Raw genomic sequence first — 230,686 nt, 5'->3', positions numbered from 1 at the left:
AACCGATTCGTTTTCATTCATATCGGTAGCAAACCAATTTTTCTCGATTGCATCTTCTGAACTGTCCTTGTATCCCGTCACATCTTTATAGGAGAATGATTTAACATCTGATTTTTTAAGAATTTGCTTGATGTCTTTTTCAAATTCTTTTACAGCTACAATAATTAGTAATTTCATGTTTTTCAGATTTTATCTTTTATAGTTCTTTTTCTTCTTCAGATGCAACAGTTGTGGTTTCCCATTTTTTTCTTTCTGTGATGTAATAAATCAAAGGCACGACAAGCAAGGTCAATACGGTGGAAACAATCGCTCCGGCTACCAATGAAATAGCTAATCCCTGAAAAATTGGATCAAACAAGATAATAGATGCTCCAATAACTACAGCACCGGTTGTCAATAGGATAGGAGTGGTTCGCACGGCTCCGGCTTCAATAATGGCTTGTTTCAGTGGCACGCCATCGTTTAATCGGATTTCGATAAAGTCAATCAGCAAGACCGAGTTTCGCACCATTACACCAGCCAAAGCAATCATTCCGATAAATGAGGTCGCTGTAAAATAAGCGTTCAATAACCAGTGTCCCAGCACAATCCCGATTAATGAAAGCGGAATAGCCAACATCATCACAATTGGTGTTTTGAAATTTTGGAACCAACCGACAATCAACATATAAATGATTACAATAACCACCATGAACGCTACTCCTAAATCACGGAACACTTCCAGCGTAATCTGCCATTCTCCATCCCATTTTACGGTGAAATCACTTTCATCCGTTGGTTGTTCCATGTATAATTCATTGACTTTGTATCCTGCTGGCAGTTTCATCTTAGCCAATTTTTCATTCATTCCCAAAATCGCGTACACCGGACTTTCTAACGCTCCAGCCATATCAGCGGTTACATAAACCACACGTTTCTGGTCTTTTCTGTAAATGGTTTTTTGTAAAGTATCATTTTTAACTTTTACCAAATCACTCACCGGAATCATATTCCCCTGACTTCCTTTAATTTTTAGGTTTTGAATGTCCTGCAAACTCGTTTTGTCTTTGTCGTCAAGCGAAAGCACAATCCCTACATTATCATTGGAGTTTTCATCATACAAATTAGAAACCGGATATTCTTTCAATAAATAAGTCAAATTCCCAACTACCTGTTGTGGTGCAATACCATTCAACATCGCTTTTTCTTTATCTACTTCTAGTTTGTATTCAGTCTGATTGTCTTCAACCATCCAGTCGATATCCACAATATCCGAAGTGTTTTGCAGAATCGTTTTCACCTGATCGGCTACTTTTATCTGTTCTTTATAATCAGGGCCATAAATTTCGGCAACCAAAGTCGATAGAACAGGAGGTCCTGGAGGTACTTCAATCAATTTTACATTCGCACCATATTTTTTGGCAATCTTCTGAATTTCAGGACGCATCGCTTTAGCAATATCATGACTTTGTAAATCACGTTCTTCTTTATGCAATAAATTCACCTGAATATCAGCCATATTACTACCACCACGCAAATCGTAATGACGTACTAAACCGTTAAAAGTAATTGGAGCCGATGTTCCAATATAATTTTGATAATTAACCACTTCCGGTTTGGTCGATAAATACTGGGCAATTTCTCTGGTAATCGCTGATGTACGTTCTAATGTTGTTCCTTCTGGCATGTCAATCACCACCTGAAACTCGTTTTTGTTATCAAAAGGCAGCATTTTTACCACCACCGATTTGGTGAAGAACATCAACACAGATCCAAATAATAATACCACCGTAACCGCAAGCAGCACTCTTCTTTTCATACTGCTTTCTAAGAAAGGACGTTCCAGTTTGTTGTATATTTTGTAAATAATACTGGTTTCCATTCCTTCGGCTTCTTTATGTGCCTGCTCGTCTTTTTCCTGAAGCAAATGATACCCCAAATAAGGTGTAACGGTCAAAGCCACAAATAAGGACAATAACATCGCAATCGAAGCGCCAATTGGCATCGGACTCATATAAGGTCCCATCATTCCGGATACAAAAGCCATTGGTAAAATAGCCGCGATAACGGTAAACGTTGCTAAAATCGTTGGATTCCCTACTTCATTGATCGCATAAATAGCCGCTTGTTTAAAGGGCAGTCGCTTCATCTTGAAATGACGGTGCATGTTTTCGGCAATAATAATACTGTCGTCGACCACAATTCCGACCACAAAAACCAAGGCAAAAAGCGTAATTCTATTAAGTGTGTAACCCAGTAAATAATAAGCAAAAAGCGTTAAGGCAAACGTTAATGGTACCGAAAAGAATACCACCAATCCACCGCGCCATCCCATAGCCAATATTACTAAAACCGTAACGGCAATAATTGCAATTCCCAAGTGTAATAACAATTCACCTACTTTATGTGAAGCGGTTTCTCCATAATTTCGAGTTACTTCAACATGAACATCATCCGGAATTAAATTGGTTTTCAAATGTTCGATCTTAGCCAGAATCTTATCCGAAATTTTCATCGCATCAGCTCCTTTTACTTTACCAACAGAAATGGTAACGGCAGGATATTCTGATTTCGCAGTTTTGAATTTTTCATTGGCTTTACCATAACCAAAAGACACATAACTTCTGGCCGTAGATGGACCATCTTTTACCGTTGCCACTTGTTTCAAATAAACGGGCATGTTTTTGTTCACACCCACGACCAAGTTTTCTACATCATCCGCATTCGATAAAAATTGACCGGTTGTAACCAGATATTCCTGATCGTTTTGTACAAAACTTCCCGATTGTGAACTACCGTTATTGGCTTGGATCATTTGCATGATGCCCAAGGCATCTACACCATTTTCGGCCATTTTATCTTTATCCAAAATCACTTTCAGTTCGCGATTGCTGCCACCAATTTCTTTGGTAATCGCTACATCTTTCACTTTTTCAATTTCAGATGTCACCTCTTCTGCAATTTGACGCAACTGATAATCATCTTGTTTTTCGCTCCAAAGCGTGATACCCAACATAGGAACATCATCAATAGAACGGGTTTTAACCATCGGTTTGTAAACACCCTGCGGAAACATATCTGCATGTTTTGCCAATTCGTCATACAATTTTACATAGGAACGCTCCACATCCTGACCAACATAAAACTGTACAATTAGCATCGCCTGGCCATTCATTGCCATAGTATGCACGTGTTCAACCCCTTTGATATTCGAAATAATTTTCTCCAATGGTTTCGCCACACGACTTTCCACTTCCGTAGGACTCGCTCCCGGATAACCAACCATAACATCGGCCATAGGAACATTAATTTGTGGTTCTTCCTCCCTTGGGATAAGAAACGAGCTGTACACACCAATGATCATCAAAGCCACCATCAATAAAATGGTTAGTTTCGAATTGATGAAAAAATGGGCTATTTTACCTGAAATTCCTTCTTGCATTTTCTTTTATTTATTTGGGCGTGACCCTTCCGAAAAGGTCGGGTCGGGCTATCCGTTACAATCTTTTTCTTGTTCTCGGTACTTCCGCAAAAAAGCGGAAACTCGAACTGACGAAAAAGGATTTTCACTGCTATCCCTCACGCGGAATTAACATTATTTCTTTGAACACGATTTAGTTTACTCAAAACTGTTTACTAAAATTTAAAGCCAGCTTTCTAAGACTGAAAACTGCGACTGAAAACTGAAAACTGATTACTGAATACTAACCGTTGCTCCGTTATATAATTTCCCTTCTGATGAAATAATATATTGCTCGTTAGCCGATAAACCAGATAATACTTCTACTTGGGTACCAAATGTTTTTCCGGTGCGCAACCATCTTAAGATCGCTACATTTCCAGTTCCTATCGTGTAAATTCCTGTTAGTTGTCCTTGTTTTACCAAAGCACTTTCCGGAACTAAAATTCGGTCAGTAGTAGTGGCTCCGGTTTTGTTTGCAATAGGGAATTGTACGTTTACAAACATTCCTGACAAGACAGAGCTATCGGTTTTATCTAAATTAATTTTTACTAAATATTGTCCTCCTGTATTTTTAGCAGATAAACTTACTTCGTTTACTTTTCCGCCCAAGGTAGCGTTAGACGATTTCACTAAAACTTTTACCGGCATTCCTTTTTTGATCGAAGAGATATCATTTTCAGAAACCATGGCCGTAACCTGTAATCTTGATTCCCCTTCAACGCTCACTAGAGGCATTCCCGGGTTTGCCATATCACCTTCTTTTACGAAAGTGTTGGTAACCACTCCCGAAAATGGAGCTGTAATGTTCGAGTAAGAGAATTGCGCCATGACTTCATTTCGCATTTGTTTCGCGCCTTCCAATCCTGCTTTTGCCATTTCGTAACGAGCGGTCATATCATCGAGTTCTTTTTGTGAAGCACTTTGTTGTTTGAATAAATTCACAAAACGATCGTAATCTTTTTTGGCATTGTTATAAGCCGCAGTTGCCTGAAGAATACTGGCATCCACTTGTGCTTTTTTAGCTTGTAAATCGGTGTTATTGATGCTGACCAACAATTGTCCGGCACCAACTTTTTGCCCTACCTGAACATGGACCTTGGTAACATAGCCCATCATTCTGGTACTAAGATTGGCACTGTTTTCGGCTTCAATTTTCCCGCTTGCAGTTACAAACGGATTGTTGTCGTCCGATGAAATTCCGCCTACTTTCACCGGAATGGCCGGTTCTTTAGTGATAACTTCTTTCTTGTCTCCGTTACAGGATGTTAGTAATAAAAAAAGAGAAGCTATGATTGTTGTTTTAAAAAAAAGGTTCTTCATTATAGTATTTTTAAAATTGAAATTGATTTTTGATATTGTCATTGCAATTGACTTTTTATTTCGTTAAAAATTGTAAATATTCTTGGGTAAAGTTGTATTCAAAAACAGCTTGCAGAAATTCTAATTCCTTTTGTGACATTTGTGTTTCCGCCTGCAATAAATCAGTTGTTTTTTCTAATCCTTGTTTGAAACGGTTGCTACGGATTCTGTAGGCTTCCTGTGATTGTTCTAAAGCTAATTTGGCAAGATTCACCTTGTTTTCGGCATCTTTCAACTGACGATTGGCTTTATTCAAATCCAATTGGCTTTGCGCTTTGTATTGTTGGTTTTCAATTTCTGATTTTTGGAAATCCGCTTTTGCTTTTTCCATTTTTCCGATGGATTTGTAACCATCAAAAAGATCCCATGACAATTTTGCCCCTACAAGGTAACCCTGAGCACCCATTCCAAATAAAGTATCATCATACAATTCATAACTTCCAAAAGCATTCAATCTTGGCAAGAAATTCATTTTGCTCGATTGCAACATTTTTCCATACGCCTCAGATGATTTATCCATTGCCTGAATATCTTTTCTGTTCGGAGAAAGCATGGTGTTGATACTTTCGATTACGATCGTATTTTCCAGTTCTTCCAATGGCTTGTATACTTTGTTGGCCGTGTCTTCATTTAAAAGGAAAGCCAGGTAATCAGATGCGTTTTGTACATTGCTCTTGGCATATTGCAATTGATTTTTGATTTCATTTACACGTACTTGTACCGACAGCAAATCAGTTTTTTGAAGAATTCCCTGTTTGAAATAGTTTTCTATCAATCTCAAATTAGCATCAGCGGTTTCGTTCGCTTTTTCTAAAACTTTTACTGCTTGGTATCCCAATTGCAATTGCATAAAGGCTTTGTTTACTTCCAGTTCCAAATACTCTTTGGTTCTTTCAGTTTGCAATTGAAAAGCATCCATTTTCGCTCTGGCGGCCTGTCTGCCATATAGACCATCAATATTGATTAAAGGCTGTAAAACTTCAATTTTGGTAGCAAAATTTTGTGTGGCAGCCGGGTCATTCAACAAAGCCGGATTGAAATCAGAAGCTGTTAAAATTTCCTGATTCAATTTGGATCCAAAAGCCATTAAAGGATTTGTGGTTGAAATCGCTGTGTGGGAGGCAGAAATATTTGGTAAGAAAAGCGAATTGGATTGTCTGTAATCGGCTTGTGCCGACATGAAATCCTGATTGGCCATTTTGATTTGAAGGTTTTTATCTGAAGCCTTCATCCAAATATCCTTTTTAGATATAGTTAAGGTATCCTGACTAAATCCTAACACAGAAAAGGAAAGGGTTCCTAAGAGCAGTAATAAATTTATTTTCTTCATAATTGTTTTTTCTCTAATTGATGATGCAAAGATAGATTTGACAAAATGCGTAGTCAGTAACAAATGTCACAGTTGCTGTATAAAATGAAAAAGCACCTCTAAATTGCTCCAGAAATGCTTCTTCGTAAACTACCATCAATGGGATTGATGTGGCTGTGTTCCAGTGCCTCCGTGTCCTCTGGCAAGGATTTTTAATATTTAATAGATGGACGGCAATTCCTGCTCCCGATAGTACAATTGTAGGTGTTTATTTTTTTTTATTTAAATATCTAAAAATCAATTAATTGTATGATTGTAAGATGTGGTAATCGCTACAGGAATATCTTTTTTAAAGCTTTTTTAGGTTTCCTTTTTAAAACGTTGGAGATAGCACTTTTTTATTTATAATGTTTAGTTTTAGTGTTTTGCAATAAAAATGAATCAAAACAGAATTTTATTTGTAATTTTAAGACACTGTTTCAGTTGACTCTTTAAAATAAAATCAAGAATTGTTTTATTTTGTTTTAGAAACTGAGAGGCCCCAAACCTACAGCTAAATCATTAACCTAATTAAGTAAAAAGTAACGTATTTGAAATAGATTGATTGACACTTTCATTTAATAATTTATGCTTTTTTTGAATAAACCAAAGGTTATTGCCAAGAGATGGTTTAATAGTATAAATTTTTAATTGACCCCAAATAAGTAGAAATTAATTTATTGTTTATTTTTTAATGGTTGTCTTAACAACCCAAAAGGTAATTTTTGGTTGGGGGAGTATGCAATAAATTTCAATGTTTTAATGGCTAATTATAGAATGAAAATACAGGCTATTAAGACAAAAGAATGAGGAAATCAATAAAGACAGACTAGATCATACCGAAAAAAACTAATGTTTTAAAAGAGTCTCAATTATGAATAATTCTGGAGATAAATCGGAAAGAGCAGGGACAATTCGTCGAAAAGTAGATAAATTGCTTAGAAGTAAGCAGGAAACGTCTGATTTAAGATTTTCAAAACCAGAAATTTTGAAAGCTAATAGTGAGGAAAGATATTGCAGTCTATTAAATAATCTTGATGTAGGTATTATTGTGCATGCATTAGATACCTCTATTCTTATAAGCAATCCAAGGGCCTCTGAATTAATGGGATTAACAGAAGATCAACTAAAAGGAAAGCTTGCAGTAGATTCTGATTGGAGGTTTTTTAGTGAAGACTATTCTTCTTTGCCACTCGAAAAATATCCCGTGAACCAAATTTTGGCCAATAAAAAACCAATCAAAAATTTTATTGGAGGTGTTAAGCGACCAAAAACAAATGATATCGTTTGGCTTTTGATTAATGGTTTTCCGGTTATGAATGCTATTGGTGAGCTGATTGAAATTGTTATCAGCTTTAATGATATTACCGAAATTGTGCTTTTGAAAAAAGAATTAACAAAAGCAAAAGAACAAGCCGAAGCTGCTAATAAAGCCAAGTCGACTTTTTTGGCCAACATGAGTCATGAAATTAGGACACCCTTGAACGGGATTGTTGGTTTCACGGATTTGATGATGAAAACCAATCTCGATACTGCTCAATCAGAGTACATGGAGATTATCAATGAATCGGCATCCACTTTGTTAGAAATAATCAATGACATTTTAGATTTTTCAAAAATTGAAGCAGGGAAATTAGAATTACATATTGAGGAGGTAGATCTCTTTGATTTGGTCCACCAAATAATTAGTCTTTTCAAGCATCAGGCTAATTTAAAAAATATTGATCTAGTTTTGGGTATTGATGCCAATGTACCGCAATTTATCTTTGCAGATGCAGTACGATTGAAACAAATTATTGTGAATCTGGTGGGAAATGCATTGAAGTTCACCAAAGAAGGCCACATACATCTCGATATCACAGAAACCGACTCAGATAAAGATTTTTCTACACTGAAATTTTCAGTAAAAGATACTGGAATTGGTATTAAAAAAAATAATCAGGAAAAAATATTTAATTCATTTGTTCAGGAAGATGCCAATACTACACGAAAATTTGGTGGAACTGGTTTGGGACTGACCATTTCGAATCAATTATTAGAATTAATGAAAAGTAAATTACACGTAATCAGTCGTTATGGACATGGAAGTGATTTTTATTTTTCAATAGAATTCAAAAAATCACATATTCAAAAGAATAGTGAAGTTTTAGGTTTCAACCCAATTGCTAAAAACAATGAAGTGGTTGGCGAAAATCCTAATCCGACAAAAATATTGATAGTCGAAGATAACAAAATAAACATGCTTTTGGCCAAAAAACTAATCAAGAAAATCATCCCGGATTGTGTGATTTTTGAAGCTTCTGATGGTAAAAAGGCAATTAAGCAGTTTAAAAAAGAAAAATTGGATATAGTATTAATGGATATTCAAATGCCTAAAAAAAATGGGTATGAAACCACAACGGAAATAAGGAAATTAAACAATTCCGAGCAAACACCAATAATTGCCTTGACCGCCGGTATATTAATCGATGAAAAAGAGAAATGCCTAAGATGCGGTATGAATGATTATATTTCGAAACCGATTAAACAATCCGATTTACAAAAAGTATTGGAACATTGGGTGAAAACAAAAGGTTAAAAGCATCTCGACTTCGCTCGATGTGACAAATAAAAGACCCTATTTTTTTATTTCCCAAAACCACCATTTGGGTTTGTGTTTTTCTTTTTTCAAGCCAAATTTTTGAATGCTGTATTTTTTAATATGATCCGTCAGTTCTTCTACCGAATCGGTTACAAAGAGCAGTTGCATGTCTTCCAGACTGATACTTTCATTTTTTACCATAATTCTAATGTGGTGGACTAATTCTTTGTGATAGTCTTTATCAAAAATTACGATAGGAAATCCACTAATTATTTTCGTTTGTATCAGGGTTAATGCTTCAAATAATTCGTCTAAAGTTCCTATTCCTCCAGGCATTACAATAAAGGCATAAGAATATTTTACAAGGATTACTTTTCGAATAAAAAAATACGGAATGTAAATCCATTTGTGCAGGTATGGATTAGGTTTCTGTTCTATGGGAAGGACAATATTACAACCGACAGAATTCCCTCCGGCTTCATAGGCTCCCTTGTTGGCTGCTTCCATGATTCCCGGGCCTCCACCAGTCATAACAGTAAACCCTAATTTTGCCATTTGGGCACCGATTTTTTCGGCACTTTGATAATGTGCTGTTTCAGGTCCAAATCGAGCCGAACCAAAAATGGTTACACAAGGACCAATGAAGTGCATTTTTCGAAAAGCCTTGATAAAGTTATACTGAACCTTGAACGTAAAAAGTAAGTTTTTTAATCGGGTCAACGGCTCTTCTATAAATAAAGATTCTGATTTCGAGAGCCTGTATTGCGGAGTATTTTTCATAATGAGATAAAGTTAATTAACTTTTTTATAACTCCAAAGTGCTAAACTATTTAAAATAATGGCATACATCATAATCACAAAAAATTGAAAAGAGATATCCTGAAAAGTAGCTCCTTTCAATAATACCATTCGCATAATTTCTACAAAATATCGAATAGGATTAAGCAAAGTTATATTTTGAGCCCATTGTGGCATGCTTTCTATTGGTGTAAACAGACCACTCATTAAGATAAAAATTACCGTAAAAAACCAGGCTATGAACATGGCCTGTTGTTGGGTTTCGGTATGATTGGATATGAACAGGCCGATACCTAATATAACGAATAAATAGACGGATGTAAACAGATAAATCAGACCAATATTGCCTAGTATGGGAACATCAAAAACAACTTTGGCAATCGTTAAACCAACCGTCAAAATGATTAATCCCAGTACCCAAAACGGAAATAATTTTCCAATGATGAACTGGTATTTTTTGATAGGGGTAACGTTAATCTGTTCTAATGTTCCAATCTCTTTTTCCCTGACGATATTCATGGCAGACAGAAATAAGGTGAGCATCGTAACCAAAAGAACTAAAATCCCCGGGACCATGAAGGTTTTATAGTTCAATGTTTCATTGTACCAAAAGGAAGGAATGGTAATAATATTCTGGGGCTGTGTAAAAGTACCGTCCGTATATTGAAGCAGTTCTGTTTGTACATTTTGATTGAATGCTGTAATAACCTGCGAGATATAAACATTTTCGATCCCGGCGGAAGCACCGTCTATGGCATTGATACTAACGGACAGACTTGTTTTCTTTTCTTTGATGAGGTCGCGTTCAAAATGGTTTGGAATTTCGAGAATTACATCTACATTTCCTTTTTGCATTTCCTGATTGGCTTGCGCTTTCGAATCAAAGCTTTTGATAACTTTAAAGTAAGTCGAGGCTTGAAATTTTGAAATTAATTCCCGTGAAGCAATGGAATGATCGTTATCAACATAAGAAAACTGGATGTTTTTTACTTCAAAACTCGCGGCATTAGACAGTATCAGCAATTGTAATATTGGTAAAACAAATATAACGGGAAGCATTCCTTTATTTCTAAAGATTTGCCTGAATTCCTTTTGGATAATGAATAGTATTGTTCTCATTTTTTAACCGCTAAGTCGCAAAGACGCGAAGTTTTTTTAAATTTATTTGCCACGAAGGCTCAAAGTTTTTAGGCCACAGGTAAAAAGGATTAGACTGATTTACATGGATTCTTTTGTCTTTTTTATTTATTATCCCACATCTTTTCTCTCTGTGATCTCTCGTCTATTCTCTCTTTTCGCTACTCTAATCTTATTTTATATTTTTTGGTACTCAGTGCAATGAAAAATAGGGTCATGCCCAGTAAAATCAACGTTTCTTTCCAAATCAAGCTAAGTGAAGCCCCTTTGAGCATGATGGCTTTGATGATGATGATAAACCATTTGGCTGGAACTATATTACTGATAATTTGTAATGGTAACGGCATGCTCGATATCGGAAAAATGAATCCTGACAGAATGATAACAGGAAGCATTAATCCCATAAGCGAAAGCATCATCGCGGTTTGTTGCGAATTAGAAATAGTTGAAATTAGTATTCCCAATGAAAGTGCCGAGATGATGAAAAGAATACTTTCCAAAGCCAATAAAAGTAAACTTCCTTCGATAGGCATTTTGAAAACAAAAACGCCTAAAAGCAATATGATTGTCGCATTTATGATGGATAGAAAAATATAGGGAAATACTTTGCCAATGATGACCTGCAGTGGTTTTAAGGGAGAAACCAAAAGGACTTCCATGGTACCTAATTCTTTTTCCCGGGTGATCGAAATTGAAGTCATCATGGCCGAAACCAGCATCAAAATTACTGTCATAACACCGGGAACAAAAGTGAAAACACTTTTTAATTCGGGATTGTAATACAATTGCGTCTGAGTTTGAATCTGGTAATCGGATGGAATGTCTGTATTGATTTCCCGTATGTGATTTTGCAGAATAGCATTCACGTAATTGGAGATGGTATTCGCAATATTTGGGTCTGTGGCATCAGTTATTACCTGAACTTTGGCTAGCTTTTTTGTTTGCAGGTTTTTTATGAAATGGGTTTCAAAAACAAGTACCGCTTTTACTTTTCCTTTTTTAAAGGCTGCTTCTATCTGGTTTTCATTGGCAATTTCCTGTTCGATAACAAAATGTTTGGAAGCATTTATTTTGTTGATTATTTTTTGGGTTTCACTATCTTTTGAAAGATCCAAAATAGCAATATTTACATTGTTGATTTCGTTGGTAATAGCAAATCCAAACAGCATAATTTGAACAATGGGCATTCCAAAAAGAATGAACATAGAACGTTTATCACGGAATATGTGATAGAATTCTTTAGTGACAAAACCGATAAATCTTTTCATTGCGTTTTTTGTTTAAAGTTGTTGTCTCTCATCTTTCATCCTTCATAATTCATCCTTCATAATTCATCCTTCATCGATTCTCTAAAAGTATTACTCCACATTCCTGGCTAATTTTAAAAACACCTCATTCATCGATTCCACATTGAACTGTTTTTTTAAGTTTTTTGGAGAATCTAAAGCTTCAATTTTTCCTTCTACCATGATGGAAACCCGGTCACAATATTCGGCTTCGTCCATATAATGCGTGGTTACAAAAATTGTGGTTCCTTTATGGGCTTCGATATAAATCATTTCCCAGAATTGTCTTCGGGTTATGGGATCGACACCACCTGTTGGTTCATCCAGAAACACGATTTTTGGTCCATGTAATAGTGCTACCGAAAAAGATAATTTCTGCTTCCATCCCAATGGGAGTGCCCCCACAAGTTTGTCAGCAACTTCTTCAAGTCCTAGTTCACGGACTAATTCAATGGTTTTTTCTTTTATTTGAGATCGGCTTAAACCATAAATACCACCAAAAAAAGAGATGTTTTCCTTGATCGTCAAATCGTCATACATCGAAAATTTCTGACTCATATAGCCAATACTTTTCTTCACCATTTCGGAATGGATTTTCACATCAAAACCTGCTACTTTCGCTTCACCGGAAGTGGGTTTTGAAATTCCGATCAGCATTTTCATAGCTGTTGTTTTGCCGGCGCCATTCGCACCAAGAAACCCAAAAATTTCTCCTTTCTGTACATCAAATGAAATGCTGTTGACAGCGGTGAAATTGCCAAATTTTTTGGTAAGATTTTGTACTTGTATTATTTTTTCCTGATTCATAATCGTTACCGAAAAGTCGCTTAGTAGCAAAGGTTTTTCTTTGAAATTAATTAAAATATTTATTCAAATTGGTTTCATCTATGGGTGTTTATAAATCCATAAAAACGTCTTCTATAGTTGGATGTGAAATTTGAATTTCTATTTCTGTATGATTTTTATTTTCGAGATATTCGTGTAATTCCTTGCTATTGAAATCTTCTTTTTTATCGATGTAATGGATGTATTCGCCAAAGGCAAAAACGCTGTATTGACTAGGATAATGCTTTAAATCCTGAATCAGCTGATAGATGTTTTTGGTACGAACATTAAAAATTCTTTTATCATAATTGGCGATGATGTTTTCAGGCGTATCGATTTTTAGAATTTTTCCTTTCTGAATTAAAGCAATTCGGTCACACAAAGCGGCTTCATCCATATAAGGTGTAGAAACCAGGATTGTAATTCCTTTTTGTTGCAATCGCTTGAGCATTTCCCAAAATTCCTTTCTGGAAACAGGATCTACTCCAGTAGTGGGTTCATCCAAAAACAGTACTTTTGGCTTGTGTATCAGCGCACAGCATAAAGCCAGTTTTTGTTTCATACCGCCGGAAAGTGCGCCTGCTCTTCGTTTTTTGAATGGTTCTATCTGAACATAAATGTCCTTGATTAAATCGTAATTTTCCTGAATGGTCGTTCCAAAAATAGTGGCAAAAAAAGTTAGATTTTCTTCGACAGACAAATCTTGGTACAATGAAAATTTACCAGGCATATAACCTACAGAATTTCGGATAGCTTTATAGTCCTTTATGACGTCAAAACCAGCCACCGTTGCTACACCTTCATTAGCAATAAGCAATGTGGTTAATATCCTGAAAATAGTAGTTTTTCCCGCTCCATCAGGACCAATCAGTCCAAATAATTCCCCTTCTTTTACGTCAAAAGAAATGCCTTCAACCGCTTTGACTTTTGCATAGGATTTGGAAATATTTTCGACTAGGATACTCATACGTTACTGATAGTTTCAATTTTAATTTAAAGTGCGGGTAATACTTATTTAATCCACATTTCGGCGGGCATTCCAATTTTTAAGCTACCGTCGTTTTTAACTTCTACTTTTACAGCATACACCAGATTGGCGCGTTCTTCTTTGGTTTGGATAATTTTTGGGGTAAACTCAGCCGAAGAAGCAATCCAAGATATTGTTCCCGGGTATGACTTCATGTCTTTTTCAACGTCTATTTTTACTGTAACCTGTTGTCCGATTTTTATTTGAGACAATTGTGTTTCACTTATATAAACGCGCAAAGTCATTTCGGAAATATCAGCAATTTTATAAAGTGGTTTGCCAAAAGCGGTCACTTCATTTGGCTCCGCATATTTGGACAAAACAGTTCCTTTGATCGGATTGATAATCTTGCTTTTTTCAATTTGATCGTTAATTTTTTCGATTTGAACATCAATCGATTTTATCTCGTTTATGATAGGCGCATTTTGGGTTTCCACACTTTTTATTTGTTCATTCAGTACACTAACTTTCCCCACAATTTCATCTAGCTGACGTTTGGTGGCTGCGTTTTCGGCAAACATGTTCTGAATTCTGTTTTGTTCAATCAAAGTGGTTTTGAGTTGCTCTTTCAAAATATTGATTTGGGATAATACATTTTTCGATTTAGAAAAAACGGTGTTTTTAGACGCAATCAATTGTTGTTTATTGAAATAGAGTTGTGTGGTATCGACCAGTCCTACTTGAATATTGGGTTTCAAAATATCGCCTTCTTCAAGATTTAAATAGTTAATTTTCCCGTTGGCTTCGGATGAAATAGTAACTTCGGTTGCCTCGAAATTTCCATATCCATCGGCTTTATCGTTGTTTTTATTACAGGAAATCATACTCGTGATAAGTATGAAAGTGATTATTTTTTTCATGTTGTAATTTTTATTGTTGCGTGTAATTGTATCATTTTTAGTTTAGAATCCTTTTACCACCTGATAGTTTGCTTTAGCCAAATCCAACTGAATTTCGTGAACTTTTTGATTGGTTTTGGCTTCATATAAATTGGTCAGTTCCACTAAATAGTCGGAGGAAGTGATGACTCCGTTTCGTAATTGAGCATCAGATGATTTGACCACATATTCTCGTATATTGATAATTTCGGAGTCGGTAGTGATGATTTCTTCTGTTTTTTTTATTTCGTTTTCCATTTCTTGCAACTGCAAATTGTTGTTGAGCAAGAAGGTTTCTTTTTCGCTTGTTACAATATCTTTTGAAATCGAAAGTGCTTGTTTTTCGGTTTTGGATTTGTTCCAGTCAAACACATTCCAATTGGCTCGCAATCCAACCATAAAAATGGGTTCAAACGAATTGTAAACCATATTTAAACCTGGGTTTCCGTAACCGGCCAGACCAAAGGCGTTTACTTTTGGGAGATTATTTTTTGAAATCACTTCTTTAGAAACCTCAATCTGTTCGTTTTGTAAATCGAATAATTTTAATTCCGGACGATTATTGTCTTTTGTCAAGTCAGCAGCAATATTTGGTTTTTGTAAGGAAGTGTTTTCATCTAAAGAAGTGTAAATTAGAGAGGATAAATTTTCCAACATTCTTTTTTTGTCAAATTGAATTTCAGTGAGTAACTGTTTGATTTTTAAATTTTCGGCTTCCAAAACTTTCTCTGATGCTGGCAGAATGGCTCCAAATTTTATTCCCGTGTTGACTTCTTTAATTTTTAAAAGAAGCTGTTCCTGTTTTGAAATCAAAATTGCTTTTCGTTCCTGTAGTAACAAAATAGAAAAATACAATTGATTGATTTTGGTTTTGATTTGATATAAACTGACTTCAACCTGTTGTTGTTGGGTTTTGGTTTGCGCCTCTTTGAGTTTAGCGTTGGCATCAATTGTACCTCCGTTATATATCAATTGGTTGACATCCAAAGTAGCTCTGTATTGGTCCTTGTTGATAGGGTCTACGAGAGGTGAGGGAACTTCGGTAACCTGATTTTGATATGTTGCCTGTGCATTCAGGTCTATTTTTGGTAGTTTTCCTGTGTTTAGGGCATCAATTTCTAAACTTGATTTCTCTTGTAGTAATTGGGTTTGTTTGGCCAATGGATAATTTTTGTTAGCCAAAGCATAGCAATCTTCCAATGTTATCTTTTGCTGTGCATTAGAGAATTGGAAGAGCAAAATTATAAAAAGGAGCAATAATCGGTTCATTTCTTTATCGAATTAATGATTTGTTCTGCAATGATGGTTTTTCGTTCCTCCATCATTTGGTTAAATTCGGATTCAGTAATCTGTAAAATTCCTTTGACCATCATTTGGGCTGCAAAAGGAAAAACCGTCAAGGAAAAAATATCTAACAGTAATTGTTTTGGAGCAATTGGTTTTATGATTCCCGCTTCTATTTCTTGTTCAATTTGGGCAATCAACAGCTTTGGGTTGGGCTTATTTTCATGGTTTAAGAAGGTCATTACAAATTCCGGATTATTATTCATTTCCTGAATAATGAATGGAGGTAAAAAAGGATGATGTATGACGAATGAAATGTAGCTGTGTGTAAACTTTCTTATTTTATCAAAAACAGTTTCATTAGAATTAAAGATCTCATTGATTTGTGGCGCCAGTTGGCTGAAAGCATTCATAAAAACAGCTTCAAAAAGTTGCTGTTTATTTTTAAAGCAATAATGCAACATGGCTTTGTTAATTCCGGCCTCATCAGCGATTTCTTGCATTCGGGCTCCTGAAAATCCTTTCTTCTGGAAGATGATTCTGGCGGCGTTAAATATTTTTTCTTCTGTAGTCATTTTGATTTAACTGGATGGTTTAACCATTTGGTTAACAAAGGTACTTAAAAAAAGTATTTCGGGACGAAATACTTTTTATTTTTTTTAATATCAGGTTCTTACCACTAGATGTGTTTAGGTGTTTCTATTTTTTTGGAGTTTTTACAAACATGTTGAAAATAAGACCACCCATTAAACCGCCGTACAAAGTACTGTTAAGCGGTCTGGAAGTGATGGCGCAAGTACCTGTAGCACAACCTACAAAATGATAATATAAATAGCCTGCTATTAAACCAACAATAATTCCGATTCCTGTAATGATATATCCTCTTTTATTCATCTTGTTTTTATTAATGAAAGCAAACCTAGTTTTATTAATTGTCAGTTCTAGTGACATTTGTTACATAGCCAATAATTTTCTTTTTACTTCCAATTCACTTGTAAGGCAAAGCTGGTTTTGTCGCCTTTTGTAATACTAAAAATGGTGGTGTCATCATTTATGTTTTCATGAATAACCACTTTGTCTTTAAAGGATAGTTCTTTCAGAAAATTCATTTCAAAACTTTTGATTCGCTGTTTTAAAATTAATTTTTCATCGACCAAATCCAGACACCATTCCAGATATTTTACATTATTGGCGTGATTGACAATATCGAGGTCCGATAAGAAAACTGTTCTCTCAAAAACCATTTCTTTCTCATGAGTAATGTTGATTTTCGAAAAAGTTTCTTCAGTGGCTTTGTTATCAGGATACAATTCAAAATGCTCGTAGGGCAAAGCCAATGGCTCGGGCCTGCGTTTTTCGGTATTAAAAACGGCCCAAAAAGTTTCAGAACCCACTATTTTTTTTCCGTTCACATACATTTCTAAAGCACGGACCGAACGGGAATTTTCTAAGGAATTAATCCAGGTTTTCACCGTAACGATATCTCTCCATTTAGGCATTTCGGTGATTTCAACACGCATTCTGCTCAAAACCCAAGCCTGATGAAATTCCTGCATATCAGTAAAACTGATACCGCCCAGTTCCGAATGGGCCGCAGCGGTCAATTGTAAAAGGTTACACAATTCGGTGTATCTTAAATAGCCATTTGGCGCGCATTGCGTGAAATTAATTTCCCAATCTTTGCTTAGAATGGAGGTGAAGTTTGGAGATATAGGCATGTAGATAATTATTAATTGTGAATTATGAATTATGAATTATTGTAGTAATGTGATTGATGATTTCTTTTCGATCTGTTAAATAGTCAAACCATTTGGCCTTTTCAGTTCTTTTGAACCAGGTGAGTTGTCGTTTTGAAAATCGGCGGGTATTTTTCTTGATTTCTTCAATAGCGAATGCCAAAGTGAAGTCTCCGTCAAAATAACTGAATAATTCGCGATAACCAACAGTTTGTAAAGCATTCAACTCCTTGTTTGGGTATAATTTTTCGGCTTCCGCCAAAAGGCCCTCGTTGAGCATGATGTCAACACGTTGATTGATTCGGTCATAAATGACACTTCTTTCAGCTTCCAGTCCGATGATGATAGGAGTGAAGTTCCTGTTGTTTTTCTTTTGATTTAAAAAAGAAGAATACGGTTTTCCGGTTCCTATACAGACTTCGACAAAACGCATCATACGTTGTGGATTTTGTAAGGTTTGTGGGTTTTCGGAACTTATTTTTTGAAAATAGTCAGGATCTAAAGTTTTGAGTTGATCTTGCAAATAGCCAATGCCTAATTTTTCGTAAGAAGCATTTACCGATAAACGTACCGAAGAATCAATATCGGGGAATTCATCAAAACCTTTTAGAATTGCATCGACATACAAACCGGAACCGCCGACAAGAATTGCGTAATCATTGGTCTGGTATAACTCATTAAGTTTTATAATGGCTTCCTTTTCGAAATCACCCACAGTATATTCCTCGAATATCGATTTATTTTGGATGAAATGATGGGGTGCCGAAGCGAGTTCTTCTTTGGAAGGTACGGCGGTGCCAATAGTCATTTCCTTAAAAAACTGTCTGCTGTCACAGGAAATGATTTCGCATTTAAAGTGTTGTGCCAAAGCAATGCTTAAGGATGTTTTTCCTATAGCGGTTGGTCCTATAATGGTGATTAAGTATTTCATTGGTTTTTAGCCCAGATAGTAACGGAAACCCCACAGGAAGTAAAGTTAAGTTTTTCCTGGTGTAAAGGAGCGACCGGGAGGAAGCTGCTTTTATGCCTTGGAAAAACAACTTTTCTGACGAGGAGTTGCAGTGTATAGCTGGATTAGCTTCAAATTATTAATGTTCTAATTCTGCACCGCAATTGTAGCAGAAATTTGCGTTTACGTGATGGTCATCAGTGCCACAACGGATACACGGGATTTTTCGATTTGGAATGGTATTTTTCAAACTTGATTTTGCTATTTCGGCTGTTACGATTCCGGTTGGGACAGCGATGATTCCATAACCCAGAACCATTGCGATGGAGGCAATTATTTGTCCCAAAGGAGTAACGGGTGAAATATCGCCGTAGCCGACGGTAGTTAAGGTAACGATTGTCCAATAAATACTGATGGGGATGCTTGTGAAACCGCTTTCTTTGCCTTCAACGACATACATGATCGAACCAATAATTATCGTGCTGATAAGTATAAAATAGATGAAAACAGTAATTTTTCCTCTACTGGCAATTAAGGCTTCTTTCAGTTGGTTGGATTGGCTTGAAAACTTTGGATGGTTGATAATTTTGAATAATCTTAATAATCTCAAAGCTCGTATAACAGCAAAAACATTAGCTCCTGCAAAGAAGATAGATAAATACATCGGCAAGATTGCTATGAAATCGATGATGCCATAGAAACTGAAAACGTATTTTACGGGTTTATCGATACAAATGACACGAAATATGTATTCGATAGTGAAAAATACAGTGATTGCCCATTCCATGAAAATTAACTGATCGTGGAATTTTTGGTTAAATCCCTGCACTGTTTCCATCATTACCAATAAGACGCTCAGCAAAATAAGGCCTAAAAGAATCAAGTCAAATAATCTTCCGGCTACGGTATTGGTGCCATAGATAATGACTTTTACTTTTTGCCTGAAAATTTCAAATTTTGAATGAGTTTGTGTCATGATCGTTAGGGATAATTACAATTGGCAAGCTCTAAAAGGTAATAATTTTTAATGTTTTGCTTTTCCGAACATGAGTTTGAATAATATTCTTGACATCTCGGTTATTTTGCATCGGAATGATAATGGTTTTCAGGATTTCGATATTGGTAATCTGATAATTTAAATCGTAAAAAGCATAGCCTTTGTAGATTCCGTTTTCTATCAAAATAGCCGAACGTTCATTAACCGTTCTTCCTCTGTCAATTAGAATCATATTCTGATTTTCAAAGCTGTATTTGTCGATGAATTCCTGAACTCTGGCATTGTATTCTTCGGGAGACACTTGACCGATACAGGCACCGTCGCATTCTTTTATTTTATATTGAAAACATTCTTTATCGGTTTGGTACAAACCGGTTAGTTTTTGGCATAAATGGTATTGGGAAGTTATTCTGAACAACGCATTTTTTCCCTCTTGTAAAGTAGCGAAGGATGTGATTTCTTTTTTTCGACCGTCTGCCTTTTGCAGTTTTAAATTCAGATATCCGTTTTTATCTTTTTCAGCATACAAAGCCCATTGAAAAAGTGTCCTTCTTTGTGATCTGTTGTGTACTGGTTTGTTGATTTTGATTTCTTCGCTTTCTTTCAAAAGGGCGATTAATTCGCTTCCGGTTTCTTCATAGGTTACTGCAAAAACTTCGGTTTGAATTTTTTTGCATTTAACGGAATTACCGGTAAAATGTTGGTTGATGCGTTTTTTTATGTTTCTGCTTTTGCCAATATAAATCAGATTTCCTTTTTCGTTATGAATATAATAAATACCTGTTTTTGAGGGTAAATGCTCAACAATATCCAATAATTTTGGAGAAATTCCTTTTTCGATTTCAAGTTTAATAAAATCCTTAACGATTTCTTTTGTGAGATCTTTTTCTAAAAGCATTTTGAACAACTTGGTCGTTGCCATGGCATCACCACTGGCGCGATGTCTGTCGGCCATTGGAATTCCCAAAGCACGAACGAGTTTTCCCAAACTGTAGGACGGTTGTTCTGGTATTAATTTTTTGGAAAGTTCTACTGTACAAATGGTTTTGGCTTGAAAATCATAGCCCAATCTTCGAAATTCCGTACGAAGAATTCTATAATCAAAAGAAGCGTTGTGCGCCACAATCACACAATCATTTGTCATTTCGATAATGCGTTTGGCTACCTCAAAAAATTTAGGAGCCGAGCGTAACATAGCATTATTGATCCCGGTCAGCTTTACTACAAAAGGCTGAATCGGAATTTCAGGATTAATCAAACTGATGAATTGGTCCACGACTTCGTGACCATCAAATTTATAGATGGCGATTTCGGTGATTCCTTCTTCGTTAAATTGTCCCCCAGTGGTTTCTATGTCGAGTATTGCGTACAAATTCAGTGTTCAGTTTTCAGTGTTCAGTTTGCAGTTTTTCTGCAAACAAATTATCGTCCTCCAAATATACTACTTCCAATCCGAACCATCGTGCTTCCGCATTCAATTGCGAGTTGGTAATCGCCAGACATTCCCATGGAAATAGTTTTCAGTTCGTGGTTTTCAGTTTGCAACGATTTCATTTTATCAAAAATTGATTTCAAATACGTAAATTCTTTCTTGATCTGGTTTTGGTCATCAGTAAAAGTAGCCATTCCCATTAATCCGACAATACGAATATTTTTCATTTCACTCAATGATTTTGAATCAAGGAGTGTTAACAATTCTTCTTTATCCAAACCAAATTTAGTTTCTTCTTCGGCAATATGTATTTGAAGCAAACAGTCAATAACTCTGTTGTTTTTTAATGCTTGTTTGTTTATTTCTTCCAATAATTTAAGGCTGTCCACACCGTGAATCAAACTCACGAAAGGTGCCATAAATTTGACTTTATTTGTTTGAACGTGACCAATCATGTGCCATTGAATGTCTTTTGGCATTGCTTCCCATTTTTCGGTCATTTCCTGGATTTTGTTTTCTCCAAAAATGCGTTGACCCGCTTCATAGGCTTCCATCAAATCCGAAATGGGTTTTGTTTTTGAAACAGCAACAAGTGTTACCTGTTCCGGTAATGAGGATTTTATTTGGAGTAGGTTTTGTTTTATAGACATTTGTAATTTTTATTTATCGTAAAAAAATTTACAATGGATTGAAAATATTAATACTAAGTTACAAAAAAGTATAACTATAACGGGAATGGAAAATTGCTTAAATACTTCTGAAATTGTTGGTCTTTTTCTGAAGTCTCAGGACAAATATTTAAAATTCATAAATTACCATTCCGCTTCTGAATTTTGGTTCAATATACGTGCTTTTTGGCGGCATAATCAAGTTTGAATCGGCCAAATCCTTAATTTCATTGATATTGGATGGAAACATTATGAAACCAAGTTCAAATTCGCCTTCGTCAATTTTTTGTTGAACATCCAGAACAGATTGTTTACCGGATAGGTATTCAATGCGTTCGTCATTTCGTAAATCTTCTATGCCAAGTACAGATAAAAGTACTTTTTTATATAAAATTTGTGTGTCCAATCTATCTAATGCGGTTTCGAAAACGCAATTTTCCTGTCGTAGAATTAAACTGTAGAATTCGTTGTCAAGATACATTCCGAATTGATGTTTTTCAGTAGGCTGAAAAGGCTGTTTGTATTTGTTTTCAATAATGAAATTTTCATTCAGTTTATTGATGAAATCTTCTTTCGATAAGCCATTCAAGTCTTTTATCAATCGGTTGAACTCGTAGATTTTAATATTGTTTTCAGAAATTAAATAGCTTAACAAATAATCTTTCGTTGTGTTTTCTGGGTCTTGATTTTCTTCAGACAGCAGTTTTGAAGCTTCCGTACGATGATGACCATCAGCAATGTAAAGACTATCTGTTTTTTCGAAAATCTTTTGTATCCAATCAATTTCCAAAGCATCGTCAATTTTCCACAAGTAGTTTACTTCTTTTTTGGTTGTTGAAAACTCAAAATCGGCTAATTTTTGGGTACAGTTAAAAATCCAATTCTCTATTATTTTATTATCAGGGTAAGTCATTAAAACAGGTTCGGTGTTGAACTCGGAATATTTCATGTATTCTTTGAGTAAACGTACCCTGAAAGCTATGATGTCTTCGTGTTTTTTGATCACATTATTACGGTAATCTTCGATGCTTGTTGCCACAATGATTCCTGTAAAGGATTGGGTTTTGGTTACAATTTTATGAATATAAATTGCAGGTTTTTTGTCTTTAACAAGAATGTATTCGTTCTTAAATTCCTGATATTTTTGAGATACCTGTCGGTATCTTTTTTCAAATGAAACGGTTTCCTGATTTGTGTAAGCCGGTTTTAAAATATGTAAAAAAGATAGTGGATTGAAATCCAATTGAGCCGCTAACTCTGCATTTACATATTCTTCATACGAGCGACATGTTACAAGACAAACTTTATCACGAGTAGGACGAACTGCTTTGAAAGGAATTATTTTGGCCATTTGCTTTAGTTTTCAGTTGCAGTCACGGTTTTTATTTAGTTGCTAAATGTAAGGACTGTGACTGCAACTGTGACTTTTTATATAAATTGTTTAGAAACTTTTTCTGCTTTTTTACTTTCGGAATAATCATAGAAACCTTCTCCTGATTTTACTCCTAATTTACCCGCACGAACCATGTTTACCAATAATGGGCAAGGGGCATATTTTGGATTTTTGAATCCGTCGTACATTACATTTAGAATAGCTAAGCAAACATCCAAACCAATAAAATCGGCTAGTTGCAAAGGTCCCATTGGTTGTCCCATTCCTAGTTTCATTACAGTGTCAATTTCATAAACACCACCCACTTTATTGTATAAAGTTTCGATAGCTTCATTAATCATTGGCATCAAAATTCGATTGGCTACAAAACCCGGATAATCGTTTACTTCAACAGGTGTTTTTCCTAATTTTTCCGAAAGACTCATGATGATTTTGGTCACTTCATCACTGGTGTTGTATCCACGAATGATTTCCACTAATTTCATGATTGGCACCGGATTCATAAAATGCATTCCGATAACACGTTCCGGATGTGTAACAACAGCTCCGATTTGTGTAATGGAAATAGAAGAAGTATTGGTCGCCAATATGGTATTGTGAGAGCATGCCTCGTTTAATTGTCTGAAAATATTCAGTTTTAATTCCACATTTTCTGTTGCAGCTTCTACCACTAAATCTACGCCAACAACACCATCCTTAATATCAGTATAAGTAATGATATTGGTAATCGTTTTTGCTTTATCTTCTTCGGTAATAGTTCCTTTGGCTAACATTCTGTCCAGATTGGCAGCAATGGTTGCCATTCCTTTGTCTAATGATTTTTCAGAAACATCTATTAATTTTACGGTAAAACCACTTTGGGCGAAAGTGTGTGCAATTCCGTTCCCCATTGTTCCAGCTCCGATTACGGCTATTGTTTTCATGCGTTTTTATTTTAAAGTTTAAAAGTTTAAAGTCTAAAGGTACATCGCGCACCTTTAAACCTTAAACTCTTTGATATAATGTTTGGTGATTTATTTTTTAAAACAGTCAATAATTTGATAAGCTACTCTTAAAGCATCAGTAGCTTGCTCTAAAGTCACAACTGGAGTTGTATTATTATTGATGGCATCTGCAAACGATTCCAATTCGTCCAGAATAGCATTATTTTGTTCTACGTTAGGATTAGAGAAGTAGATTTGTTTTTTAACACCTTCAGCATTTTGTAAGATCATGTCAAAATCTCCCGGAACTTCAGGGGCATCTTTCATTTTTACCACTTCGCATTTTTTTTCAAGAAAATCTACAGATATGTAAGCGTCTTTCTGGAAGAATCTTGATTTGCGCATGTTTTTCATCGAAATCCTGCTGGCCGTTAAATTGGCTACACAACCGTTTTCGAATTCGATTCTGGCATTGGCGATATCGGGGGTTTCACTTATAACGGAAACACCACTGGCATTGATGTTTTTTACTTTAGATTTTACAACACTTAAAATAACATCAATATCATGAATCATTAAATCAAGAACAACAGGAACATCTGTACCACGTGGATTGAACTCAGCCAAACGGTGTGTTTCAATGAACATAGGGTTCTCAATCATGTTTTTGGTAGCGATAAAGGCTGGGTTGAATCTTTCTACATGACCAACTTGTCCTTTTAGGTTGTATTCCTTTGCCAAAGCTATAATTTCTTCGGCTTCTTCAACAGTTGTTGAAATGGGTTTTTCAATAAATACATGTTTGCCGGATTTGATTGCAACCTTCGCACATTTATAATGGGAAAGGGTAGGTGTAACAATATCTATAACGTCTACAGCGTGTATTAATTTGGCTATAGTATCGAATTGTTTGTAACCAAATTCAGCGGCTATTTTGGCACCATTCTCAAGATTTTCATCATAAAATCCAACTAATTCATATTTTTCGGATTGTTGTAATAAACGTAAATGTATTTTACCAAGGTGGCCCGCACCCAATACTCCAATTTTCAGCATAATGATGTAATTTCTACAAAAATAGCAATAAATTGATTAAATTATTAAGGATAAGAAACAATTATTTACCCAATTTTAATTTTAAAATTCAATATTTGAAATTAGAAATTGTTTTCTATTTTTACCGAAATAAAATACCTCAATTTTGAAAGACACAGCCAAACATCAAGGACTTCGGAATCAATTAGTAAGCACTTTACAACAAAAAGGAATTACCGATACAACTGTTTTGGATGCGATAAAAAAAATTCCACGTCACCTTTTTTTGAATTCCAGTTTTGAAGATTATGCGTATCAGGACAAAGCCTTTCCCATTGGTGCCGGGCAGACTATTTCACAGCCTTATACCGTTGCTTTCCAATCCCAATTGCTAGAAGTAAAAAAAGAGCATAAAATATTAGAAATTGGCACCGGTTCGGGTTACCAAACAGCGGTATTATTTACTATGGGAGCCAAAGTTTACAGTGTAGAACGACAAAACGAATTGTTCAAAAAGACATCTGTCTTATTTCCAAAATTAGGAATTCGTCCTAAGCATCTTTCTTTTGGAGATGGATACAAAGGATTACCTGGTTTTGCCCCTTTTGACAGTATTATAGTTACAGCCGGAGCACCATTTATTCCGCAGCCTTTAATGGCGCAACTAAAAATAGGAGGAAGGTTAGTTATTCCATTAGGGGAAGACGTTCAAATCATGACTTTGTTGATTCGAAAAAACGAAACCCAATTCGAAAAACATGAGTTTGGAGAGTTTCGTTTTGTTCCATTGCTGGAAGATAAAAATTAAAAAAGAGGCTGTCGAAAAAACAGTCTCTTTTTAATTTTAATTGATTCAAAAATGATTATTTTTTGGGAGGCAGAGATCCATCCTTTCTCATTTCGTCAACGACTGTTCTCATTATCTCATCAACAGTTTCTCCTAAATCAGTAACATAAGAAGATTTTGTGGTTCCTGTCCAAATTAATTTATTTTGTTTTAATGAGAAGATATTCGTTTCAACCATATAATAGGTAGTTTCTTGATAGTACCCTGGATCATAGAAACTAGGGGAGTACATACCGTACCAGTTTCCAAAACCATAACCGTACATTCCTCCATACATTCCACCCATTCCTCCATAATACAATGAAGTATTGGTCCCTGGAACATAATTGGTTTCTTTTTCGGTACTTACTAAACGCATGGTAACCACACCGTCAAAATTTTCATCTTGAAGAATTTTTAATTTTTGTTCTTTGGTCAGATCCAAATTAGTGCCGTTCAAATATGAATAAGAAGTTTTGAAAATTGGATTACTGGCTGCAATTCGGTTTTCTGTGGTCCTTCGTGAAGCTTCGTCTTTTACTAAAGCGACAACCAATACTTTTTCAAAATGTTGTTGGGCTACAGTAGTGTCAGGATCTCTCCAACTATTTACAATTGACGTATTAGTTCCACAGCTAAAAAGGGAAATACAGGAAAATACAATAAAAAACTTTTTCATGATTTTAGAGTTTAGAGGATAATGTGTAGTAAAAATAGCAATAAATTCTTAGATAAATTATCTAAAATATTGAAAATAACTATTTTAAAATGATTTTTTAATCCGGTCTAAATCACGTTTTGTATCCTGTTCCTTAAGGGATTCTCTTTTGTCATAGGTTTTCTTCCCTTTACAAAGGCCAATTTGTAATTTGGCCATTCCTTTTTCATTAGTGAATAATTTCAAAGGAATAATTGTAAGTCCTTTAGCCTGCACACTTCTGGCAAGGCTTTTTAACTCTCTTTTATTCAACAAAAGTTTTCTTTCGCTTCTTGCTTTGTGGTTGAATTGGTGACCAAAAGTATATTCTTCAATATAGGTATTGATTGCAAAAAGCTCATTGCCATTGAATTCACAGAAACTTTCGGTAATATTTGCTTTGCCTAAACGTATGGATTTGATTTCAGTACCCGTCAAAACAATTCCTGCAGTGTAAGTTTCAATTATTTCGTAATCGAATCGGGCTCTTTTGTTAAGTATGTTGACAGTCTTTAGCATAGGTTACAAATGTATGAACAAATCGATGAAAGAGCAATAAATATTATAAATTAGGCTTAAATTTGCACAATGGAAAAAATACAATCTAAAGATCCTCTTCACGGAATTACACTTCAAAAAATAGTTGAACAATTAGTCGACTATTATGGATTTGATACCTTAGGGGAACTAATTAAAATTAAATGTTTTAATCAAAATCCGAGTGTGAAATCCAGTCTTAGTTTTTTAAGAAAAACTGACTGGGCAAGAAAAAAAGTCGAAGAATTATACGTGAAAACAATCCCAAAAATAAACAAAGGGATTTAATTCAAACGATATGAAACCATAACTCCACCTCTGTAAGGCAACCATTCTCCACTTTTGTTGTAATCTTGCGCTTTATCATAACGTTCTCCCGAGCTTACATAATATCCCTTATAGAATCCTTGATGGTTTCCTCCTCCTAAAAAGCAATCTAAAACAAATCTATCGTTGATTTTGGCCTGATAGCCGATAGTAACTCCCATCAAGTATCCGAATCCTTCTTCGTATTTGTCAGTATTTAAGTAGTTCCATTTTTGAAAATTATATATACTCATACCTATGTGGGCACCAACATAGAAACCATTGTTTTTTTCTTTAAAATGGTATCTGTATTCCGGAATGAAGGTGTAAAATTCTGCGGGTTTTCCCTTTACTGATTTCCATGGAGAGGCCAAAATATCAAATGAAAAAGTCGATTTTTTGCCAATACTAGTTTCTATACCAACATTTGGAATAGCTAAAAGAGTAGTAAAGGCGTTTACTTTAATATAGGTTTGACTTTGTGATTGAATAGAAAAGAAAAGGATAGTAAGAACAAATAATTTTTTCATAAAAAGAAATTCACCAATAGTTTTTTATTGGTTTCGGCGGCAAATATAAAGATTTTAGATTTACTAAAATTATATATTTTCTGATTAATGTGAATTTTTTGTAGGTTTAGTCCTTATTCAAAAGGGAATAAATAACAGTATCTAAAAAACGGCCTTCATAAAATTCATTTTCTTTTAAATGTGCTTCTTTTATAAAACCATTTTTTTCCAATACCTTGGCAGATGCATTATTTAGCGGGTCAATAATCGCTTCAATAGAATGAAGTTTTAAGATATCAAAACCATACTTTACAACTTCTTTTACAGCTTCTGAAATAATCCCTTTACCGTTAAATTCAGGAAGTAACATATAGCCTATTTCGGCACGGAAATGCTCAGGTTTTATTCTGTAATGTCCTATAAGTCCAATTAATTTAGAACTCCCTTTGAGGGTAATTGCCCAATTGATTCCTTCATTATTCTCTATTTTAGCATCAATCAAAGCGATATGTTCCAAGGCATCTTCTGTAGTTTTCACCAAAGGTCTTGGAATATATTGCATCGTTTCAACATTAGATCGTAAACTAAATATCTCGTTTACATCATTTTCGTCGACTCTTCTTAAAACCAAGCGCTCGGTTTCAAGAATAGGAAAAGGTGTGAAATTTATTGTTAACATACTTTTTTTTAAGGAATTAGTGGATTTCAATACTGAATTTGGAATGGAAAGTCTTGTTTTTATCCAATATCTGGATTCCTCCTTTTTCAAAAAGATTACCGGAATTTTCATTGGTATCAGAATAACCGAACCAAGGTTCAATGCAAAGAAACGGTGCGTTCATTTTTGTCCAAATTCCTAAACTTGGAAAATCCTCGAAATGAACAGATAGTAGTGGAGTTGAATTCTCTAAAATAGTCAATGAATCAGATTCTAATGTTTTGAAAATCAATGCATCGTTTTCGAATAATTGATAGTTTAACGGAATCTGTTTGTTTTGAACGTCTAATTTTTTTGTTTGATTTGAAATTAAATCATTTTCCAGAAGATAAAATTCTAAAGCTTCCTCTTTATTGAAAGCAATGGAATAATTTTCGAAATTACCAGGCAAAGCAAAAGCAGGATGTGCACCAATTGAAAACGGCATTGCTGAGTTTCCATTGTTAATGACTTTGTATTCAACAGTTAAATTAAAATCTTCAATCGTATAAATTAACTGTAATTCAAATTCAAATGGATATTTTTTTAAAGTTTCAATTGAGGACTTAATCGAAAAAGTGGCACTGTTTTCTTTTTTTTCAACCAAATCAAATTCCATATCCCTAGCGAACCCGTGTCGTGACAATTTATATTCTTTTCCATCATATTGAAAAGAATTATTTTTTAATGTTCCAACAATCGGAAATAAAATAGGCGAATGTTTACCCCAAAAATCAGGGTTTCCCTCCCAAATGTATTCTTTATTTGTATTACTTTTTAAGGAAATTAATTCAGCACCAAAATGGTTAATTTCAGCAGTTAGATTGGAATTTTTAATTGTAGTTGTCAAAATCGTACTGGTTAGTTTTAAAAAAATTATATTTTTAGACTGTAAATATATTTTATCTTTTTTAATAATTATTCGGATTGACGCTAATTTCTTTCAAAAAAAATATATTAAAGTTCTTCAAAGTAGTTTGAAATTCTCTTTTTTTTCATTTATTTGTTGTAAAAATAACATTATAATGAGAAAAGTTCAGCTAAAAGCCATTCTGTATCTGGCTTTATTATTGGGAATAACAACTGTTTGGGCACAAGAAAATGCCGTAAATACAGCAAATAACCCTATTTCAAAATATGATTATCACGATTCATTTGCACCATTTTTTTATTCTAAAAATGGAACAAGTACTCGTTCTGCAAGTGGACAGCCTGGCGCTGAATATTGGCAAAATAGAGCTGATTACCAATTAATGGCAAAATTAGATGAAAAAAATAATCAAGTAACAGGAACTGGAATCATAACCTATACTAACAACAGCCCAGATAAGATGGCTTTTGTATGGATGAATTTAGATCAGAATTTATTTAGTTCAGATTCCCGCGGGAATGCTGTCGTTCCAATCACTGGAAGCCGAAATGGCGCACAGGGTCAAATTTTTGACGGTGGGCATAAAATAAAATCGGTAAAAGTAATTACTACAAATAAAGGAAAAGCGACTGAAACAGAAGCGAAGTACGTTATAAGTGACACCCGCATGCAGGTTTTCCTACCAGAAGGATTGAATGCCAAAGGGGGAACGGTAAAAATCAAAATTGACTTTTCATTTATTGCTCCTTTCGAAGGTTCGGATCGTATGGGAGTTTTGCCAACTAAAAACGGTAAAATTTTCACTATTGCGCAATGGTATCCTCGTATGTGTGTGTATGATGATGTAAAGGGATGGAATACTAATCCCTACCTGGGAGCTTCTGAGTTTTACTTGGAATACGGAGATTTTGAAGTGAATATTACTGCACCTTCCAATCATATTGTGGTTTGTTCCGGTGAATTGGTAAATCCGACTGCCGTGTATTCAATTGAAGAGCAAAAACGTTTAGTTGCGGCTAAACTAAGTGATAAAACAGTTGTAATTCGTACTGCTGAAGAGGTTGCTAATTTAGCGAAGACAGTTTCTACTACAACGAAAACCTGGACGTATAAGATTAAAAATGCCCGTGATATGTCTTGGGCTTCTTCTGCGGCTTTTATTTTAGATGCGGCGCGAATTAATTTGCCAAGTGGTAAAAAATCTTTAGCTATTTCTGCTTATCCTGCAGAGAGTGATGGAAATGAAGCTTGGGGGCGTTCAACAGAATATACCAAAGCGGCTATTGAGCATTATTCAAAAAAATGGTTCGAATATCCTTATCCGGCAGCGACAAACGTAGCAGGAAATGAAGGGGGAATGGAATATCCGGGAATTGTTTTTTGCAGTTGGGAATCAAAGGGAGAAGATTTATGGGGGGTGACGGATCACGAATTTGGGCACATTTGGTTTCCAATGATCGTTGGGTCTAATGAACGTATGTTTGCCTGGATGGATGAAGGTTTCAATACTTTTATCAATTCGTTAAGTTCTCTTGACTTTAATAAAGGCGAATACAAACCTAAGCCTTCTGATTTACATGAAGAGGCGGATTATTATACCAATCCAAAGAATGAAGTTATTATGAGTTCGCCGGATAATATGAAAGAAGCCAATATTGGTCTTTTATGTTATTCTAAACCAAGTGCCGGATTGGTTATTTTACGTGAACAGGTTTTAGGACCAGAGCGTTTTGATTTGGCTTTGCGCACTTATGTAGAACGTTGGGCATACAAACATCCTACACCAGACGATTTTTTCAGAACTATTGAAAATGTTGCCGGAGAAGATTTAAGCTGGTTTTGGAGAGGATGGTTCCAATACAATTGGCGTTTAGACCAAGGAATCAATTCGATCAAATATGTGAAAAATGATCCAAAACAGGGTGTTGTAATCAATATTGAGAACTTTGAAAAAATGGCTATGCCAGTTGTCTTGGATGTGAAAACCAAGAGCGGAAAAGTAACCCGTTTGAAATTGCCGGTTGAAATTTGGCAAAGAAATATCGATTGGTCATTTAAACATAGTTCAACCGAAGAAATTGAGAGTATTACCATTGATCCTGACCATGCGTTTCCGGATGTTAATGGAGCTAATAATGTTTGGTCTGCAGCTAATGGTAAAGTGGAGAAGGATATTATTTTGGATGCTTATTTAGGGACATATTCGAATAGTAAAGCGCCAATAAAAATTACATTTACAGAAAAGCATAGTGCATTGAATGTGAAAATTACCGATTATCCGGACTTTACTGTTGTTCCTGTTGGGAAAGACATTTTTGAATCAAAACAGGCTGGTGTTACGTTTCAATTTAATGAAGCTAAAAATGGCATGGATATGATTCTGAGTGATGGTCAGAAGATACCTTTTACCAAAGAATAATCTTTTAATTTTTATAAAAAAAAGACTTGTAGTAATTAAAATGCTACAAGTCTTTTTTTTATGCTATTTGATCAACTCTAAATTTATTCTGGTATTTGTTGGCTCAAACAATGTAAGGTTCCAAATCCCCAAATGAAATCAACCGCACTGAGACCGATGATTTCCCTCTCAGGAAAACAATCAGCTAGTATGTTTAAGGCTATGCGGTCGTTACTGTCGTTAAAAGTAGGCACCAGAACACAGTTGTTTAAAATCAGGAAATTGGCATAACTGGCCGGTAATCGCAGGCCGTCAAAATCCAAACGCTTAGGCATCGGTAATTTAATGATTTTTGGAGATTGACCGTTTTCCAATTTAGCATTTTGTAACCTTTTTAAGTTGTCTTGCAAAGGTGCATAATTGTTGTCTTCGGGATCAGATTCAACTATGGTTACAATCGTATCTTCATTTACGAAACGACATAAGTCATCAATGTGTCCATGGGTATCATCACCTTCAATACCGTCTCCTAACCAAATTACATTGGTAATTCCAAGGTATTCTTTGAAAACGGCTTCGTAATCTGCTTTGGTGAAATTTGGATTTCGAACCTGAATATTGGGATGCATCAAACATTCTTCAGAAGTCAGTAACGTACCTTTTCCGTTCGAATCGATAGCACCACCTTCTACAATAACCGGTTTTCCTTTGTAGGTTACTTGTGTAAGCGGTACATTAAGAAAATCAGCAACTTTGCCAGGGATAAACTTGTCCAGTTGAATGTTTTTATATTTTGCCCAACCATTAAAGTTAAAATTTAAGGCTTCTCGTTTCGTTCCATTTTTAACGATAATCGGACCCGAATCACGCATCCAACTTCTATTGGTTTTATGAATGACATAGGAAACGTTTTCAACTGCTACATGCGCCGTTTCCAGCATCTCAGTCACTTTTTCTTTTTGATTTTTATCTGCTACGACTAAAATCACTTGCTCAAAAGTGGCGATTTTTTTGATAAATTCAACAAAAGCCCATTGAACAGCTTCGTATTTTCCTGGCCAATCTTTACCATTGTGCGGAAAACAAAGCAAAATACCTTGTTGTTTTTCCCATTCTGCCGGAAATCTTCTATTGGATGTACTCATAAATTAGTTCTGATATAAAGGGTACAAATATAATCATTCAGGAGGATTTAAAATTAAATTAGAATCAACCAAATAATTTTTTTTTGACAGAATTTCAAAATTTTACAAGAATAGTTTTAATAAAGATTAGATAATATAGGGTTAATTAATCCCTGCTTGCTGCTGACTATTTTTGATAAAATTTAAAAATTTAAAATTATGATAAAGTATAGTTTAACAGTATTTATGGCTGTTTTTTTATTATCTGCTTGTTCAAATGAAAATTCTGCGGATGCGACTGAAGAGATAATTAATGAAAATGCAGCAACTTTCAAAGAGATTGGTTCAATTACTATTGGGGGTGAAGGAGCAGCCGAAATAAGCGCCTATGATGAAGTTTCTAAAAAATTATTTACTGTTAACAATAGCGATACAAATAAAATAGATGTGATCGATTTGTCAAATCCATCCAATCCTGTTCTTATTGCCAGTATTGATTTAACACCGTTTAATGGTTCATCAAACAGTGTAGCCACTTTCAACGGAAAATTAGCAGTTGCATTAGAAGCTACTACTAAACAGGATTTAGGTAAAGTAGTCGTTTTTGACACTGCAAATTATAGCGTGATCAAACAAATTACGGTAGGAGCTTTACCGGATATGATTACGTTTTCAGCCGATGGGAATTACATATTGACTGCTAATGAAGGAGAACCTAATGATGATTATTCGGTAGATCCGGACGGATCGGTATCTATTATTACAGTAAATAATAATTATGCAGTGACTACTTTGAATTTTGGGGATTTTAGCAGTCAGTTGAATAGTCTGAAAGCGAAAGGATTCCGAATTGCGAGCCCGACGAATAATTTTACCTCTGATATTGAGCCGGAATACGTAACTATTTCTGCTGATTCTAAAACAGCTTGGGTGACATTACAGGAAAATAACGGAGTGGCTAAAATTGATTTGGCGTCTAAAAAAATCACTAACCTTTTTCCATTAGGATTTAAAGATTATAATTTGGCCGAAAATGCCATGGATATCAGTGATAAAGATGGAGGTATTTTTGCGAATCCTTGGAAAGTGAAAGGAATGTTTCAACCGGATGCAATCAGTAATTTTGAAGCAAATGGCACCACTTATTTTGTTACAGCGAATGAAGGAGATGCCAGAGAATATTCCGCTTTTGTGGACATTAAAAGAATAGGGGATGCCTCTGTAGTTCTTGATCCTACAGTATTCCCAGATGCAGCTACTTTAAAAGGAGAAACCAAAATGGGAAGGTTGAATATCAATACTAAAATGGGAGATACAGATGGTGACGGTGATTTTGACGAATTGGTTTCTTTTGGAGCCAGATCTTTTTCTGTCTGGAATGGAAATACCGGCCAAATTGTGTTTGACAGTAAAAATGAATTAGACAAAAAAGCACAAGAGCTTGGTGTTTATGATGATAAAAGGAGTGATGATAAATCGGTGGAACCAGAAGCCGTTGTAGTTGCAAAAGTTGGAGGCAAAAACATTTTGTTTGTAGGTTTAGAAAGAGCCGATGCCTTTATGGTCTATGATGTTAGCAATCCTGCTTCTCCGAAATTTTTGCAAAGTGTCAAAACAGGTGATGCTCCAGAAGGATTACTTTATATTCCTGCGCACAAGAGTCCTACTAAAAGAAGTTTGGTTGTGGTGAGTAGTGAGGGAGACGGTACTGTTAAAATATTCCAACCCGAGTTGAATTAGGGGAAGTTGCTAAGATTCTAAGTTGCTAAGGCGCTAAGTGTCTGAGATTCTAAGTTCAAAATAATCTTAGAATCTCAGTATCTTAGTGTCTTTTTTTAAAAACTAATCAATAGCTCTTTTTGTGATATCGCTAAAAGCATCAATTCTTCGATCTCTGAAGAATGGCCAGTTCTGACGTACATTTTCCTGTAAGTCTAAATCTACTTCGGCAATAAGAATTTCTTCTTTATCGTGTGAGGCTTGCGCCAAAATTTCACCTTGTGGTCCCGCTATAAACGAAGATCCCCAAAACTGAATTCCTGCTGTATCCGGTAAATATTGTTCTAAACCAATTCTGTTTGCCGCCGCAACATACACACCATTGGCAACAGCATGACCTTTCATCACGTTCATCCAGGCACCATGTTGGTTTTCACCGTATTGTTCTTTTTCTAAAGGATGCCATCCAATTGCAGTTGGGTAAAACAAGACATCAGCACCTTGTAAAGCAGTCAAACGAGCTGCTTCAGGATACCATTGATCCCAGCAAATTAACGTTCCGATTTTTCCTTTATTGGTAGGGAAAGCTTTAAACCCTAAATCACCAGGCGTGAAATAGAATTTTTCATAAAAATGCGGATCATCCGGAATGTGCATTTTACGGTACAGTCCAGCTTCTGAACCATCGGTGTTGATGATATAGGCACTGTTGTGGTAAATTCCAGCCATTCTTTTTTCGAAGAAAGGTACAATGATTACCACTCCCAATTCTTTTGCCAATGCGCTAAAAGCTATAAAAGACGTACTATATAATGGTTCTGCCAGAGCAAAATTATCAACATCTTCGCTTTGACAAAAATAATGACTGCTGTATAATTCCGGTAACGAAATCACTTCGGCACCTAAATTGGCAGCATCACGAACCCAGCTTAAACATTTTTTCAGGTTATTTTCGGCAACATCATTCAGATTCAATTGAACAACCGCTATTTTGTATTTCTTATTTGACATGTCTAAAAATTTAGACTGCAAAAATAGTTATTTTTATAAAGAGATGCGATACTGTGAAATGGAAAAGTTTTTTGCAATGATAACTAATAGCAATTGACCTGTTTCTTGGAAGTATGGACATTGACTGTATAAGGTAATTCTAAAACCAAAAGTTTTCGGTATAGCGGAACGAGGGATTAGTGATTTTCGAGCAAAGAAATTTTAAGTTTTATTATTGTACGAATTATATTCATTTGAATTCAATAGTTGTAGTTTTGCATTTCAATTTTTTTTATAAATAGCGATGAAAATATTATTTACTTATATCAAAGAACACAAACCGTTATTGTTTTTGGCTTTGTTTTTAGCGGCAATCAATCAATGTTTTTCTTTATTTGACTCCATTATAATTGGTAAATTGTTGAATCAATGCGGTGTTGGAGTAGCTGATTTTAATCATAATTTAGCCAATTTTACTAAAGCGGTGTTAGGCTGGTTGGCTCTATCTTTAGGAGCTGCAATGGTGTCCAGAATAGCCAAAAATTTCCAAGATTATTTTACCAATATTATTATACAGCGAACAGGTGCACAAATGTATACTGATGGTATAAAAAAAGCACTAGAGTTGCCTTTTCAGGATTTTGAGGACCAACGAAGCGGTGAAACATTAGGAAGACTTCAAAAAGTAAAAATCGATTGTGAAAAGTTCATCACTTTGGCCATTTCGTTAGTTTTTCAAACGCTTATCGGGATTGTATTTGTAATGGGATATGCGATTAACATCCATTGGTTGTTGGGACCCATTTTTTTGGCGACCGTTCCCGTTATCGCTTTTATCAGTTCTTTTTTGGGTACGAAAATCAAAAAAGTGTCCAAGGAAATACTGGGTGAAACAACTGCTTTGGCTGGTGCAACTACCGAATCCCTGCGCAATATTGAATTAGTGAAAAGTTTAGGTTTGACAAATCAGGAAGTGAATCGTTTAAACAGTACTACTACAAAAATATTAGGGCTGGAGTTAAAAAAAGTACGCTTTATTCGTTCGTTGAGTTTTATTCAGGGAACAACAGTCCATTTTATGAGAACTGGTTTAGTCTTCGCGTTATACATGTTCATTTTTCAAGGAATCATCAAACCGGGTGATTTGATAACCTTAATGTTTTTCTCCTTCTTTTTGTTTAATCCACTTCAGGAACTTGGAAATGTGATTGCGACATATAACGAAACAAAAGCCTCGATGGATAATTTTGGTGATTTGATGAATGCCAAAAGTGAAGAGAAACCGCTGCATCCAAAAACAATTGGGTTTATTAATAATTTAAGGTTTTCAAACATTTCATTCAAGCACCAAACCGCTTCTACTTATGCTGTTAAAGATATCTCCTTTGAAGCCAAAGCAGGAGAAACCATTGCCTTTGTAGGACCATCAGGTAGTGGTAAAACAACTTTGGTAAAAATGTTGGTTGGACTATACACTCCGGAGGAAGGTGCTATTTTTTATAATGAAATAAACGCCAAAGATATTGAGTTAACCGAGTTACGCCAGCAATTGGGTTTTGTGACCCAAGATGCACAGTTGTTCTCAGGAACCATAAAGGATAATTTATTATTTGTGAAACCCAATGCAACTGATACCGAAATAAATGATGTGTTGCAAAAATCAGCCTGTCAAAATTTATTGGAACGAGCCGAAAAAGGTTTGGACACCACCATTGGCGAAGGAGGTATTAAGGTATCGGGTGGTGAGAAACAACGATTATCGATTGCAAGAGCATTATTGAGAAAACCAAGATTGCTGTTGTTTGATGAAGCTACTTCTGCTCTTGACTCTATTACGGAAGAAGAGATTACACAAACCATTCGAAGCATATCTTCCAAGCAAGATCAAATTACAGTTTTAATTGCTCATCGTTTATCGACCATTATGCATGCGGACAGAATTTATGTATTGGAACAGGGCGCGATTATCGAACAAGGAAAGCACCAGGATTTATTGGATGAAAAAGGGCTGTATTATGCCATGTGGAGACAGCAAATAGGGGAGAGAAAAATAGTGTAAGCAAAAAAAAAACCTAATCCAAACCAAATAATTATCCATTATTTGGTTTGGCTTTTATTCTTGCCATTTCCTCTAATAATTTCTCAGGAATTGGCCTGCATTTACAATTTTTTTGGTGTTCCAAATGCCATTTGATTCTTTGTTCTAAAGTTGGATTTTTAGGCATTTTGTTATTTAGATGCCATTCTCGATTGATTTTCATATCTACTTACTTTTTGACTTTGTGTATGTTACAGATATCGAGATTTGAATTCCTTACTTTTTTCCAAATATCTTTTTGAATAGGTTTACAATTCCCAAAACAACCAACCCAATTGCAAGTCCGATGATAAATTCTTTAACAACGGAAGGCAATTGAGGTAATGTATGATGTAGAAAGTCAATATTATGTATAAATATACCACCAGCCACTAAAATCAAGGCTATCGTGCCAATTACGGCTAAACTTTTAATGACTTTTGGCAAAGCTTGTACCAATATGTTACCGATAATTTTTGATGGGCTGTTTTCTTTGGTGCTTAATCCAATAAGTTTTAAACCCAGTTCATCCATTCTTACAATTAGGGCTACAATGCCGTAAACCCCTACGGTTGCTATTATTGCAACTATTGAAACAACTACAATCTGTGATGAAATAGGTTTTCCTATTACGGTGCCCAGCGCAATAATTACTATTTCTACCGATAAAATAAAGTCGGTCATTATTGCTGATTTTATTTTGTCCTTTTCAAGAGCTAAAATTTCATCTTCCGTAAAAATTTCCATTGTGATTTCGGCTGTTGCATGTTTATGGGGAAATAGATATTCATATATTTTTTCGGCACCTTCATAAGCTAAGAAAAGTCCGCCAAGCACTAAGATTATTATAATTGCCAAAGGGAAAAAAGCACTCAGCAGAAAGGCTATCGGTAAAATGATTAATTTATTGATAAAGGAACCTTTTGCAATTGCCCATAATACGGGGATTTCTCTTGAAGAAATAAAACCGGAGGCTTTTTCGGCATTCACGGCCAAATCATCGCCTAAAATACCTGCTGTTTTTTTTGTTGCGATTTTACTCATTACTGCAACATCATCCATAATTGCTGCGATATCATCTAATAGTACGAAAAAACCTGATGCCATTATAATTTGTTTTTAAGAGGTGTATTGATTTTGGTATTACTTTGCCAAAATTTAATTAACACGGTTTGATTATTTTTTATGCGAAACTAATACTTTTTGGTTGAATTTGCTTATAAAATTAATTGTTGGAAATCCTAAATTTCTCGTTTAGCCCCGATGGCAGCAAGTATCCTTTTGTACCGGTGTTCGGTGCAAAAGATACTGCGTACAGCGGGAGGGAAGCTGCTATGAAAAACCATGGTTATGCTTCTAAAAAACACCAGCCTTTCGACCAGTGTTTTCATTTAAATTACTTGTTGAAAATGACGTTTTCTTGTTCCGAAACTCGAATAAAGGTGGTTCTTTTGGTTAACTCTTTCAATTTGGAAGCGCCTACATAGGTGCAAGTACTTCGCAGTCCACCAAGAATATCTTTTAAGGTAACAGTTACATCTCCTTTAAAGGGAACCTGAACGGTTTTTCCTTCGCTGGCGCGGTATTCAGCAACACCGCCAACATGTTTGTTCATTGCTGTTTCCGAACTCATTCCGTAGAATTTTTTATATTTTTCACCACCAATTTCAATTAGTTCGCCACCACTTTCGGTATGTCCGGCAAGCATTCCGCCCAGCATTACAAAATCGGCACCGGCACCAAAGGCCTTGGCAACATCACCGGGAGTGGCGCATCCGCCATCGCTAATAATATGGCCTCCTAAACCATGGGCGGCATCGGCACATTCGATAATGGCCGAAAGCTGGGGATAACCCACGCCTGTTTTTACCCTTGTAGTACATACCGAACCAGGGCCAATCCCTACTTTTACGATATCGGCACCGGCCAAGAGTAATTCTTCGACCATTTCGCCTGTAACGACGTTTCCGGCAATAATTACTTTATCGGGATATTTTTCTCGCGCTTTTTTCAGGAAGCTCACAAAATGTTCGGAATAGCCATTGGCCACATCAATACATATGAATTGTAACTCTGGATTCTGTTCGAATATTTCACCGATTTTCTTGAAATCATTTTTTCCAGTTCCTGAACTTACCGCGATATAATCCTGAATGTTTTCGGGTGCATTTTTCATAAATTCACTCCATTGCTCAAGAGAATAATGTTTATGAATGGCTGTAAAAAGATTTTCTTTGGCCAATGCCAATGCCATTTCAAAAGTTCCTACCGTATCCATGTTGGCTCCCATGATAGGAACCCCTGACCAAGTGGTGGAACTGTGCAAAAACTTGTATTCTCTCTCCAGTGAAACCTGCGACCTGCTCTTTAAAGTGGAACGTTTGGGTCTGATCATTACATCTTTAAATCCTAATTTGAGTTCGGTTTCTATTCTCATGATGCTAAAAATATGGTTACCTAACAAATGTATTGTTTTAATGAAAAACCATATACAAATAGAAGTTAAATATTTACGGATTCTTCAATAAATATTTGTTTGGATTTAAAATAATTTTAAAGTGCGTGTTTGATTGAAGTCTTTTAATAAAGTGTTGTTTTAAAGGGGAATTAAGGAACTATTTTCTCTTTAAAATTAAGGAAGTAATTAAAGAAACTACAATTCCTATTGGTAAAATTTCCATAAAAGTGAGTAGAATTACCAGTAACGGATTTTTATACCATTCTTTCATTTGGTTCATTTCGGTGATTTTTGCAGAAAGCTCATCCGGTTTAGCGTTTTTTAAAACCATTTCACTGTATTTATCCATAAAATCAGGGAAAAAGTTATAGTAAATGACGAGCCAGACCAAAACATACATAGTTGAAATAATGAATGAAATACCTAAGCCGGTAAGGAATGCTCTTCCAAAAGTTATTGCACCATTATTGATTTCACGTTCGTGTATGATGCCTAATACTACGAAGATAAAAGCGAGAAGCATACCAATAAAACCTATAATTGCATTGGGCGCTTGTCCAGGATTGGCTTTCATATAAAATACCATCGATGTCATCACAGTGGCTGAAATTATGCCGCCTAAAATCCCTTTTTTGATAATGTTATCAATCATAAGTATCGTTTTTTGATAGAGGCTTAAAGATAAAGAAAAAATTATTTTAACAATTTCTTTTTTCTTATACCAATTCGTAGTCGAAGCTTGTCGTTGTTTTGCCAAGCATGTGTGACGAAGTCAGGAAACTTGGAAGAGTTGGTTTTTGAGCGGAACACTTAAATTTTTTTTCTTGTAAAAATGCTTTTCAACGGGTATTTAGGTTATTGAGAGAGAAAAGAAGAATGCTGTTAATTATTTCGGTAATTTTGATACTTAACAGTTTGTTTTTCAAGCAGTTGAAACAGGTGTTGATTTAAGAAGAAAAGATTCTTTTGGTCCCTAAAAATAGAAATCTTTCATCCCTGAAAAATTTAGTATTTCGCCTAAATTTTAGACTTTAAATTTTGAGAAATAAATTCATTATTACTTCAAAAAGTGTTGATTAAAAATTTACAAGTTAAAACTCATCAAAATGAAAAAGATATTTACTTCCTTAAAAATAGTATTATTTATTGTATTTATAGCATTATTTTCCTGTGGACAGGAGGAAACATCCGCGCCTTCATTAACTGAAGAAGAAACGAATGACCATGAAGAGGTTCAAAACAAAGGAAATGGTATCCCGGATATAACAATAACTGTCACAGACTGTAATCTGAATGGCTGGGTAAAGCAACCTATAGGAAATTCCTCTCTAGGTTTTGTAAATGGTCCTGACACACCTCCAGTTGGCAATGGAAGTTTAAAATTCTATGTTCCTGCAGGCGGTATTTTTTGGCCTGGTGATTTTGTAAGATTGAGAAATGGTCAATACACCGGAACTAAACTGTCAACGCTTACAGAGCTCTCTTATGAAACTTATATAGAAGCAAGAGATACTATAACTGATATTCATTTTATAGTTATATTGTCTGATATTAATGGCGATGGTACAGCCGAACATAATCTTGTTTTTGATCCGCGTTATCAAAATTCAAATTTTATAATAGGCAGTATGCCTGACCAGGGATTTAGTCAGGTTCATGAATGGCAGCGCTGGGATGCTTTGCGTGGCGGATGGTATTATGGCGGAGATGTAACTACTGATCCCGACCATGAGGGACCATATTTTACGCTGGCTGAATATCTGAGCCAGTATCCGGATGCTACGATAAGAAACGATGCGGCAAAAGGCGGCCCGGCTATCAGGCTAACTGCAGGTGGCGTTGTATTCAAACCTAACTTTTTTGGTTCGATAGATAATTTTATGATTGGTGTAAACGGATTTACTACTGCGTATGACTTTGAATTTACAATTGCTAATGCCGGGGCCGATCACAATGTTGTTTATGGATATGGTTCAAATTGTACCACATTAGCGGGAACAGCTACCGGTGGTGTGGCTCCTTATACTTTTTCCTGGTCGCCAGGCACAACCACACCAGGCAATGCAACCACCGAAGTATGCCCAACAGTAACCACTACCTATACTTTAACTGTTACAGATAGCCAAGGTTGCATTGGGACAGATGATGTAACTGTATATGTAAATGACGTACGGTGCGGCAATAAACTGGATAAAGTAAAAGTTTGCCATAAGGGAAAAGAAATATGTATAGCTGCCGAAGCTGTTGAAGCACACTTGAAACATGGAGATGCCCTTGGTAGCTGTGCAGCTCGTAAATAGAAAGCAATGCTACCAATAAAAGTAAATTTGAAACAGCGGAAACAACGGAAAAAACAATAAATTTAAATAATCCCAATCCGTTTTTCCAGCATTCATTATTCATGAATGACAGGCTGCTGGAAAAATTTAAATAAAACTATGTAATTTGGCATCAGGTTGTAAAATCTGAATTAAATCTAAAGGATTGCTTAATACATGTTTTGCTCCATTTGAAATCAATTCCTCTTTTGGTCGGTATCCCCACAGTACACCAACTGCAAGCATATTGGCATTCGTTGCCGTTTGCATATCAATACCAGAATCTCCTATGAAAATTATTTCTTCGGGTTTTAATCCTAAGCTTTTGCTTATTTCTATAGCTTTAAATGGATTTGGTTTCTTTAGGGATTCAGTAGTCAAACCCACAATAGGGTTAAAATAATTAGGAAACAAAGCAGTAGTGATTTCCTTGGTAAGCTCATCTGATTTATTTGAAAATACACTTAGTTTTATATTGTGTGAAATTAAGTGGTCCAATAAGTCGATAATGCCCTCATAAGGTTCTGTTTTAAGAGTACAATTTTCACTATATTTTTCAATCATCAAATGGTAACAGCTATCGATATGTTTTTCATCATTATGTGTTGCCGGGAGCGATTTACTCACCAAATTTCGAAGACCACTACCAATGAAATATTGATAATCTTCGTAACCGTGGGTAGGATAGTTGAGTTCTTGAAGGACGCTGTTCATTGCATCTGCAATGTCTTCAAGTGAATTAACCAGTGTACCGTCTAAATCAAAAATAACTCCTTTGAACTTCATTTTTATTTTTTTAATTAATCGAATGGATTTGTTTTTCGATTCTTGTTTTGCATAATGCCCAAAGATAGGAATATTGTTTTTTCCTATTCGTTGGTTTTCGAATTATATTTATCTGAATCTGATTTTGTTTCTACAACACTGTGTAGCAATAATAGTTCAGAAACCTTATTATGCTTTTGCTTTCAGAAGGCTCTATTTTTTTGAAATGAGTGAATGCTTTTATAATTCTTCTGAAATACAAAACGTCTTTTCTAGCCCTGATGGCAGCAAGTATCCTTTTGTGCCTCCCGATAACTATCGGGACTGGTGCAAAAGATACTGCGTACAGCAGGACAGGTCGTGATGAAGAGACTTATGGCCGTGCTCCTGAAACCTATAAAAAGTAGCTGTTTTTTGGATCATGTTTTTTGTGTGTGGATTGACGATTTACTATTTTCAAACTTCGTACCTTTGCCACTTAGAAACTTTGTTGCTTAGCGACTCAGAACCTCAATAAAAATGATTGAAATAGGAAAATACAATACGCTTACCATCTTACGCGATACCAAAGTGGGTTTATTTTTGGGCGATCCCGAAAAAGATCCGGAAGGAATACATGACATCCTTTTACCAAACAAATACGTGCCCAATGAATTCGAAATAGGTGAGGAGCTTATCGTATTTGTTTATTTAGATCATGAGGAACGTCCGGTTGCGACGACTTTGGAACCCTATATTTTATTGAATGAATTTGCACTTTTGCGTGTGAATTATACCAATCAGATTGGTGCTTTTATGGATTGGGGAATGGAAAAAGATATTTTGGTTCCGTTTAAAGAGCAAGCCCGTCCGATGGAAAAAGGAAAACGCTACCTAGTGTATCTTTATATGGACGAAAAAACGAATCGTCTGGTGGCTTCGAGTAAAACCAATCAGTTTTTGAGTAATGATAATCTAACCGTTGAAAAAGGGGAAGAAGTAGATTTGATCGTTTCGCATATCACAGAGATAGGAATCAATGTTATTATCAATGAAAAACATAAAGGTTTGTTGTACAAAGACGAGGTCTATGACGATGCGATTCGTACCGGAGACCGTATGCGTGGCTACATTAAAAACATTCGCCCAGATAATAAAATAGATGTTTCATTGCAAATACAAGGTTATCAGAATGTTGAGCCTAATGCTGAGAAGATTCTCGATGAGTTGAGAGCAAGTCGCGGTTTTCTACGTTTAACTGATAATTCACATCCGGAAGATATTAAAACAGTCTTGAAGATGAGTAAAAAAACCTTCAAGAAAGCTATTGGAGCTCTCTACAGAGAAAAGTTAATCGAAATCAAGGAAGACGGTATTTACTTGGTTAAAGAATAATAGTAAGAAAGACTAATCGTAAAGGTTAGTCTTTTTTTTGCACTGTAAGCAGTATGCGGCACTATTCAATTAAGTGTTTTATGGCCAACTCTTTGTGCGATTTTTTAAATTGTTAAATTTCTTATAAGATGTAGCAAAATTAAAAACTTTTTATTAAATTTGTATATACAAATATTGTATAGTAATGAATAGAAATGATTTTATTAAAATAGTAATTGGAGGAGCAGCTATGGCATCATTACAACCATTTTATAATTGGGCAAAAGATTTAAAAGAAGAAGATATCAAACATCCCGTTCTGTTTATTGGGCACGGAACCCCAATGAACGGAATTGAAGACAATGAATTTTCGAGGAATTGGACGAAATTTGGAAAGGAAATTCCAAAACCTAAGGCGGTTTTGGTGATTTCAGCACATTGGTTAACCAATGGTACAAAAGTGACGGCAATGGAAAACCCAAAAACAATTCACGATTTTGGAGGTTTTCCGCAAGCATTGTTTGATGTGCAATATCCTGCAAAGGGCAGCCCTGAGTTGGCCAGAGAAACGGCAAGTTTAATTCAGTCCACCCATGTGGATTTGGACCATGAGTGGGGCTTGGATCATGGAACCTGGACAGTGGTACGCCATATGTATCCCAATGCGGATATTCCTGTTTTGCAGTTAAGTATCGATTATAATAAACCACCGCAATATCATTTCGATTTGGCTAAACAACTGAAAGCATTGCGTAAGAAAGGAGTTTTGATTATCGGAAGTGGTAATATGGTGCATAATCTTAGGATGGTGGCTTGGGATAAACTACAGGAATCAGAATTTGGATTTGACTGGGCAATAGAAATGAACTCAATTTTCAAAGAAAAAATTGGCAATCGTGATTTTCAGTCTTTGATTAATTACGAAAAATTAAATGCGGCTGCAAAATTAGCAATACCAACTCCGGATCATTATTATCCTCTATTATATTCGATTGCTTTGCAGGACGATAAGGATGATGTGAGTTTCTTTAATGATAAGGCTGTTGGAGGCTCGTTGACAATGACTTCGGTGAAATTCGGATAAGAGTAAAAAAAAGAAAGACTAATCGTAGCGGTTAGTCTTTCTTAGTTTATCGCTGTTCTTGAATGTGTTTATTCTGAACAGAAATAAAGTAAATTTACGTCCATCTTCAAAAGTGACTGCAATTGCCTTTTAAAGCTAATGATACTTTTGTATCATCTTAATTGCACTGGTTTCAGACCAAACTACTTCATTAAATGGTTTGTCTTTAAATGTTCAAACACTTGCTTTTTTGTCAAAAAATAAAATTCACATTAAAGCCTTTGGTTTTTATGGTATGTATATAGAAAGCTATCCTAAATGATTATCTGCCACTGAGGTCAGAAAAAATAGTGATGTGTCAATTCTAAGTTTAACCGTAGGTGTTACTATTTTCTTTTTGCCATTTCCACAAATGGTTTTTGCATTTGCTCCAAAATTATAGTTTCAGAATTAGTTGTATAATTTAAAACCACAAAAATAGGAGCGACAAAGTTTTCAATTTTACTCAAAAAAGTCGTTTTTTAGGTTAATAAATCAGTGAAAGAAAAAGTCGCTAATCGACGTACAAATCTATTACAATAAATCTTGTATCTATCTGATTAGCAATGGTTAAAAGTAGTAAAAAATTCTATTCTCAACTGTTAATATCTAATTTTTTTTCAATTTTTAACACTGATAAGATTTAACTGACGGGATTTACTTTAGTGTTTTAATGAACTAAAAACGGGCTGAGAAGTTTAAACCCCAAACAGGTTTGTTGGATCTGTTATCGAGTCCGATTGGAGTCACATAAAATTGTGTTTTGACCTTAGTTTTGTATCCAAGGCCGTCCAAAACAGTATTGAATGGATCCATTAAAAATATAGTCGTCTTTCCTAAAAACCTCGAATTTAATACTCTTGAGTCATTTTTGATAATGGCTTTCTTCAGATAGAAAAAACCTTCCCCAAACATGGACCCTACTATAGGAGTTACAAAAAGATCCTGCCAGGATGGAATCTCTGCAAAGGCTTCAACGCCATATTCCCATAAAAATGTTGATACTAATGCAGAATAGACAAAAGATTCAAACATGTTAAATCCACTGCTACGTGCTGTCATATAATACACAGCTCCTGCATATGGGTGGGCGATAAAATTTAAAAAGAAGTTATCACTATCCCAGACCGGACCTGCTTTTACATTTTGTTTCCATTTATAGGTTATCCCATTTTCTTTCATATCCTGTTTGTCCCAATTGGTAATGCTTTCCGGGAGCACCCAGAAAACACAAAAAACAACTACTGTTGTTGCTCCAAAAAGACCGGTATCATAGGCTAGTCTTCTATAATCTCGGGGAGGGACTATAAGGGTGTCACCTTTCTTGAATGAATTGTCTAGTAAGAATGTGTTTCGAAGGCTTACTGAGGATTCGGCAATCATTGAATCGCCAAGTTTTTTTTTAAAATCGTTTAGACTAACAGAAGGGTCTTTTGATAACTCTACAACAACCACTTGATTGATTCTAAGAGTGTCTAATTGTTGAGAAAATAGAGTAGTCCCCCAGATTAATAAAATCAGACTGTAAAAAAAGGTTTTTGTGCGAATCATATAGGTTTCAAGTGCTATAAAATATAATTACTGGAAAATTGGAATTTCAGTAATTCTTTTCGGTAAAATTATTTAGATCAAAACAACAACAATATAATATTCATACAATTTTACTAAATAGGAAAGAGGCTATACTGTCAAGATTGGGTAAATATAATCAAATAGTAGAAGATGAGATCTCAAAATCCACAATAATTTTAACAAATTTTAACAAAATTTAAGAGGCAATATTGTTAAATATAATTGTATTCCAAAAATTAAGGCTAACCCTAAAGTTAGCCTTGTTTATATTAAGAATTCATACATCTGTTTTTGCTTGATAAATCTTCTGTTTAAGAAATAGCAATGGTGCAAAAACACATTAAACAAGACGATCTAAAGATATTTTATCAAATCGCTTGATAGAATTTATTTGTCACGAAATGGGTTACTTATACTTGTATCATCAAAATAGATTTTCGCAATATAACCTTTGGGTTTCATCATTTATAAAAAGAAAATTATGATGTCCTTTCGTAAAGCGTTTTGCTTTTATTTTTCGACAGGAACAGTCAGTGAATCTTTTTCGGCAACCACAGGTGCTAGTTCATCTTTTTTAATGCTGTCCGTAACCGTAACGGAACTGTCAGTAACAGTTTGTTCCATTTGCTCTTCTGAAGTGGCTTCAGGTTTGTTTTTACAATTCGAGAATAATACGACAGAAACTAGAGCGACAAAAATTAAATTTTTTTTCAAAAATAAATAGTTTAGTTAATAATTCAGTTTAGAAATCATCATTCAAAAAGAAAAAAATACTGTTTGAATGATATTTAAATTTACAAAAAATAATAATACCAAGGTTGAAATTTCAGCTCCTTTTTATGTTAAAGTTTAGATTGTTTGCCTAGGTCTTAAAAGGTGAAAAGTTGGGGTGATTTAAGCTGTTTCATGTGATTACTATTTAATTAAAAGGAATCACATAAACACATCCATTTAGAACTAATAATTAAAGAGGATCTAGAAAATTGTTCTATTCTGCACAATAATAGAATTACAATTTTATACGAAAGAAGTTAATTCATTCTTATAAAATTTTGTTTTATTCGGAAAGTGTAAAAAATGATTTATTTTTACGCTAAAATAATTTAAAACAGATTAAAATGGATTGGATAACCGTCAGAGAATTCGAAGATATAACCTATAAAAAATGCAATGGTGTAGCCAGAATAGCATTCAACAGACCAGATGTGCGTAATGCTTTTCGTCCCAAAACGACATCCGAATTGTATCAGGCGTTTTATGATGCACAAGAAGATACTTCTATAGGAGTGGTTTTGCTTTCAGCAGAAGGGCCTTCTTCTAAAGACGGGATTTATTCTTTTTGCAGCGGAGGTGATCAAAACGCCCGTGGGCATCAAGGATATGTTGGAGATGATGGTCAACACCGTTTAAATATTCTGGAAGTACAACGATTAATTCGATTTATGCCTAAAGTAGTCATTGCTGTGGTTCCAGGTTGGGCTGTGGGTGGCGGACATAGTTTGCATGTAGTTTGCGATATGACTCTGGCAAGTAAAGAACACGCTATTTTCAAACAAACCGATGCTGATGTGACCAGTTTTGATGGAGGTTATGGTTCGGCTTATTTGGCTAAAATGGTAGGGCAGAAAAAAGCCCGCGAAATTTTCTTCCTTGGACGTAATTATTCGGCTCAGGAAGCAATGGATATGGGAATGGTGAATGCTGTGATTCCACATGCTGAATTAGAAGACACTGCTTATGAATGGGCACAGGAAATTTTGGCAAAATCACCAACTTCTATCAAAATGCTGAAATTTGCCATGAATCTAACGGATGACGGAATGGTAGGGCAACAGGTTTTTGCAGGTGAAGCGACACGTTTAGCTTACATGACCGAAGAAGCCAAAGAAGGAAGAAATGCATTTTTGGAGAAAAGAAAGCCGAATTTTGAGAAGAAATGGTTGCCATAAAAATCAGTTTTCAGTAATCAGTAGCAGTAGTCAGTCACAGTAATCAGTCACAGTAATCAGTCACAATAATAAGTGTCGGTCTCTGTTTAGTGATTGGACTTAATAGAATCAAATAAATGCTAGCGTCTCCTTTGGTTAAGAATTTAGGCTGCAGATTATGCAGCTTTTTTAAAAAAGTTTACGTCTTAGCACAACATTATCTTAGCGCCTCCTATCCGATTAAATTAATATTTACTAATGGAAAATTTCAAAAACGAAACCATTGATACGACTCAACTTCCACGATTTGAAGCGGTGCCGTTTTCTAAATTGGATTCAAAATACCTCAATGTAGTTAGCATCAATTTGGTGTTAATTATAGCGGCACTTATTCTTGCTCCAATTATTTTTTCTGTTGTAAAACCGGAACTGTTTTCAGGAAGAGTCTGGTTGATTCTAGGGTTTCTGATTCCGTTACTATCGATACTGATAATCGTGTTTTCTGTCATTGGATTCAAGAAAAAAGGATTTGCTTTCAGAGATCATGATGTGCTTTTCAGATTTGGAATTTTAGCAACCAATACAACTATAATTCCTTATAACAGAATACAACATGTCTCTTTACATGAAGGATTAGTTTCAAGGTATTTTGGTTTGGCAAAAATAGAAATATTTACAGCCGGAGGAAGTTCCAGTGATCTTGAAATTCCCGGAATCAAAAAAGAACAGGCAGAAAACATCAAGCAATTGTTGATGGGGAAAATTCAAAAACAATTGTAATGAAGGACGATTTTAGTCAGCCACAACGGCAATCTATTGTTGGGATTCTAGTCATGTTCTTTTATGCGCTTCAGCAATATTTGAGAGCACTTTGGCCTTTTTTGTTGATTTGGTTATTTAAGTTTGACGAAGTCAATAAACTGTATTTTTTTCTGGTTATTTTAGTTACGGTTTTGCTGATTGGTGTTGTTTCGTATTTGAAATATTTGAACTTCACTTTCTTTTTAGATTCAGAAAACGAAGAGTTCATTATTACGGAAGGAATTTTTAATAAGACCAAAACTGCAATTCAGCTGAATAAAATCCAACAGGTAAACATCAATCAATCTTTTATACAGAGAATTATTGGGGTTTATGAATTGGCGGTTGATACGGCCGGAACCAACAAAAAAGAAGGCTCCATAAAAGCTATTTCACATGAATTGGCTTTAGAATTAAAATCCCGTTTGTTAGATAATGAAGGAAAAGCAGCGTTTGTTTTGTCTGGAGAACCTCAGTCGGTAAGTTTAGATAAAAACCTAACTACCGAGGAACATCCCTTTATAAAAATAAGTTTTTCGACTTTGCTCAAAGTGGGAGTGACTTCTAATTATGAAAAAAGTATTGCGCTTTTAGTGGTATTTATCACTACTATTTTTGAAAATCTTCAAAATTTTGGTAACGCAGATGTTATCAATAATGCTAAGGTGGGGGCTTATATCGACGGCGATTTAGTATTTCGGACTATCCTGATTTATGTTTTTGTTTTATTTGGAATCGTTTTGATTATTAATGTTGTACGAGTAGTTTTTCGTTATTTCGATTATAAAATAACGAGACAAAAAGGCTCGTTGTTACTGTCGTATGGACTATTGCATACCAAAGGGACAATCATTAAACCGGAAAAAGTTCAAATTACAACGGTGACGAGAAATTATTTTCAGCAGAAAATGAATATTCTCGAATTGAAAATTAAACAAGCGACAAGCGGGGAAAAAGAAGATCGTAAATCGACTATCGAGATTCCGGGTTGTAATGAATCAGAGCGGGATGCTATATTAAAATTGCTGTTCCAAAAGATTCCTGAAAAAGGAATTATGCTGAAGCCTAATTTTCGTAAACTTATTTTTTCAATTTTCCTGACAATAGGCTTACCTTTGTTCGGGTTTTATTTATTGAGGGATTTTATACTTTCATTGCTTGCCACAGTTGATTATTTGGTACCTGTTTATATTGGTTTTGTTGGTTTAATCCTGTTTTTTAAATTCAAAAACAACAGACTTTTTATAAACGATGATTTTATAATTAAGCAAAGTGGGGCCTGGGATATCAGTAATGAAATTATCGAACCAAGTAAAATTCAAGCTATTACAACCTCACAATTATTTTGGCATAAAAAATTGGACATAGGTTCTATAATTTTACACACCGCTGGGGGAAGTGTTACTTTTCAGTTAGGTGATTTTACAAAAATCAAACATTACGTAAACCTTTGGTTGTACGAAATAGAAACATCCGACAGCAATTGGATGTAAAAAGAATAATGTAAGGTGTAGGGAGGGAAGTTGTTTTAGCGAGTAACAATGACTTTAAACTCTAAACACATTAAATTTTAAACAAAAAAAAAGAATATGAAACATTGGATTGAAGCTGCACGATTGAGAACATTGCCCTTATCTGTTTCCGGAATTATCGTGGGAAGTGTTTATGCATTGGCGAACCCAACAGAAAATATACTGACGCCAACCGAAGTTTTCAATTGGAGGCTTTTTGCTTTTGCTATTTTGACTACACTTGGTTTGCAAATACTGTCCAATTTTGCCAATGATTATGGCGATGGGATGAAAGGAACTGATAACGAGGACAGGATAGGACCCAAACGCGCCATTCAAAGTGGTGTGATTTCTCCGGCAGCGATGAAACGTGCTATTATCATTACCTCATTATTGACATTGCTTTCGGCAATCTTGTTGATTTATTATGCGTTTACCGATACCAATTTATGGTACTCCCTGTTTTATCTAGTGTTGGGGATTCTGGCTATTGCTTCGGCAATTCGTTATACTGTTGGTAATTCGGCTTATGGATACCGTGGTTATGGTGATGTATTCGTGTTTGTTTTTTTTGGTTTAGTCAGTACTTTGGGAGTGAATTTTTTATATTCCAAACAATTGGATTTAATTTTGATTTTACCGGCAACCGCTATCGGGTTCTTGAGTGTGGCGGTTTTAAATCTGAATAATATGCGCGATGAAGTCTCAGACAGAAAAGCTGGAAAGAATACTCTTGTGGTTAAAATGGGGTCAGAAAACGCTAAAAAATACCATTACTTTCTAGTGATTGGAGCAATGGTTTTGGTTGTTGTTTTTGCTGTTTTGAGCGATTATCACTTTGATCAGTACTTGTTTTTGTTAGTGTACATTCCCTTAACTAAACATTTGATAACAGTGTCTAAAAATCAGGAACCTAGAGCTTTAGATCCCGAATTAAAAAAAGTGGCTTTAAGTACTTTTGCTCTTTCTATTCTGTTGTCTTTGTGTATGGTTTCTTTGATATCAGATATAATTGTGAATCTTTTCTTAGGAGGAAGATAATTCAATTTCAATATCAAATTTCAATATCAAGTTTCAAAAATAGTATCAAAATTTAATAGTAATGGCATGGCAATGTCGATTACAAAAAACACAATACATTTTTATATTTTTCAATCTTTAAATTATAAATAATGAAAATAACATTTTATGGCCACGCGTCTTTGGGTATTGAAGTAAACGGTAAACATATTTTGGTTGATCCTTATATTTCGGCCAATCCACAAGCGTCTCACATAGATGTACACTCCCTGAAAGCCGATTTTATCCTTTTGACCCATGCCCATGGTGATCATATTCTGGATGTTGAGGCTATTGCTAGACGAACGCATGCGGTAATTGTTTCCAATGCTGAGATTGCAGGGTATTATGCCGATAAAGGCTTTTCGTCGCATCCGATGAATCATGGCGGAAGTTGGAATTTTGACTTCGGGAAAGTGAAGTACGTGAGTGCTGTCCATTCTAGCTCTTTTCCGGACGGAAGTAACGGCGGAAACCCTGGAGGTTTTGTCATCGAAAGCGAGCATAAAAACATTTATATTTCAGGCGATACGGCACTTACAATGGATATGAAACTCATTCCAATGCGCACGAAACTGGACTTGGCTATTTTTCCTATAGGAGATAACTTTACGATGGATGTTGAGGATGCAATTATCGCTTCAGACTTCGTGGAATGTGATAAAATCCTGGGGATTCATTATGATACTTTTGGATACATCAAGATCGATCATGAAGATGCGATCCGTAAATTCTTCAACAAAGGCAAAGATTTGATGCTTTTGAAAATTGGGGATTCCATAGAATTATAATTTTAGATTACTGTGAACGCTGTCGAAGGGGAGCTGTTTCCCGCTATTCGTTGCAATCTTTTTGTTCTTAAAAAAAGAACAAAAAGGATTTTCACTTCTATCGGGGCTAGGCTTTCCGTTGATCATTTAATTTTGTGGACTTTTCGAGGAAACTCGTGAACTTTGCGCTTAATTTTTAAATCATGCAAAAAAAGCATTTCGTTAGTTTATTTTTATTATTGCTCACATCAATCAATGTCTTCTCGCAAAAAGATGGCTATTGGGACAAAGAGCGCGCCACTACCAAAGAAATAATTGTTTCTGCCAGAGATCGCATTATCATCAAAACAGATGAATTACCAGCTGGGACAACCGAAGTCGTGTACCGAATCACGCTTTTGGACGAGAATCAGCAAATGGCAGGTAGTTTAGTTTCGGTGTTAAAAGCTATTCCGGACCCAACAGGAATCAGCCAGGGGTCTGCCGGTGCTGTTTTTATCTTATCTAAAATTTCAGGCGATGATAAGTGTAAATATGCTGTTTTTTCAAAAGCTGAATTAGCTTCAGAATACAAGAAAACAGGAAAAACAGATGAGGCCTGCTTAGTTCAGGATACGCCTGTCAGCAAAGACGCCAAAAGACTTTCTGCAGATAAATCGGCTTGTTTACAAGCGAACGCCAATGCCATTTGGTTTGGTTTCGAAAGCAAGAACTGGATTATGAACCAAAAGATAATTTTGGAGGTAGTGCCTTGGGTTGATATTAAACTAAGCAAAGGATGGACAGTTGATAACAGAAAATCAATTATCGATCAATGCAAAACTTCGAATCTGGCTCAAAAAATGACCAATTCAGATAATTTCTGTGTTTGCATTCTAGATAAAATTCAAGCGAAATACAAATATCCAGAATTCCAAAAACTATTGGCTGTGGAGCGTAATAAAGCTTTTAAAGATTTTGGCAACAGCTGTTTTGGTGAAACCAGTGTTTCCAGTGCTACTTATACTGATTTGCGCAAACAAGCTTCAAGTTTGGTAAAGCAAGGCAAACATGGCGAAGCAATTGCTAAATTAAGCATGATAATCAATGACGGGAAAGCCAATGCGTTAGATTATAATGCGATAGGAAACAGTTATCTCCTGACGAAACAGTACGGAAAAGCAATAAAATACCTGAAAGAAGGTGAAAAGCTGGACGATTCAGAACTATTGATAAAACTAAATTTGGCACATGCTTATTTGTTGAACGATAATTTCAAAACGGCCAAACCGATTTACAAAGAATACCAATCCCAAAACGTAACGGACAGTTTGAGTTGGACTCAAAAAACAAAACAAGATTTTGAAGCCTTTCAGAAAGCAGGAATTCAGAACGATGATTTTGAAAAGGTTTTGAAGATGATGAAGAATTAGTGAGATAAAAAATCTAAAACATAAAACGTAAAATCTAAAATCTAAAATTGTTTTGAAAGCGACTTATCACAAATACATTCTGAATTTCAAACGGCCATCAGGAACTTCCCGTGGTGTGATGAACGAAAAGGAAACCTGGTTTATCGTTTTGGAACAAGGCGAAAAAAAAGGAATAGGTGAGTGTGGTATTTTGAGAAGTTTGAGTATAGACGACAGACCGGATTACGAAGAAAAATTGCAGTGGACTTGTGCTAATATCCATCTGGGAAAAAACAAGCTTTGGGAAGCTCTAATTGAGTTTCCTTCGATACAGTTTGGAGTGGAGATGGCGTTCCAGTCCTTGGAGAGCGAAACACCTTTTTTACTATTTCCTTCAGACTTTACCAGAGGACAAAAATCAATACCTATAAACGGCTTGGTTTGGATGGGTGAAGAATCTTTTATGAAGCAACAAATTGAAGAGAAATTAAGGGATGGTTTCCGTTGCATCAAGTTAAAAATTGGTGCTATAGATTTTGATAAAGAGCTACAATTATTGCGCTTTATCAGGACGCATTTTACTCCTGAACAGGTGGAAATCCGAGTGGACGCAAATGGTGCTTTTAATACATCTGAAGCTTTAAATAAATTAATGCAACTATCTGAATTTGAATTACATAGTATAGAACAACCGATTAAAAAAAACAATACTGACAGTATGGCAGAATTGTGTAAAATTACTCCTTTTCCTATTGCTTTGGATGAAGAATTAATTGGCGTTTTTACACTGGCTGAAAAAGAAGAATTACTGCAAAAAATAAAGCCGCAATACATTATTTTAAAACCTAGTTTTATAGGAGGAATTCGTGGTTCGCAAGAGTGGATTTCGTTGGCTGAAAAGTATAATATCGGTTGGTGGATTACCTCTGCTTTAGAGAGTAATATCGGACTGAATGCCATTGCACAATGGACATTTTTGCAACACAATTCCATGCCGCAAGGATTGGGTACGGGAGCGCTTTATACCAATAATTTCGATTGCCCTTTAGAGGTTTTAGAAGGGCAATTGTGGTATAGCAATAATCAGGACTGGAAGTTTGATATCGGTCAATTTCAAGCAGAAAATTAATATTGGTTATTAATTTCTGCCCTGGAATGTTTTAAAATTATATTCACTTCGGCAAAATATTTTTCTGTTAAAGATTAATATAGGTGAGAGGTTATATAAATTTAATTGTTTAATTTAGAGAACTTAAATGGGAATAAAAGGTTCTTGTGAAGTCTTTTATATTTTTCAATTTGTTTTTAAAACCACTGAACTATCAAAAAGAAAGTCAAAATAGTAAAACAAAATATTCACGAGAGACTGCATCGTGAGCCTTACTATGTTCATCCTAAACTGAAATTTATTCCCAATATCATTTTAAATCTCATTTACTTCTTTGTTTCATTTGCCTTGATTGGAACACTTTTGTATTTCGTCTTAAGATATCTGATTCAAAAATTTTATCATTTAGATTAAAAGGAAAATTTTTTGACGTATGTCACATCAGGATAGTCGCAAGCCTAATTTCTCGACTTTTTCCAACCATTTTTTTCGAGCGACATCTGTAGAATTTTTGATAATGCCTATATATGTTACTTTGACTGGTTTTACCCCGCAAAATGCTAAAGTTGATCTTTTGAGCTGATTGACACTTGGTCTTCCATAGACAAATCGGTAATACCATCCCGGCTGATCAAGAGTAGTAATAATATGGGCTGTTTTGCCTTTTAACAGTTTGTCCCAAAACATGGAATTTTCTCGGTACTGAAACACAAAACCAGGTAAAAAAAGCCGATCGATAAATCCCTTTGTAATAGCAGGTAAGCCACCCCACCAGACAGGATGTACCCAAACCATGTGGTCTGCCCACTTAATTTTCTCCCAGGCTTCTATCAAGTCTGGTTCAAGCTCCGTTCTTTTTTGGTAACCAAATTGTAAATTCGGATTAAAGTTTAGTTCAGCAATTACAATTTCTTTTATTTGTGCACCAGCTTGTAAGGCACCTTTTTTATAGGCAGCTACAAGTCCGAAATTAAAACTTTCCTTATTGGGATGTCCATTGATAATGAGAATTTTTTTCATTTTATACGAGTTATTTTTCGATGTAAAGATGTCTCAGAATTCTGTGTTTATAATAGACAAATGTCCTAAAATCAAATTTCTTTCCTTAATCTGCTCAAATGTCTGGGTGTTACCCCTAAGTAGGATGCTAAATATTTTAAAGGAATAAATTTAACGTATTTCGAATGATTGCTTAGCAATTTTTCATACCGTTGTTTGGCTGTATCTTTTTGAAATGAAACAATTCTTTTTTCTAAATCTACGTATTGCAATTCCGTTAAAAAACGACCAACGTTTTGCCAGGCAACACTGTTCTCATATAGAAAATTTAAGTTGCTTTTGGTTAAAACCAATATTTCTGTATCTGATATAGCCTGTATATTCTCCTCTGTTGGTTTTTGTGAAATAAAACTAGAAAAAGCCGACATCAATTCATTTTCAAAAGCGATACAATTGGTCATTTCCTTTCCTTCACCATTGGTATAAAAGGATCGCAAAATACCGGATTTAATTAGAACAATCTCTTCGCACACTTTCCCTTCCTGAATAAGGAAGCTTCCTTTTTTTAATAACCTCATTTTCGGCAAACCGTTCAATTTTTGCAATTCGGTATCAGAAAGTAATTGTAAGGATTTGAAGAAAGAAATCATGGCAGATTATTTTTGGAATACTGGTATTGTTGAAATAGTAAATGGCTATCGGATTGTAAAAATCAAATATAGCGTAAAACTTACAATGTTGTAAATAGAACATAAGTAAAAATTGGAAAGTGTGTAATGTGAAGATTTACAGTTGTTTGCTTTTGTTTGCGAATTATTAGGAGGTGACTATTATAGCTGAGGAGGCAAACGAATCATTTAACAATCTATTTACTATAAGCCGCTGTAAAACATTTGATTTGTCCTGTTATTGATTCAAAAGGACAATTTTTCACCTCCATTAATTTTAATATTTGCATATCAATATTAAAAACGGATAATAATTGTGTTTTGAATAATTAAAACAAATAATTATTAGTAATAAGTAAGTTATTCTGTAAATGTGTTGCTGAATAAGTAGAATACAAAATACAGATTGAGACATTATGAGTTTGTTCTTCCTGCGTGTAAATGGAAACTGCAATAGGACATCAATATTAATTAACTGCATCGGTAAGAGATGTTAACGATATAATGGGTTTAACCAGAAATTAAATTGCGAAGAACCCTTTTACACCTACAAATTTTTATATGGAAAAATTTGTTGCTTTAGGCTCAACCATATAACAGCCTAATTTTTTATTACCTAATTAACCAACAACAATTAACCTTTTAATCAAAAAAACAAAAATTATGCGAAAAATAGATATTCACAATCTGATAGACAAAGCGAAGTTTGGCGGATTTCACTGGACAGTATTATTCTGGAGTGCGTTAATTATCATTTTTGATGGCTACGACCTCGTAATATATGGAGTTGTACTTCCCATATTAATGGAAAAATGGAATCTATCGCCGATTGAAGCAGGAGCTTTAGGGAGTTATGCGCTCTTTGGGATGATGTTTGGCGCATTGATATTTGGAACACTTTCCGATCGTATCGGACGAAAAAAAACGATTATTACTTGTATTTTCCTATTCAGTGGATTCACGTTTATTAATGGATTTGCAGAAACTCCATTACAGTTTGGAATTCTCCGTTTTCTAGCCGGACTCGGGATTGGTGGCGTAATGCCCAATGTCGTTGCATTAATGACTGAATATTCCCCTAGGAAAATCAGAAGTACCTTGGTAACCATCATGTTTAGCGGATATTCTGTGGGAGGAATGCTTTCTGCCGGATTGGGAATTGTTTTGATACCTAATTTCGGATGGGAATCTGTTTTCTATGTTGGATTAGTACCCATTCTTTTATTGCCCGTAATCATTAAATTTTTACCTGATTCTGTTGGGTTTTTGGTGAAACAAAACAGAATTGACGAAGCTAAAACGATACTTTCTAAAATTGATCCAACGTATATTCCGCAAAAAGGAGATCAGTTAGAAGTTGGTGAAGAAAAAACTAAAGGTGCCAGTGTTGCAAAATTATTTAAGCACAATCGTGCTGCCAGTACAATAATGTTCTGGATTGCCTTTTTTAGCTGTCTGTTGATGGTTTACGGTTTGAATTCCTGGTTGCCTAAATTAATGAACAAAGCGGGTTACGAATTAGGATCCAGTCTTACCTTCTTGTTAGTATTGAATTTTGGAGCTATAATAGGAGCCGTAAGTGGCGGATGGCTTGGAGATAAATTCAATCTGAAAACAGTTCTGATTTCTTTCTTTGCAGTTGCCGCTATTTCTTTGAGTTTATTGGGTTTCAAAAGTTCAACTCTGGTACTGTACATATTAATCGCTATTGCAGGAGCCACCACTATTGGGACACAAATTTTATGTTACACTTATGTAGCACAGTTTTACCCTATAAACATTAGGTCTTCCGGTATTGGTTGGGCTTCTGGAATAGGAAGATTAGGGGCTATTTTAGGACCAATCTTAGGGGGAACTTTACTAAGTATAGGATTGCCTTTCCAATTTAATTTTGTTGCTTTTGCCGTGCCTGGAGTGCTGGGTGCTTTAGCGGTTTGTTTTATTAGCGTAAAACACAGCCATGACAAAAAAACCGAATTAGCCCAACAACAGATACTACAGTTGGATCCTATCGTGGCAGATGAATAACAAACCAAAAAGACTAAAAATCCTCAGTAGTTAAGGATTTATAAAACAAAAAATATAAAGATGAATTTGAATAAAATAGTTGCCCTGACGGGTTTGCTAATCACTACCGCTATGGCTAGTGGTCAGGAAACTGCACAAAAAAAAGACAGCATAGTTGCTCCTAAACCTGAAAAAAAAGATCCACTTTTTGACGTTAAATTTTCAGGATTTATCAGACACGACGCTATGTATGATTCCCGTCAGACAGTTGATGTAAGAGAAGCTGAAGTAATGCTTTGGCCAAAAGATGTTAGTTGGGACGAAAACGGAGAAGACAGAAATGCCGCTCCGCAATTCCAAATGTTAGATATATTATCCAGAGTTGGTGTCAGAGTAAATGGACCTGATGTTTTGGGGGCGAAAGTTTGTGGTTTCTTGGAAGGAGATTTCTTTGGTAATGCAGAAGCCGGAATTAACGAATTTCGCCTACGACACGCTTGGATTACACTTGATTGGGATAAAACTCAGTTAGGAATAGGTCAATATTGGCATCCGCTTACGATACCGGAGATATTCCCGGGCGTGGTTAATTTCAGTGGCGGAGCACCATATATGCCTTATAATCGAAATCCACAGATACGGTTAACCCAAAAAATAAATGATTTCAATCTTATTCTTGCCATTGTTTCACAAAGAGATTTTACGGCCAATACGACTCCGTACAGAAACAGTGCACTTCCTTCAGGACATGTTCAGATGAATTATAAAACCAAAGATCTGATTGTAGGTTTGGCTGGTCATTTTGAACAAATTCGCCCTAAACTAAGTTCCGGTGATGCAAATAATGTCTCTAATGAACGTGTGAACAGTGTTTCTGTTATGGCTTACACGCGTGTGGAAACGAAACCGGTTACCATTAGAGCGGAAGCAGTTTATGGAGAGAATGCAGCTTCCTTTATCATGCTAGGAGGGTTTATTGGCTATACTTTGCCAGACCAGATTGAAACTTATACTACTATGAGTACACAATCGTATTGGATTGATTTCGCAGGAAAAACAAAGAAAATAATTCCTGGTTTTTTTGCTGGATTCAGTAAAAATGAAGGAGGTAAGGACGTGATTAATACTGCTGGTGTAAAAGCTAAAAGTTACGGATTTGCATCGGCTGTTGGAGGTATCGGAGCAGGAACTGGAGCCAGAACAATTAATTATATTTATCGATTGGCTCCCAGAGTTGAAATGCCTTTCAAAAAATTGAAATTTGGATTGGAAGTAGAATATTCTGTCGCCGAATGGGGAGATGCTGACAATAGCGGCAGAGCGGTTGCTAATCTTAATTTGGTGCCCAATACAAGAGTATTATTTTCGACAACATATACATTTTAAAAGTTCTTTTTTACAACCATTTTAAAAACCATTATGAACGAAACCAACAGGTGGCTGTCTTTGATTATTGTGCTTGTGGCACCATTACTGTCGGTTATAGACGTATACATTGTGAATATGGCATTGCCAGAAATCAAACAGCAGTATATGACTTCAGACAGTAATACGGAATTAGTGATTAGTTCATATTTGTTGGGTTATTGTGTTTTTTTGGTTACAGGAGGAAGAGCTGGGGACTTTTATGGACGAAAAAAATTATTCATCCTTGGAATGCTGTCTTTTACTATTACCTCTGCCTTATGTGGTTGTGCAGGAACGATTTTAGAATTAATTATTTTTAGATTTTTTCAGGGTATGGCAGCGGCTTTCATGATTCCTCAGACTCTGACTATAATACAATTAACATTTCGGGAAGCCAAAGAAAGGAATACTGCCTTTGGCTTTTTCGGAATTACCCTTGGAATCGCTTCAATTTTGGGACAATTTTTAGGAGGTTATTTTGTGGCGCACGATTATATTGAAGAAAGTTGGAGATTGATTTTTTTAATTAATGTGCCATTTGGTTTACTGACAGTTTTGTTTTCCATTTTTTTCCTCGATGAAACACGCTTGAATAGAAAAGGGAAATTTGATATGACAGGCGTCTTATTATTAACTGTTTCTTTGGGAAGTTTAATTTATTGCCTCACATTGGTTCCAGAAGAAGGACTTTCTATTTTGGTAGTACTTTTACTGTTTTTATCAGCTGTTCTTTTGTATATATTTTGGAATAACCAAACTAAGAAAACCCAGGAACAAAGCAGTCCTTTGATGAACACCAATCTTTTTAAAATCAAAAGTTTCAATCTGGTCTTGCTGGTCGCTTTATTCTTTTTCGGAGCACACAATTCGTATCTGCTAATTTGCGCCGTTCAATTCCAAAAAAACTTGGGTCTTGATCCTTATGTAGCCAGTCAGTATTTTACTTTTAACGGAATTGGTTTTTTGATTTCTTCTTTTATTGCTTTTAAATTATTGCATAAATATGGGATCAAATTGTTGATTGCAGGTTGCATCATTATGATCTTTTCTTTGGTTTTGCAGACACTTACACTGGGTAATAAAGAGAATGTAGATTATGTTCCTTTGTATCTTTTGTTGTATGGATTGGGTCAAGGAACACTTTTGCCTTCCATTTTGAATTATGCCCTTAAAAAAATTCCTGTTGATTATGCCGCATTAGCCGGTGGCGTGTATTCAACGGTACAGCAATTTTCCTCTGCTTTTGGAATCAGTATTATTGGCAGTGTTTTCTTTTATAGTTTAAAAGAAGGATTAGATGGTTATGTGATTGCGATGAGTATGGCTATTGTTTATCTAATTTTGGTTGCATTATTATTATACCGACTTTCTAAATTGAATACGGTAACATAGGACTTAAGTACCTATTGTTTTACTTTTAATCGAAAATGTGAAATAGGACTAAAACGTTGTAGTTGTATTTTCACTATCTTTGAGGCTTCTCAAAAACTTTTTTTGAGTCATATACTACATGAGGAGTAAGCTGTTTTTTAAGGGGATTTATGGGGATAACTCGATCGATATGGTTAGGGATATTATCCATATTACTCCAATGGAAATGACTGGTAAACGCCATGAATGGTATATTAAACCTCATGCACATAGTGACCTTTTTCAAATTTTTGTGGTGGAAAGCGGGTATCTTGAATTGATAATTAATGGCGAAAGTCAAGTGGTGGATAGTGTCTCTTTTTTTTCTATTCCAAAAAATATCAGTCATGGTTTGCGCATGAATCCGGATACCAAAGGATGGGTAATCTCCCTTTATGACAAATCCTTGGAGAATATGTTGAAGCTTGATACCGATATCATCAATAAGATAGACGAAATCCATATTTCAAAATTATCCGAAGATGATAAATTAATCAATGATGCTTTGACAACCATTCATAAATGTATTGATGAATATTATTCTGAATTACCGGGTAAGCAACACGCATTGCAGTACTTAGTGGGAATGATGTTGTTGCGTTTATACAGGGTATTTGTAACTTCTGCCGCTGTTAATCTTTCTGATAACAAGAATAAAATGTACTATAGACGTTTTGTTCAATTAATTAAGGAACAAAAATCCTTTAAAGTTAGCGTGGAAGACTATGCAGCCCGTTTAGCTATTTCGAGCGGACATCTCAACCGAATCTGCAAAGATGTTTCCGGTTTGTCTCCTAAAGATGTTATCATCAATTTTTTTATTGATGAGGCTAAAATTTACCTCCGTAATTTTGATATGGCGATTGCCGAGATATCATATGAATTAGATATTGAGGATCCCGCTTATTTTACCCGTTTGTTTAAGAAAAGAACCGGACTCACTCCCAAAGAATTCAGAAGTCAATTAGGACGTAAGTAATCACTCTCTTCGTTTTTTACCACCACGATAATTAAAATACGATACATGTCAATTCTATACATTCGACGTGTATTGCACTCTTATTTCGCATTTTACCGTAAAAAGTATTGTTAGTCCTGCTTTTTAAAAGAAATCACACCTATTTTTCTGTGTTTTTGTTGTTTAAAGCTATCGTAAACAAATAGTTATGCTTTTTGCCTATTTGTTTGATTTGTCTCATTAATAACAAATTAATCCAATTTTTGACCCTCCGTTTAGCTATAAATTTGTGATAATCAAACAGTAAGTGAGTGCTCATTAATTATTGAGTAAGTACTCACTCCTGTAGCAATCAAATAAATTTAGACACTAGAAAATGAATAATCCCATTATTGAAAAAATTGAAGCAACTCTGGTTGATTTGCCAACAATTCGCCCACATCATCTCTCGATGACCGTGATGAAAAACCAAACTATGGTTATCATTCGATTGTTTTGTAGTGATGGTATTGAAGGAATTGGAGAAGCAACAACCATTGGAGGATTGAGTTACGGAGAAGAATCTCCAGAGAGTATGAAACTCAATATCGATACGTATTTCTCTCCTTTATTAATAGGACAGGATGCTACCAATATTAACAAAGCAATGTTTTTGATTGAGAAAAACATTAAAGGTAACCGAATCACGAAATCAGGGATTGAAACGGCACTTTTGGATGCACACGGAAAACGATTGGGTGTTTCTGTTTCAACTTTATTGGGAGGGGCAACTACCAAGACTTTACCGGTTTTATGGACATTGGCCAGCGGAGATACACAAAAAGACATTGAAGAAGCAGAACATCTTTTAGCTATTGGAAGACACAACACTTTCAAATTGAAAATTGGCTGGCAAGCCCCTGAAATTTCTATAGCGCACGTTGCTGCAATTAAAAAAGCCATGGGTGACAGAGCCAAAGTAACGGTAGATGTGAATCAGGCTTGGGACGAAAGTACTGCAAAAATAAGTATTGCCAAATTACAAGATGCCGGTATTGACCTTATCGAACAACCAATCGTTAAAGAAAATTTTGAAGGATTGGCGCGATTAGCAAAAATGTTTACTGTGCCTATTATGGCTGATGAAGCGCTGAATGATATTACGGATGCCTACAAATTGGCAAAAATAAGAGGAGGAGATGTTTTTGCTTTAAAGATTGGAAAATCAGGAGGATTACATAATGTACTAAAAGTCGCTACGATTGCAGAAGCTGCTGATATCAGTTTGTATGGGGGAACATTATTGGAAGGGACAATTGGTTCAGTTGCTTCGGCACATGCTTTCAGTACTTTAAAAAAGATGTCTTGGGGAACGGAACTTTTCGGACCGTTGTTATTGACTGATGACATTGTGAAAAATACCGTAGTGTTTGCAAATTCAGCTATGGAAATCCCTCAAGGTCCCGGTTTGGGCTTAGAATTAGATTTAGAAAAACTCAATAAATACAAACGTAAATAAATAAAAGTATGTTATTCCACGTAGAGATGACCGTAAAAATTCCACAGGATTTAGATGTGGATTTTGTAAACGAATTAAAAGCAAGAGAAAAAGCCATGTCCCAGGAACTGCAACGCATCGGCAAATGGGTTGACATCTGGAGAATTGTCGGAAAGTATTCGAACATCAGTATTTTCAATGTAGAAAGCCCGGCTGAGTTGCATGACATTTTGAGCAATTTACCCCTTTTTCCTTTTATGGAAATTGAAGTAAAATCATTATGCAAACACTATTCTTCTATCAAAGAAGGAGAATTATAATCTATTAAAAAATCAAAAAAACTATATCAATTAATTATTTAAAAATCAATATCATGACAAGAGCACAAATCGATGGATTACTTAAAAAAATCGAAAGTACAGAACAACCAAATGGTGGAAGTGAAAGAGTAAAAGAAATTGTAAACAGAATCATGCGTGATTTGTTTTACACTATTGAAGATTTAGACATCCAACCGGATGAATTTTGGCAAGGAATTAATTTTCTTACCGAAGCAGGACAAAACGGAGAATATGGTTTGATTGCTGCAGGTGTAGGATTAGAGCATTTCTTAGACTTACGTTTGGATGAAGAAGAAGAAAAAGCAGGAATCACAGGCGGAACACCAAGAACTATAGAAGGCCCACTTTATGTTGCAGGAGCACCAAAATCAGTAGGATTTGCCCGTCTGGATGATGGAACTGAAGTTGAAGAAGGAGAAGTTTTCTTTATGCAGGGAAAAGTGGTGGATGATAACAACAATCCAATTCCGAATGCAATTGTAGAAGTATGGCATGCCAATTTAAAAGGTTGTTATTCTTATTTTGATCAATCACAAAGTGATTTCAATTTAAGAAGAACGATAGTAACAGATGAGAATGGAAACTACCAATTCCGTAGCATCCTTCCTTCAGGATATGCAGTTCCTCCAGGTGGATCGACAGAAAAACTTTTGAGTTCTATTGGTCGTCACGGAAATCGCCCGTCACATGTTCACTTCTTTGTTTCTGCACCAGATTGCCGAAAATTAACAACACAAATTAATTTTGAGGGAGATCCATACTTATGGGATGATTTCGCTTTCGCAACCCGTGAAGGTTTAGTTCCTACTCAAATTACAATTACAGATGCTGAAAAAATCAAGGAGAAAGGTTTAGACAGACCGTATTCCTCAATCGATTTCGACTTCACTTTGCACAAAGAAATTGAAGGAATTCATGATACGGAAGTGGAAAGATTGAGAGCAGAAGCTTTAGTATAATCGAAAACAGCCAGTAGGTTAACCTTTAATTTTAGAACATTTTGGACTTGTAGAATCCCCGTGAGAATTAACGAATCGAACTGATTTCAAAAATATTCTCATGGTGGTTTTACCCAAAAGAGACTAAGAACAAAATTCTTCTGACTACTAAACAACAACACAAATGGAAAATTTAAACAAAGAATATATAGATAGCCTACTGGAAAAAAATGTTGCAGAAGGTCTTTATCGTCATAACAGAGAATCGTTTACCAATCCGGAACTTTTCGAATTGGAAATGAAATATATTTTCGAAAACAATTGGGTATACCTGGCTCATGAAAGTCAGATCACAGAGGTTAACGACTACTTCACTACTCACATTGGAAGACAACCGATCTTTATTTCCCGTAACAAAGAAGGTGAATTGAATGCCTTTATCAATGCCTGCAGTCATAGAGGAGCACAGCTTTGTCGTTATAAAAAAGGAAATAAATCAACCTATACTTGTCCTTTTCATGGCTGGACTTTTAATAATTCAGGTAAGTTATTAAAAGTAAAAGACGTGAAAGGTGCGGGATATCCTGAGCAATTCAACACAGAGGGATCTCACGATTTGAAAAAAGTGGCCCGATTTGAATCCTATAAAGGATTTTTATTTGGCAGTTTAAATCCGGATTCTTGTTCCTTAGAAGATTATTTGGGTGACACCAAAAAGATTATAGATCAAATGGTTGATCAGGCTGAATTTGGATTGGAAGTGGTTAAAGGGGCATCTTCTTATACTTATGATGCGAACTGGAAAATGCAAATGGAGAATGGTGCCGATGGTTACCACGTAAGTTCTGTACATTGGAATTATGTGGCGACAATGGGTAACCGTAAGGAGGATGGTGTAAAAGCGGTAGATCCTAACGGATGGTCAAAAAGTATTGGGGGCGTTTACGGTTTTGACAATGGTCATATTTTGCTTTGGACCAAAATGCTAAATCCTGAAGTACGTCCGCTTTACAGTCAATTGGATAGATTGAACAGTACACTAGGGGAAGAAAGAACTAATTTCATTGTCAACGAAACACGCAACTTGGCGATTTATCCGAACGTGTATCTGATGGATCAATTCTCCACTCAAATACGGGTATGTCGTCCTATTTCTGTGGATAAAACAGAAGTTACGATTTACTGTATCGCACCCAAAAATGAAGCTGCGACAGATCGTGCTTTACGTATACGTCAATACGAGGATTTCTTTAATGTAACCGGAATGGGAACACCTGATGATTTGGAAGAATTCAGATCGTGTCAAGAAAGTTATTTGGCCAAAGCAATGCCTTGGAATGATGTCAGCCGCGGTGCAGAACACTGGGTTTACGGTCCGGACGAGCATGCTGTCGCGATGGGAATCAATCCAAAATTAAGCGGAATCAGAACCGAAGACGAAGGATTATTCCTGATGCAACACCATTATTGGGCAGATACCTTGAAGGATGCTTTAGAAAAAGAGGAATTGATTAACCAAGTAAATAATTTGTAAGATGACAAATTTTGAAAAAATACAAGCTTTTGTTTATCAGGAAGCAAGACGTTTAGATGATAAACAATGGGATGAGTGGCTACAATTATATGATGAACAGGTACAATTTTGGATGCCATCTTGGGATGATGAAGATAATCTGACAACCAATCATGAGACCGAAATTTCATTGATTTATTATCCAAATCGTTATGGTTTGGAAGACCGGGTTTTTAGAATCAGAACCGAACGTTCGAGTGCTACTTTACCAGACACCAGAACAAATCATATGATTTCAAATATTGAAATTCTGGAAGAAAATGAAGATGAGGTTAAAATTCGTTTTAACTGGAATACATTCAGTTTCAGGTACAATACATTGGATCAATTTTTTGGAGTTTCCTTCTACACTTTGAAAAAAGAAGGAGATTCTTTCCTAATCACGAATAAAAAAGTCATCCTGAAAAACGATTATATCAGACAGGTTCTTGACATCTATCATATTTAAAATTTAAAAGTAATGGCAAAAATAGCATTAAACTTTGAGGACGGAGTAACCCGATTTATAGATAGTTTACCCAATGAAACCGTCGCAGAAACGGCCTATCGTGTTGGGATAAACATTCCGTTAGATTGTGCCGATGGCGCATGTGGTACTTGTAAATGTAAAATGAGATCTGGAAGCTTTGATGCAGGAGACTATATCGAAGAAGCCTTGTCAGATGAAGAAGCTGCAGCAGGTTTTGCCCTTGCTTGTCAGGTAAGACCAGAATCAGATCTTGTAGTGGATATTTTGGCTAGTTCTGCTGCCTGTAAAGTTAAATCTACGGCAGTAACGACCGTAATTAAAGAATTGAACAAGTTATCTTCAGAAATCTATCAATTAAAATTGCAAGCTTCAGATAACAGTTCTTTCGAATTTCTTCCGGGACAATACGTAAATATTGAAGTTCCGGGAACAGCACTGACCAGATCATATTCTTTCAGTTCACAACCGGGTACTACAGAAGGTGAATTTTTAATCAAATTAGTTCCCGGGGGATTGATGAGTAGCTATCTGAAAGATTTGGCAACCGAGGGAACCGAATTAAACATCGTAACTCCTTTGGGAAGTTTTTATCTGAGAGATGTCCAACGCGAATTAATTTTTATTGCTGGCGGAACTGGAATTGCTCCTTTTATGGCGATGCTTGAAAAATTAAAAGCGGAAAATAACACTACTCCTGTGCATTTGTTTTATGGTGCAACAACCGGAGAGAACGTTGTGGAATTAGAACGATTGAAAGCATTCAGTGAAATCATGCCTTTGCAAATTTTTACTTGTACGTCAGATGAAGCGGCAGAAGGTCATGATAAAGGATTCGTTACCCAATGGATAAACAAAGATATTCTAGGAGAAACAGCCTATGATATTTATATCTGTGGTCCAAATGCAATGGTGGAAGCAGTTAAAACAACACTGCAGAAAGAGGATATTAATCATGTTAATTTTTACATGGAGAAATTTGTTCCAACGGGACAAGAAAGTGTACAATTATAATTTAGTAAAGGATAAAAATGCTTCACCCTAATAGATTTTCAGCTAAAGTTGCCATTGTTACTGGCGCCGCTCAAGGAATAGGAAAAACGGTTGCCTTGCAACTGTTAGCCGAAGGTGCTTCGGTGGTAATGGTCGACCGCTCTCCATTGGTCAATGAGATCGCTTCACAATTGAGCGAAGAGCAAAAGAATAGAACACTTCCTGTTATCGCAGATTTGGAAACATTCAAAGGGTTTCAGTCAGTTGTTCAACAGGCGGTAGAGAAATTTAACAAAATAGATATTTTGATTAATAATGTAGGAGGTACAATCTGGATGAAACCTTTTGCTACTTACGAAGAAGATCAGATTGAAAAAGAAATTCGTCGTTCCCTTTTCCCGACACTTTGGGGATGCCGGGCAGTACTTCCGGTGATGTTGGATCAAAAAGCAGGGGTCATTGTAAATGTTTCTTCTGTGGCAACCCGAGGAATTAACAGGGTGCCTTATGCTGCTGCAAAAGGAGGGGTCAATGCACTGACAGCTGCGATGGCTTTTGAATATGCTGAAAAAAACATTCGAGTGAATGCAGTTGCACCTGGCGGAACTGAAGCTCCGGAACGATTGATTCCCCGTAATGAAACTCCTGATTCAGAACAGGAAAAAATATGGCGACAAGAAGTGGCGGATCAAACGACCGAATCAAGTTTAATGAAACGCTACGGAACCATTGAAGAACAAACTTCGGCCATACTTTTTTTGGCATCAGACGAAGCTTCTTATATCACAGGAATTACGATTCCGGTTGCAGGTGGTGATTTAGGTTAACCAAAAAATGAAACAATGTCAAAAATAAAAACACATAATACGCCATTGAATTACGTATTTGATGATTTCAAGAAAGAGCAAACAATCGTTTTTTCTAATTCATTGGGGACCGATTTAAGCATGTGGGATAAACAAGTGGGGTTGTTGGGGCTCGAATTTAATGTGCTTCGATATGACACCCGGGGTCATGGTAAAAGTGAGGTTCCAGAAGGAGAATATTCCATCGAAATGCTGGGAAAGGATGTCTTGGAATTACTGGATTATCTGAAGATTGATAAAGTAAATTTCTGTGGATTATCCATTGGTGGATTAACCGGACAATGGTTAGGCATTCATGCACCGGAACGCTTACATAAACTGATTCTTTCTAATACCGCCACCAAAATCGGAAATGAGGAAGGATGGAATAACCGCATCGAAACGGTTCGGCAAAATGGGTTGAACAGTATTGTTTCAGGAACACAGGAACGCTGGTTCACACCTGGGTTTGTCACTGAAAACAAAGTGGTTGTAGACGATGTTTTGTCTGTTTTTGTAAAAACACCTTTAGACGGATATATGTCGTGCTGTGCTGCCGTTCGGGATGCTGATTTTACTGAGGAAGTTTCAAAAATTCCAGTACCTACCTTAATCATTTCAGGAACGGAAGACGCTGTTACTACGGTAGAAGATGCTAAATTTTTCAAAGATAAAATTCCAAATGTGACTTTGTTTTCAGTAGAAGCGGCTCATATTTCGAATATTGAAAAAGCTACCGATTTTACCAGACTATTGGCTGAATTTATTAAAAATTAGAAATGACTATGCAGAAATGAGCATAGCGGACATTTGTTGCAATTTCGAATGAGGCCAGGCTGATTACTTAAGATCTATAAAAAAACAATAATTAAAAATATATGAAAACAGTTCCACAAATAACAACCGAACAAGCCGCTGCATTAGTAAAAGACGGAGACACTTTATTGCAAGGAGGTTTTGGTATGACAGGAAATCCTGTTCATTTAATGGATGCTTTATCGAAAACGCAAACCAAAAATATCACTTTCATTGGGAACAATGTAGGAGAAGCAGGAATCGGTGGCGGACGTTTGTTGCGAAACGGACAATTGAAAAAAATGATTGGTTCTTTTTTTACCAGTAATCCGGAAGCTGTCAAAGCAGCCCAAGACGGAATTGTAGAATATGAATTGATTCCTCAGGGAACTTTGGCGGAAGCCTTACGAGCAGGAGGTGCAGGAATAGGAGGTTTTTATACGCCGACCGCTGCCGGAACGCCAATCGCAGAAGGTAAAGAAACGAAGGTTATTGACGGTGTTGAACAGGTTTTTGTAAAAGGGATTCGTGGAAACGTTGCCTTTATCAGAGCTTGGAAAGCCGATACTGCTGGGAATTTAACGTATCGTATGACAGAACAAAACTTCAATCGTGCGATGGCTACCGCTGCTGATTTGGTTATTGCCGAAGTCGAAGAGATTGTACCTGAAGGAACTTTGGATCCCAATTACATTCACACGCCAGGCTGCTATATTGATTATTTAGTTCAGGCCACACTTACATTAGAGGACTTAGGTTCATCGGCATCAGTGAGTAAAGGTAAAAAAGTGAGTGAGGATCGTATGAATATCGCTAAACGCGCCTTGCAGGAACTGAAAAAAGGAGATGTGGTTAATTTGGGTATCGGGATTCCGACTTTAGTTGCCGATTTAATTACGCCAGAGCATGGGGTTATTTTGCATACCGAAAACGGAATGTTAGGCGTTGGTCCGGAACCCGCAGATGGAGGAGGAGCCATGGACTATCCGGTTAATGCCGGGAAGATTCCAGTGACCGCTTTACCGGGGAGCAGCTATTTTGATAGTGCAGAATCCTTTGCCATGATACGTGGAAAACATGTTGATATCGCTATAATGGGAGGGTTAGAGGTAGATGAAGATGCTAATTTGGCCAATTGGGCTGTTCCAGGACAGCCTTTATTGGGTGTAGGAGGCGCGATGGATTTGGCCTCTGGTGCAAAAACGCTGATCATCACAATGAATCACAACAACAGGGACGGAAGTTCTAAGGTGGTGCCTAGTTGTAAATTACCTCTGACTACCTTGCATTCTGTGGATATGGTTATTACGGAATTAGCCGTTTTCAAATACATTAACAACAAACTGACATTAACAGAATTAATGCCGGGAGCAACTTTAGAAGAAGTTCGTGAAAAAACAGAAGCGACATTTGTCGAACAACTGTCTTCAAAACATATTGTTGGGATAGAAGTATAAGCTTTTTTCTATTCTGATAAGCTAACATAAAATAAACAGATGTTCAATAAATTAGTGCGATACAGTATTGGTTCTGATTTGATTATTTATGGTTTTAAATGCATCATAGGTTTTTTGATTGGTTACCAATTGTATCTGGGTTTTCCAGAATATGAATTGTATTGGACCTTACTTTCGATTATTCTGGTGATTTCGCCGGAAGCCAAGGACGCACATCGATTGTCTATTGAAAGGTTTAAATCAAATTTAATCGGTTCCGGTATAGGATTGATTTGTTTTCTTATTCATGATCCAAACATTTACATGGTGGTATTAGGAATTATTCTTTCGATTGCCACTTGTTATTTGTTTAATCTGATGACTGTGGCGCGAACAGCAATTGTAGCACTGATTATTGTGTTAATTCATGAACAGACACAAATCTCGTGGTTAGCAGCGGTGGAACGTTTTATATCGGTAACAACAGGATGTTTTATTGGCTTATCGATAACCGTTGTTACCACGTCCATTATCAACTATTTGAGGAAAAAAGCAAATCTTCCCGAGCAGGATTTAACAATTTTAAAATTTAAAAAATGAGTACAGAAGCGTATATAATTGATGGAATCAGAACGCCAATAGGCAGCTTTGGCGGGACATTATCTGCTGTGAGAGCAGATGATTTGGCAGCCATCGTCATAAAAGAATTGGTCGATCGAAATCCAAATATTCCCCCTGATGCAATTGACGATGTCATTTTAGGATGTCACAATCAGGCGGGAGAAGATAATCGCAATGTGGCCCGTATGGCGTCATTATTGGCAGGATTACCAGTTACCGTTCCCGGAGAAACCGTTAACCGTTTATGTGCATCAGGAATGTCTGCCATAATCGGGGCATCAAGAGCAATCAAAGCAGGAGATGGTGATATTTTTATTGCCGGTGGAGTTGAGCACATGACGCATGGTCCAATGGTGATTTCGAAATCATCAAAAGCGTATGGAACAGACTCAAAGATGGAAGATTCCAGTTTTGGATGGCGTTTTGTAAATCCAAAAATGAAACAAATGTACGGTACAGATCCGATGGGAATTACAGCTGAAAATCTAGTGGATTTATACGATATAAGTCGTGAAGATCAGGATGTTTTTGCTTACAATTCACAAATGAAAGCAACCAAAGCACAAGAAAATGGTGTGTTGGCCCAAGAAATTATACCCGTTAGTATTCCGCAACGAAAAGGGGAACCTGTTGTTTTTTCTAAAGATGAATTTGTAAGATCTTCTACAACTTTAGAAACCTTGGCTAAACTGAAACCGGCTTTCAAAGCAGAAGGAACGGTTACGGCAGGAAATGCATCGGGACTGAATGACGGAGCAGCAGCGACTTTTATTGCTTCTGGAGAGGCTGTAAAAAAATACAATTTGAAACCATTGGCACGAATTGTAAGTTCAGCGGTTGTGGGTGTTGAACCTCGCATTATGGGAATAGGTCCTGTTACAGCCACGCAAAAAGCTTTGGCGAAAGCCGGATTGACATTACATGATATTGATATTATTGAATTGAATGAAGCCTTTGCAGCTCAAGGTTTGGCATGCACAAGAGCTTTGGGGCTTCAGGACAATGATGCGAGAGTTAACGTAAACGGAGGAGCCATTGCGTTAGGTCATCCGTTGGGGATGTCGGGAACCCGAATCGTACATAGCGCAGCTTTATCCTTGCAACGTTTAGAAAAAAGATATGCTTTGGCAACCATGTGTATTGGTGTCGGGCAAGGTTATGCTGTAATTATTGAGCGAGTTTAAATTTTATAAACGCTCACAATCTAAATAATTTCCTGATGAGCAAAAAAAAGGACATACTCGAGGCTGCCCTAAAGCTATTCACAGAAAATGGGGAAAGGGCGACATCTACAAAATCGATCGCTTCTGAGGCAGAAACTTCAGAAGCATTGATTTTTAGGCATTTTGGTACTAAAGATAAATTACTGGAGGAAATTATCAAAAATGGGTACCAAGAAGCCACAAAATTGATAGGGAACTATTTAAATGACGAAAACGGATTGGACTACATTCTGAAAATTGTTGAGGTTCCGCAAATTTTGGTCGATGCCCATCCGGATTTTTGGGAAATGCAGCATAAAATTATTGCGCTTAATTCGCTTTCCCAAAAGTACCATGATGCTTTTATGAAACCGTGTTACGAAAAATTAAAGTTAGCTTTTTCGCAATTGCATTATGAAAACCCAACTTTGGAAGCCGAATTATTACTTATTTATATTGACGGAATGTGGAAACATTTTGCATCTCAACAAATGGATTCAAAAACGGAAAGTGACTTAATAAAACTATTACAACAAAAATATTGTGAGTTGAGGTAGGAATATCAGTCTTTTGGTGCAAACCAGATAAATAAAAACAGTTGCAGGAACTTAATCTCGCAACTGTTTTTTATTTTTATCAGAGTTTGATGATTTATATTTTAAAATGGTGTTTTAGCTTATAATTCCCAACCTAATAAAAGAACTCGCTACGTTCCCGAGCGTTGTGAATTGCTTTCAAAATTGTATTTTAGCTTATAATTCCCAACACTATTTTTTTTATTAAAAAGTTTGTTGTGTTGTGAATTGCTTTCAAAATTGTATTTTAGCTTATAATTCCCAACTAGCCTGTAAATTTTCTTGTTGATGCTCTGTTGTGAATTGCTTTCAAAATTGTATTTTAGCTTATAATTCCCAACTCTTTAATTTGATTGAAGTTTTCTGTAATGTTGTGAATTGCTTTCAAAATTGTATTTTAGCTTATAATTCCCAACAAAAATATCGGTCAGGAAGACATCTACAATGTTGTGAATTGCTTTCAAAATTGTATTTTAGTTTATAATTCCCAACCAACTTGGCAAACCATAATACCGTTTCGTGGTTGTGAATTGCTTTCAAAATTGTATTTTAGCTTATAATTCCCAACCATCATTTCGGTTTGCATTAGGTCTTTTTGTTGTGAATTGCTTTCAAAATTGTATTTTAGCTTATAATTCCCAACAAGGAAGAATCCGAGTATTTTAAAGCAAATGTTGTGAATTGCTTTCAAAATTGTATTTTAGCTTATAATTCCCAACAGTTCTGATTTTAGAAATCAAACACATGATGTTGTGAATTGCTTTCAAAATTGTATTTTAGCTTATAATTCCCAACGGAAATGTTGCACATTTAAACGAGCCTTATGTTGTGAATTGCTTTCAAAATTGTATTTTAGCTTATAATTCCCAACAAGGAAGAGTCCGAGTATTTTAAAGCAAATGTTGTGAATTGCTTTCAAAATTGTATTTTAGCTTATAATTCCCAACGCTAAAGCCTCGCAACAATACGACGAATTAGTTGTGAATTGCTTTCAAAATTGTATTTTAGCTTATAATTCCCAACCTTTAACAGCAACGGAACTGTCGCGCCTAGTTGTGAATTGCTTTCAAAATTGTATTTTAGCTTATAATTCCCAACCGGTTAGAGCTTTTGTGTTCTGAATCGCTTGTTGTGAATTGCTTTCAAAATTGTATTTTAGCTTATAATTCCCAACCCACGGTAAAACACCAGACGGCAGAGTGCAGTTGTGAATTGCTTTCAAAATTGTATTTTAGCTTATAATTCCCAACTTTCCAAACTGGCAATATCATTTACTTGCTGTTGTGAATTGCTTTCAAAATTGTATTTTAGCTTATAATTCCCAACAGCAATTGAGAATAAAACTCTTGGAGATTTGTTGTGAATTGCTTTCAAAATTGTATTTTAGCTTATAATTCCCAACATCCATTTATACAAGCGGGTTTGGCTGGTGTTGTGAATTGCTTTCAAAATTGTATTTTAGCTTATAATTCCCAACATACCGCGATCTAATCGTTTGATATCTTGGTAGTTATGAGCTTATTTTGAAACAGAAAAGGAATGGGTTTTATTTACTGGTGTTCAGAGGGTTATGTGTTTTTTTAATCCTATTAAACTAAAATAATTCTAATTGCTGCGAAGGTTTATCCGTTTCTACTGGTTTTTTTCCGTAAAAAAGCTCCATCATCCCAAATTGTTTGTCGGTTATTTGCATCACACCAATTTTGCCGTGTTCGGGTAAGTTGTTTTTTATTCTTTTGGTGTGGACTTCAGAATTTTCTCTGCTGGCACAAAAACGCATATAGATAGAAAATTGAAACATAGAAAAGCCATCGTCTAATAGTTTCTTGCGAAAAGCACCAGCTATTTTACGTTCCTTTCGGGTTTCGGTGGGCAGGTCAAAAAATACTAATATCCACAAACTTCTATATTGGTTTAAACGAGTGTAATATTCGTCATACATAAACAGGGTATAAAATTTTCCGTGCTGTTCCCTCAAAACATTCGTGTAAAGAATGCGTGGTTCTACTCATGGCAACCATCAACGGACTATTTTTTCCGTCAATGTAAACATCCATACTGGCAATACTCAACAAATGTTTTTTGATGTTGACAGTTAGTTCTTCAAACGAATCTTCCGTTTCCAAAATGTGACTCACGATTAAATCTACATAGGGTCGGTAAGGTTCCATAATATCATCCGCAAGACAATAAGCATTGTATTTGTTGCGATGAAAAATACCTAACGTTGGTAACATACCGGAACTGACAATCGCTCTGGCGGTAATAGCTCTAAGAATGGCATAGCCATAATTCAACAAATTATTAGGTGCCATTGCTTTCTGTCCTCTAGTAAAATTTTCTATTGGAAAGAGGTTTTGCCAATAATAAAGTGCCGCTCGCGATTCATGGTTGAGTGCATCTCCTGAGCTGACTTCTTTTGCCCAAATTTCCATTTTTCGCATCGGAATTCCTTTTTCCTTGAGTAATCCTGCCTGGTTCATGATTTTAGAGCTTATGGTTTGCTGCCACAAATTCTTTTTGAGCGGTACAGAAGCATTAATTTGATTTTTGAACCGTTCTGATTGCTCGGTGTGCCCATTGAGAGGCATTAACAAACCAACAGGTAAATGGTATTGGTCACAATTGATTAAAGCCACATTGTTATACGTCAATTTTTCGAGCAAACCATTAGTAATCGTGATTTGTTGATTTTCCAAAACGATAACGCCAATATCTTCAATAGCCACAGTTTTGGTTTCTTGCTCCTTGTCAGGATAAGAGATTACAATTTGCTCATTTTTAGTGCTCAAATAAGCAGGGTTGGCGAAGAAAAGGGTACGCTTTATCATAGCTAATATTCTCCTAGTTGAACAATTTGACCTAAATGATTGATACGGACTTTGACTATCCCCTCAAAATAGGGTAAACTTTTTATTGATTTGTATGTTATATCTTTTAGTTCTTTTACGTCATTTATTCCTGTTTCTAAATGATGTCTAAATACGTAATCTCTAACAGAAGTATTACCGTACTCTACTTTTGAAAATTTTTGAACTCGGAATAAATTTTTACTCACTATTTCTTTATTAATTGGATTATGAATATCAATATCTTTCGGATTGAAATTTTTGGAAGGAAATATAAAAAACTCGTTTTGCTTCATGGAAAAAAGAAATTTCCATCCTTTTTCGTGATTTTTATTGATAATAGATAATCCTAGATTATTACGAGTTACGGCATCAAAAAAAGAAATTACCTCATCTTGTAAATTACCTTTTTCATCTTTGTAAATAGCGACATGATGATTATTCCCAGTACTGACAAAATCAGCAGGAATTGGATTGCCGTTTTCGTCTAAAATTTCGTTTCCAAGGTGATCCTTTTTAGTATGTAAAGCTTGTGCATTGCTCACGCCACTAATGGTAACTCTCTTGATAGCTATTCCTTTTTCTTTATTTTGCCAAATTGGATTTTCGTCCAGGTTTACAAAAGCTTTTTTTGCATCTCCATTAAATTCATTTAAACGATTTTGAAGAATAGCTTTTAATCCAGTATCAATTACTTTGTCAATTTTTAAATCAGGTGTAATATCTTTCCTGATGGTGTAATTGTCCTCAAACCAAACTGTTTTTACTTTTTCAGGTATAATTTCTGTTTTCTCGGCATCTAAATAAATTGGGTTTTTAGCCAAAGTATTTTTTCCGGTAAAAGCCTTTTTTGGGTCGTTGTCATTTGCAGCTAAACGATTCAATAATGCTTCACGATATTGTTTTTTAGCTACTTTTGTGATGTATTCTTTTGTGAAATTGGCACCAATTTTTTCCTCTTTGGTTACATATTGTTGAAGTTTTCCATAAACAGTTTCTTTGTGTAATTGTCCGCGAGGAGTGAGTTGTATTTTCTCATTATTACCATTTTTCATTTTGGTAATATTTTTGTTTTTTGTAACTACCTTGTTCTTGGCTTTATATGAAATTAAAATGCTTTCCAATTGCTTTTTTGCTTCTTCTCTAAAGTTAGGCATAGGAGCTATAAAACGTAGTTTATTATTCTTGTCTCTCTTTAAATATTTAGATTCTATCCCTAAAATGGATTCACCTTTTTTGTTATTTATATCTCGAGCATTCAAATTATTCAAATACTGAATATAAGCAGGTTTGGTGAAGGCAACTGTAATGGCATCCATAGCATGATGACGATGGTCGTTTCGTTTGCTCCAATCTTGAATTTTGTATAAACGTTCTCCGTTTTTACCTTCTTCTTCTTTAGTTAATCCCAATTTATGATATTTATCCCAGTTTAGTTCTTTCATTACATCCACTAATTCCCAGTCTTCGCGCAATTTATCTGTTACACTTCCAATTGTAGCGGTTACATTTCGCGAAACTTCTAAAAGGATTTCTTTTGCTTTTTTTGCTATATATTGTGTTTCTCTTAATTGACGGTCGATAAAACCTTCCGGAATTTCATTATCTGCCATCAAGAGCTTACTTTGTTTGGTGCGGCTTATTTTTCCAAACAAACCTTTTATTCTTTTTTGATATTGGTCAAATTCCTCAGGAGAAAGTTTTTCTTGTAAAAATGAATAAGCCGTTTTATTGCTTTTATCAATATTTAGTTGGCGTTCACAAACAGTTTTATTCGAGAAACTATCGTCAAATAATCTTGATTTTGGTATGATGTGTTCAATATCATATTCTTTAGAAAAAAGCTTTGAAGGTTCAATCGGTTTTCCTGTGTAAAGTGAAATACCATCAGATTCTTTCCAAAGTTTATAACGGATTATGTCGTTTCTGGTTACACGGTGGATTCCAAATTCTGCGTGTAATAATTTCCTGATTTGTTCATGCTCAGCTGTGCTTTTGTTAATTGCTTTGGTCATTTCACTACGTTGTTCGTTGTTGTTTTTCAACTCACGAGCTAATTCAACTCGAATTTCATCCGGTTTTCCCATACGTGGGTCTGCTATAATAGCATTTATCACATTAATCATTTGATTAAGGATTTTTTCTACCACTGGATTTCGTAAACTGTTTTTTTTGAGCAATGCTAAGGTATCTTTTAGTACTCTATCGTTATTTTGCTCTGTGGTTAATGATGACGAATGATTGTAGCCAGCCATTAAACAAGCTTTGTCATAAATTTGTCCATCCATCAAATGAGGTAATATTTTTTTGATAGCTTTGGCACTCAAACTACCGTAGTCCGCTTGTAGATTTATATTTAAAAGAAAGGGAATGTGATTTTCTTTGAAACCAAATTTACTCATCAAACTTTTCTTTAAAAAATCATCATCTTCTGCTGAATACAACAAATGCCATAATTGATAATAAGGTTGTTTGTCGAAATTATTGCCTTGAATGTTCGGGTCAAAATCTAAAATATTAGTGCTGATATTTAAAGATTCAAATATTGGAACGACAGCTTCTTTTATTTCTAAAGATTTCATTTTAAAAAAATCCATTTCATATCCTTCCACTTCAAGTATTTTTTCAAAAGCTTTATAAATAGAAGTATTGGTTCTGTTGCCTTCAATTTTTTTGAAATTAACGGTATGAGTTCCTTTTTTTAGTTCGCAAAAAGTTAACATTTGAGCATCTGTCATGCTTTCTTTAAACAATAATTCTTGAGCAATATTTTTTTTCAAGTCTTCGTCTAAAAGAAAAATTTCTTTTGTAGTTTCGTTTTTAACTACAATATTATTGATGTTTTGCCAAATCCTGAATTCCTGAAATAATGGAGATGATTTAGGAATGGCTTTATGTCCTTTTTCAAATTCACAATGACTGATTAAATGTTTTTGTGATTTTAATTTTCGTTGATAAAAAATTGTAATGTCACGAACTTCTGATTTCAGTTTGTCATTTAATTCGGGATGGTATTTGGCTTGGGTTTCCCATATTCGCTCAAATTCATCCAAATAGTCCTGACGATAGAATACTTGATTTTTTAGTTTTGAATGAGTATTATTTTGAAGTTGTTTGTATTGAAATTGTCCGACAGTTTCTTTGTTGAAGTATAATTCCTTGCTTCGGTCGCTGATCGCGCCAAGATATCCGCTAGACTGGTTGATTTGATTATTTATTTCAGTAATTACAAAAGCTAAAACTTTCAAATCAAGTTCATTTATTAAAGCTTCATTTCTCCATTTATAATGTTGTAATTTGGTTTCGTCTCGACTTCCCTTGTTTTCTGCTAATTCTATTTTTAAATCTCTTGTAAAATATTGATAAGTTTGCGCTCTTGATTTTCCTTGAATGTCTTCCAGTAATTGCTTTTTTATTTTTTCCGAATGAAATTGATTTTGAAAATGTACAATTTTTTCTAATTCCTTTTGCAAATCAGATCTATAGAAATCAGGAATGTATTTACCACCATTAGATAATGAATTGAAAACCCATTGTCCTGGAGTTAAATTGTTTTCGAAAAGTGTCGTTGCGATAGTCATTCCGTCAATTGCTTCACCTTCTTCGGCAGTTTTTGCTTTTCTGCTACTTTTATATCCACGTTTTTTATTAAGCATTAGTAAAACTTGAACTAATTCTTCTGTGGTTATAGCTTCGGTTGCTGATTTGGCTCTTAATTTATAAGATGAAAAGGTAGTTTCTTTTCCCGTTTCTGCATAAACAAAATCAGTAGGAATGAATTTTATCTTGCTAAAAGTCTCTAGTAAAGCATCTCTTCTTTGTTTAAAACGTTGTAAACCTCTTCGTGCTCCACGTTTCAAAGTTCTATCTGCATTAATGGAAATTGTATTACCTTTTTTAAAGTCAGCTTCCTCGTCTGTGGTGAGTGGAACTATGCGGACCCCTGTATTTATTATTGCTGATACTTCATCACTATTTTCTGCTTCATTGATAAACGACCATCCTATCGATGTTGTCCCTAAATCCAATCCCAATATTTTCTTCATTTATATTTTTTTAGATGATTTTACGTAATAAAAAAAATTATCTTGAAATTTAATCAAAAGAAAATTAACTGCTTTACGGAAAACCTCAATAGAATATTAAAACTTTTGTTGTATACTTGCATTACAATTTTGAAGCAATTCACAATAAGGATTATTCCGTTGTGAAAACATTCAAAGCGGCCTCACAAGGGTCGCTTTTTTTTGTAAAATAAGGAAGTAGGGGGTGACTTTATTCTTTTGCGGAGATTTAAAAGAATATTTTGATAGCCTTAATAAAACTATTACAACAGAAATATTGTGAGTTGAGGTAGGAGCATCAGTCTTTTGGTGCAAACCAGATAAATAAAAACAGTTGCAGGAACTTAATCTCGCAACTGTTTTTTATTTTAACTAATAATCAAAACGTTTAAAAGCTTCTATGGCTTCATATTCGGCTAGGCCTAAATCATCATAGAGTTTCGCTGTATTTTTGTTGCGATCTTCCGCTCGTACCCAAAATTCTCTGGAGTCATTCCCCTGGAACATTACTCGATCTTTTTGGGATTGATGGAATAAAATAGCATGCCTTTTTAACAAAACCTCGTCCGGACTTAAAGGAACTGCCATATCGATCTCATGGATATCCCATTCGTGCCAAGCACCTCTGTACAACCATAACCAACAATCATCCATATAAGGTTTTGATTTTAGTTCGGCCATTGCAGCAAATATCGCATTCAGACAGACTTCATGGGTACCGTGTGGATCAGCCAAATCTCCGGCAGCAAAGACCTGATGCGGTTTTATTTGGTCAATAATGCCTTTGACTATAGCTATATCTTCCAGTCCTAATGGGTTTTTCTTTACAAGGCCTGTTTCATAAAATGGAAGGTCCAGAAAGTGTGTGTTTTCATCTTTTAATCCGATATATCTTGTAGCGGCATAGGACTCTCTTCTTCTGATCAACCCTTTTAGTTTTCGAACTTCAAGAGAGTCTATCTGATTTTCAGTTTTGTTATTTAAAAAATCAATAACTGATTGAAAATTAATATCACTGTTTGTTGTGCCAATAAAATCATTGCAGACTTCAGCAAATTTTAAGGCTTCATCATCTGTAACGGCAATGTTTCCAGAAGTTTGGTAGACCACATGAACCTCATGTCCTTGTTTGATTAATTTCGAGAATGTTCCTCCCATGGATATCACATCATCATCAGGATGCGGGCTAAAAAGGATTACTCTCTTTTTGGCTGGATTTGCTCTTTCCGGTCTGTGGGATTCATCTGTATTGGGTTTTCCGCCCGGCCATCCAGTAATGGTGTGCTGCAATACATTGAACATGTTAATATTCAAATCATAAGCAGAACCTTCCTGTGCCAAAAGATCTGACATTCCATTGTTGTTGTAGTCTCTGTCAGTCAGTTTTAAAATCGATTGATTTGTTTTTTGGCATAGCCAAACAATCGCTTTACTTTTTAATGCCTGGGTCCAAATACATTCTCCAACCAACCATGGCGTTTCAAATCGGGTTAACTCTGATGCAGCAGATTGGTCTAAAACGAAAGTAGCATTAGTGTGGTTTTGCAAAAATGTCGCAGGAACTTCAGAACTGATATCACCCTGAATAGTTCTCCTTATAATGGAAGCTTTGTTTTGGCCCCAAGCCATCAGCACAATTCTTTTGGATCTCAGAATTGTTGAAACACCCATCGTAATTGCTCTTTTAGGAACATTATCAAGACCATTGAAATCAGAAGATGCATCGACTCTGGTAATATGATCCAAAGTAATAATTCTGGTTCCTGAATTGATATGTGAACCTGGTTCGTTAAAACCCACGTGACCTGTACGGCCAATTCCTAGTAATTGAAAATCAAGTCCTCCCGCATTTTTTATTTTTACTTCATAGTCAACACAGTATTGATTTAGGTTTTCGATAGCAACGGTACCATCAGGAATATTGATGTTTTCCGGATTGATATCAATATGAGTAAAAAGATGCTGATGCATGAAATAATGATAACTTTGGTGGTTCTCCTTGGACATTGGATAATATTCATCCAAGTTAAAAGTGATAACATTACTAAAGCTTAGACCTTCCTCTTTATGCATACGAACCAATTCCTCATAGACCTTAATGGGAGAGGAACCGGTAGCCAAACCAAGGACACAGGATTTGTTTTTGGCTTGTTTTTCTCTAATTAATGCTGCGATTTCCTGCGCAACAATTTTTGAAGCTTCCACAGAATTTTTGAAAATTTCATTGTGAATTTTTTCGAATCTCGTTTCTTCAAATTTACCGGCACTTTTATAGCTGATGTCAGGTTTAATTTCTAAAACACTTTTCATTGTAATTTTTATTTGAGTTAGTTATGTTGTTATTTTTTTGATCAGCATTTTTATGTTGCTTGTTTAAATCGGATTATAATTCAAGGTTTCTATTTTTGAGAGGCTATCATCAAACTTGACAAAACTGGCCGGAAAACCGGGTTTTATTTTGCCCAATTGATTTTCCATATTGATGGCGCTTGCCACACGAGAAGTAGCCATTTTAACCGCTTCATCAGCAGATACATTTAAATGGTGGAAAGCGTTTTGAACAGCTTCCATCATCGAAATACTGGCACCGGCCAAATTTCCTTCTTCATTTCTGTAAAAACCATTCTCCAGATGAATCTCAAAATCTTCCCATTTAAATTTGGAAATTTTGCGCCCTAAAAAGGCGGCATCACTGATTAAAAAGAATTTATCTTTCTTTAGTTTATATGCTATTCTTGCGGCGGCATAATCACAATGGGCACCGTCTAAAATGACAGGGGCATAGACAGCTTCATTTTCGAAAGTTGCGCCAACCAAACCAGGTTCCCGATGACCAAATTGAGTCATGGCGTTAAACAAATGAGTAACCAATTTAATTCCTTTCGAGAAATAATATTGAGCTTGTTTGTAGGTCATCGTTGAATGTCCCGCAGAGATAACAATTCCACTCTCTAAAAGCATATCCAGTTGTTCGTCAGTAAAACATTCCGGGGCAATCGTTATAACTTTTATCACGTCTTTACCGTAACGGATGATTTCTTCCAACTCAGAATTGGTTGGTAAACGAACCTGATTGATACTGTGGGCACCACGTTTTAAGGGGCTCAAAAATGGTCCTTCTAAATGCATGCCGATTACTCCGTTATTGTGTTTTGCCTTATAGTTTTGAACAGCCTCAATTCCTTTAAGAATTGCTTCATTAGAAGAAGAGATTAGACAAGGAAGCACATGGGTAGTTCCATATTTCAAACTGCTGAGATAAATATCCTGAATAGTTTCTTCTGTTGGAGTTTGGCTAAAATAATGCTTTTCGCCACCATTTATTTGGATGTCAATAAAACCCGCTGAAATATGGCTCCCCTGTAAATCAATTAACGGAATATCATTAGGGATTTCTTTTTGCACCGAAACGATTAATCCATTTTCTATAATAATGGCGCCATTAGTAATTATTTCATCTCCAGTATGTACAATCCCGTTAACAATAGCATTTTTCATTTCTTATAGTTTAATTGTGTTTAACTTATTTCTGTTTAAAAAAGTGTAATCTTACTGGTTTATTTTTTGATTACTTTTTTACTAATTGTAGTTTTTGAGTCACTTACTTGTAAAAGATATATTCCATCGGCTTGATTTTCAAGTGAAAATTGTACTTCTTTGGTATCCATATTATCTAGTGTCATCTGGCGAATGAGTTTACCCGATAAATTAGATATTTTAGCAGTAACTTGTTCTTTCGCATTATTAATGGTAACCTTCAATAAATCATTCGTCGGATTAGGTTCTAAAGTAATATTCAATTCAGAATCTATGTTATCTTCTCCATTCAAAATTGCACTTGATACAGAGTTATTATTGATTTTAATTAGACTACCAGTACGCTTAGCGGATTGGCCGGGAGTATTCGGGATAAATACATCAGTACCACTAGATAACCAATTCAGACTGAATCGTGCAAAATACATTTGATATGTGGAACTTTCCCCATTTTCATAATAGATTCCAAGTGTTCCATCAGGCAATACCGTTAAACTGGAATAAGCAGAAGCTCCTGGGAAAATTGTTTTTCTGATGGGCCATGTCGCTCCTTCATCAGTGCTCATTAATACAGATACATTACTTCTGTTTCCAGCAAAGGGAATGGTGTGTAGCAAACGGTTTTTATCGTATCCGTCTAAAGTTGACGTGTAGCGTATAAAGTCACCATCACAATTTGGATCGGTAATATTAGGTTGATTGTATGCAGTACCCCACGAAACGCCTTTATTGGTTGATATATTAAATCGGCGTGTTCCCGAATTGCGAATACTCATCATTAGATTACCATTGTTTAGTTCTACAATTTTGGCTTCGTCACCTCCTGTTTCGGCAATACCTGTAGAAGTTATCCAAGTGATGCCACCGTCAGTACTTGAAATCATGTAATTATTGATTCCTCCACTTGATTCTCTGACGCAAATGGCTGCCACAATACGTCCATCTCTTAATTGATGTGCTCTACCTGAAGCTACAAATACTCCTAACCAATTTTGGGTAATAGGATTGTTGCAATTGGCACCATAAATTTGATTGGTGATATCGACTGGTGCACCCCAGGTAACTCCGTTATCAGTGCTCTGCAATATTTTATTTTAATTGGATTTGTTGGAGTTGAAGCAAAGAAACCTAAATCAGCAGCAAGTAAACAAATCAAATCACCAGTTGCATTATCCACAACCAATGCGGCATCTCCAACCCCTGTTGGCGCACCAAAATTAGCAATGGTTACTGGATCAGACCATGTTTTTCCATTATCTGTACTGCGACGGACCACAGGATCAATTTTTGCGGCTAAGTCTCCGGCATGATTCCATCTTTTGTCAGTTACGGTTACTAATGAGCCATCTGCTGCTGTTATGATAGCTGGGATACGATAATTTGACGACCCGGCATCTCCAGGAGTGAATAAAAGGGTATTAGTCAATAAAATTAGCCTGCTACCAGAAACGGTACTGGCAACGGTATTATAAAATATCGAATTAGCTAGGATTGATTCACAGCTTGCGTCCAATAGATTTCCTTCAGTTGCTCCGGAAGCTACATCGTATGTAATCCAAAGGTAGTTATCTCCAGAGGTTAATGTTTGTGATCCATTAACGGATAAGTTACCTGCAGCTGGAGTTACAGTTCCAAATAATGTAGCGGTTCCTGTATTAAAAATAGAATTAGTTCCGCTTGAGTAAATTTTGATATTGGTAACATCAGAGATGTTAGTCGTCCCGTTCATGGTAAAGTTTAAAGCGTTTACAGTAAGCGGATTTATGGTTCCGTTTGTTGTAATTTTTACAGCAATAATACGTTGGCTCGTATCGCCAATTCCCGTAGGCAGTTCGGTTTGGATTAAGGAAACCGAATTGATTTGCATACTATTTGTCTGCGCTATTACCGTGGCTCCACCATTTAAAGTACCGGGATGGTTATGGCCTGAAATATCGGGAACAGTAAGTCCGTTTACATTTTCAAAGTCCCATGCGGCTAATAAATTAGCTTCAGAGCCAGTCACAATGGCTATTTTATCAGCGGTAATTTCAGCGGATGTTAATGCTTTGTTCCAAAAACGGATGTCGTCTATCTGAGCATTCATATAAGAAGCAAAATTACTAAGTGTACCAAAGAGTAAATTTCCGGTATTAGAAACCGTGTTTATTCCTCCAATATTTGTTGTTGTTTTAGTTTGTTGTAAAGTTCCGTCAACATAAATTTTGCAGCTGGTAGTAGCTACATCAACAACCATTGCAAGATGATGCCAGGAATTATTAGAGATATTTGTTGTACCATAAGGAGGGCCTGCTGCACCGCCGCTTGTTGTTAAATTAACTCCAAATTGACCTCCACCCGAAGATGAATTATTGATAAACTCGTAACCAATTCCTGAACCGTTAGGTCTTTTACTCAGAATACGTTTAGAGAAATCGGCGGTTTTGATTCGGCAGGTAACAGTTAAACTTTGTCCTGCGGCCAAATTGAAATCGGCATGATTGGCAACAGACATGTAATCATTGATACCATCTAAAGACAAAATCATCGGAAAAGCATTCGATACGGTTGGTGTTCCAAAAAGAGTTCCCGAATGGTTGTTACCCGAAACATCAGGAACAGTAGCACCATTGATGTTTTCAAAATCCCAAGCTGCAAGAAGGTTCGCAGTCGGACCATTTACAACTGTGGTCATGTCAGCTATCAGCTCTGCAGCGGTCATTGCTTTATTCCAAACCCGGATATCATCAATTTGCCCTGCCCATTTGAAATTGTTATTAGTGTCAGATGTGGCTCCTATAACAAAGTTTAGAGCATTGGAAAAATCAGAAGAAATGGATGTGAAGGTTTTCCCGGTATTGGCTAAAACACCATCCACATAACCATAGACGGTTCTGTTACTGGAAGCATCTAATACCAATGCGATATGATGCCAATTTCCATCAGCAATGGAATTTGTAGAATAGCCTGCCGTACTTATACTGTTAGGGGTACCAGTGCCTTGCATATTCATCGCAAACTTACCGGCATTTGTACCATTGCCGGTCCAAAATTCATATCCGTTGCCAGAAGCTCCATTTCTTTTAGCAAAAATGCGAGGAGTTCCGCTTGTAGTGGTTGTTTTTATCCAACAACTGATTGTTTTATTCTCGCCAGAGCCAAAATCTAAATCGGTATGATCAGTTACCGTCATATAAGTACTGGTTCCATTAAGGTTTAAGACCTTACCACTTTGTGCTTTTAGGTTATTACCGTATAAACACATAAAAAACAAACAAAAAGAAAGTAATACATTTTTCATATTTTTTAATATTTGGTTAAAATTGGTTAGTAAAGCGTAAGATTATAATCAGGAACGATTTTTGGCTAATTGACGGTAATCGAGCTTAACTGTCTTTTAAATACTCATTAAGCAGTTGCAAACAATACCATTCCTGTCGTGGTAAGTGAAAAGGTCCTTTGAACAAGTTTCCTTTTGCCGTTTGGGCAATGGTTCCATCTTTATGTAAATATCCAAACCATTCTCCGTTTTCTCTATCATGGAATTTACCGTAGGAATAGTCATGTACCATTTTATGCCATCTGGCATATTTTTCATTTCCAGTCATAGTGTAGGCCAGTAATGTCGCGATAATGACTTCATTATGAGGCCACCAAAATTTCATATCCTGCCAGTATTCCTGAACTGGTTTATTATAGACATCACGGAAATATAAAATACCTCCATGTTCTGCATCCCATCCGCGTTCCCACATATAATCAAGCATTTTACAACCCAGTTCAATTAAATGAGGATCATTATTGCGGTATTTTGCTTCATGCAAGATAAACCAGGCTCCTTCTATGGCATGCCCTGGATTCAAGGTGCGGCCATCAATATGATCAATAATAGAACCATCCGGCGCTACCTGTTCCATCACACATTTAATGTCGTCTTTTACAAAATCGGTTTCAATTTCTGCAATCCATTTGCTTATCCATTCGTTACAACGAGAATCTCCTATATTTTCTCGTAACTGTTGTGCTGTATTAATCATAATCATAGGAGTGCCAATTCCTTTTGATGGTCGGTTAGAAGTAAATTTGGGTTGCAGCAAACCGGGAGTAGTGGCGTACTCGATACATTTTCCGAATAGAAAACGTGCTTTTTCGGCAGCTGCTTCGTCTCCGCTGGCTTTTGCGTAAGCTGAATTTGCGATAACGGCAAAAGTTTCAGAAAAATAATAACGACGTTTGCGTATCGGTTGTCCATCTCGGGTTACGTGAAAGAACATTTGTCCATCTGTATCAAAACAATGCTTGTTCAGAAAATCAATACCAGTTTTCGAACCTTCCAACCATTCTTGTTTTGGGGCTACCGTATTGTAAAGGGTAGCTAACATCCAGGAAGCACGACCTTGTATCCAAACGGCTTTGTCATCATCAATCAAAGTTCCGTCTTTATCACGCATTAATAAATAACCTCCAAACTCGGTATCAATAGAACGCGGAAACCAAAAAGGCACTGTGTCATTTAGCAATTGATTCTGATAAAAATCTTTTAAATTCAGAAGATCTGTTTTTGAATAGCTCATTTTTTAAAGTATGTTTTGTAACTGGTATTTTTAATTTGTACCAGATGTTAATTTTTTTTTTCTCGTTTAGCCAGTAATAATAGGGTTGACTGTTTTTTAGTTTTCAGCTGTAGGATTCAGTTCCAGTTTAAAAGTAGAACAGGGCAAACCGGCTTCATTAACCAAATTTGCATTGGTGAACGCTTTCCAGGCATATAAAACCGTCCTGATTTTTTCATCTTTCGGAACATTAATAATCACCTGATTTTTATTTATTGTTGCCTTGCTTTGAAGGCGAATTCCCTTGTCGTTTACTAATTCAAAACCAATTAATTCCTTTTGGTCTGAGGTGGTTAATTGTTTGGCAAATGCAAATGAAATCTGGATAGTGCCTTTTTTCTGAATGGCTTTTAAAGGGTTGGGGCCATTGGCAATGACAGGTTTTCCATAAGTGTAATGCAAAGCCAGAAGAGCCAATCGATCAGCCACTTCTTTTTTCTTTATCGGATGAACATTTAAAGAATCACCATAATCCATACTAATGGCCATACCGCTGTTTGGTATTTTATTTTGTATTTTATTTTGGGCATCTCTGAATGCGGGCCAACTTGGTCGGTCGATACTTGATAATTGCACATAATAGAAAGGAAAATCTGCTGCCCAGGCTTTACGCCAACTTTGCACCAATACCGGCATCAGATGCTCATACAAATCAACATTATGGGTATTGCTTTCTCCTTGGTACCAAATCACACCTTTTATCGGGAAGTTTGTAAAGGCTTCAACAGCTGCTTCAAAATTGTACGCGGGATCATAAGGATGACGTTGTTTTGGATTTGTTGCATTTTTCAAATTCAGATTGGCGCGCTCTCTAACCCAAGGCATGATAAAATCCGATTTACGCCAGTTGGTTAAAACATCGACCACTTTATCATCATGTTCCAATGTTTTTCTGTCAATCCAGGATTCTATTGGTGATCCGCCAACAGCAACTTGAATTAAACCTATGGGCACATTTTCTTTCTGGCCTATGTTTTTTCCAAAGTAATAAGCAATGGCCGAAAAATCTTTGGCACTTATTGAATCACAAACTGACCAACTTCCGGAAAAGAATTCCTGCTGATTGGTTTTTTCCAGCGAAATCGAGTCCCAAGCCGTTTCATCAGTCTCACGGATTGCTTTGGCATGGAACAGTCTAATAGGGGAATTTTCAATTATTTTTTTTGCCTCTGCCAAACCATTTTCTGAATTTTTAAGTTGAAAGGCCATATTCGATTGTCCGGAACAAAACCAAACATCACCCAGCAGAATATTTTTTAGAACGATGCTTGTTCCTTTAGATTGAATTGTCATTTCATAAGGTCCGCCTTGTGTCATAGCAGCGAAAGTAATTCTCCATTTTCCGTGTTTATCAGCAGTGGTGGCTTTTTTTTGTTTTTTAAAAGTCACCTCAATACTATCACCTCCATTTGCGGTTCCGTATACAGCAATAGTTTGATTGCGTTGCAAAACCATGTTGTCAGTGAAAACAGCAGCTAATTTTAGTCCGCCATAATTTTGTGTGATGGCCTCATAAACGGTTTTAGCCAAAATAGTTGCTCCTTCTTTTGTTGGGTGCAAAGCATCAGGAAAAAGGTCCGGACGCTTGTATAGCTTTTCATGAAAATCAATTAAATCTACCTGATTTGCTTTTGCAATGTTTGGTATATGGGATTGAATTTGCCAAAACCAATCTCTGGTTCCCGACTTGAATCGGGGATGCTCATTAAAAATGGGTGTTAATTGGCAGATGTAAATTTTTACAGCCGGATTTTGTTTTTTTAGGGCATCCAATAGCCAGGCGTAGTCGGCATCAAATTCCTCTTTATAATTAGGCCAATTTCGGGGATCGGTATCATTTAAACCCAAATGAATAATGGCAATGTCCGGTCTGTAAGCAATGGCATCAGCACATGCTTTTGTATTAGTGTAAGGCGTACTTCCTTTTCTCAAAAGTGTTGCGCCGCTATGTCCAAAATTTTTCACCTCATATTTTTCACCCATCAGCATTTGAAGCTGAGAAGGATAGGATTCATTTGTAGCATCAGATAAGAGATAACCCGCTGTTACGGAATCTCCAATACAGGCCACTTTAAGGATTGCTTTTTGTGCAACCGACTCAAAATGAAAGGCTACTGAAATGAAAAAGACCAATAAAAATAGATTCCTTTTTATCGTATTCATGTTTTTATTTTTCAGAAATTATCAAAAAAATAGGCGCAAATTATCCCTCAAGGCGGAACACAAGGCTCCGCCTCAACAGATAAAAACAAACCCAACTAAAAAACCACTTAAACTAATTAACTGATGCTAAAAGATTTTATGCATCAACAAAATCATTCACTTTTGGACGAAGAAAACTGATTTGAACCAGTAATGCAATCACAACAACCGCCGCCATTAGTGCAAAACCATAGCCTAGAGTTCCGCTATCTGATGATTTACCTAATAGTGAAGTTACTAATGCACCACAACCAACTCCGGTCATATTTAGGACACCATAGGCTGTCGCCCGGTGTTTTGAAGAAACAAACTGACATATAATAGGCATGTTATTGGCATCAAACATTCCGTAACCTATACCAAAGCAAAGTGCCGCTCCCACCACATGGAATAATGAATGTCCAAAACCTATTAGTAATAATGCAGGTATTGTTAAACTTAGCCCGATGGCACTGGTGTAAACCCTGCCTCTGATGTTTTTTTGAACCCATTTGTCTGATAAAATGCCGCCAAAAATAACGCCCAATAATGATGAGAATGATATGGTGATGGTAGCTATAGGTCCAGCCTGTTCCATCGGGATTGCTAAGTTTTCTGAAAATAGGGTAGGTAGCCAGTTTTTAGTGGCCCAGCCCGGTAAGCTTATAATTGCAAAATAGAATAAGATAATCCAAAAAGAGATATTGGTAAATAACAAAGCCAAACCTTTAAAAAGAGGTGTTTTTTGATTGGTTCCTATTATATCTAAATCAATAGGTTTTACCTCAGCAACTTTTTGTTCTCTTAATAAGAATACCAAAACGAAAGCATAAATAACACCAGCCATTCCAAAATAATGAAAAGTAGTATGCCAGGAATAAGTTGCGGCGATTGTTGCTCCAAAACCTCCTAAAGCAGAACCAACATAAAGTCCGGTCATGTGAATTCCAATAGCGAGTGATCTTGTCTTTTGCTGATGGTAGTCGGCTATGAGAGATAAACCGGCAGGGATATAAAGGGCTTCACTTACTCCCATAAGTGCTCTTAACCAATACACCTGATTGTAAGTGCTGGCATAACCCATGGCATAAGTTACTGCTGACCAAACAAATAAACTTCCTACAATTAACCATTTTCTGTTTAATTTGTCTGCGATTATACCGGATATAGGACTCATTAAAGCATAAATCCAAAGGAATATGGCCATTAAACGTCCAAAATTTTCGCCGGATACTAATTCAGGGATGTCGGCTTCCATTGACGGACGCATAGTAGCCAGCATTTGTCTGTCCATGTAGTTTAACAATGCTACAAGCCATAGCAAGCCTACTACTACCCAAGGATAATACTTAGAATTTTTCATATTTTATTTTTTTTTTAAAGTTTAGATCTTCTTTTTTCAACATGGAAAAAAGAAAACAAAACCCATTGTATGTGCCTTTATTTAATTGTTCCTAACATGATATCAGGAGTACGAATGCCTGGTTTTATTTCTCCATTTGACAAAACAATTTCGCCATTCCATAGGGAGGCTGTTGTTGTTACATGAGCGAGAAAAGGCAGTTCACCAATCTTAGACCATGAATTGCTAAGGGTATCGTATAACAAGATTCCTTTGTAAAAACCGTCATGAGCAGTGTTCAGTACATTTTTCTCAGCAGCCAGTCTTGCCTTCTCTTCAGGAGAATCGGTTTTTGCAATTTGGGCTAAATAAGTTTCTATTTTATTAAAAACAAGACCATTATCACCACCAACCAGTAAGATGGAATGATTTCCCACAGCCACACCTGCACCAGCTGAAAAATTGGTTGTTTTTTCTCCATCTGAAATGTTGGCACGACTTTCCCAGTTTTGTTTTTTTAGATTAAAAACAAAAGTGGTATTGTGTAAATCACTTATTCCGGAAGGTGTTTTGGTTCTGCCGCCAATCACATAAATATTGGTTCCTTCTTTGTCTTTTTGGGCAACCACAACCGAATTTGCCAAAGGAATGGGTAATTTCGGTAAAGTTTTCCACTCCGGATTGCTACTGTTTAGATCCAGGCTTAAAAACTGATCAGAAGATTTAGTCGATTCATCACCGCCAATGGCGTATACAACATTTTCAATGTGCGTCAAGCCAATATTTGTAATGTGCAACGGAAAATTTGGTAACGATTTTATTACAACCTCATTTTTAGCAGCGTCCCATTTTAAAAGGAAGGCTTTATTTGAAAGTCCATTTTCATTTTCACCACCCACATATACCACACCTGAATTGGTAGCGGTATTTCCGCAATAGGCGATAGGTTCCGGTAATATGTTGTACACCTTTTTATTCCAGCTATAGGTATTGTTGCATTTCTGCAAGACATGAATTTCTTTTGAATAGTGTTTTTTTCCTCCTTCCCAAGGCATTTTATCCTGAAAATTGGCACCTCCGCTAACGATTAAAACATCATTGGTAATACCGTTAATAGCACCCGCAAAACCTAATGATATACTGCCATCAGCATTTTGCAGTTGCGCTGCAGTTTTCCATTCTACCTGATGTATATCTGTTGTTTGTGAAAAGCTTACGGTTGTTGACATAAGAAAAAAAGTAAGGATTAAAGAAAAAATGGATTTATTCATTGTGCTTGTTTTATGATAAAACGAACTGGTATTATTTTGATTTGAAATCTTCAAAATTTAGGCTTTCCACATCTTTTTTGAACAATTCGAATTGGTCAGCACTCATGTTTTTAACAGGCAATCTAAATTCACCTAAATCCAAACCAACTACTTTCATATACGCTTTCCCCACAGAGATTCCGCCATATTTTCCCAGTAAACGAATCATGTTGATTGATTTTTGCTGTAAAGCACGAGCTTTAACCAAATCATTGGTATTGAAAGCATCTATCAAATCGTAATATAATGGAGCAGCATAATTGAATGTACTTCCTACAGCACCTTTGGCACCCAATACCAATGCGGATAACATATTTTCGTCACGTCCCCAAAGCATATCGTATTTTCCTTCTTTATAACTCATGCAACTTTGGAAATCCATAAAATCTTCATGAGTGTATTTGATACCGGCAAAATTCGGAAGCTTACCGTCTAAGGCCTGAACTAAATCAAACATTGGTAAATTTACACCTGTTAATACCGGAATGTGGTAGTAATAGAAAGGCATATTAGGAACACTTTCGGCGACCTGGATACAAGCTTGCGCTAACATGTCTACATTGGCCGGTTTGAAATAAAATGGAGCGGTCATGGAAACGGCATACAACCCGATATCATAAGCATGTTTTGCCAAATCGATACAATCTGCAAGACAGGTTCCACCTAAAAATACCATTACTTTAAAGTCGGGATCACGATTAGAACAATTGGCCCAAGCTTGCGCAACGGCTTTTTTCTCTTGTAAGGTGATAGAAACTCCTTCGCCTGTAGATCCGTTAATAAAAGCACCCGTTATACCGTTTTGTTTTAGAAAAGCATAATAAGCAGGAATCAGGTTGATATCTAATTTTCCATTGCTGTGAAAAGGGGTGAAGGGAGCTGCAATAAGTCCTTGTAAATGTTCAATTTTCATGAGGTATTTTTTTAAATTGTCTTTTTAATGCTGTTGAGTTAGACCGGGAACCTAAATATTCCCGGCTTACTACTGATAATTGATCTCTTAAATCCAGATTTGATTATGGATTTTGAGTAATTTTTGGATTGAAGTTAATCGTGTTTTGGGATATTGGAAACAATACCTTTTTACCAGTCATTGACGGTACAAGATCAGTTCTGTTGAAACGAACGATATCCCACCAAGATTTTCCTTCGAAAGCTAATTCTTTCAAACGCTCTTTTAAAATGATTTCGTCATTAGCTGATTGAGAACCATTTGTAAATGATGCTGAAGCATCTGCTCTTTGCATTACCTGATTCATTTCGGCAGATGGATCCTGACCTAAAGCATTTTTGATTTCTGCTTTCATCAACAAAATATCGGCCCAGCGGTAAATGATGATGTCGCTCACAAATCTTCTTACGGTACCATCAACGATTCCGTTGTATTTCACTAAACCTGTTACCACCGGAAGTGGTCCGTTATACAAAGTTAAATAAGTTGCTGATTTTCTGGTGTCAGTGGTACTAAAGTTAAAACGGGTTATGTCCGGTTGTACTCTGGAAATACCTGCGTTACCTGTACCAACTCCCAAAGTACCAAAAGTTTCAATCGCTGTTGCTGCGGATAATGGGGCAAAGTCACTAGGTCCTACAAACATGAAAGAATTCCAGTTGTCCGATAAGGATGATTGTACATCTGCTAAAGAATAACGAACTGTAAAAAGTATTTCAGCATTTCCTTTATTGGTATAACCAAAAACATCTTTGAAGTTTGGTAATAAAGAGAAACCGGCAGGAATAGTATTAATAGATTCTAATGCTGTGTTTAAATCGGCATTTCCACCAGACAATTGTTTTGCTGTCCATAAATACACATCCGCTTTTAAAGCATAGGCTGATGCGAGTGACATTTGCGATTTATTAATATTTGCATCAGGATAATTGGCTATAGCCAAATCAATATCCGATTTTATAAAAGCAAAGGTTTCTTCAATTGTATTACGAGGTACGATATACTCATTTTGATTGGTGTTTTCTGTTGGTGTAGTCACAATTGGAACGCCACCCCAAGAACGGGCCATAATGAAATAAGCCAAAGCACGCATAGAGTATGCTTGAGCAATATATCTTTTTTGCTCTTTTGCCGTTGTTGGACTAAATGGAATAGTCGGAACATATTTTAAAATCAAATTGGCATGTTGAATTACGGTATACAAACCAGCCCAATCCACATCGATATTTTGAGGAGTCAGGTTGTTATTGTAATAATTCGCATAGTTTAAAGGGGACTGCACGCCACTGGTTATTTCAGCACTTCTGGCACCACCCAATAGATAATAATTTTGTTGGGTTAGTCCTCTAAAAGTAAAGTACATACCGTTTACACCTGCTTTAGCGTCGTCTTCTGTTTTCCAAAAACGGTCAGATGTAATGACGCTTTCAGATTGTAAGTTAAGATCATCTTCACACGAGCTTAATAGTGAAAGACCGGTGAAAAGTATAGAATATAAAAGAATTTTCTTTTTCATGATATTTTGTATTAAAATTTACAAGCTAATGTTTAAACCAAGTATAATATTTCTAGGAACAGGATAAGTACCTTTTGCTCCAGCATCATTCAATCCAAGACTTGAACCACCATCGATTCCTTGTACTTCAGGACTTAAACCGCTGTATTTAGTAAAATAGTATAAATTGCTTCCTGTTAGATAAACTCGTACAGAGGTTAACCAAGCTTTTTCAACGGCTGATTTTGGAAGAGTATAGCCTACGGTAATTTCTCTTATGCATAGATAATCTCCACTCTCGTAGTAACGGCTATTTCCTTGGAACATGTTGGTGTTATAAGCAGCACCACTGGCTTCAGAACGGAATAAGTTGTTTTGATTCGTTTGATCCGCCCAACGGTAACGCGGTACATCGGTAACATCACCCTCTTTTTGCCAAGATTGTAAACTCTCAGCCAATAAGCCGTAATTTCCTTGAAATTGTCCCACAAAACGTGCTCTGGCTTCATTGTAGATTGTAGCTCCCAAAGAGTAATCTGTTCTTACAGTAAAAGAAAATCCTTTATAATCGGCATTCAAATTAAATCCACCTACCAATGTTGGAAACATATTTCCCATGTGTACTCTGTCACGGCTGTCAATGATACCGTTCCCGTCTGCATCTAAGAATACCGCGTCTCCGGCAAATTTCTTACCAGTTGGGTTACCACCTGTCGCACCAGTTTTAGTTACATAAGTATCTCTCGTTGTCAAGTTATAAGCATCAGCTTCAGCTTGAGTAGAAAGAATATACAATTGTTTGTGAGCATAAAAATCTCCAATTTTTTGTCCTTCCTGTAAACCACCTACAAATTTATAAGTACCACTCGCTGCATCCCAAATTTCAGTTCCACCAATTCTGTTGTTTAGGTTTCCGTTAGAAGGCAGTTTTTCAATTACGTTTGTGTTGTGAGAAACATTGGCACCTAAATTAATTTTTAGATCATTTCTGTTGTAAATGTTGGCATTCAATTCTAATTCGTACCCTTTACTTCTTAATCCTCCTAAGTTTGTAAGAACAGTTGAGAAACCACTATTAGAAGGCAATGTCAGATTGGTTAACAAATTAGAGGTTAGTTTATTATAAAAGTCTCCAATGATTCGGATTTTATCATCATTAAATCCTAAATCAAATCCTCCATTTAAAGTTTCTGATTCTTCCCATGTCAAACTTGGATTGGCAATTTGAGAATTTACGATAGCAGATTGTCCATTATAACTATTAGCGATTCCGTTTGTTGTACCGGAATATAATCCGCCTGCCTGGAAATCCCCTAGCGTACCTAAGTTACCGTTTACCCCATAACTTCCACGTAGTTTAAGTGAGGAAACCACTTTTGGCATTGCTGTCCAAAATTTTTCTTCATGCGCATTCCAACCTGCGGATATACCAGGGAAAAATCCGTATTTATTTTCTGGTCCTAAACTGGAAGAACCATCATAACGGAAAGAAGCTGTAGCAAAATACCTGTTTTTGTAATCGTAATTTACACGTCCAAAAACACTATTCAACACTAATCTGGTATTGTTGCTGAATACTGAAACCGGTATTGGAGATGAATCTAAAGTTTGGGCAAGATCCGATGGACTTCCTTTTCCGGAGGCATTGAATGTTTTAACTGTTTTGTCAAATTGAGAAGCACCTAATTTTGCATCAAAATCTCCAATGTTTTCTAATGATTTAACGTATGAAAACACCCCTTCATATTGCATTTGAGAAAGTTGATTACTGAATCTTGTTGCTGGACGAGTGTTATCAACCAAACCGTTGCTTCCACTTAAGAAGGCTTGTTGAAACGTATTTCCATTGTCATTTTCATTATACATTAACAAGGATGGTGTAAAACTTAAATCGTCAGTAATTTTCAAATTACCATCAAACCCCATTTGCAATTTATCATTTTCATTTTCTCCTTTTACCTTGCCCATTTGATACAATGGGTTTCCATTGATATTATTTTGGCCCGGAGCTAAGGTACCGTCTTCCAAATATAGTTTTGTTGTAGGGGAGTTACCTAAATACCTGTTAAAAACAACACTGTTGGCTACCACTTGTTTGTTAGTTGCTTTTGAAAATAATACACGACCATTTACGGTGAAATTATCATATAATTTTAAAGAGGCATTTAATTTACTTGTAAAACGATCATATCCAGTATAAATGGTTATACCATCACCTTTTAAGTATCCGATGCTTAAATCAAAAACACCAGAATCACCACCACCGCTAAAACCTAAATTGTGCGTTTGAGTGATTGCATTTTGAAACAAAACATCATTCCAATCCGTGCTTTTGTACATAATAGTACTGTTAGCATTAAGTGGATCCGTCATTTCTTGCCAACCTTTAGCTTGTAAAGTACTAATCGTAGTTGCATCTAAATTAGATTTTAATAAAGTAGCAAAAGGAGTGTTGTTCAATAAATTATTTCCTGTACCGGCAGGAGTTGCACCGGTTAATTGTCCTAATCTGGCAATACCGGTTGTAGTGGTTAGACCAGCAATTTCGGCTGCATTGTACAGACCTTGACGTTGCAATCTAATGTAGTCTCCAGCATCTAGGAAGTCATACTTTTTTCCTATCTGGCTACTTTGGGTAGAGACATTATAAGTGATTTTAGTTTTTCCTGATTTACCTGTATTTGTTGTGATAATGATAACACCATTAGACGCTCGGGCTCCATAGATTGATGTTGCAGCAGCATCTTTTAATACTTGCAGTGACGCAATGTCAAAAGAGTTGATGTCATCAATTTGAGTACGAATAATTCCGTCCACAATATACAAAGGTGTTGCACCTGACGGATTATCAATAGAAGTACCTCCACGTACGATAACATTAGATGCTTTACCTGGTTGTCCAGAAGAAGTACGGACTACTAATCCTGTTACGTTTCCTTGTAATGATTGAGTTACATTCGAATAAGGAACATTTTCTAAAACTTTTTTATCTAATTTAGAAACTGCCGTACTCAAAGTTTTTCTGTTTTGAGAACCATAACCAACAACGATAACTTCATTCATTTGTTGACCTACTTCTTTTAGAACAATCGTAAGTGGTGAAGTACCAATTGTTACTTCCTGTTCCTGTAGACCAATGTATGAAACGATTAAAGTAGTTACATTATCGGGTACTTCAATGGTAAAATTCCCGTCAAAATCGGTTTGCGTGCTTATAGTACTGCCTTTGGCAACAATATTTACACCAGGCAAAGATTCTCCTTTTTCATTAGTAACCTTACCAGTAACTTTCTTTTGAATTTGGTTTAATTTCTTAGTATTTTCTCCTGTAAACGCAACAGTTTTTACAGTTGGTGCCGCTGCTACTTGTAACGTAAACGCTAAAAGCAATGTGGAGGTTAATTTCATAACTTTCCCGGATTTTGGGGTAAACCTATAGTCTTTAGGCTTACTTTTTGGTAATAATTTCATACTTTTGTAATGGTTTGGTTAATAATAATTTTCTTCAAGGTCTATTTATCTATTCTCCAATCATTATTCCTGTAAACAGGAATTAGCAGCCAGCAATGTTTCCAGCATGTGCTGGCTTTTTTATGGATTATAAATGAATATTTTTGTAAAAATGGTATTCTTAATTGTGTTATAGTTTGTATAACGTAATTCTTAAAATGGTTAATGGTTTTAAGAATGGGTATTCTGGGTTTATTTTTAATGATAATCTTTTTGAACAAAAGTTATTTTGTATCAAAATGATTACGGTCAAAAATACATCCGGAGATTAGCAATTTTAAAATGGAAATCCCTTTTTTGGGAGAGTAAGAAGCGGCAAATTTTTCTCTTAAATCAAAGACTTTTAATTGATGCTTTGTTATGAAAAAAATAGAAAATGAAATAATTATGTAATTGTGTTCTTTTCCGTGCTATTTACTATCACGTTGTAAATATATAAATAAATTTAATAAATACAATACAGTTATTAAATTATTTTAATAATTAAAAAGAGATAGTAAAATTTTAATGTTAATTATTGATTAATGGAGATAACATTTTTTCTTTTATAACACAACAAGCCCCAATAACACCTGCACGACGACCTAATGTCGATTTCTTAAGTTTCATATCACGGTTCACTAAACCTAATGAATATTTTTTTAATGATGCCTGAATAGGCAGAAGAGTATAATCACCCAGTTGGGCAAAATCACCCCCAATAACTAATAAATCGGGGTTGAATATATTAAGTAGAATGGATAAGTAACGTCCCATTTTCTCACTTTGCTTGGTAACCAAATCGACACATAAAGTATCTTCGAGATTTACCGCGCCCGAAATAATGGCATGATGTTGTAAAGCTAATGAAGTATCATCTAGAACTACTTTAGATTGTTTTCCATCTTTTAAAGCGGCTTTAAATTGATTGACTAATGACCAACCGGAAATTTCGGTTTCCAGACATCCCAGTTTACCGCATTGGCACATGATACCATTATCAAAGATAGTACTGTGCCCGAATTCACCGGAATAACCTGATTTGCCGTAATAAAGTTTTCCGTCCGTAATCATTCCTATAGCAACTCCCCAACTGTAATTGACAAATATGATATTTTGCTCATCATCGACCACGCCTTCGGAATATTCTCCAAAAGCCATAGCTCTGGTATCGTTTTCTAAATGAACCGGCAAATCTAATTGTTCTGAGATGATTTCTGTTAAAGGTCTGTTTTCGCTAAAAAAGTAATTATAGCTGAATCCTTCCATTGAATTAATTCGGCCCGAAAAATTGATACAGGCACCTACAATCATCTTTTTTTCGACAGAACTGTCTTCTATAAAGGAATTGATCAGATGACAAAATTCCAATAAAGATTCCTGGCTGTTTTCTAAAACAAAAGAAGCTCCCAATTCGATGCTTACAAACTCATTTTTGATGTTTTGTAATCCAATGGACATATTGGCAATACCAACTTCGACTCCTAAAAAGTATGCGCATGTAGGATTGATGCTGAATAGGGAAGGGCGTCTACCGCCACTATTCGTGATTTTTCCCATATCCAGAACATAACCTTCAGATAATAATTCATTAATAGCTTTAGTAACTGTGGGAACGCTAGACTGCAATTCAGAACTTAATTCTGCAATGGTTGCATTACCGTCGGATAACAATCGTTTGGTAATTGCCTGTCTTAGCATGTGCCACTTTTGACCGGAAAGGCTTTTATCTTTACTAATGTCTAATAAATCTTTTAAACTCATCGTTATACTTCTTAAAAAATTTTAGTGGTATTCATCTACAAACTTACTATAATTTTCTTTTAAACAAGGCTATAAATTTTATTGTTTAAATAGTATTTTTAATAATGAATAATGGGATATGTAATGAAAAAGCCAGTAAATCATATAATTTACTGGCTTTTTTGTTTTAATTGAAAACTTTTTAGTGAAATGCAAAGGCTAATAATCGACTATTTTATAAATGATTAGAATAGCGGTTTTTCCATTTTTATAAAATCAACAGACTATTAAGTTTATAACCGAACCTATTTAAGATTTCCCGCTGATCAATTTTTCATAATCGTCTTGTGTATCAATATCTACGACACCCTTATCAAAGAAAACGGTAACAACATCTTGCTTTCGGCTTTCTATAATTCTTTTTGCTCCAACATCTCCTTTGAGTTGCATCAGTTCTGGAAACACAGTTTTATGGAAAAGCGCCGGAGTTCCAATAATTCCGGCATAAGAACAGGCGGCAATAGGAAGTCCCGATTTGTTTTGGGCATCAATTAGCTGGGTAATAGTGTCGTGCTTCAGATGTGGCTGATCACTAACAAGTATCATTAGACCGTCAACATCAGGATACATTTTTGTCATTGAATCCAGACCTTTTCGTAAAGAACCTGCCATTCCCTCTTCCCAATGCTCATTGATTACCACATTAAGACCTGGAATAGTAAGATTTTCTTTTATCAGATCAGCATTTGAGCCCAATACTACAATCACGGGATACTGTTCAGATTGGCAGGCAATTCTAGCGACACGTGTCAGAAGTGTTGTACCTTCAAACGCTAACAATTGTTTTGGTTTGCCCAATCGACTACTTGAGCCTGCAGCTAAAATTACTATTCCGCAATGTCTGATCTTATAGCTCATTATTGACTTACGATCTCTTTTATTTCGATATCTAATGAATCTCTGGAATGGATAACTTCGTTTTTCATTTTAAGCATACCACCCATTTTTCCGGTCAACACGGCTTGAATCTCAGCGATAATACTCAGCGCAATCTCTTCAGGTGTTTCAGCTCCAATATCCAAACCTGTCGGCCCAAAAATAGTTGCCTTTTTATCTTCATTCAAATAGATACCTTCATTTTGTAATTCTTCCAACATCCTATTTAATTTCTTTTTAGGTCCTAAAATACCTACGTAAGGAATTGAGGCTGCGCATAATGATTTTAACATATAATAATCGCATTTATAACTGTGAGTTACTAAAACAAAGAAGGTACGACTATCATAGGTTAAATATTCCAAGGCGACATCTGGATTACTGATCAAAACTTGGGAGGCTGTGGGGTATCTCTCTTTGTTCGCATGGGTATCTCTTCGGTCCACAATTCTAAAATCCCATCCTAATATATCTGCAAATTTCATTAAAGGAATAGCATCATTTCCAGCTCCTAATACTACTAGTGAAACAGGAGGATGTAAGAACTCAAAAAAAGCGGTTACCGACTCCTCGTCCGATTTGTATTGTTTGAAAACGGATTCACCATTTTCAAGGACTTCCGTTATATCTTTAAAAATGGAGTCCTCAAATTGAGTTAACGGTATTTTGCCGGAAAGAGTTCCATTTTCTTCCAGCAGTAAACAAGTACCATGCTGAAAGTTTTGATTATTATTTAAATCAAATAAAGTGACTAAAACTGCTTTTTGACGAACAGCTAATGCTTTACGCAGTAATTGTATTGGATTTTCTTCTTTTTCGGAATCGATGTATTCAAACAACACTTGTATAACACCTTCACATCCTAAATGGATGCCCATCTCCGAATCATCTTCTTTTGAAGTATCATAAGTAAACAGCGTGTTTTTTTGTTCAGAAATTGCAAATAACGCTTTTTTAAGCGCGTCACCTTCTAAACAACCTCCACTGATGGCGCCTGTAATCCTGCCGTCATGATTGACTAGCATTCGTGCTCCTGGTCTTCTATAAGAGGAGCCATCTAAATGGACGACAGTTACCAGTGCTGATTTTTTATTTTCTTGATTTGCCTGTTCGTATGTTTTAATGATTTCTTGAAGTTCTTTCATGTGAAAAAGTAGTAGGGTTAAAAATAAATAGTTAGGATAATTTAAGATCAAAAGGCATTTTTCTAATGCGTTTACCGGTAACTGAAAATATTGCATTCGCTAAGGCAGGGGCAAAGGGAGGTAAACCTGGTTCGCCAACGCCTTTTATTTTGCCTCCATCTGCAAGAATATGTACTTCGATTTCGGGTGTTTCATGAATTCGTATCATTGGATTATCATGAAAATTACTTTGCTTTATTTTCCCGTTCTCAATAGTTATTGCGGATTTTACAGCAGCGGTCAAAGCCATCACGATAGCACCTTCAATTTGGTTCTTTACATTGTCAGGATTGACCACTTCTCCCAAGTCAATAACAGCAAAAACTTTATCAATTTTTATAGTGTTATCTTTTGCAAGGGAAACTTCAACTACCTGAGCGCATAAGCCCGCAAAGAATTCCCATTGCGCAACGCCTCTGCCTTTGCCTTTTGCTAAAGGTTTATCCCAATTGGAGACTTCCTTTAATTTCAATAAGACTTTCTTGGCATCTGATTCCTTGTTCAGCATTTGCAATCTGAAATCAAAAGGATCTTTATTGATTTTGTGTGCTAATTCATCAATAAAACATTCATGGGCAAAAGCGACAGTAGAACTGGTTACAGACCTCCAGGCGGCTACCGGTACATGAAAATCGGCATAAACATAAGAGGTTTTTATATTTGGAATCTCGTACGCTTGTTCCCCAATTCCTTCGACCATAATGGCATCCACTTTTGATTTATCGAAACTGGAACCTACCGAGTCAAAATAAGAAGGACTTATCACTTTATGTTGAAAAGTAATTAATTCTCCTGTTTTTGAAAAACCGCCTTTCAGCTGCGAAAAAGTCATGGGACGTAAGGCACTATGTTGGGTGGTATCTTCTCTTGACCAAATTACCTTTACCGGCTGGGCTATTTGCTTTGCTATATTGACGGCTTCTATGACATAATCTGAATATAATCTTCTGCCAAATCCACCTCCAATAAATTTGGAATGCAGTTTAATATTCTCTGGTTTTATACCAATATGATTGTGAAGATCATTGGGACCAGAACCGGTAATTGATCCGGGAACTTGTGTTGAAGTCCATATTTCGAGCATCTCCCCACTTACATGCGCTATGCAATTCATTGGTTCCAACGTATGGTGTGCTATCATTGGGGTTTCGTAAAACGATTCGATTGAATTCTCAGGTTCAACTGTAATGGTTTCTACATTTCCTATATTTTTGTCAATGACACCCGCTTCTTTGGAAAGATTTCGCAACTTAGTTTCATAGTCGGATAAATTAAAATTTTCATATCCATGCGTATCCCATTCCACTTTTAATGCTTTCCTGCCTTGGATGGCGGACCAGTAGGATTGGGCAATAACAGCAACTCCGGAATAATGATATTTTCCAACGATTCTTTTGGCTTCCACGACTTTAATGACTCCTGGTATTTTTAAGGTTGCAGAATCATCAAAACTTTTTAAAGTTCCACCGATTACCGGGGATCTGTATACTGTAGCATAGACCATATTGGGTACTTCTACATCTATTCCATATTCGGCTTTTCCAGAAACTTTTAATGGGATATCAGGACGTTGAATTGATTTACCAATGATCTTAAAATCACTTTTATTTTTAAGCTTCGGTTCTTTAGGAAGTTCTAATTTGGAAGCCTCTTCAATTAATTCTCCGTAGGAGAGGTGTTTATCAGGGCCAGCATATACTTTGCCGTTTTCTGCATAACAAGACTCGATTCCAATTCCCCATTTAATGCTGGCCGCCTTGATGAGCATCTCTTTTGCAGCAGCGCCAATTTTCCTGTAATCAGTATAGTTGACTCTGATAGAAGAGCTACCACCTGCAGATTGACCACTGCCAAATTGTTTCTCACCACTGGTTTGAACAATATTTATTTGATCAAGTGAAACTTCTAATTCTTCTGCGATGAGCGCCGGAACCGATTGAAAAGTACCTTGTCCCATTTCAGGTTTAGTGTTGTAGATGGTTATTGTACCGTCTTTCTCAATCTTTATAAAAGGCGTGAAGTTATTAGGGATATCTATAATAAACGCCTTGTTAGCAAAGCCATTAGAAGAGAGCCCTAGCCATAATGCAAAACTTACTTTACCTGTATTTTTAATAAATTGACGTCTTGATACCATTGGGTACGTATTTTAGAATTTATAAATTCTCCTCCAGCAACTAATTTAGCTATCGTATTAATACGCCTGATAGTTTTTTGAAGTTTCTTTTTTAGCTTGTTGTATTTCACCTGGTAAAACGGCTTTATCCTGGTTTCCCCATGAATTTCTGATATAGTTCAAAACATCAGACACTTGTTCATCTGTCAATTCGTTGCCTGGCATTTCTCCATCATAATTGGCACCATTAACCACAATCGGTCCGCGTAATCCAGTTGAAACAATTTTTACTAAGCGATTTTTATCTACTAGATAATCTGATTTTACCAATGTTGGAAAAACCCCTTCTAAACCATTTCCATCCTCCATATGACATGATGCACATTGAGCGCTATAGACAGTTTTACCACGCGAAATGCTTTCTTTTAAATCAAAATTTTGATTAAACGATTGAAGCGCTAATGTCGATAATAAAACTACGACTATTGAGGAAATTATTTTCATTTTGATATAATTTTAAAATTAAACTTTTGTGAGATCGAAAGGAAGCTTTCTGATGCGCTTTCCGGTCAAATCAAATATTGCATTTGTTAAAGCTGGTGCAAATGGAGGTAAACCGGGTTCTCCTACACCTCCGGCATCTGCATCATTCTCCATGATATGCACTTCAATGGGAGGAATATCGGATATACGGGGCATTTTATAACTGTTGAAATTATTTTGTACCGTTTTACCGTCTTTAAAAGTGATTTCATGAATTGTTGCGGCGCCCAAGGCCATAACAATACTACCTTCTACCTGTGCTTTAATAATATCAGGATTTACATACCATCCACAATCAATTACCGCCCAGACCTGATCAATTTTTAGTGGACCACTATTGCTTTTTGAAACCTTCACAATCTGACCTACCGTACTACCAAAACATTCGGTTATGGCAACGCCATATCCTTTGCTTTTATTTTTCCAACCTGAAACCGCTTCTAATTGATCGAGTAATTTACGGCTTCTCTCATCTTGCAGATAGGTTCTTCGGAACGTTATTGGATCTTTCCCTGATTCAGCAGCCAACTCATCGATAAAACTTTCATAAGCAAAACCATTAGTAGATGCATATACAGAACGCCACCACATCGTAGGAATTGGCGTTTCAAAAGGAATGTCAACAATGCTTATGTTTTTGATGTTTTCTAAGTATGGTTTTAATAATCCTTCTGTTGCACTTCTGTTCGGTATATCTTTAGCTCCACCTCTCCAATGATTATTATTTTGACCAGCTATAGATACTTTAAAAGCACTTATTTCATTATTCGAAACAACTCCTTGACAACGGTATGAAACTCCAGGTCTGTATGGTCCTTGGGTGGCATCGTCTTCTCTGGACCAAATAACCTGAACCGGTGCATTGATTTCTTTAGAAATCATTGTGGCTTCATGTGGGTAATCCATAAAGGCTTTTCTACCGAAGCCGCCTCCAAGAAAAGTCATATTCACAATAATTTTTTCTCTCGGGAGTCCTAATTCTTTACTAATATAGTCTTGAACCCATTCAGGGGCTTGTATGGGACCCCATATTTCGACTTTGTCTTTTTGATAATGCGCAATACAATTCAGTGGCTCCATACAACTATGAGATTGATAGGGTGTTGAATAGACCACGTCAATTTTCTTTTCTGCTTTCTGAATAATTGAATTGGGATCTCCTTGTAAATGAAACGAAAGCCCTTCTTGTTTTTGAAGTGCTTCATCCATTCGGAGATAAATTGAGTCAGTACTTAAATGTTCAAATCCAGTATCGTCCCATTCCACTTTTAAGGCTTTTTTTCCTTTCATAGCGGCCCAAACGGAATCCGCAACAACCGCCACACCTTCTCTGAATGTATCGAAAACCCCCATTCGAACTATAAAAACCTGTTTCACTCCAGGAATTTTACGGGTTTCCGAATCATCAAAACTCTTCACTTTGCCACGGAGTCTGGGATTTCGTTCGACCATTGCATAAAGCATTCCCGGGATCATTTTATCGATACCAAAAACGGCTGTACCATTTGTTTTTAGAGGTGTATCCTGTCTTTGAAGTGGTTTTCGAATCAATTTATATTCGGACGTTTTCTTTAAAACGACATTTTTGGGTATGTCAAGTTTTGAAGCCTCCAAGACCAATTCACCATAATGCAATTTTTTACCGCTGGACTTGTGAAATACATTGCCGTCTTCTGCATAGCATTCTGATTCAGAAACGTTCCATTTGTTACTGGCTGCTTTAATTAACATTACCCGTGCAGTTGCACTTAGATTCAAAAGGTTTTTATAGGATCCTCTAATACTGGAACTACCGCCTGTAATTTGATTTCCATACTTCTTATTATCACCCGGAGCGAAAACGATGTTCACTTTATCAAGATCCACATGAAGTTCTTCTGCGATTATTTGCGGGATAGATTGATACACCCCTTGTCCCATCTCCGCTCGGTGGCTATATAGGGTTACTTTTCCTGAAACATCAATATAAATCCATGAATTAAGCTCAATTCCGCGATTCTCAGCATCAATGGCATTGATTAATTCAGCCTCTTTAGCATCGACAGGTAAATAATAACCTAATGTAAGTGCCACGCCTGTTAAACCGGAAAGTTTCAAGAATTTTCGTCGAGATATGTTTTCTACTTTCATAAAGAAATTATGAGGATGATGAATTTAAAATTACTCTTTTGATGGTTTAGTTCCGGATGCTTTTTTGATGGCACGTTTGATACGCGGATAGGTGCCACATCTACAGATATGACCCTGCATAGCAGTATCTATTTCTGCATCAGTAGGAGAAGTATTTTTTGATAATAATGCTGCAGCCGCCATGATTTGACCGGACTGACAATAACCACATTGAGGTACCTGTTCTTCAATCCATGCTTTTTGAACTGGATGAGAGTTGTCTTCGGATAAACCTTCGATCGTAGTTATATTTTTATTCGCAACAGCAGCAACTGGCAAAGAACAGGAACGAACTGGCTGACCGTTTAAATGAACAGTACACGCGCCACATTGTGCAATACCACAACCGTATTTAGTACCTTTTAAACCGACAAAATCTCTGATTGCCCAAAGAAGCGGCATTTGAGGATCTACATCAATTGAATAATCCTTACTATTGATTTTGAGATTAATTACTGCCATATAATATTTTTTTAAGTAAATGAAAATCAGGATTTTTGAACATGCAATTTAATTAATTATTTAACTTGGAACTTATAATATTCAAACAATTGATTACGAAATGCACGTAATTAAGGTGCAGGGGTTCAAAGGTTCAAAGGTTCTGAGGTCCTAAGCTTCTAAGCTTCAAGTTTAATCTAAGTGGCTCAATATCTCAGAGTCTCAGAGTCTCAGAACCTTAGGATCTTAGTACCTCAGAGTCTCAGCCTCTCAGAGTCTCAGCTCTCAACATCAAAGCGACGCCATATCAATTACAAAACGGTAACGAACATCACTTTTGAGCATTCTTTCATAGGCTTCGTTGATATCCTGCATTTTGATTAATTCAATTTCGGATACAATATTGTGTTTCCCACAAAAGTCAAGCATTTCCTGTGTTTCGGCAATACCGCCAATTAAAGAACCGGCAACTGATTTTCTTCCCATAATCATTGGAACAGTATTTAGAATTGGTTCCAAACCACCCAAATAACCTACCAAAACCAAAGTCCCACTAGTGTTTAAAGTGCTTATGTAAGGATTTACATCATGAATATAAGGAACGGTGTCAATAATTAAATCGAATTTTCCATTTACTTCCTTCATGTGATTTTCGTCAGTTGAAATAACAACATGATCCGCACCCAATTCCAAAGCGTCTTTTTCTTTATTTGGTGTTCTTGAAAAAAGGGTTACTTCAGCACCGAGACCTTTGGCCAATTTTATAGCCATGTGTCCTAAGCCGCCTAAACCTACAATGGCAACTTTACTTTCTTTACCAACTTTCCAGTGACGAAGCGGAGACCAAGTGGTTATTCCGGCACACAACAATGGAGCTGTAGCAGCCAAATCAAGATTGGCAGGTACTTTCAAAACGAAATGTTCGTCTACCACAATTTTTTCTGAATAGCCTCCATGTGTCATTCCACCTAAATGTTTATCAGGGCTGCCATACGTCCCAGTCCAGCCGGTTGTGCAATATTGTTCCAAGTCATGTTTACAGTTATCGCAGCTGTGGCAAGAATCTACCAAACACCCTACGGCCGCAAAATCACCCACTTTTAGTTTGGTTACTTCGCTTCCTACTTTGGTCACTTTCCCTACAATTTCGTGACCGGGAACAGCAGGATAAGTCGTGAATCCCCAGTCATTTCTGGCAGTGTGTAAATCGGAGTGACAAACACCGCAATACAAAATTTCGATTTCAATATCTTTAGCAGTAGTATTTCTGCGTTGGATATCCATTTCTTTTAAAGGAGCATCTGCTGCTACCGTACCATAAGCTTTTACTTTAGTTGTTGTATTTGTATCCATTTTTGAATTGGTTTTAATAAATAGTAATACTTAGTGTTTCTGTTTTCTGAATTATTAATTAAATATATTAAATAATTGATTATAAATATATTAAAGTAAATTTTTAGTGTTAAGAAATCAAATATTTCTGAACTTGACAGGACTTACCAAAACGTGTTTTTTGAAGAAATTATTGAAGTAAGTCACCTCATTAAAGCCTAAAGCAAAGGCCACTTCCGATACCGTCCAGGAAGTTTGTTTCAAAAGGATTTTGGCTTCCTGCAATAAACGTTCGGCAATAATTTGTGAAGTGGTTTTATCGGTAGTTTCTTTTATGGCACGGTTCAAATGATTGACATGTACATTTAGTTTTTCTGCAAAATCAGAAGCCGAACGCAGCTGAATACTTTGATGGGTTTCGTCAATAGGAAACTGTCGTTCCAAGAGTTCTAAAAACAAAGTCAAAATCCTTTGCGAAGCATTGAACGACTGCTTATTTTGTGGCGACGAAGGCTGCATTTTCATCGCAAAATGAATAATCTCGCTGATTACCGTACGAAGCACGTCGTATTTATGGATATAATCAGAATCAAGTTCATCAAACATGCGCAGATACACTTCACTCAGCAGTTTTACCTGTTCATCATTGATTTCAAAAACATGATTGCCATCGGGCTGAAAAATGGAATACTGGTTAAGGTTCCCGTACTGATGAAAAAAGGCTTGGTCGAATACACAAAAGAAACCGGTTCGAATACCGTCAGTATGTTCCCATTTATAAGGAATCTGCGGATTAGTAAACACCAATGCCTGTTTTTTTAGTTCAATAACTTTATCGGCATATTCGATTTTGCTTTGGCCAATAAGTAAAGTTATCTTGAAATAATCCCTGCGTTTATACGGCACAGGATTAGCCTGTTCCCCCACATAAGGTTCTAACTTAAACACATTAAAATGCCCTATTTCATTGCGGATGTTTTCGGGCATCCAATCGAATTTTCGTTTGTAAAAATCGGCTATGCTTTCTATGTTGTTCATTTTTTAAAATTGTGAAATTCAAACAATTAATTTTTTACTTTGGGCGTGCCACCATCAGGAAAAGGGGGCCACTCATAGTGTAGTGTATTCGCCCCCTTTCCCTAATGCTGTCCGGCCATCCGCACTACTTCGGTAGTTTGCTTCTGTCCCTCACGCGCAATATCTTTAAAATCGGGTTTTATTTGTCCAATTAGTAATACCATGTTTTTATTTTTATTAGGCAATACTTCGTTTACTATTGGTTTCAGTCTGTTTTTATTTGGAAGGAGTAAGCATATCGATTTTTTTCAACCATTTCTTAACTTCCGTTTCGGCTTCATTTCTCTTTTGCCCTTGAATCACCAAAAGTTTTCCCTCTTTTTCCTTTCCACCTTCTATTGCAAAACCTTCAAGTATTTTACTGTTCGGACAAAGCTCTTTTATGGTTTGGAAACTGCTTCCAATTCCATAACCTGCATTGGTATTAAATGGAATAATTATTTTGCCACTTAAATCATATTGTTTCAAAAATGTTTTCATCGGAGGAGGCAATTTCATTCCCCATGTTGGAAATCCCACAAAAACAACATCATATTTTTCAATGCTGTCAATCTTTGTTTTTAGCGGTGGTAAATAGCCTGTTTCATTTTCTCTCGCTACCTGTTCTACTATTGTTTTATAATCTGTCGGGTATGGTTTTTCCAACTCAAGTGCTATCAAGGTTCCATTCACATTTTTATGAATGATTTCTGCAATAGCTTTTGTATTATTCGTTCGGGATAAATACACAATTAGCACATTTTTATCAGCCGAAGGTTTTTGTGTATCATTATTTTCTTTTGAAAAATTTTGCGATTTTGCACAACCTGACGAAAAGCACATCGTTAGTAGTGTGGCGAGGAAAAATAAGTTTTTCATTTTTTTCAATATTGATTTTTACTTACCAACTCTTTTTTGCAAATGTTCCGGATAGCGTGCTCCTTCAATTTGTATTTGGCTGGCTGCTGCTTCTATTTTTTGCAAATCTGAAGGGGTAAGTACTACGTTAACAGCTCCAATGTTTTCTGACAATCGGTGTAATTTTGTAGTACCGGGAATCGGTGCAATCCAAGGTTTTTGTGCCAACAGCCAAGCCAATGCGATTTGGGCAGGAGTTGCATTTTTTTGTGCAGCAATTGTGTTCAGTAAATCAACCATTATCTGATTGGCTTTGCGGGCATCTTGTGAGAATCGAGGAACGATGTTTCTAAAATCGGTACTGTCGAATGTGGTGTTTTCGTCAATTTTTCCAGTCAGGAAACCTTTCCCTAGCGGACTAAAGGGAACGAAACCGATACCTAATTCTTCAAGTGTCGGAATGATTTCCAGTTCCGGTTCTCTCCACCAAAGTGAGTATTCACTCTGCAATGCCGTTACAGGCTGAACCGCATGAGCACGACGGATGGTCTCCACACCAGCCTCAGAAAGACCAAAGTGTTTTACCTTACCTTCATTGATTAAATCTTGTACGGTTCCAGCCACGTCTTCTATAGGCACATTCGTGTCTACACGGTGTTGGTAAAACAAGTCAATTACATCTGTTTTTAAATATTGTAATGATTTTTCAGCTACCGCTCTAATTCGTTCTGGTCGACTGTCCTGACCTTTACTGGAATCTCCTTCTTTAAATCCGAATTTGGTTGCTATAACGACCTCTTTACGAAAAGGGGCTAGAGCTTCCCCCAGTAATTTTTCATTATCAGCACCATAGGCTTCGGCGGTATCAAAAAATGTTATTCCTTGCTCATACGCTGCTCTAATCAGCTTAACAGCATCTTCTTTATCTGTTGCAGGGCCGTACCCAAAACTGAGTCCCATACAACCTAATCCCAGCGCGGAAACTTCTAATCCGCCATTTCCTAGTTTTCTTTTTTGAATCTCCATATCCTTAATTTTTAAATTAGACGTTGAGGCACTAAGTTTCTGAGATTCTAAGTTTTAAAAAATGGGTTGAAACCTTTTTGAAACTCTTGTGTAGTAATTCCTGATTTTCGAGATAATTTTAATTGTCTACTTAAATATTAGGAGCTTAGAAACTTAGTGTCTTAGCATCTACTTAATTGTAGGATACAAAGGTAGATTAGGACTAGAGCAAAGAATAACGAAAAAGAAACGATAGATTACAAAAATCAAACATTTCTAAATTTCGTAGGGCTTAATTGAACGTGTTTTTTGAAAAAATTATTAAAATGGGTTACTTCGGTAAAACCTAAAGCATAGGCGATTTCAGATACTGACCAGGTGGTTTGTCTCAACAATATCTTGGCTTCTTGTATGACACGCTCGGCAATAATTTGTGAAGTGGTTTTATCAGTAGATTCTTTTATGGCTCTGTTGAGGTGATTCACATGTACATTTAACTTTTCGGCATAGTCAGAAGCAGAGCGTAGGCTTAATATTTGGCGCGGGCTGTCAATAGGGAATTGACGTTCCAATAACTCTAAGAATAAGGTAGAAATACGTTGGGCCGCATTGAGTGGATGTTTGGTTAAATTAGCCGAAGGAGCCATTTTTAAAGCAAAGTGAACAATCTCAAAAACGATGGTTCTAAGGACATCGTATTTATGAACATAATCGGAATTAATTTCCTCAGTCATACGTTCATAGGTCGCAGTTAATGTTTTTAATTGCTCATCAGTGATTTCAAAAACGTGGTTACCGTCCGGCTGAAAAAGGGAATATTGATTGAGGTTTCCGTACTGATGAAAAAAGGCTTGGTCAAAAATGCAAAAGTATCCATGATGAATACTGTCGGTATGCTCCCAACTATACGGAATTTGCGGATTAGAAAATACCAAAGCCTGTTTTTGTAACTGAATCGCTTTATCGGCATACTGGATAGTGCTTTCGCCAACCAATAAGGTTATTTTGAAATAATCTCTTTTTTTATAAGGTACGGGTTTGGTTGTATTACCCGAAAATGGGTCTAATTTAAATATATTAAAATGTCCAATTTCTTTGCGCAAGGCATCGGGCATGAAATCATACTTTCTTTGGTAAAACTCCTCAATTGTTTCGACTTTGTTCATTTAGTAAAATTACGAATTTCAAATAAAAAGATTCTTGCTTTAAAAAAATATTAACGATTAAACTGTTGGGTGTAGCAGGTTAAAAGTAGTTTTATGGATGTATGCCCGTTTGATAATAAAATGTTCTTGTGAAAATGAAAACCCTAGCCCAGATGGAAGCGGCATCCTTTTATAAAATTTTCAGCCTTTTGAGGGCTGGAAATTTTATAAAAGATATAGCGGACAGCTGGAATAAGCTCCTGAAAAGCAACATTAAATTTAGGATTTTAATAATACAATCTAAAATCGAGCAGTTTACAAAGATCATAGTGTTTTTCGAATAGTTCTTCTACTATTTCTACTACATCATCTTGTTTTTGGCATAAGCTAAAAAAAGCTTTGTCGATGGGATTGCTGTTTATGATATTGAATGGCGTACCATAACCCGAAACGGCGCGAGCTCCAGTAATGTCTAAAAAGTATTGTGCTTCTTCTTCGCTTAGGTCTAATACTTTTGCATTGGCAAAATGCAAAATTTTTCCTTTCATTTTTCCTTCGAAGAGTTCAGCTATTTCTTCTATACTATAATAATAGTCATTGATACAAATATTGTTTCCTTTACCTGGCATTACTAAATAGATTATTTCATAACCCTTGAAATTATGATCCTCATACAGCAACGCATTTAAACTTTCTTCCAATCCTTCAATCGTATCGCAAGTTTTATAAATGCTTGTAATGCCTTGTTCAAAGGCCAATTGTTCTAAGTTTCTGACCACCGAAGTAGTGGTTTCTATTTCTACATCGGGAACCGCTTCGAGGCAGAAAATAAATTTATCATGGTCCATCTGCAAATTTTTCTTTCGTCATATCAAAAGAGATTGAAATATAATAAAAATATGCTGATCCCAATCGCTAGGATATCATAAAATAATCACGTAATGGGTAGCTTAGGTTTAGTTATTCAATTGGCTTTCGTTCGGGTATAATGCAATGTATTTGTATTTAAATTAAGAATATGCTAATGAGTTTGTTAATTTTTATGTAATTTTATTACACTTAAATACCTGATATTTATTTAGTTAAGGTTTTGTTTTTTTTACCAGCGATTTTAAGCGGCAAGTTATCGGTTTTTTGATTGTCTTTGGCCTGCACTATTGTAAAAGCATTTAGAGGGAATTGAAAAGAGAAGCTTAAAAAGAAGGGCGTGAAGTTACTATTCCATTACAATAATATAAAATATTTGAACTATGAAAAAGTGCTTTTTTGTTATGCTATTAGTAAGTTTTCAGGTATTTTTTTCCTCGGTTAGTGCGCAACTTAAACCCTCTAACTTTACGTTTTATCCCGATTTGGAAGGAGCGGGTGTCAATGATGTTATCACAGACAAGATGGGTAATGTTTGGTTGGCAACCGATAATGGACTCGTGCGTTATGATGGGTATGAATACAAACGATTTTATCCGGATCCCAATGATCCGAAAACAATGGGCAGTATTTTGACATTTTGTCTTTATGAGGATTACAATGGACATATTTGGATTGGTTGTGTTGATATGCTCAGCGAATACAATCCGTATACAAAATCTTTCAAAAATTATAATTTCTCAAAAGTCATCGGTTTACCTTTTGGCTCACAACCTTTAATAACAACCATAAATGCGGATAACGAAGGAAGGATGTATTTTGGGGTAACAAGTGGTATTGGTATTATCGGTTCCCATGCTATTTTTTATAAAGATAAAAATAGTAAAGAACTCAAACGTCTTGAAGCTCCTTCTAAGATAGATATAAAAAATGTTTATGTTGCTACCACTGATAAGTTAGGAGCTATTTGGATAATCGCTGATAATGGTTTTTTCCGAATTGACAGTAATAAGAATATACATAAAGAGAAATGGCCAATAGGTAAATTTGAGAGTAAGGAACAATACTATAAAACAATTAAAAGCGATAAAAGTGGAAATATATGGTTGACTTCCATCAATGGGATACTTAGCGTCTGGAATCCAAGTTCTGGGAAATTGAAGTCTTATCCAATGAAGCAATTATTCACTAAATTGAATGGTGAATTTATTACGAATGAAATGGAGATAGATTCAAAAGGGAATATCTGGCTTGGCACTAATAATGGCTTAATCTATTTTGACAGAACGAAAGAGCAATTTGAAATATTGAAAGAAAACCCAGATCAAAAAACGGCAAGAGCTAACATTGGTTGTCTGCATTTGGATTCATTCGATAATCTTTGGTTGGGAACCAAATCTCAGGGATTGATTCGATATTTTAATCGGACCGTATTGAAATCCTTTGTGTACAAGCAGGGGGATAAAAACTCCATTACAAATGGTTGGGTGACCAAAATGTTTGAAAACAAGGAAGGGAAAATTTGGATAGTGACCGCGCGTGGAATTAATGTTTTTGACCCAAACAATAATTCTTTAATACCATATCCATTTTCTCAAATTATGCCTGGATTAGATTGGCATGAGGCTGCTGGTTTGTATTCGCCCGAAGAAATTCTTATTAGAGAGAATAATCAATTTTTTTTTCTTTTTAATACCACTAATAAAACCTTTAAAAAAATCAAGCCGGATCCTCGACTGAGTAAAGCATATATTTACAAGCTCTTTAATGACAGTAAAGGAAATCTATGGTATTGCACAAGCGATGGAGCTTTTTTAACAACTAAAAATAATGAAACGCTCCGTCATTTTGATTTGCTGAAGATTTCGGGATCAAATGCTACTAGTAACGAAGTAGTTAATATGTATGAGAGTCCAAAGCATGGATTATGGTTTCTTACCAATAATGGATTGTTTCTGTATAACTATGGTACGGATAAAGTCGAAAGGCATGGATTTGACAAGAAAAAAGGAGATATTTTAAGATCTCAGGATATCAATTCGCTTTATGAGGATGAAGATGGTATCGTTTGGGTTGGTGCTTGGGGTGGTGGTCTTAACAGATACAATATTGAAACCAAGAAAATAAAAACATATACCACGGGTGATGGATTGCCATCTATGAGTATTCAGGGGATTTTACCTGATGAAAAAAATAAGGCAATTTGGCTGAGTACATTTGAAGGGATAAGCAGGTTTAGTATTAAAGAAGAACTATTTAATAATTTTTCTATAGAAGATGGTATTCAGGGGTTACTGTTTGCCGATGGATCTTACCTCAAGACATCAGGAGGGCAACTGATTTTTGGGGGTAATAACGGAATAACAGTTTTTAATCCGGATGATATTGCAAAGAATTCATCACCTCCAAAAGTATTTATAACCGATTTTAAAATTGGAGAACTATCCATTTATAGTAATCTTGATGTGTTAAAAAAGAAGGAATCCAATAAAGCGAAAAACATTGTCCTTAATTTCGATCAAAATAATATAGCTATTGATTACATAGGGATACATTATGCCAATCCAACTAAAAATAAATTTGCTTATAGGCTGGAGAACTATGATGATAACTGGCGCGAAGTAGGAAATATTCGAACTGCCTATTATTATAATTTACCTCCAGGGGACTATGTTTTTCATTTGAAAGTAGCCAACAGTAGTGGTGTTTGGAATGAGTCGGGATCCTCGGTTGCGTTTAGTATCACTCCACCGTGGTGGCTTACCTGGTGGGCGTACACACTTTACGGAATTATCTTTATAGTTCTAGTACTTCTGATAGACCGCTTTCAACGAAAAAGACTCCTGGAAAAAGAGCATGTCTTGGCCAAAGAAAAAGAACTTGCTCATGCCCGTGAAATTGAGAAAGCCTTCAATACACTCAAAACTACTCAAATTCAACTCATTCAATCCGAAAAAATGGCTTCACTTGGTGAGCTTACTGCTGGGATTGCTCATGAAATACAAAACCCCTTGAACTTTGTGAATAATTTCTCTGGAGTCAGTTTGGAATTGATAGACGAAATGCAGGAGGAAATGGATAAAGGCGATACCTCAGAAGCCAATGCAATAGCAGCTGATATCAAACAAAATCTGGAAAAAATAATCTTTCATGGCAAACGTGCCGATGGGATTGTAAAAGGTATGTTACAACATTCCCGAATTAGCTCGGGACAAAAAGAACTAACAGATATTAATGCGCTTGCCGATGAATATTTAAGACTGGCTTATCATGGTTTGCGAGCCAAAGACAAAAGCTTCAATGCAGAACTGGAAACTCATTTTGATCCAAAACTTCCAAAGGTTGACATAATTTCGCAAGACATTGGCCGTGTTTTACTCAACTTGTTTACCAATGCTTTCTATGCCACACACCAAAAACAAAAAACAGCGAATCAAGATTACAAACCAGTTTTATGCGTGACAACAGCTCAAAAAGGGAATTTTATAGAGATTATTGTTAAAGATAATGGTACGGGAATTCCAAATGCAATTAGAGACAAAATAATGCAGCCTTTTTTTACCACAAAGCCCACAGGGGAGGGAACCGGCTTGGGATTGTCATTGAGTTATGATATTGTGGTTAAAGGACATGGAGGCACTATTAATGTTGAAACAGAAGAGGGCAATGGAGCAACCTTTATTATATCATTGCCGATATAATTTATTACTATTTAATTTATCAAATATGAACTTTGATTATATTTTATTAATTATCGTTTTTAGTCATTTGCGAAGAGCATTGCAAAGCAAAATTTTATTGCCTCAAATTGATAAATATTTGGCCATAGGGTTTTGGTTCTCGATTGTACTTCTTATCGCTGGAGTTATTTTAGATTTTGAGAGAGGAATAACTGCCTGGATAGCGCATGCAATGCTATTTACTCTAATCTATTTTTGCCTTACCCAAAAAGAGTTTATATCTGTAAAATCTTTTATTTATTCCATATTACCCTTTGTCGCTTTAAATTTTATAGAAGATTTTACAAAGCTCATTAATTCTCCTTTTCACGAAGAATGGAATAATTATTTTGATACGGCAATCTTTTTTTCAATCGTTTGGTTTTTTGCCATGTTTTTCATTACCAGAAAACAACGCAAAGAAATGGAAAGAGAGCAGTTAAAAGCGATAGAGCTAGAAAAAGAGTTTCTACAGTCTGAAACTTTAAAAGCAAAGTTAGAAATACAAGTAGCTGAGCGGACAGCAGAACTCCTTGGTCAAAAAGAGGAATTGCAAAAAGCACTAGAAGAGCTCAAAACTACACAGGTACAATTAATACAATCCGAAAAAATGGCTTCGCTTGGTGAACTTACCGCAGGGATTGCACATGAAATTCAGAACCCACTAAACTTTGTAAATAATTTTAGTGAAGTGAGTAGTGAATTGTTAGAAGAGATGAATGAGGAAATAGTCAAAGGAGATTTTGAAGAAGTAAAGAACATTGCAAGCGACATCAAAAAAAACTTGGAAAAAATAAACTTTCATGGCAAACGTGCGGATAGTATCGTAAAAGGAATGTTGCAACACAGTCGAATAGGGAATACTATGAAAGAACCCACTAACATCAACAAATTAGCCGATGAATATCTTCGGCTTGCCTATCATGGACTTCGAGCCAAAGACAAAAGTTTCAATGCCGATCTCATTACTGATTTTGATGAAAATCTGCCTAAAATAAATGTGTTGACTCAAGAAATTGGTCGTGTATTACTGAATTTATTCACGAATGCTTTTTATGCGACACATCAAAAGCAGAAAAAATTGGGGGAAACATACAAACCAATGGTTAGTGTGAAGACAGCATTGAAAGATAAAGCAATTGAAATTACGGTAAAAGACAATGGTTTAGGAATTCCGGATGCCATCAAAGACAAAATAATGCAGCCATTCTTTACCACCAAACCCACCGGCGAAGGAACCGGTTTAGGATTGTCATTGAGTTATGATATTGTTGTAAAAGCACATGGAGGGACAATTACCATTGATAGCCGAGAAAATGATTATACTGTCTTTACAATTTTGCTTCCAATTAGATAAAAGTATAAAATTCGAAAATATAATTCGTAAATTTATAAATATGTAAGTAGTTGATAATTAACGGATATTAATTGTTTTTTGAGTAATAGTAACAATTTAAAAACAAGTTTAAATGAAGATACTTGTAGTAGATGATGAAGCCGACATACAACCGCTTTTCTTGCAACATTTTCGTAAAGAATTACGTCATCACGATTTCGAATTCGATTTTGCCCTTTCGGGTGAAGAAGCATTGGAGTATCTTAATGGCCACAGTATGGAAGTGGTGTTAATTTTATCAGATATTAATATGCCAGGTATGAGCGGTATCGATTTATTGTCGAAAATTCGAAACGATTATAAAGATTTTTCCCCCGTTGTCATGATGATTACCGCCGACGGGGACGAAGAAAATTACAAACAGGCTATGGAAAAAGGGGCGAATGATTTTTTGACAAAACCATTGGATTTTAATGTATTAAAAGAGAAACTAAAAAAAATCATGAACAATGGCTAAGATACTTGTAGTTGATGACGAAGCAGATTTAGAGATTTTGGTAAAGCAAAAATTCAGAAAAAAGATTCGGGAAAATGTCTATGAATTCATTTTCGCCCAGAATGGGGAGGAGGCTTTGCAGAAAATTTTGGAACATCCTGACTTGGATATTATATTAAGTGATATTAATATGCCAATAATGGATGGACTAACCTTGTTAAGCAGGTTGCCTGAGGTTAATTCTATGTTGAAAGCAGTTATGGTTTCTGCTTATGGAGACATGCAAAACATACGCACAGCCATGAATAGAGGCGCTTTTGATTTTGTCTGCAAACCAGTTGATTTTGATGATCTGGACTTAACCATGGAAAAAACGATATTGCATGTCAAACAATTGCAGGAAACCATTAAAGCAATCAAGGAAAATAATATTCTCAAAATGTATGTCGATGAAAATGTAATTAATTTTATGGCCAATAAGGAGTTTGAGAGCAGCCTGCTTAAAAATGAATTGTTAGAAGCGACGGTACTTTTTGTTGATGTTTGTGGTTTTACTTCTATAACCGAACAATTTCCGGCAAACAGCGTTGTGAATTTGCTTAACGGATTATTTGATATAATTGTAAAAGAAATCATAGCTCAAGACGGACATGTCGATAAATTTATGGGCGACGCAGTTATGGCTGTTTTTAGAGGAAAATATCATTTGGATAGAGCCATTGATGCTGGACTTGCCTTAAAAAATCAAATCAAAAACATTGAAGAAATTGTAATTGGAGATAAAACATATAAACCGCAAATTTCAATAGGTATTAATTCTGGGGAAATGGTGTCGGGTAATATCGGTTCCGCATCCTTAAAACGTTTTGATTACACCGTTATTGGCGATGCTGTGAACACCGCACAAAGATTACAAAGTGTGGCCAAACCCGGGCAAATTCTTATTTCAGAGGCAGTTTTTAACATTGCAAAAGAATCTTTTAAGTGTGTGGAAAATGGCGAATATGTCTTGAAAAATAAATCTATACCAGTCAACACTTATGAGGTCATTGAATAAATTGTTTAAAGATTCTTTCGGCCATTCAGATTTTTGAGCCACAGACCATAGATCGCATTTGAATTTTATAACATGATTTCATGTTAAATATAATACGAAGTCAATCTGAAAAAAATAATTTTCTATTGGGTGCAATGCAACGTTTCTCTGTATTTATTGGGGTAGAGTAATTTGTGGCGATCAAAGTTTAAAAAAAAAATGAAAAATATTAAGTTGCTAAATCGATTTAGTAAAACTTTTTTATATATTTGCTATGTAAACAAAAAGTTAAATTTATATAATCTACCAATTATGAAAAAAATCACAATGAAAGATATAGCGCTGAAAGCCGATGTTTCGGTTTCAACGGTTTCATTTGTGCTAAATAATATTGGAGAAAAAATGGGGATTAGCACTGCAGTCATCAATAAGGTTTTACTTGTGGCTCAGGACTTAAATTACAAACCCAATATGATTGCGAGTAGTCTTAGAACCGGAGAAACAAGGTCAATCGGACTAATCGTGGAAGACATATCCAATCAGTTCTTTTCTGATTTGGCAAAGGTGGTTGAAGATGAAGCAAGAAGATTAAATTATAGAGTTTTTTATTGTAGTACAGGAGCCGATGACCAACGGGCTGAAGAATTAGTAAACAGTCTTTTGCAGGCAAATGTGGATGGTTTTATTATTGCTCCAACTGAAAAATTAGAGAAAAGTATCGATAATCTTTTAAAAATGCATGTGCCTGTAGTATTGATTGACAGATATTTTCCAGGTCAATTGGTAAGCACTGTGGTAATGGATAATTATGAAGGAGCGTATTTAGTAACAAAAAAAATGATGGATGCCGGTTGTCGACATATTGCTGCTATCAATGTCAACTCTGGAATGATTCAAATGAAATTAAGGGAATCAGGATATGAAAATTTACTAAAAGAGAAGGGAATTTTTGACGAATCCCTTGTGCTTCGGGTTGATTTTCAAGATACTGAGACTGAAAAAATAAGAATAATTAGAGACTTTTTGAAGATGCATCCCCAAATTGACGGGCTATTGTTTCTATCTAATTATTTGGGACTTTGTGGTTTGCAGGCTTTTCGTCAATTGGGAATTGAGATACCAAGAGATATCAGGGTGGCAAGTTTTGATGATCACGATAGTTTTAGATTGCACACTCCTTCGATATCTGTTGTTGCCCAACCGATAGAAGCTATGGCTAAAAAGGCAATTAATCTTCTTGTGGCTCAAATGACCGCAGGAAAGCAACCCGAAATTGAAAACATAATGCTCAAAGGAAATTTTGTTGAAAGGGAATCTGTTTAAAGTTTTTTTTAAACGAATTGCTAAATCGATTTAGTGAAAATACAATGTTTATAAGGATTTATTAGATAAACAGTAATGATTGTGTTAATGAAGTTGAAATATTGGACCAAAAGGGAATTTTAAATAATTAGAATCTGGCGAAACTATTTTTTTATGCAATTTGCTAAATCGATTTAGTGAAAATTTAATGTTCTTGAAAATATACTGAATAAACAATAACGTTTATGTTAATGAATTTAAAATTCAGGTGAATAATCAGGAATAAGCTGTTAGAAATGATAAGCTTATTCATTATGAAAATTTTAATTACTAACCAAAATAAACCATTATGAATTAGAACACTTATGAAAAACACTGAAAAACACACGAATAACAAAAAACTTATGAAAAACAAAAACTTATGAAACAAATATTATTGGTTATAGGACTGGTACTGTTGGGGAGTTTTGGTGCAGCAGCACAAAACCGATCATTATCAGGGATGGTTACAGATACAGAAAATAAAGCGATTATTTCTGCTACCATTAAAGTAAAGGGGAAATCAATTAGCATGATATCAGATGCCGAAGGGAAATTTGAGATGTTGGTTCCGTCTGGAGATATTACGCTAACAGTTTCCTCTATTGGTTATGTTACAAAAGTAGTAGAAGTTGCTTCTGGAGATTCTGAAGTATCGATTGTTTTAGCTCCATCTGTTGAGAATTTAAAGGACGTAGTGATTACTTCATTTGGAGTAAAAAAACAAAAGAAAAGTCTGGGATATGCTGTTGGTGAAGTTAAAGGTGATGACCTGACGAAAACCAAAGAAATTAACTTAGGGAATGCACTTCAAGGAAAAATTGCTGGGGTGAATGTCTCTGCTCCGGTTACAGGTCCATCTGGTTCTAGCCGTGTTGTAATTCGTGGAGCGACTTCTGCTTCCGGACTTAACCAACCTTTGTACGTTGTAGATGGTATTCCTATTGATAACAGTCAACAAGGGAATGCCGGAATGTGGGGAGGAGCAGACAAGGGTGATGGTATGTCTTCATTCAATCCGGATGATATCGCATCTATGTCTGTATTAAAAGGTAGTGCTGCTTCTGCTCTTTACGGGTATAGAGGTTCAAATGGTGTTATCTTGATTACAACCAAAAAAGGAAAAGCCGGTAAGGGAATTGGAGTAGATTTTAGTACAAACTCTACATTTAATACTCCTGTAAATCTTTTGAAATGGCAAGACCAATATGGAGCGGGAGCACCTGTGGATGGCGTTGCTACAAGATTTAGTGATTTACAAGAACTTAGAGATAGCTATTATTTTGCTTGGGGTGATAAATATGACGGAACGCCTTCTTTATCTATCGATGGACAGAATCGACCATATCAGGCGTATGGCAACGACAATGTTGATAATTTTTATAGAACGGGATATTCCTTCACCAACACTTTAGCTTTTTCTGGCGGAAATGATACGACCAATTTCAGATTGTCATTCGGAAATACAAAGGACGAATCAATCATGCCAGGAACAAATTTTGGAAGAAACAACGTTGCCTTGAGTTTGAATTCAACTCCAAATGAAAAAATAAGCGTGGAAGCGAATGCGCAGTATATTTCTGAAAAAAGCCATAATAGACCTTATTTGAATGATTCTCCTAGAAATGCATCTTTCCCTGTTACTTTTATGACTCCAGGAACAGACATTAGATGGTTGAGTAATCCATATGATGAAAACGGAGGGGAATCGGATTATTTAGGTGCGAATGTGTATCATACAAACCCGTATTTCGCTGCAGCTGAAACATTAAATAATGATCTTAGAAAACGTTTTATCGGTTCTGCTAAAGTGAACTATAATATTACTGATAAAGTGTACGCTAAGGCGGTAATTGGTATTGATGATATCAACTATGAGTATACTGAAATTGAGCCAACAGGAATCAACTACAACCCTGGAGGATCAATCGAAAACAGAATAGAGAATCGTTCAGAAGTTAACGGATCTGCTTATTTAGGATATAAAGGCGATGTTGCCAAGGATCTTTCATTGGACGCTTTTGTTGGAGCTAACCGTCAACATAACAGATTCAGTGGTCTTAAAATAAAAGGAAACAACTTTATCGTTCCATTTGAATATTTTTACGGAAACACTATGCCTGACAAATCAGAAGTATTGTTTTCTGAAAGCGAAGTAAACTCTCTTTTTTATTCTGCCGATTTAGGATATAAAAATTATTTGTATCTTAGTTTAACAGGCCGTGAAGACTGGTTCTCTACTTTGGATCCATCAAACAACAGCACCTTTTATCCTTCTGTGAGCACGAGTTTTATTTACTCAGAAGTTATCGATTTACCAGAGTGGATGTCTTATGGTAAGTTTAGAGCAGGTTGGGGTAACGTCGGTGGAGCATTACCGGATGCGTATGCTTTAACACTGACTTATTCTGCGCCAGACGGACAAACAGATTCATTGGGACAACCAATTTTGGGAGTTAATGGGGAAACTGTTCCGAACAAAAATTTACAGCCTTATAATGTGAGTACAATCGAATTTGGTTTCGAAAACACATTCTTCAACAATAGATTTAGTACGGACTTGACTTTTTACAGCAAGAGAACTACTAATGATATAACTGATGCTGATATTTCTCAGGGCTCAGGTTATAGAACGACCAAAATTAACGTGGGAGAAATTCTGAACCAAGGGGTTGAGTTTGCCATTAATGCAAAGGCGGTTAAAACAGATAATTTTTCATGGAATATTGGATATAATTTTGCCTACAATGATAGTGAAGTGATTAGTCTTTCTGACCAAATAACTACTAAGTCTCTTGAAGGAAACAGAGATGCAAGAGCTTCTGTAGTTTTAGAAAAGGGACAACCTTTTGGAGTAATCAAAGCTTACGATTATTTGAGAGATACAAACGGGAATATTGTAATTGGTTCTGATGGCAGATACATGAGAGGAGATTTAATTATTGCCGGACAAGGTGTGGCTCCAACAGCAATGGGTCTTTCGAATGATTTTACATATAAAAATTTCACACTTTCAGTTCTTGTAGATGGTAAATTTGGAGGAGAAATTTATTCAGCAACGAATCAATTAGGAACACGTTGGGGATTATCAGACATTACACTTCCTGGCCGTGAGGGAGGAATTGCCGTAACAGGTACCGACTCTAATGGAAATAGTGTGAATCAACAAGTTTCTGCATATAATTATTGGAGAAGCTATAGTGATGTGACATCAAATTTTGTGTATGATGCTGATTTTGTTAAGCTTAGAGCTATTTCTTTGAACTATAACTTTCCAAAAGAATATCTTACAAAATTGCCATTTCAATCCATTAGCTTAGCATTGTCTGCTCATAATTTGTGGACAATTTATAGTGTGACGCCTAATATCGACCCAGAGTCAAATTATTCAAATAGTAACGCCCAAGGTCTTGAGAGAGCGTCTATGCCTTTGACTAGAAATTATGGTGTAACTCTTAATGTCAAATTCTAATATTAAAAATTGAAAGATGAAAAATAAATATATAAGACTTTTTTGTATCGCAATTGTTAGTGCAATGACATTGACTTCATGTGATAACGGGTTCGAGGAAATGAACACGAATCCAAATGCATTATCAGACCCGGCGCCAAAATCTATGTTTACGCTTGCTGAGATATACATGGATGGACAAGATTATTCTAATACCAGAGGGAACAATGCTTATGCCGCTCAAATGATTCAACATTTTTCTTCATTGGGTGGACCAGGTTCAAAATATACCTATTCTTCTGAGTATTCTGGTTCTCTGTTTGGAGAATCGTACGGGAAAGGACTGAATCAAATTTTTCAGTTAATGTCTGTTTTACCAGATACTCCTGAAAATTCGAATATGATTCAAGCCTGTAGAATCATGAAGGTATTTATGTTCCAAAAATTGACCGACACTTATGGTGAAGTGCCTTACTTCGAGGCTGGTAAAGGATTTAACGGGAATATTTTTGCTCCAAAATACGATACACAGGAAGCAATCTATAACGACCTTTTAAAGGAGTTGGACGAAGCAGGTGATGCATTAGATGCCAATAAAGGATTTGCAGGTAATGCCGATTTGTTTTACCAAAGTGATGTGACCAAATGGAAAAAATTAGCCAACTCATTGATGCTAAGAGTAGCTATGCGTTTGTCTAAAGTTGATCCGGCCAAATCGAAACAATTTGTAGAAAAAGCTTTCGCTAAAGGTGTTTTCAACTCTAATGACGATAGCCTTGTATTGAAACATGAAGCTAATCCTCAAGGAGTTAAAACAAATCCAATTACTTCTTCTTGGGTTAGAAATGACTTGAATGGTGGTGATGGAAATACAAAGTACAGTAAAACTTTTATCGATTTATTGAAAAACAGTAATGATCCCCGTTTAAGAATTTATGCTAAATTGGAAGCTACTGGAGACAACAATCCGGCTAATCAACAAGGGCTTGCTAATGACGCAAAAGAGTTTCCGGGTGGAGATAAAAAGCTTTTCTCTGATCCTAATACTTCTACCGTGTTGCGTCTGGATGCACCTACGTTAATTATGTCTTATGCTGAAGTAGAATTACTATTGGCGGAAGCAGCGGTAAAAGGCTGGAACGTTTCGGGTACAGCACAGCAGCATTATGAAGCTGGGGTAAAAGCAGCTATGCAAGTCCTTACTATTTTTGGAGACAAAGTGCCAGCGGTTACTGATGCTGAATATGACATTTATATCGCGGCTCATCCTTTTAAAGCTTTAGGTAGTGATGCAGAAAAGATAGAACAAATTATCACTCAAAAATGGATTGTTTTGTTGTTTAATGGTTTTGAAGCATACTCAGAGTGGAGAAGAACGGGATATCCTGTTTTAGTTCCGGTGAATGATCCTACTGGCGAAACGGGTGGTACCATTCCAAGACGATTGATTTATGATCAATCGGAGTTGATTACAAATGCGGCCAATTATAAGGAAGCGATACAGCGTCAAGGTTTAGATTTAATGACAACCAGAATTTGGTGGGATAAATAAATCATCATTGATGTAATAATTTATACAAGTCGGGAAGTATTTGTATTCCCGGCTTGTTTTAAAAATGTTTGAATTTCATTAAAGGAAAAAGAACTTTAGATAACAGCAGATTTACAATGTTTTATTGGTTTTTTCGCAAGGGTTACATTGCTGAAAAAAGTAGTGAAATGAGATTAGTAAACTGGTTTGAGTTTTATTCGTTTGATTTCCAAAAATAAAATTGCAACTATTACATTGTTATTTTCAATTGAAACTTATTTGCTACTCATGAAGTGCAAATTAGTTAGCGTTATCAAAATATAGAAGAACGGTTATTACCAAATTTAAGCTGAAAAAAAAAAGGCTGTAGTTTTAAAATAAAAACAGAAGAAAAATGAATTTAAGAAAATCAAACTCCATTCTTTTGGGATCTTTATTGATGTTTGTAGGATTGATAAGCAGTTGTTCTGATAAAAATCAGAGTATTTCGATTGAAATCAATAAAGATTGGCAGTTCAGTGAAGTAGCGAGAAATGATTGGCATCCGGCTTCTGTCCCTGGTGAAGTACATACTGATTTATTGAAAAACAAATTAATACCTGATCCTTTTTACCGTGATAATGAGAAAAAACTGGTTTGGATAGAAAAGAAAGATTGGGAATACAAAACCACCTTTGAAGTGGCCCAAAAAGTATTGGACAAGAAAAGTAATCTATTGGTTTTTGATGGTTTAGATACCTATGCCACGGTTTATTTGAACGATATGCAAATATTAAAAACCGATAATATGTTCCGTCAATGGAATGTTGATGTGAAAGAATATTTGAAAGAGGGAAAAAACGAACTGAGAGTGGTTTTCAAATCGGCTCAAAATGTGGTTGATTCCCTGGCCAAAAAAGATTTTCCATATATGATTCCAGACAACCCAAGAGCTTATGCCCGCAAAGCCCAATATCATTTTGGCTGGGATTGGGGACCAAAATTCACCACCTGTGGAATTTGGAAAGCGGTTAGATTGGAAGCATTCAATGAAAAAGCACCTGAAAAGGAATATATAGCCCCACATAAATATGAATTGGTACAAGAAGCTGATAGCATGGGAAAATCATTTTACTTCGAAATAGATGATAAACCAGTTTATATGAAAGGGGCTAATTATATTCCATCGGATGCATTTCTTTCCAGAGTGACTCATGAAGAATATGATAAAGTAATTGCTACCGCCAAAGATGCTAATATGAACATGCTTCGAGTTTGGGGAGGCGGAATTTATGAGAGTGATTACTTCTATGATTTATGTGATAAAAACGGAATTTATGTTTGGCAGGATTTTATGTTTGCCGGAACGATGGTTCCCGGAGATAAACATTTCTTTGATAATGTAAGAGAAGAAGTGAAATACCAAGTGAAGCGCTTACGTCACCATCCTTCCATTGTGGTTTGGTGCGGAAACAATGAAATTGACGAAGCTTTCAAAAATTGGGGATGGCAAAAAACATTCAAAATGAATCAAAAAGATTCTATTCGATTATGGAATGATTACAAGAGATTGTTTCAGGACAGTATTCCAAAATGGGTGAAAGAGGTAGATCCGCATCGTCCTTATGTGAGCAGTTCCCCTTTATTTGGATGGGGAAAACCACAAAGTATTACCCAAGGCGACAGTCATTATTGGGGAACTTGGTGGGGACTGAAAGATGTTGAAGTTACCCAAAAGAAAACCGGTCGTTTTGTGAGTGAATACGGTATGCAGGCAATGCCTAATTATTCCACAACCAAAAAAATTACGATTGAAGAAGACAGACATTTATATTCGGATGTATTGAAAGCACACCAAAAAGCAGGGAAAGGATTTCATAAACTGAATTCGTATTTGCAGCGCTATTTCAAAGACACAACGAATGTCAAAACGTGGTCGGTAAAAGATTATACGTATCTCACGCAATGTTTGCAATATTATTCTTTTAAAAACATAATTGGAATCCACCGTTCAAAAGCGCCTTATAATATGGGTACACTTTTATGGCAACTCAATGATTGTTGGCCTGTGGCAAGCTGGAGCATCACAGATTACTACAACCGCCAGCCAAAAGCAGCTTGGTATGCTGTGAAAGAAGCGTATAGAGATGATGTGAAACCGGTAGTTGATTTGACACGCCCTATCAATTTGAAGTTAGAAAATCCGGAGATCAAATGGAAAGTGAGCGGTCAAAAAATAGTTCTTAAAGCCAATAAAGATGCTAAATATGTTTGGATAGATATCAAAGAATATACAGGTAGATTGAGTGATAATTATTTTGATTTGAAAGCAGGGCAAGAAAAGACGATTAGTATCGAAAGTCCAATTTCAAAACCCAATATCACGATTACCTCTTTGTATGAAGTGCTGAAGAGAAATAAATAATTTACATTAAATTTTAATAATAGAGATTTTTAAATCGCCTCAAGCTTCAGCTGAAGGAAAATGAATTAATCTGTAGTGGCTTTAGCCAAAATAACATATAAAATGGAGAAGATGAAACAAAATAAATTGTCATTTGCAATTGTTGCTGCGTTAAGTGTATTATTGGTTTTTCCAACCTATTCTCAAGGGAAATCAAATAAAAAAACGGCTGCAAATTACACCCAATATGTGAACCCATACATCGGATCAGGAGGTCACGGACATATTTTTGTAGGTGCCAATGTTCCTTTCAGTGCTGTGCAATTGGGGCCTTCGACAATTTTTGAAGGTTGGGACTGGTGTAGTGCTTACAATTATTCGAGTAACACCATTTTGGGATTTACCCACACCCATTTAAGCGGAACAGGAATCGGTGATTTGAATGATATTCTTCTTTTGCCCGTTACCGGAAAAGTGCCTCTAAAAAAAGCAACCAAAGAAGATGCAAGTGGCTATGGTTCTACATTTTCACATGCTAATGAGAAAGTAAAGCCGGGATATTATAGTGTGAATTTAGACCGTTATAACGTAAAAGCAGAACTGACAACAACAGAAAGAGTTGGTTTTCATAAATATACTTTCAACTCGAAAGAAGAAGCTCATGTATTGTTAGATTTAGCAGATGGAGTGGGATGGGATAGTCCCAAAGAGACTTTTATTAAAAAAATAGGAAACAGAACCTTAGTGGGTTATCGTCATTCTAAAGGATGGGCTGCTGATCAACGTTTGTTTTTTACGATGGAATTTTCGGAAGACATTTCAAATCTTGCATTGTATGACAGTACTGCGGTGGTAAAAGGAACAGAAGGCAAAGGTTTGAAAATGAAAGCGGTGCTGGATTTTAAAAACAAGTCAAAGAATGTTGTTATGGTAAAAGTGGGGCTTTCTCCCGTGAGTTATGAAAATGCTTTGGCCAACATAAAAGCTGAAATTCCGCATTGGGATTTTGCTAAATCGGTTCAACAAGCAGATACCAAATGGAATAAAGCTTTAGGGAAAATTGACATTAAAGGTGATGCCGATACCAAAACAATTTTCTATACCTCTTTGTACCACACCATGTTTGCCCCTTCTATTTTTAATGATGCCAATGGTGATTACAGGGGAACCGATAAAAAAGTGTATAAAAACGCGGGATTTGTAAACTATACAACTTTCTCTTTGTGGGATACTTACCGTGCCTTGCATCCGCTTTATACGATCACACAGGAAGATAAAATCAATGATATTGTCAAGACTTTTTTAGCCATTTATCAGCAACAGGGAAGATTACCGGTTTGGCATTTGATGGGGAATGAGACCGACTGTATGAACGGAAACCATTCGATAGCTGTTATTGTTGATGCTTATTTTAAAGGATACAGAGACTATGATGTAGCATTGGCCTTCGAAGCGGTTAAGACTACAGCTATGCAAAAACGTGCCGGTTTGGATTATGTTCAGCAGTTGCAATACATACCGGCAGACAGTCAATTGGAAACAGTTGCCAATGCTTTGGAATATGCGATAGATGATTGGTGCATTGCCCAAATGGCAAAAGACTTGAAAAAAATGGATGACTACGCTTATTTCTCCAAAAGAGCGGACTTGTACAAACTGTATTTTGATAAAAACACTGGATTTATGCGTGGGAAATTAAAAAACGGACAATGGCGTGAACCTTTCAATCCGCTTTCGTCTTCCCATAGAAAAGACGATTATGTGGAGGGGAATGCCTGGCAATACACTTGGCTTGTTCCACAAGATCCTTACGGTTTGATCGAATTGTTTGGAGGAGATGACAAGTTTATCGAAAAATTCGATCAATTATTTAAAATTGAAGAAAAAGTCGAAGGGGAAGAAGCTTCTCCTGATATCAGCGGTTTGATTGGCCAATATGCGCAAGGCAATGAACCAAGTCACCATATTCCTTATCTTTATGCTTATGTGGGACAGCCATGGAAAACGGCCGAAATTGTCCGTGAAGTTTTTGATAAATTCTATACCACAAAGCCTGATGGAATTTGTGGGAATGAAGATGTTGGACAAATGTCTGCCTGGTATGTATTGTCTTCGATGGGATTCTATGCCGTAAATCCTGCCAATGGTATTTATGTTATGGGAAGTCCTGAAGTTGATGAAGCCACTATTCATTACAAACCCACTATTTCTTTCAAAATAATGGCCGTTGGCAACAGCAAGGCAAATAAATACATTCAAAAAGTAGAATACAACGGGAAACCGTATACCAAATCATACATTACCCATGACATGATTGTAAAAGGGGGGGAGTTGAAATTATATATGGGAAGTCAACCTTCAAGAACGTTTGGAGTAGATAAAGAAGATAGGCCTTTGTAGATTTTACAGCTATTTTTCAGTTGCAGTCTCAGTTTTAGTGGCAAAATGCTAGTATTAATACAAATTCACGTCTGAAAACTGCGACCGGAATAATTATAAAATTTTAAACAAGAGAATTTATAAATAGTCAATAAAAGAAAATATGAGAAGGATAATTTTTGTTTTAGGAGTGTTTTTGACCATTGCAAGTGCAAATGCACAGACCAAAACACAATTGGATGTAAATATTATGACTTTTAATATTCGTTATGATAATGCGGGAGACGGTTCAAACAGTTGGCAATATCGCAAGGAAAATGCCATGAAGATGATTCGTTTTCATGAGGTTGATATACTTGGAATGCAAGAAGTCCTGGTAAACCAATTAAAGGACATAACGAATCAATTGAACGACTACAATGCTATTGGTGTTGGCCGGGAAGATGGAAAAGAAAAAGGGGAATATAGTCCTATTCTCTATAAAAAAAATAAATTCACTCTTGTAAAATCAGGTTATTTTTGGTTGAGTCAAACTCCCGAAAAGCCATCAAAAGGTTGGGATTCCGCCTGTGAGCGTATCGCGACTTGGGTACAATTAAAAGACAAAGTCACAGGAAAAAAAGTATTTGTTCTGAATACCCATTTTGATCATATTGGGGAAGTAGCAAGGAGGGAAAGTGTTAATTTGATTAAGGCTAAAATTGCTCAGTTAAGTGGGGGTTTGCCTCATATTTTTATGGGTGATTTGAACGCTGAACCAGACTCATCTGTTCTGAAATCATTGTTGGCAGTAGACGATTCTTTGATTTTTTTAGATGCTAAAAAAGTGGCTTCAGTAGTTTATGGGCCGAATTGGACATTTCATGATTTTGGTAAAATCCCTTATTCAGAAAGACCAAACATTGATTATATCTTGGTCAGTAAATTGGTTTCCGTTCAAAAATATGCAGTTTTTGCAGAAACATTAAATGACACTTTTTTGTCGGATCATGCACCGGTGTTTATTAAAGCCTCTTTGTAAGCTTAAAGCAAATCGTTCAAAGTATTGGGGTTTATACCCTCTAAAAACAAATATAATTTGATATGAAAAATAACAATTTCTTTTTTAGTGTATTTCTTCTTGTATCTTTTTTTGCCAATGCACAAAAAAATATTGATGCAGTTGATTATGTCAATCCTTTGATGGGAACACAATCGGTGCACAGTCTTTCAAACGGGAATACCTATCCTGCAATTTCCCGCCCTTGGGGAATGAATTTTTGGACACCGCAAACCGGTAAAATGGGGGACGGCTGGATGTATACATATACGGCCGAGAAAATACGAGGTTTTAGACAAACGCATCAGCCTTCACCCTGGATTAATGATTACGGACAGTTTTCTATCATGCCCGTTACAGGAAAATTGGCTTTTACGGAAGACGATAGAGCCAGTTGGTTCAGCCACAAATCGGAAACGGTAAAGCCTCATTATTACAGTGTTTATCTTGCCGATTATGATGTGACCACTGAAATGACAGCAACCGAACGCGCTGCCCATTTTCAATTTACCTTTCCGGAAAATGCACAATCTTCTATCGTAATTGATGCATTCGACAAAGGTTCTTATGTGAAAATTATCCCCTCAGAGAATAAAATTATTGGTTACACTACACGCAACAGCGGTGGAGTGCCACAAAATTTCAAGAACTATTTTGTAATCGTTTTTGACAAGGCTTTTACCACGAAGCATACTTGGCAGGGAAAAATGTTAGAGAAAGATAAACTAGAAATGTTGTCGGATCATGCCGGAGCTGTTGTGGGTTTTAAAACCAAAAAAGGAGAGAAGGTAAACGTGAGGGTTGCGTCTTCGTTTATTAGTTTTGAACAGGCAGAATTGAATTTGCAGCAGGAATTAGGGACAGCCACTTTTGAGCAGACCGTTGCAGAATCCAAAAAAGAGTGGAATAAAGTTTTAGGAAAGGTAACTGTAGAAGGAGGAACTGATGAGCAATTGCAGACTTTTTACTCCTGTCTTTACCGCACTGCCTGTTTTCCTCAAAAACTCTATGAGGTTAATTCGAAAGGAAAAATCATTCACTATAGTCCACATAACGGAAAAGTATTGCCGGGTTATATGTTTGCCGGTACCGGTTTCTGGGATACTTTCCGAGCCCTATATCCGATGCTGAATTTGTTCTACCCTTCGATAAATAAAGAAATGCAGGAAGGTTTAATCAATGTTTATAAAGAAGGAGGCTTCCTCCCTGAATGGTCCAGTCCTGGATTTAGGGATTGCATGGTCGGAAATAATTCGGCTTCAGTAGTTGCCGATGCCTATCTCAAAGGAGTACAAGTGGACGATATTGAAACTTTATATACTGCTCTTTTGAAAGGAGCGAACAACGAAGGACCAAATGCAACGGGAAGAAAAGGAGTTGCATTCTACAATAAATTGGGTTATGTGCCCAATGATGTTGAGATTAATGAAAGCGCTGCAAGAACCTTAGAATATGCTTATGATGATTTTACCATCTGGCAATTGGCGAAAGCCTTGAAAAGACCAAAGAAGGAAATTGATTTGTACGAGAAACGTATGATGAATTATAAATTGCTTTTCAATCCATCTTTTAATTTGATGAGTGGAAAAAGCAAAGACGGAAAGTTTTCTGCGTCTTTTAATCCTTTTAAATGGGGTGGTGATTTTACGGAAGGTAACAGTTGGCACTACAGCTGGAGTGTTTTCCATGACATTCAGGGATTGGTTGATTTGATGGGAGGCGAAAAACAATTTGTTTCCAAACTGGACGAGGTTTTTACTTTGCCTCCTGTTTTTGACGACAGTTATTATGGTTCCGTGATTCACGAAATAAGAGAAATGCAAATCATGAATATGGGACAATATGCGCATGGAAATCAGCCGATACAGCACATGATTTATTTGTATAATTATGCGGGTGAACCATGGAAAACCCAATACTGGTCAAGAGAAGTAATGAATCGTTTGTACAAGCCTACACCAGATGGTTATTGCGGAGACGAAGACAATGGACAAACTTCGGCTTGGTATGTTTTCTCTGCTTTGGGATTCTATCCAGTTTGTCCGGGAACGGATGAATACGTTTTAGGAGCACCATTATTCAAAAAAGCAACTATTGAATTAGAAAATGGAAAACAGATTGTCATCACATCCGAAAATAATTCTGCGAACAACAAATATGTTCAGGAATTGAAGTGGAATCAAATGGCGTATGACAAAAACTATATTAATCATTTTGAATTATTGAAAGGAGCAGAGTTGGATTTCAACATGACGGCAACTCCAAATAAAAGTAGAGGGACTTCATCAGAGAGTTTTCCTTATTCGTATTCTAAAAAATAATTTTTTTTGCCATGAATTCACTGATTTTATTGATTCTAAAAATTAGAGAATTCAGGTCTATAAATAAAAACAAACACAATGCAAACACGTAGAAAATTTTTAAAAAACACAGGATTTTTTTCGGCAGGAGTTCTTGCCTTGCAAACCGATGCTTTTGCTTTAAATTCGGATTCTGTTTTTACTTCACAGTTAAAAGACTTTGTAAGCCAACGTCCGCCTTTGGCTGAAAGGAAATTCACGAGTAAAGCGATTGAAAATGCAATCGTTCGAATCAAAAAACAAATTGCCAATCCGGAATTGGCATGGTTGTTCGAAAACTGTTTTCCAAATACTTTAGATACCACGGTTGATTTTGAAATCATCGACGGTAAACCGGATACGTATGTGATTACGGGAGATATCGATGCCATGTGGCTTCGTGATAGTACAGCGCAGATTTGGCCTTATATTCCTTTTGTAAAAGAAGATAAAAAATTGGGAGAACTCGTAAAAGGAGTAATCAATCGCCAGACCAAATGTATTTTATTAGATCCTTATGCAAATGCTTTCTATAAAGATTTTAATCAGATAAGCGAATGGAAAAATGATATGACCAAAATGCAACCAGGAATTCATGAGCGCAAATGGGAAATTGACAGTTTGTGTTATCCGATCAGATTGGCTCATGGCTACTGGAAAGAAACTGGCGATATTAGCATGTTTGACAAAGATTGGAAAGCGGCAATGAATCTTGTTTTACAAACTTTTAAAGAACAGCAAAGATGGACAGATAAAGGACCGTACACTTTTCAACGCAATACCGCATGGGCGACAGATGGCGTGCCATTGTCAGGCTATGGGTATCCAGTAAAGCCTTGTGGGTTGATTGTTTCTACTTTCCGTCCAAGCGATGACAGCACCCTGTTTGGCTACTTGATTCCAAGCAATATGTTTGCTATAGAGGTTTTGGGTTATTTGATTGAGATGTTTTCTACTCCGGCTTTAAAAGATGATGCTATCGTTACCAAAGCGAAGGAACTTCAGGAACAAGTTCAAAAGGGGCTGAAAGAAAACGGTATCATTACGCATCCAAAATTTGGAGAAATAATAGCATTTGAAGTAAACGGTTACGGAAGTTTCCATTTTATGGATGATGCCAATGTTCCTTCCTTGTTATCGTTGCCGTATTTGGGAGCTGTAAAACCGGATAGTTCTTTGTATTTGAATACAAGAAAAGTGGTGCTTTCAGAAAACAATCCGTTTTTTTATAAAGGCAAAGCAGCCGAAGGAATAGGAGGTCCTCATACAGGAGCAGACACAATTTGGCCAATGAGTATTATTCTTAGAGCAATCACGAGTGTGGATGAAAATGAGATCAAATACTGTATCGGGGTATTAAAGAAAACTCATGCAGACACAGGATTCATGCACGAGTCTTTCCATAAAGACGATGCTAAGCAATTTACCCGTAAATGGTTTGCCTGGGCAAATACCTTATTTGGGGAAATGATTGTTCAAACGAGTATTAAATATCCTCAAATATTAAAAGACAAAAATATTTAGTTTTCTTCCTGTGACTTAATTCCAATACAATGACCAGAAACATAAGACTCATTTTACTGCTGCTTTTAACAGCCTGTTATGCTAATGCGCAAAAAGCTAAAAACCTTGATGTCATTGCATATTATACTGGAGATAATAAATTGATAAATGAATTTGAAGTAAATAAATTGACCCATATCATTTATAGTTTTTGCCATTTGAAAGAAGGGAAATTAAATGTGGATACTTCAAAAGATTCTCTTGCTATTAAATATTTAGTGTCATTGAAATCAAAAAATCCTCAATTAAAAGTGATGCTGTCTTTAGGAGGTTGGGGTGGATGTGCTCCTTGTTCTGAGGCATTTTCTACCGTTGAAGGCAGAGAAGTTTTTGCTCAATCGGTTAAGGAGGTAAATGATTATTTCAAATCTGATGGATTGGATTTAGATTGGGAGTACCCAACAATTGAAGGATATCCCGGGCATTTATTCCAGAAAGCAGATAAAGTGAATTTTACCGAACTGATAAAGATACTGCGTAAAACTTTGGGTGATAAAAATGAGCTCAGTTTTGCTGCGGGAGGATTCCAAAAATATTTAGAAGAATCGGTTGAATGGGAAAAAATAATGCCATTGGTAAATCGGGTAAATATCATGAGTTACGATTTGGTAAATGGCTATTCAAAAGTTACTGGTCATCATACACCTTTGTATAGTACCAAAAAAGAAGAAGAATCTACAGATAAAGCGGTGGCCAATTTGTTAAAGGTAGGAATACCGGCAAATAAGTTAGTTATAGGCGCCGCTTTTTATACTCGTAATTGGAAAGAGGTTTCCAGTGTAAACAATGGTTTATATCAATCTGGGACTCCAGCAGAAGGCGTGAGTTTCAAAGATTTTGCAACCACATTTTTACCGTCAAATGGTTGGGAATATTTTTGGGACAAAAAAGCAATGGCACCGTATTGGTATAATGAGAAGCGAAAATTGTTTGCAACCGGCGATGATATTACCTCTGTAAAAGCCAAAACTGCCTACGCTATTAAAAACAAACTGGGAGGTATTATGTTTTGGGAACTTATTTTAGACAGTACCCGAAACGGAATGGTCGATGCCATATATCAGGTAAAAACGGCCAAATAATTAGGAGATTGACAATGAACAGAATTAAGAGAATGGAAGTGTACTAAGGATTTTATTAAAATCTAAACACAATTTTTAAATAATAATTAATAGTAACGAATCAGAGATTTGTTACTAATTGACAATGCAAAATGGAAAAAGTATATGCGATCGGGATGGATGTAGGGGGAACCCATATTACTTCTGCAGTTATTGATGTTACAGACATGAAGGTACTGAAGTCTTCAGTAAACAAAGAATCGTTTGATTCAAACTTACCAGTAAATCAGGTTATAGATTTTTGGGAAAAATCAATCCGTCTTTCCTTGAGTAATTCAGGTATAGAAAATGTGAATGGAATAGCGGTATGTATGCCTGGACCTTTCGATTATAAAAATGGTATTTCGATGATTAAAGGTCAGGATAAATACGAAAATTTTTACGGTTTAAATATTGGTGACTTGATTAGGAAAAGGCTTAGTCTTCCAAAGGAATTTACTGTTTTTTTCGAAAATGATGCGGTTTGTTTTGGTAAAGGAGAAGTTTATAAAGATAAAAATAATCTTTCCAAAAAGGTTATGGCGGTCACTTTAGGAACAGGATTGGGTTCCAGTTTCATTGATAAAGGAGTGTCAATCAGTTCTGGTATGCAAGTGCCGGCAGATGGTGAAATATGGAATTTACATTTCAAAAAAGGCATTGCTGAGGATTATGTGTCCCTAAGGGGGCTTTTGTCTAAGTATCTTGCCTTGAGTGGTACCCAACTCGAAAACGGATTGGAACTTTATAATCGTGCAAATGCCGGAGACAAAGATGCATTAAAAGTATTTGAAGAAATGGGGGAGGATTTGGCTGAAATTGTGATTCCGTGGTTTAGAAAGTTTTCAGTTGAGCATTTCGTGATTGGAGGTAAAATAGCCAACTCTAGTTCTTTATTCTTGCCAAGTTTTAATAAAAAAATCAGAGAAGCGGACTGCGAAGTCAGTATACAAGTTTCTAACGATAATGAAGATGCGGCATTGCTGGGAGCAGCAAGTCTTATTCATGGATTGTAGTTCTAAGGTTCTAAGGTTCTGAGATTCTGAGGTACTAAGGTACTAAGGTACAAAGGTTCTAAGGAACAAAGGAACAAAGGTTTTAAGTTGCTGAGATTTGGGAAAACACTTTTAAGAAGAACGAGATAATTATTTTGAAAAGGCATAAACTTAGAATCTTAGCACCTTAGCGTCTTAGTTGCTTCGATAGGTACTGAGAGTTGGGAAAACACTTTTAAGGAGAACGAGATAATTATTTTGAAAAGGCATAAACTTAGAATCTTAGTACCTTAGCGTCTTAGTTGCTTCGATAGGTACTGAGAGTAGGGAAAACACTTTTAAGGAGAACGAGATAATTATTTTGAATAGGATAAACTTAGAATCTTAGCATCTTAGCGCCTTAGTTGCTTCGGTAGTTGCTGGGATTTGGGAAGACAATTTTAAGGAGAACGAGATAATTATTTTGAAAAGGCACAAACTTAGAACCTCAGCACCTTAGAACCTTTGTACCTTAAAAAAGAATACAGAATAGCCATATAAGAAACAGTAAGGGCATAGGAATTAGTTTTTGCTGCAATCAAACATAAATGAACTTAGATGTCTTATATGGTTTAAATTTCATGTTAGTAATTTTAGGATAGTACGATAATACCAGAAAATATGACAAACAGAAGAAACTTTTTAAAAACGGCGGCTATTGCCTCTGTAGCGGTAGCTTTACATTCATTCAAAGAGAAATCTGATGAAAATAAATTATCTGCTGTGACTAAAACTGTGAGGAAACCTATTGTTCTTTCTACTTGGCGTTTTGGAATTCAAGCCAATGAAGCGGCTTGGGATGTACTAAAAAACAACGGTCGCGCCTTGGATGCTGTGGAAGCAGGTGTTAAAATCCCAGAAGGTGATCCCAAAGAAAGAAGTGTCGGGTATGGTGGACGACCAGATCGCGATGGACGTGTGACACTGGACGCTTGCATCATGGACGAATTGTCCAATATTGGTTCTGTGGGATGTTTGGAATTCATAAAGCACCCTATTTCTGTGGCTCGGGCTGTAATGGAAAAAACACCGCATGTGATGTTGGTAGGTGAAGGAGCATTAAGTTTTGCTTTGACACAAGGTTTCAAAAAAGAGAATTTGTTAACCAAAGAGTCCGAAAAAGAATGGAAGGAATGGCTAAAAACAAGTCGATATAAACCTACTGCCAATATTGAAAATCATGACACAATCGGTATGATCGCTTTGGATGCAAATGGAAATCTCTCGGGAGCCTGCACGACCAGCGGTATGGCTTTCAAAATGCATGGACGCTTAGGTGATTCCCCTATTATTGGAGCGGGTTTGTATGTAGATAATGAAATTGGTGCCGCAACTGCAACGGGACATGGTGAGGAGGTGATTCGAATTTCGGGTTCACATTTGGTTGTAGAGTTAATGAGGCAAGGTCATTCTCCCCAAAAAGCCTGTGAAGAGGCAGTGGCTCGAATTGTGAAATTAATGAATAACAGAAAAAAAGACTTGAAAGATATTCAAGTTGGCTTTATTGCCTTAAATAAGGAAGGCGAATATGGTTCCTATTGTGTTCAGGGAGGTTTCAACTATGCTGTTTGTGATGCAACGGGGAATAGATTAATTGACGCCGAATATTTTTTGAAAACCTAATAACTGAAAAGCTGTGAAGTTTGTGATATTTCTTGTGAACTGTGTCATTAAATACATTTATAATTATGAACAATAAAAATCTGGAAATTGCCTGTTTCAATGGGGAATCGGCGGTTATTGCGCAGGAAAATGGAGCAGATAGAGTAGAGCTGTGTGCCAATATGCTGGAGGGCGGGACCAGTCCGGATTTTGAAACGGCCCTTAAAGTACGTGCTGAATTGAGTATAAAGATGAATGTCATGATCCGTCCCAGAGGAGGTGATTTCGTTTATACCGATGCCGAATTTGAACAAATGAAATCTGAAATTAAACGATTCAAAAAAATCAATGTAGACGGATTTGTGTTCGGAATTTTGAATACCGATAGTAGTTTTGACATGGATAGAAATAAAGAATTAGTAGCTCTTGCCAGTCCTGTTCCCTGTACTTTTCACCGTGCCTTTGATGTTGTTGCGAATGTTTATAAATCCCTGGAATTGCTAATAGACTGTGGATTTAAAACGGTGTTGACTTCTGGACAAGCTGAAAACGTGGTGGAAGGAATGGATGTTTTACAAGCATTGGTAGAAAAAGCCGACGACAGAATTGTGGTTATGCCAGGTGGCGGATTACGATCTACAAATATTGAGTTTTTAGATCAAAAGGTGCATGCTTCTTTTTATCATTCTTCTGCTATTACGGATTCCACTGAAATGGCAAATGGAGATGAAGTTCGAAAAATAAAATTGTACTTGCGATGAACTGAAATCGAACGAATTACTTTTTACTCAAACAAGGAATAGAAAATACGACGACTAATAAAATATTTTTTACTTTAAAATAAACAAAATGAATTTGAACATCGCTAATAATTTAGATAAAAATGCTGTTTTTGAGCAAATTGAAACGGCACTAAAAAAAGAAAATTTTACTGTTGTAAAACAAGATCAAACGCGTCCGTGGGGAGGATTTTTTGTCATTGATGAAAGTCAGGCAGGCGCCTTTGCGGCTAAATTTTTTCCACATCTTGACATGGAAACGATTAAAATCACCAATAAGTTAAGTCCGAAGATTTTGGTGGTGGCTCCCAATAAACGTTTGTCATGGCAATATCATTTTCGAAGAGCGGAAATCTGGAAAATACTTGCAGGTGTGGTAGGAGTGAAGACCAGCGCTACAGATGAAGAAGGAGAGATTCAGGAGCTTACCCCAGGGACCTTTATACAAATGGACAAAGGAGAGCGTCATCGTTTAATTGGACTGGATTCATGGGGAGTTGTCGCTGAAATTTGGCAGCATACAGATCCTGAAAATCCTTCAGATGAAGAAGATATTGTTCGTTTACAGGATGATTTTGGTAGATAAATTAAGATAATAAAAAGTATAATGATCTTGCAAATTTTATGATTTCAAGATCATTTTTTTTTATTCAAAAAGAATTAGTGGAATTTGCAAGAAGCTCTAATTTGTGATGTATAAAAAAGAAAGTTGTTCTATATAGGCTTAATTAAATTATGGTAGTATATAATGTTCTTCAAACTCGGTACGCCATTTACTTTATATACTATTTTTACTATCTTAGTAAAAAATATATTAAAAGATGAAAAAAAATTTGCTCTTTTTTATAAATGTTGTTTTTACATTTATATTTGGTATTAATTCAATCTTTGCACAAGTAGAGAAAGATAAGTTGTTATTTGGTGTTGCTTATTATGATGAATATATGCCTTATGAACGCCTTGATCAGGATATCAAAATGATGAAAGCAGCTGGTATCAATGTTGTTCGTATTGCCGAATCTACTTGGAGTACAATGGAGCCTCAGGAAGGTGTTTTTGACTTCAGTCATATTGATCGTGTGTTGAATGCTATGCATAAAGCTGATATTAGCGTGATAATAGGAACACCTACTTATGCCGTGCCAACTTGGCTTGTTAAAAAATATCCTGATGTTTTAGCGATTACGAATAGGGGACAAAATCAATATGGCCCACGTCAGAATATGGATATCACTAACGTACATTTTAGGGCTTATGCAGAAAAGGCTATTCGAAAAATGCTGGAGCATATTAAAGACCATCCTGCAATTATTGGTTACCAGATTGATAATGAAACCAAATCATACGGCACAAGCGGGCCAAATGTGCAAGCGCAATTTGTTGCTTATATGAAAGAAAGATATCCTTCGCTTGATACATTGAATAAAATATTTGGATTAGATTACTGGAGCAATCGAATTAATAACTGGGATGATTTTCCTTCCGTTAATGGAAGTATTAATGCCAGCCTTAATGCAGAGTTTGCAAAATTTCAACGTTCTCTGGTTACAGATTACCTGGGATGGCAAGCTAAAATTGTACGTGAATACAAAAAACGGGATCAATTTGTTACTCAGAATTTTGATTTTGACTGGTGGGGACACTCCTATGGGATACAACCTGAGGTAGATCATTTTGCGGCTTCCAAAGTACTTGACATTTCTGGCGTTGATATTTATCATCCGTCACAAGATAAACTTACAGGGGTGGAAATTTCTTTTGGAGGGGATGTAGCGCGCTCCATGAAGGGAGGACAGAATTACTTTGTAATTGAAACAGAAGCGCAGGGTTTTCCGCAATGGGTACCTTATCCAAATCAACTGCGATTGCAGGCATTCAGCCATTTGGCATCTGGTGCAGATATGGTTTCTTACTGGCATTGGCATTCGATACATAATTCAGCCGAAACGTACTGGAAAGGATTACTGAGTCATGATTTTGAATCTAACCCAACCTATGAAGAAGCAAAAACCATCGGTGCAGATTTCAAGAAAATTGGTTCCCATTTAGTTCATTTACAAAAGAAAAATGATGTAGCGGTTTTATTTAGTAACGAGGCGCTGACTGCATTTAATTCATTTGGTCCTGGAAGCTACAATGGTGTACTGAGACCAATGTATGATGCTCTTTATAACATGAATGTAGGCGTTGATTTTATTGATCCATCCAGTACTCAAATAGAGAAATATAAGCTAATTGTGGTTCCTGTATTGTATGCAGCTCCAGACAGTCTATTGCTGCGTTTGAATGAGTTTGTTAAAAATGGTGGTCATATTGTTTATACATTTAAAAGTGGCTTTGCCGATGAACATAATAAAGTAAGGACTTTACGTCAGCCCGGTATTATTAGTGAGGCTTGTGGTATCACATACAATGAGTTTACGGTTCCCGAAAAAGTGAGCCTGAAAGATGATCCTTTTCATGTAGGTAAGGAGCAGAACAATGCAGAGAAGTGGATGGAATTGATCGTTCCTACTACTGCAAAGGTTTTGGCATGGTATGAACATCCGGCCTGGGGTATTTATGCAGCAGTCACCCAAAACAACTATGGTAAAGGGTTAGCTACTTATATAGGATTCGGTGCAAGTGCTGCTGTATCGGAAAAAATACTTGAGGGAGCTTTAAAGAATGCAGGACTTTGGGGAAAAGATCAAGCATTGAAATTTCCAATGATTGTTAAATCGGGGATTAATCAACAAGGAAAGGGTATTCATTATTATTTTAACTATTCGGGAGAACCTAAATCATTTACTTATCCTTATTCAAAAGGAAAAATTTTGTTGACAGATGAAAAGATAACAACACAGAGTCAGATTGCTTTACCTGCTTGGGGATTTACAATTATAGAAGAGTTATAAATGTTAATTTTTTACTGCAGATAATAGTTGTTAATTTATTGATTTTGTTTAATTTGTTGTATTAAATATAATTGTAAAGCATTGAAAATTGGTGTAATACATTTGTCAATACGAACTTATATGGTTGATGTGTTTTAGGCTAAATACTTTTATTTTTAAAATTACTATATAAAGTGGCATTATCTGCAATAGAGTAGTAATGCTTTGGAGTGATAATCTGATGATGAAGAAACCAAAAAAGATATAACTATTGTGTCGGGATACTATCATTAATAATTTAAATGGTACTTAAGCTGCACTATTACTCGTGATTTATGCTTAAATTAGCTATCGCTATAACCACATTATTAACTAAATATTTATTATTATGAAAACTCCAGTTCTTTTTTGTTTGCTGTTTGCTTGTATTGGATTCCAAAGTTGTAAAAAAAATGAAAACGAAAAAGTCGTTAAGAGAACCCAAGTTCAGGCAGAAAAACCTGTAAGTGTTCAATGCTATAAAGCGCTATACGAACAAGATACTATTGATTTAAAAATGAGTACTTTAAAGAATGGAAAAATAGCTGGAGATATGGTGATGAGTTTTTTTAATATGCCAAAAAAGATTGGGAAAATCGCCGGAGAATTACGTGGAGATACCATATTTGTGAGCTATACTTTTATTCAAGGGGCTAATGAAAAAGTAACATATAAAAACCCAATGGCATTTCTAAAGAGAGGGGATGAACTTATTTTAGGTAATGGGAAAATACAAACCACTATGGGGGCCTCTTATTTTGTTAAAGGTTCACCTATCGATTTTGAGCGTGTGAAATTTAAATTTAAAACTGTAGACTGTATCGATAAGTGATAACCAAGTTTATTTTGGCTTTTGATAAAGATTTGTTCACTGATCCCTTTTTCTTTGGCGATCCACTTTTGGTAGTCAAGGTTTCCCAAGGATTTCCAGTTGCAATTGGCATTTATTTATATATGGTGGTTTGCCGTATTCGTCTGCCATTTTCAGAAAAACAAATAAATCAATTGTACAAAAAAAATAGCAGATTAATTATAAATTAAAAGGAAAGTAATAGCAATAAAAGAGGAATTACTATCCTACACTGTTAGTAAGTTCTGTAAAATGATTGGAATCTCCCCAAAAGATTTTTTTGATATTGATATATTTCTAGGAGAATAAAAAAGATGCTTCGCGGCATCTTTTTTTATAGGAATTTTTCTAAAATTGAATAGAAGCCGGAATAGATAATTAAAACTATTTTGTATGTTTGCTAAAGAGAAGAAAAAAACTACATTATAGCGCAAAGCCTGCCAAATTTGGGTGTATATGCGCTACAAAGTAGCGAGTATATACTAGTTATGCGTCATTCTAAAAATACCAAGACAAATGTCAAAAGTTACAAGTAAATTAATTGAAATAAAAGAATACAGAGAGACGAGAAATGAAAATCTCGACAATGACTTTATGCTCACAATTACAAGTAATCTTCTTAACAACTTGAGCCACAGAAATAATTTTATTCATAGTCAACTTCTCCGATATAAATCAGAAAAAAAAGAACTTGATAAAAATTTAAGAGTTGCAACAGGTCTCTATATTTGTTCTTTAATAACATGTTGGGAGACATTTTTTCGAGATTTATTCATTTTTATTTCCAATCATGACAGTTCAATAAACCAAAGGTTAGCGACAGAACATAATTCTGAAATTCCACTGAGTTTGACAATTGGGGAATTTTATGCGAGAAAATATAATTTTCAAAACTTGCATCAAACACGTGAGGCATTTGATTATATCCTTCAAAAAGAAACGGCAGAGTTGTCTGAGTACTTCTCAAATGAAGTGTTTAATGGGTTGATTTTTGTTGAATATGCAATGATTTTTAAATGGATACATGAAGGAAATTTAAAGACAAAGATTGATGAGACTCTACATAGTGCTTTTAAAATAAGGCATAGAGTAACCCATGACGCTAACTATTTGATAGAATTTGACCCTGTATTACTATCAGAAATCGAATGTGTTTTTCAAATGATACCTCAGTTTTTCATATCTCACTTCGCAAAAAAATATTCTCAAAAGAGAGTGATGTTCAACAAAGTTGGAAAATATGTTCGAATAACAGATAACCCAATAGAAGATGAAGTACCATATATTTTTAATGTAAAAGATTTTATGGCAAATAATTGGCAAGTAGTGGAATAATAAAGAACGAACGCATAACAGCTACTACAACGGATTTGGGCAATTGGCTTAATGGAAAGATGGTTTTGTATTTGGGATGATTTGGCAAATCCGAAAATAGAGCTTAATTTAGTCCCAAACCCGCTGTAGTACCAGAACGTTATGCGTAACCAGAGAAACAAATGAAAAAAGCCGTCTTCGTAATTCTTCAAATAATTTGCATTGTTGGCTGTTCCAAACAAAATGATTTAGAAGAAAACTTTATAAATAGTGATAATGACTGTTGGGTTATTTATTCCCAAAGTCAACCTAATTATACTTTTTGGAAGTTTAATAAAAATAAAACTTCAGATAATTTGTTGAGAAACGAGAATGGAGATTTAGAAAATTTTAATACCGACGGTGATTTAATAATTGGCCCACAAAAATGGAATGTTAGTTCAGACAGTATACTTACTTGGGGAATGCACAAATATGATGTAATAAATGCCAATAAAAATGTTATTGTGTTAATGGCTGAAGAAAAAGAAACTCACAAACAATTTCACTTATTTCTTATCAGAGAAAATAAACTGACTTTACGAAAAGGAGCATATTACTTTGAGCAGAAGAGATTAAAAAATCAAGAGAAATATATATCGAAATAACTGGCTACGCATAACAGCTACTACAACGGATTTGGGCAATTGGCTTAATGGAAAGTTGGTTTTGTATTTGGAATGTTTTGGCAAATCCGAAAATAGGACTTAATTTAGTCCCAAACCCGCTGTAGTAGCGGGACGTTAGCCGTCAGTATGGCTGTTTCTTGTGTGCAAATCAAAAGATATTGAAAACAAATACGACAATTAACACAGATCTCTAGCTATTTGTAATTTCATTGGAATTATCGTTTTTTAATCGTATTTTCATTTAGCAGAAAATATTCGCTTTTAGAAATTGCAAACTGCTTTCGAAACTTAAAAAAACATAATGGAAAAATACTTAAGACAATTAATTTCAATAGAATTTGACGACAAAAAAGAAATCTTTAATGGTTTTCTTATTGATTGGACTGAAGATTGGATTTTACTGAAAAATAATCCTGTTGATTTTATAATTGATGGTTATACGATATTAAAAAACAAAAATGTAAAGTCAATTATTCAAGACAAGGATCATGAATTCACGGAAAGGGTAATTAAACTTAAAGGTTTAAAAACAAGCGCAGAGGAAATAATTCCGCTTACGGATTTATCTTCAATTATAAATTTTCTAGCTGATAAATATGAGATTTTTCAGATTGCAACAAAGTCAGATAAAGCTGTTTATCTCGGTAAACTGATAGAATTAAATGAGGATGAACTGGTAATAGATTTTTTGGGAACCGAAGGAAAATTTGAAGGAGAAATGAGTTTTAAACAAAACAAAATAAGAGTTATAGAATTTGATACTGATTATATCAATTCCTTGAAACTAATTGTTGATGAAGAAAAGAAAAAGTAATTGGGTACTATTAGAAGCTTATTTTAGGTGGGCTTTCAAAGTAAAAAATGAAATGAAATTCACGGTCTCCAAAAAAATACCAGCCTTAAAACCTGTGTTGAACGAAACCAGGAGGAGTTCAAAAAAAGAACTAATTGTACTTTAAATTAGATAAACATTCTTTACTGCCAATCTTCAAAACACTTTAAATTCTTTCACAGATGATGGGCAAAAAGCTCAGGAATTTGTTTTGTATTTAGAGTTGGGTAAGTAGCAATTATATTTTCATTTTTGGCTTTGGAATATTCAAATGTTATCTGTATCAATGACGCCATCTTAATAATATTAACTAATTTTAGTGTATTGAATATTAGATAATTAAAAAAAAATAAGCCATGGATAATCAAGATTTTACCACAATCCTATTGGTAGACCAAACTCCAGAGGAAGTGTTTAATGCAATCAATAATGTTCGTGCTTGGTGGTCAGAAGAAATTGAAGGCAGTACTGACAAGGTCAATGATGTGTTTACCTATCATTACGAAGACATCCATCGTTGCCAAATAAAATTATTAGAAGTTATCCCAAACGAAAAAGTTGTGTGGCTTGTGATAGAGAACTATTTTAATTTTACTAAAGATAAAAGAGAATGGACAGGAACAAAAATTAGCTTTGAAATTTCTAAAAAGGGTGAGCAAACGCAAATCCGTTTCACTCACCTAGGTTTAGTTCCGGAATATGAATGCTACGATATCTGTCGAGATGCATGGAGCAATTATATACATAATAGTTTACGAAGCCTCATCACTACAGGTAAAGGTCAGCCGAACAGCACCGGCAACCCTAGAACTGCAGACGAAAAGAAACTGTCTGAGGAAGGTAAATATTAAAGAACTGAAAGAGTAAGATTTAAAGAGAAGTACTAACAGCGCTTCAAAGTCATGGACAAAAAATTTGGTTGTCAGTTGCATTATGGCTCTAAAATCTGAATCAGTTCCAAAAATAAAAAAACAACCTCGCTTAAGCCTTTTTCAGGTGAGGTTGTTTTTGAAAAGAAATATTTTTTTTTTAATGTTTCTGCAGAGATGTTTCTATACTCTTAGTTTTTCTATCTCCAAAGTGATTTATATATTCTCTTTCCTGCTGCTTGTTTTTTGCGGTAGTTTCTTATTTCTCTGGTTCCAAATGCGTACTTACTGCAATTCTGTTCCATGCATTTATGGTTACGATTGCCATTATAATTTGGGCGATGAAACTTTTGTCAAAAAATTGTTCCGCTTTTTTATACGTTTCATTAGATAAACCTTTATCATGAATCAAGGTGATTTCTTCGGTAATTGATAAAATCAACTTTTCTTCTTCCGAAAATAAATCGGTTTCACGCCACGCATTCAGTAAAAAAATACGTTGATTGGTCTCTCCGTTTTTTAGAGCGTCTTTTGTGTGCATATCAATGCAAAAGGCACATCCATTGATTTGTGAAGCACGAATCTTGATTAATTCTTTGTGCGTTTTCGATAATTGAGTTGTTGCTAAATAACCTTCCAATGCATACATTGCTTTATACGCCTGAGGTTCTACTTCATTGATGTTTATTCTCTTTTCCATTTTTATGTTATTTAATTTAACAGAACAAAATTCTGAAACAAAAAGCGGAAAAAACTTAAACTGGTTTAAGAACGGTTTTTATTCCTGATTTCACTTAAATATTCCGGAGTAAAACCTAAAAAAGAAGCAATTAAATATTGTGGAATCCGTTGCACAAACTCAGGTTGCATTCTGCATAGATGATCGTAGAATTCTTCTTTAGAAAAGTCGTACAAGTATTTTATCCTCATTTGTGAGGCTGCAAAGGCCCGTTGATAGATAAATCTAAAATAACGTTCCATTTTCGGAAACTCGACCAATAATCTCTCCTGTGAATAACTGTCAATGGTTAAAATTTCTGAATTCTCTACAGCCTGAATGTAAAATTCCGACGGCAGTCTACGCTCATAAGCAAAGTTGTCTGTAATCCACCAGTTTTCTATAGCAAATTCAGTAGTTTGTTCAACGCCTTTATTATTTATAAAAAATTTCCTTAAACAACCGTTAAGAACAAAATAATGCGATTTACAAATCTGTCCTTCAACAAGCAGATTTTCTTTCTTTCGAACATTTATAATCTGGAAAAATCCCAAAATATCAGAAAGTTCCCTATCATTTATTTCAATAAATTTTTCTAAATGAATCTTAAATATTTCAGACATCTTTTTCAGGATTTAAAAATTACTGCCAGCGTCCTGCCGGATTTGTGATGGGTGCGGATTTTTTTATTGCTTTAATTTGTTTATCGCTAAGCCAAATATGCAAAAAATAAGTTTTAGTTTACCTCTAAAGTTGAACTCCGATTTCCTTTGATTAAATTTAGTGTTTTTTTACCGGCTTCGCAAAGTGTTACTTAAAAACAAGAGCAGTATTAAAAGTCGGAAGTGTTCTGCGAGGTTTCCCAGCTTCGAGACATAGAGACACTTCTTAGATGTTGGGCTTTTCAGGGCTTTTTTATACATTTATTTTTGCCAGTATTAATTGAAACTCTTTTTTAAAAAGCATTATTATTGTAGTTAAATTCAACTATATTTACTTCTCAATTCATAAAAAAACAGATTTTTATAGAGGTTTTATCCCTACACTTAGGGAGAACTAAAGTTACCAGCCATTCTTGCACATCAAAAAAATGAAAGAATATTTTACTTTACAATTTAGGATGCTAAACAGGCAATTAACAGAATGGGGGATTGAACCTATAATTGGATATTTAGTTGGTGTTTTTGCGTTTATCGGTCTGTCAATTAAATTATTTGATGAAACTCAATATGCTGAATACATTTATGTCGCATTGAGTTTGAGTTTGACCATAAAACTGAATGAAGTAAATAGAAATGAATTTTTGAAACTTTGTTATTCAAAAGTTGAATATATTAAATTAAGACTAATTGAAAACTTAATTATTTCCATACCTTTTATTATTTTTTTGATTTATAAAGAAAAGTATTTGTTTTCTTTTTTACTTTTAATTTCGATTTGCCTTTTAACGGTAGTTGATTTAAAAAACAAATCAAACTTTGCATTACCAACACCTTTTTATAAACATCCTTTTGAGTTTATTGTTGGTTTTAGAACAAACTATTTGCTCTATTTCTTTGCCTACTTTCTGATATTTATGTCAATAAGTGTTGGGAATTTCAATTTGGGAATTTTTTCGCTGATTCTTGCTTTACTTTCTTGCCTTAATTATTATACAAATTCAGAAGATGAGTATTATGTTTGGATATTTTCATTGACTCCAAAAGAATTTATTAAGTACAAATTAAAAAACATTGTACTTTATTCAACAATTTTAAGTTTGCCCATAATAATAAGTTTATCGATATTTTTTTATATAAAAATTGATATAATATTGGGTATTCAATGTTTGGGATATTTGTTTATTTTCACAACAATGTTAGCGAAATATTCTGTGTTTCCGGAAAAATTAAATATTAGATTTGGGATTGTATTTGCTTTAACTTTATGGTTTCCACCGCTGTTATTACTAATTATTCCCTACTTGTACATTCAGTCAACAAAAAAACTAAAAGAAATATTGTAATGATTAGTATTGAAAACTTGTCTAAATCTTACGGAGCAAAAAAAGTATTAGATAACATTCACTTAAACCTTGAAAAAGGTAAAGTTTATGGAATTGTTGGTGAAAATGGATCTGGAAAAACAACTTTATTTAAATGTATTTCAGGTTTAGAGAAACATCAAGGTACTATCATTTGTGAATATGGAAAAACAAAAGATTTTCTTGGTTATCTTCAAACCGAACCTTATTTTTTTTCAAAAATAACAGGTAATGAATATCTTAAACTATTATGTAATGCCAGAAATATAGAATATTCAGATTTGAAAGAAAAGAATATTTTTGATTTGCCATTAAATGAATATGCCATTAAATATTCAACAGGAATGAAAAAAAAGCTTGCATTTACAGCTATACTAATTCAAGAAAATAAATTATTTATTTTAGACGAACCTTTTAATGGTGTTGACATTCAAAGTAATATTATAATTACGGAAATAATTCATAAATTAAAAGAAATGGGGAAAACAATACTCATTTCTTCACATATCTTTTCCACATTAAACGACACTTGCGACGAAATTTTTTTACTAAAAAATGGAAACATTATTAAGCAAGTATTTAAAAATGAGTTTGGTCTTTTAGAAAGAGAAATGAAAGAATTTTCTATTGGAAATAAAATAGAGAAATTAAACCTTAAATAAAAAACGTCTGGTAACATAAATAAAATTAATGAGTTAAACCTTTGTTGAATGGAGCCAAGAATTAGTTTACACGAGAAATAACTGTAGTTAGAATCAACTATTATACTTTCTAATTAACCAAATCAAATATGACTAGAGGTTTTAAGGAGAATTGAGGTGGGTAATAATTTAAAAAAATGACATAATGAAACTTAATCTTTATCAAATTGATGCATTTACAGACAAGATTTTTGGCGGAAATCCAGCTTGTGTCGTACCTCTTGACAACTGGCTAACAGACGACATCTTATTGAAAATAGCGAAAGAGAACGCGGTTGCAGAAACAGCTTTCTTCGTAGACAAGGGAGACAAAATTCATTTACGTTGGTTTACACCTGAAATTGAAATGGATTTGTGTGGTCATGCTACTCTTGCAACAGCCCATTGTTTAAATACCATTCTTGATTACAAAAGAAACAAGATTGTTTTTGAAACGTTAAGCGGTGATTTAACAGTACTTACAGAAAACGATTTTTATTATTTGGACTTTCCATCTAGAATGCCAAAAGAAAGCAACTTACCTGAAATTATAGCCAAATCATTAAATATTCAGCCAAAAGAAGTTTTAAAATCCAGGGACTATCTTTTGGTTTATGAAAATGAAACAGAAGTTAGGAACATTAAAATTGACCGACAGTTATTTGACCAAATCAATCTTAACCCTGGTGGAGTAATAGTAACAGCAATTGGTGACAATTGTGATTTCGTTTCAAGGTTTTTTACGCCGCAAGCATCAATTTTAGAAGACCCAGTAACAGGCTCTGCTCATTGCTCTTTAATTCCATTTTGGGCCGCAAGACTTAATAAAAAGGAACTTTATGCACTTCAGGTTTCTGACAGAATTGGAAAACTTTTTTGCGAAGAAAAAGGCGATAGGGTGCTAATTAGTGGTCAGGCAAAAACGTATTCAATTGGCCACATGTGGACAGAATAAAACTACTGCCAAAAACAAGAAATCAAAGAAGGCTCTTTAGAAATTCGGAAAAGATATCACGAATTGGAACGAACATATCACGGCAATGAATGGTCAGTTGAAGACGACGACGGCCAGTGCGAACTATAACTTTTACATCACGATATTAATTTTGTCTAACTGAAAAACTGTAACTTTTGCCATGACGAATAAACGAAAATCACCAATTGAAATTAGCAGCGATGAGTTCAAAAAAATTGGATATAAATTAGTAGATGATATTTCAAATTTTATTGAAACCATAAATGAAAAACCTGTTACAACCGGAGAAACTCCCAAACAAATACAACAGCTATTAGGGAACGCTTCTTTACCAGAAAATGGAACAAATATCTCTGAATTAATTGCTAAATCTTCTGACTTGCTAATGCAACATTCGTTGTTAAACGGACATCCAAAATTCTTCGGATACATAACATCATCTCCAACACCAATCGGTGCTCTAGCAGATTTTTTAGCTGCTGCCGTTAATCCCAATGTTGGGGCAAACATTTTAAGTCCGATGGCAACAGCCATTGAAAAACAAACTGTAAAATGGCTAACCGAATTTATTGGTGCTCCTCCTTCCTTTGGAGGAATATTAGTTAGTGGTGGTAACATGGCTAACTTCACTGCCTTCTTAGCTGCCAGAACTGCCAAAGCGCCTACAAGTTTGAAGGAAGATGGTTTAATGCCTCTTAATGGAGAAATGGTTTTCTATTGCTCAAAAGCAACTCACACCTGGATTGAAAAGGCAGCTGTTTTATTTGGGCATGGCACAAAAGCTATAAGATGGATACCTACCGATGCGGAAAATAAAATGAATACGGAAATATTATCACAAACAATTAGCGACGATTTAAAGAATGGAAAAAAACCTTTTCTTGTAATTGGAAATGCAGGGGATGTCAGCACCGGTGTAGTGGATAATCTTACAGCAATAGCAAGCATTTGCAAGGAACATAATTTGTGGTTTCATATTGACGGTGCTTATGGAATTCCTGCAGCAGTAATTCCAAAATACAAAAAATTATTTGAAGGAATTCAAGAAGCTGATTCCATCGCGCTTGATCCTCACAAATGGCTATATGCACCTCTCGAAGCAGGCTGTACTTTAGTTAAAAACCCACAACATCTTATTGATACCTATAGTTCACATCCTGCTTATTACAATTTTAGTAACCACGAGGATGAGCCGTCGCTCAACTATTACGAATTTGGCTTCCAGAATTCAAGAGGGTTTAGAGCATTAAAAGTCTGGATGGCATTGCAACAAGTTGGTAAGAAAGGATATATCGAAATGATTGACAAAGACATTGATCTTTCGCAGATGTTATTTGCGCAAGCAAAAATACATCCCGAACTCGAAGCAGTAACTCAAAATTTAAGTATCACCACATTGCGTTTTGTTCCCTCAGATTATTCGCAACTAGAGAAAGAAAGTCATGAATATCTGAACAGATTGAATGAAAATTTACTAAACAAGTTGCAGGAAGCAGGAGAGGTATTTTTGTCGAATGCTGTAGTAGAGGACAAATACTGTTTAAGGGCATGTATCGTAAATTTCAGAACTTCTGAAAAAGACATTCAGGAAGTTATCGAAATTATAGTAAGAGAGGGACGAAAAGTTCACGAAACTCTTCAAGGAAAATAAAAATTTTAGCTGCAAACTTATGCATTAACTAAACACTTCTCAATTCCGTAGTGAAATTGGGAGTATTAGTATTTGGTCAATTTTTTTATCTGATGATTTAGAGTTTAAGAGAAATTATTTTTAGGATAGTGCTTGAGAGAATAGGGAAGAAATAGATAATTCCCGTTAGAGATAAAATAAAAAATCCTGAGAGCTGTTTTTTTTGAATAAGATTATTATCTTTAATGTGTTGAAAATCAGTATAAATAGCAACTAAAATTGTTTCATAGGAGTAAATTACAAAACTTAGCCAGAGTTGAGTGTATAAACAAAAAATAAGCAAATACATTCAAATTTTAGTCTAAAAACAGAGTAGGCAAATAAGTTAGTCGCAACGGTATGACGATACTTCAACTTTTAAATTGAACAGCGGACAGTAACCGCAAGCAATTTATGCAGAGCCGTTTGGTTATCGCTTGCAAAATGCAATTTCAATTCAATCAATAATTACGAACAATAAAAAACTGTAATTACATGAGAAAAATAATCGTCTTATCAATGATTACATTAGATGGAGTAATGCAAGCACCTGGTGGACCTGAGGAAGATACATCAGGTGGTTTCAAATATGGCGGCTGGGTTGCACCGTATGATGATGAAGTTGGTGGTGAGGTGGTGCAAAAAGAGCTGAAACAACCTTCAGATTATCTTCTGGGCCGGAAAACGTTTGAGATTTGGGCCTCCTACTGGCCAGAGCATGCTGATATTTGGCCTGGCATCAATGATGGTACAAAATACGTTATGTCCAAGACCATCAAAAAGTCAAACTGGAAAAATACCATATTTATAGAAAGTTTGGAAGATATCAAAAAGCTCAAAAATTCAGAAGGTTTTGATATTCAAGTTTGGGGCAGCAGTACCCTTATTCAGCTGTTGCTTAAAAATGATTTAGTAGACGAACTCAGACTCAAAATTTACCCACTGACTCTTGGTACGGGAAAAAAGTTGTTTAGCGATGGCACGATTGCCGCAGCATTTACATTGACGGAGAGTTTAGCCACGTCATCTGGGGTGATTATTGCCAACTACAGGCGAGCTGGAGAAGTCAAGACTGGTACTGTTGGAGCTTAAGACAGCTCTGGACTAATCCCAACCCAAATTGATTAGCTGGGACATTTATTAAACTCATTCAACCAATTTCAGGGAAAAGTATTTTTAAGAATTTCATAGATAATAATCCAATAGGGCGGAGTTCAACACGCGAGAAGAAATTGGTGTTTTTTATCTCGAATAGACAAGAATTAAACATTATTAATAACAAGTAAAATAAATCATCATGGCACATGTATCAATTTATCTCAACTTCATGGGAAACGCTGAAGAAGCATTTAATTACTACAAAAAAGTTTTCAAAACAGAATTTTCTGCTCCGCTAATGAGAATGAGTGACATTCCAGCTCAACCGGGCATGCCCGAACTTTCAGAAGCCGACAAGAACAAAGTGATGCATGTTGCATTGCCTATACTTGGTGGAACAGAAATTATGGCAACCGATATGCTTGAAAGCATGGGATATAAATTGATTGCGGGTAACAATATAACAATCAATTTAAATCCAGACACTAAAGAAGAAGCTGACTACTTGTATAAAGAACTTTCACAAGGTGGAACAGATGGTGTTGCACCCCACGATGAATTCTGGGGTTACTGGGGAACTTGCAAAGACAAATTCGGAATCAGCTGGATGTTTAATGTTTCTAGTCAGCATTCTTAACCAATAGTCATTAACTAAAAATTAATAATATGGAAAATAATAGTGTATCATTACACCGTGTTCTTAAAGCCGCTCCCGAAAAAATTTATCGGGCATTTACTGATGCAAATGCAATGGCCTCTTGGATTCCACCATATGGTTTTTTATGTGTTGTTCATAGTATGGATGTAAAACAAGGCGGGAACTACAGAATGTCTTTTATCAATTTTTCGACAGGAAACGGACACTCATTTGGAGGGAAATATCTGGAATTGAAGCCGAATGAATTTATCAAATATACTGACCAATTTGAAGACCCAAATTTACCTGGTGAAATGGTCACTTCGGTTTGGTTCAAAAAGGTTTCTTGTGGCACAGAACTTAAAATTATTCAAGATGGTATTCCTTCGGTTATACCAACAGAAATGTGTTATTTAGGTTGGCAGGAGTCATTAGAGAAATTAGCAAAATTAGTTGAGCCGGAAATTCCAGATGCTTAAACCTTTTAGTGCAGGTTTTTTGAGGACAACTTTTCAAGAGGTAGTTTAAAAGAGGAATTGGTAACTACGGCTATACTATTCGAAATTTTTATAGAACTTTAACGAGTTTAAAAAATCAAGACACTCGATTACAAATGCTTCTTGGTAGTTTTTTTTTGTCTAAATTGGTGTACTAAATCCAAAACATCACTCTAATAAATAAAATAATATGGACGTAAGTACACTAAATCAGACCGAAGCTTGGGTCATCGCTCTTTCGCTTTTTATAGTAATGCTAATTTCAAGCTTTGTTGGGAAGCTCACAGGAAATTATATTCGGAATAAAAAACGCACAGAAGAAAACTTGACTGAAACTTCAGGACTTATTGCATTGCTTTTTTTTTTACTGGCATTTACATTTGGTATGAGTGGCGATCGTTACGATTCACGAAGAAAAATTGTTGTGGAAGAAGCAAATGATATTGGAACAGCTATATTGCGAAGTGACTTATATCCGGATTCAACAAGAACTTTATTCCGCAAAGATTTTAAGGAATATGTAGAGGCAAGAATATCTTATTTCGAAGTGGGGGCTGATGTAAAAGGAATTTTAAAGGCTGACAGTTTATCTCAGGTGATTTCCTCGAAATTGTGGAAGCGCGCATGCAACCTATCTAAGGACCCTGCCAACCTAGCTGCCACCCAACAGATGATTCCCGCTTTGAACGTGATGATTGATGTAACCACCTCTCGTCTTGCCGGCGAGAAAGCAAAAGTTCCGCAAAGCATTTTAATCATGTTATTTTTTCTGGCTCTGATAAGCGCATTTTATGGTGGTTATTCTGAAGGCCGCAAAGGCAGAATTGACTGGATAGTCCAAATTGGATTTTGTCTTTTGGTGTCGTTAGTTGTTTTGTTTACCTTAGATTTGGACAGGCCTCGAAGAGGGTTTGTAAATTTGGACGTGCCAAATCAGGCCATAATAGATTTGAGGAAGAATTTCGAGTGATTTCTTCTAGGACGATAACTTAAAAGCAAGTACAGAAAATATTAGTATAATAGGGATGAGTCAAGCTTCGATTCCTTGTTATCCTAAGAATGTCGAAAGTTCGTCGTTTATACCTCGCAGTTTCTAGTTATGTGTAATTTTTATTCATCTTATTAAAAGCTAACTTCATAAAGTCTACAAACTACTAAGTTCATACTGGTATATTCTTAAAGGCTTGTTATACATTGCTTTTAAGAATATAATTGAAGCTCTTTTTCTAAATACCAATTTTTTGGTAATTTAAATCAGCTATATTTACTTTCTAATTAACCAAATCTGATTCAATTAGAGTTTTTTCGAAGAACTGAGGTTAGTGGTAATTCTCCCAAAATGGTAAATAGAAAATGAAACACATCAAGCTTGTTGAAACAATTCTTTACGTAAGCAACCAAAAAGCAAGTATGGAATTCTATGCAAAAATATTTAGGCAAAATCCCGACCTGAATGTACCGGGAATGACCGAATTTAAACTTTCCGAAAACTGTAAATTGGGACTAATGCCAAATAATGGGATTGCTAAAATTTTAGTGGACAAAACTCCACATCCAGATCAAGGAAACGGAATACCAAGATGTGAACTTTATTTTTATGTAGAGAACATTGAGTTTGAGTTTGACAATGCAATTAAAAGCGGAGCAAAACTTATCAGCGCGGTTGAAGACCGAGACTGGGGCGATAAAGTTTGTTATTTTGCAGATCTCGATGGGCATATTATTGCGTTTGCAGAGAAACTTAACAGTAAATTAGTTAGCAATAAAAATGGAAGCTAATGTCTGACCAAATGAATACAAAAAATTTATTATCAAAAGTCAAAATTGATATTTAAACAGCAGAAAACCTAAAGTTTCCAATCATCGAATACCCATATAGTTAAATTAATAAAATAGCTTCATATTGAACGGAACCAATTGCTTATCCGTTCAATATGAAGTTATCGTAAAGTTGATCTAATATTCTTAGCCCGACAATCCTTCTAAATAAAACAAAAAGAAATATAATGATACAGCAAAGCATTGATAATGATTTTCTTAAAGAATTAAAATTCGAACCATTGACAAAAAACAATTGGAATAAATTTGTTGAACTCTTTGGTGAAAAAGGGGCTTGTGGGAACTGCTGGTGTATGTCATTTCGATTAAATAAAACTGACTTTGACGAGGGAAAAGTACATGATGGAAATAAGAATGCAATGAAAAACCTTGTTTGGAACAACCAACCAACTGGGCTACTTGGTTTTTTTGAAGATATTCCTATTGCTTGGTGTGCATTTGCACCACGGGAGGATTTTTTGAAATTAGGAAAATCGAGAGTACATAAACGTATTGACAATAAAACAGTTTGGTCCGTTCCCTGTACATTTATAGCAAAAGATTTTAGGCGTCAAGGCGTTTCCGTCGCACTTTTAAAAGCTCTTATAAGATATGCCGAAGAGACGGGAATTAAAATTATTGAAGCCTATCCAACCATTCCAACACAGGAAAGACTTCCTGACGCTTTTGCGTGGATAGGCCTGTATAAGTCATTTGAGAGAGCAGGTTTTGAAATTGTGGACCGCACCTCTAAAAGCAGACCTATGGTACGTTATTACATTACTAAATAAAATTAAGTAAGGGGATATCAATATTTAAAATGCAAAAATGTTTTGGCAGCACAATAATTTTGATTTATATAGGTTTTATACTGTGAGGTAATACTGACGATTGTTGGCCAGATACTTACAGTTTATAAATGAATTTAAATAGCTCTTTTGAAATGAATAGAAATTTTATTGTTGTTGATGATGATGCTGTTAATAACCTTATTTGTCGTAAAGTCATTAATCATGTTTTTCCTAAAGCAGATGTTCAAATATTTATTAATCCCGAAACAGCACTTACTTATATCAAATCAATTTATTCAGAATCCATTGGAAAGAGAACAATTCTATTTCTAGATATTAACATGCCTGTTCTTTCAGGTTGGGATTTTCTTGAAGAGTTTGAGAATTTTGACAAGGACATAAAAGAGCAACTAAAAATTTATATGCTGTCATCTTCGATTGACCAGCTGGATAAGGATCGTGCCACTAAAAACAAAAATGTTTCCGGTTATATTGAAAAACCATTGAATCAGAAAATTATTGCGAAGATGCTATTTTAGATTTTGACTATATAACTGCATAGTTATAAGATGATAATCAGGAATACTCCATATTATTAAAAAAATCCATCACTATATTTTTTAAGTGATGGATTTTTACTAATTGTTATTTTTTTTTTAATGAGAAGCAGGCTTCTTCTGTATTACAAAAGTTGAAGCCTACTGTTAAAAACAAACCACTTAATAATTAACCTTCCCATTTAACAAAAGCTTCCATAGCTGCATAAGTAGCGAGTCCAAGTTGATTGTACAACATTGCAGTTTCTTTGTTTCGATCTTCAGCTCTTTGCCAAAATTCTCTAGAATCGGATCCTTGAAATACGACACCGTCTTTTTGTGATTGATGCTTGAAAATCCCCTGTCTTTTTGCTAATACCTGATCCGGACTCATAGGCACAGCCATTTCAATTTCATCAATTCCCCATTCCTGCCATGCTCCTCTATAAAGCCATACCCAGCATTCGTTCATAAAATCTTTAGATTTTAATCTTCGGACCGATTCAAAAATAGCATCCAGACACACTTTGTGGGTTCCATGTGGATCAGCCAAATCACCCGCTGCATATATTTGATGAGGTTTTATCTTTTCTATAAGATTCATTGTTAATAAGATATCGTCTTCTCCTAAAGGTTTTTTCTCGATAGCTCCTGTTTCGTAGAAAGGAAGTTCCATAAAATGAATTTGTTCATCTGGCAGACCAACGAAATAACTTGTTGAGCGTGCTTCCCCTTTTCTAATTAACCCTTTTAAATATCGGACTTCCGGAATATCTATTTCACTTGTTTTTTTGTTCTTAAGAAAAGCAATTGCTTTTTTATAAATATTCTCCGCTTCAACACTTTTTATTCCAAATTTTTGATTGTAGTCACAAACAAAGCTGGCAAATCGTAATGCTTCATCATCTGCTACGGCAATGTTTCCAGAAGTCTGGTAGGCGACATGAACCTCATGACCTTGTTGTTGCAATCTCATAAAAGTACCACCCATACTAATAATGTCATCATCAGGATGTGGGCTAAAAATCAGTACTCTTTTTCTTGAAGGCTCAGCTCGTTCGGGTCTGTTTGAGTCGTCGGCATTTGGTTTACCTCCTGGCCATCCGGTGATTGTATGCTGTAATCTATTGAATATTTTGATATTGATGTCGTAAGCGGGTCCTGAAGCGGCCAATAAATCGCTCATTCCATTTTCTATATAATCTGCATCTGTCAGCATTAATATAGGTTTCTTTAAATCAAGAGCCAGTCCAATTACCGCTTTTTTAGTCAGTTTATCGGTCCAAACAATTTCTTCAACTAACCATGGTGTATTGATTCTTGTCAATTTTGAAGAAGCTTCTTTATCCAACACAAAAACAGCATTTTTGTGTTCTTGTAAAAATGAAGCCGGAATTTGGTTTGTTACAGTACCTTCAACAGAAGCTTTTATAATGTTCGATTTTCCTTCTCCCCAAGCCATCAAAATAACTTGTTTGGCTTCCATTATTTTTTTTACTCCTAAAGTAATGGCTGTTCTGGGAGTATTATTTAGTCCCGAAAAATCTCTGCTTGCCGCCACTCTTGTAATATGATCTAATGCTACTAATCTTGTTTTTGAATTCTGCAAAGAGCCGGATTCATTAAATCCAATATGTCCATTTCCTCCAATTCCCAGTATTTGTAAATCAATACCGCCTAAAGCTTCGATCTGAGCTTCATAATTAGCGCAATAATCCGCTATTTCCTCTTTAGATAAAGTTCCATCAGGAATATGATAATTTTCTGGTAAAATATCTATCTGATCAAACAATAACTCTTTCATAAATCGCACATAGCTATTTATGGAATCGGGTTCCATTGGATAATATTCATCTAAGTTGAAGGTGATTACATTTTTAAAACTCAGACCTTCTTCTTTGTGCATTCTTACTAGTTCAGCATACAATCCTTTTGGTGAAGAACCCGTCGCTAATCCTAATATACATGATTGTTTATTGTCTTGCTTTAATCTGATAAGAGCAGCTATTTGTTGTGCAACCGCTTTAGATGCATCGGTTGAATTTTCAAAAACTACTGTGTCAATATTTTCGAATCTTTTTTCGAAACCGGTTGCTTTATCTATACTACTTTTTAACATTATCTGTTTTATTTTTTTAGTTTATGGTAGAACTTAATTCATATTGCTTTCTTGACCAACTTCTGTATTTATGCCCTTTAATTGCAAAAAATAGAATCATCAAATAAGAAGGCAATAAGATTAAATAAGCTATTTGGTTGCCGCTTTTGGCCGTTTTGGCAATTCCATTTGCTTGGTTGGCTAAATTGATAGTTTCTGCCCAAGAGCCATAGATTAAAGGGAAAATAGCACCTCCGATGATTCCCATGATTAATATGGCACTGGCAATTTTTGTATAGCCACCCAAATCTTGGAGCGCCATTGGCCAAATGGCAGGCCAGCAAAGAGCATTAGCGAGTCCTAAAAGTGCCACCAAAATAATAACCAAAGGCAAAGAGGAAATTATAGGTAATTGAACCATAACTATAGGCGATACAGATACAATTAATACTACCAGAATTACACCTAAAATGCCTGAAGCTTTTAATGCAGTTACTTGTGAAACGTACTTTGGGATTAGTGTAATTCCTAAAATGTATCCTACTACCATTGCTGTCATGGTAAATGAAGTTAGTTTTAGATATAAATTACCGTTTTCTCCATAAACTCCCAGTTGTTTCCCAAACCCGCCAATCGAATCGCCAGCTATAACTTCGGCAGCTATATACAGCATTAAAGTGATAACACCGAAAACCAGTTGTGGGTTTTTTAAAGCATTTATTATTTGTTTGAAAATGCTTAAATCAGTCACATTTCCATCCTCATCTAAGTCAATTTCGGGAAGAGGCGATAATTTTACAGCTATTGCTAAAACAATGATAATTAGTCCCATGTATAAATACGGGATTTGTAATTGCAACGCAAGACTGTCTAAGGCCACAGATTTTGCACTATTATCAAGAAGCACAATTTTATCGGCAGTGTAATCCTGCATATTTGAAAGTACTAAGGCTGTTAACACTAAGGGGGCTATAAATCCGGCTAGTTTATTTGCAATCCCAAGTACACTGATCCTTGCTGCTGCACTTTCTCTCGGACCAATAACCACAACATAAGGATTTGCCGCAGTTTGTAGAATTGCCAAACCGGTACCCATAATAAATAAAGCCATTAGAAATAATAGAAAAGTCCTTGTTTCCGCCGCAGGATAAAACATAAATGCACCAAGGGAAATGACAAGAAGTCCCAAGGAAACACCATTTTTGTACCCCACTTTTTCAATCACCCATGAGGATGGAATTGCCATAACAAAATAAGCAATGTAAAAGGCAAAAGCGACAAAGTACGCCTGAGAAGGAGATAGTTCACATGCTAATTCAAAAAAGGGTATTAAAGGTCCATTTAACCAAGTAACAAACCCTAAAATAAAAAATAAGGTGGTTAAAATAACCATTGGAATTAGTGCGCTCCCTGGATTGCTGCTGATTGTATTTTTAATTTTTGACATTTGATTTCTTTTTCTAGTAATAGTTAGATTCTGTTTTGATTGTATTTAACCGCATATATACTTTGTAATCCAGTATGGTTTAATTACCGGAAATACGATTTGGAAGTATTTTTTTGAGTTGTTTTACACCTTTGTTTTTATTAGTTCATGGTGGTAAAAATCAATTGTCTCTTCCAAAGCGCTCGCAATGGAGTAGTCAGGTTTAAAGCCTAATTCATTGAATTTGGAAGGATTTGCTTTTGAATGTTTAATATCTCCCGAGCGCTCTTCCAGAAATTGTATTGGAGATTTTGAGTTGGTTATTTCGATTATCCTTTCGGCTAATTCCAAAATTGAGGTGCTGTGGCCTAAAGCAACATTATACATTTCTCCTCCTGTTTTTGAAGCTAGTATATTGGCCTTCACCACATCTTTTACATAAATGAAATCTCTGGTTTGCAAACCGTCTCCATAAATGGTTATGGGTTTGTTTTGCAATGCATTATTTATGAAAATAGGTACCGCGGCTGCATAGGCTGATTTCGGATTTTGGCGAGGTCCAAAAACGTTAAAATAGCGTAAGGAAGCAGTAGGAACGTTCCATTGATCCTGATACATTTTCAAATAAAACTCTCCATCTAATTTTGTGACAGCATAAGGAGTCATTGGTTCCGGACTCATTGTTTCAATTTTAGGCAATATGGGATTGTCCCCATAATTAGCAGCAGAAGAAGAAAGCACCACCTTGCAGTTGACATTCTTCTTTGCCGCCTCCAAAATATTTATGGTTCCCAATGTATTGATATCGATACATTCTTTGATATTTAAAAGGGATTCCGGAACGCTGACCAAAGCCGCTAAATGGAATATTCCAGTAGCTCCTTGTACCAGTTCTTCGACCAGGTCTTTATCTCTAATGTCACCTTTTACAAATTGGACATTCAATCCGTTAAGATTTTTTTCAAACCCGGTTCTCAAACTATCCAAAACAATTACATGATGTCCTTCAGCTGATAAATATTCTGCGATATGACTTCCTATAAATCCGGCACCTCCTGTTATTACATATTTCTTCATTTGTTTTGATGTTTTTGAGATGAATACTTGCTAAACTATTAATCGTTCCAGTTTAATTCTGGGTATTGTTTTTTTAGGAAAGCCTTTACTTCGGCTATGTCTTCTTTGGCGGTTAAATCAGGCACGTGTTCAGAAAAGGGTATGCCCAATGTGGTATTAGGATGTTCTTTCACTGCATTTAAAAGGACTGTAGGCAATTCTTTTTCGTCTCTTTCAGGATGAACAGGACAGTTTTTCAGATAAGGATAGATAAGATTCCCATCGAATTTAAAAGCGTTCATACTTACTCTTAATTTTCCTTCTGAATCTTTGTAGCTTTCTAAATGATCAGCGCTTGGTTTTTCAAGTATGTCCAGTAATTGATTGGAATCGTTTAGTTTAGCAATAGCGAATCGTGAAATTCTTTCTGATGAGAATTCCATTGCATCTCTATTGTAACTTATAAAGGCATTGGGACTATTTGTTTCTCTTAGGGCCTGTAGCGCATTGACCGAATATAAATTATCACTATTGCAAACCGTGTAATACTGGGAATTTAATTCGGGATATTGTTCTACAGCTTGAAATAGTGCGTCTGCAGTGCCAAATGGTTTGGTTCTTCCCTCCGGAATATATTGTATGGCGAAAGAAATATTTAATCCATGAAAATAATTGTTCTTGTTTTTACTTCCGTAAAATTCTTTGAAAAGATCTCCCTGCTCGCCAATGATGATGTAGACATTTTTATATCCTGCTTTTTTAGCATTCAATAAAAGGTAGTCTAACAAAGGTCTGCCATTTGGTCCAACACCAATAAGTCCTTTGCTTCTTTCATTAGCTTGGGCAATTTCTTCCTCGGTCAAATTGTCTAATACAACTTGCTTTTTCATTCTGGAAGAGGCGCCTCCTGCTAAAATAATTAAATTATCATGCATAATTAGTTCTTTAAGTTTAGTGTGTTTTTAATGTTCTTACCCCAGGATCAACTGATACCGTGTAAGCTTCTGTTGCACCAGCTGCCAGTATTGCCTCTACTACTGGAGCTTCATTTCCAGGTTCAGCCATTACTACAATACTGCCTCCTCCTCCTGAACCGACTATTTTAGCTCCATAAGCACCAGCGTTAAGCGCAGCATCAATCATGGCGTCAATTCTGGGTACCGTATTTTTCAATAAATCCCGCAATACAGCATGATGGGCATTCATCAATTCCCCAATTTTCTTTAAATCAAGAGTGGGTTTTTCAAATTCTTTTAAAGCAAGTTTGGTATAATGATGGTTTTTAATGGCCGCTTCAAAAAAAGGAATCAATCGGTCCGGTAAATAATTTGTGTATTTTTTTAAGTCTTCAACTTCAGTTTGGTTTAAATCAAAGTCGCTGAAATTTTGCTTTATAGTATCTATTGCCAGTAAAGCATTTCCTTTCAAATCACCAATTACGCCAATCGTCTCTTTTGGTACACCGGAAACACCCGTAATAAGGCCTTTTAATTCTGTTCCGATAATAGTGTAAGAAAAAGGAACTCTGGTATCGATATGGATAATATTGCCTATTCCTATACTGTAGTGATCCATCATTCCGCCGGGTTCTCCATGTTCTAAAACTTCGGATACATATCCCATTTTTGCGATGAATTCAGGAGTAACTTCATCGTTTACACCATATGATTCTATTAAAAAATTAATCCAGGCTAGGAGTAAAGCCGATGAACTGGATGTTCCTGAGTTAATCGGAATGTTTCCGGTCACTGTAATATCGTAACCAACATTTGGAATGCAGCCGTGTCTTCTGAGAACCCTCAATGAGGAACCGAAATAATCACGCGGTTCTAATTCTAAAAAAATTTTATTGATATCGATAATTCGTACTTCACCAATATCGACCATGTTTATTTTAAATACTTTGGTGTCATTTTCCTCAGCAGTTAATTTTATATGTCGATTAATGGCACATGCAATAACAGGTAATCCCAGGTAATCTTGATGATCTCCAAAAAGACAAGTCCGGCCCGGTGCCAATGATATGATTTTTTTCACTTTTGTTTATTTAAATTATTGAAAAACAAGGATTTAGTTTTGTATTTTGTAGCAAGATGAAGAACTAATTTGTTTTTATAAGTACGAAACTAGAGCTTTTTTTCATATTAAACAAGGAAAACACAAAAAAATGTGTTCGAACACATTTTTTATGACCTCTAAAATTTTTGCTACTTATTAAACTAAAAAGTGCCTTTGGATTACTTGAGAAAGTAATTATTTTCTGAAATAGGAGAGAAGGGAAAATGGTTTAATGAAAAGTATTGAATTGTTGTTTATTCGTTTTTTATAAGCGGGAGTATTTTTGCAAAACGAAATAGATTGGTATAAAAAAGGTACATAGTAGAATCATTCAATTTCGGATTTAGATCGAAATTAGGGAAAATGTAATTCCGGAATTTACCTTTTAGAACTAACAGTTTAATAATTCATCTTATGTCTTATAATTCAACACATCCGAAACAATTTGAATTAAAGTTTTTATATATTTGCCCATTATGAATAAGAAATATACCATAAAAGATATTGCTCAGTTAGCTGGTGTTTCTAAAGGAACTGTTGATCGGGTTTTGCATAAAAGAGGAAAAGTTTCCCCTAAAGCTCTGGAAAAAGTCAATGAAGTTCTTAGCGAAATTGACTATGAACCGAATCTAATTGCAAGAAATTTAAAAAATAATAAGACGCAACATATTTGTGTTGTAATTCCGGATCCCGAGATTGATCCTTATTGGCTTCCTTGTATCAGCGGAATTAATGATGCTATAAAAGAATTTAAAGCATACAATCTTTTAATTGATACATTTTATTTTAATCCAGAGAGCACCAAATCATTTTTAAGTGTCAATAAATCTATTTTAGAACTTTCCCCTGATGCTGTTTTATTGGCACCTTTATTTCATAAGGAAACATTGAATGTTGTAAAAGAATATAATTTATCAGGTATTATCGTAAATATATTTAATAACCAGATACAATCTCCTTTTATAAAAAGTTTTGTTGGTCAAGACTTATTTCGAAGCGGAAGAATTGCGGCTAAATTATTAGACTCTCTCTTGAATAAGGGAGAAATTGCAATTATTCATATCGACGAAAGCTACAAGAATGCGATTCACATGCAAGAAAAGGAACGGGGGTTCAGGAATTACTTTGATGAAAAGAAAAGTCAGGATTACAAAGTAACCACTTTGAGTTTAAAAAATCCAAATGTTGAAACTACTTTAAACAGCTTTCTAAATGAAAATCCAAACTTATCGGGTATTTTCGTAACCACTTCCAAAGCTTATCAAATTGCTAAATTCATTAAAGATTTTGAACGTAGTAAAATTAGAATTATTGGTTATGATTTAATTGATGAGAATGTGGCTTATTTGAAAGATGGTATAATCGATTTTTTAATTCATCAAAATCCAAAAAGGCAAACTTATCTTGGAATTACCTCTATCGTAGAATATTTTCTTTTTGATAAAGAAATTCCCGATACAATTCTTCTGCCAATTGACATTATAAATTCTGAAAACGCAGATTTTTATACTTTATAATTTTGTGCCAAATCCAAAATGCCGAAAGATGAAGGTGTATGAAAATTTGGTGCTTCCGTATTTGGATTTACCCAGGTGATCCAGGTAGGTTCAAAATTTAAATTATCTTTTGAACAGTATTTTGCACGAAAAATTCCGGTTTCAATTTTATGATTTTTAATCAAATGAAAACTTTTTAAAGACCAAATACTAATAGCTCCTTCTACAGTAAAATGGTCTTTGTTTACAGATGATTTAATACTGATATCCCTTTCTGGCCAATTCCAATCGAAATCAAAAACTTTATTTGGATAAGCTTTAAAATCCATTAGTCTGGCATTAGTATCAATTTCTAAGCAGTAATAGGGGTTTAGCGAATCATCCGGTCTAAAGAAGAGTTCAACTCTATCTGAATTATTAATACTGTCAAAGCTATCATCCTTTTTTTCAATATGTATTGCAGTATCAAAAACAGTAAAACAAAAAAATAAATTTATACCGTCCCATAGTGCTTTAAATTCTATTTCAGATTGCTTTTCTGACTGCCAAGGAGAAACAAAATGGTTTAAAATTGTGGCTTCATTCCATAATAAATCATCTCCTTTACCTGTAATGATTAATTGATCCTTCTTAATTAGGTTGACTGTATATTTTTCTACTTCTCTTTCCATTTTCGTTTGCAATAATATTTGTTTACAAAATAGGTTGACACATCCAGTCCCGTCAACCTTAACTAAATTTCAATTTCAGGAAGCGAATAAACATTGGTTTATTGCCTTTTACTGAATACCAGATTTTTTTTTATATAAATAGTTTTGAAGCCAAATGTAGAAAAAAAATGCATCAAGAGCTCTTCCAGTTTTAAGTTCTATAAAATGGACATCATACTAATTAGTTTTATTTTATTACAATCATCGTAGGATAAAATGTCAGATCTATTTCTTGTGACGATTACCTAATTCCGATTATCCTGAAATTTCTGATAAGATATAAAACAGAGTCAACGATTTTTTAGAACTTAAATTAATAGTGTCAAATCTTAACAATATTTTTTTAACATCAGATATTTATTTTATTAAAAAATGCAGAATTCATTTTTTTTGTGCTCGAGAACATAAATATTATGTGTTCGAGCACATTTTTTGTGCTTTTTCTTGTTTTATTAAAATTAAATATATAGTTTCGTCATGTATTAAGAAATTGAACCCCATTTAAGGCGCCAAATTAGATCGATTTTTCGGAGTATTTGTAAGGGGTAATATCTTGTAAAACAGGTGTTTGTAACTAAAAACAGTGTAAAATAGAACAAACCGTGTAGGAAAACCTTTTTATAAAATATTTTTCTGACATCCATAGAAATGATAACTAAAATTGGGCGCATTATGGGTTGAGTTCTTTATAAGGAATAGCAAGATGAAGACTATATAAATTATCAGAATATTATTACTAACCAAAACAACCTTAGAGTATGAAATTATTAACCAAAAACGAGCCTAGAAATTTACGGCTTAACAATCTTTCCAGAAAGGTTATTCAAATAACCTCTCTTTCAATATTAACCTTAAGTTTACCCGTTACAGCAGCAGAAATTCCTAAAATGGATTCTTCTGAAATTTATTTGCCACAAGAAATTGTTATCAAAGGAAGAGTGGTTAGCGAAAAAGGGGAAGCATTACCGGGAGCTACAGTTCTGGTAAAAGGCAGTAAAATTTCAACGATTACTGATTTTGACGGTAATTTTGCAATTGCAGTGCCAAAAAACACAGCTAGATTGGTCATTTCCTTTATCGGTATGGAAGAACAGGAAGTAGCAATCCAAAATACACCATTTACTGTTGTCTTAAAAGAAGAAGGTCAAAAATTAGAAGAAGTAGTTGTTGTTGGGTATGGTAAACAAAAGAAAACGGATCTTACCGGTTCTGTGAGTTCTATCGGTAAGGACAACTTGAACTTAGGAGGTACCGTTTCGAATGTTGGGCAAGCTTTGCAAGGACGTGCTTCCGGAGTTCAAGTACAACAAAACAGTTTTGCACCGGGAAGTACACCTTCAGTTATTATTAGAGGTGGTAATTCCCTTAATACATCTAACGCGCCTTTATACGTGGTAGATGGATTTATTACCAGTACTGGTGCATCGATTAGTCCAAATGATATAGAAAATATTCAGATTTTGAAAGACGCTTCTTCTACGGCTATTTACGGTGCCAGAGGAGGAAACGGGGTAATTATCATTACGACTAAAAAAGGAAAACTTGGAAAAATGCAAGTGGAGGCTGAAATCTCAGATGGTTTTCAAAATATTATCGAGGAGCCTTCCTTGTTGAATGGGCAACAGTATGCTAGTATTCAAAATGCAATTGCTGCCGAAAACGGTAGACCGGCTGTTTTCCCAGAGAGTTTTCCAATTGCCAATACCAATTGGTTTGATGCAGCAACCCGTACAGGAGAAGTAATTAACCGAACAATTACTTTCAGCGGAAGTGATAAAGTATCTAAATTTTTTCTTTCAGGAAATTATTTAAATCAAACAGGAGCTTTAGAAAACACAGATTTCGAAAAGTACACCGTTAGAATGGGAGCTGAGAAAAAATTTAATGACAAATTAAATATGGGGACCAATGTTTACGGTTCTGTAAGTGATGGAAATAATAGCAGCTATTCAGACAATATTTTGTCTCCATTATTTTCTATTCAAACTGCTCCTCCTAGTATTCCTATTTATAATCCCGACGGATCGTATTATAAATACCAGGGAAAAGATAATGCTTTAGCTCTTTTGTTAGAACCTACAGATAATACAATCAATAGATTAGTCAACGGAAATATGTTTCTCGACTATGAAATTATCAAAAATTTGACCTATCATTTTGGAGCGGGTGCAGAGTATCAAGGAGTTTTGCAAGGAAATTATACACCTAGTACATTGGTTGCAGGTGCTGCTCTAAAAGGGGTTGCTTCAGAAGAAAGCAGAACATATTTCAGATGGAGTACAGAGCAATACCTAACCTATAAATTTATGACAGGAGAACATTCTTTAACAGCAATGTTAGGAACCTCAAATCAAAAAGATACTTATGAGCAGGTAAGAGCAGCAGGTACTGGTTTTACGAATGATTTGTTGACATTTTATAATCTTCAGGGAGCCTCGGTATACTCAAAACCGGAAAGTTTTAAATCAGAAACGAAACTTACTTCTTATTTCAGTAGATTGAATTACTCCTTTTCAGACAAGTATTTAGCTTCTTTTACAATTAGAAAAGATGGTTCTTCTCGTTTTGGAACAAACAATAAATACGGGATATTCCCATCTGGTGCTATTGCATGGAAACTTTCAAATGAGTCCTTCATTCAAGATTTAAACACTTTTTCTGAATTAAAATTAAGAGCCAGTTATGGTATTACAGGAAGTGATGGTATTGGGGATTATGCATATATGAACAGGCTTACTTCTTATGGGGTGACGATTGCTCCGGATAATTTTGTTGGAGGAACTGAACCTGCAAATTTAGCAAACGCCAACCTGAAATGGGAGGAAACAGCTCAGACCAATTTAGGTTTGGATATGGGATTCCTTAACGGAAGAATCAGTGCTACTCTTGATGTGTATAAAAAATCAACCAGTAATGTGCTTTTGAATGTTCCTGTTGGACAATGGTGGGGTTTTAGCACTCAAAGAGTCAATTCGGGAGTGATTGAAAACAAAGGAATTGAGTTTGGTGTAAGCACTGAAAATTTCAGAACTGATAACTTTTATTGGAAAACATCTTTAAACCTTGCATACAATAAACAAGAGGTAATATCGCTTTCGGATAATGTTAAAATCATTAGTACCAATACATCTAATCCAAGTGGCGTTGTTTCAGGTCAGGAATTTACAAGACTGGAACCAGGGAAAGAAATGGGTGTATTATATGGTTACCAATATGCTGGAGTGGTGCAAACAGGAGAAGTTTACGCTCCGCAACCACTTTCTTTACCGGGAGATCCAAAATATGTGGATGTAAATGGCGACGGAACAATTACAGCCGATGATAAAACCTATTTAGGAAATTCTACACCACATTATATTGCAGGATTTAATAATGATTTAAGATATGGAAATTTTGATTTAAATATCTTTTTCCAAGGAGCATTTGATTATTCCGTATACAATATGACTGCAATGGTAGGAGAATCAACTACAAGTACAGATGCTTTGGATCGTTGGGTAGCGGGTGTTAATGAAGACACGAATATTCCAAGAGATGGGTATTACAAAAGTAAATATGGTAGTTATGTAAATTCAAAATTTGTAGAAGAGGCTTCTTATGTTCGTTTAAAAAACATTTCTCTTGGATATTCTATTCCGGAGAGCGCATTCAGACAAGCTAAATTTATAGACAATATCCGATTGTATCTTATAGGTCAGAATTTGGCAACTTTTACAAATTATTCTGGAAATGATCCGGAAGTAAACGGGCATTCAAACAACAATTTGGGTGGAGGAATCGATTTCAACTCATTCCCAGCTTCGAGAACTTTTATTTTAGGTTTAAAAGTTACCATTCACTAGTCTAAAAGGCTTTTTTACTAACATTAAATTTATTAAAATGAAAAAATATACAATACTATTTCTTTTACTTGCTGCTGGTACACAATTTTCGTGTAATAGTGATCTTGATCCTACCGTATATAGCAGTTTGACTAATACAAATGGGTATCAAACAAAGTCGGATGCCGTGGCAGCCATAAATTCGATCTATGCCAGACTAAAAGGGCCTGTTGTGGGCGATAACTTTTCATACTGGGCTACAAGGCATTTTGCTTTAACAGATATTGCTACCGATTTAGGACATTGTCAATATGGTGGTGATCCTGGACAATTGTCTCTAGGAACTTGGAATTCAGACAATGGACTGCTTAGAGAAGATTGGACTTCAATGTATAAGTTGATCGCCAATGCTAATAATGCGATTTTCAATATTACCCCTATGTCTGGAATTTCGGATGCAGAAAAAGCACAATTTATAGCTGAAGCTAAGTTTCTAAGAGCTTCTGCCTATATGGACCTTACTGATGCATGGGGACCGGTAATCTTAATTACAGAGGATAATTTGGCGAACCCTAATTATTTAGATCAGACAGCTCCAACATCAGTTGAAGATATCGATGCTTTTTTGATTAAAGATCTTAATGAAGCAGCAGGAATATTACCAGTTAATTACCAAGACAATGCGATTTATGACAGTAATGATGTGGGACGTGCTACTAAGGGTGCAGCACTAACTTTATTGGCAAAACTATATATGCGAAGTCATGATTGGCAGCAAGTAGTAGACCTTACTCAACAGGTGATAAATCTAAATGAATACAGACTTTTTCCATCTTACATGGGATTGTTTAAAGAAAGCAACAAATGGTGTAGTGAAAACATTTTTTCATCTCTTAGTGATGCCAATACAAATGGAACGGAATTGTTAAATCATTTTGGGCCGGTAGATCATCCGGTGGTTCAAAACAGATGGCAGTATTATACCGTAAACTGGGATTTCTACAATACTTTTGGCGACGAAGATGAGAGAAAACAATGTTTCTTTCCAGAATTTGTGGGTGTCGATGGTTTGTTGCACAAGCAAGCGCCTACTTTGGGTGCTGAACCACCAGCTGGAGAATTCTATATGCCGGATGTAGCCACCAGAAAATATGCTGATGATGAAACCACTACTTATTATGATGGGCACAGTGTAAACATATTACGTTATGCTGATGTGTTGTTAAGTAGAGCAGAAGCATTAAACGAGATTAACGGGCCAACTGCCGAAGCAATAGGTCTTATTAACCAGGTTAAAGCAAGATCACACGCTAAACTTTTAGTTTTATCTGATTATAACCAAGCCAGTTTGAGAGATGCTATTTTGCAAGAAAGAGGATGGGAACTTTTCTACGAAGGAAAACGTCGTGCCGATTTAATTAGAATGAACAAATATGACGTTCTGGTAAATGCGTACCATCTTAGAGTTGGAGAAGCAGCTCAAATCAAGATGCCTCAAAACAAATATTATACATACCCTCAAAGCCAGGTTAATCTTAACCCTAAGTTAAGTAATGCAGACAGACAGTAAATAATATTGGATATTTAAAAATCAAGAATGTAATGCTGTTGCAGATTATTACATTCTTGGTTTTTATAAAAAAGTAGTTGCATTTTTTTAAAACACACTTAAAATGATCAAGAGAATTTTGTCAAAAGGCCTATTTGTTTTCACTCTATTGCTACTGATGGCTTGCTCTAATAATCAAGGCAATTGTATCGAGAATATCAGTGTCGGAACTCATAGTAACAACGAATTGAAGATTCAAATTGATGTTACTACAAGTACTGATGCAAAGGTATATGTAGAGTATTGGCGAGATTCAATCGCAAGAAAAGGTAAAATGACCTCATTGATATCAGCAGAGGGCAGAAAACATTCGTTGGTACTCTGTTCTATTAGTCCTAACACTAAATACAGCTATCAGGTTGTAACTCTTCAAGGGGAGGTAAAAAATAAAAGCAAAGTTTATACTTTCCAATCCAGGAAGTTACCAGAATGGTTGCAAAAACAATTTCAGGCTACTTGCCCAAAACCCAATTTAATACCGGAAAATTTCAAAAAAGGCTTTTTGCTTTTGAGTAAAAGAGAAACCCCAGGTACCGCATATCTGGTAGATTATAAAGGGAATTTGAGATGGTATCATACTGTTGAAGGAACAGGATTTAAAGTTTCCCACTTTACAGATGATCAAAGTATTATTGCTATTTTGGGTAAAAATGATGAACCGACCAGTTATGGGAGTGAGATTTTGGAAATTAATTTACAGGGCGACACACTAACACATATTAAAAAAGGACAAGGCGATTTTAAACAAGTTATTCATCATGAAATTATAAAAAAATCAACTAACGAAATAGTGACTTTGTTTGTTGATGAAAGAATTACCGATTTATCTGCAATAGGTGGTAAAAAGAAAGATACCATCAACGGCGATGGGATTCTTATCTTAGATAAAAAAGGAAAACAGCTTTGGAAATGGAGTGTTTTTGATGATTTAGATCCAATGAAAGACAAAGCATTGTTGAAAACCAAAAAGGATTGGATGCATGCCAACAGTTTAAATTTCGATAAAGACGGAAATTTTATTATTTCGTTTTATAATAACGGTCAAATTTGGAAAGTAAATGCTAAAACCGGAAAAGTAATCTGGAAAATAGGTAAAGACGGTACCATGAAAATGCCAGCCAATTGTAACTTTTCACAAGCCCATGCGGCACATATTAATCCGGAAGGAAGCCTCATGTTTTTTGATAATGGAGTCGATAAAAAACAATCGTCAATTTTTGCTTTGAAAGTAGATGAAAAAAACAATACAGTAAAACAGGATTTCCAAGTTAAATTACCTACGGAAATATATAATGACAGAATGGGGAGTGCTTATATGATTGATAAAGAAACCATATTGGCTTGTTGTTCCAAAAGACATATTACAGTGCTTACCAATAAAAAAGGAGTATTGCTTTGGGCTTTAGAGTCGGAAATTCCGCCCTATAGAGTAGAGTTTATTCCTGAAGCGAAGCTTAAGCCATTCCTTATAAATTAAAAATAAATATTTTAGGATGCAGAGGAGAGAAAAGAACATCTTTGTTTGAAGCACTTTTTCTCAATCCTAGTTAAATTAACTTGAACTATGAAAAAAATAATTTTTGCCGGTTTAATTGCAGGGTTGCCTCTTTTATTATTCAATTCTTGTAATTCTTCCTCAGCTAAATCCATAACGGAGTCGGTAGCATCATCCAAAGATGCTTCTTATATCACAATTGATACAGCAAAAATACCTGATGATCAATTTGGGGAATCAGTTCGTTATGGAAGAGAGTTGATGCTAAGAACGTCGTATTACATTGGACCAAACGGCATTAACGGAAAATATTTGGGAAATAAAATGAATTGTACCAATTGTCATCAAGATGCCGGTACAAAACCATATGCTTTCAATTTGATGTCCTCTCATGACAATTACCCGCAATATCGCGGAAGGGAAAATAAAGTGCTCACCCTTGCCGAACGTGTTAATAATTGTATAATGAGACCACATTCAGGAAAACCAATTCCACTTGATGGGAAAGAAATGGTGGCTTTTTTATCTTATTTTAAATGGATTAGTACGTTCGTACCAAAAGACGGTGCATTCACGGGCGCTAAGAACTTAGAAATAGCTTTTCCTGATAGAGCTGCAAATCCTGCAAGAGGAAAAGTTCTTTATGCTGAAAATTGTGTTCGTTGTCATGGAAATGATGGTGAAGGAAAGTTTAATGAAGATAAATCAGCCTATATTTATCCTCCTTTATGGGGAGATTATGGGTATCAGCCGGGTTCCAGTATGCATAGAATTATTAAGCAAGCGCAGTGGTTAAAAGGTAATATGCCATTTGATAAAGTGACTCTTGGAAAACCGTATCTTACAGATGAACAAGCGCTTGATATCGCTGCTTATGTAAATGATGATGCCATCCATGCAAGGCCAAATCCTAAAACATTTGATTATCCTAACAAAATGAGTAAACCTATAGATTATGCAAATGGTCCTTTTGGCGATACTTTCTCAGCAGAACAGCATAAGTATGGACCTTTTAAACCCATTATCGATTTCTGGAAAAAGAAAGGTTTAAAACCAACTTACTAACGATCTGTCCTAAACAATAATTGCTCTTTAAATTTGAATTTTGAAATAAAATGAAAACAAACATAAAAAACAGACTTATTTTGAGAAAAATAGCATTTAGTATTCTTTTCATTTTCAGCATGCCGTTGATTGCCCAGCAAATAAAATACACCAATGGTAACGGTAGCTGGAACCCGGATTTGCTTGGAAATCATCGCGCTGTCATCGAGTTTAAAGGCAAAGGAACGGTTGCCAAAACAACTATTGAATGGCGTAGAAGAGATGAAAATCCGGAACAAAAAAGAATCATTGTTCAGGATGCAAAAACAGGTAAAGACATTCTAAATATAAAGACGGAGAACATAAACAGAGAATCCGGTACGGTTCTTTTTGAGCCAATTTCAGGCAAAGGAACCTATTATGTATATTATTTACCATACATAGACGAAGGACCTAAGGTATACTATCCTAAAGGAGTTTACGTTAAACCGGAAAATACTGCGGATGCAGGATGGCTGTCTAAAGTTAAATCAAATCTAAAGGCGAATTGTAGTGTTTCAGAAATTCAAAGTGTCAATGAATTCAATAGTTTTTACCCAATGGAGGTAATTGCTACAACTGCTGAAACACAAAATATTATTGCACAAAATAAAGGAAAAGCATTCTTGGTTTTTCCGGAAGATCGAATGAATTCTATTCGAATGCAAAAAGATTTACCAAAACGCTGGATTGACAAAGGAGTTCAAAATACTTTTTCGGATACGGCATTAAGAGGAGAATATTTGGCTTTTCAGTTGGGTGTTTACGCTTTACAAGATTTGAACAATGTAAAAGTTACTTTTTCAGATTTAAAAAATAAAGATGGGAAAACAATTGAAGCAAAAAATATAAGCTGCATCAATACAGATGGGGTAAAATATGACGGTTCTCTTTTTTCGAATACGGTAAATGTGTCAAAAGGAAAAATACAAGCCATGTGGTGCGGAATTGATGTTCCGGAAAGTACTCAGGCTGGAGAATACTTTGGTAAAGTTTTGGTTAGTTCGGGAGATGCCACCCAAGAGATTACCCTTCATCTAGCGGTAAGTGAAGCGGTAACACATAACGGTGGTATCGACCATCCCGAAAAAATGACCCGATTAAAATGGTTAAATTCCACCATGGCGCAAGAAAATACCGTAATTGCACCTTATACACCATTAGAAGTAAAAGAATCGGAGATTTCATTATTAGGAAGAAAAGTACTTTTGAGCAAAAATGGATTACCTGCTCAGATTCAAACTTTTTTCACACCTGAAATGACTTCAATTGGTACCAAAGCCAATGATATATTAGCTGCTCCTGCACAGTTTCATTTATTGGATAATACTGGAAAAGAAATTAATAATTGGAAAAACACCGGTTTCAAATTTACAAAAAAAGAGGCAGGAACCGTATCATGGGAAAGTACTAATACCGATACTGCTGTTGAAACGCAGGTCAACGGAACCCTTGAATTTGACGGATTTTTATCGTACACCGTAAAAATTACGGCGCTTGAAGATGTCACTTTCAATGATATTAATTTTCAAATGCCTTTGCAACCAACTTCTGCCAAATACCTGATGGGATTAGGTCAAAAAGGAAGCGAACGTCCTGAATCAATTAAATGGAAGTGGGATGTGGCCAATAAAAATCAGGATGGTGCCTGGATTGGAAATGTGAATTCGGGATTGCAGTTTTCATTAAGAGATGAAAAATACAGCCGTCCTTTAAATACTAATTTCTATTTACAAAAACCATTGCTCTTACCTGCTTCTTGGGGCAATGGAAGCAAAGGGGGAATAGATATCGTTCCTAACGGAAAATCGGTTTTGGTTACTGCTTACAGCGGAAGCCGAAGCATGAAAAAAGGAGAGGTCTTGTTCTATAATTTAAATCTGCTAATTACGCCTTTTCATGCTATAAATACGGATTTTCAATGGGACAGCAAATTTTATCACCGATATAATAATTTGGATACCATTGCAAAAACAGGAGCTACAATAGTGAACATTCATCATGCAACTCCTATAAATCCTTATATCAATTATCCTTTTATCGAGCATGATAAGATGAAAAGTTATATTGACGAGGCACATGCTAAGGGTTTAAAAGTGAAAATTTACAATACCATTAGAGAGCTTTCCAATAAAGCACCCGAAACTTTTGCTTTGAGAAGTCTGGGACATGAAATTTATTCTCCGGGAAAAGGGGGAGGATTTAGTTGGTTGCAAGAACATGTGGGTGACGATTATATTGCCGCCTGGTTTGTTCCAGAAATTAAAGATGCTGCAATAGTAAACAGTGGTATGAACCGTTGGCACAATTATTATGTGGAAGGAATGAATTGGTTAACCCAAAACGTTGGTATTGATGGTGTTTACCTTGATGATGTAGCTTTTGACAGGGTTACAATGAAGCGAGTTAAAAGGGTATTGACGAAAGACGGACATCCTGGAATAATTGATTTGCACAGTGCCAACCAATACAACAAAAGTGATGGGTTTAATAACAGTGCCAATCTATATATGGAGCATTTTCCATATCTGAATAAACTGTGGTTTGGAGAATATTTTGATTATGAAAAAAACCAAGCTGACTTTTACTTGACTGAAGTAAGCGGAATTCCTTTTGGATTGATGGGTGAAATGTTGCAGGATGGTGGAAATCCTTGGCGTGGTATGATTTACGGTATGACGAACAGAATGCCATGGAGTGAAAATGCAGATCCGCGTCCAATCTGGAAAGTATGGAATGATTTCGGTATCAAAGGTTCTGAAATGATTGGATATTGGAGCGAAAACTGTCCTGTAAAAACGACTAACGATAAGGTATTGGCAACAGTTTATAAAAAGAAAGGCACGGCATTAATTTCTATCGCCAGTTGGGCAGATAATGATGTAAAAGTAAAACTGAATATAGATTGGAAAAAATTAGGAATTGATCCTGCAAAGGCTACAATAACAATCCCTGAAATAAAGAACTTTCAATCAGCACAGCAATTTTCTGTTAATTCGGAATTAGCAGTTCCTAAAGGAAAAGGATTGTTATTGATAGTTAATCAATAATCTTTTTTTAAGTCTTTTTAACTTGAATTCTATTGTTCTTTATGGTTTGGTTATCATGATACTTAAGGGTGTAAAGAAAGAGCAATGCGAAGGAATAAAAGACACAATGTATGAAATCGCCATGATTCTAAACACAAAAGAAGAGTGGCGATAACATATTACTTAGCCTGTTAGCGATCATTCGAATCCGTTAAAAAAATAAATATCTAGCATGAAATTTAAATCAGTATTACTTCTTTTCTGTTTTATAGGTCAGTTTGCTGTCGCACAAAATAACGCGCCAACGATAAAAGAATATAAAAAGGTTTTTACAACCTATCCATTTTCTGATCCGGATCCTATTCCGAAGCCGGACACAAAAGTCTATCCGTATTATCGATTTGACGGCTTTACGGATAAGCCGGTACAAAAAGAATGGAAAGTAATCGAACTGGAGAACGATTATATCAAACTGACCATATTGCCAGAGGTAGGAGGTAAGGTTTGGTCTGCCATTGAAAAATCAACCGGAAAAGATTTTATTTACAACAATCATGTAATTAAGTTTCGGGATATTGCCATGCGTGGTCCTTGGACCAGCGGTGGTGTAGAGGGAAATTATGGAATTATTGGCCACACTCCTAATTGTGCCACGCCAGTAGATTATATTACCATTAATAGACAAGACGGTAGTGTAAGTTGTGTGATTGGTGTATTTGATTTACTTACCAGAACTTCTTGGAAATTAGATATTAATTTACCGAAGGACAAAGCTTATTTTACCACTAATTCTTTTTGGTTTAATGACACTGCATTTGAGCAGCCGTACTATACTTGGATGAATACAGGGATTAAGGCAGCAGGAAATTTACAATTTATTTATCCGGGAAAAAATTACATAGGCCACGATGGGGAGTATAATTCATGGCCAATCAACAAGGAAAATGGAAAGGATCTTTCTTTTTACAACAACAACAATTTTGGAGGGTATAAATCATACCATGTGTCTGGTAAACATAGTGATTTTTTCGGAGGATACTGGCATGACGAAGATTTCGGAATGGCTAGATATAGTAATTATGAGGAGAAACCCGGGAAAAAAATATGGATATGGGGTTTATCCCAACAAGGGATGATCTGGGAAAAATTATTGACGGATACAGACGGGCAGTATGTAGAAGTGCAAAGTGGCAGATTGTTCAATCAATCTAGTGAAAACAGTATGTACACGCCTTTTAAACACCGTTCTTTTTCACCATATCAGTCGGATTCTTGGACAGAGTATTGGTTTCCAGTTAAACAAACCAAAGGCTTCGTAAAAGCGAATAATTATGGTTCCGTAAATGTGAAAAACGAGAACGGCTGGTTGAAGATTTATTTTTCGCCATTGCAAAAGTTGAACGAAAAACTGCTTGTGTTGGATAATGGCAAAGTGGTGTATTCCAAGGATATTTCCGTTAAGCCGATGGAATTATTCAAAGACTCTATTCGTGTTGCTGTTGATGAAAACAAATTAAAACTAGCAATCGGGGAGAATAAACTGGTTTGGAATTCGGCACCAGAAGATGGAAACCTAAGTCGACCATTAGAAATACCAAAAGATTTTGATAATAATTCTGTATACGGTTTATACCTGCAAGGGAAAAATTGGATCAGTTTTAAAGATTATATAAAAGCGGAGGAGAAGTTAACGGAATGTTTGAAAAAAGACCCTAATTATGTTCCGGCATTATCGGATATGGCTTCTTTGCAAATTAGGAAGTTTCAATATGCTGAGGCAGTTAGTACAGCAAGCAAGGCTTTGGCAATAAATACTTATGACCCTGCAGCCAATTATTATTATGCGTTGGCCAATCTGCATTTAGGAAACAGCACAGATGCCAAAGATGGATTTGATATTGCTGCTTCAGGTGTGGAATATAGAACTGCTGCTTATACCGAATTGAGTAAGCTTTATTTTTGTGAAAACGAACAAACCAAAGCCATTGAGTATGCAGAAAAAAGCTTGTTCAACAATCAATATAATTTAGAAGGACTGCAACTGTTGGCAGTAGTATACCGTTTGCAAAACAATATTTCAAAAGCGAGTGAGATACTAAATAAAATTAGCGCAGTTGACCCTTTGAATCATTTTGTTCGTTTTGAGAAATTTCTTTTGGATGGTTCCGAAGTCTCAAAGCAAGGTTTTACTTCGCTGATACAAAATGAAATGCCACAACAAACCTATTTGGAATTGGGGATTTGGTATCAGAATTTAAATCGTAAAGATGAAGCGTTAAAAGCGTTTTCGCTTGCTGTTCCAAATGCAGAACTATTGTATTGGAAAGCATTTTTGGAAAACAAAGCAGTAGATTTAAGTCAGATTCAACCTGGAATCAGTTTTCCATTTCGGGCTGAAACCGCCAATGTTTTAGAAAAATTGATTCCAACAAATGGACAATGGCAATTAAAATACCATCTGGCTTTGATTGAATGGAACCGAAATAATCTTGCGAAGGCGAAGGAATTGTTCAGGCTATGTGGCACTAAACCAATGGATCCTGCTTTTTATGCGGCAAGGGCGGCACTGATGAAAGACAATCCGGAATCGGCTTTGATTGATCTGCAACAAGCCATTAAATTAGATAAACAAGGATGGCGATACCCTAAATTGTTAACAGAGCATTTTATCGCACAAAAGCAATATGACAAAGCATTGACTATTATTGAGCCTTTTTATAAAAAGCATACAGATAATTATATCATGGGAATGTTATATGCGAAAACACTCTTGCTTAATAAAAAATATGCTTCTGCAGATGCTTTGCTAACTCAATTGAAAATTCTTCCTTTTGAAGGAGCTACTGCGGGCAGACAATTATACCATGAAGCCAAACTAATGCAGGCAGTAATGGAAATGAAGAAGAAGCAATACAAAAAAGCATTGCAGTTTATTGCGGAAGCAAAGCTATGGCCTGAAAATTTGGGTGCGGGTAAACCATATGACGAAAACATAGACGAAAGAATGGAGAACTGGTTAAACTATTTGTGTTATACTAGCCTTGACGATAAAGAAACTGCTACGGAGTCCTTGCAAAAAATCGTTGCTTTTATTCCAAAAGTTGACAATACAGTAATGAATTTTTTACCGGCAAATCAACTGGTTTCGGCATGGGCAATCGAAAAAACTTCCACTGCAAAAAAGGCAGAAGAATGGTTGGAGGCGCAAGCGAGGAGCTATCCTTCCAATAAAATTATTCAATGGTGTTTACAGGTCTACACCAAAAAGCAATCAGATAGCTTAACGGAAGATGAAAAGGATGGCGAGGTGAGAATTTTGGAGCAACTTTAAAAAAGTCAATGCTAGCAGGAAATATCAGGCAATAACTATGAAAGAAGAAAGGCAAAAGTATCGGGAAATATTCGAGCTAATGTGATCAAAAAATAACCATGATAAATAAATAAAAATGAACAAGCTTTTTTTAAAATATACAATTTTTAGCATAATTCTATTAGTATCCGAAAAAATAGTAGCACAAAACCTTGACCAAAATAGAGATGATTTATCGGTTTACAGAGTGACAGAGCTAAAGGTTAATGACCTAGTAAATACAAAACTTGAGGTATCGTTTGATTATGGCAAACGGTATTTATACGGAAAAGAATGGCTAACGCTAAGGCCTCATTTTTATGAAACAGATACGCTTACTTTAGATGCCAAAGGAATGGACTTTAAAGAAATCGCCATAATAGAAGGAAAGAAAAAAATTCCTTTAATTTATACGTATGACAATGAGCAACTTTTTATCACTTTAAACAGAAAATATAAAAACACAGAGAAATACACCATTTACATTGATTATACTGCAAAACCAGATGAATTAAAAACAAAAGGAAGTGTGGCAATTACAAATGCAAAGGGTTTGTATTTTATAAATCCAGACGGTAAAGCTGATAAACCAGTACAGATATGGACACAAGGTGAAACAGAAGCATCGTCCGTTTGGTTTCCTACTATTGATAAGCCAGGTCAAAAAACAACTTCCGAAATTGCCATGACAGTAGATGCTAAATACACTACTTTATCAAACGGAAAATTAGTTACCCAGAAAACCAACAAAAATGGAACCCGCACAGATACTTGGAAAATGGATTTACCGCATTCTCCGTATTTGTTCATGATGGCAGTAGGAGATTTTAAAGTATATAAAGAATCTTATAATGGGAAAGAAGTCAGTTACTATCTGGAACCAAAGTATGCGCCATATGCCAAACAAATTTTTGGAAAAACGCCGGATATGATGAATTTTTACAGTAAAATGTTAGGAGTTGAATATCCGTGGGCCAAATATTCTCAAGTGGTTGCCAGAGATTTCGTTTCTGGTGCCATGGAAAATACTTCAGCTACTTTGCATGGGGAATATGTACAGAAAACAGACAGAGAATTACTGGATGCAAATGAAGAAAGTACTATCGCTCACGAACTTTTTCACCAGTGGTTTGGAGATTATGTAACTGCCGAATCTTGGTCAAATTTAACAATGAACGAATCTTTTGCAACATTTGGTGAAGTGCTTTGGCATGGACATGATGCAGGGCAAGATGCAGAAGACAGGTCGCGTTATGAAAAATTACAAAACTATTTGCGTTCTCAAAAAAATGGAATGAGTCCAGTTTTGGCTCGTTTTCATTATAATGACAAAGATGATTTATTTGATAATATTAGTTATTCAAAAGGTTCTATCATTTTATATGCTTTAAAAAATCAAATGGGTGATGAAGCTTTCTTTAAATCATTAAATCGTTATTTGACAACGTATGCTTTCAAAAATGCAGAAACACATCAGTTGCGCTTGGCAATGGAAGATGTGACCGGAAAAGATTGGAGCCCTTATTTTAATCAATGGTACTATCAGGGAGGTAATCCAATTTTAGAAATTCAATATGGTTATGCTAATGGAAAAGCTACTATTTCTGTAAAGCAAACGCAGGATAGTTCAGTACAAACATTTAGCCTGCCATTAAAAGTAGATATCTATGTAAATGGAAATAAAATAAGCAAGAATATTTTAATTGAAAAACGAGAACAAAATTTCAGTTTTGAGGTACCAGTCAAGCCAGATTTTATAGATATGGATGTGGATAAAATTGTAGTGGGACAAATTATTGAAAACAAAAAAGTTGAAGATTACCTTTATCAATACAAAAATGTTCCATCGTATTTCAACAGAATTGAAGCAATAAAATTTGCAACCAAAGATAGAAGTCATACTGCCCAGCTTATCTTATTGGCTGGATTAGGAGATCAACAGGATGATTTAAGAGCACTGAGTGTTAAAGGGTTAGATTTAAATGATAGTCAAACAAAAGATGCCGCATTGAAAAGCTTACTTAGCATCGCCAAAAATGATAAAAATACAACTGTTAGAGCCTCAGCAATTTTGAAATTGGCATCTACTGGTGATATTGCCTATAAAGAATTAATGAACGAAAGTATTAAAGAACAGTCATATAAAGTGATTGCTGCAGGTATATCGGGATTATTAAAATTCTCTGCTGAAGAAGGAAATAAAGCATTGATATCATTGGATGAAGACACCAAAAAACATGTAACCATGCTGATGAAAAAATTTGAGAATCAAAAATAGTTCGCAAAATGGTAATCAAAATGAAATATTCAAAAGTTGCTTTTTCTTTCTTTTCTGCGATTCTTGTTAGCGTTGTGTCGTCGGCCCAAAATTCAAAAATTGAACTATCAATGCCTCTTGGAGGGAACGCTTTCAGCTCTTTACATCTGGAAGAAAATCCAACAATTACAAATAACGGAATAGAAAACTGGATTAATCCCAAAGAGTATTTTACAGCCTACTTCCGAATTTCGAAACCTGGGACATTTACAATATCAACAGATGAATCAGTTGTTGTTTCTGGGAAATCAGTGGTAGAATTTACTATCAATGATGTAGCCAAAAGAGTTACCTATAATGAAAGAAAAAAACAATCGGTAGCAATTGGAAATTGGAAAATCTCGGATACAGGTTATGTTGCCATAAAAATAAGAGGAATCAGTAGGACTGCAAATGCTTTTCCTTCTATTTCGGGATTAACAATTAGTAGTTCTGATTTTAAAGGAAAAATTGCACTGGTTCCGAATAACGAAGGGAATTTTTATTACTGGGGTCGACGCGGGCCTTCGGTTCATTTAAATTACCAAGTACCTGAAAATGTAAATGCTGAATGGTATTATAACGAAATTACTGTTCCGATAGGTCAGGATATTATAGGTTCTTATTATATGGCGAACGGTTTTGGCGAAGGCTATTTTGGAATTCAAGTTAATTCTGAAAAAGAGCGTAGAATCTTGTTTTCTGTGTGGAGTCCTTTTGAAACTGATAATCCGGAAAGTATTCCCGATTCTCAAAAAATAAAGTTGCTGAAAAAAGGGAAAGATGTAACAACGGGGGAGTTTGGCAATGAGGGATCTGGGGGACAAAGTTATTTGAGATATAATTGGATTGCCGGCAACACTTATAAATTTCTACTCCATGGGATGCCCCAAAAAGATAATACAACTACTTATACGGCCTACTTTTTTGCTCCGGAATTGGGTCAATGGCAGTTAATTGCCAGTTTCAATCGCCCACAAACCAATACGTATTTAAAGCGATTTCATTCTTTTTTAGAAAACTTTATCCCAGAGCAAGGTGATGTATCGCGTAAAGTGTTGTTTAGTAATCAATGGGTTTTCGACACTAAAGGAAATTGGATTGAAGTAAACTCTGCAAAATTTACTATCGATAATACTGGAAATAAAGGGTGTCGTATGGATTATTCAGGAGGTTTGGATGGTGAATCATTCTATTTAAAGAATGCAGGTTTTTTTAACAATTACACTAGGACGAAAAGTATTTTCGTAAGACCTTTAACTAACAATAAACCCAATATTAATTTTAATGACTTACCATAAAAGGTAATCCTCGTTAGAGCAATTTAACCAGGCTATATACAATTGTTGTGGCTATTTTTTTAAACTAATTAATTTATATAATAATGAAAACTACTTTTTTTAAATCCGTCCTGATTATGTGTTGTCTGTTGGGATGGATAGTGGCATCTGGACAAATGATAAAGACTACTTCTCCAAAACGTCCAAAGGGGCAAACGGATGTTTTGCGTCTTGCCGTATCTCCAATACCAACAGTTCGTATTGCATTTATCGGATTGGGTATGCGAGGTCCTGGTGCCGTTGAGCGCATGACACATATTCCGGGAGTCGAGATTGTAGCTCTTTGCGATATGTTGGAAGACAGAACAGCCTCAGCAAATAAGATTCTTGTGAAAGCAGGGCTTCCAAAAGCGAAAGAATTTTTTGGAGAAAACGCTTGGAGACAAGTAACAGCACTACCTAATGTAGATCTTGTTTATGTAGCCACAGATTGGAAACACCACGCTCAAATAGGTGTCCAAGCCATGAAAGATGGAAAACATGTAGCCATTGAAGTGCCGGGTGCCATGACAATGGATGAAATATGGGAATTAATCAATACTTCTGAAAAAACACGTAAACACTGCATGCAATTGGAAAATTGTGTGTATGATTTTTTCGAGCTTACCACATTGAATATGGCGCAACAAGGTTTGTTTGGAGAAATTCTTCATGCAGAAGGTGCTTATATTCACAATTTGGAACCTTATTGGGCAGATTACTGGAACAACTGGCGTTTGGATTATAACATGAAACACCGTGGCGATATTTATGCTACTCACGGTATGGGACCTGCTTGTTTGGCATTAAACATTCACCGTGGTGATAAGATGAATTATCTAGTATCAATGGATACAAAAGCGGTTGGAATTCCTGCTTTCATCAAAGAGACAAAAGGAGAGGATTTGAAAAATTTCAGAAACGGAGATCATACAATGACAATGATACGTACCGAAAACGGAAAAACAATCCAAATTCAGCATGATGTTGCTAATCCTCGTCCTTACAGCAGGATGTATCAATTGACCGGCACTAAAGGGTTTGCAAATAAATATCCTGTAGAAGGATATGCATTAGATTCAAAAGCTATCGGGTCAGATATTGCTCCAAACCATGAAAACTTTAATGCACACAGTTATGTCCCTAAAGATGTGAAAGAGGCTTTGATGAAAAAATATAAAAATCCAATTGTTTTAGGAATTGAAGAAAAAGCTAAAGAAGTTGGAGGTCATGGAGGTATGGATTTTATTATGGATTACCGTTTAATTTATTGTTTGCAAAATGGATTTCCTCTTGACATGGATGTTTATGATTTGGCAGAATGGTCCTGCTTGGCTCCATTAACAGAAATATCTCTGGACAATAATTCTGCTCCGGTTGAGATTCCGGATTTTACTCGTGGAGGTTGGCAAAAATTACAAGCTGTTGAGTTTTCTAAATAAATAACCGCAGATTTAATTCAGAAAAGAGCCGTCTAGAAAGTATTTTTTAGACGGTTTTTCGTTTTATAGCGATTACGGAGGTAGTAGCAAATCCCAATGCATTTATAGTTTAATGACAATTTGTAATGATTATTTAATTCTAATGCATTTGATTTAATATTGTTTAAAATTCTTAATTGAAGCAAATAGAAGTTGAACAGCTTTATCATGTGTTTAATGAAGAAATATTAATATAGAGATAGACATAAAAAAATCCATTTTACAGCCTGTAAAATGGATTTTTAATAATTAAGGAATCGTTGTATACCAGTCTTGACATATTTTGATAGCTGCAAATTCCAATGATATTGACCACTTCAATTTAAAGTGATGTTTTCTAATAAAGCTAACTTTATTTGTGTTTGTGCTGCAATTAAACAAATTTATTAACTAGCAACTTTAATTAATTATAAAATATTGTGATTTATTTAGAAATATTTATTAATTATATGTTAATTTTTTTTTGCATGTATTTCAATTGTTTTAAGTAAATTAGCCTTTGATTGGAAAATATCTTCTTCAGAAGAAGCGAAGCTATTCGGTTTTAGACAGAAAATTTGTTTTATGAACCCAAATAAATTAATTGACAATGAAAAAATTAAAAATTGTGTGTTCAGTGTTAGTTGTAGCTTTATCAGTAATGTCATGTAGTGGAGGTGGTGATGATTCGCCAACTCCTGTAAATCCTCCAACAACAGGAGGGGGAGGGTCAACAGTAACCAATCCTACCTACACGGCCAATATTAAATCAATTATAGATGGAAATTGCATATCGTGTCATGGTCCTGGAGGAGAACAAAGCAATCATCCGCTTCTAACGTATGAAGAAGTAAGTTCCAGATCTACGGATATAAAAGAAAGAATTGGAAAACCGGCCGGAGATCCAATGGTGATGCCTAAAGGAGGGAAATTGTCCCAGACTAATATTGATTTGATTAATAAATGGATAGCTAACGGAATGCCAAATTAAAAATGTGTATTGAAAAGATAGAAGTTGCAATGCATTTATTTTTAATGACAAAATAACTAAAACCATCAAAAAACACAAATTATCATAGTTGTGAGCCCATAAAAGTTAAAAACTTTGGTGGGAAAAAAAGTCAAATGCTATTATGAATTTAAGATTCAATGTATAATGAGGTTTTAGTAAATACAAATCAATTACTGATGTTCTAATAAGTCTCGGATTGCAAATCAGTGAGTAAAACAAATTTTCAATTCAATAGGGTCTTATCTTTTTTTGTTTATCGAATTAAAGTAAAAGAATCGCTAATACTTAACAGTTAAAAAGGAAAGAGAAATGAGTAAAAAAATCAAAATAATTATTTTATTGGTTGCCGTGATTGGACTGATTGGCTTTTTCGCCTATAATTATGTAATGCATGGGGGGGCTAGAAATTTGACAACCGAAAAAACAAATTTTACAGTTACTTCGGAATCTATCACTTCAGAATTTACTACAAATATCCAAAAAGCAAATGAAAAATACCTCGAAAAAGCAGTAGCAATAAAAGGGAAAATCACTGCTTCTAATGGGAATGAAGTTATTCTGGACGGGATTGTCATTTGTAATTTTAAAAGTCAGGATTTGTCAATCAAAAAAGATCAAACGGTAACCGTAAAGGGAAGGGTTGTAGGTTATGATGATTTGATGGGCGAATTAAAATTAGATCAATGTTTTGTAATCAAAAATTAAACTAAATGAAGATAAAATTATTTCTATCCTTGGTGTTTGGCCTTATAGCCATTGGACAAGCTTCAGCACAAGACGATTTGTTAATGCAATTGGATACCATAAAACCAAAAGAAAAACAAGTAGAAATTGCAGGTTTCAAAGGGTTGCAAATTTGTAACATGCAATCGACAAAAATAACTGCAAAAGGCGAATGGTATGTATTGATTTCGCACCGATTTGGTGATTTGACGCAGGGGCTGAACAATTTTTTCGGGTTGGATGATGCCTACACAAAATTAGGGGCTATTTATGGCGTGACAAACTGGTTGTCAATAGGAGCATCAAGGCAAACCAACAATAAAATTTATGAATTAACGGCCAAATATAGGTTTAAAAGTCAAGAAACAGATGGTTTTCCTGTCACGATTGTGGGCTATAACACTATGGATATCAACACAAATTTAAGTACAGATATCTATCCGGGATTAGAAACCTATAATCGTTTGGCTTACTCTACACAGTTACTGATTTCCAGAAAATTTACTGAGAAGTTTTCGGCGGAACTAACACCAATTTATATTCATAAAAATCTATACGATCCAACAACTGAAAGGGAAGATCAATTTGCAGTGGGGATAGGAGGAAGATACAAATTCACAAAAAGGGTAAGTATGAATTTAGAATATGCTCCTCGAATAGATGCGCCAGAAAATACGGTTTATCATGATTTACTTTCAGTGGGACTGGATATCGAGACAGGGGGACATATTTTTCAGTTAGTGTTCTCTAATTGTCAAACGATGAATGACGTTTATGTGTTTTCTAATGCCACTGGAGATTGGAGCGGGGGGAGTCTTTATTTTGGATTTAACTTGTACAGGGTTTTTTAAAAATTAATAAGATATTCGAATGAAAAAAATAAAAATATTGTTGATGGTATTATTTGGTGTATTCATTGTTTCCTGCGAATCAAACACCTATAATGAGATAAGTTTGCAAACGAGCAATCCTACTTATGTTGTCAATATAAAACCAATCATTACGGGAAATTGCACAAGTTGCCATTATGGAACAAATCAATCTCCTAATTTGGAAACTTATGAGGGAGTGAAAAGTGCTTGTATAAACAATAATTTAGTCTGTAGAATCGAGTCGGAATCTTGTGGGGAAAGAATGCCACAAGGAGGAAAATTGCCTCAGCCAAATATTGATTTGATAAAACTTTGGGTAGCTAACGGATTTGTAGAAAAATAAGCTAAAACGATGAAAAAAACAGTACTCTTGATGATGTGTTTTTTTGTGGGAAATGTAATTTTCTCCCAAAAGGTGATGACTAGAACTGGGAAAATAAAATTTGAGGCCTCAGTACCTTCCTTCGAACCTGTCGCAGCCGTAAACAATTCAGTTTCTGCTATTCTAGATGAGTCGAATGGGGAATTTGCTGCATTGGCTTTGATAAAGGCTTTCAAGTTTAAAGTTCCTTTGATGGAAGAGCATTTTAATGAAAATTATATTGAATCTTCCAAATATCCAAAAGCAACTTTTAAAGGGAAAATCATAAATTTTGATGCTTCAAAATTGACCACTTCCGGAAAATACGATTTGGAGGGTGATTTGACCATACATGGTGTTACAAAAAAGATTAAAACTAAAATCACTTTAGTTTTAAAAGATGGAAAATTATATCTTACCAATAGCTTTACTGTTAAAGCTCAAGATTTTAATATAAAAATACCCAGTATTGTGAAAAGTAAAGTATCGGAAGATGTTACTGTCACTGTTGATTTTATTCTTGATGAAAAATAGCCCGTTAAATATTGTAAAAAAGAGTTCGATTTCCCCTGCCAATAATATTTTTTCAATAATTTAAAATGTTTGATTTCAATATGTTATAGTTTGTTGTGAAAATTGAGCTATGTTGATTAAACTCTTTTTAAACCTTGATTTTACTGGTTTTTAACATAAAAAGAGGCAGAAAAACATATGTTTTTCTGCCTTTGTGGAGTAGGAAGTTACAATCGAACAGCTTATACCGATCTAGACATTTTTTGATAGCTTAAAAATCATGAGTTAATAAGGGCATAAAAAAACAGAAAGAAACCCTTTAAATTTCTCTCTGTTTTAACTTTAATTCTTGTCTGTGAAATTTATTCTAATATCAATTCGCTCAAAGCTTCTTTACTGAATCCTATAAGCTCATTTGTTTTTCCGGTTTTTATTTTTGCAGTCCAATTTGGGTCAGACAGCAAAGGTCTTCCAACGGCAACCAAATCAAAATCGCCTCTGTCGAAACGTCTTGTTAGTTCATCCAAAGACGCAGGCTGTGAACTTTCGCCTGCAAAAGCACCAAAGAAATCTCCTGAAAGTCCAACAGAACCAACAGTAATGGTTGGGGCTCCGGTTACTTTTTTTGCCCAACCTGCAAAATTCAAATCAGATTTGTCGAACTCAGGTTCCCAGAAACGACGTTGTGAACAATGCAAAATATCAACACCGGCATCCACAAGTGGCGTAAGCCAAGCGTCTAATTCCTGAGGTGTTTTAGCTAGTTTATAGTTGTAATCAGAAGGTTTGAATTGAGAGAAACGCATAATCACAGCAAAATCATTTCCGACCTGTTTTCTGACTTCTTTCACTACTTCGATGGCAAACCGATTGCGTTCCTTTATTGTTTTTCCACCGTAAATATCAGTACGTAAATTGGTTTCAGGATTGAAGAACTGGTCAATTAAATAACCGTGTGCACCATGGATTTCGATAGTATCAAAGCCTAATCTTTTGGCATCAGCAGCTGCTTTTCCGAAAGCAATAATGGTGTCTTCAATATCTTTTTCAGACATTGTATTACCGTTATTGAACCCAGGACGGTTTAATCCCGACGGACCTTCAAAAGGAACTGGAGGAACCCAGCCAGAATGGTGATTATCCATAATTCCCATGTGCCAAATTTGTGGACCCATTTGACCTCCGGTAGCGTGGACTTCATTGATTACTTTTTTCCATCCTTTTAGTGCTTCATCGCCATAAAAATGAGGTACATTTCCATCATTTGATGACGAAGGCCTGTCGATAACAGTTCCTTCCGATAATATTAAACCAACTTCACCTTCGGCTCTTTTTTGATAGTAAGCAGCAACTTCATCAGTTGGAATTCCGTTTGGAGAAAAAGAGCGCGTCATTGGCGCCATTACGATTCTGTTTTTAAGATTTAGCGACTTAAGGCTAAAGGGTGTAAATAAATTATTTGTACTCATACTATTTATAATTTAGATTATTAGTTTTTTTAGTGTTGTAAATAAATTTGAGATTTTATCTCCAGCCTCCGCCCAATGCGCGATACAATTCCGTATTGGCGGTAAGCTGTTCTCTTTTAATGTTAGCCAGTTCCAGTTCGCTTTGCAGTAAATTGGCTTGCGCTGACAGCACTTCCAGATATTCTGCCATTCCGTTTTGGAATAACATTTTCGAATTCTTAATAGCCTGATGCAGTGTTTTTACTCGTTCCTGAAGAAAATATTGCTGCTGGTTTAATTTTTCGACTTTTACCAAAGCATTAGATACTTCGCTAACGGCAACTAAAACCGATTGTCTGAAATTTAAAACTGCTTTTTCCCTTTCGGCAACCGCGATATTATATTGCGTTTTTAGTTTTTTGTTGTTCAATAAAGGCTGTGTTAGACCTCCCGCTAAAGTTCCAAATAAGGAAGCAGGAATATTGAACCAATTGCTGGTTTCAAATGAATTTAATCCGCCTTGAGCTGTAATTCTAAGCGCTGGATACAAATCCGCTTTGGTGATTCCAACATTAGCATTCGCATTTTTTAAAGCCAATTCAGCGCTTTTTACATCAGGTCTTCTGCTTACTATGGAAGACGGAATTCCGACAGATGCATTATTTTTCACTTCAACAGCACTAAGAACAATACTTCTTTTTTTCGAATTAGGGAATGAACCCGTCAAAACGCTCAAAGCATTTTCCTGAATCGCAATGTTTTGTTCCAATAAGGGAACCAATTGTGATGCATTTAATTTTTGCGCTTCCGATTGCTGAATAGCTAATGAAGTTACCTGTCCGGCATCAAATTTCAATTTGATAATAGTGGTGGTACTGTCAATTAACTGTACATTTTTCTTAGCGATTTCTAATTGTGCGTCCAGCATCAAAAGATTGTAATAACCGCTTGAAACATTGGCAACAACAGTAGTCTGCAATGCTTTTTTTACTTCTTCCGATTGAAGATAACCGGCAAAAGCTCCTTTTTTCTGATTGCGAATTTTACCCCAGATATCCGCTTCCCACGAAAGTGAAACTCCAGTCGAGAAATCATCAATATGTTTTGCTCCCAAAGCCTGCTCCAGTGTTCTTCCAGTAAAACTGTTATCGGAAGGATTATTGGTATTGGCAGTCACAAATAAATTGGCTTGCGGTACATTTCCCCATTTGGATTGCGTGAATCTGTATTGTGCTATTTCAATGTTTTTGGTTGCAATCTGCAGATCATTGTTTCTAGTAACTGCGCTGTCAATCAGCTGAATAATATCTTTTTCTGTAAAGAAATTTTTCCACTCCAAATCACCAATACTTGCGGTATCTTTTGAAACCGATGCATTCCTGAAATTCTCAGGAAATGCATCTTTTGGAGTTTCAATATCCTTAGTAACAGTACAGGATATTATTGTGGTGATCAAAATGACGATCATCACGGTTTTGGTTATATACTTTTTCATTTTACTTTTTCGTAATTAAATTTCTGGACAGATATCTTTTTTGGTTTCAAGATCTTTTGACACTTTATACGCTATGTACGTGAGGCTGATGATGATTGTCACTAGAATTGTTGTGATATAATTTTCCATTTTTATTTTCGTGGTTATGAATTACAGCTACTGGTTTTCCAGTAACTTTTTCTTGTAAATATTGGAATACAATGAATAAAACAGGGATGATTAATAACCCTAGAATTACTCCCGAAACCATTCCCCCGGCGGCACCAATACTGATAGAGTGGTTACCCTGAGCCGATGGACCTTTGGCGCTCATCATCGGTATTAATCCAACAACAAAAGCCAGTGACGTCATGATAATTGGACGTAAACGCAGTTTAGCAGCGTCTATGGATGCTTTGACTAATGCCTGACCCGATTTTCGTTTTTGGACTGCAAACTCTACAATCAGAATCGCATTCTTGGCGAGTAATCCGATAAGCATTACCAAGGCAACTTGTACATATATGTTATTTTCGATTCCGGTCAAGCCAATGGCTACAAATACTCCAAAGATTCCAGCTGGGATTGAAAATATTACTGCTAATGGCAAAATGTAACTTTCGTACTGTGCAGCAAGTAGGAAGTAAATGAATATCAGACACAATAGGAAAATTGTAGTTGATTGTCCTCCCGAAGAAATCTCTTCACGGGTCTGTCCTGAGAATTCATAACTGTAACCTGCAGGTAATTGCTGCGCGGCAACTTCCTCAATTGCTTTGATGGCGTCTCCAGAACTAAATCCAGGTTTCGGAATCGCATTCACCGAAATAGAATTAAACAAATTGTATCTCGAAGCCGTTTCAGAACCATAAATACGGCTTAGTTTTACCAAAGTATTGATTGGCACCATTTCGCCATTTTTGTTTTTTACAAATACACGGTCAATAGCTGAAGGATCTGCCCTGTCGGCAATATCGGCCTGAACAACCACTCGATAATATTTACCAAATCGGTTAAAGTCGGATGCCTGTGCACTTCCAAAATATGCCTGCATAGTCTGCAGAATGTCTTTAACTTTTACACCCAATTGATCCGCTTTCTCGTCATTAATATCCAATTGTAATTGAGGATAATCAGCTTTGAAACTGGTAAAAGCAACAGCAATTTCTGGGCGTTTCATTAATTCCCCAATGAACGTTTGAGAAATACCGCTAAACTTATCCAGTTTACCGCCAGTTTTATCCTGTAGTACTAAATCCAAAGCTTCAACATTACTAAAACCAGGAACTGTCGGGAAACTAAATACGAAGAAACTGCCTTCGGAAATGGCACCTAATTTGCCGCGAACCTGATTCATTATTTCATCAATATTTTTAATGCTGCCACGTTCTTCATTTGGTTTAAGCAATACAAAAACAACTGCCGATGATGGGCTTGTAGAATTCGTCAATAAGTTGAAACCCGAAATGGCGGTTACAAATCGTGAAGATTCCAAACCTCTTAAAGTGTTTTCGGCTTTAGTCATTACTTTTTGAGTTCCGTCTAATGATGTTCCCGAAGGTGTGTTCACTGCAATGGCAATAAATCCTTGATCTTCTGTTGGAATAAATCCTGACGGAGTTGTTTTTACCATTACAATGGTTGCAATAGTAATTAATGCTAATCCGCCTAAACTAACCCATTTGTTACGGATTAAGAATTTCAATCCACCAACATAACGGTTGGTTAATGATTCAAAACTATTATTGAATCCAGTAAAGAATTTTTCTTTAAATCCTTGTTTAACGTATGGAGTTTGTCCATTATGAGTAGCGTGATTATCTTTTAAGAATAAAGCGGCTAGTGCAGGGCTCAAAGTCAAAGCGTTGACAGCTGAAATTACAATCGCAATAGCCATCGTGAAAGCAAACTGACGATAGAAAACTCCCGTAGAACCTTCCATAAAACCAACCGGCAGGAATACCGCTGCCATTACCAGGGTAATCGAAATAATCGCTCCGGTAATTTCGTGCATGGCTTCGTGTGTAGCAATTTTTGGAGACAGATGTTTATGTTCCATTTTGGCATGCACAGCTTCGACGACGACAATCGCATCATCGACCACAATACCAATGGCCAAGATTAAAGCGAAAAGAGTTAAAAGGTTTATCGAAAATCCAAATAACTGCATGAAAAAGAACGTTCCTAAAATTGCTACCGGAACAGCAATTGCAGGGATTAAAGTCGATCTGAAATCCTGTAAAAAGATGAAAACAACTATAAATACCAGTATAAAAGCTTCTAATAAAGTATGCTCCACTTGTTCAATAGACTGATCTAACGACACTTTTGTGCTGTAGAAAATATTGTGTTTTATTCCGGCAGGAAAATCTTTAGAGGCTTTAACCATCAATTTGTTAATCGCAATCTGAATATCATTTGAGTTGGAACCCGCCAGCTGAATCACGCCAATTACAATTCCTTTTTTACCATTCAAACGCGTTAAACTGTTGTAGGAGTAGGCACCAAGTTCCACTCTTGCCACATCTTTTAATCGAAGAATTGAACCGTCAGCATTGGAACGAATGGCAATATTTTGATAATCTTCCGGTTTGGTTAGTTTCCCTTTGTATTTAATTACATATTCGAAAACTTCGGTACTTCTTTCACCAAATTTACCAGGAGCCGCTTCCAAACTTTTGTCCTGAATCGCTGCCATGACTTCATTTGGCGTCACATTATGAGTAGACATTTGAGATGGATTCAGCCAAACACGCATAGAGTAATCTTTTACACCGCCAAAAATACTGGCAGCACCAACTCCTGGAATACGTTTGATTTCAGGAATAATATTGATTTGAGCATAATTGGCAACAAATGTCTGGTCGTATTTGGACTCATCTTCGGTATACATACCAATTGCCATGATAAAACTATTTTGTTGTTTAGCTGTTATTACACCTTGCTGCACAACTTCTGCAGGCAACTGACTTGTAGCTTGTGCTACTCTGTTCTGCACGTTCACTGCAGCCTGATCGGCATCAGTTCCTAATTTGAAGAAAACCGTAATCGCTAGAGTACCGTCATTGCTGGCAGTCGAGCTCATATACGTCATGTTTTCCACACCATTTATCGATTCTTCCAGGGATGGCGCAACCGAACGTAAAACCGTTTCTGCGTTGGCTCCCGGATAAACCGCCGTGACTAAAACCGAGGGAGGCGCAATATCAGGAAACTGTTGTAAAGGCAATTTCGTAAGTCCAAGTACTCCTAATATCACCAGCAAAATGGAAATAACGGTTGCCAGTACGGGCCTTTGTATAAATATTTTGAACATTTGTAAAAATTATTTTTTGTTAATGATTTGCGCAATTTTAACTGCTGATTTTTCAGGTTGAATTACTTGTCCTTCCTGAAGTTTGTCGATACCGCTTAATACAATTTGGTCGCCCGTTTTTACACCGTCTTTGATAAGGTAGTTAGCACCGCTTTTACCTACAACTGTAATAGGCATTTTGGTTACTTTGTTTTCTTTGCTAACCGTAAAAACAAAAACTTTATCCTGCATTTCTATGGTAGCTGATTGCGGTACCAGAATAGCATCGTCATGCTGCATTCCTAAACGTATTTTTCCTGTATTTCCAGAACGTAAAATTCCGTTGGCATTAGGAAAAGTGGCTCTTACAGTAATAGCTCCGGTGGTTTTATCGAATTGTCCATCTACCATATCGATTTTTCCAGTTTGCGGATAAGCATTATTATCAGCTAATATCAAAGTCACAGGAGGTAGTTTCTTGATTTTGTCGCCAATGCTGTTTCCTGTATATTTTGATTTAAATTGAATAAAATCCGTTTCACTCAAGGAAAAATAAGCATACACTTCGTGAACATCCGAAAGAGTTGTCAATGCCTCAACATCTGTAGCAGAAACTAAACTTCCTTGTTTTTTCGGCAGTCTTCCGATGTAGCCATTTACAGGAGCCGTAATAGTGGTGTATCCCAGATTGATTTTTGCTGATGCTGCTGTTGCTTTGGCCTGCTCAATATTGGCAGCAGCGATTTTTTGAGAAGCTTTAGCCGATTTCAGCTGATAATCAGAAACCACTTTGTTTTGCACTAGTGGCGTCAGTTTATCCACTTCAAGTTGCGCGTTGATATAAGCCGCTTCAGCCGCATGAAGACTGGCCAAAGCATTGTTTAATTGCTCGCGGTATGGACGTTCGTTTATTTTGAATAAAGATTGCCCTTTGGTAACATAAGCGCCTTCATCGACCAAAACGCGGTCTAAATTTCCGCTTACCTGCGGACGGATTTCCACATCTACAGTTCCTTGTATAGCAGCAGGGTATTCAGCATCGGTAGTTGTGTTTTCAGTTGTTATTGCCATAACAGGCAGGAGAGGAGCTGGTGCAGCAGCAGGTGCCTGAGATTTATCTGCACAGCTGATTAAGAATACAGCCATTAAGCTTAAAATTGTGAATTTTTTCATGATTGGAATTGGATTTAAGATGGTCTTAGATAATGTCTTATTTGGAATAGTCGTTTCAGAATTCATGCTGTTTTTTATTTAAAGGTTAGTATTTACTGCAGCGATAATTCTGGAATAAACGTTTCAGAATCAATGCTGTAATTTAAAAAATGCGTATGCTAATTGTATGATGTTTTCTGAAATAAACGTTCCAGAATTTAGGAAAAAAAAACGTTATTTAAATATATTTTTAATCAGGAATTCTGACATTTTTTTGATTTTGATTGGATTTTCATGAAGAATATACGATTGCTTCCAGCCTGTAAAAGAAGTGGCAATATATTCAGCCATTAATGCTGCATCTTCGGAATCATCCATTTCGCCATCATCCATAGCTTTTTGAACTGTTTGAGTCAAGAATTCTATGAAAATATCATTGTTTTTACTCATCAGATTTCTGACAGTGGAATCATCCGGAGCAATCTCGAAAATCGTTTTCATCCCCAGACATCCTTTGTCGCAGGATACAACCCAGTCTGCCTTATCAGTGATAATTTTTATCAATGCTGCTTTGGCCGATGTTTCTTTAGCCACTTTTTCTCTTACTTCCTGCATAGCATTATCAAAGTAATTGCCAATGCATTTCATAAATAACTGATGCTTGTCGCCAATGGTATTGTATAAACTGCTTCTATTGATCTGCATGGCGTCCACTAAGTCCTGCATTGAAGTAGCATTATATCCTTTTTCCCAAAAGACATTCATTGCTTTTTCAATTTTTTCGACCTCGTTAAATTCTACACAGCGAGCCATAAGACTTAATTATTATTTTGCAAATGTAAAACTATTTTTGAAACAAGCGTTTCAGAATTGATTTTTTTTTCGATTTTTTTTTCAAAAGATACATTTTTTGAAAATGTCATGATCAAAATTAGTTTTTTTTCAATGGAGCCAAGATTGACGCAGACGGATATAATTAATAAGATCCTACACGATGTCGCATTCAATAAAAAGGACTGACAAATTGTATATAATGTCAGTCCTTAGTTTGCCAAATTAGAAGTAACACTAAGCAAAGCATTAATTGCTTTACTGATTGGACAGTTTTCCTTTGCATCTGATACACTTTGTTCAAAAGTTTCATTAGAGATATTAGGAACAATCGCAGTAACTTCTAGATGTGATGAAGTAATGCTCCCGTTTTCCAGGGTAACCGTGGCAATAGTTTCAAGTTTTTCGGCAACAAAGCCTGATTCGTTAAGCACAAAGGCTAATTTCATTGTAAAACAACCGGCATGAGAAGCAGCCAGTAATTCTTCCGGATTAGTACCGATACCATTTTCAAAACGACTTTTAAAAGATAACTGGGTATTGCTAAGGGCATTACTTTGTGTAGTAATAGAACCACCGCCTTCCATTCCCGAGCCTTTCCAAATAGCTGTTGCTTTTCGTTTCATGATTTTGAGTTTAATTATTTTCTATCCAATTAAATATGTTGTCGGCTTCTCCCTTCAACCTAAGCAAGGCTAACGCATAATGATTGTGCCTTTTAAATTCTTTATAATCGGTTATGGAACCATTTTTTCTGTAGCATTCATAGTTTCTGTAATTTAATGCCGCCGGCTTAATGTGATCAGTGCCTCTCAATATAAACAATAAGGGGTTATGAGGTTTTTTAAAGTCAATTTTCTCTACGGATTTCAAATGATCTCTCAAGGCTCTTCTTGATTCCGGAATGGTACTAATTTCGTAAGCTTTTCTTTGCTCTTCGTAAAATGATAAAACACCTTGTGGTGAAACCGAATGTATGGCTACAGCACCTAAACTTCGTTGAAGAATTAGCTAAAAAAAAGTTTATAGTTTCTCGTACCAATCTAAAACATAGTCTGCGACCATTTCCCATCCTGTCTCTCCACAGATGAAGTGGCTTTTGCCCTGAAAAACCTTCAAATCGACTCGACTTTTTTTGTCTTTATATTTGTTTGCCAAGGTTGTTGTAAGAGATGGAGGAAAAATATTGTCACTACCGCCACCAATAAATAAAATTGGCTCGTGTGGTTTTCCAAAATCAATATTTGAAAAAGAGTTCAATACCAATTCACGACTTACTTTATAACTTTCGGGTACTGCAAAACTTTCAAAAGCATTCGCTCTTTCTCCCTCGGGTAACGTATTGAAAAAATATTTGTCATACCAGTCTCGACTTCCCATAAAATAGTCTTTGGAAGAAAAAAATCCAAATGCAGGCAATACTGCTTTTAATGTCGCAAATGGGGGAAATACATTCTTTGGCGGCGCACCGTCGATACTTACTGCTGCTACTGCCTTGCCCATTTCCAACAATTTCATTGCTGCCATACCTGCCATTGAATGTCCAATAATTAATGGTTTTTCAGGTAAGCTGTCAATCAATCGCAAAATGTTGTCAACTACGTCTATAAACCCAGTTTTAGTAAGTGCAGGGTGAACATGGTTTCTTAAATCGGCAGGAGTTCCTTCGTGACCTGGGTTAGCCGGTGTGTAAACGGTATATCCCCTTTGTTCATAACGGCTTTTCCATTTTGCCCAACTTGTGTTGTTTACAAAGTTTCCGTGTATGAGAATAATGGATTTTGATTTTGTCATGAGATTAAATATTAAATGAGTAATAGAGGTTTTATAAATATGGCATACATCTTCCGAATTAGCGTTAGCAAAGTAGCTTGTATCTTATTCAAAATATAATTTTCCAATTATCCCGGCCATGATGGCTTGCAAATACACCGGTCACAAATCCAATCGTTTTAAAATTTATTTTTTCATTTTTCCGGATTATAATTATTTCAGATATTTTCTTAGTTCAGAGGCAGTGTGTTCAAGCATAGTGCGGGTTGTTGGTTCTTCTGCGAGTGCATTCAGTAACCCGAAATCGTGAATGGTTCCGTTGTAGCGAACAGTTCTTGCGATTACTCCGGCTTCGTTTAATTTTCTGCCAAAAGCTTCTCCTTCATCACGGAGTATATCATTTTCAGAAACTTGAATTAGAGTAGGGGGAAGACCTTTTAGTTGTTCTATACTTGCTTGTAATGGTGAAACATAGATTTCTTTGCGTTGTTTTGGATCTGTGGTATATTGATCAAACATCCATTTCATGACTGATGTTGTAAGAAAGCGGTCTGTTGCAAATTTTTTATAGGAATCTGTTTCAAAATCTACGTCTGTTACGGGCCAGAGTAAAATTTGAGCTTTAAATTTCGGACCGTTTTTTTCTTTAGCCATTAAAGTAGTAGCGGCAGTCATATTTCCTCCAACACTGTTTCCTACTATTGCCATATTATTTCCATCTACATTTATCTCCCTTCCGTGTTCGGATACCCATTTGGAAGCGGCGTAAATTTCATTAATGGCTTGAGGGTATTTTGCTTCAGGTGAGGGAGTATAATTTACAAATACTGCTGCATATCCGGAAAGCACCACCAAGTCTCTTACAAGCCTTTTATGGGTCGGGAAGTCTCCTAATATCCACCCGCCTCCGTGTATAAAAATAAAAAGCGGTAACTGTCCTTTTATGCCTTCCGGACGTACGATATTTAGTTTTATGGTGTGACCATCTGTTTCAATTGTTTTTTCAGCTTCTTCTATACCAGATAAATCTACTTTTACAGCTGCTTGTGCATTAACCAATACATTTCGGGCATCTTCTTTCGATAACTTTTCCAAAGGGGTTCCCCCTGAATTTAAAACTTTAAGAAATGCTTTTGTCCCAACATTTATGTTAGGATCTGTAGCAAAGTTTTGAACTGCAATTTTTTTCATAGTTGCTTCCATATTTTCATTATTTGAATTGTTAGGCGAATTGTTTTCTTTTTTACAGGATACAGTAATTAGAGTCATGTTAGAATCCTGTAAATATTTTTATGACTGTTATTGATTTCATAATTGACTATTGAGTGTTTTTAATGAAGGTTTCAATGTAACATGTAATCATTTCCGGATATTGATGATGCACACCATGTCCAGCCTGTGGTATAGTGATGAGCTGTGCTGTGGGGAGTTTTTGATTAAGTTCAAACCAGTTTTCAGGAGGAAAACATACTTCGTGATGGGCAGAGATAACTAAAACAGGAATTTTGGATGCCATCATTTTATTTCTTGCATCGTAAGGATCGTTAGCGTAATCTTCATGTGCTTTTCCATAATATTCCCAAAGTTCTTGTTTTACTTTTAGATCTTTCTCTTTTCTTTTATTGATTCTCTCATGACTTTTTATTGCAGCATTACGGCTGATTTCTGAAGTAGGTTCAAAGAAGAGAATTATTTCATGTTCAATTGTATAATCAGGGATGTAAGCTGTTTTAATGAAAATTTCTTCTAAAGGATAATTTACTTTTCCCGGAGGTTTGGTTCCGATAAGGATAGTATGTGAGATTCTTTCCGGAAATTCTATTGTGGCTACCTGAGCTGCCCAACCTCCCAAAGACCATCCGCCTAAAATGAATTTGTCGATACTTAAAGCATCGGCTAAATCTACGGCATCTTTTGCAAAACCAAGAATAGTTTCATGTGGCGTACCTGTAGAGGAAGCGAGTCCTTTGTAATTAAATGTATATACTTTATATTTTTTAGCCAAAGCATCTAAAAATGCGGGATCCCAATCGTCCAGATTTCCCCTAAACCGATTATTCAATATGAAAGGTGGCCCTTCCCCAATTGAGCGGTAAGCAATTCTATAATCTTGAATTGCTGCATACTGTGTTGGAGATTCAACTGCTGTTATTTTTTTTTCTGGAGTATCCATGGTGGTTGATTATTAAATCATTTACTGAGTTTGATAAAATCGGAAATGTATTTTGCAGTAAGGTTTGGGTATTGGTGCTGTGGCCCATGTCCAGACTGAAAGAAAGTGATCATTTGGGCGTTTTGCAGTTGTCTGGTAAACGGATACCAATTTTCCACCGCAAAGCTTACGTCATGATCTCCACAAAGAATAAGTATCGGTGTTTTAACAGATTTTAATTGTTCCCTGAAGTTCTGTTTGTCTTCTCTAAACCCTTCGCCGCCTTTAAAGTATAAATTGAAGACTTCCATAGTGGAAGGTATTTTTGATACGTCAAGACGTTTGGCAATTCTGTCGTGCGATGCTTTAGCTGCTGTTACACTTGCCTGTGATTTGGGTTCGAAAAAAAGTATGACTTCATCATCAAAATTATTAATTGGCTTAAGTGCAGCATCCAAAAAAGCTTGCTCTAATGGAATTTCATTTTTTCCAGGGGGATTGGTTCCAACCAAAATAGAATGAGTGACTAAATCAGGATATAAAATTGTTGCGGCCTGAGCTACCAAACCACCATAAGACCAACCTAAAACTGCTGTTTTTTTAATTTTTAAATAATCCGCTAAATCTTTTACATCTTTGGATACAACTGTAATATCTGTGGGTAACGTCCCTGTTGATGATCCGATTCCGGTGTATTCGAATGTAATTACATTGTAGTTTTCAGCCATTTTGTCCAAAAAGAGAGGATCCCAAGTGTCTAAAGTGCCTCTGAAACGATTAATAAAAATAATAGGACTGCCTTTTCCGATGGAGCGATAAGCTAATATTCTTCCTTCAAGCTGAGCGAATTGGGTTTTGGTTTCAAATGCTTTTTGAGCGTAAGTCGGAAATCCGGAAACTAGGATCGCAATCAGAAGAACTATTTTTTTTAGTGACTTTTTCATAATTTAAAAATTTTGAATGTTAGTATTATTTTTCCAAATTCCGTTTAGAGCTTTCTTTTCAATATCTTTAGCAATTTGTGATATTTGTCTTTAGATTTTGATGTATACTATTTCGGATAGGTTCTAAAGCAGTGACATTGGCTTTAGTTAGCAAATCCAGAAAATTAACAGCGAGCCATAGAACAAACCTGATATTCCGCATCTTTTAAAGCATTGATAAAAGTTGTTGCATTACTTTCTGTAAAAGTTTCCATGTTATTCGTTTAACTTTTTAATAAATTCTTCGGTTGACAGAAGAACATGCCCGTAATTTGGGAAGTTGGTTTCAACTGTAGCTTTTATCTCCTCCCAATTAAAAGCAGCAATTCCGTCTTTAATTAGTGTGACATGATAACCCAATTCGACACCAAAACGTGCTGTAGAATCAATGCAGGTGTTAGCTTTCATTCCGGCTAAAACAATATGATCTATGTTGTGTTGTCTTAAAAGGAAATCCAAATCCGTATTGGCAAAACCACTTCCGGTCCAGTGATTTTGGGCAATCAGATCACCTTCTTGAGCAACGAGTTCTGGGTGAAATTCTGCGCCCCAGGTTCCTTTTTCAAACAGCATTATATTTTGGCTTCCCAAATGTGAAGGAGACATAAATTTCCAGTTTAAGTAATCGTGCTTTTGTGTATGATGATGAGGAGCATAAATAATTTTGATTTTTTTCTCTCGGGCAGTATTGAGTAAACTTTTGATGTTTTTAACCATTCCTGTTCCTTCAACGGTTTCTTTGGTTAATGAATAGAGTTTTCCTCCTTCCGAAAGAAAATCATTAAAAGGATCAACAAGCACAAGTGCCATTTTTTGTGGATTATAAGAGCTCATGATTTATATAATTTTTGATTAATAACTTGTTTGAAGCAGGTTTTCTAAAAATAGAGGCTATCCGATTTACTTACAATTTAAAAACAGGAAATGGGTGTAAAGGGTTTGTAAATAGGTTCCTGAAAAATAATTTTACCAGAAACCAATGAAAGCCTTTATTTGGAAACACATTCTTGATTTGCGCGATATTTTCTTTGTTGTTTTCATTTGAGATAAGACCGAAAGTCAAATCTGTTAAATCTGCCTTTCTGAAAATTTCGGCAAGATTAGAGGCTTTAATAGGGCTTAGTTTATGATGGTTGTCTATCATTATTTCAATTTCCAAAGAAGTTGAGTTGTTTAAAAGTTGCTTCTTGCAATAAGCCTTAGCCAATTCTGCCGACGGTTTTAAATAATCCAATGTATTGTTTGTCCAAATCCCAATGTCGTGAAAGGCTGCTGCAATTGATAATTTTTCGGTTTCTTCCTCTGAATTAACAAACGGTAAAGAAAAATTGTAAACCCGGTAAACATGATTTCGGTAAGGCACATAATTTTTACCTAGCTCCAACTGAAAAGACTGTAGTATTGTATCAATGGTGTTATTTTCGACAATCAAGTTCATAGCTTAGTATTAATGTCTTAGGCCTCTAAGTAGGCTAATAATGTGCCAAATCAGATTTCCAGTGTTTATAGGGTTCTTGGAAGCATTGAGTGTCTTTATAATTATGATATATCGTAAATTTTGAAAAATATTTACGATATATAGGTAAAATATCGTAAATTTCAAAATCTGTTCACTAGTTTAACAATGCCTTATTATGTTGAAAGATAAATACTTATATGATTCTGAAATTAATTTATTTCTTTCAATAAGTCAGGCGACCGCTTCGATAAGGAACAAGATCGATTTGGTTGATTTTATTCAGGAGAAACTTAAGAACGTATTTAATTTTTCAGATTTAGCCATAACAAGGTTTAATTTAGAGAGAGGTACTTATAAAGTTTTTTTGGAACACTGTGATAAGTCAAATCAACATCCTGATTTCAATAATATTGCTTTTTGTGAATATCCTATAAATGATGGGCTTCATAATACAATTATGGATTCTGAGTCGACCGTTGTATTATTGATTAGCGAATTGATTCAAAACGGGATGAAGCATTTTGTTTTTTTGCAGGAGGCGGGAATTCGCGAGGTTGCCGGAATTAGGTTATTGCACAAAGGGGAAGTGTTTGGAACAATGGTTTTGCTTTCGGAAAAAGAGGGAAGTTTCCCGGAATCGCACAGAAGGTTAATTAAGAATATTTCAAGCCATGTTTCATCGGCGGTTTCAAATGTAATTTCAAATGAAGAAATTGAGAAAAAGGAACGCGAGCAATCCATTTTACTTTCATTGAGCAACCAGATGGCAATGGTTAAAAATAAGGATGAATTATTTGAGGTTATCAATAACCGATTCAAAGAACTGTTTTCTTTGAAAAGTTTTGGAATTATCCTGATGAATGAAGACAGAAAAACGCATAGGGCTTTTTTATTAGGTGTTTCCAGTAGAACACAAAATAGCGCTGGTTTTAAAAATATTGCCGATAAAGATTATGATATAAATGATGGTATATTTAATAAGGTTTTAGGCTCCGACTCCGCTGTAATTTTTGATATTGCAAATCTCGAAGAGCCACTTCCTTTATATGCTCAATTTTGGAAAAAAAAGAGAATCCAAAAAATAATTGGGATTGAGCTTCGGGTAGCAGAAAATGAGCTCGGTTGTTTGTTTGTCCAACCTACGGAAGATTTTGAAATTAATCCTGTACTTGATTTGTTAAAAGGAGTTAGTTCTCAAGTGGCTATAGCTTTGTCGAATATTATTTCAAATGAAAAGATTGCGAGTCAGTTAAAGGAAATACTGAATTATAAAGAACTATTGGAAAATGAAAAGTCCTATTTATTGGAAGAAGTAGCAACCGGAAATAAATACAGCGATATAATTGGTTTCGGTTCAGAAATGCAGAAGGTCTTTCATCTTTTAACTCAAGTAGCATTTACAAACAGCACGGTTTTAATTTTAGGGGAAACCGGTACTGGAAAAGAATTAATCGCCAGAGCTATTCATACCTCTTCACCCAGGAAAAATAATTTAATGGTGAAAGTAAATTGCGCAGCCTTGCCAGCTGATTTAATTGAAAGCGAGTTGTTTGGTCACGAAAAAGGGAGCTTTACGGGAGCTATAGAAAGAAGAATTGGAAAATTTGAACTTGCTCATAAAGGAACACTTTTTTTAGATGAAATTGGTGAGATGCCTCAAAAACTGCAAATGAAACTTTTGAGAGCCCTACAGGAAAGGGAAATTGAGAGGGTAGGCGGTAAGGAAACCATAAAAGTAGATGTGAGAATTATAACGGCAACCAACAGAAACTTGATTAAAGAGGTTGAAGAAGGTAAGTTCAGGAGAGATTTGTATTACAGATTAAATGTTTTTCCAATACAGCTGCCACCGTTGAAGCATCGTAGAGAAGACATTCCGGCTTTAGTTTCGCATTTTATTTCTAAATTTTCAAAATCTATTGGAAAGGACGTTAATGGCATTTCTAAACCGGCAATGGCAGAACTTAAGGCTTACCAATGGCCCGGTAATGTCAGGGAACTGGAACACGTTATAGAGCGAAGTATTTTAATGGCTAATGAATGTGTAATTAAAAATGTTTTTCTGCCTAGTAACGAAAACTTTCAAGGTCATGAACAAATTGGTAATAGAACCAAGACAATAGATGAAAATGAAAAGCAGCATATAATTGATGTCCTTAAAAGCTGTAATGGTAAAGTTTTCGGATCTAACGGCGCAGCTAAAATTTTAGGAATTCCACATACAACACTTTACTCCAAAATTAAAAAGTTAGGAATTACAAAAAGTGAAATTTATCAATAAATAGTGTTTTTTATTTATGGACTGCTTCTATAGTAAATACATCATTTGATTTTTGATAACCAGCAGATTTGGAAACTTCATACAAAATTTCAATCAGCCTGTTAGCTTTTTCAGGCGGGAACATAGATTGTAGCAATTTTCTTTTACCATTATAGTACACTATAATTGTGATTAGAGGCCTGTCGCAGCAAGTAGCACCATCAAATTCAAGGGATTCCAGACCAACAGCATTCAATTCAGTTGTTAACCGGTTAAAGGTAGTGTCGTTTACAGTTCCAACCATATAGTTAGGAATTCTGGTTTCAGGTTCGTTTATCTTCAGTTTACTGTTCCGGAATGATTTTTCAGTAATTAACTTAACTTTTTTATCGTTTTTAATTTCCAAATGATAAATTGGGCAATCTCCAAAGCAGGCTGAAGTATGAAAAATTATTTTTTCAAATTCGGGACTGCTTGTTGTATTAGGCTTTGGAGCACAATTCCAAAAGAAACTGGTTATAAAAATTAGGGATATGGTTTTTCTAAACATCGGTTAGGTTTCTAGTTATTGAATTTTTTAAATATGGTTGTGACCGTATGCCCTCCGAAGCCAAAAGTATTGTTCATTACGTAATTTACTTCTTTTTCAAGAGATTTTTCTAAGACAATATGTATGCTCTCCGGAATGGCTTCATCTAGTGTTTCTGTATTAATAGTCGCTGGTATAGTATTATTGTTTATTGAAAGAATACTAATGATACTTTCTACAGCTCCCGCTGCCCCCAAGAGATGTCCCGTCATTGATTTTGTAGCTGTTACATCAATTGGTTCGTTTTCAAATAATCGTTTAATAGCGATTATTTCACTTAAATCCCCAATATTTGTAGAAGTAGCATGAGCGTTTACATAGTCGATTTCTGTAGTTTTTATTTGGGCTTCTTCTAAGGCTTTTTTCATACCGAGATAAGCGCCATAACCATCAGGGGAAGTTCCGGTCAAATGATAAGCATCTGCAGCCATTCCGCTGCCAACAATTTCTGCATATATTTTTGCTCCTCTTTTTTGAGCGTTTTCTAAGTCTTCTAAAATTAGGGCTCCACCTCCTTCGCCAATTACAAATCCGTCACGGTTTTTGTCAAATGGGCGGGAAGCTGTTTTGAAGTTTTCATTGTTTTTGGAAAGTGCATGAGCAGCATTAAACCCACCAACAGATGCCACTGTAATGGCAGCTTCAGAACCTCCCGCAATCATGATTTTTGCTTTTCCCAGTCGGATGGTGTCAAACGCGTTTGCAATGGCCGTATTTGAAGAAGCACATGCCGATACCGTTGCATAATTTGGCCCATACAATTTATGTCTGATTGAAATTACCCCCGCTGCTATATCTGCAATCATTTTAGGAATCATGTACGGATTAAAATGTGGTCTACCATCCCCAAGATGAAATTCATGGAGTTGCTCTTCAAAAGTTGCAATCCCACCATTTCCAGACGCCCAGATAACGCCAATATCCGTTTTTTCATCATCAGTCATCGTTTCGAAGTCCAGTTTAGCATCTTTAATAGCTTGCTCGCTGGCAGCAATGGCATATTGGGTATAGAGATCATATTTTTTAATTTCCTTTCTGTCTATATACTCTTCAGGATTAAAATCTCTAACCTCACAAGCAAATTGTGTTTTGAATTTATCAGCATCAAATTTGGTAATTTCGTTTGCTCCACTTTTACCCGATACAATATTTTTCCAAAAATCGTTAATAGTATTGCCTATTGGAGAAATGACTCCCATCCCTGTAATAACTACTCTTTTCATAAATTTTCTTATTTAATTATTAGATTCACTAGTTTTTCAACCCTTGGTGCAATTATAAGTATGGCGGGAACAGCAATTATATAAGCTATAGCCCAAGATTTGATCCATATTACCATAAACTTGTCTCCAAACCCAACATTGATGGAAATTAGGAGAAATGATATGATAAAAGTGGTTATCATTGCCATTATCATCGAAAATGCAATTTTCTTTTTCATAAATTTATTTATATATACTGCTTTATTAGATTGGAGCATCCCTTTGCTAGAAGTTTTGTTCGGTTGTTGTTCCAAATTTCACAGGATGCATTGGTTATTTGTTTTCCTTTTTTGGTGATGAAAGTTTCAGCAATTATGATATCGCCTTCTTTTGCCGTTCCAAAATAATCTATCGCTAAATTCACAGTGATGTAAAAATCGGGTTCACCGTAAGTAATTAAGGAAGCTCCAATTGCATCATCCATTATTGCAGCGGTCACTCCGCCGTGTAACGTGCCAAAAGGATTGGTCATTTCTTTTCTTATTTTATACTGAAAAATCAATTTTCCTTTTTCGGCCAAAACAACAGTAGGCATTAGCCAATCCATAAAAGGAGAGGGGGAGTTTTTTACTACTTTGTCTTTATGCTGAATTAGAAAGTTTAGGGGGTCTGAACTCATTTTATTTTTAGGATTAATTGTTCATTACATTAAAAGCTTCCTTTGGAGAGGATAGTGATAATTGATAAATGGCAGCAGTGTCGCCAACATGTACCTCAAACTTGTTTTCCGTTAGTGCATTGAACAAATCTTGGGCCACCACACTTGGGTGTATTCCTTTTTCACCTCCGATTTCTTTCGAAAATTCGGTATTTACCAGTGGAGGCATCAGCTCGAAAACTCTCACTGATGAATCCTTTAAAAAATGTCTTAATGATTGTGTATGAGAATGTAAGGCTGCTTTACTTGCAGAGTAAGTTGAGAGTATGTGACTAGGAACTAAAGCTGATACTGAAGACACATTGACTACAGCCGCCTCCCTTTTCGTTGAAAGAAACGGAAGTAATTTTTCAGTTATTCTTATCGTAGAAAGATAGTTTGTTGTGATTTCATCCAAGGCTTTATCGTGCGCGTTTCCTTCTTTTTCAATAAGATCATGCACTATGGCGCGTCCGGCATTATTAATAAGTATGTTAAGATTAGGAAATTGTGTTTCGATGTATTTGGCTAAAGAATTAATATCCTTCTCTTTGGTAATATCACTGACGATGTAGTGTGTGTTTTCTAGTTGGGAAGCGGCCTCTTTTAATCGGTTTTCATCACGTCCGGTTATAATTACCGTATTGTTTTTTGAAAATAATTTTGCCATTTCAAAACCTATTCCGGAACCTCCTCCGGTAATTAATATTGTATTATCTGTTGTTTTCATTTTATTGTATTTTTATTATTATGTATTTAGATATTCAAAGCGCCTTGGCCGGAAGCCAAAAGGTAGGCCTCTTTTAAAGCTTCTGAGTAGGTCGGGTGCGCATAAGAAATTCGGAACATATCTTCATCGGTCACTTCATATTCCATTGCAATAACACCTTGAGCAATTAAATCAGCGGCCCTTGGGCCGATAATATGAATGCCGAGTATTTCACCATATTTTGGGTCGGAGATTACTTTTACAAAACCCTCGCTTTCCATTGCAGCTCTTGCTCTACCGCTTGCCGAAAAAGGAAATTTTCCGATGCGATGGGGCATGTTTTTACGTTTTAATTCGTCTTCAGTATACCCCACTGATGCGACTTCCGGCCAAGTATAAACTACGGAAGGAATCAAGTTGTAATTCATATGGGGTTTTTGCCCATTAATGGTTTCAACGGCAAAAACACCTTCTTCTTCAGCTTTATGGGCAAGCATTGGTCCTGAAATTACATCACCAATAGCATAGATGTTTTCTTCGCTTGTTTGCAGGGATTTGTTTGTGACAATTCTTCCTTTTTCATCCAGTTTAATGACAGTGTTTTCTAGGCCTAATCCATCTGTATATGGCTTTCTTCCCACTGCGACTAAACAGTAATCAGTTGTGATTTCTGAAATAATATTGTTTTTATCGCTAAATTTAACCGTCGTGTTTTCTCCATTATTAAGAACCGATTGAACATTATGACTTAATAAAATGTCAATACCTTTTTTGGTTAGAATTTTTTTCAACTCTTTGCCCAACTCTTTATCCATAGTGGGAATTAGGCTGTCAGCATATTCAATAATAGTTACCTTGGTGCCGATTCGCCCATAAATTGATGCCATTTCAACACCAATAACACCTCCACCTATGATAGTCATGCTTTTTGGTTGTTCTTGTAAAGAAAGTGCCTCAGTTGATGTAATGATTCGCGTTTTATCAATACTGATATTTGGTAAAGAAACTGGTTTTGAACCCGTAGCAACAATAAAATAGTTGGCTGTAATTTTTTGATCTTTAGTCCCGTTTTTACTAACTGTTATTTCTTTATTGTTTACAAAAGAGACAGCGCCTTCTATTACCTGAATTTTATTTTTATTCATCAGATAATTTATACCTGCTGTGTTTTGTTCTACTACCGAATTTTTTCGATTGATAAATTCAGAGAAATTGAGTTTAAGGTTATCGGACTCAATTCCATGACTTTTAAATTTTGTTTGGGCAGTATAAAAATGCTCTGAACTGTCAAGAAGCGCCTTGGTTGGTATGCATCCCACGTTGGTACAAGTTCCACCAAGAACACTATATTTTTCAACAAGAGCAGTTTTATAACCCAATTGAGCGGCCCTTATGGCGGCAACATAGCCACCAGGTCCAGAACCAATAACTACGATATCAAAATGTATTTCCATAATTTATAATTTTTCTGCAGAAGCACCGCCACCGCCATTATTTTTCAAAATATTTTCAATTATTATTTTTCCAAGTTCTGTTGCACTTAGTCCTGAAAGACCGCCTAAAAAGGTTCTTTTTGGTAAAATTATATTTACGTTTTTCATAAAATTATTTTATACCGATTGGTATTTTTTTAATTAAAAAAAATTAGAAGTCTTCAATTACCGTTTTTAAACTGTTCATTAAAGATTTTAAATAGTTTGTTTTTCCGGTTACTTTTGTAATCATAATTGCTCCTTCAATTAGCGAGATAATAATTAGAGCTTTGTCTTCAGCATTTGTGGTACTTTTAAATTCACCTTTTTCTTTGCCTTTATTTATTAAATAAACGAAGCTGTCAAACCATTTCAGGAGCGCTTTTTTGGCAGCATTTTTTAAGTCGTAGTGTGTGTCGTCTGCCTCAATTGCAGTATTCATAATAGGACAACCTCCAACAGGAAATTTGTCACTTAAAAAATTCAAATACAGCTCCGGAAAGCATAAGAGTTTCTCTCTATAAGTTTTTCTTTTATTAATTTCACCATTTAGCATTATCAATAAACGGTCGAAGTTATATTCAAAAACTGCAATAGCCACTTCATCTTTGTTTTTAAAATTACCATAGATACTTCCCTTTGTCAAACAGGTAGCTTCTGTTATATCACTTAAAGAAGTCCCCGCATACCCCTTAGTATTGAATATTGGGGCTGTCTTTTCAATTATATATTGGCGAGTGCGTTCTGATTTATTCATAGTTAAATATTTCATTGCAAAATTATACCATTCGGTATAATTTATCTTTAATAAAATGTTAATTTTTAAAATAGTGCTAAAATCAGTATATTAGGTATTACTTTAATCTTGATATAATTTTTAAATCATACTGTTCATAGGTAATAGATTTGCGACCGAGAGATGCGACAAAGCCAACGAAAGCAGCCACATCATGAGAGCTTTGCAAAAATGCAATGGAAAAGTTTTAAGCCAAAAAGAACTCGGAATAAAAAAGGACTTTTTGCACTTTCTAAAATTTACAAATAAAGTAAAGAGATAGTGTTAATTATGATTTTGTGGCTTTTATAAAATAGGGAGAATCATTCCACTGTATCTTTCTGTAGCTGAAATTTTCCTTCATAGATTCCGGCAGGAAATCCCAAATAGACTTGCTCATGATTTCCAGTAATAGCTTGCGCGAAAAGGTATCAGTCACCACCAAGCTTATTTCTCGAACAGGTTTTGGCTCTTTTAGAGGTTTAAAATAACTTTTTTCAGTTTCATTAACTATTGATAATTCAGGAATAATAGCCAGTCCTAGTTGGGCTCGGACCAAATTTTTTAACGTTTCAATGGAACTGATATCATAAGTGAATTGTTCTTTAATTTTTTGAGTATCTTTTATCTCACAGATATCTAAAAGCTGTGCATTATAGCAGTATTCATTTTGAAGTAGTAATAATTCTTTTTTGTCATTTGGGGACATTTCATAGAATTCGGCTTTCGCCAAAGGATGGTCAGGATATAAATATGCCACAAAGGGCTCATTGAAAACTACATGTTCTTTCAGATTGGGATTTCCGGTTGGGGTGGCCATTAACGCGATGTCAATTGCTCCGGTTTCCAGATCATCCATCAGTTGGACTGTAGAAGCTTCTTTAATGATAAAATTCATTTTCGGAGCGGACTTTCTCATGGCTTTAATAAAAAGTGGGATTAAATAAGGAGAAAGCGTGGATATTACTCCGAGTTTTATTTCGCCTTCCAAGATATTTTTTTCAGTAATAACAAAGTCCCTGATTTCATCTACTTCCCGTATAATTTTTTTTGCTCGGGCAATAATTTCGCTTCCTAGTACGGTAGGTTTTAAAGGCACTTTTGTTCGGTCAAATATTTTTATTCCAATTTCTTCTTCAAGATTTTTCAATTGGATGGTTAGTCCTGGTTGCGAAACCATGCATACTTCTGCAGCTCTTGCAAAATGGCGTTCGGCATCCAAAGCTATGATGTATTTTAATTGTTGAAGGGTCATGATTATATTATTTTTTTATAAAGGTAAAAAATTATTAATTTGATTTATGAGTATCGCTGACATAATTTTGTCCTATCAAATTAGAACAAATAAAATAAATAGAAAAAAAATGAAAAAATTATTTTTATCAGCAATTACATTATTGAATGTTACACTGGGAGTTAGTCAAGTTGACACATCGTTATCAGGAAATTTTGGTGTCGAAAAAAATACCCGCGAATTTTTGAAAGCAGTTCATGGTAATAGTGGACCACAAATTTATGAACTTTCAATTGAAGACGCCCGTAAAGTATTGATCGGAGCTCAAACAGGGGATTATAAATTAGCCCCAGTAGATATTGAAGAAAGAACCATAACTCAAGATGGCAGAAAAGTTTCCATTCGAATTGTAAAACCAAAAGGGAGTAAAGAGAAATTACCGGTCTTAATGTATTTTCACGGAGGTGGTTGGATTTTAGGAAATGCTTTTACACACGATCGATTGGTAAGGGAACTGGCAGTAGGCGCTAATGTGGCAGTTGTATTTGTAAATTATACACCAACTCCGGAAGTACGATTTCCAGTAGCTAATGAAGAATCGTACGCTGCTACAAAATGGATAAAAGAAAATGGTGCTTCAATAGGCTTAAACCCTACGAAATTGGCTGTTGGAGGAGATAGTGTGGGAGGTAACATGGCTATTGCCGTAACCTTGATGGCAAAAGAAAGAAAAGGACCAAAAATTGATTTTCAATTATTATTTTATCCTGTAACAGATGCCGGATTTGAAACTGCTTCCTACCAACAATTTGCTAATGGTCACTTCTTGACGCTCAATGCTATGATTTGGTTCTGGGATGCCTATGCTCCGGATAAATCAACCCGAAATTTAATTACTGCCTCGCCATTAAGAGCTGATATTGCACAATTGAAAGATCTGCCGGAAGCTTTAGTAATCACAGCTGAAAATGATGTTTTGCGTGACGAAGGTGAAGCTTATGCAAAAAAGTTAAATGCTGCAGGTGTCAAAGTAACTGCGACAAGATACATTGGAACTATTCATGACTTTGTTATGTTGAACCCGATTACAAATACGCCGGCTCCAAGAGCTGCCATCAAACAAGCTGTTGATGCATTAAAAGAAAAGTTAAACTAATTTATAAATATTAAAATCTAAAATTATGAAATTTACAAGAAAAGCAATCGCAAACTGGAAAGGTACCGGAATGGAAGGGAAAGGAACTATCAGTTCACAAAGTACAACCTTAGATAACACACAATATTCATTTAAAACACGCTTTGAAGAAGGAGTAGGGACTAATCCCGAAGAACTTTTAGCTGCGGCTCATTCAGGTTGTTTTACCATGCAGTTGAGTTTTCTGCTAAGTGAATTAGGATATATGCCTGAAGATTTGAATACAGTAGCAAAAGTCACTTTTGAAGATGGGACCATCACACTGATTCATTTAGAATTGAATGGAAAAATTGCCGGAATTTCAGAGGATGAATTCCAACAAACGGCTCAAAAAGCCAAAGAGATTTGTCCAGTTTCAAAATTATTAAATACAACCATTACTCTTTCTGCCCAATTGAATGGATAATTAGTTAGGTATAATTATTAGTTCTAAAAAAAACACCAGCCCACTAGGCTGGTGTTTCTGCATTTAACCTAATTTAAAAAACTAATGGGTAAGCAGGTATTAAGTACTGATTTGGTAGGCATATTCTAGCCCTTGTTTTCTTTAACTTTAAGTTTTAAGCCTATAAAAAGGTAGCTTTATACTGCAATATATGTTTACTATAGCTTTAATTTTAATGAGTGAAGATACAATAAAGCATGATACAATAGTTACCAATGCTTTGAAAGAATTAATGAGAGAAGTTGGCGTTATTGTCTTGGCTCAGCCTTCAATGGCTCGAGTAGTAGATGCTTTACGTGTCGAAGAAAAATCGGTTTCAATACAGGCAAGTCCTGCTATTTCAATAAAAAATTATCAGAGTTTTATTTTTAAAAAACATATAAAAAGAGGATTGAAAAATTGAGTTCGATAAATAGTCGGGTAGGTAAAAATCGTTTAGTCAGCTATGAAAATAAGACTAAAAAACAAAACACAAAACATTTTCTTGAAAATCTTTTTGTTTGACCTATATTCTTTTGCGTTAAAACAATAATCCAATAATTTGAAATATAATTCATTCATATATAAACAAATTGTAAGAAAAAAATAACCATTTTATTGTAATCAATGTCTATGTCTTTTGTTTACATATCCAGTTAATGATTTCGTTATTTTTAATTAGTAAATATTGAATTAAATTCATTTAATTTGCCTCTAATTATAATTAATTATTGAAAAATAAGCATTGGCTACAGACGAAAATAATACAAGCGAAAGCTATATAAAGAAAATATTTGATGAACACTATAGGTCACTTGTTCAATATGCAAATCGTTTTCTGAGCATAGATGAATGTGAAGATTTAGTTCAGGATATTTTTATAGGCCTATGGGAAAAAGAAAATGCATTTCCAGATGAGCTGCATCTAAAAGTATATCTGTATAAGGCCGTTCGCAACAAATGTTATAATGTTATTAAGCATAATCTTGTAAAAAATAAATATGCTGAAAATACTATTCAGTCTTTGGAAGATGATGATTTATTCCTAAAGCAAATTCTTGAAGAAGAGATAGTGTGTCAACTATATAAAGCAATTGAGGTTTTACCTGATAGAAAAAAAGAAATTATAAAACTAAGTCTTAAGGGGCTTAAAAATACTGAAATTGCAGAAGAATTAGGGATACAGCTTCAAACTGTTAAAACATTAAAAAGTCAGTCTTATAAAATATTAAGGAATCAGTTTAGAGATTTAGAATCAATAATTTATTTTTTATTGGTTTAATATTTTTTTTTAAACTTCTTATTGCAAAAATTGATTTAGATCTCAATCAATTTGTTTTCAAAAACTTAGTGCCTCATTTAAACGTTACTAATGAATCAAAATATTATATAAATTTTATTTTTTTAATATTTGATAAAAAAAAGTGGTTTTTCAATAGTACCTTTTTCAATATCAGTTGTTCTATAGTAAATCAACAATAGAATGATAGATATTTTTCAAATTTCCAAACTACTAATCAAAAAAAAATTTAAAGTCTTAACAGATTCTGAGAAATTAGAATTGAAATATTTTAATAAAAAAAACTCGTTTGTAAGAGAGATTAAAATTAAAAAATTAGTAGATAAAATTGACTCTTATTCAGAAATTAATACTGAAAAAGCATGGAAAATATTAGAAGCTAAGTATCAGGAAAAAAATAAAAAACCTGTTTTTGTTATAATTGAAAAACCGTGGTTTAAATACGCAGCCGCAGCTGTGGTAATAAGTTTGTTCGCTATAACTTTACTCTTCAAAAATAAAATATTCAACAAGACAGATGAAATTCCTGTAGTCATTGTAAAAAATGATATTGAAAATATCAAACCTGGAACAGATAAAGCAACTTTGACTTTAAGCGACGGTTCGAAGATATCATTAGAAAAAGGAACTTTGGTTCAAACTCAAAATGCAAACAGTAATGGAGAAGAAATTATTTACGAATCCAGTAAACAGAATACATCAAAGCTTGTTTATAATTATTTGACAATCCCTAGAGGTGGTCAATTCGTTATAAAATTATCAGATGGCACAAAAGTGTGGTTGAATTCCGCGTCTCAATTAAAATTTCCAGTAGCATTTATAGAGGGGGTATCCAGAGATGTGGAATTGGTTTATGGTGAAGCCTATTTTGAAGTATCACCAAGTACTGCACATAAAGGGGCTCATTTTCAGGTTTATAACAAGAAGCAAAAAGTAGAAGTTGTGGGAACTGAATTCAATATAAAAGCTTATAACGACGAGTCAAATATTTATACAACTCTGGTGAATGGAAAAGTTAATGTTGAAACAGAAAACAAGAAATTAAAATTAGTCCCAAATCAACAACTAAATCTAGATCTTAGAAATAACACTTCAATAATTAAAACGGTGGATACCTATAATGAAATATCGTGGAAAGACGGAGTCTTTAGTTTTAAAGGAAAGCCACTAAAAGATATTATGAAAGTAATATCAAGATGGTATGATGTTGATGTGATTTTTGCAAATAAAAGACTTGAAACAGTACAATTTAAAGGTAGTCTTGATAAAAAACAATCTCTTGAAGAGATTCTTTCAATTATGAAATCAACTACAATTGAGAGTTATGAAATTAAAGAGAAAACTTTAATAATTAAATAAAGTCCTTGGAACTATTATTAAAAATACAGTTCAAAAATTAACAAGCAATATATCTATTAAAGTTTGTATTCAAGGAGATAGAATTTATTTTGTATATATTATTTAAAGACTTGTTTTGACGTTTAAATGCATTGATTATATAAAAAAGTAAGTTTTTTTTGCGCAAAATAGATTAACAAAAATATAAAAACTAATAGAAGCGACTCATCAAATAAATTATTAACTAACTAAAACCAAAATCAAAACATTGCCTATGAAATAAAATAATAAAAAAAGGAGGATAGAGTTTAACCCGCAAAAGTACTAACTCTACCCCCTTATCAAATTATCAATTAATTAAAATGTTTAACTAAAAAATAATGACAAATTTATGAAAATTAATTTTACGTATCCCCATTTTTACTTTAGAAAGTGGCTATTAATGAATATTATGCGAACATTCATATTCTTATTTTGCACAACACTTTTTGCCTTAACTCCTGAAAATGTTTTGTCACAACATTCAAAAATTGAGGTGAAAGAAAATAAAAAAATGTCCATAGATGAAGTTTTCGATTTAATTATGGATCAAACTGATTATAAATTCTTTTATGAAGAAGGTATTTTTGAAGGACTTCCTATGGTGAGCCTAAAGAAAGGCAGTATAAAAACTAACGATCTTTTAAAACAAAGTCTTGTAAATGCTAATATCGATATTATTATTGGTAATAATAATACGGTTATTATTAAAGAAAAACCTAAGAGTGCTATCTCGGTTTTGCAAAAAGTTAAGGTGACTGGCAAAGTAACTGATCCTGCTGGAATGCCTATTCCCGGAGCTAATGTTACTGAAAAAGGCACTAAAAATAGCACACAAACTGATTTCGATGGTAAATTTGCCATAGAAGTAGCAAATAATGATGCAATATTAGTATTTAGCTACATCGGGATGATATCTCAAGAAAAATCGGCTAGCTCAACAATTGTAAATGTTCAATTAAAGGAAAATACTACAGAACTTGATAATATTGTAGTAACTGCATTAGGCAGAAAGAGAGAGAAAAAAGCCTTGGGCTATGCTTCACAAGAAATTAAAGGAACGGATTTATCAGCAGGGGCTGCAAGTGGAAACTTTCTTAATGATCTTTCTGGAAAAGCCTCAGGGGTTTATATTAGAAAAAATACAAATTTTGGAGGTTCTACAAATGTAGTCTCAAGAGGTATAAAAAGTCTTACGGGAAATAATCAAATGCTTATTGTAATTGATGGTATGCCTATCAATAATTCAACTGTAAACTCAAGTACTGCTGGGCAAGGAGCTAGAAACACCTATGACTATGGTAATGCTGCTATGGATATTAATCCTGACGATATTGAATCGGTAAACGTGTTAAAAGGTGCTGCAGCTGCCGCCTTATACGGATGGCAGGCTGGTAATGGTGTGATTATGATTAGCACTAAAAAAGGTAAAGCTACCAAAGGAATGGGGGTTACTGTTTCAAGTGAGTTTAGTGTAGGTACTGTTGATAAAAATACTTTTCCTGTTTACCAAAATAAATATGGACAAGGTTATGGCCCTAGTTATGATTCAGCGGGTAATCCAAAAGGTATTCCAGTAGGACCAACAGGAGCCTTTTTTACGATAGACAAAAATGGTAATCAAGTAGTAACTACAACTGATGACGCTTCTTATGGTGTTGCTTTTGATCCAAATCTTTCTGTCTATACATGGGAATCATATACTCCATATTCTTCAAAATACGGACAGAAATCAGCATGGCAAGCAGCTGAAAATGGTCCTATTAGTTTTTTTCAAACTGCTACAACATTCAATAATTCAATATCTCTTGAAGATGCTAATGACAAAACTAACTTTGTTTTAAATTACAATAATTTTATAGAGACGGGTACATTACCAAATAGTGAATTAAAGAAAAACAACGCAAGTATAAAGTTAAATCACAAATTTACTGATAAATTATCTTCGAGTGTTTTTGCAAATTATATGACACAAAATACTGTTGGTAGAAATAGTTCTGGATACACAGGAGATAACATTACGGGTTGGTTTCGTCAATGGTGGGCTACTAATGCAGACCTTCAATCACAGAAAGAGGTTTTTGAAAATTCGGGAGGAAAAAATATATCTTGGCTTATGGCTGATCCTGCTAATGGAAACACTGCGCCTAAAACTATGGATAATCCATATTTTACCAGATATAAAAATTACCAATCTGATGAAAGAAACCGTTTTATTGGTTATGGTCAATTGGATTACAAATTAACAGATTGGTTATCAGCTTCTGGAAAAGTGAGTGTTGATAGTTATTCGGAATTACGTGAGGAAAGAAAAGCTACAGGATCTATTAATGGATCATTTGGTATAAGTAGGGCAAATGTTCCTTCAGGATATCAAAAATATGTTGGTATGTTTTCTGAGCAAAACTATCAGTTTATTTTAACTTTCAATAAAAAAATTGCTGAGGACTTTTCTGTAAATGCTTTGGCAGGTGTAAACGCTTTAAGAACAAAAAGTAATTCAACTCTTGCTTCAACAGACGGAGGACTTATTATACCAGGTATCTATGCATTATCAAATTCAGTAAATCTTTCACCTTTTCCAGTAGAAACAGAAAATAATTCTGCCGTAAATAGTGCTTATGCTTCTGTTTCTTTAGGATACAAAGATTTCTTATACTTAGAAGGGACTGTTCGAAATGATGCATTTTCTACTTTACCAAAAGGGAATAATTCTTTAAATACATTCTCTACTTCTGCGAGTTATGTTTTTACAAAGCATATCAACGTGGATTGGTTGTCTTTCGGGAAATTAAGAGGAAGTTATGCAGAGAATCCGCAAGGGAATATTGATTTGTATTCATTAAATGATGTTTATGATAAAATTAACCCATTTGGTTCAAATCAAATTTATTCAGTACCAAATAGAAGTACTAACCCTGATTTACGCCCTGTAAAAACTAAATCTGAAGAACTTGGTTTGGAGATGCAGTTTTTGAACAAAAGAGTTGGATTTGATGTGAGTGTGTACAAAAGTTTAAGTAACGATCAAATATTTCCTGTAGATTATTCTACTGGAACAGGCTACTCTTCAAGATATGTTAACGCAGGTTCAGTTGAAAATAAAGGTATTGAGGTACAATTCAATGTGACTCCAATACAAACAAAAGATTTTAATTGGGATGTTTTTGTGAACTGGTCTAAAAATGAGAATACTCTCGTGTCATTAGCTTCAGGAATTGAAACCCTTTCAATAGGTGGATTTCAAGGTATAGGTATAGTAGCAAAAGTAGGCCATCCTTATGGAGATATAGTTGGTAAAGACTATGTTTATGCTGCAGATGGACAAAAAATTACAGAGAATGGTCTTTATGTAATGACAACTACAACAAATAATGTTATTGGTAACATTACCCCTGATTGGATTGGTGGACTTCGTAATAAATTTACGTATAAACAAGTTTCATTTGGTTTCTTAATCGATGTACAGCATGGAGGAGATCTTTATTCTTTGGATCAAGCATACGGACAACATACAGGTTTATATGAATCTACTGCAGGGTATAATGAGTTAGGAAATCCTATAAGAAATACACTTGCAAATGGAGGTGGACTTATTCTTCCTGGAGTAAATAGAGATGGTACAGCAAATACGACCAGAACACCACGCCCAGAAGTTGCTGGTAGTATTTATGGATATAAAGCTAATCCAGAAAAAGCATATATATACGATGCAAGTTATGTAAAATTGAGAGAGGTAAACCTTACTTATACATTCCCATCAAAGTTTGTATCTAAAATGGAGTTGACTGATTTAAGGGTTTCTTTAATAGGTTCTAATTTGTGGATAATTGATAAAAATCTTCCTGATGCAGATCCAGAGAGTGGAGTTAGTGCAGGTAACTTATCTTCAGGTTATTCAGGAGGTTCACTTCCTTCAACTAGAAACATTGGTTTTAATCTAACTTTAAAATTTTAATCATGAAAAAAATACTTTTATTAATATCTATTGTAAGCATTGCTTTTTCGTGCAGTTCGGATATTACAGACATGAATATTGATCCAAAAAAATCCAGCAGTACGCAACCAGAATATTTATTTACAGGTGCTCAGAAAGCATTAGTCGATCAGGTAGTTACAACTAGTCAGGTTTTTAGATTGTTTTCACAACAGTGGGCATCAACTACTATTCCTTCTTCGAGTCAATATGTTATTCCAGATGTTCCAGATGCACGTTTTACGGTATTTTACAGAGACGTGTTAAAGGATTTTTCTGCCGCAAAAACTATGATTCAAAATACACCTACTTCAACCGCTGAATCTGATATTGCCATTAAGCAAAATAAATTAGCTCTTATAGATGTTCTAGAAGTTTATTGTTATAGCATGTTGGTAGATACCTTTGGGAATGTTCCTTATTCTCAGGCTCTTGATATTAATAATTTTCCTTTACCAGCCTATGATGATGCTAAAACTATTTATTTGGATCTTCTAGCAAGATTAATGGAAGATGCAATTATATTGAAAGCAAATTCTGCTAATCCTAACTTCGGTAGCGCGGATATTATTTATGGTGGAAATGCGGCAAGTACTGCAAAATGGGCAAAATTTGCCAACTCATTAATCATCAAATTAGCTGTAAATATTTCAGATGTTGATCCTGCTTTTGCTGCGACTGCCGTTCAGACAGCTCTTGCAGCTGGTCCACTAGCAAGTAATGCTGATAACACCAAGTTAACATATTTGACTACTACTGGGAATCAAAATCCATTATATGCTACTTTAGTAACAAGCAATAGAAATGATTTTATTCCCGCTGAACCTTTTGTTGCTGCAATGGATGCTATAGTTCCTGGAGGTGACCCAAGGATGACAAAATATTTTGTTAACGCTACTGCGCCAGCACCTGTTCTTCCAGCAGGCCGAACTTTTATAGGCGGTACTTATGGAGAAGCCAATGTTTTTTCAACTTATTCACACATAACTGCAACATTAAACAACCCTGTGTTTCCAGGTACTTTATTTGATTATTCTGAATTACAATTTTTACTGGCTGAAGCAGCTGAGAAAAATTTAATTCCAGGAGGTTCTGCTAAAGCTGAAACGTATTATAATGCTGGAATAACCGCTTCAATGTTAGATTGGGGAGTAGCTAGTACTGCGATCACAACTTATCTTGCAAGTCCTAAAGTAGCTTACACAAATGCTTTAAGTGGCGCAACTTATAAAGAAAAAATAGGTAATCAAGCTTGGTTTGCCCTTTATAATAGAGGATTTGAAGCGTGGACATCATATAGAAGATTAGATTTCCCAATTTTAAAATCACCTATTCCAGCTGTAAACAGAGGTATTTTAACGGTTCCTGTACGCTATCTTTATCCTGGAGCTGAGCAGACAAAAAATGAAACTAATTATACTAAAGCAGCTAGTGATATTGGTGGAGACTTGATGAATACTAAAATATTTTGGGATAAATTTTAGTCTGATATGATTCTGTTTTATCAATTAAGTTGATAATCGAAGATTGAATAATAATCCAAATTGGGACTATAGAAGATAAATGTTTTGATTTTTGTTTGAAATAACCCCATTTACTTTTTGTAATTGGGGTTATTCTTTTATTTAAAGATCTCTATTGCGATTTTATGTTATCTATTACTATTTAGTTCTCTATTTAATCCAATCAAAACGTTGTAGTATACAACGTTTTTGATAAAACTATTCAAAATAAAACATTACTAATTTAAATTTTACGGTATGAAAAACATACTTTACACGACTCTGTTTTTTTTTATAGGATTCCAAAATGCTAATTCACAACAGTTGAAATCTCCTAATGGAAATTTCATTATGGAGTTTGCATTACAAAATGATGGAACCCCAACTTATAATTTAGCTTACAAAGGAAAAACAGTTGTAATGCCTAGTAAATTAGGGTTTGAACTTAAAGAAGATAAAAATATTAAAAAATCATTGTTGAATGATTTTACTATAATAGATAAAAAAACTTCTTCATTTGACGAAACTTGGAAACCAATTTGGGGAGAAGTAACATCAATCCGCAATCAATACAATGAGTTAGCGGTCACATTAAATCAAAATGAAACCGATAGGCAAATTATCATTCGTTTTCGATTGTTTAATGATGGATTAGGTTTCCGTTATGAATTCCCGAGCCAAAAAAACCTAGTCTATTTTGTTATAAAAGAAGAGAGAACACAATTTGCAATGACGGGAGATCATACCGCTTTTTGGATGCCCGGAGATTATGATACCCAAGAATATGATTATACCACTTCTAAATTATCTGAAATCAGAGAGCTTTTTGTAAAAGCAAAAAACAGAAATTTATCTCAACCTCCCTTTTCTGTAACTGGAGTACAAACATCTCTTATGTTAAAAACAAATGATGGTTTGTATATCAACTTACATGAAGCAGCATTAATTAATTATTCTTGTATGCACCTTAATTTGGATGACAAAAATATGATATTTGAATCTTGGTTAACTCCAGATGCAAATGGTGATAAAGGATACATGCAAGCTCCTGCACATTCGCCTTGGCGTACAATCATTGTGAGTGATGATGCCAGAGAAATTTTAGCTTCTAAGATGACTTTGAATTTAAATGATCCTTGTAAAATAGAAGATACTTCATGGATTAAACCTATCAAATATGTTGGTGTTTGGTGGGAAATGATTACTGGGAAAAGTTCATGGAGGTATACCGATGAATTACCATCTGTGCAATTAGGTATTACTGATTATTCTAAAGTGAAACCAAATGGAAACCATGGTGCAAACAATGAGAATGTAAAAAAATACATTGATTTTGCTGCTACAAATGGTTTTGATGCCGTGTTAGTTGAAGGCTGGAATGAGGGCTGGGAAGACTGGCTTGGCCGCTCCAAAGACTACGTTTTCGATTTTGTAACTCCATATCCTGATTTTGATGTAAAAGGGATTCATGAATACGCAAAATCAAAAGGAGTAAAAATGATAATGCATCATGAAACATCTGGATCTGTTCGCAACTATGAGCGTCACATGGACAAAGCCTATCAATTTATGAAGGAAAATGGATATGATGCTGTAAAGAGTGGCTATGTAGGTAATATTCTCCCAAGAGGAGAAAATCATTATGATCAATGGATTGTAAATCATTATCAATATGCTATAGAAAAAGCCGCCGAATATAAGATTATGGTTAATGCTCATGAAGCGGTTAGACCAACAGGTATTTGCAGAACTTATCCTAATTTAATAGGTAACGAATCTGCTAGAGGAGGAGAGTGTGAGGCTTTTGGCGGATCAAAACCAAATCATGTAACAATAATACCTTTTACCCGATTAATTGGTGGGCCAATGGATTATACTCCAGGGATTTTCGAAATGGACATAAGTAAAATGAATCCTCGCAATAAGTCACATGCTAACTGCACTATTGCAAATCAACTCGCATTGTATGTAACTCTTTACAGTCCCTTGCAAATGGCTGCCGATTTACCTGAAAATTATGATAGATTTCCAGATGCTTTCCAGTTTATTAAAGATGTGGCAGTAGATTGGAGTGAAAGCAATTATTTAGAAGCTGAGCCTGGTCAATTTATAACAGTTGCCCGTAAAGCAAAAGGAACGAATAAGTGGTTTGTAGGGAATGTAAATGGATATGAGCCTCGGACTTCAATTATTAATTTTGCTTTTTTAGAAAAAGGGAAAAAATATACTGCCACTATTTATGCCGATGGAAAAGATGCTAATTACAAAACAAATCCGCAAGCTTACACTGTTCGAAAAATAGCAGTTACTAATAAATCTAAACTTTCTCAATTAAGTGCCTCTGGAGGTGGTTATGCTATAAGTATAATTGAAGACAAAAAATAAAAAATGTTTTAGAGTTTTTAGATGTTTTAAGTTCTTTCAACTATGAATTAGGATTTAGATCTGAAATTAGAATAAAAATCAATTATTTAATTACAATCAGTGGACTATGTTAACTATAAATTAAAAATCAAGAATATGGATTTGAATATAAAATTTTTGTCGGTATTATTATTTGTGAATTTTTTTGCTTTTGCGCAGACACAAGGAGATGAATGGAATTTGATTGCTAATTCAAGGGAAAATTATTTTGGAGTTGCAATGGCAAATGGTAAGATTGGAATTGTTACAGATGATACACCTCTGAAAACAAAAGAAATCATTCTTAATGGCGTTTATGATGCTAATCCTAAAAATGGAATTAGTAAAGTTGTAAAAGGAATTGAATTTTTAAATTTACACTTGTCAATTGATAATCAAATGATCGATGGTTCTAATATTGATCATTGGAGTCAACAGGTTTCTATGAAGGAAGGAACAAGTACAACTTCATTCCAATTTAAAGATTTGGCCCAAATTAAGTATACCATTTTGGCTAATCGAGTATTGCCTTATTCGGCAATGGCTATCGTAGAGATAGTTCCAATGCAAGATATTGAAATAAGTGCATATAATTATATGAATGTTCCTGAAGAGATGAAGATTACCAAAAGTGAGTTTAGAGTGATGAAGAAAAAGAACTATGGAATACCTCTTTTTAAGACTACCGCTCAGACAAATACTGGTAAATGGAGTGTTTCAGCATCTACTACTTTTCTTTTTGACGGTCCAGCAGAATTTGTGTCACAAAAGGGATCTGAAGTAGGTTTTTCGAAAAAAATACTGAAAGGGAAAAAATATCGTTTTGCAATTGCTGGGGGGATTTGTAATTCTAAAGATATTTTAGACCCAATAAATGAGTCGGAACGTCAAGCAATCTATGCTTTTTTAGAAGGAATTGATAATTTGCTCGATAAGCATAAAAAAGCGTGGGCTAATTTATGGGAGACAGGTGATATTCAAATAGAGGGTGATTTAGATGCACAACAAAGGGTTAGATTTGCCTTATATAATTTATATTCTTTTATTCGGGAAGGTAGCAGACAAAGTATTTCACCGATGGGATTATCATCTCAAGGGTACAACGGACATATTTTTTGGGATACGGAACTTTGGATGTACCCATCACTTTTAGTGTTACAACCAGAAATGGCAAAATCTTGTTTAGACTACAGATCCGATAGATTGCAGAAAGCAAAACTGAAAGCATTTATTTATGGTTATGATGGAGCAATGTATCCTTGGGAGTCTGATGATACAGGGGAAGAAGCTACACCTA

Annotated in this window: 185 protein-coding genes and 1 CRISPR repeat array (2 of these 186 cut by a window edge); of the genes, 92 read left to right on the top strand and 93 right to left on the bottom strand. The window is 35.4% G+C overall.

From position 1 onward, the window contains the following. The 4 genes from ABEB23_RS06010 to ABEB23_RS05995 form a co-directional block, all read right to left on the bottom strand. Window positions 1-177: the 5' portion of a hypothetical protein gene (locus tag ABEB23_RS06010; RefSeq protein WP_348811540.1), read on the bottom strand. It extends 129 nt beyond the left edge of the window; 177 of the gene's 306 nt are visible here — the first part of the coding sequence; its start codon is at window positions 175-177; its stop codon lies beyond the left edge, outside the window. A 19-nt stretch (window positions 178-196) separates the two neighbouring features. Beyond that, on the bottom strand, window positions 197-3,421 hold the full coding sequence (locus ABEB23_RS06005) for an efflux RND transporter permease subunit (RefSeq protein WP_348811539.1): 3,225 nt from the start codon (window positions 3,419-3,421) through the stop codon (window positions 197-199). Between the two features lie 252 nt (window positions 3,422-3,673). After that, window positions 3,674-4,762: an efflux RND transporter periplasmic adaptor subunit gene (locus ABEB23_RS06000; protein ID WP_348811538.1), complete on the bottom strand. Its 1,089-nt coding sequence runs from the start codon at window positions 4,760-4,762 to the stop codon at window positions 3,674-3,676. A gap of 55 nt (window positions 4,763-4,817) precedes the next feature. Continuing rightward, on the bottom strand, window positions 4,818-6,131 hold the full coding sequence (locus tag ABEB23_RS05995) for a TolC family protein (RefSeq protein ID WP_348811537.1): 1,314 nt from the start codon (window positions 6,129-6,131) through the stop codon (window positions 4,818-4,820). An 892-nt stretch (window positions 6,132-7,023) separates the two neighbouring features. Between ABEB23_RS05995 and ABEB23_RS05990 the strand changes: the two genes are divergently transcribed. Continuing rightward, on the top strand, window positions 7,024-8,727 hold the full coding sequence (locus ABEB23_RS05990) for a response regulator (RefSeq protein WP_348811535.1): 1,704 nt from the start codon (window positions 7,024-7,026) through the stop codon (window positions 8,725-8,727). A 39-nt stretch (window positions 8,728-8,766) separates the two neighbouring features. Here the strand turns inward: ABEB23_RS05990 and ABEB23_RS05985 are convergent, their stop codons facing one another. The 17 genes from ABEB23_RS05985 to ABEB23_RS05905 form a co-directional block, all read right to left on the bottom strand. After that, complete coding sequence (locus ABEB23_RS05985; RefSeq protein WP_348811534.1) at window positions 8,767-9,510, bottom strand: LOG family protein; 744 nt, start codon at window positions 9,508-9,510, stop codon at window positions 8,767-8,769. Between the two features lie 12 nt (window positions 9,511-9,522). Beyond that, window positions 9,523-10,647 (bottom strand): ABC transporter permease, encoded by a 1,125-nt coding sequence (locus ABEB23_RS05980; RefSeq protein WP_348811533.1) that lies wholly within the window; start codon window positions 10,645-10,647, stop codon window positions 9,523-9,525. 179 nt (window positions 10,648-10,826) lie between these two features. Continuing rightward, window positions 10,827-11,933: an ABC transporter permease gene (locus ABEB23_RS05975; protein ID WP_348811532.1), complete on the bottom strand. Its 1,107-nt coding sequence runs from the start codon at window positions 11,931-11,933 to the stop codon at window positions 10,827-10,829. A 90-nt stretch (window positions 11,934-12,023) separates the two neighbouring features. Further along, the gene (locus ABEB23_RS05970; protein WP_348811882.1) at window positions 12,024-12,758 is read right to left on the bottom strand and encodes an ABC transporter ATP-binding protein; all 735 of its coding nucleotides are present in this window, start codon (window positions 12,756-12,758) and stop codon (window positions 12,024-12,026) included. Window positions 12,759-12,846: 88 nt separating this feature from the next. Next, window positions 12,847-13,743, bottom strand: coding sequence for an ABC transporter ATP-binding protein (locus ABEB23_RS05965; RefSeq protein ID WP_348811531.1), 897 nt, complete (start codon window positions 13,741-13,743; stop codon window positions 12,847-12,849). 44 nt (window positions 13,744-13,787) lie between these two features. Further along, window positions 13,788-14,663 carry an HlyD family secretion protein gene (locus ABEB23_RS05960; RefSeq protein WP_348811530.1) on the bottom strand — a complete coding sequence of 292 codons (876 nt, stop codon included), beginning with the start codon at window positions 14,661-14,663 and terminating at the stop codon, window positions 13,788-13,790. Between the two features lie 42 nt (window positions 14,664-14,705). Beyond that, window positions 14,706-15,950: a TolC family protein gene (locus ABEB23_RS05955; RefSeq protein WP_348811529.1), complete on the bottom strand. Its 1,245-nt coding sequence runs from the start codon at window positions 15,948-15,950 to the stop codon at window positions 14,706-14,708. Continuing rightward, window positions 15,947-16,540, bottom strand: coding sequence for a TetR/AcrR family transcriptional regulator (locus ABEB23_RS05950; protein WP_348811527.1), 594 nt, complete (start codon window positions 16,538-16,540; stop codon window positions 15,947-15,949). Before ABEB23_RS05950 ends, ABEB23_RS05955 begins: the two co-directional genes overlap by 4 nt. Window positions 16,541-16,664: 124 nt before the next feature. Beyond that, window positions 16,665-16,859, bottom strand: a complete 195-nt coding sequence (locus tag ABEB23_RS05945; protein WP_348811526.1) for a hypothetical protein — start codon at window positions 16,857-16,859, stop codon at window positions 16,665-16,667. Between the two features lie 83 nt (window positions 16,860-16,942). Next, the gene (locus ABEB23_RS05940; protein ID WP_348811525.1) at window positions 16,943-17,683 is read right to left on the bottom strand and encodes an acyl-[acyl-carrier-protein] thioesterase; all 741 of its coding nucleotides are present in this window, start codon (window positions 17,681-17,683) and stop codon (window positions 16,943-16,945) included. Between the two features lie 22 nt (window positions 17,684-17,705). Then, window positions 17,706-18,632, bottom strand: a complete 927-nt coding sequence (gene miaA / locus ABEB23_RS05935) for a tRNA (adenosine(37)-N6)-dimethylallyltransferase MiaA (RefSeq protein ID WP_348811524.1) — start codon at window positions 18,630-18,632, stop codon at window positions 17,706-17,708. 157 nt (window positions 18,633-18,789) lie between these two features. Further along, on the bottom strand, window positions 18,790-19,626 hold the full coding sequence (locus ABEB23_RS05930) for an ion transporter (protein ID WP_348811523.1): 837 nt from the start codon (window positions 19,624-19,626) through the stop codon (window positions 18,790-18,792). Between the two features lie 31 nt (window positions 19,627-19,657). After that, the gene (locus ABEB23_RS05925; RefSeq protein WP_348811522.1) at window positions 19,658-21,019 is read right to left on the bottom strand and encodes an exonuclease domain-containing protein; all 1,362 of its coding nucleotides are present in this window, start codon (window positions 21,017-21,019) and stop codon (window positions 19,658-19,660) included. Window positions 21,020-21,069: 50 nt separating this feature from the next. Continuing rightward, window positions 21,070-21,729, bottom strand: coding sequence for a YggS family pyridoxal phosphate-dependent enzyme (locus ABEB23_RS05920; protein ID WP_348811521.1), 660 nt, complete (start codon window positions 21,727-21,729; stop codon window positions 21,070-21,072). Between the two features lie 148 nt (window positions 21,730-21,877). Next, window positions 21,878-23,098, bottom strand: a complete 1,221-nt coding sequence (locus ABEB23_RS05915) for a DUF1015 domain-containing protein (RefSeq protein ID WP_348811520.1) — start codon at window positions 23,096-23,098, stop codon at window positions 21,878-21,880. 77 nt (window positions 23,099-23,175) lie between these two features. Next, window positions 23,176-24,063: a 3-hydroxyacyl-CoA dehydrogenase family protein gene (locus ABEB23_RS05910; protein WP_348811519.1), complete on the bottom strand. Its 888-nt coding sequence runs from the start codon at window positions 24,061-24,063 to the stop codon at window positions 23,176-23,178. A 90-nt stretch (window positions 24,064-24,153) separates the two neighbouring features. Beyond that, entirely contained in the window at window positions 24,154-25,119 is a 966-nt protein-coding gene (locus tag ABEB23_RS05905) for a Gfo/Idh/MocA family protein (RefSeq protein WP_348811518.1), read from the bottom strand. 145 nt (window positions 25,120-25,264) lie between these two features. Here ABEB23_RS05905 and ABEB23_RS05900 point away from each other — a divergent pair, with 145 nt between their 5' ends. Next, window positions 25,265-25,906 carry a protein-L-isoaspartate(D-aspartate) O-methyltransferase gene (locus ABEB23_RS05900; protein WP_348811516.1) on the top strand — a complete coding sequence of 214 codons (642 nt, stop codon included), beginning with the start codon at window positions 25,265-25,267 and terminating at the stop codon, window positions 25,904-25,906. A 55-nt stretch (window positions 25,907-25,961) separates the two neighbouring features. Here the strand turns inward: ABEB23_RS05900 and ABEB23_RS05895 are convergent, their stop codons facing one another. Next, entirely contained in the window at window positions 25,962-26,603 is a 642-nt protein-coding gene (locus ABEB23_RS05895; RefSeq protein WP_348811515.1) for a DUF4136 domain-containing protein, read from the bottom strand. 84 nt (window positions 26,604-26,687) lie between these two features. Next, entirely contained in the window at window positions 26,688-27,140 is a 453-nt protein-coding gene (gene smpB, locus ABEB23_RS05890) for an SsrA-binding protein SmpB (protein WP_348811514.1), read from the bottom strand. Between the two features lie 69 nt (window positions 27,141-27,209). On the opposite strand from smpB, the gene ABEB23_RS05885 reads away from it, so the two are divergent. After that, on the top strand, window positions 27,210-27,446 hold the full coding sequence (locus ABEB23_RS05885) for a VF530 family protein (RefSeq protein WP_348811513.1): 237 nt from the start codon (window positions 27,210-27,212) through the stop codon (window positions 27,444-27,446). On the opposite strand, the gene ABEB23_RS05880 is transcribed toward ABEB23_RS05885, so the two are convergent. From ABEB23_RS05880 to ABEB23_RS05870, 3 genes are all read right to left on the bottom strand, one after another. After that, window positions 27,443-27,994 (bottom strand): DUF3575 domain-containing protein, encoded by a 552-nt coding sequence (locus tag ABEB23_RS05880; protein WP_348811512.1) that lies wholly within the window; start codon window positions 27,992-27,994, stop codon window positions 27,443-27,445. The genes ABEB23_RS05885 and ABEB23_RS05880 overlap by 4 nt on opposite strands. 106 nt (window positions 27,995-28,100) lie before the next feature. Then, window positions 28,101-28,652 carry a GNAT family N-acetyltransferase gene (locus ABEB23_RS05875; protein WP_348811511.1) on the bottom strand — a complete coding sequence of 184 codons (552 nt, stop codon included), beginning with the start codon at window positions 28,650-28,652 and terminating at the stop codon, window positions 28,101-28,103. Between the two features lie 16 nt (window positions 28,653-28,668). After that, the gene (locus tag ABEB23_RS05870) at window positions 28,669-29,520 is read right to left on the bottom strand and encodes an aldose 1-epimerase family protein (RefSeq protein ID WP_348811510.1); all 852 of its coding nucleotides are present in this window, start codon (window positions 29,518-29,520) and stop codon (window positions 28,669-28,671) included. Window positions 29,521-29,695: 175 nt separating this feature from the next. Between ABEB23_RS05870 and ABEB23_RS05865 the strand changes: the two genes are divergently transcribed. Continuing rightward, on the top strand, window positions 29,696-31,960 hold the full coding sequence (locus ABEB23_RS05865; RefSeq protein WP_348811509.1) for a M1 family metallopeptidase: 2,265 nt from the start codon (window positions 29,696-29,698) through the stop codon (window positions 31,958-31,960). A gap of 83 nt (window positions 31,961-32,043) precedes the next feature. On the opposite strand, the gene ABEB23_RS05860 is transcribed toward ABEB23_RS05865, so the two are convergent. Continuing rightward, a complete protein-coding gene (locus tag ABEB23_RS05860; RefSeq protein WP_348811508.1) occupies window positions 32,044-33,084 on the bottom strand; it encodes an agmatine deiminase family protein in 1,041 nt (346 codons plus the stop codon). A gap of 198 nt (window positions 33,085-33,282) precedes the next feature. Between ABEB23_RS05860 and ABEB23_RS05855 the strand changes: the two genes are divergently transcribed. Beyond that, window positions 33,283-34,803: a choice-of-anchor I family protein gene (locus ABEB23_RS05855; protein ID WP_348811506.1), complete on the top strand. Its 1,521-nt coding sequence runs from the start codon at window positions 33,283-33,285 to the stop codon at window positions 34,801-34,803. 102 nt (window positions 34,804-34,905) lie between these two features. Here the strand turns inward: ABEB23_RS05855 and ABEB23_RS05850 are convergent, their stop codons facing one another. Then, a complete protein-coding gene (locus tag ABEB23_RS05850) occupies window positions 34,906-35,793 on the bottom strand; it encodes a carbon-nitrogen hydrolase (protein ID WP_348811505.1) in 888 nt (295 codons plus the stop codon). A gap of 283 nt (window positions 35,794-36,076) precedes the next feature. On the opposite strand from ABEB23_RS05850, the gene ABEB23_RS05845 reads away from it, so the two are divergent. Further along, window positions 36,077-37,831, top strand: coding sequence for an ABC transporter ATP-binding protein (locus ABEB23_RS05845; protein ID WP_348811504.1), 1,755 nt, complete (start codon window positions 36,077-36,079; stop codon window positions 37,829-37,831). A gap of 31 nt (window positions 37,832-37,862) precedes the next feature. Here ABEB23_RS05845 and ABEB23_RS05840 read toward each other — a convergent pair whose 3' ends face one another. From ABEB23_RS05840 to ABEB23_RS05825, 4 genes are all read right to left on the bottom strand, one after another. Further along, window positions 37,863-38,033: a hypothetical protein gene (locus tag ABEB23_RS05840; protein ID WP_348811503.1), complete on the bottom strand. Its 171-nt coding sequence runs from the start codon at window positions 38,031-38,033 to the stop codon at window positions 37,863-37,865. A gap of 53 nt (window positions 38,034-38,086) precedes the next feature. Then, on the bottom strand, window positions 38,087-38,956 hold the full coding sequence (locus ABEB23_RS05835; protein WP_348811502.1) for a DUF808 domain-containing protein: 870 nt from the start codon (window positions 38,954-38,956) through the stop codon (window positions 38,087-38,089). 289 nt (window positions 38,957-39,245) lie between these two features. Then, entirely contained in the window at window positions 39,246-40,286 is a 1,041-nt protein-coding gene (locus ABEB23_RS05830; RefSeq protein WP_348811501.1) for a GMP reductase, read from the bottom strand. 178 nt (window positions 40,287-40,464) lie between these two features. After that, window positions 40,465-40,959 carry a DUF4199 domain-containing protein gene (locus ABEB23_RS05825; protein WP_348811500.1) on the bottom strand — a complete coding sequence of 165 codons (495 nt, stop codon included), beginning with the start codon at window positions 40,957-40,959 and terminating at the stop codon, window positions 40,465-40,467. A 454-nt stretch (window positions 40,960-41,413) separates the two neighbouring features. Between ABEB23_RS05825 and ABEB23_RS05820 the strand changes: the two genes are divergently transcribed. Continuing rightward, window positions 41,414-42,607, top strand: a complete 1,194-nt coding sequence (locus ABEB23_RS05820; RefSeq protein WP_348811499.1) for a SprB repeat-containing protein — start codon at window positions 41,414-41,416, stop codon at window positions 42,605-42,607. Window positions 42,608-42,733: 126 nt separating this feature from the next. Here the strand turns inward: ABEB23_RS05820 and ABEB23_RS05815 are convergent, their stop codons facing one another. Then, window positions 42,734-43,411: an HAD family hydrolase gene (locus ABEB23_RS05815; protein ID WP_348811498.1), complete on the bottom strand. Its 678-nt coding sequence runs from the start codon at window positions 43,409-43,411 to the stop codon at window positions 42,734-42,736. 209 nt (window positions 43,412-43,620) lie between these two features. Here ABEB23_RS05815 and ABEB23_RS05810 point away from each other — a divergent pair, with 209 nt between their 5' ends. The 3 genes from ABEB23_RS05810 to ygiD all read left to right on the top strand — a co-directional run bounded on the left by ABEB23_RS05810 (window position 43,621) and on the right by ygiD (window position 45,827). Beyond that, a complete protein-coding gene (locus ABEB23_RS05810) occupies window positions 43,621-43,797 on the top strand; it encodes a hypothetical protein (RefSeq protein WP_348811497.1) in 177 nt (58 codons plus the stop codon). Window positions 43,798-43,909: 112 nt separating this feature from the next. Next, complete coding sequence (locus ABEB23_RS05805) at window positions 43,910-44,764, top strand: CvfB family protein (protein WP_348811496.1); 855 nt, start codon at window positions 43,910-43,912, stop codon at window positions 44,762-44,764. A gap of 229 nt (window positions 44,765-44,993) precedes the next feature. Continuing rightward, the gene (gene ygiD, locus ABEB23_RS05800) at window positions 44,994-45,827 is read left to right on the top strand and encodes a 4,5-DOPA-extradiol-dioxygenase (RefSeq protein WP_348811881.1); all 834 of its coding nucleotides are present in this window, start codon (window positions 44,994-44,996) and stop codon (window positions 45,825-45,827) included. A 696-nt stretch (window positions 45,828-46,523) separates the two neighbouring features. Here the strand turns inward: ygiD and ABEB23_RS05795 are convergent. Both ABEB23_RS05795 and ABEB23_RS05790 read right to left on the bottom strand, forming a co-directional pair. After that, the gene (locus tag ABEB23_RS05795; protein WP_348811495.1) at window positions 46,524-47,396 is read right to left on the bottom strand and encodes a DUF3943 domain-containing protein; all 873 of its coding nucleotides are present in this window, start codon (window positions 47,394-47,396) and stop codon (window positions 46,524-46,526) included. Window positions 47,397-47,927: 531 nt separating this feature from the next. After that, window positions 47,928-48,131 (bottom strand): hypothetical protein, encoded by a 204-nt coding sequence (locus ABEB23_RS05790; RefSeq protein ID WP_348811494.1) that lies wholly within the window; start codon window positions 48,129-48,131, stop codon window positions 47,928-47,930. A 404-nt stretch (window positions 48,132-48,535) separates the two neighbouring features. On the opposite strand from ABEB23_RS05790, the gene ABEB23_RS05785 reads away from it, so the two are divergent. From ABEB23_RS05785 to ABEB23_RS05755, 7 genes are all read left to right on the top strand, one after another. Then, window positions 48,536-49,366, top strand: coding sequence for a 1,4-dihydroxy-2-naphthoyl-CoA synthase (locus ABEB23_RS05785; protein WP_348811493.1), 831 nt, complete (start codon window positions 48,536-48,538; stop codon window positions 49,364-49,366). 237 nt (window positions 49,367-49,603) lie between these two features. Next, complete coding sequence (locus ABEB23_RS05780) at window positions 49,604-50,125, top strand: PH domain-containing protein (protein WP_348811492.1); 522 nt, start codon at window positions 49,604-49,606, stop codon at window positions 50,123-50,125. After that, on the top strand, window positions 50,125-51,639 hold the full coding sequence (locus ABEB23_RS05775; RefSeq protein WP_348811491.1) for a PH domain-containing protein: 1,515 nt from the start codon (window positions 50,125-50,127) through the stop codon (window positions 51,637-51,639). The genes ABEB23_RS05780 and ABEB23_RS05775 overlap by 1 nt, the downstream gene beginning before the upstream one ends. 96 nt (window positions 51,640-51,735) lie before the next feature. Beyond that, on the top strand, window positions 51,736-52,698 hold the full coding sequence (gene menA, locus ABEB23_RS05770; protein ID WP_348811490.1) for a 1,4-dihydroxy-2-naphthoate octaprenyltransferase: 963 nt from the start codon (window positions 51,736-51,738) through the stop codon (window positions 52,696-52,698). Window positions 52,699-52,829: 131 nt separating this feature from the next. Further along, window positions 52,830-53,507 (top strand): metal-dependent hydrolase, encoded by a 678-nt coding sequence (locus ABEB23_RS05765; RefSeq protein ID WP_348811489.1) that lies wholly within the window; start codon window positions 52,830-52,832, stop codon window positions 53,505-53,507. A gap of 182 nt (window positions 53,508-53,689) precedes the next feature. Then, entirely contained in the window at window positions 53,690-54,898 is a 1,209-nt protein-coding gene (locus tag ABEB23_RS05760) for a tetratricopeptide repeat protein (protein ID WP_348811488.1), read from the top strand. Between the two features lie 52 nt (window positions 54,899-54,950). Next, on the top strand, window positions 54,951-56,006 hold the full coding sequence (locus ABEB23_RS05755) for an o-succinylbenzoate synthase (RefSeq protein ID WP_348811487.1): 1,056 nt from the start codon (window positions 54,951-54,953) through the stop codon (window positions 56,004-56,006). A gap of 420 nt (window positions 56,007-56,426) precedes the next feature. Here ABEB23_RS05755 and ABEB23_RS05750 read toward each other — a convergent pair whose 3' ends face one another. Next, on the bottom strand, window positions 56,427-57,005 hold the full coding sequence (locus tag ABEB23_RS05750; protein ID WP_348811486.1) for an NAD(P)H-dependent oxidoreductase: 579 nt from the start codon (window positions 57,003-57,005) through the stop codon (window positions 56,427-56,429). A 71-nt stretch (window positions 57,006-57,076) separates the two neighbouring features. Next, window positions 57,077-57,634, bottom strand: coding sequence for a Crp/Fnr family transcriptional regulator (locus ABEB23_RS05745; RefSeq protein ID WP_348811485.1), 558 nt, complete (start codon window positions 57,632-57,634; stop codon window positions 57,077-57,079). Between the two features lie 681 nt (window positions 57,635-58,315). Here ABEB23_RS05745 and ABEB23_RS05740 point away from each other — a divergent pair. The 16 genes from ABEB23_RS05740 to ABEB23_RS05665 all read left to right on the top strand — a co-directional run bounded on the left by ABEB23_RS05740 (window position 58,316) and on the right by ABEB23_RS05665 (window position 74,678). Further along, window positions 58,316-59,680, top strand: a complete 1,365-nt coding sequence (locus ABEB23_RS05740) for an MFS transporter (RefSeq protein ID WP_348811484.1) — start codon at window positions 58,316-58,318, stop codon at window positions 59,678-59,680. A 60-nt stretch (window positions 59,681-59,740) separates the two neighbouring features. Next, a complete protein-coding gene (locus ABEB23_RS05735; protein WP_348811483.1) occupies window positions 59,741-61,045 on the top strand; it encodes a DcaP family trimeric outer membrane transporter in 1,305 nt (434 codons plus the stop codon). 33 nt (window positions 61,046-61,078) lie between these two features. Beyond that, the gene (locus ABEB23_RS05730) at window positions 61,079-62,458 is read left to right on the top strand and encodes an MFS transporter (protein WP_348811482.1); all 1,380 of its coding nucleotides are present in this window, start codon (window positions 61,079-61,081) and stop codon (window positions 62,456-62,458) included. 169 nt (window positions 62,459-62,627) lie between these two features. Further along, the gene (locus tag ABEB23_RS05725; RefSeq protein ID WP_348811481.1) at window positions 62,628-63,455 is read left to right on the top strand and encodes an AraC family transcriptional regulator; all 828 of its coding nucleotides are present in this window, start codon (window positions 62,628-62,630) and stop codon (window positions 63,453-63,455) included. Window positions 63,456-63,810: 355 nt separating this feature from the next. Further along, a complete protein-coding gene (locus ABEB23_RS05720) occupies window positions 63,811-64,932 on the top strand; it encodes a muconate/chloromuconate family cycloisomerase (protein WP_348811480.1) in 1,122 nt (373 codons plus the stop codon). An 8-nt stretch (window positions 64,933-64,940) separates the two neighbouring features. Beyond that, the gene (gene catC, locus ABEB23_RS05715) at window positions 64,941-65,231 is read left to right on the top strand and encodes a muconolactone Delta-isomerase (protein ID WP_348811479.1); all 291 of its coding nucleotides are present in this window, start codon (window positions 64,941-64,943) and stop codon (window positions 65,229-65,231) included. Between the two features lie 53 nt (window positions 65,232-65,284). Beyond that, window positions 65,285-66,211, top strand: a complete 927-nt coding sequence (catA, locus tag ABEB23_RS05710; RefSeq protein ID WP_348811478.1) for a catechol 1,2-dioxygenase — start codon at window positions 65,285-65,287, stop codon at window positions 66,209-66,211. 163 nt (window positions 66,212-66,374) lie between these two features. Next, a complete protein-coding gene (locus ABEB23_RS05705) occupies window positions 66,375-67,724 on the top strand; it encodes a Rieske 2Fe-2S domain-containing protein (protein ID WP_348811477.1) in 1,350 nt (449 codons plus the stop codon). A 1-nt stretch (window position 67,725) separates the two neighbouring features. Further along, window positions 67,726-68,211, top strand: a complete 486-nt coding sequence (gene benB / locus ABEB23_RS05700) for a benzoate 1,2-dioxygenase small subunit (protein WP_348811476.1) — start codon at window positions 67,726-67,728, stop codon at window positions 68,209-68,211. Between the two features lie 12 nt (window positions 68,212-68,223). Continuing rightward, window positions 68,224-69,243 carry a benzoate 1,2-dioxygenase electron transfer component BenC gene (benC, locus tag ABEB23_RS05695; protein ID WP_348811475.1) on the top strand — a complete coding sequence of 340 codons (1,020 nt, stop codon included), beginning with the start codon at window positions 68,224-68,226 and terminating at the stop codon, window positions 69,241-69,243. Between the two features lie 17 nt (window positions 69,244-69,260). Next, window positions 69,261-70,049 (top strand): 1,6-dihydroxycyclohexa-2,4-diene-1-carboxylate dehydrogenase, encoded by a 789-nt coding sequence (locus ABEB23_RS05690; protein ID WP_348811474.1) that lies wholly within the window; start codon window positions 69,261-69,263, stop codon window positions 70,047-70,049. Window positions 70,050-70,064: 15 nt separating this feature from the next. Continuing rightward, on the top strand, window positions 70,065-70,844 hold the full coding sequence (pcaD, locus tag ABEB23_RS05685; RefSeq protein WP_348811473.1) for a 3-oxoadipate enol-lactonase: 780 nt from the start codon (window positions 70,065-70,067) through the stop codon (window positions 70,842-70,844). Between the two features lie 101 nt (window positions 70,845-70,945). Further along, entirely contained in the window at window positions 70,946-72,319 is a 1,374-nt protein-coding gene (locus tag ABEB23_RS05680; RefSeq protein ID WP_348811472.1) for a 3-oxoacid CoA-transferase, read from the top strand. Between the two features lie 39 nt (window positions 72,320-72,358). Next, window positions 72,359-72,898 (top strand): FUSC family protein, encoded by a 540-nt coding sequence (locus ABEB23_RS05675; protein WP_348811471.1) that lies wholly within the window; start codon window positions 72,359-72,361, stop codon window positions 72,896-72,898. Continuing rightward, complete coding sequence (pcaF, locus tag ABEB23_RS05670) at window positions 72,895-74,103, top strand: 3-oxoadipyl-CoA thiolase (RefSeq protein WP_348811470.1); 1,209 nt, start codon at window positions 72,895-72,897, stop codon at window positions 74,101-74,103. The genes ABEB23_RS05675 and pcaF overlap by 4 nt, the downstream gene beginning before the upstream one ends. Window positions 74,104-74,138: 35 nt before the next feature. After that, entirely contained in the window at window positions 74,139-74,678 is a 540-nt protein-coding gene (locus tag ABEB23_RS05665) for a TetR/AcrR family transcriptional regulator (RefSeq protein ID WP_348811469.1), read from the top strand. 163 nt (window positions 74,679-74,841) lie between these two features. Then, window positions 74,842-76,173: direct repeats of the CRISPR family, unit length 46 nt; unit sequence GTTGTGAATTGCTTTCAAAATTGTATTTTAGCTTATAATTCCCAAC. Between the two features lie 117 nt (window positions 76,174-76,290). Here the strand turns inward: ABEB23_RS05665 and cas2 are convergent. From cas2 to ABEB23_RS05530, 27 genes are all read right to left on the bottom strand, one after another. Next, window positions 76,291-76,638, bottom strand: coding sequence for a CRISPR-associated endonuclease Cas2 (gene cas2, locus ABEB23_RS05660; protein ID WP_348811468.1), 348 nt, complete (start codon window positions 76,636-76,638; stop codon window positions 76,291-76,293). Continuing rightward, window positions 76,631-77,527: a type II CRISPR-associated endonuclease Cas1 gene (gene cas1 / locus ABEB23_RS05655; protein WP_348811467.1), complete on the bottom strand. Its 897-nt coding sequence runs from the start codon at window positions 77,525-77,527 to the stop codon at window positions 76,631-76,633. The genes cas2 and cas1 overlap by 8 nt, the downstream gene beginning before the upstream one ends. Before the next feature lie 2 nt (window positions 77,528-77,529). Then, a complete protein-coding gene (gene cas9 / locus ABEB23_RS05650; RefSeq protein ID WP_348811466.1) occupies window positions 77,530-81,591 on the bottom strand; it encodes a type II CRISPR RNA-guided endonuclease Cas9 in 4,062 nt (1,353 codons plus the stop codon). 390 nt (window positions 81,592-81,981) lie between these two features. Continuing rightward, window positions 81,982-83,919 (bottom strand): glucosamine-6-phosphate deaminase, encoded by a 1,938-nt coding sequence (nagB, locus tag ABEB23_RS05645; protein ID WP_348811465.1) that lies wholly within the window; start codon window positions 83,917-83,919, stop codon window positions 81,982-81,984. A gap of 63 nt (window positions 83,920-83,982) precedes the next feature. Next, window positions 83,983-85,107: an N-acetylglucosamine-6-phosphate deacetylase gene (nagA, locus tag ABEB23_RS05640; protein ID WP_348811463.1), complete on the bottom strand. Its 1,125-nt coding sequence runs from the start codon at window positions 85,105-85,107 to the stop codon at window positions 83,983-83,985. A 59-nt stretch (window positions 85,108-85,166) separates the two neighbouring features. After that, on the bottom strand, window positions 85,167-86,231 hold the full coding sequence (locus ABEB23_RS05635; RefSeq protein WP_348811462.1) for an exo-alpha-sialidase: 1,065 nt from the start codon (window positions 86,229-86,231) through the stop codon (window positions 85,167-85,169). Then, window positions 86,129-88,426, bottom strand: coding sequence for a LamG-like jellyroll fold domain-containing protein (locus ABEB23_RS05630; protein WP_348811461.1), 2,298 nt, complete (start codon window positions 88,424-88,426; stop codon window positions 86,129-86,131). The genes ABEB23_RS05635 and ABEB23_RS05630 overlap by 103 nt, the downstream gene beginning before the upstream one ends. An 85-nt stretch (window positions 88,427-88,511) precedes the next feature. Beyond that, window positions 88,512-89,699 (bottom strand): AGE family epimerase/isomerase, encoded by a 1,188-nt coding sequence (locus ABEB23_RS05625; RefSeq protein WP_348811460.1) that lies wholly within the window; start codon window positions 89,697-89,699, stop codon window positions 88,512-88,514. Between the two features lie 96 nt (window positions 89,700-89,795). Further along, window positions 89,796-91,901, bottom strand: a complete 2,106-nt coding sequence (locus ABEB23_RS05620) for a GDSL-type esterase/lipase family protein (protein ID WP_348811458.1) — start codon at window positions 91,899-91,901, stop codon at window positions 89,796-89,798. A 136-nt stretch (window positions 91,902-92,037) separates the two neighbouring features. Beyond that, window positions 92,038-93,282: an MFS transporter gene (locus tag ABEB23_RS05615; protein ID WP_348811457.1), complete on the bottom strand. Its 1,245-nt coding sequence runs from the start codon at window positions 93,280-93,282 to the stop codon at window positions 92,038-92,040. Between the two features lie 77 nt (window positions 93,283-93,359). Beyond that, on the bottom strand, window positions 93,360-94,532 hold the full coding sequence (locus ABEB23_RS05610; protein WP_348811455.1) for a galactose oxidase: 1,173 nt from the start codon (window positions 94,530-94,532) through the stop codon (window positions 93,360-93,362). A gap of 31 nt (window positions 94,533-94,563) precedes the next feature. Further along, a complete protein-coding gene (locus ABEB23_RS05605; protein ID WP_348811454.1) occupies window positions 94,564-95,484 on the bottom strand; it encodes a dihydrodipicolinate synthase family protein in 921 nt (306 codons plus the stop codon). Window positions 95,485-95,587: 103 nt separating this feature from the next. Then, window positions 95,588-97,039 carry a RagB/SusD family nutrient uptake outer membrane protein gene (locus ABEB23_RS05600; RefSeq protein WP_348811453.1) on the bottom strand — a complete coding sequence of 484 codons (1,452 nt, stop codon included), beginning with the start codon at window positions 97,037-97,039 and terminating at the stop codon, window positions 95,588-95,590. 18 nt (window positions 97,040-97,057) lie between these two features. Continuing rightward, the gene (locus ABEB23_RS05595; protein WP_348811452.1) at window positions 97,058-100,426 is read right to left on the bottom strand and encodes a SusC/RagA family TonB-linked outer membrane protein; all 3,369 of its coding nucleotides are present in this window, start codon (window positions 100,424-100,426) and stop codon (window positions 97,058-97,060) included. A gap of 612 nt (window positions 100,427-101,038) precedes the next feature. Then, entirely contained in the window at window positions 101,039-102,271 is a 1,233-nt protein-coding gene (locus tag ABEB23_RS05590; RefSeq protein WP_348811450.1) for an ROK family transcriptional regulator, read from the bottom strand. A 288-nt stretch (window positions 102,272-102,559) separates the two neighbouring features. Beyond that, window positions 102,560-103,168 carry a nucleotidyltransferase family protein gene (locus ABEB23_RS05585; RefSeq protein ID WP_348811449.1) on the bottom strand — a complete coding sequence of 203 codons (609 nt, stop codon included), beginning with the start codon at window positions 103,166-103,168 and terminating at the stop codon, window positions 102,560-102,562. Then, window positions 103,168-104,331, bottom strand: a complete 1,164-nt coding sequence (locus tag ABEB23_RS05580; RefSeq protein ID WP_348811448.1) for an XdhC family protein — start codon at window positions 104,329-104,331, stop codon at window positions 103,168-103,170. The genes ABEB23_RS05585 and ABEB23_RS05580 overlap by 1 nt, the downstream gene beginning before the upstream one ends. Window positions 104,332-104,362: 31 nt before the next feature. Then, window positions 104,363-106,507, bottom strand: a complete 2,145-nt coding sequence (locus ABEB23_RS05575; protein WP_348811447.1) for a xanthine dehydrogenase family protein molybdopterin-binding subunit — start codon at window positions 106,505-106,507, stop codon at window positions 104,363-104,365. 57 nt (window positions 106,508-106,564) lie between these two features. Then, window positions 106,565-106,990 carry a c-type cytochrome gene (locus ABEB23_RS05570; RefSeq protein WP_348811446.1) on the bottom strand — a complete coding sequence of 142 codons (426 nt, stop codon included), beginning with the start codon at window positions 106,988-106,990 and terminating at the stop codon, window positions 106,565-106,567. Between the two features lie 18 nt (window positions 106,991-107,008). Then, window positions 107,009-109,159 (bottom strand): molybdopterin cofactor-binding domain-containing protein, encoded by a 2,151-nt coding sequence (locus tag ABEB23_RS05565; protein WP_348811445.1) that lies wholly within the window; start codon window positions 109,157-109,159, stop codon window positions 107,009-107,011. Window positions 109,160-109,189: 30 nt separating this feature from the next. After that, the gene (locus ABEB23_RS05560; protein WP_348811444.1) at window positions 109,190-109,660 is read right to left on the bottom strand and encodes a (2Fe-2S)-binding protein; all 471 of its coding nucleotides are present in this window, start codon (window positions 109,658-109,660) and stop codon (window positions 109,190-109,192) included. Between the two features lie 270 nt (window positions 109,661-109,930). Continuing rightward, window positions 109,931-110,992: an NAD(P)-dependent alcohol dehydrogenase gene (locus tag ABEB23_RS05555; protein WP_348811443.1), complete on the bottom strand. Its 1,062-nt coding sequence runs from the start codon at window positions 110,990-110,992 to the stop codon at window positions 109,931-109,933. A 117-nt stretch (window positions 110,993-111,109) separates the two neighbouring features. Next, a complete protein-coding gene (locus ABEB23_RS05550; RefSeq protein WP_348811442.1) occupies window positions 111,110-112,009 on the bottom strand; it encodes a helix-turn-helix domain-containing protein in 900 nt (299 codons plus the stop codon). A gap of 255 nt (window positions 112,010-112,264) precedes the next feature. After that, window positions 112,265-112,906, bottom strand: a complete 642-nt coding sequence (locus tag ABEB23_RS05545) for a flavodoxin (protein WP_348811441.1) — start codon at window positions 112,904-112,906, stop codon at window positions 112,265-112,267. Between the two features lie 18 nt (window positions 112,907-112,924). Next, window positions 112,925-113,911: an aldo/keto reductase gene (locus tag ABEB23_RS05540; RefSeq protein WP_438861668.1), complete on the bottom strand. Its 987-nt coding sequence runs from the start codon at window positions 113,909-113,911 to the stop codon at window positions 112,925-112,927. Between the two features lie 245 nt (window positions 113,912-114,156). Next, window positions 114,157-115,056: a helix-turn-helix domain-containing protein gene (locus tag ABEB23_RS05535; RefSeq protein ID WP_348811440.1), complete on the bottom strand. Its 900-nt coding sequence runs from the start codon at window positions 115,054-115,056 to the stop codon at window positions 114,157-114,159. A gap of 266 nt (window positions 115,057-115,322) precedes the next feature. After that, window positions 115,323-115,883: a DUF6642 family protein gene (locus ABEB23_RS05530; protein WP_348811439.1), complete on the bottom strand. Its 561-nt coding sequence runs from the start codon at window positions 115,881-115,883 to the stop codon at window positions 115,323-115,325. Between the two features lie 402 nt (window positions 115,884-116,285). Here ABEB23_RS05530 and ABEB23_RS05525 point away from each other — a divergent pair, with 402 nt between their 5' ends. The 23 genes from ABEB23_RS05525 to ABEB23_RS05415 all read left to right on the top strand — a co-directional run bounded on the left by ABEB23_RS05525 (window position 116,286) and on the right by ABEB23_RS05415 (window position 150,460). Further along, on the top strand, window positions 116,286-119,603 hold the full coding sequence (locus ABEB23_RS05525; protein ID WP_348811438.1) for a sensor histidine kinase: 3,318 nt from the start codon (window positions 116,286-116,288) through the stop codon (window positions 119,601-119,603). Window positions 119,604-119,628: 25 nt separating this feature from the next. After that, window positions 119,629-120,978, top strand: a complete 1,350-nt coding sequence (locus tag ABEB23_RS05520) for an ATP-binding protein (protein ID WP_348811436.1) — start codon at window positions 119,629-119,631, stop codon at window positions 120,976-120,978. A 112-nt stretch (window positions 120,979-121,090) separates the two neighbouring features. Further along, on the top strand, window positions 121,091-121,474 hold the full coding sequence (locus ABEB23_RS05515) for a response regulator (protein ID WP_348811435.1): 384 nt from the start codon (window positions 121,091-121,093) through the stop codon (window positions 121,472-121,474). Further along, window positions 121,467-122,510: an adenylate/guanylate cyclase domain-containing protein gene (locus ABEB23_RS05510; protein ID WP_348811434.1), complete on the top strand. Its 1,044-nt coding sequence runs from the start codon at window positions 121,467-121,469 to the stop codon at window positions 122,508-122,510. The genes ABEB23_RS05515 and ABEB23_RS05510 overlap by 8 nt, the downstream gene beginning before the upstream one ends. Before the next feature lie 291 nt (window positions 122,511-122,801). Continuing rightward, a complete protein-coding gene (locus ABEB23_RS05505; protein WP_348811433.1) occupies window positions 122,802-123,812 on the top strand; it encodes a LacI family DNA-binding transcriptional regulator in 1,011 nt (336 codons plus the stop codon). A gap of 400 nt (window positions 123,813-124,212) precedes the next feature. After that, complete coding sequence (locus tag ABEB23_RS05500; RefSeq protein WP_348811432.1) at window positions 124,213-127,302, top strand: SusC/RagA family TonB-linked outer membrane protein; 3,090 nt, start codon at window positions 124,213-124,215, stop codon at window positions 127,300-127,302. A gap of 16 nt (window positions 127,303-127,318) precedes the next feature. After that, entirely contained in the window at window positions 127,319-128,833 is a 1,515-nt protein-coding gene (locus tag ABEB23_RS05495) for a SusD/RagB family nutrient-binding outer membrane lipoprotein (protein ID WP_348811431.1), read from the top strand. A 373-nt stretch (window positions 128,834-129,206) separates the two neighbouring features. Beyond that, the gene (locus ABEB23_RS05490; protein WP_348811430.1) at window positions 129,207-131,216 is read left to right on the top strand and encodes a beta-mannosidase; all 2,010 of its coding nucleotides are present in this window, start codon (window positions 129,207-129,209) and stop codon (window positions 131,214-131,216) included. A gap of 111 nt (window positions 131,217-131,327) precedes the next feature. Continuing rightward, a complete protein-coding gene (locus ABEB23_RS05485) occupies window positions 131,328-133,595 on the top strand; it encodes a GH92 family glycosyl hydrolase (RefSeq protein WP_348811429.1) in 2,268 nt (755 codons plus the stop codon). Window positions 133,596-133,737: 142 nt separating this feature from the next. Beyond that, a complete protein-coding gene (locus ABEB23_RS05480; protein WP_348811428.1) occupies window positions 133,738-134,595 on the top strand; it encodes an endonuclease/exonuclease/phosphatase family protein in 858 nt (285 codons plus the stop codon). A gap of 62 nt (window positions 134,596-134,657) precedes the next feature. Beyond that, complete coding sequence (locus ABEB23_RS05475) at window positions 134,658-136,934, top strand: GH92 family glycosyl hydrolase (protein WP_348811427.1); 2,277 nt, start codon at window positions 134,658-134,660, stop codon at window positions 136,932-136,934. Window positions 136,935-137,012: 78 nt separating this feature from the next. Further along, window positions 137,013-138,476: a glycoside hydrolase family 125 protein gene (locus ABEB23_RS05470; protein ID WP_348811425.1), complete on the top strand. Its 1,464-nt coding sequence runs from the start codon at window positions 137,013-137,015 to the stop codon at window positions 138,474-138,476. Window positions 138,477-138,505: 29 nt separating this feature from the next. Then, entirely contained in the window at window positions 138,506-139,597 is a 1,092-nt protein-coding gene (locus tag ABEB23_RS05465) for a glycoside hydrolase family 18 protein (protein WP_348811424.1), read from the top strand. Between the two features lie 131 nt (window positions 139,598-139,728). Next, window positions 139,729-140,631 (top strand): ROK family protein, encoded by a 903-nt coding sequence (locus ABEB23_RS05460; RefSeq protein WP_348811422.1) that lies wholly within the window; start codon window positions 139,729-139,731, stop codon window positions 140,629-140,631. A 639-nt stretch (window positions 140,632-141,270) separates the two neighbouring features. Beyond that, window positions 141,271-142,272: an isoaspartyl peptidase/L-asparaginase family protein gene (locus ABEB23_RS05455; protein ID WP_348811421.1), complete on the top strand. Its 1,002-nt coding sequence runs from the start codon at window positions 141,271-141,273 to the stop codon at window positions 142,270-142,272. A 65-nt stretch (window positions 142,273-142,337) separates the two neighbouring features. After that, on the top strand, window positions 142,338-143,012 hold the full coding sequence (locus ABEB23_RS05450) for a copper homeostasis protein CutC (protein ID WP_348811419.1): 675 nt from the start codon (window positions 142,338-142,340) through the stop codon (window positions 143,010-143,012). 88 nt (window positions 143,013-143,100) lie between these two features. After that, on the top strand, window positions 143,101-143,616 hold the full coding sequence (locus tag ABEB23_RS05445; RefSeq protein ID WP_348811417.1) for a cupin domain-containing protein: 516 nt from the start codon (window positions 143,101-143,103) through the stop codon (window positions 143,614-143,616). Between the two features lie 235 nt (window positions 143,617-143,851). Next, complete coding sequence (locus tag ABEB23_RS05440) at window positions 143,852-145,927, top strand: beta-galactosidase (RefSeq protein ID WP_348811416.1); 2,076 nt, start codon at window positions 143,852-143,854, stop codon at window positions 145,925-145,927. Window positions 145,928-146,294: 367 nt separating this feature from the next. Next, the gene (locus tag ABEB23_RS05435; RefSeq protein ID WP_348811415.1) at window positions 146,295-146,777 is read left to right on the top strand and encodes a hypothetical protein; all 483 of its coding nucleotides are present in this window, start codon (window positions 146,295-146,297) and stop codon (window positions 146,775-146,777) included. Window positions 146,778-147,311: 534 nt separating this feature from the next. Next, window positions 147,312-148,130 (top strand): hypothetical protein, encoded by an 819-nt coding sequence (locus tag ABEB23_RS05430; RefSeq protein WP_348811414.1) that lies wholly within the window; start codon window positions 147,312-147,314, stop codon window positions 148,128-148,130. A gap of 161 nt (window positions 148,131-148,291) precedes the next feature. Further along, on the top strand, window positions 148,292-148,756 hold the full coding sequence (locus ABEB23_RS05425; RefSeq protein WP_348811413.1) for a hypothetical protein: 465 nt from the start codon (window positions 148,292-148,294) through the stop codon (window positions 148,754-148,756). Window positions 148,757-149,078: 322 nt separating this feature from the next. After that, window positions 149,079-149,591 carry a hypothetical protein gene (locus ABEB23_RS05420; RefSeq protein ID WP_348811412.1) on the top strand — a complete coding sequence of 171 codons (513 nt, stop codon included), beginning with the start codon at window positions 149,079-149,081 and terminating at the stop codon, window positions 149,589-149,591. Window positions 149,592-149,965: 374 nt separating this feature from the next. Then, window positions 149,966-150,460, top strand: coding sequence for an SRPBCC family protein (locus ABEB23_RS05415; protein ID WP_348811411.1), 495 nt, complete (start codon window positions 149,966-149,968; stop codon window positions 150,458-150,460). A 277-nt stretch (window positions 150,461-150,737) separates the two neighbouring features. Here ABEB23_RS05415 and ABEB23_RS05410 read toward each other — a convergent pair whose 3' ends face one another. Further along, the gene (locus tag ABEB23_RS05410) at window positions 150,738-151,178 is read right to left on the bottom strand and encodes a carboxymuconolactone decarboxylase family protein (protein ID WP_348811410.1); all 441 of its coding nucleotides are present in this window, start codon (window positions 151,176-151,178) and stop codon (window positions 150,738-150,740) included. Between the two features lie 65 nt (window positions 151,179-151,243). Then, on the bottom strand, window positions 151,244-151,819 hold the full coding sequence (locus tag ABEB23_RS05405) for a Crp/Fnr family transcriptional regulator (RefSeq protein WP_348811409.1): 576 nt from the start codon (window positions 151,817-151,819) through the stop codon (window positions 151,244-151,246). Between the two features lie 467 nt (window positions 151,820-152,286). Between ABEB23_RS05405 and ABEB23_RS05400 the strand changes: the two genes are divergently transcribed. The 11 genes from ABEB23_RS05400 (at window position 152,287) to ABEB23_RS05350 (ending at window position 161,924) form a co-directional block, all read left to right on the top strand. Continuing rightward, window positions 152,287-153,201 carry an ABC transporter permease gene (locus tag ABEB23_RS05400; protein WP_348811408.1) on the top strand — a complete coding sequence of 305 codons (915 nt, stop codon included), beginning with the start codon at window positions 152,287-152,289 and terminating at the stop codon, window positions 153,199-153,201. Next, on the top strand, window positions 153,201-153,881 hold the full coding sequence (locus ABEB23_RS05395; RefSeq protein ID WP_348811407.1) for an ABC transporter ATP-binding protein: 681 nt from the start codon (window positions 153,201-153,203) through the stop codon (window positions 153,879-153,881). Before ABEB23_RS05400 ends, ABEB23_RS05395 begins: the two co-directional genes overlap by 1 nt. A 184-nt stretch (window positions 153,882-154,065) precedes the next feature. Beyond that, window positions 154,066-154,854 carry a PhzF family phenazine biosynthesis protein gene (locus ABEB23_RS05390; protein ID WP_348811405.1) on the top strand — a complete coding sequence of 263 codons (789 nt, stop codon included), beginning with the start codon at window positions 154,066-154,068 and terminating at the stop codon, window positions 154,852-154,854. A 181-nt stretch (window positions 154,855-155,035) separates the two neighbouring features. Further along, window positions 155,036-156,526: a pyridoxal phosphate-dependent decarboxylase family protein gene (locus tag ABEB23_RS05385; RefSeq protein WP_348811404.1), complete on the top strand. Its 1,491-nt coding sequence runs from the start codon at window positions 155,036-155,038 to the stop codon at window positions 156,524-156,526. Window positions 156,527-157,039: 513 nt separating this feature from the next. After that, complete coding sequence (locus tag ABEB23_RS05380) at window positions 157,040-157,636, top strand: dihydrofolate reductase family protein (protein ID WP_348811403.1); 597 nt, start codon at window positions 157,040-157,042, stop codon at window positions 157,634-157,636. 205 nt (window positions 157,637-157,841) lie between these two features. Further along, complete coding sequence (locus tag ABEB23_RS05375; RefSeq protein WP_348811402.1) at window positions 157,842-158,279, top strand: VOC family protein; 438 nt, start codon at window positions 157,842-157,844, stop codon at window positions 158,277-158,279. Window positions 158,280-158,308: 29 nt separating this feature from the next. Continuing rightward, window positions 158,309-158,758, top strand: coding sequence for an SRPBCC family protein (locus ABEB23_RS05370; protein ID WP_348811401.1), 450 nt, complete (start codon window positions 158,309-158,311; stop codon window positions 158,756-158,758). Between the two features lie 208 nt (window positions 158,759-158,966). Continuing rightward, window positions 158,967-159,746 carry a bestrophin-like domain gene (locus ABEB23_RS05365; RefSeq protein WP_348811400.1) on the top strand — a complete coding sequence of 260 codons (780 nt, stop codon included), beginning with the start codon at window positions 158,967-158,969 and terminating at the stop codon, window positions 159,744-159,746. A gap of 383 nt (window positions 159,747-160,129) precedes the next feature. Next, window positions 160,130-160,555: a VOC family protein gene (locus ABEB23_RS05360; RefSeq protein WP_348811398.1), complete on the top strand. Its 426-nt coding sequence runs from the start codon at window positions 160,130-160,132 to the stop codon at window positions 160,553-160,555. A gap of 227 nt (window positions 160,556-160,782) precedes the next feature. Further along, a complete protein-coding gene (locus ABEB23_RS05355) occupies window positions 160,783-161,385 on the top strand; it encodes a GNAT family N-acetyltransferase (protein ID WP_348811397.1) in 603 nt (200 codons plus the stop codon). A 152-nt stretch (window positions 161,386-161,537) separates the two neighbouring features. Further along, window positions 161,538-161,924, top strand: coding sequence for a response regulator (locus ABEB23_RS05350; protein WP_348811396.1), 387 nt, complete (start codon window positions 161,538-161,540; stop codon window positions 161,922-161,924). A 187-nt stretch (window positions 161,925-162,111) separates the two neighbouring features. Here the strand turns inward: ABEB23_RS05350 and nagB (ABEB23_RS05345) are convergent, their stop codons facing one another. From nagB (ABEB23_RS05345) to ABEB23_RS05325, 5 genes are all read right to left on the bottom strand, one after another. Next, window positions 162,112-164,040 carry a glucosamine-6-phosphate deaminase gene (nagB, locus tag ABEB23_RS05345; protein ID WP_348811394.1) on the bottom strand — a complete coding sequence of 643 codons (1,929 nt, stop codon included), beginning with the start codon at window positions 164,038-164,040 and terminating at the stop codon, window positions 162,112-162,114. 16 nt (window positions 164,041-164,056) lie between these two features. Beyond that, window positions 164,057-165,466, bottom strand: a complete 1,410-nt coding sequence (locus ABEB23_RS05340; RefSeq protein ID WP_348811392.1) for a sugar MFS transporter — start codon at window positions 165,464-165,466, stop codon at window positions 164,057-164,059. A 123-nt stretch (window positions 165,467-165,589) separates the two neighbouring features. Further along, window positions 165,590-166,522 carry an SDR family NAD(P)-dependent oxidoreductase gene (locus tag ABEB23_RS05335; RefSeq protein ID WP_348811391.1) on the bottom strand — a complete coding sequence of 311 codons (933 nt, stop codon included), beginning with the start codon at window positions 166,520-166,522 and terminating at the stop codon, window positions 165,590-165,592. 38 nt (window positions 166,523-166,560) lie between these two features. After that, window positions 166,561-167,436: a sugar phosphate nucleotidyltransferase gene (locus tag ABEB23_RS05330; RefSeq protein WP_348811390.1), complete on the bottom strand. Its 876-nt coding sequence runs from the start codon at window positions 167,434-167,436 to the stop codon at window positions 166,561-166,563. 16 nt (window positions 167,437-167,452) lie between these two features. Next, entirely contained in the window at window positions 167,453-168,538 is a 1,086-nt protein-coding gene (locus ABEB23_RS05325) for a GHMP family kinase ATP-binding protein (RefSeq protein WP_348811389.1), read from the bottom strand. A gap of 497 nt (window positions 168,539-169,035) precedes the next feature. On the opposite strand from ABEB23_RS05325, the gene ABEB23_RS05320 reads away from it, so the two are divergent. Next, window positions 169,036-170,076, top strand: a complete 1,041-nt coding sequence (locus ABEB23_RS05320; RefSeq protein WP_348811387.1) for a LacI family DNA-binding transcriptional regulator — start codon at window positions 169,036-169,038, stop codon at window positions 170,074-170,076. Here the strand turns inward: ABEB23_RS05320 and ABEB23_RS05315 are convergent. Beyond that, the gene (locus ABEB23_RS05315; RefSeq protein ID WP_348811385.1) at window positions 170,064-170,726 is read right to left on the bottom strand and encodes a sugar-binding protein; all 663 of its coding nucleotides are present in this window, start codon (window positions 170,724-170,726) and stop codon (window positions 170,064-170,066) included. The genes ABEB23_RS05320 and ABEB23_RS05315 overlap by 13 nt on opposite strands. 797 nt (window positions 170,727-171,523) lie before the next feature. Between ABEB23_RS05315 and ABEB23_RS05310 the strand changes: the two genes are divergently transcribed. The 14 genes from ABEB23_RS05310 to ABEB23_RS05245 all read left to right on the top strand — a co-directional run bounded on the left by ABEB23_RS05310 (window position 171,524) and on the right by ABEB23_RS05245 (window position 193,728). Continuing rightward, complete coding sequence (locus tag ABEB23_RS05310; protein WP_348811383.1) at window positions 171,524-174,607, top strand: SusC/RagA family TonB-linked outer membrane protein; 3,084 nt, start codon at window positions 171,524-171,526, stop codon at window positions 174,605-174,607. 37 nt (window positions 174,608-174,644) lie between these two features. Then, a complete protein-coding gene (locus ABEB23_RS05305; RefSeq protein ID WP_348811382.1) occupies window positions 174,645-176,156 on the top strand; it encodes a RagB/SusD family nutrient uptake outer membrane protein in 1,512 nt (503 codons plus the stop codon). Between the two features lie 103 nt (window positions 176,157-176,259). Then, window positions 176,260-177,672 (top strand): aryl-sulfate sulfotransferase, encoded by a 1,413-nt coding sequence (locus ABEB23_RS05300; RefSeq protein WP_348811380.1) that lies wholly within the window; start codon window positions 176,260-176,262, stop codon window positions 177,670-177,672. An 87-nt stretch (window positions 177,673-177,759) separates the two neighbouring features. Then, a complete protein-coding gene (locus tag ABEB23_RS05295) occupies window positions 177,760-178,755 on the top strand; it encodes a c-type cytochrome (RefSeq protein ID WP_348811379.1) in 996 nt (331 codons plus the stop codon). A 50-nt stretch (window positions 178,756-178,805) separates the two neighbouring features. Next, a complete protein-coding gene (locus ABEB23_RS05290; RefSeq protein WP_348811378.1) occupies window positions 178,806-181,823 on the top strand; it encodes a glycoside hydrolase domain-containing protein in 3,018 nt (1,005 codons plus the stop codon). 211 nt (window positions 181,824-182,034) lie between these two features. Then, window positions 182,035-185,133: a DUF5107 domain-containing protein gene (locus ABEB23_RS05285; protein WP_348811376.1), complete on the top strand. Its 3,099-nt coding sequence runs from the start codon at window positions 182,035-182,037 to the stop codon at window positions 185,131-185,133. A gap of 115 nt (window positions 185,134-185,248) precedes the next feature. Then, entirely contained in the window at window positions 185,249-187,429 is a 2,181-nt protein-coding gene (locus ABEB23_RS05280) for a M1 family aminopeptidase (RefSeq protein WP_348811375.1), read from the top strand. Between the two features lie 20 nt (window positions 187,430-187,449). Further along, the gene (locus tag ABEB23_RS05275) at window positions 187,450-188,748 is read left to right on the top strand and encodes a DUF3472 domain-containing protein (RefSeq protein ID WP_348811374.1); all 1,299 of its coding nucleotides are present in this window, start codon (window positions 187,450-187,452) and stop codon (window positions 188,746-188,748) included. A 116-nt stretch (window positions 188,749-188,864) separates the two neighbouring features. Further along, window positions 188,865-190,208 (top strand): Gfo/Idh/MocA family protein, encoded by a 1,344-nt coding sequence (locus tag ABEB23_RS05270; protein ID WP_348811879.1) that lies wholly within the window; start codon window positions 188,865-188,867, stop codon window positions 190,206-190,208. A gap of 628 nt (window positions 190,209-190,836) precedes the next feature. Next, window positions 190,837-191,217, top strand: coding sequence for a c-type cytochrome (locus tag ABEB23_RS05265; RefSeq protein ID WP_348811373.1), 381 nt, complete (start codon window positions 190,837-190,839; stop codon window positions 191,215-191,217). Window positions 191,218-191,547: 330 nt separating this feature from the next. Then, a complete protein-coding gene (locus ABEB23_RS05260) occupies window positions 191,548-191,943 on the top strand; it encodes an OB-fold protein (protein WP_348811372.1) in 396 nt (131 codons plus the stop codon). A 5-nt stretch (window positions 191,944-191,948) separates the two neighbouring features. Then, a complete protein-coding gene (locus tag ABEB23_RS05255; protein ID WP_348811371.1) occupies window positions 191,949-192,812 on the top strand; it encodes a DUF5777 family beta-barrel protein in 864 nt (287 codons plus the stop codon). A 19-nt stretch (window positions 192,813-192,831) separates the two neighbouring features. After that, window positions 192,832-193,176: a hypothetical protein gene (locus ABEB23_RS05250; RefSeq protein ID WP_348811370.1), complete on the top strand. Its 345-nt coding sequence runs from the start codon at window positions 192,832-192,834 to the stop codon at window positions 193,174-193,176. Between the two features lie 9 nt (window positions 193,177-193,185). Next, entirely contained in the window at window positions 193,186-193,728 is a 543-nt protein-coding gene (locus ABEB23_RS05245; protein ID WP_348811369.1) for a YceI family protein, read from the top strand. Window positions 193,729-194,069: 341 nt separating this feature from the next. Here the strand turns inward: ABEB23_RS05245 and ABEB23_RS05240 are convergent, their stop codons facing one another. The 12 genes from ABEB23_RS05240 to ABEB23_RS05185 form a co-directional block, all read right to left on the bottom strand. Beyond that, complete coding sequence (locus tag ABEB23_RS05240) at window positions 194,070-195,176, bottom strand: NADH:flavin oxidoreductase (RefSeq protein ID WP_348811368.1); 1,107 nt, start codon at window positions 195,174-195,176, stop codon at window positions 194,070-194,072. A 55-nt stretch (window positions 195,177-195,231) separates the two neighbouring features. Beyond that, window positions 195,232-196,650 (bottom strand): TolC family protein, encoded by a 1,419-nt coding sequence (locus ABEB23_RS05235; protein WP_348811367.1) that lies wholly within the window; start codon window positions 196,648-196,650, stop codon window positions 195,232-195,234. 64 nt (window positions 196,651-196,714) lie between these two features. Beyond that, window positions 196,715-199,945, bottom strand: a complete 3,231-nt coding sequence (locus tag ABEB23_RS05230; RefSeq protein WP_348811366.1) for an efflux RND transporter permease subunit — start codon at window positions 199,943-199,945, stop codon at window positions 196,715-196,717. A gap of 9 nt (window positions 199,946-199,954) precedes the next feature. Continuing rightward, window positions 199,955-201,163, bottom strand: a complete 1,209-nt coding sequence (locus ABEB23_RS05225; RefSeq protein ID WP_438861667.1) for an efflux RND transporter periplasmic adaptor subunit — start codon at window positions 201,161-201,163, stop codon at window positions 199,955-199,957. Window positions 201,164-201,310: 147 nt separating this feature from the next. After that, entirely contained in the window at window positions 201,311-201,889 is a 579-nt protein-coding gene (locus ABEB23_RS05220) for a TetR/AcrR family transcriptional regulator (RefSeq protein ID WP_348811365.1), read from the bottom strand. A gap of 230 nt (window positions 201,890-202,119) precedes the next feature. Next, window positions 202,120-202,533, bottom strand: coding sequence for an OsmC family peroxiredoxin (locus ABEB23_RS05215; protein ID WP_348811364.1), 414 nt, complete (start codon window positions 202,531-202,533; stop codon window positions 202,120-202,122). A gap of 397 nt (window positions 202,534-202,930) precedes the next feature. Beyond that, a complete protein-coding gene (locus tag ABEB23_RS05210; protein ID WP_348811363.1) occupies window positions 202,931-203,701 on the bottom strand; it encodes an alpha/beta hydrolase in 771 nt (256 codons plus the stop codon). 192 nt (window positions 203,702-203,893) lie between these two features. Then, entirely contained in the window at window positions 203,894-204,949 is a 1,056-nt protein-coding gene (locus ABEB23_RS05205; RefSeq protein WP_438861666.1) for an alpha/beta hydrolase, read from the bottom strand. 49 nt (window positions 204,950-204,998) lie between these two features. Continuing rightward, window positions 204,999-205,853 carry an alpha/beta fold hydrolase gene (locus ABEB23_RS05200; protein ID WP_348811362.1) on the bottom strand — a complete coding sequence of 285 codons (855 nt, stop codon included), beginning with the start codon at window positions 205,851-205,853 and terminating at the stop codon, window positions 204,999-205,001. 17 nt (window positions 205,854-205,870) lie between these two features. Further along, complete coding sequence (locus ABEB23_RS05195; RefSeq protein ID WP_348811361.1) at window positions 205,871-206,776, bottom strand: alpha/beta fold hydrolase; 906 nt, start codon at window positions 206,774-206,776, stop codon at window positions 205,871-205,873. Between the two features lie 255 nt (window positions 206,777-207,031). Then, window positions 207,032-207,649, bottom strand: coding sequence for a cysteine hydrolase family protein (locus tag ABEB23_RS05190; RefSeq protein ID WP_348811360.1), 618 nt, complete (start codon window positions 207,647-207,649; stop codon window positions 207,032-207,034). A 70-nt stretch (window positions 207,650-207,719) separates the two neighbouring features. Continuing rightward, window positions 207,720-208,253, bottom strand: a complete 534-nt coding sequence (locus ABEB23_RS05185) for an HD domain-containing protein (protein WP_348811359.1) — start codon at window positions 208,251-208,253, stop codon at window positions 207,720-207,722. Between the two features lie 196 nt (window positions 208,254-208,449). Here ABEB23_RS05185 and ABEB23_RS05180 point away from each other — a divergent pair, with 196 nt between their 5' ends. Further along, window positions 208,450-210,555: a sigma-54-dependent Fis family transcriptional regulator gene (locus tag ABEB23_RS05180; RefSeq protein ID WP_348811357.1), complete on the top strand. Its 2,106-nt coding sequence runs from the start codon at window positions 208,450-208,452 to the stop codon at window positions 210,553-210,555. A 10-nt stretch (window positions 210,556-210,565) separates the two neighbouring features. Here the strand turns inward: ABEB23_RS05180 and ABEB23_RS05175 are convergent, their stop codons facing one another. The 9 genes from ABEB23_RS05175 to ABEB23_RS05135 form a co-directional block, all read right to left on the bottom strand. After that, entirely contained in the window at window positions 210,566-211,084 is a 519-nt protein-coding gene (locus tag ABEB23_RS05175) for a DUF6438 domain-containing protein (protein WP_348811356.1), read from the bottom strand. Window positions 211,085-211,095: 11 nt separating this feature from the next. Next, window positions 211,096-212,346, bottom strand: a complete 1,251-nt coding sequence (fabF, locus tag ABEB23_RS05170) for a beta-ketoacyl-ACP synthase II (RefSeq protein ID WP_348811355.1) — start codon at window positions 212,344-212,346, stop codon at window positions 211,096-211,098. Window positions 212,347-212,354: 8 nt separating this feature from the next. Next, window positions 212,355-212,564 carry a DUF2798 domain-containing protein gene (locus tag ABEB23_RS05165; RefSeq protein WP_498371352.1) on the bottom strand — a complete coding sequence of 70 codons (210 nt, stop codon included), beginning with the start codon at window positions 212,562-212,564 and terminating at the stop codon, window positions 212,355-212,357. An 8-nt stretch (window positions 212,565-212,572) separates the two neighbouring features. Further along, window positions 212,573-213,004, bottom strand: a complete 432-nt coding sequence (locus ABEB23_RS05160; RefSeq protein ID WP_348811353.1) for a PaaI family thioesterase — start codon at window positions 213,002-213,004, stop codon at window positions 212,573-212,575. A gap of 13 nt (window positions 213,005-213,017) precedes the next feature. Then, on the bottom strand, window positions 213,018-213,752 hold the full coding sequence (locus ABEB23_RS05155; RefSeq protein WP_348811352.1) for an SDR family oxidoreductase: 735 nt from the start codon (window positions 213,750-213,752) through the stop codon (window positions 213,018-213,020). Window positions 213,753-213,778: 26 nt separating this feature from the next. Next, window positions 213,779-215,185 carry a dihydrolipoyl dehydrogenase gene (gene lpdA, locus ABEB23_RS05150; RefSeq protein ID WP_348811351.1) on the bottom strand — a complete coding sequence of 469 codons (1,407 nt, stop codon included), beginning with the start codon at window positions 215,183-215,185 and terminating at the stop codon, window positions 213,779-213,781. A gap of 3 nt (window positions 215,186-215,188) precedes the next feature. Further along, window positions 215,189-215,332 carry a hypothetical protein gene (locus tag ABEB23_RS05145; protein WP_348811350.1) on the bottom strand — a complete coding sequence of 48 codons (144 nt, stop codon included), beginning with the start codon at window positions 215,330-215,332 and terminating at the stop codon, window positions 215,189-215,191. 43 nt (window positions 215,333-215,375) lie between these two features. Next, window positions 215,376-215,960, bottom strand: a complete 585-nt coding sequence (locus tag ABEB23_RS05140; RefSeq protein WP_348811348.1) for a TetR/AcrR family transcriptional regulator — start codon at window positions 215,958-215,960, stop codon at window positions 215,376-215,378. 307 nt (window positions 215,961-216,267) lie between these two features. After that, on the bottom strand, window positions 216,268-217,233 hold the full coding sequence (locus tag ABEB23_RS05135; protein WP_348811347.1) for a hydrogen peroxide-inducible genes activator: 966 nt from the start codon (window positions 217,231-217,233) through the stop codon (window positions 216,268-216,270). A gap of 109 nt (window positions 217,234-217,342) precedes the next feature. On the opposite strand from ABEB23_RS05135, the gene ABEB23_RS05130 reads away from it, so the two are divergent. The 9 genes from ABEB23_RS05130 to ABEB23_RS05090 all read left to right on the top strand — a co-directional run. Beyond that, complete coding sequence (locus tag ABEB23_RS05130) at window positions 217,343-218,368, top strand: alpha/beta hydrolase (RefSeq protein WP_348811346.1); 1,026 nt, start codon at window positions 217,343-217,345, stop codon at window positions 218,366-218,368. 25 nt (window positions 218,369-218,393) lie between these two features. Beyond that, window positions 218,394-218,813, top strand: coding sequence for an OsmC family protein (locus ABEB23_RS05125; RefSeq protein ID WP_348811345.1), 420 nt, complete (start codon window positions 218,394-218,396; stop codon window positions 218,811-218,813). Window positions 218,814-219,003: 190 nt separating this feature from the next. Further along, window positions 219,004-219,255: a hypothetical protein gene (locus ABEB23_RS05120; protein WP_348811343.1), complete on the top strand. Its 252-nt coding sequence runs from the start codon at window positions 219,004-219,006 to the stop codon at window positions 219,253-219,255. A 321-nt stretch (window positions 219,256-219,576) separates the two neighbouring features. After that, entirely contained in the window at window positions 219,577-220,113 is a 537-nt protein-coding gene (locus ABEB23_RS05115; RefSeq protein WP_348811342.1) for a sigma-70 family RNA polymerase sigma factor, read from the top strand. A 279-nt stretch (window positions 220,114-220,392) separates the two neighbouring features. Continuing rightward, a complete protein-coding gene (locus ABEB23_RS05110) occupies window positions 220,393-221,490 on the top strand; it encodes a FecR family protein (protein WP_348811341.1) in 1,098 nt (365 codons plus the stop codon). 430 nt (window positions 221,491-221,920) lie between these two features. Then, window positions 221,921-225,466 (top strand): SusC/RagA family TonB-linked outer membrane protein, encoded by a 3,546-nt coding sequence (locus ABEB23_RS05105; protein ID WP_348811340.1) that lies wholly within the window; start codon window positions 221,921-221,923, stop codon window positions 225,464-225,466. Window positions 225,467-225,468: 2 nt separating this feature from the next. Then, complete coding sequence (locus ABEB23_RS05100) at window positions 225,469-226,968, top strand: SusD/RagB family nutrient-binding outer membrane lipoprotein (RefSeq protein WP_348811339.1); 1,500 nt, start codon at window positions 225,469-225,471, stop codon at window positions 226,966-226,968. A gap of 276 nt (window positions 226,969-227,244) precedes the next feature. Continuing rightward, on the top strand, window positions 227,245-229,371 hold the full coding sequence (locus tag ABEB23_RS05095; RefSeq protein ID WP_348811338.1) for a glycoside hydrolase family 97 protein: 2,127 nt from the start codon (window positions 227,245-227,247) through the stop codon (window positions 229,369-229,371). 135 nt (window positions 229,372-229,506) lie between these two features. Continuing rightward, on the top strand, window positions 229,507-230,686 hold the 5' portion of the coding sequence (locus tag ABEB23_RS05090) for a kojibiose hydrolase (protein ID WP_348811337.1). Its footprint extends 827 nt past the window's final position; 1,180 of the gene's 2,007 nt are visible here — the first part of the coding sequence; the start codon lies at window positions 229,507-229,509; its stop codon lies beyond the right edge, outside the window.

Origin of the sequence: Flavobacterium maritimum (assembly GCF_040049085.1) — a bacterium.
In the GTDB taxonomy this organism is placed as follows: domain Bacteria; phylum Bacteroidota; class Bacteroidia; order Flavobacteriales; family Flavobacteriaceae; genus Flavobacterium; species Flavobacterium maritimum.
This window is presented reverse-complemented; position numbering and strand designations above follow the sequence as displayed.

Coding starts and splice junctions, on each gene's coding strand:
- ABEB23_RS05425 (WP_348811413.1), top strand. CDS start 148,292: ATGAAAAAAGCCGTCTTCGTAATTCTTCAAATAATTTGCATTGTTGGC.
- ABEB23_RS05615 (WP_348811457.1), bottom strand. CDS start 93,282: ATGAAAAATTCTAAGTATTATCCTTGGGTAGTAGTAGGCTTGCTATGG.
- ABEB23_RS05665 (WP_348811469.1), top strand. CDS start 74,139: ATGAGCAAAAAAAAGGACATACTCGAGGCTGCCCTAAAGCTATTCACA.
- ABEB23_RS05315 (WP_348811385.1), bottom strand. CDS start 170,726: ATGGAAAGAGAAGTAGAAAAATATACAGTCAACCTAATTAAGAAGGAT.
- ABEB23_RS05120 (WP_348811343.1), top strand. CDS start 219,004: ATGTTTACTATAGCTTTAATTTTAATGAGTGAAGATACAATAAAGCAT.
- ABEB23_RS05185 (WP_348811359.1), bottom strand. CDS start 208,253: ATGAACTTGATTGTCGAAAATAACACCATTGATACAATACTACAGTCT.
- ABEB23_RS05340 (WP_348811392.1), bottom strand. CDS start 165,466: ATGTCAAAAATTAAAAATACAATCAGCAGCAATCCAGGGAGCGCACTA.
- ABEB23_RS05100 (WP_348811339.1), top strand. CDS start 225,469: ATGAAAAAAATACTTTTATTAATATCTATTGTAAGCATTGCTTTTTCG.
- ABEB23_RS05595 (WP_348811452.1), bottom strand. CDS start 100,426: ATGAAATTAACCTCCACATTGCTTTTAGCGTTTACGTTACAAGTAGCA.
- ABEB23_RS05955 (WP_348811529.1), bottom strand. CDS start 15,950: ATGAACCGATTATTGCTCCTTTTTATAATTTTGCTCTTCCAATTCTCT.
- ABEB23_RS05550 (WP_348811442.1), bottom strand. CDS start 112,009: ATGAACAACATAGAAAGCATAGCCGATTTTTACAAACGAAAATTCGAT.
- ABEB23_RS05880 (WP_348811512.1), bottom strand. CDS start 27,994: ATGAAAAAATTATTTGTTCTTACTATCCTTTTCTTTTCTATTCAATCA.
- ABEB23_RS05735 (WP_348811483.1), top strand. CDS start 59,741: ATGAATTTGAATAAAATAGTTGCCCTGACGGGTTTGCTAATCACTACC.
- ABEB23_RS05300 (WP_348811380.1), top strand. CDS start 176,260: ATGATCAAGAGAATTTTGTCAAAAGGCCTATTTGTTTTCACTCTATTG.
- ABEB23_RS05195 (WP_348811361.1), bottom strand. CDS start 206,776: ATGAAAAAGTCACTAAAAAAAATAGTTCTTCTGATTGCGATCCTAGTT.
- ABEB23_RS05765 (WP_348811489.1), top strand. CDS start 52,830: ATGAAAATAACATTTTATGGCCACGCGTCTTTGGGTATTGAAGTAAAC.
- ABEB23_RS05400 (WP_348811408.1), top strand. CDS start 152,287: ATGAAAGAATATTTTACTTTACAATTTAGGATGCTAAACAGGCAATTA.
- ABEB23_RS05450 (WP_348811419.1), top strand. CDS start 142,338: ATGAACAATAAAAATCTGGAAATTGCCTGTTTCAATGGGGAATCGGCG.
- ABEB23_RS05500 (WP_348811432.1), top strand. CDS start 124,213: ATGAAACAAATATTATTGGTTATAGGACTGGTACTGTTGGGGAGTTTT.
- fabF (WP_348811355.1), bottom strand. CDS start 212,346: ATGAAAAGAGTAGTTATTACAGGGATGGGAGTCATTTCTCCAATAGGC.
- ABEB23_RS05855 (WP_348811506.1), top strand. CDS start 33,283: ATGATAAAGTATAGTTTAACAGTATTTATGGCTGTTTTTTTATTATCT.
- ABEB23_RS05465 (WP_348811424.1), top strand. CDS start 138,506: ATGACCAGAAACATAAGACTCATTTTACTGCTGCTTTTAACAGCCTGT.
- ABEB23_RS05475 (WP_348811427.1), top strand. CDS start 134,658: ATGAAAAATAACAATTTCTTTTTTAGTGTATTTCTTCTTGTATCTTTT.
- ABEB23_RS05970 (WP_348811882.1), bottom strand. CDS start 12,758: ATGAATCAGGAAAAAATAATACAAGTACAAAATCTTACCAAAAAATTT.
- ABEB23_RS05360 (WP_348811398.1), top strand. CDS start 160,130: ATGAAACACATCAAGCTTGTTGAAACAATTCTTTACGTAAGCAACCAA.
- menA (WP_348811490.1), top strand. CDS start 51,736: ATGAAACATTGGATTGAAGCTGCACGATTGAGAACATTGCCCTTATCT.
- ABEB23_RS05860 (WP_348811508.1), bottom strand. CDS start 33,084: ATGAGTACATCCAATAGAAGATTTCCGGCAGAATGGGAAAAACAACAA.
- ABEB23_RS05905 (WP_348811518.1), bottom strand. CDS start 25,119: ATGCTGAAAATTGGAGTATTGGGTGCGGGCCACCTTGGTAAAATACAT.
- ABEB23_RS05385 (WP_348811404.1), top strand. CDS start 155,036: ATGACGAATAAACGAAAATCACCAATTGAAATTAGCAGCGATGAGTTC.
- ABEB23_RS05830 (WP_348811501.1), bottom strand. CDS start 40,286: ATGAGAATAGAAACCGAACTCAAATTAGGATTTAAAGATGTAATGATC.
- ABEB23_RS05390 (WP_348811405.1), top strand. CDS start 154,066: ATGAAACTTAATCTTTATCAAATTGATGCATTTACAGACAAGATTTTT.
- nagB (WP_348811394.1), bottom strand. CDS start 164,040: ATGTTAAAAAGTAGTATAGATAAAGCAACCGGTTTCGAAAAAAGATTC.
- ABEB23_RS05750 (WP_348811486.1), bottom strand. CDS start 57,005: ATGAAAAAAATTCTCATTATCAATGGACATCCCAATAAGGAAAGTTTT.
- ABEB23_RS05130 (WP_348811346.1), top strand. CDS start 217,343: ATGAAAAAATTATTTTTATCAGCAATTACATTATTGAATGTTACACTG.
- ABEB23_RS05865 (WP_348811509.1), top strand. CDS start 29,696: ATGAGAAAAGTTCAGCTAAAAGCCATTCTGTATCTGGCTTTATTATTG.
- ABEB23_RS05690 (WP_348811474.1), top strand. CDS start 69,261: ATGCTTCACCCTAATAGATTTTCAGCTAAAGTTGCCATTGTTACTGGC.
- ABEB23_RS05420 (WP_348811412.1), top strand. CDS start 149,079: ATGGAAAAATACTTAAGACAATTAATTTCAATAGAATTTGACGACAAA.
- ABEB23_RS05290 (WP_348811378.1), top strand. CDS start 178,806: ATGAAAACAAACATAAAAAACAGACTTATTTTGAGAAAAATAGCATTT.
- ABEB23_RS05285 (WP_348811376.1), top strand. CDS start 182,035: ATGAAATTTAAATCAGTATTACTTCTTTTCTGTTTTATAGGTCAGTTT.
- ABEB23_RS05940 (WP_348811525.1), bottom strand. CDS start 17,683: ATGCCTATATCTCCAAACTTCACCTCCATTCTAAGCAAAGATTGGGAA.
- ABEB23_RS05545 (WP_348811441.1), bottom strand. CDS start 112,906: ATGAAAAACTTATTTTTCCTCGCCACACTACTAACGATGTGCTTTTCG.
- ABEB23_RS05525 (WP_348811438.1), top strand. CDS start 116,286: ATGAAAAAGTGCTTTTTTGTTATGCTATTAGTAAGTTTTCAGGTATTT.
- ABEB23_RS05850 (WP_348811505.1), bottom strand. CDS start 35,793: ATGTCAAATAAGAAATACAAAATAGCGGTTGTTCAATTGAATCTGAAT.
- ABEB23_RS05920 (WP_348811521.1), bottom strand. CDS start 21,729: ATGTCTATAAAACAAAACCTACTCCAAATAAAATCCTCATTACCGGAA.
- ABEB23_RS05225 (WP_438861667.1), bottom strand. CDS start 201,163: ATGAATTCTGAAACGACTATTCCAAATAAGACATTATCTAAGACCATC.
- nagA (WP_348811463.1), bottom strand. CDS start 85,107: ATGAAAAATGCTATTGTTAACGGGATTGTACATACTGGAGATGAAATA.
- ABEB23_RS05370 (WP_348811401.1), top strand. CDS start 158,309: ATGGAAAATAATAGTGTATCATTACACCGTGTTCTTAAAGCCGCTCCC.
- ABEB23_RS05320 (WP_348811387.1), top strand. CDS start 169,036: ATGAATAAGAAATATACCATAAAAGATATTGCTCAGTTAGCTGGTGTT.
- benC (WP_348811475.1), top strand. CDS start 68,224: ATGGCAAAAATAGCATTAAACTTTGAGGACGGAGTAACCCGATTTATA.
- ABEB23_RS05280 (WP_348811375.1), top strand. CDS start 185,249: ATGAACAAGCTTTTTTTAAAATATACAATTTTTAGCATAATTCTATTA.
- ABEB23_RS05805 (WP_348811496.1), top strand. CDS start 43,910: ATGATTGAAATAGGAAAATACAATACGCTTACCATCTTACGCGATACC.
- ABEB23_RS05295 (WP_348811379.1), top strand. CDS start 177,760: ATGAAAAAAATAATTTTTGCCGGTTTAATTGCAGGGTTGCCTCTTTTA.
- ABEB23_RS05910 (WP_348811519.1), bottom strand. CDS start 24,063: ATGAAAACAATAGCCGTAATCGGAGCTGGAACAATGGGGAACGGAATT.
- ABEB23_RS05510 (WP_348811434.1), top strand. CDS start 121,467: ATGGCTAAGATACTTGTAGTTGATGACGAAGCAGATTTAGAGATTTTG.
- ABEB23_RS06000 (WP_348811538.1), bottom strand. CDS start 4,762: ATGAAGAACCTTTTTTTTAAAACAACAATCATAGCTTCTCTTTTTTTA.
- ABEB23_RS05480 (WP_348811428.1), top strand. CDS start 133,738: ATGAGAAGGATAATTTTTGTTTTAGGAGTGTTTTTGACCATTGCAAGT.
- ABEB23_RS05950 (WP_348811527.1), bottom strand. CDS start 16,540: ATGACTACAGAAGAAAAAATATTTAACGCCGCCAGAATCATCTTCCAG.
- ABEB23_RS05330 (WP_348811390.1), bottom strand. CDS start 167,436: ATGCATGATAATTTAATTATTTTAGCAGGAGGCGCCTCTTCCAGAATG.
- ABEB23_RS05785 (WP_348811493.1), top strand. CDS start 48,536: ATGGATTGGATAACCGTCAGAGAATTCGAAGATATAACCTATAAAAAA.
- ABEB23_RS05945 (WP_348811526.1), bottom strand. CDS start 16,859: ATGAATAAAAGAGGATATATCATTACAGGAATCGGAATTATTGTTGGT.
- ABEB23_RS05490 (WP_348811430.1), top strand. CDS start 129,207: ATGAATTTAAGAAAATCAAACTCCATTCTTTTGGGATCTTTATTGATG.
- catA (WP_348811478.1), top strand. CDS start 65,285: ATGACAAGAGCACAAATCGATGGATTACTTAAAAAAATCGAAAGTACA.
- ABEB23_RS05485 (WP_348811429.1), top strand. CDS start 131,328: ATGAAACAAAATAAATTGTCATTTGCAATTGTTGCTGCGTTAAGTGTA.
- ABEB23_RS05375 (WP_348811402.1), top strand. CDS start 157,842: ATGGCACATGTATCAATTTATCTCAACTTCATGGGAAACGCTGAAGAA.
- ABEB23_RS05265 (WP_348811373.1), top strand. CDS start 190,837: ATGAAAAAATTAAAAATTGTGTGTTCAGTGTTAGTTGTAGCTTTATCA.
- ABEB23_RS05235 (WP_348811367.1), bottom strand. CDS start 196,650: ATGAAAAAGTATATAACCAAAACCGTGATGATCGTCATTTTGATCACC.
- ABEB23_RS05095 (WP_348811338.1), top strand. CDS start 227,245: ATGAAAAACATACTTTACACGACTCTGTTTTTTTTTATAGGATTCCAA.
- ABEB23_RS05620 (WP_348811458.1), bottom strand. CDS start 91,901: ATGAATACGATAAAAAGGAATCTATTTTTATTGGTCTTTTTCATTTCA.
- ABEB23_RS05210 (WP_348811363.1), bottom strand. CDS start 203,701: ATGACAAAATCAAAATCCATTATTCTCATACACGGAAACTTTGTAAAC.
- ABEB23_RS05310 (WP_348811383.1), top strand. CDS start 171,524: ATGAAATTATTAACCAAAAACGAGCCTAGAAATTTACGGCTTAACAAT.
- pcaD (WP_348811473.1), top strand. CDS start 70,065: ATGTCAAAAATAAAAACACATAATACGCCATTGAATTACGTATTTGAT.
- ABEB23_RS05835 (WP_348811502.1), bottom strand. CDS start 38,956: ATGGCATCAGGTTTTTTCGTACTATTAGATGATATCGCAGCAATTATG.
- ABEB23_RS05145 (WP_348811350.1), bottom strand. CDS start 215,332: ATGAAAAACGTAAATATAATTTTACCAAAAAGAACCTTTTTAGGCGGT.
- ABEB23_RS05775 (WP_348811491.1), top strand. CDS start 50,125: ATGAAGGACGATTTTAGTCAGCCACAACGGCAATCTATTGTTGGGATT.
- ABEB23_RS05180 (WP_348811357.1), top strand. CDS start 208,450: ATGTTGAAAGATAAATACTTATATGATTCTGAAATTAATTTATTTCTT.
- ABEB23_RS05745 (WP_348811485.1), bottom strand. CDS start 57,634: ATGATTTCTTTCTTCAAATCCTTACAATTACTTTCTGATACCGAATTG.
- ABEB23_RS05875 (WP_348811511.1), bottom strand. CDS start 28,652: ATGTTAACAATAAATTTCACACCTTTTCCTATTCTTGAAACCGAGCGC.
- ABEB23_RS05460 (WP_348811422.1), top strand. CDS start 139,729: ATGGAAAAAGTATATGCGATCGGGATGGATGTAGGGGGAACCCATATT.
- ABEB23_RS05780 (WP_348811492.1), top strand. CDS start 49,604: ATGGAAAATTTCAAAAACGAAACCATTGATACGACTCAACTTCCACGA.
- ABEB23_RS05125 (WP_348811345.1), top strand. CDS start 218,394: ATGAAATTTACAAGAAAAGCAATCGCAAACTGGAAAGGTACCGGAATG.
- smpB (WP_348811514.1), bottom strand. CDS start 27,140: ATGCTAAAGACTGTCAACATACTTAACAAAAGAGCCCGATTCGATTAC.
- ABEB23_RS05795 (WP_348811495.1), bottom strand. CDS start 47,396: ATGATTCGCACAAAAACCTTTTTTTACAGTCTGATTTTATTAATCTGG.
- ABEB23_RS05630 (WP_348811461.1), bottom strand. CDS start 88,426: ATGAAAAATGTATTACTTTCTTTTTGTTTGTTTTTTATGTGTTTATAC.
- benB (WP_348811476.1), top strand. CDS start 67,726: ATGACAAATTTTGAAAAAATACAAGCTTTTGTTTATCAGGAAGCAAGA.
- ABEB23_RS05840 (WP_348811503.1), bottom strand. CDS start 38,033: ATGAAAATCAATCGAGAATGGCATCTAAATAACAAAATGCCTAAAAAT.
- pcaF (WP_348811470.1), top strand. CDS start 72,895: ATGAGTACAGAAGCGTATATAATTGATGGAATCAGAACGCCAATAGGC.
- ABEB23_RS05815 (WP_348811498.1), bottom strand. CDS start 43,411: ATGAAGTTCAAAGGAGTTATTTTTGATTTAGACGGTACACTGGTTAAT.
- ABEB23_RS05205 (WP_438861666.1), bottom strand. CDS start 204,949: ATGACTCTAATTACTGTATCCTGTAAAAAAGAAAACAATTCGCCTAAC.
- ABEB23_RS05985 (WP_348811534.1), bottom strand. CDS start 9,510: ATGAAAAATACTCCGCAATACAGGCTCTCGAAATCAGAATCTTTATTT.
- lpdA (WP_348811351.1), bottom strand. CDS start 215,185: ATGGAAATACATTTTGATATCGTAGTTATTGGTTCTGGACCTGGTGGC.
- ABEB23_RS05990 (WP_348811535.1), top strand. CDS start 7,024: ATGAATAATTCTGGAGATAAATCGGAAAGAGCAGGGACAATTCGTCGA.
- ABEB23_RS05680 (WP_348811472.1), top strand. CDS start 70,946: ATGAAAACAGTTCCACAAATAACAACCGAACAAGCCGCTGCATTAGTA.
- ABEB23_RS05220 (WP_348811365.1), bottom strand. CDS start 201,889: ATGGCTCGCTGTGTAGAATTTAACGAGGTCGAAAAAATTGAAAAAGCA.
- ABEB23_RS05705 (WP_348811477.1), top strand. CDS start 66,375: ATGGAAAATTTAAACAAAGAATATATAGATAGCCTACTGGAAAAAAAT.
- ABEB23_RS05455 (WP_348811421.1), top strand. CDS start 141,271: ATGACAAACAGAAGAAACTTTTTAAAAACGGCGGCTATTGCCTCTGTA.
- ABEB23_RS05740 (WP_348811484.1), top strand. CDS start 58,316: ATGCGAAAAATAGATATTCACAATCTGATAGACAAAGCGAAGTTTGGC.
- ABEB23_RS05585 (WP_348811449.1), bottom strand. CDS start 103,168: ATGAGCTATAAGATCAGACATTGCGGAATAGTAATTTTAGCTGCAGGC.
- ABEB23_RS05885 (WP_348811513.1), top strand. CDS start 27,210: ATGGAAAAAATACAATCTAAAGATCCTCTTCACGGAATTACACTTCAA.
- cas9 (WP_348811466.1), bottom strand. CDS start 81,591: ATGAAGAAAATATTGGGATTGGATTTAGGGACAACATCGATAGGATGG.
- ABEB23_RS05415 (WP_348811411.1), top strand. CDS start 149,966: ATGGATAATCAAGATTTTACCACAATCCTATTGGTAGACCAAACTCCA.
- ABEB23_RS05440 (WP_348811416.1), top strand. CDS start 143,852: ATGAAAAAAAATTTGCTCTTTTTTATAAATGTTGTTTTTACATTTATA.
- ABEB23_RS05245 (WP_348811369.1), top strand. CDS start 193,186: ATGAAAAAAACAGTACTCTTGATGATGTGTTTTTTTGTGGGAAATGTA.
- ABEB23_RS05995 (WP_348811537.1), bottom strand. CDS start 6,131: ATGAAGAAAATAAATTTATTACTGCTCTTAGGAACCCTTTCCTTTTCT.
- ABEB23_RS05135 (WP_348811347.1), bottom strand. CDS start 217,233: ATGACCCTTCAACAATTAAAATACATCATAGCTTTGGATGCCGAACGC.
- ABEB23_RS05520 (WP_348811436.1), top strand. CDS start 119,629: ATGAACTTTGATTATATTTTATTAATTATCGTTTTTAGTCATTTGCGA.
- ABEB23_RS05240 (WP_348811368.1), bottom strand. CDS start 195,176: ATGAGTACAAATAATTTATTTACACCCTTTAGCCTTAAGTCGCTAAAT.
- ABEB23_RS05270 (WP_348811879.1), top strand. CDS start 188,865: ATGTGTTGTCTGTTGGGATGGATAGTGGCATCTGGACAAATGATAAAG.
- ABEB23_RS05760 (WP_348811488.1), top strand. CDS start 53,690: ATGCAAAAAAAGCATTTCGTTAGTTTATTTTTATTATTGCTCACATCA.
- ABEB23_RS05725 (WP_348811481.1), top strand. CDS start 62,628: ATGGTTAGGGATATTATCCATATTACTCCAATGGAAATGACTGGTAAA.
- ABEB23_RS05565 (WP_348811445.1), bottom strand. CDS start 109,159: ATGAAAGTAGAAAACATATCTCGACGAAAATTCTTGAAACTTTCCGGT.
- ABEB23_RS05555 (WP_348811443.1), bottom strand. CDS start 110,992: ATGGATACAAATACAACAACTAAAGTAAAAGCTTATGGTACGGTAGCA.
- ABEB23_RS05260 (WP_348811372.1), top strand. CDS start 191,548: ATGAGTAAAAAAATCAAAATAATTATTTTATTGGTTGCCGTGATTGGA.
- ABEB23_RS05175 (WP_348811356.1), bottom strand. CDS start 211,084: ATGTTTAGAAAAACCATATCCCTAATTTTTATAACCAGTTTCTTTTGG.
- ABEB23_RS05495 (WP_348811431.1), top strand. CDS start 127,319: ATGAAAAATAAATATATAAGACTTTTTTGTATCGCAATTGTTAGTGCA.
- ABEB23_RS05530 (WP_348811439.1), bottom strand. CDS start 115,883: ATGGACCATGATAAATTTATTTTCTGCCTCGAAGCGGTTCCCGATGTA.
- cas2 (WP_348811468.1), bottom strand. CDS start 76,638: ATGTATGACGAATATTACACTCGTTTAAACCAATATAGAAGTTTGTGG.
- ABEB23_RS05470 (WP_348811425.1), top strand. CDS start 137,013: ATGCAAACACGTAGAAAATTTTTAAAAAACACAGGATTTTTTTCGGCA.
- ABEB23_RS05720 (WP_348811480.1), top strand. CDS start 63,811: ATGAATAATCCCATTATTGAAAAAATTGAAGCAACTCTGGTTGATTTG.
- ABEB23_RS05960 (WP_348811530.1), bottom strand. CDS start 14,663: ATGAAAAAAATAATCACTTTCATACTTATCACGAGTATGATTTCCTGT.
- ABEB23_RS05435 (WP_348811415.1), top strand. CDS start 146,295: ATGAAAACTCCAGTTCTTTTTTGTTTGCTGTTTGCTTGTATTGGATTC.
- ABEB23_RS05730 (WP_348811482.1), top strand. CDS start 61,079: ATGAACGAAACCAACAGGTGGCTGTCTTTGATTATTGTGCTTGTGGCA.
- ABEB23_RS05355 (WP_348811397.1), top strand. CDS start 160,783: ATGATACAGCAAAGCATTGATAATGATTTTCTTAAAGAATTAAAATTC.
- ABEB23_RS05505 (WP_348811433.1), top strand. CDS start 122,802: ATGAAAAAAATCACAATGAAAGATATAGCGCTGAAAGCCGATGTTTCG.
- ABEB23_RS05395 (WP_348811407.1), top strand. CDS start 153,201: ATGATTAGTATTGAAAACTTGTCTAAATCTTACGGAGCAAAAAAAGTA.
- ABEB23_RS05410 (WP_348811410.1), bottom strand. CDS start 151,178: ATGGAAAAGAGAATAAACATCAATGAAGTAGAACCTCAGGCGTATAAA.
- ABEB23_RS05915 (WP_348811520.1), bottom strand. CDS start 23,098: ATGGCCAAAATAATTCCTTTCAAAGCAGTTCGTCCTACTCGTGATAAA.
- ABEB23_RS05380 (WP_348811403.1), top strand. CDS start 157,040: ATGAGAAAAATAATCGTCTTATCAATGATTACATTAGATGGAGTAATG.
- ygiD (WP_348811881.1), top strand. CDS start 44,994: ATGGCATCATTACAACCATTTTATAATTGGGCAAAAGATTTAAAAGAA.
- ABEB23_RS05255 (WP_348811371.1), top strand. CDS start 191,949: ATGAAGATAAAATTATTTCTATCCTTGGTGTTTGGCCTTATAGCCATT.
- ABEB23_RS05155 (WP_348811352.1), bottom strand. CDS start 213,752: ATGAAAACAACAGATAATACAATATTAATTACCGGAGGAGGTTCCGGA.
- ABEB23_RS05825 (WP_348811500.1), bottom strand. CDS start 40,959: ATGATTGATAACATTATCAAAAAAGGGATTTTAGGCGGCATAATTTCA.
- ABEB23_RS05350 (WP_348811396.1), top strand. CDS start 161,538: ATGAATAGAAATTTTATTGTTGTTGATGATGATGCTGTTAATAACCTT.
- ABEB23_RS05610 (WP_348811455.1), bottom strand. CDS start 94,532: ATGAATAAATCCATTTTTTCTTTAATCCTTACTTTTTTTCTTATGTCA.
- ABEB23_RS05625 (WP_348811460.1), bottom strand. CDS start 89,699: ATGAGCTATTCAAAAACAGATCTTCTGAATTTAAAAGATTTTTATCAG.
- catC (WP_348811479.1), top strand. CDS start 64,941: ATGTTATTCCACGTAGAGATGACCGTAAAAATTCCACAGGATTTAGAT.
- ABEB23_RS05105 (WP_348811340.1), top strand. CDS start 221,921: ATGCGAACATTCATATTCTTATTTTGCACAACACTTTTTGCCTTAACT.
- ABEB23_RS05275 (WP_348811374.1), top strand. CDS start 187,450: ATGAAATATTCAAAAGTTGCTTTTTCTTTCTTTTCTGCGATTCTTGTT.
- ABEB23_RS05190 (WP_348811360.1), bottom strand. CDS start 207,649: ATGAGCTCTTATAATCCACAAAAAATGGCACTTGTGCTTGTTGATCCT.
- ABEB23_RS05845 (WP_348811504.1), top strand. CDS start 36,077: ATGAAAATATTATTTACTTATATCAAAGAACACAAACCGTTATTGTTT.
- ABEB23_RS05895 (WP_348811515.1), bottom strand. CDS start 26,603: ATGAAAAAGTTTTTTATTGTATTTTCCTGTATTTCCCTTTTTAGCTGT.
- ABEB23_RS05160 (WP_348811353.1), bottom strand. CDS start 213,004: ATGAGTTCAGACCCCCTAAACTTTCTAATTCAGCATAAAGACAAAGTA.
- ABEB23_RS05580 (WP_348811448.1), bottom strand. CDS start 104,331: ATGAAAGAACTTCAAGAAATCATTAAAACATACGAACAGGCAAATCAA.
- ABEB23_RS05535 (WP_348811440.1), bottom strand. CDS start 115,056: ATGAACAAAGTCGAAACAATTGAGGAGTTTTACCAAAGAAAGTATGAT.
- ABEB23_RS05965 (WP_348811531.1), bottom strand. CDS start 13,743: ATGAGTATCCTAGTCGAAAATATTTCCAAATCCTATGCAAAAGTCAAA.
- ABEB23_RS05140 (WP_348811348.1), bottom strand. CDS start 215,960: ATGAATAAATCAGAACGCACTCGCCAATATATAATTGAAAAGACAGCC.
- ABEB23_RS05590 (WP_348811450.1), bottom strand. CDS start 102,271: ATGAGTTTAAAAGATTTATTAGACATTAGTAAAGATAAAAGCCTTTCC.
- ABEB23_RS05560 (WP_348811444.1), bottom strand. CDS start 109,660: ATGGCAGTAATTAATCTCAAAATCAATAGTAAGGATTATTCAATTGAT.
- ABEB23_RS05365 (WP_348811400.1), top strand. CDS start 158,967: ATGGACGTAAGTACACTAAATCAGACCGAAGCTTGGGTCATCGCTCTT.
- ABEB23_RS05675 (WP_348811471.1), top strand. CDS start 72,359: ATGTTCAATAAATTAGTGCGATACAGTATTGGTTCTGATTTGATTATT.
- ABEB23_RS05575 (WP_348811447.1), bottom strand. CDS start 106,507: ATGGTATCAAGACGTCAATTTATTAAAAATACAGGTAAAGTAAGTTTT.
- ABEB23_RS05305 (WP_348811382.1), top strand. CDS start 174,645: ATGAAAAAATATACAATACTATTTCTTTTACTTGCTGCTGGTACACAA.
- ABEB23_RS05930 (WP_348811523.1), bottom strand. CDS start 19,626: ATGACACAAACTCATTCAAAATTTGAAATTTTCAGGCAAAAAGTAAAA.
- ABEB23_RS05445 (WP_348811417.1), top strand. CDS start 143,101: ATGAATTTGAACATCGCTAATAATTTAGATAAAAATGCTGTTTTTGAG.
- ABEB23_RS05820 (WP_348811499.1), top strand. CDS start 41,414: ATGAAAAAGATATTTACTTCCTTAAAAATAGTATTATTTATTGTATTT.
- ABEB23_RS05980 (WP_348811533.1), bottom strand. CDS start 10,647: ATGAGAACAATACTATTCATTATCCAAAAGGAATTCAGGCAAATCTTT.
- ABEB23_RS05250 (WP_348811370.1), top strand. CDS start 192,832: ATGAAAAAAATAAAAATATTGTTGATGGTATTATTTGGTGTATTCATT.
- cas1 (WP_348811467.1), bottom strand. CDS start 77,527: ATGATAAAGCGTACCCTTTTCTTCGCCAACCCTGCTTATTTGAGCACT.
- ABEB23_RS05215 (WP_348811364.1), bottom strand. CDS start 202,533: ATGAAACGAAAAGCAACAGCTATTTGGAAAGGCTCGGGAATGGAAGGC.
- ABEB23_RS05540 (WP_438861668.1), bottom strand. CDS start 113,911: ATGGAGATTCAAAAAAGAAAACTAGGAAATGGCGGATTAGAAGTTTCC.
- ABEB23_RS05975 (WP_348811532.1), bottom strand. CDS start 11,933: ATGAAAAGATTTATCGGTTTTGTCACTAAAGAATTCTATCACATATTC.
- ABEB23_RS05605 (WP_348811454.1), bottom strand. CDS start 95,484: ATGAAAATTGAACATTTACAAGGACTTATTGCAGCTCCCTTCACCCCT.
- ABEB23_RS05430 (WP_348811414.1), top strand. CDS start 147,312: ATGTCAAAAGTTACAAGTAAATTAATTGAAATAAAAGAATACAGAGAG.
- ABEB23_RS05600 (WP_348811453.1), bottom strand. CDS start 97,039: ATGAAAAAGAAAATTCTTTTATATTCTATACTTTTCACCGGTCTTTCA.
- ABEB23_RS06005 (WP_348811539.1), bottom strand. CDS start 3,421: ATGCAAGAAGGAATTTCAGGTAAAATAGCCCATTTTTTCATCAATTCG.
- ABEB23_RS05570 (WP_348811446.1), bottom strand. CDS start 106,990: ATGAAAATAATTTCCTCAATAGTCGTAGTTTTATTATCGACATTAGCG.
- ABEB23_RS05405 (WP_348811409.1), bottom strand. CDS start 151,819: ATGTCTGAAATATTTAAGATTCATTTAGAAAAATTTATTGAAATAAAT.
- ABEB23_RS05515 (WP_348811435.1), top strand. CDS start 121,091: ATGAAGATACTTGTAGTAGATGATGAAGCCGACATACAACCGCTTTTC.
- ABEB23_RS05165 (WP_498371352.1), bottom strand. CDS start 212,564: ATGAAAAAGAAAATTGCATTTTCGATGATAATGGCAATGATAACCACT.
- ABEB23_RS05335 (WP_348811391.1), bottom strand. CDS start 166,522: ATGAAGAAATATGTAATAACAGGAGGTGCCGGATTTATAGGAAGTCAT.
- miaA (WP_348811524.1), bottom strand. CDS start 18,632: ATGAAATACTTAATCACCATTATAGGACCAACCGCTATAGGAAAAACA.
- ABEB23_RS05200 (WP_348811362.1), bottom strand. CDS start 205,853: ATGGATACTCCAGAAAAAAAAATAACAGCAGTTGAATCTCCAACACAG.
- ABEB23_RS05230 (WP_348811366.1), bottom strand. CDS start 199,945: ATGTTCAAAATATTTATACAAAGGCCCGTACTGGCAACCGTTATTTCC.
- nagB (WP_348811465.1), bottom strand. CDS start 83,919: ATGAAAAGTGTTTTAGAAATTAAACCTGACATCAGCTATAAAAGTGCC.